This window comes from Streptomyces cinereoruber (assembly GCF_009299385.1).
GTDB classification, from domain to species: Bacteria; Actinomycetota; Actinomycetes; order Streptomycetales; family Streptomycetaceae; genus Streptomyces; species Streptomyces bikiniensis.
Genome location: NZ_CP023693.1, coordinates 6,935,439 through 7,163,298 on the forward strand (window position 1 = coordinate 6,935,439; position 227,860 = coordinate 7,163,298).

200 protein-coding genes, 1 tRNA gene and 4 pseudogenes (2 of these 205 only partly in view) are annotated in these 227,860 nt (G+C 73.3%); 88 read left to right on the top strand and 117 right to left on the bottom strand.

Annotated features, from left to right (window positions below; all coding sequences use genetic code 11):
- Window positions 1-326, top strand: partial view of an aldehyde dehydrogenase family protein gene (locus CP977_RS31130; protein ID WP_062759871.1) — the 3' portion only. The gene continues 1,162 nt to the left of window position 1, outside the view; 326 of the gene's 1,488 nt are visible here — the last part of the coding sequence; its start codon lies beyond the left edge, outside the window; it ends in the stop codon at window positions 324-326.
- 37 nt (window positions 327-363) lie between these two features.
- Window positions 364-1,220 (top strand): IS5 family transposase gene (locus CP977_RS31135; RefSeq protein WP_244412637.1). Its coding sequence is split into 2 segments (ribosomal slippage): window positions 364-703 and window positions 703-1,220, totalling 858 coding nucleotides; the frame shifts between segments, so codons are not numbered across the junction.
- A 12-nt stretch (window positions 1,221-1,232) separates the two neighbouring features.
- Here the strand turns inward: CP977_RS31135 and CP977_RS31140 are convergent.
- The 3 genes from CP977_RS31140 to CP977_RS31150 all read right to left on the bottom strand — a co-directional run bounded on the left by CP977_RS31140 (window position 1,233) and on the right by CP977_RS31150 (window position 4,102).
- Complete coding sequence (locus tag CP977_RS31140) at window positions 1,233-1,538, bottom strand: hypothetical protein (protein WP_053641273.1); 306 nt, start codon at window positions 1,536-1,538, stop codon at window positions 1,233-1,235.
- A 334-nt stretch (window positions 1,539-1,872) separates the two neighbouring features.
- Window positions 1,873-2,550 (bottom strand): TetR/AcrR family transcriptional regulator, encoded by a 678-nt coding sequence (locus CP977_RS31145; RefSeq protein WP_152371256.1) that lies wholly within the window; start codon window positions 2,548-2,550, stop codon window positions 1,873-1,875.
- 28 nt (window positions 2,551-2,578) lie between these two features.
- Window positions 2,579-4,102 carry an MFS transporter gene (locus CP977_RS31150; RefSeq protein ID WP_152371257.1) on the bottom strand — a complete coding sequence of 508 codons (1,524 nt, stop codon included), beginning with the start codon at window positions 4,100-4,102 and terminating at the stop codon, window positions 2,579-2,581.
- Window positions 4,103-4,258: 156 nt separating this feature from the next.
- Between CP977_RS31150 and CP977_RS31155 the strand changes: the two genes are divergently transcribed.
- The gene (locus tag CP977_RS31155) at window positions 4,259-5,245 is read left to right on the top strand and encodes a quinone oxidoreductase family protein (RefSeq protein WP_062759874.1); all 987 of its coding nucleotides are present in this window, start codon (window positions 4,259-4,261) and stop codon (window positions 5,243-5,245) included.
- A gap of 131 nt (window positions 5,246-5,376) precedes the next feature.
- Window positions 5,377-6,144 (top strand): glucose 1-dehydrogenase, encoded by a 768-nt coding sequence (locus tag CP977_RS31160; RefSeq protein ID WP_062759875.1) that lies wholly within the window; start codon window positions 5,377-5,379, stop codon window positions 6,142-6,144.
- Window positions 6,145-6,169: 25 nt separating this feature from the next.
- Here the strand turns inward: CP977_RS31160 and CP977_RS31165 are convergent, their stop codons facing one another.
- The 9 genes and pseudogenes from CP977_RS31165 to CP977_RS31205 all read right to left on the bottom strand — a co-directional run bounded on the left by CP977_RS31165 (window position 6,170) and on the right by CP977_RS31205 (window position 17,009).
- Window positions 6,170-7,093 carry an alpha/beta hydrolase gene (locus tag CP977_RS31165; protein ID WP_062759876.1) on the bottom strand — a complete coding sequence of 308 codons (924 nt, stop codon included), beginning with the start codon at window positions 7,091-7,093 and terminating at the stop codon, window positions 6,170-6,172.
- Between the two features lie 265 nt (window positions 7,094-7,358).
- Entirely contained in the window at window positions 7,359-8,711 is a 1,353-nt protein-coding gene (locus CP977_RS31170; RefSeq protein WP_062759877.1) for a phenylacetate--CoA ligase family protein, read from the bottom strand.
- A 224-nt stretch (window positions 8,712-8,935) separates the two neighbouring features.
- Entirely contained in the window at window positions 8,936-9,871 is a 936-nt protein-coding gene (locus tag CP977_RS34280) for an FAD-dependent monooxygenase (RefSeq protein ID WP_167309010.1), read from the bottom strand.
- A gap of 557 nt (window positions 9,872-10,428) precedes the next feature.
- Entirely contained in the window at window positions 10,429-11,598 is a 1,170-nt protein-coding gene (locus CP977_RS31180) for a sugar ABC transporter substrate-binding protein (RefSeq protein WP_152371259.1), read from the bottom strand.
- A 29-nt stretch (window positions 11,599-11,627) separates the two neighbouring features.
- On the bottom strand, window positions 11,628-12,722 hold the full coding sequence (locus tag CP977_RS31185; protein WP_152371260.1) for an ABC transporter permease: 1,095 nt from the start codon (window positions 12,720-12,722) through the stop codon (window positions 11,628-11,630).
- Window positions 12,709-14,262: a sugar ABC transporter ATP-binding protein gene (locus CP977_RS31190; RefSeq protein WP_167309011.1), complete on the bottom strand. Its 1,554-nt coding sequence runs from the start codon at window positions 14,260-14,262 to the stop codon at window positions 12,709-12,711. Before CP977_RS31190 ends, CP977_RS31185 begins: the two co-directional genes overlap by 14 nt.
- Before the next feature lie 659 nt (window positions 14,263-14,921).
- A protein-coding gene (locus CP977_RS31195; protein WP_372460775.1) for an IS3 family transposase occupies window positions 14,922-16,147 on the bottom strand; the annotation gives its coding sequence in 2 pieces (ribosomal slippage) (window positions 14,922-15,865 and window positions 15,865-16,147; 1,227 coding nt in all).
- 54 nt (window positions 16,148-16,201) lie between these two features.
- Window positions 16,202-16,613 (bottom strand): annotated as a pseudogene (locus CP977_RS31200) (helix-turn-helix domain-containing protein); the annotation flags it as partial.
- A 138-nt stretch (window positions 16,614-16,751) separates the two neighbouring features.
- Window positions 16,752-17,009: a hypothetical protein gene (locus tag CP977_RS31205; protein ID WP_152371263.1), complete on the bottom strand. Its 258-nt coding sequence runs from the start codon at window positions 17,007-17,009 to the stop codon at window positions 16,752-16,754.
- Window positions 17,010-17,101: 92 nt separating this feature from the next.
- Between CP977_RS31205 and CP977_RS31210 the strand changes: the two are divergent.
- The 5 genes and pseudogenes from CP977_RS31210 to CP977_RS31235 form a co-directional block, all read left to right on the top strand.
- Window positions 17,102-17,266 (top strand): annotated as a pseudogene (locus CP977_RS31210) (pirin-like C-terminal cupin domain-containing protein); the annotation flags it as partial.
- A 962-nt stretch (window positions 17,267-18,228) separates the two neighbouring features.
- Window positions 18,229-19,230, top strand: a complete 1,002-nt coding sequence (locus CP977_RS31220; protein ID WP_152371264.1) for an isopenicillin N synthase family dioxygenase — start codon at window positions 18,229-18,231, stop codon at window positions 19,228-19,230.
- 41 nt (window positions 19,231-19,271) lie between these two features.
- Entirely contained in the window at window positions 19,272-20,012 is a 741-nt protein-coding gene (locus CP977_RS31225) for an SDR family NAD(P)-dependent oxidoreductase (RefSeq protein ID WP_152371265.1), read from the top strand.
- 23 nt (window positions 20,013-20,035) lie between these two features.
- On the top strand, window positions 20,036-21,034 hold the full coding sequence (locus tag CP977_RS31230) for a TauD/TfdA family dioxygenase (protein ID WP_152371266.1): 999 nt from the start codon (window positions 20,036-20,038) through the stop codon (window positions 21,032-21,034).
- Complete coding sequence (locus CP977_RS31235; RefSeq protein WP_062759889.1) at window positions 21,012-22,007, top strand: DMT family transporter; 996 nt, start codon at window positions 21,012-21,014, stop codon at window positions 22,005-22,007. The genes CP977_RS31230 and CP977_RS31235 overlap by 23 nt, the downstream gene beginning before the upstream one ends.
- A gap of 102 nt (window positions 22,008-22,109) precedes the next feature.
- On the opposite strand, the gene CP977_RS31240 is transcribed toward CP977_RS31235, so the two are convergent.
- Both CP977_RS31240 and CP977_RS31245 read right to left on the bottom strand, forming a co-directional pair.
- Window positions 22,110-23,320 (bottom strand): IS3 family transposase gene (locus CP977_RS31240; protein ID WP_152371687.1). Its coding sequence is split into 2 segments (ribosomal slippage): window positions 22,110-23,074 and window positions 23,074-23,320, totalling 1,212 coding nucleotides; the frame shifts between segments, so codons are not numbered across the junction.
- Between the two features lie 517 nt (window positions 23,321-23,837).
- The gene (locus CP977_RS31245) at window positions 23,838-24,401 is read right to left on the bottom strand and encodes an SMI1/KNR4 family protein (protein WP_152371267.1); all 564 of its coding nucleotides are present in this window, start codon (window positions 24,399-24,401) and stop codon (window positions 23,838-23,840) included.
- Window positions 24,402-24,533: 132 nt separating this feature from the next.
- On the opposite strand from CP977_RS31245, the pseudogene CP977_RS31250 reads away from it, so the two are divergent.
- Both CP977_RS31250 and CP977_RS35390 read left to right on the top strand, forming a co-directional pair.
- Window positions 24,534-24,716, top strand: a pseudogene (locus CP977_RS31250) (IMP dehydrogenase); the annotation flags it as partial.
- A gap of 266 nt (window positions 24,717-24,982) precedes the next feature.
- Window positions 24,983-25,228 carry a cyclophilin-like fold protein gene (locus tag CP977_RS35390; protein ID WP_308017229.1) on the top strand — a complete coding sequence of 82 codons (246 nt, stop codon included), beginning with the start codon at window positions 24,983-24,985 and terminating at the stop codon, window positions 25,226-25,228.
- Window positions 25,229-25,297: 69 nt separating this feature from the next.
- On the opposite strand, the gene CP977_RS31260 is transcribed toward CP977_RS35390, so the two are convergent.
- On the bottom strand, window positions 25,298-26,707 hold the full coding sequence (locus CP977_RS31260) for an FAD-dependent oxidoreductase (protein WP_152371268.1): 1,410 nt from the start codon (window positions 26,705-26,707) through the stop codon (window positions 25,298-25,300).
- A 60-nt stretch (window positions 26,708-26,767) separates the two neighbouring features.
- On the bottom strand, window positions 26,768-27,919 hold the full coding sequence (locus CP977_RS31265; protein WP_372460776.1) for a polysaccharide pyruvyl transferase family protein: 1,152 nt from the start codon (window positions 27,917-27,919) through the stop codon (window positions 26,768-26,770).
- Between the two features lie 261 nt (window positions 27,920-28,180).
- On the opposite strand from CP977_RS31265, the gene CP977_RS31270 reads away from it, so the two are divergent.
- The 5 genes from CP977_RS31270 (at window position 28,181) to nhaA (ending at window position 34,168) form a co-directional block, all read left to right on the top strand.
- Window positions 28,181-29,161, top strand: a complete 981-nt coding sequence (locus CP977_RS31270) for a TIGR03557 family F420-dependent LLM class oxidoreductase (RefSeq protein ID WP_062759896.1) — start codon at window positions 28,181-28,183, stop codon at window positions 29,159-29,161.
- 214 nt (window positions 29,162-29,375) lie between these two features.
- On the top strand, window positions 29,376-29,576 hold the full coding sequence (locus tag CP977_RS34520; RefSeq protein WP_183953404.1) for a hypothetical protein: 201 nt from the start codon (window positions 29,376-29,378) through the stop codon (window positions 29,574-29,576).
- Entirely contained in the window at window positions 29,573-30,706 is a 1,134-nt protein-coding gene (locus CP977_RS31280; protein ID WP_244412638.1) for a type I phosphomannose isomerase catalytic subunit, read from the top strand. The genes CP977_RS34520 and CP977_RS31280 overlap by 4 nt, the downstream gene beginning before the upstream one ends.
- Before the next feature lie 380 nt (window positions 30,707-31,086).
- Window positions 31,087-32,625, top strand: a complete 1,539-nt coding sequence (locus CP977_RS31285; protein ID WP_109184666.1) for an alanine/glycine:cation symporter family protein — start codon at window positions 31,087-31,089, stop codon at window positions 32,623-32,625.
- A gap of 232 nt (window positions 32,626-32,857) precedes the next feature.
- The gene (nhaA, locus tag CP977_RS31290; protein WP_062759899.1) at window positions 32,858-34,168 is read left to right on the top strand and encodes a Na+/H+ antiporter NhaA; all 1,311 of its coding nucleotides are present in this window, start codon (window positions 32,858-32,860) and stop codon (window positions 34,166-34,168) included.
- Between the two features lie 56 nt (window positions 34,169-34,224).
- Here nhaA and ehuA read toward each other — a convergent pair whose 3' ends face one another.
- The 6 genes from ehuA to CP977_RS31320 all read right to left on the bottom strand — a co-directional run bounded on the left by ehuA (window position 34,225) and on the right by CP977_RS31320 (window position 38,962).
- The gene (gene ehuA / locus CP977_RS31295) at window positions 34,225-35,034 is read right to left on the bottom strand and encodes an ectoine/hydroxyectoine ABC transporter ATP-binding protein EhuA (protein ID WP_152371269.1); all 810 of its coding nucleotides are present in this window, start codon (window positions 35,032-35,034) and stop codon (window positions 34,225-34,227) included.
- Window positions 35,024-35,659, bottom strand: coding sequence for an ectoine/hydroxyectoine ABC transporter permease subunit EhuD (gene ehuD / locus CP977_RS31300; RefSeq protein WP_152371270.1), 636 nt, complete (start codon window positions 35,657-35,659; stop codon window positions 35,024-35,026). Before ehuD ends, ehuA begins: the two co-directional genes overlap by 11 nt.
- Window positions 35,659-36,336, bottom strand: a complete 678-nt coding sequence (gene ehuC / locus CP977_RS31305) for an ectoine/hydroxyectoine ABC transporter permease subunit EhuC (RefSeq protein WP_152371271.1) — start codon at window positions 36,334-36,336, stop codon at window positions 35,659-35,661. Before ehuC ends, ehuD begins: the two co-directional genes overlap by 1 nt.
- A 12-nt stretch (window positions 36,337-36,348) precedes the next feature.
- Window positions 36,349-37,260, bottom strand: coding sequence for an ectoine/hydroxyectoine ABC transporter substrate-binding protein EhuB (gene ehuB / locus CP977_RS31310; protein WP_152371272.1), 912 nt, complete (start codon window positions 37,258-37,260; stop codon window positions 36,349-36,351).
- 488 nt (window positions 37,261-37,748) lie between these two features.
- Window positions 37,749-38,237: a nitroreductase family deazaflavin-dependent oxidoreductase gene (locus tag CP977_RS31315; protein ID WP_152371273.1), complete on the bottom strand. Its 489-nt coding sequence runs from the start codon at window positions 38,235-38,237 to the stop codon at window positions 37,749-37,751.
- A gap of 200 nt (window positions 38,238-38,437) precedes the next feature.
- The gene (locus CP977_RS31320; protein WP_062759905.1) at window positions 38,438-38,962 is read right to left on the bottom strand and encodes a MarR family winged helix-turn-helix transcriptional regulator; all 525 of its coding nucleotides are present in this window, start codon (window positions 38,960-38,962) and stop codon (window positions 38,438-38,440) included.
- A 305-nt stretch (window positions 38,963-39,267) separates the two neighbouring features.
- On the opposite strand from CP977_RS31320, the gene CP977_RS31325 reads away from it, so the two are divergent.
- Complete coding sequence (locus CP977_RS31325) at window positions 39,268-40,392, top strand: amidinotransferase (protein ID WP_152371274.1); 1,125 nt, start codon at window positions 39,268-39,270, stop codon at window positions 40,390-40,392.
- Between the two features lie 220 nt (window positions 40,393-40,612).
- Window positions 40,613-40,939 (top strand): plasmid stabilization protein, encoded by a 327-nt coding sequence (locus tag CP977_RS31330; protein ID WP_152371275.1) that lies wholly within the window; start codon window positions 40,613-40,615, stop codon window positions 40,937-40,939.
- A gap of 130 nt (window positions 40,940-41,069) precedes the next feature.
- On the opposite strand, the gene katG is transcribed toward CP977_RS31330, so the two are convergent.
- Window positions 41,070-43,322: a catalase/peroxidase HPI gene (katG, locus tag CP977_RS31335; protein ID WP_062759908.1), complete on the bottom strand. Its 2,253-nt coding sequence runs from the start codon at window positions 43,320-43,322 to the stop codon at window positions 41,070-41,072.
- A gap of 250 nt (window positions 43,323-43,572) precedes the next feature.
- On the opposite strand from katG, the gene CP977_RS31340 reads away from it, so the two are divergent.
- Entirely contained in the window at window positions 43,573-43,989 is a 417-nt protein-coding gene (locus tag CP977_RS31340) for a Fur family transcriptional regulator (RefSeq protein ID WP_152371276.1), read from the top strand.
- 82 nt (window positions 43,990-44,071) lie between these two features.
- Here CP977_RS31340 and tpx read toward each other — a convergent pair whose 3' ends face one another.
- Complete coding sequence (gene tpx, locus CP977_RS31345) at window positions 44,072-44,572, bottom strand: thiol peroxidase (protein WP_062759910.1); 501 nt, start codon at window positions 44,570-44,572, stop codon at window positions 44,072-44,074.
- A 210-nt stretch (window positions 44,573-44,782) separates the two neighbouring features.
- On the opposite strand from tpx, the gene CP977_RS31350 reads away from it, so the two are divergent.
- Window positions 44,783-46,069, top strand: a complete 1,287-nt coding sequence (locus CP977_RS31350) for a glycoside hydrolase family 16 protein (RefSeq protein ID WP_062759911.1) — start codon at window positions 44,783-44,785, stop codon at window positions 46,067-46,069.
- Between the two features lie 88 nt (window positions 46,070-46,157).
- Here the strand turns inward: CP977_RS31350 and CP977_RS35275 are convergent, their stop codons facing one another.
- From CP977_RS35275 to CP977_RS31385, 7 genes are all read right to left on the bottom strand, one after another.
- Window positions 46,158-49,148 (bottom strand): tetratricopeptide repeat protein, encoded by a 2,991-nt coding sequence (locus tag CP977_RS35275; RefSeq protein WP_152371277.1) that lies wholly within the window; start codon window positions 49,146-49,148, stop codon window positions 46,158-46,160.
- Window positions 49,149-51,011 carry an HSP90 family protein gene (locus CP977_RS31360; protein WP_152371278.1) on the bottom strand — a complete coding sequence of 621 codons (1,863 nt, stop codon included), beginning with the start codon at window positions 51,009-51,011 and terminating at the stop codon, window positions 49,149-49,151.
- Window positions 51,012-51,206: 195 nt separating this feature from the next.
- The gene (locus CP977_RS31365; protein ID WP_236072259.1) at window positions 51,207-52,184 is read right to left on the bottom strand and encodes a hypothetical protein; all 978 of its coding nucleotides are present in this window, start codon (window positions 52,182-52,184) and stop codon (window positions 51,207-51,209) included.
- Window positions 52,185-52,312: 128 nt separating this feature from the next.
- Complete coding sequence (locus CP977_RS31370; RefSeq protein WP_152371279.1) at window positions 52,313-53,602, bottom strand: MFS transporter; 1,290 nt, start codon at window positions 53,600-53,602, stop codon at window positions 52,313-52,315.
- Window positions 53,599-55,326, bottom strand: a complete 1,728-nt coding sequence (locus CP977_RS31375) for a condensation domain-containing protein (RefSeq protein WP_244412639.1) — start codon at window positions 55,324-55,326, stop codon at window positions 53,599-53,601. The genes CP977_RS31370 and CP977_RS31375 overlap by 4 nt, the downstream gene beginning before the upstream one ends.
- A 46-nt stretch (window positions 55,327-55,372) precedes the next feature.
- Window positions 55,373-56,692: a DUF6271 family protein gene (locus CP977_RS31380; RefSeq protein WP_152371280.1), complete on the bottom strand. Its 1,320-nt coding sequence runs from the start codon at window positions 56,690-56,692 to the stop codon at window positions 55,373-55,375.
- Window positions 56,674-57,762 carry a phytanoyl-CoA dioxygenase family protein gene (locus CP977_RS31385; protein ID WP_062759915.1) on the bottom strand — a complete coding sequence of 363 codons (1,089 nt, stop codon included), beginning with the start codon at window positions 57,760-57,762 and terminating at the stop codon, window positions 56,674-56,676. Before CP977_RS31385 ends, CP977_RS31380 begins: the two co-directional genes overlap by 19 nt.
- Before the next feature lie 467 nt (window positions 57,763-58,229).
- On the opposite strand from CP977_RS31385, the gene CP977_RS31390 reads away from it, so the two are divergent.
- From CP977_RS31390 to CP977_RS31400, 3 genes are all read left to right on the top strand, one after another.
- Window positions 58,230-59,087: a class-II aminoacyl-tRNA synthetase family protein gene (locus tag CP977_RS31390; protein ID WP_152371281.1), complete on the top strand. Its 858-nt coding sequence runs from the start codon at window positions 58,230-58,232 to the stop codon at window positions 59,085-59,087.
- 72 nt (window positions 59,088-59,159) lie between these two features.
- Complete coding sequence (locus CP977_RS31395; RefSeq protein WP_053642658.1) at window positions 59,160-59,390, top strand: acyl carrier protein; 231 nt, start codon at window positions 59,160-59,162, stop codon at window positions 59,388-59,390.
- A gap of 10 nt (window positions 59,391-59,400) precedes the next feature.
- On the top strand, window positions 59,401-60,048 hold the full coding sequence (locus CP977_RS31400) for a 4'-phosphopantetheinyl transferase family protein (RefSeq protein ID WP_062759917.1): 648 nt from the start codon (window positions 59,401-59,403) through the stop codon (window positions 60,046-60,048).
- A 311-nt stretch (window positions 60,049-60,359) separates the two neighbouring features.
- Here the strand turns inward: CP977_RS31400 and CP977_RS31405 are convergent, their stop codons facing one another.
- Window positions 60,360-62,057, bottom strand: a complete 1,698-nt coding sequence (locus CP977_RS31405; protein ID WP_152371282.1) for an FAD-dependent monooxygenase — start codon at window positions 62,055-62,057, stop codon at window positions 60,360-60,362.
- A 189-nt stretch (window positions 62,058-62,246) separates the two neighbouring features.
- Between CP977_RS31405 and CP977_RS31410 the strand changes: the two genes are divergently transcribed.
- From CP977_RS31410 to CP977_RS31425, 4 genes are all read left to right on the top strand, one after another.
- A complete protein-coding gene (locus CP977_RS31410) occupies window positions 62,247-64,259 on the top strand; it encodes a tetratricopeptide repeat protein (RefSeq protein WP_152371283.1) in 2,013 nt (670 codons plus the stop codon).
- A gap of 42 nt (window positions 64,260-64,301) precedes the next feature.
- Window positions 64,302-64,661, top strand: a complete 360-nt coding sequence (locus CP977_RS31415) for a hypothetical protein (RefSeq protein WP_183953405.1) — start codon at window positions 64,302-64,304, stop codon at window positions 64,659-64,661.
- A gap of 110 nt (window positions 64,662-64,771) precedes the next feature.
- Window positions 64,772-65,185, top strand: coding sequence for an STAS domain-containing protein (locus CP977_RS31420; protein WP_062759922.1), 414 nt, complete (start codon window positions 64,772-64,774; stop codon window positions 65,183-65,185).
- Window positions 65,178-65,654, top strand: coding sequence for an ATP-binding protein (locus CP977_RS31425; RefSeq protein ID WP_236072247.1), 477 nt, complete (start codon window positions 65,178-65,180; stop codon window positions 65,652-65,654). Before CP977_RS31420 ends, CP977_RS31425 begins: the two co-directional genes overlap by 8 nt.
- Here the strand turns inward: CP977_RS31425 and CP977_RS31430 are convergent.
- Window positions 65,602-66,519 carry a SigB/SigF/SigG family RNA polymerase sigma factor gene (locus CP977_RS31430; RefSeq protein WP_167309012.1) on the bottom strand — a complete coding sequence of 306 codons (918 nt, stop codon included), beginning with the start codon at window positions 66,517-66,519 and terminating at the stop codon, window positions 65,602-65,604. The two genes, CP977_RS31425 and CP977_RS31430, sit on opposite strands and share 53 nt — an antisense overlap.
- Before the next feature lie 194 nt (window positions 66,520-66,713).
- Between CP977_RS31430 and CP977_RS31435 the strand changes: the two genes are divergently transcribed.
- The gene (locus CP977_RS31435) at window positions 66,714-67,037 is read left to right on the top strand and encodes a hypothetical protein (protein WP_062759925.1); all 324 of its coding nucleotides are present in this window, start codon (window positions 66,714-66,716) and stop codon (window positions 67,035-67,037) included.
- Window positions 67,038-67,121: 84 nt separating this feature from the next.
- Here CP977_RS31435 and CP977_RS31440 read toward each other — a convergent pair whose 3' ends face one another.
- From CP977_RS31440 to CP977_RS31450, 3 genes are all read right to left on the bottom strand, one after another.
- Window positions 67,122-67,277, bottom strand: a complete 156-nt coding sequence (locus CP977_RS31440; RefSeq protein ID WP_062760470.1) for a hypothetical protein — start codon at window positions 67,275-67,277, stop codon at window positions 67,122-67,124.
- Window positions 67,278-67,361: 84 nt separating this feature from the next.
- A complete protein-coding gene (locus CP977_RS31445; RefSeq protein ID WP_152371284.1) occupies window positions 67,362-68,735 on the bottom strand; it encodes a carboxyl transferase domain-containing protein in 1,374 nt (457 codons plus the stop codon).
- Window positions 68,736-68,870: 135 nt separating this feature from the next.
- On the bottom strand, window positions 68,871-69,329 hold the full coding sequence (locus CP977_RS31450; protein ID WP_062759927.1) for a Crp/Fnr family transcriptional regulator: 459 nt from the start codon (window positions 69,327-69,329) through the stop codon (window positions 68,871-68,873).
- Window positions 69,330-69,580: 251 nt separating this feature from the next.
- Here CP977_RS31450 and CP977_RS31455 point away from each other — a divergent pair, with 251 nt between their 5' ends.
- The 4 genes from CP977_RS31455 to CP977_RS31470 are packed head-to-tail and all read left to right on the top strand — an operon-like array spanning window position 69,581 to window position 72,845.
- Window positions 69,581-70,336, top strand: a complete 756-nt coding sequence (locus CP977_RS31455) for an amino acid ABC transporter ATP-binding protein (protein ID WP_062759928.1) — start codon at window positions 69,581-69,583, stop codon at window positions 70,334-70,336.
- A gap of 49 nt (window positions 70,337-70,385) precedes the next feature.
- Window positions 70,386-71,231: a glutamate ABC transporter substrate-binding protein gene (locus CP977_RS31460; protein WP_062760471.1), complete on the top strand. Its 846-nt coding sequence runs from the start codon at window positions 70,386-70,388 to the stop codon at window positions 71,229-71,231.
- A gap of 10 nt (window positions 71,232-71,241) precedes the next feature.
- Entirely contained in the window at window positions 71,242-71,907 is a 666-nt protein-coding gene (locus CP977_RS31465) for an amino acid ABC transporter permease (RefSeq protein WP_152371285.1), read from the top strand.
- Complete coding sequence (locus CP977_RS31470; protein ID WP_152371286.1) at window positions 71,904-72,845, top strand: amino acid ABC transporter permease; 942 nt, start codon at window positions 71,904-71,906, stop codon at window positions 72,843-72,845. The genes CP977_RS31465 and CP977_RS31470 overlap by 4 nt, the downstream gene beginning before the upstream one ends.
- 22 nt (window positions 72,846-72,867) lie before the next feature.
- On the opposite strand, the gene CP977_RS31475 is transcribed toward CP977_RS31470, so the two are convergent.
- Window positions 72,868-73,236 carry a hypothetical protein gene (locus CP977_RS31475; protein ID WP_152371287.1) on the bottom strand — a complete coding sequence of 123 codons (369 nt, stop codon included), beginning with the start codon at window positions 73,234-73,236 and terminating at the stop codon, window positions 72,868-72,870.
- Between the two features lie 143 nt (window positions 73,237-73,379).
- Between CP977_RS31475 and sigJ the strand changes: the two genes are divergently transcribed.
- From sigJ to CP977_RS31510, 7 genes are all read left to right on the top strand, one after another.
- On the top strand, window positions 73,380-74,327 hold the full coding sequence (gene sigJ / locus CP977_RS31480) for an RNA polymerase sigma factor SigJ (protein ID WP_152371288.1): 948 nt from the start codon (window positions 73,380-73,382) through the stop codon (window positions 74,325-74,327).
- 89 nt (window positions 74,328-74,416) lie between these two features.
- Complete coding sequence (locus CP977_RS31485; protein ID WP_152371289.1) at window positions 74,417-76,027, top strand: molybdopterin-dependent oxidoreductase; 1,611 nt, start codon at window positions 74,417-74,419, stop codon at window positions 76,025-76,027.
- Between the two features lie 101 nt (window positions 76,028-76,128).
- Window positions 76,129-78,276, top strand: coding sequence for an ATP-binding protein (locus CP977_RS31490; RefSeq protein ID WP_244412640.1), 2,148 nt, complete (start codon window positions 76,129-76,131; stop codon window positions 78,274-78,276).
- 243 nt (window positions 78,277-78,519) lie between these two features.
- The gene (nadE, locus tag CP977_RS31495) at window positions 78,520-79,350 is read left to right on the top strand and encodes an ammonia-dependent NAD(+) synthetase (RefSeq protein ID WP_109184691.1); all 831 of its coding nucleotides are present in this window, start codon (window positions 78,520-78,522) and stop codon (window positions 79,348-79,350) included.
- A 343-nt stretch (window positions 79,351-79,693) separates the two neighbouring features.
- Entirely contained in the window at window positions 79,694-80,809 is a 1,116-nt protein-coding gene (locus tag CP977_RS31500) for a glycoside hydrolase family 5 protein (protein ID WP_062759936.1), read from the top strand.
- 414 nt (window positions 80,810-81,223) lie between these two features.
- On the top strand, window positions 81,224-82,156 hold the full coding sequence (locus CP977_RS31505; RefSeq protein WP_109184692.1) for an SIS domain-containing protein: 933 nt from the start codon (window positions 81,224-81,226) through the stop codon (window positions 82,154-82,156).
- The gene (locus CP977_RS31510) at window positions 82,153-82,905 is read left to right on the top strand and encodes a PIG-L deacetylase family protein (RefSeq protein WP_062759938.1); all 753 of its coding nucleotides are present in this window, start codon (window positions 82,153-82,155) and stop codon (window positions 82,903-82,905) included. The genes CP977_RS31505 and CP977_RS31510 overlap by 4 nt, the downstream gene beginning before the upstream one ends.
- A gap of 10 nt (window positions 82,906-82,915) precedes the next feature.
- Here CP977_RS31510 and CP977_RS31515 read toward each other — a convergent pair whose 3' ends face one another.
- Complete coding sequence (locus tag CP977_RS31515) at window positions 82,916-83,869, bottom strand: NAD(P)/FAD-dependent oxidoreductase (protein ID WP_062759939.1); 954 nt, start codon at window positions 83,867-83,869, stop codon at window positions 82,916-82,918.
- Between the two features lie 68 nt (window positions 83,870-83,937).
- On the opposite strand from CP977_RS31515, the gene CP977_RS31520 reads away from it, so the two are divergent.
- The 10 genes from CP977_RS31520 to CP977_RS31565 all read left to right on the top strand — a co-directional run bounded on the left by CP977_RS31520 (window position 83,938) and on the right by CP977_RS31565 (window position 93,550).
- Entirely contained in the window at window positions 83,938-84,525 is a 588-nt protein-coding gene (locus tag CP977_RS31520; RefSeq protein WP_062759940.1) for a helix-turn-helix domain-containing protein, read from the top strand.
- A 107-nt stretch (window positions 84,526-84,632) separates the two neighbouring features.
- Window positions 84,633-85,601, top strand: a complete 969-nt coding sequence (locus CP977_RS31525) for an NADPH:quinone oxidoreductase family protein (RefSeq protein ID WP_079131506.1) — start codon at window positions 84,633-84,635, stop codon at window positions 85,599-85,601.
- Complete coding sequence (locus CP977_RS31530) at window positions 85,598-86,785, top strand: acyl-CoA dehydrogenase family protein (protein ID WP_062759942.1); 1,188 nt, start codon at window positions 85,598-85,600, stop codon at window positions 86,783-86,785. Before CP977_RS31525 ends, CP977_RS31530 begins: the two co-directional genes overlap by 4 nt.
- Window positions 86,782-87,867 carry an acyl-CoA dehydrogenase family protein gene (locus tag CP977_RS31535; RefSeq protein ID WP_152371291.1) on the top strand — a complete coding sequence of 362 codons (1,086 nt, stop codon included), beginning with the start codon at window positions 86,782-86,784 and terminating at the stop codon, window positions 87,865-87,867. Before CP977_RS31530 ends, CP977_RS31535 begins: the two co-directional genes overlap by 4 nt.
- Window positions 87,868-88,031: 164 nt before the next feature.
- Window positions 88,032-89,648, top strand: a complete 1,617-nt coding sequence (locus CP977_RS31540) for an ABC transporter substrate-binding protein (RefSeq protein WP_109184698.1) — start codon at window positions 88,032-88,034, stop codon at window positions 89,646-89,648.
- Window positions 89,645-90,637, top strand: coding sequence for an ABC transporter permease (locus CP977_RS31545; protein WP_062759945.1), 993 nt, complete (start codon window positions 89,645-89,647; stop codon window positions 90,635-90,637). The genes CP977_RS31540 and CP977_RS31545 overlap by 4 nt, the downstream gene beginning before the upstream one ends.
- Window positions 90,630-91,466 (top strand): ABC transporter permease, encoded by an 837-nt coding sequence (locus CP977_RS31550; RefSeq protein ID WP_062759946.1) that lies wholly within the window; start codon window positions 90,630-90,632, stop codon window positions 91,464-91,466. Before CP977_RS31545 ends, CP977_RS31550 begins: the two co-directional genes overlap by 8 nt.
- A complete protein-coding gene (locus CP977_RS31555; RefSeq protein WP_152371292.1) occupies window positions 91,463-92,563 on the top strand; it encodes an ABC transporter ATP-binding protein in 1,101 nt (366 codons plus the stop codon). The genes CP977_RS31550 and CP977_RS31555 overlap by 4 nt, the downstream gene beginning before the upstream one ends.
- Window positions 92,556-93,221, top strand: coding sequence for an ABC transporter ATP-binding protein (locus CP977_RS31560; RefSeq protein WP_062759947.1), 666 nt, complete (start codon window positions 92,556-92,558; stop codon window positions 93,219-93,221). Before CP977_RS31555 ends, CP977_RS31560 begins: the two co-directional genes overlap by 8 nt.
- A gap of 134 nt (window positions 93,222-93,355) precedes the next feature.
- Window positions 93,356-93,550 carry a hypothetical protein gene (locus CP977_RS31565; protein WP_030212092.1) on the top strand — a complete coding sequence of 65 codons (195 nt, stop codon included), beginning with the start codon at window positions 93,356-93,358 and terminating at the stop codon, window positions 93,548-93,550.
- 22 nt (window positions 93,551-93,572) lie between these two features.
- Here CP977_RS31565 and CP977_RS31570 read toward each other — a convergent pair whose 3' ends face one another.
- The 4 genes from CP977_RS31570 to CP977_RS31585 all read right to left on the bottom strand — a co-directional run bounded on the left by CP977_RS31570 (window position 93,573) and on the right by CP977_RS31585 (window position 96,453).
- Entirely contained in the window at window positions 93,573-94,367 is a 795-nt protein-coding gene (locus CP977_RS31570; RefSeq protein ID WP_152371293.1) for a VOC family protein, read from the bottom strand.
- Between the two features lie 106 nt (window positions 94,368-94,473).
- A complete protein-coding gene (locus CP977_RS31575; RefSeq protein ID WP_152371294.1) occupies window positions 94,474-94,974 on the bottom strand; it encodes a nucleotide triphosphate diphosphatase NUDT15 in 501 nt (166 codons plus the stop codon).
- A gap of 24 nt (window positions 94,975-94,998) precedes the next feature.
- Window positions 94,999-95,958, bottom strand: a complete 960-nt coding sequence (locus CP977_RS31580) for a universal stress protein (protein WP_167309013.1) — start codon at window positions 95,956-95,958, stop codon at window positions 94,999-95,001.
- Between the two features lie 96 nt (window positions 95,959-96,054).
- Window positions 96,055-96,453, bottom strand: a complete 399-nt coding sequence (locus CP977_RS31585) for a DUF5997 family protein (protein ID WP_062759951.1) — start codon at window positions 96,451-96,453, stop codon at window positions 96,055-96,057.
- A gap of 62 nt (window positions 96,454-96,515) precedes the next feature.
- Between CP977_RS31585 and CP977_RS31590 the strand changes: the two genes are divergently transcribed.
- Window positions 96,516-97,346 (top strand): LysR family substrate-binding domain-containing protein, encoded by an 831-nt coding sequence (locus CP977_RS31590; protein ID WP_183953364.1) that lies wholly within the window; start codon window positions 96,516-96,518, stop codon window positions 97,344-97,346.
- Window positions 97,347-97,478: 132 nt separating this feature from the next.
- Window positions 97,479-98,057 (top strand): Type-2Aa cytolytic delta-endotoxin, encoded by a 579-nt coding sequence (locus CP977_RS31595; RefSeq protein WP_062759953.1) that lies wholly within the window; start codon window positions 97,479-97,481, stop codon window positions 98,055-98,057.
- 83 nt (window positions 98,058-98,140) lie between these two features.
- On the opposite strand, the gene CP977_RS31600 is transcribed toward CP977_RS31595, so the two are convergent.
- The 5 genes from CP977_RS31600 to CP977_RS31620 form a co-directional block, all read right to left on the bottom strand.
- Window positions 98,141-99,808 (bottom strand): FAD-dependent oxidoreductase, encoded by a 1,668-nt coding sequence (locus CP977_RS31600; RefSeq protein ID WP_152371295.1) that lies wholly within the window; start codon window positions 99,806-99,808, stop codon window positions 98,141-98,143.
- Between the two features lie 58 nt (window positions 99,809-99,866).
- A complete protein-coding gene (locus tag CP977_RS31605; protein WP_062759955.1) occupies window positions 99,867-100,796 on the bottom strand; it encodes an AurF N-oxygenase family protein in 930 nt (309 codons plus the stop codon).
- A 199-nt stretch (window positions 100,797-100,995) separates the two neighbouring features.
- Window positions 100,996-102,828 (bottom strand): S8 family peptidase, encoded by a 1,833-nt coding sequence (locus CP977_RS31610; RefSeq protein ID WP_152371296.1) that lies wholly within the window; start codon window positions 102,826-102,828, stop codon window positions 100,996-100,998.
- A 280-nt stretch (window positions 102,829-103,108) separates the two neighbouring features.
- Window positions 103,109-106,090, bottom strand: coding sequence for a carbohydrate binding domain-containing protein (locus CP977_RS31615; protein WP_152371297.1), 2,982 nt, complete (start codon window positions 106,088-106,090; stop codon window positions 103,109-103,111).
- 291 nt (window positions 106,091-106,381) lie between these two features.
- Complete coding sequence (locus CP977_RS31620) at window positions 106,382-106,885, bottom strand: MarR family winged helix-turn-helix transcriptional regulator (protein ID WP_062759957.1); 504 nt, start codon at window positions 106,883-106,885, stop codon at window positions 106,382-106,384.
- A 110-nt stretch (window positions 106,886-106,995) separates the two neighbouring features.
- On the opposite strand from CP977_RS31620, the gene CP977_RS31625 reads away from it, so the two are divergent.
- Entirely contained in the window at window positions 106,996-108,480 is a 1,485-nt protein-coding gene (locus CP977_RS31625; protein WP_152371298.1) for an MFS transporter, read from the top strand.
- 180 nt (window positions 108,481-108,660) lie between these two features.
- On the opposite strand, the gene CP977_RS31630 is transcribed toward CP977_RS31625, so the two are convergent.
- From CP977_RS31630 to CP977_RS31665, 8 genes are all read right to left on the bottom strand, one after another.
- Complete coding sequence (locus CP977_RS31630; RefSeq protein ID WP_062760473.1) at window positions 108,661-109,437, bottom strand: VOC family protein; 777 nt, start codon at window positions 109,435-109,437, stop codon at window positions 108,661-108,663.
- Between the two features lie 187 nt (window positions 109,438-109,624).
- Window positions 109,625-112,363: a fumarate reductase/succinate dehydrogenase flavoprotein subunit gene (locus tag CP977_RS31635; protein ID WP_244412641.1), complete on the bottom strand. Its 2,739-nt coding sequence runs from the start codon at window positions 112,361-112,363 to the stop codon at window positions 109,625-109,627.
- A gap of 62 nt (window positions 112,364-112,425) precedes the next feature.
- On the bottom strand, window positions 112,426-113,208 hold the full coding sequence (locus CP977_RS31640; protein WP_109184707.1) for an ABC transporter ATP-binding protein: 783 nt from the start codon (window positions 113,206-113,208) through the stop codon (window positions 112,426-112,428).
- Window positions 113,205-114,068, bottom strand: a complete 864-nt coding sequence (locus tag CP977_RS31645) for an ABC transporter permease (protein ID WP_199834682.1) — start codon at window positions 114,066-114,068, stop codon at window positions 113,205-113,207. Before CP977_RS31645 ends, CP977_RS31640 begins: the two co-directional genes overlap by 4 nt.
- A gap of 56 nt (window positions 114,069-114,124) precedes the next feature.
- Window positions 114,125-115,471, bottom strand: coding sequence for an ABC transporter substrate-binding protein (locus CP977_RS31650; RefSeq protein WP_152371299.1), 1,347 nt, complete (start codon window positions 115,469-115,471; stop codon window positions 114,125-114,127).
- Window positions 115,472-115,485: 14 nt separating this feature from the next.
- Window positions 115,486-115,713, bottom strand: a complete 228-nt coding sequence (locus CP977_RS31655) for a 4Fe-4S dicluster domain-containing protein (RefSeq protein WP_030313017.1) — start codon at window positions 115,711-115,713, stop codon at window positions 115,486-115,488.
- A gap of 42 nt (window positions 115,714-115,755) precedes the next feature.
- Window positions 115,756-116,523, bottom strand: coding sequence for a GntR family transcriptional regulator (locus CP977_RS31660; protein ID WP_152371300.1), 768 nt, complete (start codon window positions 116,521-116,523; stop codon window positions 115,756-115,758).
- A gap of 202 nt (window positions 116,524-116,725) precedes the next feature.
- Complete coding sequence (locus tag CP977_RS31665) at window positions 116,726-117,745, bottom strand: MerR family transcriptional regulator (protein WP_167309014.1); 1,020 nt, start codon at window positions 117,743-117,745, stop codon at window positions 116,726-116,728.
- A 172-nt stretch (window positions 117,746-117,917) separates the two neighbouring features.
- Here CP977_RS31665 and CP977_RS31670 point away from each other — a divergent pair, with 172 nt between their 5' ends.
- The gene (locus CP977_RS31670; RefSeq protein WP_152371301.1) at window positions 117,918-119,402 is read left to right on the top strand and encodes a dienelactone hydrolase family protein; all 1,485 of its coding nucleotides are present in this window, start codon (window positions 117,918-117,920) and stop codon (window positions 119,400-119,402) included.
- 57 nt (window positions 119,403-119,459) lie between these two features.
- Here the strand turns inward: CP977_RS31670 and CP977_RS31675 are convergent, their stop codons facing one another.
- Window positions 119,460-119,897 (bottom strand): HflX-like GTP-binding protein, encoded by a 438-nt coding sequence (locus CP977_RS31675; protein ID WP_234363700.1) that lies wholly within the window; start codon window positions 119,895-119,897, stop codon window positions 119,460-119,462.
- A gap of 91 nt (window positions 119,898-119,988) precedes the next feature.
- Between CP977_RS31675 and CP977_RS35010 the strand changes: the two genes are divergently transcribed.
- Window positions 119,989-120,591, top strand: coding sequence for a ferredoxin (locus CP977_RS35010; RefSeq protein WP_236072161.1), 603 nt, complete (start codon window positions 119,989-119,991; stop codon window positions 120,589-120,591).
- 31 nt (window positions 120,592-120,622) lie between these two features.
- Here CP977_RS35010 and CP977_RS31685 read toward each other — a convergent pair whose 3' ends face one another.
- The 3 genes from CP977_RS31685 to CP977_RS31695 all read right to left on the bottom strand — a co-directional run bounded on the left by CP977_RS31685 (window position 120,623) and on the right by CP977_RS31695 (window position 126,057).
- The gene (locus CP977_RS31685; RefSeq protein WP_062759964.1) at window positions 120,623-121,717 is read right to left on the bottom strand and encodes a carboxylate-amine ligase; all 1,095 of its coding nucleotides are present in this window, start codon (window positions 121,715-121,717) and stop codon (window positions 120,623-120,625) included.
- 378 nt (window positions 121,718-122,095) lie between these two features.
- A complete protein-coding gene (locus CP977_RS31690) occupies window positions 122,096-124,300 on the bottom strand; it encodes a S9 family peptidase (protein ID WP_152371302.1) in 2,205 nt (734 codons plus the stop codon).
- Window positions 124,273-126,057, bottom strand: coding sequence for an N-acetylglutaminylglutamine amidotransferase (locus tag CP977_RS31695; protein ID WP_062759966.1), 1,785 nt, complete (start codon window positions 126,055-126,057; stop codon window positions 124,273-124,275). Before CP977_RS31695 ends, CP977_RS31690 begins: the two co-directional genes overlap by 28 nt.
- Before the next feature lie 270 nt (window positions 126,058-126,327).
- Here CP977_RS31695 and CP977_RS31700 point away from each other — a divergent pair, with 270 nt between their 5' ends.
- On the top strand, window positions 126,328-127,794 hold the full coding sequence (locus tag CP977_RS31700; RefSeq protein ID WP_062759967.1) for an aminotransferase class I/II-fold pyridoxal phosphate-dependent enzyme: 1,467 nt from the start codon (window positions 126,328-126,330) through the stop codon (window positions 127,792-127,794).
- A 42-nt stretch (window positions 127,795-127,836) separates the two neighbouring features.
- On the opposite strand, the gene CP977_RS31705 is transcribed toward CP977_RS31700, so the two are convergent.
- Entirely contained in the window at window positions 127,837-129,132 is a 1,296-nt protein-coding gene (locus CP977_RS31705) for an amidohydrolase (protein WP_152371303.1), read from the bottom strand.
- 172 nt (window positions 129,133-129,304) lie between these two features.
- Between CP977_RS31705 and CP977_RS31710 the strand changes: the two genes are divergently transcribed.
- Together CP977_RS31710 and CP977_RS31715 are read left to right on the top strand one after the other, a co-directional pair.
- The gene (locus CP977_RS31710; protein WP_062759968.1) at window positions 129,305-130,495 is read left to right on the top strand and encodes an FUSC family protein; all 1,191 of its coding nucleotides are present in this window, start codon (window positions 129,305-129,307) and stop codon (window positions 130,493-130,495) included.
- Between the two features lie 103 nt (window positions 130,496-130,598).
- Window positions 130,599-131,582 (top strand): DUF4232 domain-containing protein, encoded by a 984-nt coding sequence (locus tag CP977_RS31715; protein WP_062759969.1) that lies wholly within the window; start codon window positions 130,599-130,601, stop codon window positions 131,580-131,582.
- A 377-nt stretch (window positions 131,583-131,959) separates the two neighbouring features.
- Here the strand turns inward: CP977_RS31715 and CP977_RS31720 are convergent, their stop codons facing one another.
- Window positions 131,960-132,625, bottom strand: a complete 666-nt coding sequence (locus CP977_RS31720) for a GOLPH3/VPS74 family protein (RefSeq protein WP_062759970.1) — start codon at window positions 132,623-132,625, stop codon at window positions 131,960-131,962.
- A 152-nt stretch (window positions 132,626-132,777) separates the two neighbouring features.
- Here CP977_RS31720 and CP977_RS31725 point away from each other — a divergent pair, with 152 nt between their 5' ends.
- The gene (locus tag CP977_RS31725) at window positions 132,778-133,725 is read left to right on the top strand and encodes a LysR family transcriptional regulator (protein ID WP_062759971.1); all 948 of its coding nucleotides are present in this window, start codon (window positions 132,778-132,780) and stop codon (window positions 133,723-133,725) included.
- A 157-nt stretch (window positions 133,726-133,882) separates the two neighbouring features.
- Window positions 133,883-135,247 (top strand): carbohydrate-binding protein, encoded by a 1,365-nt coding sequence (locus tag CP977_RS31730; RefSeq protein ID WP_152371304.1) that lies wholly within the window; start codon window positions 133,883-133,885, stop codon window positions 135,245-135,247.
- A gap of 83 nt (window positions 135,248-135,330) precedes the next feature.
- Here CP977_RS31730 and CP977_RS31735 read toward each other — a convergent pair whose 3' ends face one another.
- The 4 genes from CP977_RS31735 to CP977_RS31750 form a co-directional block, all read right to left on the bottom strand.
- Window positions 135,331-136,734: a GH1 family beta-glucosidase gene (locus CP977_RS31735; protein WP_104860326.1), complete on the bottom strand. Its 1,404-nt coding sequence runs from the start codon at window positions 136,732-136,734 to the stop codon at window positions 135,331-135,333.
- A 72-nt stretch (window positions 136,735-136,806) separates the two neighbouring features.
- Window positions 136,807-137,727 carry a carbohydrate ABC transporter permease gene (locus CP977_RS31740; protein WP_062759973.1) on the bottom strand — a complete coding sequence of 307 codons (921 nt, stop codon included), beginning with the start codon at window positions 137,725-137,727 and terminating at the stop codon, window positions 136,807-136,809.
- A complete protein-coding gene (locus CP977_RS31745) occupies window positions 137,724-138,689 on the bottom strand; it encodes a carbohydrate ABC transporter permease (RefSeq protein WP_062759974.1) in 966 nt (321 codons plus the stop codon). Before CP977_RS31745 ends, CP977_RS31740 begins: the two co-directional genes overlap by 4 nt.
- 91 nt (window positions 138,690-138,780) lie before the next feature.
- On the bottom strand, window positions 138,781-140,085 hold the full coding sequence (locus CP977_RS31750) for an ABC transporter substrate-binding protein (RefSeq protein ID WP_062759975.1): 1,305 nt from the start codon (window positions 140,083-140,085) through the stop codon (window positions 138,781-138,783).
- 393 nt (window positions 140,086-140,478) lie between these two features.
- Between CP977_RS31750 and CP977_RS31755 the strand changes: the two genes are divergently transcribed.
- Window positions 140,479-143,250 carry a glycosyl hydrolase gene (locus CP977_RS31755; RefSeq protein ID WP_152371305.1) on the top strand — a complete coding sequence of 924 codons (2,772 nt, stop codon included), beginning with the start codon at window positions 140,479-140,481 and terminating at the stop codon, window positions 143,248-143,250.
- Between the two features lie 72 nt (window positions 143,251-143,322).
- Here the strand turns inward: CP977_RS31755 and CP977_RS31760 are convergent, their stop codons facing one another.
- The gene (locus CP977_RS31760) at window positions 143,323-144,348 is read right to left on the bottom strand and encodes a LacI family DNA-binding transcriptional regulator (RefSeq protein WP_152371306.1); all 1,026 of its coding nucleotides are present in this window, start codon (window positions 144,346-144,348) and stop codon (window positions 143,323-143,325) included.
- A 246-nt stretch (window positions 144,349-144,594) separates the two neighbouring features.
- Between CP977_RS31760 and CP977_RS31765 the strand changes: the two genes are divergently transcribed.
- Both CP977_RS31765 and CP977_RS31770 read left to right on the top strand, forming a co-directional pair.
- Window positions 144,595-144,666, top strand: a tRNA-Pro gene (locus tag CP977_RS31765).
- Between the two features lie 3 nt (window positions 144,667-144,669).
- Complete coding sequence (locus tag CP977_RS31770; protein ID WP_152371307.1) at window positions 144,670-147,006, top strand: hypothetical protein; 2,337 nt, start codon at window positions 144,670-144,672, stop codon at window positions 147,004-147,006.
- 57 nt (window positions 147,007-147,063) lie between these two features.
- Here the strand turns inward: CP977_RS31770 and CP977_RS31775 are convergent, their stop codons facing one another.
- Window positions 147,064-147,864 (bottom strand): CbtA family protein, encoded by an 801-nt coding sequence (locus tag CP977_RS31775; protein ID WP_062759979.1) that lies wholly within the window; start codon window positions 147,862-147,864, stop codon window positions 147,064-147,066.
- Window positions 147,865-147,878: 14 nt separating this feature from the next.
- Window positions 147,879-148,106 (bottom strand): CbtB domain-containing protein, encoded by a 228-nt coding sequence (locus tag CP977_RS31780; protein WP_062759980.1) that lies wholly within the window; start codon window positions 148,104-148,106, stop codon window positions 147,879-147,881.
- 349 nt (window positions 148,107-148,455) lie between these two features.
- Between CP977_RS31780 and CP977_RS31785 the strand changes: the two genes are divergently transcribed.
- On the top strand, window positions 148,456-149,025 hold the full coding sequence (locus CP977_RS31785) for a histidine phosphatase family protein (RefSeq protein ID WP_152371308.1): 570 nt from the start codon (window positions 148,456-148,458) through the stop codon (window positions 149,023-149,025).
- A 71-nt stretch (window positions 149,026-149,096) separates the two neighbouring features.
- Here the strand turns inward: CP977_RS31785 and CP977_RS31790 are convergent, their stop codons facing one another.
- From CP977_RS31790 to CP977_RS31800, 3 genes are read right to left on the bottom strand one after another with little or no spacing between them, the layout of a single operon-like run.
- A complete protein-coding gene (locus CP977_RS31790) occupies window positions 149,097-150,188 on the bottom strand; it encodes a FecCD family ABC transporter permease (RefSeq protein ID WP_152371309.1) in 1,092 nt (363 codons plus the stop codon).
- Window positions 150,185-151,219, bottom strand: coding sequence for a FecCD family ABC transporter permease (locus CP977_RS31795; protein WP_062759983.1), 1,035 nt, complete (start codon window positions 151,217-151,219; stop codon window positions 150,185-150,187). Before CP977_RS31795 ends, CP977_RS31790 begins: the two co-directional genes overlap by 4 nt.
- Before the next feature lie 14 nt (window positions 151,220-151,233).
- Window positions 151,234-152,286, bottom strand: a complete 1,053-nt coding sequence (locus CP977_RS31800) for an iron-siderophore ABC transporter substrate-binding protein (protein ID WP_062759984.1) — start codon at window positions 152,284-152,286, stop codon at window positions 151,234-151,236.
- Window positions 152,287-152,686: 400 nt separating this feature from the next.
- On the opposite strand from CP977_RS31800, the gene CP977_RS31805 reads away from it, so the two are divergent.
- Complete coding sequence (locus CP977_RS31805) at window positions 152,687-154,675, top strand: SpoIIE family protein phosphatase (RefSeq protein WP_062759985.1); 1,989 nt, start codon at window positions 152,687-152,689, stop codon at window positions 154,673-154,675.
- Window positions 154,676-154,898: 223 nt separating this feature from the next.
- Window positions 154,899-155,108 (top strand): hypothetical protein, encoded by a 210-nt coding sequence (locus CP977_RS31810; protein ID WP_167538850.1) that lies wholly within the window; start codon window positions 154,899-154,901, stop codon window positions 155,106-155,108.
- 68 nt (window positions 155,109-155,176) lie between these two features.
- Here the strand turns inward: CP977_RS31810 and CP977_RS31815 are convergent, their stop codons facing one another.
- A complete protein-coding gene (locus CP977_RS31815; RefSeq protein ID WP_062759986.1) occupies window positions 155,177-155,908 on the bottom strand; it encodes a hypothetical protein in 732 nt (243 codons plus the stop codon).
- A gap of 165 nt (window positions 155,909-156,073) precedes the next feature.
- Window positions 156,074-156,745, bottom strand: coding sequence for a LamG domain-containing protein (locus CP977_RS31820; RefSeq protein WP_062760477.1), 672 nt, complete (start codon window positions 156,743-156,745; stop codon window positions 156,074-156,076).
- Between the two features lie 257 nt (window positions 156,746-157,002).
- On the opposite strand from CP977_RS31820, the pseudogene CP977_RS35015 reads away from it, so the two are divergent.
- Both CP977_RS35015 and CP977_RS31830 read left to right on the top strand, forming a co-directional pair.
- A pseudogene (locus CP977_RS35015) lies at window positions 157,003-157,149 on the top strand (SDR family oxidoreductase); the annotation flags it as partial.
- 65 nt (window positions 157,150-157,214) lie between these two features.
- Entirely contained in the window at window positions 157,215-158,255 is a 1,041-nt protein-coding gene (locus tag CP977_RS31830; protein ID WP_062759988.1) for an NAD(P)-dependent alcohol dehydrogenase, read from the top strand.
- 58 nt (window positions 158,256-158,313) lie between these two features.
- Here the strand turns inward: CP977_RS31830 and CP977_RS31835 are convergent, their stop codons facing one another.
- Complete coding sequence (locus tag CP977_RS31835) at window positions 158,314-158,610, bottom strand: hypothetical protein (RefSeq protein WP_062759989.1); 297 nt, start codon at window positions 158,608-158,610, stop codon at window positions 158,314-158,316.
- Window positions 158,611-159,077: 467 nt separating this feature from the next.
- Here CP977_RS31835 and CP977_RS31840 point away from each other — a divergent pair, with 467 nt between their 5' ends.
- Window positions 159,078-159,452, top strand: coding sequence for a VOC family protein (locus CP977_RS31840; protein ID WP_062760478.1), 375 nt, complete (start codon window positions 159,078-159,080; stop codon window positions 159,450-159,452).
- Here CP977_RS31840 and CP977_RS31845 read toward each other — a convergent pair.
- Window positions 159,433-160,701 carry an amidohydrolase gene (locus CP977_RS31845; RefSeq protein WP_062759990.1) on the bottom strand — a complete coding sequence of 423 codons (1,269 nt, stop codon included), beginning with the start codon at window positions 160,699-160,701 and terminating at the stop codon, window positions 159,433-159,435. The two genes, CP977_RS31840 and CP977_RS31845, sit on opposite strands and share 20 nt — an antisense overlap.
- 131 nt (window positions 160,702-160,832) lie before the next feature.
- The gene (locus CP977_RS31850; protein ID WP_062759991.1) at window positions 160,833-161,504 is read right to left on the bottom strand and encodes a GntR family transcriptional regulator; all 672 of its coding nucleotides are present in this window, start codon (window positions 161,502-161,504) and stop codon (window positions 160,833-160,835) included.
- Window positions 161,505-161,708: 204 nt separating this feature from the next.
- On the opposite strand from CP977_RS31850, the gene CP977_RS31855 reads away from it, so the two are divergent.
- The gene (locus CP977_RS31855) at window positions 161,709-162,713 is read left to right on the top strand and encodes an aminoglycoside phosphotransferase family protein (RefSeq protein ID WP_152371311.1); all 1,005 of its coding nucleotides are present in this window, start codon (window positions 161,709-161,711) and stop codon (window positions 162,711-162,713) included.
- A 237-nt stretch (window positions 162,714-162,950) separates the two neighbouring features.
- Window positions 162,951-164,618 (top strand): BCCT family transporter, encoded by a 1,668-nt coding sequence (locus CP977_RS31860; RefSeq protein WP_234363888.1) that lies wholly within the window; start codon window positions 162,951-162,953, stop codon window positions 164,616-164,618.
- Window positions 164,619-164,789: 171 nt separating this feature from the next.
- Here CP977_RS31860 and CP977_RS31865 read toward each other — a convergent pair whose 3' ends face one another.
- The 14 genes from CP977_RS31865 to CP977_RS31930 form a co-directional block, all read right to left on the bottom strand.
- Window positions 164,790-165,548, bottom strand: coding sequence for a hypothetical protein (locus CP977_RS31865; RefSeq protein WP_109184978.1), 759 nt, complete (start codon window positions 165,546-165,548; stop codon window positions 164,790-164,792).
- A gap of 112 nt (window positions 165,549-165,660) precedes the next feature.
- Window positions 165,661-166,740: a tryptophan--tRNA ligase gene (gene trpS / locus CP977_RS31870; RefSeq protein WP_244412642.1), complete on the bottom strand. Its 1,080-nt coding sequence runs from the start codon at window positions 166,738-166,740 to the stop codon at window positions 165,661-165,663.
- Window positions 166,741-166,931: 191 nt separating this feature from the next.
- A complete protein-coding gene (locus CP977_RS31875) occupies window positions 166,932-168,176 on the bottom strand; it encodes a cytochrome P450 family protein (protein WP_109184726.1) in 1,245 nt (414 codons plus the stop codon).
- Window positions 168,173-169,414: a cytochrome P450 gene (locus CP977_RS31880; RefSeq protein WP_062759994.1), complete on the bottom strand. Its 1,242-nt coding sequence runs from the start codon at window positions 169,412-169,414 to the stop codon at window positions 168,173-168,175. The genes CP977_RS31875 and CP977_RS31880 overlap by 4 nt, the downstream gene beginning before the upstream one ends.
- A complete protein-coding gene (locus tag CP977_RS31885; protein ID WP_062759995.1) occupies window positions 169,411-170,034 on the bottom strand; it encodes a GTP-binding protein in 624 nt (207 codons plus the stop codon). The genes CP977_RS31880 and CP977_RS31885 overlap by 4 nt, the downstream gene beginning before the upstream one ends.
- On the bottom strand, window positions 170,015-170,368 hold the full coding sequence (locus CP977_RS31890) for a DUF742 domain-containing protein (RefSeq protein WP_062759996.1): 354 nt from the start codon (window positions 170,366-170,368) through the stop codon (window positions 170,015-170,017). Before CP977_RS31890 ends, CP977_RS31885 begins: the two co-directional genes overlap by 20 nt.
- Complete coding sequence (locus tag CP977_RS31895; RefSeq protein WP_030690508.1) at window positions 170,365-170,766, bottom strand: roadblock/LC7 domain-containing protein; 402 nt, start codon at window positions 170,764-170,766, stop codon at window positions 170,365-170,367. Before CP977_RS31895 ends, CP977_RS31890 begins: the two co-directional genes overlap by 4 nt.
- Window positions 170,767-172,491 carry a sensor histidine kinase gene (locus CP977_RS31900; protein WP_152371313.1) on the bottom strand — a complete coding sequence of 575 codons (1,725 nt, stop codon included), beginning with the start codon at window positions 172,489-172,491 and terminating at the stop codon, window positions 170,767-170,769.
- Window positions 172,492-172,703: 212 nt separating this feature from the next.
- A complete protein-coding gene (locus CP977_RS31905) occupies window positions 172,704-173,360 on the bottom strand; it encodes a hypothetical protein (protein WP_234364778.1) in 657 nt (218 codons plus the stop codon).
- A gap of 125 nt (window positions 173,361-173,485) precedes the next feature.
- Window positions 173,486-174,574, bottom strand: a complete 1,089-nt coding sequence (locus CP977_RS31910; protein WP_062759998.1) for a nitric oxide synthase oxygenase — start codon at window positions 174,572-174,574, stop codon at window positions 173,486-173,488.
- Between the two features lie 215 nt (window positions 174,575-174,789).
- Window positions 174,790-176,601, bottom strand: a complete 1,812-nt coding sequence (locus CP977_RS31915) for an ATP-binding SpoIIE family protein phosphatase (protein ID WP_062759999.1) — start codon at window positions 176,599-176,601, stop codon at window positions 174,790-174,792.
- Window positions 176,602-176,832: 231 nt separating this feature from the next.
- Complete coding sequence (locus tag CP977_RS31920; protein WP_152371314.1) at window positions 176,833-178,395, bottom strand: DUF4139 domain-containing protein; 1,563 nt, start codon at window positions 178,393-178,395, stop codon at window positions 176,833-176,835.
- A gap of 6 nt (window positions 178,396-178,401) precedes the next feature.
- Complete coding sequence (locus CP977_RS31925; RefSeq protein WP_062760001.1) at window positions 178,402-180,498, bottom strand: DUF4139 domain-containing protein; 2,097 nt, start codon at window positions 180,496-180,498, stop codon at window positions 178,402-178,404.
- 80 nt (window positions 180,499-180,578) lie between these two features.
- Window positions 180,579-182,807 carry an alpha-N-acetylglucosaminidase gene (locus CP977_RS31930; RefSeq protein ID WP_152371315.1) on the bottom strand — a complete coding sequence of 743 codons (2,229 nt, stop codon included), beginning with the start codon at window positions 182,805-182,807 and terminating at the stop codon, window positions 180,579-180,581.
- Window positions 182,808-183,150: 343 nt separating this feature from the next.
- Between CP977_RS31930 and CP977_RS31935 the strand changes: the two genes are divergently transcribed.
- Window positions 183,151-184,254 (top strand): chitinase, encoded by a 1,104-nt coding sequence (locus tag CP977_RS31935; protein WP_152371316.1) that lies wholly within the window; start codon window positions 183,151-183,153, stop codon window positions 184,252-184,254.
- Between the two features lie 39 nt (window positions 184,255-184,293).
- Here the strand turns inward: CP977_RS31935 and crcB are convergent, their stop codons facing one another.
- From crcB to CP977_RS31965, 6 genes are all read right to left on the bottom strand, one after another.
- Window positions 184,294-184,671, bottom strand: a complete 378-nt coding sequence (gene crcB / locus CP977_RS31940; protein ID WP_062760003.1) for a fluoride efflux transporter CrcB — start codon at window positions 184,669-184,671, stop codon at window positions 184,294-184,296.
- Window positions 184,672-184,756: 85 nt separating this feature from the next.
- Window positions 184,757-185,305: a fluoride efflux transporter FluC gene (locus tag CP977_RS31945; protein WP_079131511.1), complete on the bottom strand. Its 549-nt coding sequence runs from the start codon at window positions 185,303-185,305 to the stop codon at window positions 184,757-184,759.
- Window positions 185,306-185,561: 256 nt separating this feature from the next.
- The gene (locus tag CP977_RS31950; RefSeq protein WP_152371317.1) at window positions 185,562-186,713 is read right to left on the bottom strand and encodes a S1 family peptidase; all 1,152 of its coding nucleotides are present in this window, start codon (window positions 186,711-186,713) and stop codon (window positions 185,562-185,564) included.
- A 235-nt stretch (window positions 186,714-186,948) separates the two neighbouring features.
- The gene (locus CP977_RS31955) at window positions 186,949-187,695 is read right to left on the bottom strand and encodes an SDR family oxidoreductase (RefSeq protein WP_152371318.1); all 747 of its coding nucleotides are present in this window, start codon (window positions 187,693-187,695) and stop codon (window positions 186,949-186,951) included.
- A gap of 173 nt (window positions 187,696-187,868) precedes the next feature.
- Window positions 187,869-188,810 carry an RNA polymerase sigma-70 factor gene (locus tag CP977_RS31960; RefSeq protein ID WP_280117710.1) on the bottom strand — a complete coding sequence of 314 codons (942 nt, stop codon included), beginning with the start codon at window positions 188,808-188,810 and terminating at the stop codon, window positions 187,869-187,871.
- A 71-nt stretch (window positions 188,811-188,881) separates the two neighbouring features.
- Window positions 188,882-189,298, bottom strand: coding sequence for a CBS domain-containing protein (locus CP977_RS31965; RefSeq protein ID WP_062760006.1), 417 nt, complete (start codon window positions 189,296-189,298; stop codon window positions 188,882-188,884).
- Between the two features lie 254 nt (window positions 189,299-189,552).
- On the opposite strand from CP977_RS31965, the gene CP977_RS31970 reads away from it, so the two are divergent.
- On the top strand, window positions 189,553-189,930 hold the full coding sequence (locus CP977_RS31970) for a hypothetical protein (RefSeq protein WP_062760007.1): 378 nt from the start codon (window positions 189,553-189,555) through the stop codon (window positions 189,928-189,930).
- A gap of 60 nt (window positions 189,931-189,990) precedes the next feature.
- Here CP977_RS31970 and CP977_RS31975 read toward each other — a convergent pair whose 3' ends face one another.
- The 5 genes from CP977_RS31975 to CP977_RS31995 form a co-directional block, all read right to left on the bottom strand.
- The gene (locus tag CP977_RS31975) at window positions 189,991-190,257 is read right to left on the bottom strand and encodes a GlsB/YeaQ/YmgE family stress response membrane protein (RefSeq protein ID WP_062760008.1); all 267 of its coding nucleotides are present in this window, start codon (window positions 190,255-190,257) and stop codon (window positions 189,991-189,993) included.
- Window positions 190,258-190,314: 57 nt separating this feature from the next.
- Window positions 190,315-190,602 (bottom strand): Sec-independent protein translocase subunit TatA, encoded by a 288-nt coding sequence (gene tatA / locus CP977_RS31980; RefSeq protein ID WP_062760009.1) that lies wholly within the window; start codon window positions 190,600-190,602, stop codon window positions 190,315-190,317.
- A gap of 54 nt (window positions 190,603-190,656) precedes the next feature.
- Window positions 190,657-191,232 carry a TerD family protein gene (locus CP977_RS31985; RefSeq protein WP_062760010.1) on the bottom strand — a complete coding sequence of 192 codons (576 nt, stop codon included), beginning with the start codon at window positions 191,230-191,232 and terminating at the stop codon, window positions 190,657-190,659.
- 163 nt (window positions 191,233-191,395) lie between these two features.
- Window positions 191,396-192,394 carry a sporulation protein gene (locus CP977_RS31990; protein ID WP_152371319.1) on the bottom strand — a complete coding sequence of 333 codons (999 nt, stop codon included), beginning with the start codon at window positions 192,392-192,394 and terminating at the stop codon, window positions 191,396-191,398.
- A gap of 142 nt (window positions 192,395-192,536) precedes the next feature.
- A complete protein-coding gene (locus tag CP977_RS31995) occupies window positions 192,537-193,151 on the bottom strand; it encodes an NUDIX hydrolase (protein ID WP_208421513.1) in 615 nt (204 codons plus the stop codon).
- 597 nt (window positions 193,152-193,748) lie between these two features.
- Between CP977_RS31995 and CP977_RS32000 the strand changes: the two genes are divergently transcribed.
- From CP977_RS32000 to CP977_RS32020, 5 genes are all read left to right on the top strand, one after another.
- On the top strand, window positions 193,749-194,348 hold the full coding sequence (locus CP977_RS32000; protein ID WP_152371320.1) for a TetR/AcrR family transcriptional regulator: 600 nt from the start codon (window positions 193,749-193,751) through the stop codon (window positions 194,346-194,348).
- A gap of 517 nt (window positions 194,349-194,865) precedes the next feature.
- On the top strand, window positions 194,866-195,057 hold the full coding sequence (locus CP977_RS32005; RefSeq protein ID WP_062760013.1) for a hypothetical protein: 192 nt from the start codon (window positions 194,866-194,868) through the stop codon (window positions 195,055-195,057).
- The gene (locus tag CP977_RS32010; RefSeq protein WP_152371321.1) at window positions 195,054-195,869 is read left to right on the top strand and encodes an SDR family NAD(P)-dependent oxidoreductase; all 816 of its coding nucleotides are present in this window, start codon (window positions 195,054-195,056) and stop codon (window positions 195,867-195,869) included. The genes CP977_RS32005 and CP977_RS32010 overlap by 4 nt, the downstream gene beginning before the upstream one ends.
- 258 nt (window positions 195,870-196,127) lie before the next feature.
- Window positions 196,128-196,394, top strand: coding sequence for a hypothetical protein (locus CP977_RS34525; RefSeq protein WP_152371322.1), 267 nt, complete (start codon window positions 196,128-196,130; stop codon window positions 196,392-196,394).
- A gap of 17 nt (window positions 196,395-196,411) precedes the next feature.
- Window positions 196,412-197,059, top strand: a complete 648-nt coding sequence (locus tag CP977_RS32020) for a histidine phosphatase family protein (protein ID WP_152371323.1) — start codon at window positions 196,412-196,414, stop codon at window positions 197,057-197,059.
- A gap of 47 nt (window positions 197,060-197,106) precedes the next feature.
- Here CP977_RS32020 and CP977_RS32025 read toward each other — a convergent pair whose 3' ends face one another.
- Window positions 197,107-197,712, bottom strand: a complete 606-nt coding sequence (locus CP977_RS32025; RefSeq protein ID WP_062760017.1) for a TetR/AcrR family transcriptional regulator — start codon at window positions 197,710-197,712, stop codon at window positions 197,107-197,109.
- A 97-nt stretch (window positions 197,713-197,809) separates the two neighbouring features.
- Between CP977_RS32025 and CP977_RS32030 the strand changes: the two genes are divergently transcribed.
- Window positions 197,810-199,060 (top strand): NADH:flavin oxidoreductase/NADH oxidase family protein, encoded by a 1,251-nt coding sequence (locus CP977_RS32030; protein ID WP_152371324.1) that lies wholly within the window; start codon window positions 197,810-197,812, stop codon window positions 199,058-199,060.
- 74 nt (window positions 199,061-199,134) lie between these two features.
- On the opposite strand, the gene CP977_RS32035 is transcribed toward CP977_RS32030, so the two are convergent.
- The 5 genes from CP977_RS32035 to CP977_RS32055 form a co-directional block, all read right to left on the bottom strand.
- Window positions 199,135-200,730, bottom strand: coding sequence for a succinic semialdehyde dehydrogenase (locus tag CP977_RS32035; protein ID WP_152371325.1), 1,596 nt, complete (start codon window positions 200,728-200,730; stop codon window positions 199,135-199,137).
- 15 nt (window positions 200,731-200,745) lie between these two features.
- The gene (locus tag CP977_RS32040) at window positions 200,746-201,684 is read right to left on the bottom strand and encodes an acetoacetate decarboxylase family protein (protein ID WP_152371326.1); all 939 of its coding nucleotides are present in this window, start codon (window positions 201,682-201,684) and stop codon (window positions 200,746-200,748) included.
- Window positions 201,685-202,056: 372 nt separating this feature from the next.
- The gene (locus CP977_RS32045) at window positions 202,057-203,301 is read right to left on the bottom strand and encodes an NADH:flavin oxidoreductase/NADH oxidase family protein (protein ID WP_152371327.1); all 1,245 of its coding nucleotides are present in this window, start codon (window positions 203,299-203,301) and stop codon (window positions 202,057-202,059) included.
- A 163-nt stretch (window positions 203,302-203,464) separates the two neighbouring features.
- Window positions 203,465-204,439 carry an alpha/beta hydrolase gene (locus CP977_RS32050; RefSeq protein ID WP_152371328.1) on the bottom strand — a complete coding sequence of 325 codons (975 nt, stop codon included), beginning with the start codon at window positions 204,437-204,439 and terminating at the stop codon, window positions 203,465-203,467.
- A 162-nt stretch (window positions 204,440-204,601) separates the two neighbouring features.
- On the bottom strand, window positions 204,602-205,285 hold the full coding sequence (locus CP977_RS32055) for a TetR family transcriptional regulator (RefSeq protein WP_229991439.1): 684 nt from the start codon (window positions 205,283-205,285) through the stop codon (window positions 204,602-204,604).
- Between the two features lie 210 nt (window positions 205,286-205,495).
- On the opposite strand from CP977_RS32055, the gene CP977_RS32060 reads away from it, so the two are divergent.
- The 7 genes from CP977_RS32060 (at window position 205,496) to CP977_RS32085 (ending at window position 210,805) form a co-directional block, all read left to right on the top strand.
- On the top strand, window positions 205,496-206,209 hold the full coding sequence (locus tag CP977_RS32060) for a type 1 glutamine amidotransferase domain-containing protein (protein WP_062760024.1): 714 nt from the start codon (window positions 205,496-205,498) through the stop codon (window positions 206,207-206,209).
- A 36-nt stretch (window positions 206,210-206,245) separates the two neighbouring features.
- The gene (locus CP977_RS32065) at window positions 206,246-207,679 is read left to right on the top strand and encodes an aldehyde dehydrogenase family protein (protein WP_062760025.1); all 1,434 of its coding nucleotides are present in this window, start codon (window positions 206,246-206,248) and stop codon (window positions 207,677-207,679) included.
- The gene (locus tag CP977_RS32070) at window positions 207,676-208,827 is read left to right on the top strand and encodes a saccharopine dehydrogenase NADP-binding domain-containing protein (protein ID WP_152371329.1); all 1,152 of its coding nucleotides are present in this window, start codon (window positions 207,676-207,678) and stop codon (window positions 208,825-208,827) included. The genes CP977_RS32065 and CP977_RS32070 overlap by 4 nt, the downstream gene beginning before the upstream one ends.
- Before the next feature lie 180 nt (window positions 208,828-209,007).
- Window positions 209,008-209,175, top strand: a complete 168-nt coding sequence (locus CP977_RS34290) for a hypothetical protein (protein WP_159057827.1) — start codon at window positions 209,008-209,010, stop codon at window positions 209,173-209,175.
- A gap of 4 nt (window positions 209,176-209,179) precedes the next feature.
- On the top strand, window positions 209,180-209,779 hold the full coding sequence (locus tag CP977_RS32075) for a sulfite oxidase-like oxidoreductase (protein ID WP_062760027.1): 600 nt from the start codon (window positions 209,180-209,182) through the stop codon (window positions 209,777-209,779).
- Entirely contained in the window at window positions 209,779-210,489 is a 711-nt protein-coding gene (locus CP977_RS32080) for a ferredoxin reductase (RefSeq protein ID WP_152371330.1), read from the top strand. Before CP977_RS32075 ends, CP977_RS32080 begins: the two co-directional genes overlap by 1 nt.
- Window positions 210,490-210,520: 31 nt before the next feature.
- Entirely contained in the window at window positions 210,521-210,805 is a 285-nt protein-coding gene (locus CP977_RS32085) for a DUF6510 family protein (RefSeq protein WP_062760029.1), read from the top strand.
- 6 nt (window positions 210,806-210,811) lie between these two features.
- On the opposite strand, the gene CP977_RS32090 is transcribed toward CP977_RS32085, so the two are convergent.
- The 5 genes from CP977_RS32090 to CP977_RS32110 all read right to left on the bottom strand — a co-directional run bounded on the left by CP977_RS32090 (window position 210,812) and on the right by CP977_RS32110 (window position 217,071).
- Complete coding sequence (locus CP977_RS32090) at window positions 210,812-212,137, bottom strand: MFS transporter (RefSeq protein WP_104860325.1); 1,326 nt, start codon at window positions 212,135-212,137, stop codon at window positions 210,812-210,814.
- An 87-nt stretch (window positions 212,138-212,224) separates the two neighbouring features.
- A complete protein-coding gene (locus tag CP977_RS32095; RefSeq protein ID WP_062760030.1) occupies window positions 212,225-213,325 on the bottom strand; it encodes a phosphotransferase family protein in 1,101 nt (366 codons plus the stop codon).
- On the bottom strand, window positions 213,325-214,563 hold the full coding sequence (locus CP977_RS32100) for an acyl-CoA dehydrogenase family protein (protein WP_152371331.1): 1,239 nt from the start codon (window positions 214,561-214,563) through the stop codon (window positions 213,325-213,327). Before CP977_RS32100 ends, CP977_RS32095 begins: the two co-directional genes overlap by 1 nt.
- Window positions 214,564-214,610: 47 nt before the next feature.
- The gene (locus CP977_RS32105) at window positions 214,611-215,393 is read right to left on the bottom strand and encodes an SDR family oxidoreductase (RefSeq protein ID WP_109184741.1); all 783 of its coding nucleotides are present in this window, start codon (window positions 215,391-215,393) and stop codon (window positions 214,611-214,613) included.
- A gap of 4 nt (window positions 215,394-215,397) precedes the next feature.
- Window positions 215,398-217,071, bottom strand: coding sequence for a class I adenylate-forming enzyme family protein (locus CP977_RS32110; protein ID WP_152371332.1), 1,674 nt, complete (start codon window positions 217,069-217,071; stop codon window positions 215,398-215,400).
- Window positions 217,072-217,283: 212 nt separating this feature from the next.
- Between CP977_RS32110 and CP977_RS32115 the strand changes: the two genes are divergently transcribed.
- Window positions 217,284-217,910, top strand: a complete 627-nt coding sequence (locus tag CP977_RS32115; RefSeq protein WP_062760033.1) for a TetR/AcrR family transcriptional regulator — start codon at window positions 217,284-217,286, stop codon at window positions 217,908-217,910.
- A gap of 27 nt (window positions 217,911-217,937) precedes the next feature.
- Here CP977_RS32115 and CP977_RS32120 read toward each other — a convergent pair whose 3' ends face one another.
- The 4 genes from CP977_RS32120 to CP977_RS32135 form a co-directional block, all read right to left on the bottom strand.
- Window positions 217,938-219,938 carry a neutral/alkaline ceramidase gene (locus tag CP977_RS32120; protein WP_152371698.1) on the bottom strand — a complete coding sequence of 667 codons (2,001 nt, stop codon included), beginning with the start codon at window positions 219,936-219,938 and terminating at the stop codon, window positions 217,938-217,940.
- 69 nt (window positions 219,939-220,007) lie between these two features.
- A complete protein-coding gene (locus tag CP977_RS32125) occupies window positions 220,008-221,375 on the bottom strand; it encodes a D-arabinono-1,4-lactone oxidase (RefSeq protein WP_152371333.1) in 1,368 nt (455 codons plus the stop codon).
- Entirely contained in the window at window positions 221,372-222,913 is a 1,542-nt protein-coding gene (locus CP977_RS32130; RefSeq protein ID WP_152371334.1) for an amino acid permease, read from the bottom strand. Before CP977_RS32130 ends, CP977_RS32125 begins: the two co-directional genes overlap by 4 nt.
- Window positions 222,910-224,388 (bottom strand): aldehyde dehydrogenase family protein, encoded by a 1,479-nt coding sequence (locus CP977_RS32135; protein ID WP_152371335.1) that lies wholly within the window; start codon window positions 224,386-224,388, stop codon window positions 222,910-222,912. Before CP977_RS32135 ends, CP977_RS32130 begins: the two co-directional genes overlap by 4 nt.
- Window positions 224,389-224,504: 116 nt before the next feature.
- On the opposite strand from CP977_RS32135, the gene CP977_RS32140 reads away from it, so the two are divergent.
- The gene (locus tag CP977_RS32140) at window positions 224,505-225,431 is read left to right on the top strand and encodes a LysR family transcriptional regulator (protein ID WP_062760039.1); all 927 of its coding nucleotides are present in this window, start codon (window positions 224,505-224,507) and stop codon (window positions 225,429-225,431) included.
- A gap of 37 nt (window positions 225,432-225,468) precedes the next feature.
- Here CP977_RS32140 and CP977_RS32145 read toward each other — a convergent pair whose 3' ends face one another.
- Complete coding sequence (locus tag CP977_RS32145; protein ID WP_152371336.1) at window positions 225,469-226,038, bottom strand: TetR/AcrR family transcriptional regulator; 570 nt, start codon at window positions 226,036-226,038, stop codon at window positions 225,469-225,471.
- Window positions 226,039-226,192: 154 nt separating this feature from the next.
- Between CP977_RS32145 and CP977_RS32150 the strand changes: the two genes are divergently transcribed.
- Window positions 226,193-227,860, top strand: the 5' portion of a protein-coding gene (locus CP977_RS32150) for an MMPL family transporter (RefSeq protein ID WP_167309015.1). Its footprint extends 555 nt past the window's final position; only the first 1,668 of its 2,223 coding nucleotides appear in the window; the start codon lies at window positions 226,193-226,195; the stop codon falls past the right edge of the window.

Sequence of the window (227,860 nt, forward strand, 5' to 3'; positions counted from 1 at the left end):
CCACGAACGACATGACCATCGCGCAGGAGGAGATCTTCGGCCCGGTGGCCTCCGTGATCCCCTTCGACGACATGGACGACGCCCTGCGCATCGCCAACGACACGCCGTACGGACTCGCGGGCGGCGTGTGGACGCGGGACCTGTCGACCGCGCACAAGGTCTCGCGCGGGATCACGGCCGGCACGATCTGGGTCAACTGCTACGGAGTCCTCGACCCGGCCGTCGGGTTCGGCGGCACCAAGATGAGCGGCTACGGCTGGAAGGGCGCCAAGGAGCACGTGGACAGCTTCCTGTATCCGAAGGCCGTGTACGTCAACCTCGACTAGGCAGTGTCCCGTGGATCAGATGATCGTTTGATCCGATGTGGAGTCCAGGGGTGGGTTGAGCGATGAGGGCTGGGAGCGGATTCGGCGACTGCTGCCGCCGGATCCGCCGTGCGGTGGTCGATGGCGGGACCATCGGGTGATCATCGACGCGGTGGCTTGGAAGTACCGGGGCAACAACGCATGGCGGGACCTGCCTGAGCGGTTCGGTCCCTGGCAGACGGTTTTCAACCGCTTCCGGCGTTGGGCGAGGGACGGCACCTGGCAGCGGATCCTGACCGAACTCCAAGCCCAGGCCGACGCAGCCGGAGACATCGACTGGCTGGTCAGTGTGGACTCCACCACCGTGCGCGCTCATCAGCACGCTGCCGGCGCCCGTAAAAGGGGGCTCCATCAGGAGAACCGGATGATCACGCTCTCGGGCGATCCCGCGGCGGGCTGACCACCAAAGTCCACCTGGCAGCCGACGGCCGGTGCCGTCCGTTGTCACTGCTGGTCGCGGCTGGGCACCGCCACGACTCTCTCTACTTCGAGGCCGTCATGGCCGGCATCCGCGTGCCCAGGATCGGGAACGGCAGACCCAGGACGAGACCGGCCAGCGTGAGCGCGGATCGCGCGTACTCCTCCCGCGCGATCCGCTCCTATTTGCGCCGTCGCGGCATCACGACGGTGATCCCGGAACCTGCCGACCAGATCGCCAACCGCAAACGGCGCGGATCACGCGGCGGCCGCCCGCCCAGCTTCGACCGCCAGGCGTACAAGCACCGCAACACTGTCGAGCGATGCATCAACCGGCTCAAGCAGTGGCGCGGTATCGCCATGCGCACCGACAAGCTCGCCGTGCACTACCTCGCGGCACTTCAGGTCGCAGCAATCTTCCTCTGGGTCCGAACCTGACGCTGAGGCCGGTCATCTCTGCCAGGAGAGCGCCTCAACCGATGCGATGTCACCCGCCGCCAGCAGTCCGAAGAGCCGGAGAACCTCCTCGCGGGCGACATCGCGCATCTCCCCCGGAGCCATCGAGTCCTCGTCCGGGTTCTCCCAGACCAGCAGACCGTCACCGAAGGCGCTGAGGGACCACCCGCTTTCATGGGTGAGTGAGACATCGGGGTGCTCGTCATCGGCCTGTGCCAGACCGTCGAGCACTCGCTTCATCGTCTCCGAGTCAGGCTCGTCGACCGTCCCGCCCATGACGTCGTACATGAAGTAGCTCATTGATCAATTACCTCATGTGGTGATCCACGGGACACTGCCTAGTACGCGGAGACCCGGGTGCCGGCCTGTACGGGGCAGCACCGCCGACAGGGGGGGGCAAGCGGCGGATCGTCTCCCGGGTCGTGAAGCCGGCCATGGCCTCTGCCGGGGGCCGGTCGCGAACGCGTCACCACCCTTCGCCGACGACAGGAAGAACGTCGCGGCGAACGGTGTCGTGTGCCCGGACCGCCGTGGGGCCGCCCGTGTCCAGCCGTACCGGACGCGCCCCGTCCGTGCGGATTCAACAGATCACCCGGGCCCTCGGCCGGTGTGGCGGCCCCGCTCCCGAAGCCCCTCAGGAGGCGCCGTCATCGACCGACGGGTTCGGTCCGTCACCGGCGCCGTCGGCGGCCGGGCCGGTCGAGGCGTCCGTCCCCGGTACGTACGTGGCCACCGCGGGCCATGCCCGCGCGGCCGATTCGAGGACCGCGCCGACCACTTCCGGGTCCACCCGCGACAGGCCGTCGAAGAGGCCGCTCGTCCGCAGGGAGATCACACCCACCAGACAGGCGACCAGGACTTCGGCCCCGGCCACCGGGTCGTCCGCACCTCCGAGCGCCAGCCGGGCGGCGAGCGGCGACACCAGACGGTCGCGCATCTCCTCTGCAGCGGAGGCGCGCACCTCCGGAGCACTGCCCTGGGAGAGGAGTGCCTGGACGAGTGGTCCCGGAGTGCCCCGCAGGTCGGCTCGGCGCAGTGCTTCCGCCGTGTAGGCCCCCGGGGCCACGCCCTCGGGGGAGGCCGCCGACTCCCGGCCGTCCTCGGCGACCGCCGACCGGTACAGCGCGGCCTTGCCACCGAAGTACCGTGCGACGAGGGACCCGTCGGCCCCGGCGCGCTCGCCGATGTCCCGCAGCGTCACCGCCGCGTATCCGTGGCGGCCGAAGAGCTCCCGGGCGGCGTCGAGCAGCGCGGCCCGCGTGGCGTCCGCGTCGCGCTTCCTGCCGCGAGGCTGTTCCTTGGACGATCCCATGACTGACTCCTCGGGGTTCGGTCTGCGCTCAGCGTCCGGAGTTGCGGCGGTCGGTTCCCGAAGCGGCGGGGCCGGTGATCCGTCCGCCCCGGGCGGTGCCCCGGGTCACGACGGCGGACCCGGTCACCGGGGCGGTGGACCGGCGCGGTGGCAGGGCGACGGCGGCGACGACGCCGAGGAAGGTCGCCGCCGCCGTGGCCAGGAGGGCCGTGGTGTAGGCGGCGTCGTCGGGAAGGAGGCTGCCGGCGGGGGTGAAGGCGAGCATGATCGCCGAGATGGCGGCGCTGCCGACGGAACCCCCGACCGTACGCAGCACCTGGTTGAAACTGGTGGCGCTGCCGGTCTCGGACGCCGGAACGTGGCGGACGATGAGCAGCGGCATGACCGCGTAGGCCGCGCCCACACCGGCTCCGAGCAGGAAGGTGCCGAGGACGAGGACCGCCATGTGGTCCCGCCACAGGGCGAGCGCGACCAGGTCGAGGGTGACGACGAGCGACCCCAGCGGGAGGACGCGGAACGGCCCGAACCGGGAGACGAGGGCGGAGGCGAGCCGGTTCGCCGCCACGCTGCCCACGGACATCGGCAGCAGAACGAGTCCCGTGGCGGTGAGGGAGAGGTGGAAACCGTACCCGGCCTCGGCGGGGACCTGCGTGTAGAGGTTCACCAGGGACAGCACGCCGAACATGCCGACGCCGGTGAGCAGCGCGGTCGTGTTGGCCGCCAGGACGGCCCGGTTGCGCATCAGCCGTACGTCGACCAGGGGATGGGGGGTACGGCGGGCCTGGAACACCCACAGGGCCAGCAGAACCGCTCCGCCGCCCAGGCATCCGAGCGTGGCGCCCGACACCGGCCCCCAGGCAACCCCCTGGCTCACGGCCAGGAGGACGAGGGCGAGACCGGAGCAGAGCAGCGCGGCCCCGGCCAGGTCGAGCGGACGCGACGGGGTGGAGGAACCCTCGGGCACGACCCACCTCACCACCACGAGGGCGGCGGCGCTCAGCAGCGCCGCGAACCAGAAGCCGGCGCGATGGTCGAGGTGCTGGGCGATGACGCCCGTCAGGGGGTAGCCGATGCCCGCGCCCACGGACGTGGTGATGGAGAGCGACGCGATGCCCGAGCGCATGCGCTTCGGGGGCAGGTGGTCGCGGGCGACGGCGATGGTCAGAGGCAGCAGGCCCATGCCCATGCCCTGCAGGGCCCGTCCCGCGAGCAGGAGCGGGAGTCCGGGCGCGGTCGCCGCCAGGACGCTTCCGACGAGCACGCCGACCAGGGACGCCTGGATGGCCGCACGGCGGCGCGGTCCGTCACCGAGCCGGCCGAGGACCGGGCCCGCGACGGCTCCGGCGAGCAGGGTCGCGGTCAGCACCCACTGAGCGGCGCTGAGCGACACGTGCTGCTCGCGGGCGATGGTGGGGACCATGGGGGCCCCGAGCGTGCTGATGACAGAGACGGTCAGGGAGGTGAACATGAGGGAGGGCAGCAGGGCCCGTGGTCGCACGGCGCCGTTTCCGCGTCCGTCGTCCTGCGGGGTGCCCGAGGAGGGCTCGACCATGCTGCGGCTTCCTTTCGGGCGGACCGTTGTCAACGGTCGATGTCATTACCCAGTGACATACAATATGGAAAATAAAATCCGTTTCGTCAAATCGGCGAGCGACTCCCGCCCATCGGGACCCGCCCTGCCGGTTTCCGTGTACGCGAAGGAGTACGCATGCCCTCGACCATGACCGCGCTGTACGGCGGCACCGGACCCGCGTGGGCGTCCCGCGAGGTTCCCGTCCCCGCCCCCGGCCCCGGCCAGGTGCTGGTCCGTGCCCGGGTCGCCGCCCTGAACCACGCGGACGCCTCGGTCCTGGCCGCCGCCGATCCGACGGCCGGCGGCACGGGCGTGCCGTACCTCGCCGGGTACGAGTTCGCCGGCGAGGTCGCGGCCCTGGGGGAGGGGGTGGCCGGCCCCGGGATCGGCGCGCGGGTGATGGGTACGACGCCGGGCAGCTTCGCCCAGTACGTCCTGGCCGACCATCGCCATGCCGTCCCGATTCCGGACGGTCTCGGGTACGAGGAGGCCGCCGCGCTGCCCACGGGGTTGCTCACCGAGCACGGGGCCCTGACGAGCGGTGGCTTCGAGGCCGGTCGGTCGGTCCTGATCACGGGCGCCACGTCCAGCGTCGGTCTGGTCGGCGTCCAGATCGCCAAGGCCCTCGGTGCTTCGACGGTCGTCGCCACGACCCGTACCGCCGCCAGAGGGGCCCTGCTGCGAGAGATCGGGGCCGACGAGGTCGTGGCCACGGAGGAGCGGGACCTCGCGGAGGCCGTCCTGGAGCTCACCGGCGGCGAGGGTGTCGACCTCGTCCTGGATCATGTGGGAGGTCGAACCTTCGCCGCGTGCCTGCCGGCCACCCGGGTCGACGGCAGTGTGGTCAACATCGGTCGTCTCGACCGGGCCGAGTCCACCATCGACCTGGACGCCCTGTCCTACCGGCACCTGCGGGTCCGAGGGGTGTCCTTCGGCTTCTCCCGGCCCGCGAAGCTCGGCGCCGTCCTCTCCGGCGCGGTGGACGCGCTCGCGCCCGCCCTCCTCGACGGCCGGGTGCGGCCGCTGATCGACAGTACGTACGACTTCGACACCGCATCCGAGGCGGTGCGGAGGCTCGGCTCGCACCAGGCGCTCGGGAAGATCGTTCTCGCCGTGCCCTGACGGGCGCCGAGCTGATCGCACCCACGGAACGGAACCCTTCCCTCCGTCGCATGAATATAATATTTTCTCCTTGGTGTTCGATCTGCGGTCCGCATCCGGCGGGTCCGCAGGACATTCCTAGGAGCTATCTCGTGGCAGTCGCGTTCGACTATTCCGGCAGGGCCGCGTTCGTGACCGGCGCGGGATCGGGGATCGGGCGCGCCACTGCGCTCGCCTTCGCCCGGGCCGGTGCCGCCGTCGCGATCGCCGACATCAGCGCGGAGGGACTCGAAGGGACCGCGTCGCTGATCGCGGAAACGGGAGCCGAGGTGCGGGCCTTCACGACCGACGTCGCCGACCCCGCCCAGGTGGAAGCGGCCGTGGCGGGGACGGTGACGGCGTTCGGACGCCTGGATGTCGCCTTCAACAACGCGGCGACCTTCGATCCGTACGGCCCGGTCGACACCACCGACGTCACGACGTGGAACCGCGTCATCGCGGTCAACGTGTCGGGCGTCTTCCACTGCCTCAAATACCAGGCGCCCGTCATGCTGGCCCAGGGCGGCGGCGCGATCGTCAACGCGGGCTCCGTCGCGAGCGAGGTCGCGTCCCTGGGGCTGACGGCCTACACGGCGTCCAAACACGCCGTCGTCGGACTGACCAAGAAGGCGGCCCTCGACTACGCCACCCGGGGCATCCGGGTCAACGCCGTCCTTCCCGGCGCCGTCGACACCCCGATGGCCGCGGATTTCAGCGGAGGCACCGAAGAGGGACGTGCGGCCATGGTGGCACTGGAGCCGATGGCGCGGCTCGGCGACCCCAGGGAGGTCGCCGATGCCGTGCTCTGGCTCGGGTCGGACGCCGCCTCGTTCGTGACCGGCCACTGCCTCGCAGTCGACGGCGGCTGGCTCGCGCGATGAGCACCGGCGTCCGGCCGGCACGGTGTTACAGGTTGTCCTTGAAGAACGGCGTGATCTTCTCGAAGGCCTGATCGACCGCGAACGGCTGGTCGTACAGGTCGTAGTGGCTGGCACCCTCGACGACCAGGATGTCCTTCTTCTCGGACCGGGCCCGGTCGAAGAGCTCGAATCCGTCCCGGTACGAGCCGAAGCTGCCCGGCACGCTGCCCACGATGACCTGGAGGGGCTGCGTCAGCAGCACCTCGGCCAGGTGGAAGGCGTCCCATCCGACGGCCGCGGAGAGTCCGGAGAAGCGCAGTTTGTTCGGCGAGTTGGGATTCTCCCCCCGGGGCGTCTTGTAGTAGTCGATCGCCTGGACGATGTCGATGTCGGTGACACCGGCGGCCTCCCGCTCCTCCTGGGAGTTGGGGATGTAGGTCGTGATGGCGGCTTCTCCGCCACGCGCTTCGACGGTGCGCTGCTTGCCGATCGCCTCCAGCGTCGCGACGGCGGCGCCGGCCGACAGGTCGCCCTCCCGCATCAGCCGGCCGTAGTTGGCTCCGACGACCGTGACCAGTGCCTTGATGCGGTGCTCGGTCATGGTGGCGTTGGCCGCGTAGCCGCCCCCGCCGCAGACGCCGAGGCAACCGATGCGGTCCTCGTCGACGTAGTCGAGCGTCACCAGGTAGTCCACCGCGCAGCGGAAGTCCTCGACGCGCGTGGCCGGGTCCTCCAGGTAGCGCGGTTCGCCGCCGCTCTCGCCCTGATGGGAGGCGTCGAAGGCGAGGGTGACGTACCCCTGCTCGGTCAGCCGTTCGGCGTAGATGCTGCCCGAGGTCTGTTCCTTGCAGCTGCTGATCGGGTGTGCGCAGATGATCGCGGGGTACTTCTTCGAGGCGTCGAAGTCCTTGGGGAGCCGCAGGTCCGCTGCGACGTCCCAGCTCCGGTTCTTGAACCGTACGTGCTCCATGTGCTGCTCCTTGTCATGCGTAGCGCAGGGAAGGGCGGCCGGCGTGACCGATCCGGCCTGTCGTGAGCCCCGGAAGGCCTCTCGGAACTCTTCTCAGGCTTCACCTGTACGACAATTCCACGCAAAGAGCAGGTCAACCAGGTACAGAACCGTCCCCCCATCGGCCACCACCGTCCGTACATGCTTCGTGAGCCAGGGGGTACACAGACCTCTTGTCGGCTGCGCCGGGCTGCGTTCGGCGCCCCGGAGGAATGCCGACGCGGCTCTACGGCGCGACGCGTTCGATCAGTGAGACCTTGACGTGGTCCGGTCGCTTCAGGGTTCCGTCCGGGACGAGTTCGACGACCGTCTTCACGTTGAGGGCGGAACGGACCCGCTGCTCGATCGTGGCGCGCAGATCGCTCTGTGCCTCGGGCCCCATGCCCGCGGCGTGTTCCACGACCAGGGGCAGCGGTCGCTGGGTCGAGTGGCCCTCGAAGTCGACGCGGATGCGCATTTCCCCGGTCGTCGCCGGCGCCAGCTCGGCGACGAGCTGCTTGACCGCCGAGGGGAAGAGGTTGATCCCGCGCACGATCAGCATGTCGTCCGTGCGTCCTATGCACCGAACCTTGAAGCCGGTCCGCCCGCACGGGCAGTCCGTCCCGGTGACGACGACGTGGTCCCGGGTGCGGAAGCGCAGCAGGGCGGAGGCCCGGCGGCGCAGCGCGGTATAGACGAGCTCGCCCTGGGCACCTTCGACCGGCTCGACCCGGGCACCGCTCTCCGGATCGATCAACTCGGCGATCATGAGGTCGGGCGACAAGAAGTGCATGCCGTCGGCCGCTTCGCACTCGCCCCAGTAGGTGCAGGCGATGTCGGTCCCGCCCAGCATCTCCCGCGAGGTCGCGCCCCACAATGACTCCAGCTTCTCCCGCACGGCCGGGAGACCGCCGCCTGGCTCGCCGCCGACGCTGATGGCGCGGACGCCCAGCTCACGGGCGGGGCGGCCGACGATCTTCGGGGCCTGCTCGGCGAGGTGGGCGAGGAAGTGCGGTGTGCCGATCAGGGCGTTCGGGCGCTGGTCGGCCTGGACGCGCAGCAGCCGCTCCGCCCCGGCCTCCGCGCCGATCGGGATGTCGACGATGCCCATGTACTGCAGGATCTGCACGATGGGCAGCCCGCCGACGAAGCCCTTGCTCATGCCGAAGGCGTGCAGCAGCCGGTCGCCGGGCCGGAACCCGTTCGCGTAGAGGGCCCTGGCCCCGAGCTCGCACCAGGTGACGATGTCGGAAGCGGTCAGGCCCACGTACGAGGGGCTGCCGGTGGTGCCCGAGGAAGCCTGGATCTGCACGATCTCGGCGCTGCCGACACCGACGTGGGAACCCAGAGGCGGCGCTGCGGCCAGACTGTCGCGGAGTTCCTGCTTCTCGGTGAAGGGAAGGCCGGCCAGGTCGTCGACCGACCTGACCCTCGCCGGGTCGACAGCGTTCCGGGCGAACTTCTCCCGGTAGAAGGCGCTGTTCGCGGCGAGGTGAGCCACTTGCTCTCTCAGGGCTTCGCCCTGGAGCACGCGCGCCTCTTCCGGCGAGAGGGTCTCCACCGGACTCCAGTACTTCTCTGAGAACGGGGCGACTGACATGGGGGCCTCCCTCTTGCCCGGCCTGCCGACGGCAAATGACCTGCCGGACTTGTCGCGAGTGCTGCCGGGCGTCTGGATGTCCGTCGCAGCACACGGGCGCGAAAGTGTGGAATGATCACGTGAATCGTATATATTATTTTCTATGTTGCCTAGGGGGCGGCACGGGAGGGCAGCAGGTGTGAAGGTGCCGACTGCTTCGATTCCCGTGTCCGAGGACGAGGCGGTTACGCACCGGCGAAGGACCGGCTGAACGACTGCCCTGCCGAAACGCGGTGGCGCATGTCTGCCAGGCGATGGAGCTCGTAGCGTTCCAGGGCCCGCTCGGGCGAATCCGTCCCGGCCAGGGCGTCCGCGATCACCCTGGCGTCCGTCACGGCTTCCTCGAAGCCCGCACCCGTCATCGGCGTCTGTGCGTGGGCCGCGTCCCCGAGGAGGGCCACGCGGCCGCTGACGACCCGGTCCGGCAGGTATTCGGCGATCGGCGTCGCGACGACCTCGCGCGCGTGAAAGGCCTCGGCGACAGCCGAGCGCCAGGGCTCGTCCCACTTGTGTCCGGCCGCGGTCGCCATCGTCCGGTAGAGCTCGTCCGGGATGTCGCCGGGTCGTGGGGTCCGCATCACTCGCTTCCCGGCGACGGCGCCGATGCGGCGGAAGTGGGCGTTGCGGTTCGGATCGAACCAGCCCCAGCCGAAGCGCGTCACCTGCCCGTCCCTCTCCGCGAGCGGATACACCGCGAGCATGTCGTCACCGCTGGGGAAGAAGTCCGGCCCGCCGGGCCGGTCCCGATGGGAGGGCGGCAGGGCGGACTGGCCCAGCCACACCACGTAACCGGCGTACGCCGCGTCCGGGTGCTCGGCGTCCACGTGACGGCGGACGACACTGCGATAGCCGTCCGCGCCGACAAGCACATCGGCCGTCCACGCCTCCCCGGTCTCGGTGCGGGCCCACACCGAAGCGGAGTCCTGACCGACTTTGACCACGTGCGCCTTTTCCACGACCGTGATCAGCGGATCGGCGTCGACGGCGCTCCGCAGTGCCGAGTAGACGTCCCACCAGGCGTGGGGGAGCGCCCCTTGGCTGGTCGAGGACGGGCCGAGCGCTTCGCCGACGACGTCCTGGGCCGCCGGCCCTATCGCCCGCTGCAGACGCGCGCCGGTCACGAGGATCGCGACACCCCGCTGCGTCCGTCCCCCGGTCCGCTCGAGCACAACGGAAGGCAGCCCCCGGGACGCCAGGGCGAGAGCGGTCGTCAGGCCGCCGAGGGAACCGCCGACGATGAGTACTCCGGCATGGTTCGATTCGGGATCGGATGCGTAGGAAGAGATGACAGCCTCCTGGGTGTGGACCGCGGAGCGAGTGTGCGGGGCCGCGAGATGTCGAGAAGCGGAGCGCGGTGAATTTCCGCGGATCCCACCCCCCCGTGGAGCCGTGGGCACCTCAAGGCAGTGAAGACCTGTGCGCGTCGGTGGTGGCCGTGATCTGTCTCGCGAAGAGCGGGTTCGTGGGCGAACCGCCTCGAACAGGCTGTCATCGTCCGTGGTCCCGCAGGAAGGGCCGCTCGTGTCCTGGGCCGGGACTGTCCCTCCCTCCGGAACCGCCGGGCACCCGTCTGCCGCCTCTTTCTCTGCCGGCTCGCGCAAGGCCTCGACCTGTGGAGCCCGGGGAGGCGTCCAAGCGGCCGACCGCCCCGGGGTCTCGTCCTCGTCGGGTGATCCGCCTACTTGCCCCAGAGCTTCTTGTACTGCGCCGGGTAGTCCTTCACGAGGTTCGGGAAGGTGTTCCCGATCGGAGCGGCCGGGACATTGTTCAGGTCACTGGACCAGATCACCGGGTGGGTGTACTTCACGTCATGCTCGAGCGCGCCCTCCGTCTGGCCGGTGAAGATGCGGGCCAGCGCGTCGACGGTGCGCCATCCCATCTCCCCCTGGTCCAGGGGAGCCGAGGCCGTCAGGCCGCCGCTGGCGAGAGCCGGGATGCTCGCCGGTGCGGTGCCCAGGGAGTACGTCCGGGGCAGCTTGGCGCCGGCGGCCTGCGCCGCACTGAACAGGTTGGTTCCCATCGCGTCGTAGCCCACGAACAGGGCCTTCATGTCGGGATTGGCACGCGTGAAGTTGGTCATGTCCGTACCGGCGGTCGTGCCGAGCGAGGCGACCGAGATCGTCGTCTCGACGATCTCACAGGACGGGCACTTGGTCTCGATCTCCTCCTTGTAGACCCCGATGTACTCCTGGACGATCCGGTATCCCGGCAGGCCGACGATGCCGATGGTGCCCGGCTCGCCCATGTCGGCGAGGGTCTTGTCCGCGATGGCGACGGCCAGTTCGCTCAGGGCGTCGAGGCCGGAGATCTGGATGGTGATCGGGCCGCCGGACGGGTCCGGGCCGTTGTTCGACACCACGGGGATGTTCTTCGCCTTGAGCTTCGCGAGCTGGTCGAGGATCGGGTCCTTGTTCGTCGCGCTGATGACGACGGCGTCGGGGTCCAGCCGGATCGCCTGTTCGAGGGCCTGCTGCAGCAGTTGGGGCGTGGGCTCCTTCGGCTGGATGAACTTCAGCTCCCACCCGAGTTCTTTGACGGCCTCGGCCATCGCGTCGTGCGCGATGATGGTGCCGATGCCACCGGGTCCGGCACCGATCATGACGATCTTCTTGTCCGAGGGGATCGGCTTGCCGACGGGCTGCGTGATGCCGATGGAGGTGGGCGCCTCGGCGTAGGACCGCACCTTGGCTTTCGCCGTCTTGATGCCTTCGATGTCGGCGGCGGTGGCGGGCTTGTCGTCACTGGTGCCGCCGTCGGCGCCGCAGGCCGCCAGGAGCAGGGACAGTACGGTGCCCGCTGTGGTCGCTGCGGCGCGTCGGGCAGTACGCCGGGTTCTGGTCGGCTTCATGAGGTGTTCGCTCCTTCGTGAGGGGGAAATCAAGGGGCCGCGGTGGCGAGGGGGCCGGACCCACCGGTCTGTGCGCCGCCCCGGGGACCGGATCGCTGCCGCGCCTTCGCGCGGATCCAGGAGCGGGCGCGGATCGCCTGTTCGAGGTTGGAGGCGCCGAGGGCGAGCAGCAGGACGACGCCGCTGAACATGCTCTGTGCCCACGGCTCACCGCCGACCAGGTAGATGCCGTTGGTGCCGGTCGCGATGAGCAGGACCGCGGCGACGGTGCCCCAGGCGTTGAACCGGCCGCCGAACTGCGTCGCTCCGAGGAATACGGCCGCGTACGCGTCGAGCAGGTACGGCGGGCCGATGTTGGGGCTGCCGGACTGCACGGACGAGGCGAGCAGGACGCCGGCGACACCGACGATGAGACCGGTCACGATCAGACCGGCGAACCTGAGCCGTCGTACGCGGATGCCCACGAGTTCGGAGGCGCGCTCACTGAATCCCAGCGCGTACACACGGCGGCCCGTGACTGTGTACGCCTGGAAGAACCAGGTGGCGAGTGCCACCACCAGCATCATGAAGAGCGGTACGTGGAGCCCGAAGAAACCGGTGGTCGCCAATTCGCCGAACGGGCCGACGAGTGGGCCGCCGGTGATCGTCTGCACCGAGAGCATCGAGCCGACCGTGGCGAAGAGCGCGCCCGTCGCGAGCGTTCCGATGAACGAGTCGATACGCGAACTCACCACCACGAGCCCGTTGAACACGCCCATTGCGAGACCGGCGAGCACGGTGACGGCGATCGCGGGCAGAACGTCCCACCCGCGGACGACCAACAGCCAGGCGACGAGCAGGTTCGCCAGCCCCATGGCGTTGCCGATCGACAGGTCGAAGGTGCGGGCGGAGAGCGGCACCACCAGAGCCAGTGCCATCAAGCCGGGAACGGCCATTCCGTTGAGCACGGAGCGGACCGTGGTCATGGACGGAAAAGTCTCGGGTGCCCATATCGAGAAGACGACCACCAGCGCGAGCCAGACGTAGATGACGCCGATGCGAGTGAAGCTCAGGTGGCGGATCCAGGGCGCACGGCGACGTCCCGAGCCTGTACGGACGGCCGTCGAATCGTCATTCCTGCTCATCGGATGCTCCTTCGATCGCGTAGACAATGGCCGGCTTGGTCATCCGGGAGCCTTCGAACTCCCCGACGACGCGACCGTCGCGCAGCGCGAGCACACGGTCGCAACAGGCGAGCAGGTCCTCGATGTCGGAAGAGGCCATGACGACGGACAGACCGTCATCGGCGCGGCGGCGGAGTTCGTCGTAGATCACCCTGCGGGCGCCGATGTCGATGCCCGCCGTCGGCTCGGACACCACCAGGATCTTCGGGCCCACCGACAGTGCCCTGGCCAGAACGGCCTTCTGCTGGTTCCCGCCGCTCAGCGTGGAGACGGGACGCGGCGCGTACGCCGTGTCCGCGTGCATCGCGGCGAGCCACTTCCGTGCGAACCGCCGCTCCCGGGAGGGCGTCACGGCGCCCCGGGAACGAAGCGCCGGGAGCGCACCGAGCGAGACGTTCTCCGTCGTCGTGAAACCGTCGACGACGCCCTCCGCGCCACGGTCGGCCGGCACGAAGACGATCCCGAGGTCCCGGGCTCGCGGGATCGTCATGCTTCCGGCGTCTCCACCGGCACCACCGCTGACGACGAACGAGCCGGTCACGCCACTTCCGCAGGCACCGGCGAGCACGTACGGGAGTTCTTCGCGACCCGAACCGAGCAGACCGGCCACCCCGACGATCTCTCCGGTGCCGACGCGCAGGTCGAGTCCGTCCAGATAACGGCCCCGGAGGTCCTTGACCTCCAGCGTGGGAATCTCGTTCCCACGTCGTGCGGGGGAGGCCGGGGTGGCGGTCTTCCGTGTTCCGGGCCCGGTCACCGTCCCTCGCGCGGCCGCCCCTTCGTCCGTACCGACGATGACATCGACCAGGCGTTCCATCGTGACGTCATCGAGGGAGCCGTCCCAGACCTTCCGCCCGTCACGCAGCACCGTCGCGTGATCGGCGACCGCCATGACCTCGTCGAGACGGTGCGAGACGAGCACGACGGCGGCGCCGGCGGAGCTGATCCCGCGGATCAGCTCGAACAACCGGTCCACTTCGTGGGCCGCGAGCGCGGCCGTGGGTTCGTCGAGGACCAGGACACCGCTCGTGTCCTCCCAGTCGGCGAGCGCGCGCACGATCGCCACCACGGCACGCTCCGGCGGCGAGGCCGCCGAGAGCGGCATCAGAGGATCGAGGCGGAAGCCGAACCGGGCGAGCAGATCACGCGAACGCCGGGACTGCCTCCGCCACGCGATGCGGCCGGACGGGCCGCGTTCGTAACCGGCCGCGAGCCCGATGTTGTCGACCGCTCCCAGTTCGGGAACTATCCCGAGGTCCTGATGGACGAAACGCAGTCTCCTACGCCGTGCGTCCGCCGAATCCCCGAGGGTGAGCGAGTCCCCGAAAACGGTGGCGGTCGCGCCGGGGTCGGGGGTGTACACGCCGGCGAGGCATTTGATCAATGTCGACTTGCCCGATCCGTTGTGACCGAGCAGGGCGTGGACCGAACCCGCGCGGACCTCGAAGTCGACGTCTGCGAGCGCCTGGACGCCGGGAAACGTCTTGGAGACGTTCGCCAAGGAGAGGGCGGTACCGGTGGCATGTGTGCTTCCGGGTCTTGGAGGGGAATCGAGCCCCGGTGTGGAACCGAGGTCTTTCGTGCGGGTTCTGCCCATGGGCTTCGCTCTCTTGAAGTGACCTGTGCCGACGGCGTCCAGGTCATCACGAATTCAAAGCACGATATAAAATATATCGATGTGGAGTAAAGGGGGTCCGCCCGACACGTCAAGGACGTGACCCAGGGGATTCGCCTCGGGCCGGGCAAGGCGAAAGAGTCCTCCTCCCTCCACAGACGCGCGGACGGAGAGGGGAGCGATGGGGCTGCGAGTGGCTACCGCCGCGAAGCGGTCCCAGACCCCGCGAATAACGACCTCGCCCCACACGAGCCACGGCTCATCACGTGCTCGGGCATCGCGTGCACCTCCCGTCGAAGTCGGCGAGTTCTGTGGGTGTCGGGCTCGGCCGTCCTCGGGTCCGGGTGCCGGCTGCGTGCGACCTGCCGCACCATGCCACGACATTCGACGATTCCGGAAGTGTGTGCGCGGAAGTGTCCAAGAACTTGGACACCCGGCTCGCCGCTCTGGCTGCGGTTTTCCGAAGTCGCGGTGATCTGCGGATACGGAGTGTCATCGGGGAAGGGGTCGCGAGGGGGGGAACCGCTCCGGGATCGGTGGAGGCTTCATGCGTTGCCTGCAGCCGCCGGTTGGGGCTGTTGTTGAGCGTAGTAGTCGGTCTCGTGTTCGTGGGGCGGGATGGTTCCGATCGCGGTGTGGAGACGCTGGGTGTTGAACCAGTCGGCCCATTCGGCAGTCGAGACCTCGACATCGGCGATGCCGTGCCAGGGCTTGCGGGGCTTGATCAGCTCGGTCTTGCAGAGGCCGATCCGGGACTCCACGAGGGCGTTGTCCAGGGCGTCGCCGACGGCGCCGGCCTCGAGGAGGTGGGCGGTGAAGGCGAACGACGTGTACTGGCTGCCCGCGCCGGAATGATGTATCAGCCCAGGTCCGGCCGGGTTTCTGGCTCGGTCGCGGCGCCATAACGCGATGTCGAGGGCGTCCAGGGCGAGCTTGGCCCGCTTGTTGGTGGCTGTGGACCAGTCGACGGTCGCCCGGGAGAACACGTCGACGGCGAAGGCGACGTAGGCGATCCCGGACCAGGTCGAGACATAGGTGAAGTCGGCGATCCACCGCTCGTTCGGCCGCGAGGCGGTGAAGTCGCGTTGCAGCAGGTCACCGGCCCGATCGTGTCCGTCGTCACGGGTGGTGGTGCGGACGCGGCGGCCGCGTCGGACGCCATGCGGGTCGAGGTCGCGCATCAGCCTTGCGACGGTGCAGCGGGCCACCCGTATGCCTTCGCGGTGCAGCTGTCCCCAGATCTTCCGCGTTCCGTAGACACTGAAGTTGTCGGCGTGGACGCGGCTGATCTGCTCCTCCAGTTCCGCATCCCGCACCGACCGTGCACTGGGCGTCCGTTTGCTGGCCGCGCAGTAGGTGCTCGTGGAGATCTTCAGTCCGTGGCCGGTGAGAACTTTGCAGATCGGCTCGATTCCGAACGCCTGCCGGTGCTCGTCGATGAACGCTACGAGCGCTTCGACGGCCGGTCGAGCTCGGCCTGGAAGAAAGCCGTGGCCGTCTTGAGGATCTCATTCGCCCTCCGAAGCTTGGCGTTCTCGGCCTTCAGCCGCTTGATCTCCGCCACCTCCTCCGAGGTCACACCGGTGCGGTGGCCGGCGTCGACCTGGGCCTCGCGGGCCCACGTCCGCACCGTCTCGGCGGTACCGATGCCCAGCTTCGCGGCGACCGCCTTCATCGCGGCCCACTCGGTCGGGTAGTTGGGGCGGATCTCCGCGACCATGCGCACCGCACGCTCACGAAGCTCGGCAGGGTAAGGGGAAGGACGGGCCATGAACTCGATCCTCTCTCAGGGAATCGAGCCTCCAACAGACCCGGACCAGTTCGTCCACAGAAGCTCGCCAGCCGGATCGGTGAGGACCTGGACGTTCACGCCGTGCCGGTGGTGTTTGGCCGAGTAGTCGGCCCGGCTGTCGCCGACGCGGTCGCACTCGGCGAGGGTCCTGTCCAGGAGGGCGAAGTCCGGATCGTGCTCGCGCAGCGTCTTGGGCAGCCCCAGAGCCCGTTCGGTGAGCAAGGCGGTCACGGCGGTCACGTAGGCGTGGGCGGTGCCGACGGATATCCCGAAACCGGACGCGATCCGGGCCAGGGTGTCGTGACGGCGCAGGTACACCAGAGCGACGTGCGCGCTGGTACGGCGGGAGTTTGCACCTGCGGTCACCCTCACGGGTGGCGACGAGCATCGTAACCCTCTCGACGAGGGCATGCGGAAGGTCGAGTGCGGCAGGATAGGGAACCAACAGGCCTCCCGTGCCGGTGGGTTGAGGCTTCGAACACCTCCCTCAACGGCACGCGAGCCTTGTGCGGTGCGGCCCTCCCCCGACCTGACCGGCGTCACCCGATCAGTGACCACGCTGAAAACGCTCAGTGAGAAAACCTCACTGCTTGAACTGCGTCGGGCTGTACTTCTGGATGCGCTCGGCCTTGTGCGGGTTGTTCTTCCTGGCCTGGTGCGTCTCGGCGAGTCGGGCCTTGGCTTTCCCCTGGGTGGAGGAGCCGGATTCCTCGGCCTGCCGTCCGGCCGCGTTGCGGTAGCGGATCTTGTACTCGTGCGGGCACCTGGGCCATCGGCTCTCGGGGTGCTCGCATTCCTTGAAGAAGCTGCCCATGCCGCGGACGAGGTTGATGGTGGCCATGGTTGTCGACTCCTGGGCGTCTTGCTGACCTTTTGCTGACCCCGGATGGTCGATCAAGCCCCTGAGCTGGGATGAAACGGTAAACCCGTGCTATGTGGTGGAACTTCGTGGGCCGCACGGACGAGGAGATCCGCCAGGCCCGGGAGGACTGGGAGGAGGGCTCGCGGTTCGGCGAGGTGCACGGCTACGACGGCGACCGCCTGCCCGCTCCGGAACTGCCCGGCACCCCGCTGAAATCGCGCGGGCGAATCCGCTGACCCGGGACGATGCAATCCGGTTGATCGTGCTCCCGCTGACAACCGCCATGCCGGGACCTTCGATCCGCATCCTGCCCCGCGCTCACGGCACGAGCGTCTGCTGGACCCGGTGGAGAACGGCCGAGTCGCGTCTTCGGGTATCTGTGACGGGGTTCGACCGGATCGGTGGGGCGGCGAAGGTTCGCGGTGCCCCCCGGGCCCTGGGTCGATCATGAAGAGTTCTGCCCGGCGACCGGAGGCGTCGGCGGCGAGCATCACGGGGTCCTTGAAGGCCTGGTGCTTGCGCGGGGCGTCCGCGCCGCGCCGACGGGCGAGCATTGAATTCCGCGATGCGCTGGTCTGTCTCCAGGCCGTACGGGCGGCTCGGTTCGTCGCCGGCGCCGAGGGAGGGGCGGACGGCGAAGCCGCTGACGACGAAGAAGACTTCGACGCCGAGTCGAGCCCTGTGCGGTGGTGCAGCGCCACGGCGAGCGCCATCGTGATCCGTATGCCGTCCGACCCGAGGGGACGTGTACCCGGCCCGTTGGAGTCGGCTCGCCTGGTGCCGGGCGAGACTTCGTCATGTCTCGAAGGACGTGCCCGGGGACCGTACGGGTACTTCTCGGGATTCCCGCAGGGAAAGAAAAAGCGACCTCGGCCGTTCGGGCCCGGTGACTCGATAGTGAGGCCCGCCGCCGGCCGGGCCTCGGACGGAGGGCGGGCGAGGGTGTAACAGGACGGTAATCAAACGCACTCGGATGTGTGATGACGGTCACTCCCGGAGGGGCTGGATGAGGCCACGCTGTCTGATTTCCCGTTGTCGACAGTGGGGGATATTCGAACAAAGTGAAGCCGCGTTGTTCGACGCTCAATCATCACACTGTGTACGGCCGTAAATGGAAGATTGAGTTCCTCTCCGTGCTCCACCACACTCTCGGTCGACAAGACCTGTCCGAAAGCATGGAGCTCGGGGGAGCCCTCACATGGTGATTCACTCCATCCCGGTCATCAGCTACGAAGAAATCATTTCCGGGGACGTGGCACCCGCACACGTCCTGGAAACCCTGGCTGAAACCGGATACTTCTATCTCTCCGACCTCGACAAGGTCATCTCTCCGCAGCTCTTCAAGGCGCTGCAGGACGTCTCGAAAAGCTTCTTCGACTCCTCGTTGGAGTCGAAGATGGAGTACTACATCGGCGATTCCGATCACCACCGCGGCTACGTCCCCGTCACTGAACAGGGCGCATACGGCGACGAATCCATCCGGACCTACGAGGCCTTCGACATCGGCTACGAGGCCGAGCCCCTGCCGCCGGACCGGAGCCTCGGGTTCGAACTCATCGGGCCGAACAGGTATCCCGCCCGCATCGACGGCATGGCCGCCACCGCGGAGGCCTACTACGCCGCCAACTTCACCGTCTCCCGCCACCTCCTGCGGCTCATCGCCCAGGGCGTCGGCGAGGACGAGGAGTACTTCGACCGTTGGATCACCCGCCCCGCCTCGCAGCTGCGCCTGATCCACTACGTTCCCAACGACGTGCTCGTGAACAGTGACGACACGTCCATGGGCGCGCACACGGACTACGAGCTCTTCACCCTCATCCACCAGACCTCGCCCGGTCTGCTGGCGTACGACCGTCCCACGAGGACCTGGCGGAACATGCCCGTCTTCAAGAACACCCTGCTCGTCCTCGGCGGCGACATGCTCCAGTTCCTCACCGGTGGAAAGGTGAAGTCCCTTCTGCACCGGGTGATCACGACCGGCGAGGAGCGCTACAGCTTCCCCTTCTTCATGAATCTCGACTTCGAGACCGAACTGCGCGTCCTGCCGAAGTTCGGGGCGAGCGACGAGCGGATCACCGTGGGGCACCACCTCCTCGGCCAGCTCTACCGCGACTTCCCGTACATCAAGGAGCGCGTCGACTCCGGAAAGTGGCCCGTCGATTTCGCCATTCCGGACCGGAACGTCTTCGAGCAGCTGTGATCCGTTCCGACGTCACTTCCGAGACTCAGGGGAGTTCTTCCATGCAGGGCATCACAGGGAAAAGGGTGCTGGTCACCGGCGGCGCGAGCGGAATCGGCCAGGCCACCGTCCGCCGATTCGTCGCGGAGGGCGCGCGCGTGGCGATCTTCGACCGTGACAAGCGCGCCATCGACGAAACGATGGCGGCCATTCCGGAGATTGCCGCGGCGATCACCGTGGACGTCTCCGACGACGTCGCCGTGGCGGGGGCGTTCCAGGAACTGGGGAAGACGTTTCCGCAGCTCGACGTAGTGATCAACAACGCCGGGATCAGCGTCCGGCACGACAGTTTCCGCTCCATCACGCCCGCCCAGTGGCGCGCCGTGGTCGACACCAACCTCAACGGGGTCTTCTACGTGGCGAGCGAGGCCGTCCGCCGCATGGACGAGGGCGTGATCGTCAACATGTCCTCGATCAACGGCCTCGCCGCGTTTCCGCACTATGCGGACTACAACGCCTCCAAGGCCGGCATCCTCGCGCTCTCGCGCACGATGGCCGTCGAACTCGCGCCCAGGATCCGGGTCCTCGCGCTCGCCCCCGGGGCCGTGCTCACGCCCATGCAGCGGGCCGAGTACACCGACGAGATGCTCGACGAGGTCAACGCCAACATCCCGCTCGGGCGCCACGCCGACCCCTCCGAGATCGGCGGCTTCCTCGTCTACCTGGCCTCTGACGAGGCACGCTTCATGACCGGTCAGCACTACATCGTCGACGGCGGCGAGACTGCGAGGGCAGCACTGTGACCCGTACCACCACCCATGTCCCCATGCCGACCGTCGACATCTCCTCCTGGTCGGAGACGATCCGGCGTCATGCCGTACGCGCCAACCCCTACCGGGAGTTCGAGCGCACCGCCGCGCACGCCGAGGAGGCGCTCGCCGCCCTCGGCCACGACGACGTCCGCGCCCTGCTCGAATTCAAGCGCAAGGGCGGGCCCGGCGGGCGGCTGCTGATACGCAACGGCGCGATCGACCCCGACCTCATGCCCACCACGGAGTCCACGGAGGACATCGAGAACGGAAAGGGCACCTACTACAGCGAGTTCACGCTGATCATGCTCGGCAAGCTCCTCGGCGAGCCCTTCAGCTACAGCCAGGAGCGCAACGGCGCGATCATCCACAACGTGCGTCCGGCCAAGCACAACGAGACCAACATCTCCTCGGACAGCTCGGCGGTCATCCTCGACCTCCACAACGAGAACATCTACCACCCGGTCCAGCCCGACTACCTGATGCTCAGCGGGTTGCGCCGCGACCCGGCAGGGGTCGCCAAGACGCTCGTGATCGGCGCGGACGAGATCCTGCCGCTGCTCAGCGCAGAGGACGTCGACACGCTCTCCGCGTTCCAGTTCCGTACGAGCGTCGACTACAACTTCGGCAACAGCGACGCCGAGCGCGGCAACGGCCCCGCGATCCGGGTGCTCTTCGGCAACCCGGCCTCACCCATGATCGCGTACGACGACGAGTACATCGCCGGCACCAACCCCCGCGCCCAGGCGGCCCTGGACCGGCTGCGCGTGATCCTGCACGAGAACATGTACGCCGTCGACCTCGGGCCGGGCGAGACCCTGCTGCTCGACAACCTCAAGACCGTCCACGGCAGGACCGCCTTCACGGCACGCTACGACGGGACCGACCGCTGGCTGCAGCGGCTGCTGGTCTCGCGTGACCTGCGCCGCGCCGAGATGCTGCTCGGTGACACGCGGCGGACCGTGGAGTGGAACTACGAGCCCGGGAAGTTCTATGGCTACGTCGACTACCGATGACCCCGCCCTCCTCGCCGACGGCAGGGCGGAGAAGCGGCACGACCGGGTCGCCCTCCTTGCGATCTTCGCGATCCCGCTGATCTGGGGCATAGGCTTTCCGCTGACGCACAACGCCGTGGCCGTCGTCGACCCCGGCCTGTACGCCTTCGCCCGCTCCCTGGTCGCGACGGTCGCACTGCTGCCGTTCGCCCTGCCGGTCGCGCTGCGGGCCAGTCGCAAGGCGGTCCTCGGCGGGCTCGTACTCGGCCTGTTCAGCGCGCTCAACATCGTCAGCCAGAGCTACGCGCTGCACTACCTCTCCTCGGCCAGTACGGCGTTCTGCGTGACGATGTGCATCGTCTTCATCCCCTTCGTCTCGGCCGCGCTCGGCCAGGGCTGGCCGTCGAAGGTGGACCTCGCCTCGGTGGTCGTCGGCGTCGTCGGCGCGTTCATCGTGCTCGGGCCGGACCTCGACGACATCTCCGTCGGCTACCTGTGGGGCGGGCTCGCCGCCTTCGCCATCGCCATGACCATCTCGATCATCGGCAAGCTGACCTCCGAGTCCGAGTCCGGACAGGTCGACCGGCTGGCCCTGGGCTTCTTCCAGGTCCTGTTCGGCACGCTCGCCCTGCTGTACTTCCCGTTCCAGCGGGACCTCGCGCCGCTCACCGAGACCAAGGTGTGGATCGCGATCGTCTTCATGGGCGTCATGTCGACAGCCCTCGCGATCTACCTCCAGACCCGCTACCAGCGGCGCGTCGGCAGCGCGCGCACCTCAGTCATCTTCAACCTCGACCTGGTGTTCGCCAGCCTCTTCGGGCTGGTCAACCGCGAGTCGCTGAGCCTGTCGCAGATCTTCGGCGGCGCGGTCATCTTCCTCGCGTCGATGCTGGAGAGCCTGCGGGACATGTGGACGAAGGCGCGGTCGAAGGAGAGGCCGGAGCCAGGACCGGATCCCGTCGCGGCGGCCCCCCGCTCCGACGGCACTCTCTAGACGGTACGGAGGTTCGCCGCGGAGCCCGTAGGGCTCCGCGGCGAACCCGCCGTCAGGGCATCCGCGCACATGAGGTTGATCCCCGGGAGTGGACACCGGGTTTCATGCGACGAGTGACAGCGTACGTGACGTGATCAGTTGCTGTTCGAACTCGGCTGGTGTGAGGTAGCCGAGTGCGGAATGCCGACGGCGCCGGTTGTAGTACGACAGCCAGCGGAACAGCTCGAGCCGCGTCTGTGCCTTCGAGGTCCAGCGCCTCCCGTGGAGCAACTCGCGCTTGAGGCCCTGGAAGAACGACTCGGCGAGGGCATTGTCGTAGCTCGAGCCGACCTGGCCCATGCTGCGGCGGATGCCGTGCCGGCGGCAGACCTCGGCGAAGACGGCCGCGCTGTACTGGGCGCCCCTGTCGGTGTGGAAGACGACGCCGTTCACCTGGCCGCCGCGGGCGGCCACAGCCATCTCGATCGCGTCGGTGACCAGCGAGGTCCGCATGTGGTCGGCGATCGACCAGCCCACCACCTTCCTCGAGCAGATGTCGATCACCGTGGCGAGATACAGCCACGTCGCGCCGACGGCTATGTAGGTGATGTCGCCGCACCACCTGGTGTTCAGCGTGTCCGCGGTGAAGTCGCGCATCACCAGGTCCGGCGCGGGCGGCGCGGACCTGTCCGCGATCGTCGTCCGCTTCTTCTTCCGCAGGTGCCGCCCGACGATGTGGTTGACCCGCATCAGCCGGGTGACGCGCTTGCGGTTGATCCGCCGTCCCCTCGCACGCAGCTCAGCATGGACACGCGGAGCGCCGTAGGCGCCATGGTGCTCGGTGTGGATGGCGCGGATCTCGCTCACGGTTCGCTTCTCCTCGGCCTGGCGCTCGGCGCGGGCTTGTGCGGTGGCCAGGTGCCGGTAGTAGCCGGCGCGGGACGCCCCGAGCACCTGGCAGATCCGCTGCACGCCGAAGTCGGCGCGGTTTTCGGAGATGAAGTCCCAGCGGCGGGGGCTCACTTCACTTCCCGAGCGAAATACGCGTCCGCCCGGCGAAGGATCTTGCGCTCGAAGTGCCACTCCTTCTCCGCCTTCAGCAGCCGGGCATTCTCCGCCCGCAGTCGGGCCAGGTCCTCCGCCTCACTCCCGCCCGCGTCACGGCGTCCGGGCACGGCCCGGGCTTCGTCCTTGCGGACCCACGTCCGCAGCGACTCCGCGGTGATGCCGGGATCCGCGGCCACCGCCGCGTACGTCCGCTTCCCGGCCGCGGCACGGTAGAGCGCGACGGCGTCCTTCCGGAACTCCTCCGGATACGGAGACTTGCGTCCCACCTGGACATCCCTCCCTGGACCATCAAGATCCATTGTCAGGGTGTCCACTACAAAGGATCAGCCTCAGCAGGTGCCTTGAGCGTCCGGTACGACACGGGAGCGTGCTTGGCCAGCCATGCCTCGACACGGCCGAACGCGACCTCCACCGGGCCCCGTTCGTTCATTCGGTTCCACTCCTTGCTCAGTTCCCGGTCAGCCCCCGGTCGGCGTGCCGTCGGCGCACAACCGGAACGTGATCCGAGCCGGCGGGGAGGACGGAGTCGGGGACGCACGGTAGCGAGCCGCGGATTCCTCCCACGTCATGCGGTCCACCAGGGCCGCCACCGTGAAGACCCGTGTTGACCGCGACACTGCCCAGTTCCTTCCCTGACACGGACATACTCGGTCAGCCTGCAAAGGCGGCTGATCCTCATCGAGACGCTCGGACCGCGCGGTTCCGCACCGTCCGGTCAGAAGTGGGGACGCCCGTCGGGCCGGCCGGCGCGGGGATGTCCTTCAGCCGGCGGTGGGCAGCGCCTCACGACCAGACGAGTCGGCCTTCGGCAACCTCACAGACCGGATGGTTTCCATCGGCGATCCTCGTCAGCGTCTCCGCTACGGAGTCGAAATACCGGGCCATCGATTCGTACTCTCCCGTGACCGTGGGCTCACCCACGAACCACCTGCCGACACGCCCGTCCCGCGCATCGACGAACTTTCCCGTCCAGCCGTCCTGGTCCGACAGGAACGGGATCCACTCATTGCGCCAGAACGGGTTGTCCCGCTGGTCCGGCGGGTCGAATCCACCGGGCACGCGGCGGTTCGCGTAGAGCTGCTCCATCGCCCGGATGCCCAGAAAGAAGCTTCCCTCGTCCGGGAACCCGTCGAAGCCGCAACACATCACGTCCTCGTCCTTCTCGGGGAGATCCAGACTGTTCCGCAGCAGCCACGTCCGCAGATCCTCGGGGAGCGAGATCCCCATTCGTTCCTCGGCGGCCGTGAGCGTCTGCTCGGTGGCGGGCCCTGGCAGGTCCGCGTGATCGGCCGGTGCGTGCTGCCGAAGAAGGGTCATCACGCGGGACCAACTCTCGGCCACACTCATCGTCCTCTGCCCCCTCCGCATGGATGCCTCTGTCCGACTGCTCCACGACGGAGGTTGCGAAGTGCCGACCGGAGAACCTTGCGGGGGATGCTACTTCGAGCATGCCTCCGATCCCTCCCCACGACCGTCTTCGTCGGCCTGCGCGGCGGCCCCGCCCCTGTACTCCGCCACCCGCCCGACTTCATCGACCGCGTCCTGACCGGTGCGATCGACCCGGGTAAGGTCTTCGACCTCACCCCCCCGCTGGAGCAGGTCGCCGAGGGCTACCGGGCCATGGACGAGCGCCGCACGATCAAGACCCTCCTCAAGCCCTGACCGCCCCCGAAGGCACGATGCACGGCCCGCCCGTGGCCGTCCGGTCCGTGCCGCTCCGGCGGTCGCCCTGCTGCCGGCCGTGACCGTCCGCTTCGGCAACGCGCAGGAGAGCGTCCCGGCCGCCGTGCCCCCGGGACCGCGGGAGACGCCGGCCACCGCCCCGCCGTCCCTCCCCGAGAGGAGCACCACCATGCACATCCGGGTCACTCTCGAACGACAGCCCCGCCGCCCGCGGCTTCGCCGAGCTGCTCCCGCTCGCCCTGGACCTGGAGGACTTCCACGGTATGGAGCGGGGCGCCGACCTGCCGCGCAAGCTGAACACCAGCGGCGCCCCCGCACCGGTCGCCGCCAAGGCCGGCGACATCGCCCACTACGCGCCCCGGTGCAACCTGGCCCTCTTCCACCAGGACGGGCCCACCCCCTCCGCCGGCCTGCTCGTCCTCGGCCACCTCGACGCCGGCGCCGACCGGCTCGGCGACGCGACCCGCATCACCATCGAGGCCGCCCCCTGACCCGGGCGACCGCCCGAACCCCCGGAGGAGGAGCAGCATCCCCGCTCAGCTCCTCCTTCGCCGTCGGCCTCACCTCAGGCTGGCACCCTGTGCGCGCAGCTCCTGCTGGATCGTGCCGACCGGGACGTCACGGGGCAGGTCGCCCCGGGTGGAGGCGAGGGCCGCGCAGACGCCGGCGGCTTGCCCGGTGGCCATCGAGATGGGCATCACGCGGTACGAGGAGTGGGCCACGTGGTCGCCGGAGATGCACCGGCCGGCGACCAGGATCCTGTCCAGGCCCCGGGGCATCAGACAGCGCAGCGGGATGTCGTACGACTCTCCGCGCGGCAGCCGCCGCAGTGTGGTGCCGCGGCCGCTCGGGTTGTGGATGTCCACCGGGTAGGCGCCCCGGGCGATGGCGTCGTCGAACGTGTGCGCGCCCAGCACGTCCTCGCCCGTGAGCTCGTACTCGCCCACGATCCGGCGGGTCTCGCGGACCCCGACCTGCACGCCGCTCTGCACGACGTACGACCGCTCGAAACCGGGCACGCGGCTGCGCAGGAAGCGGGAGATCTGCTCCATCTGGCGGTGGGCGGCGAACTCGGCGCGGGTGAGGTCCCACACGCTGGTGCCCAACACCTCGGTGACACGGGTGGAGTTGACCGCGATCTCGCCGTCGTTCGGGGTGGCGAAGAAGAGGATGTCCTCGCGGGGCAGGTCCAGTTCGCCGGCGTCGGTGGCGGCGCGGACGAGGTCCCACAGGCCGTGCACGCCCTTCCACTGGTCCGGGTGGGCACGGGCGTACCCGGCGAACTCCTCCTGGTCGAAACGCGCCATCCGGAACATCAGCGTCATGGGCTGCGTCCAGCCGTCCTCGGGGCGGCCGATCTCGTACGCCGCCCCGGCCGCGGCGGCGATGTCGCCGTCGCCGGTGCAGTCGACGATCACGTCGGCGTCGATGACGACCGGGCCCGACTTCGTCTCGAACACCGCGCGGGCGCGCTCGGGATGCGGGACGACCCCGGAGGCGAAGGCGTGCAGCAGGGTGCGCACCTCGTGCTTCTCCAGCAGGTCGTACACGACCAGCTTGAACAGTTCCGCGTCGAACGGCACCGTGTAGCCGGTCTCGGCCGACGGGCGGATCGCCGCGTCGGCGCGCACCAACTGGTCGAGCAGCATCCACAGGACGCCGCCGACGACCGGTTCGCCCTCGCCGTGGTCGGGCGGCAGCAGACGGGTGGTGTCTCCCGCGACGGCCTGCTTGACCTCGTTGTGGAAGCTCATCAGCGGCATGACGAGCGCGGCGGTGGCGTTGCCGCCGAGGAATCCGTACCGCTCCACGAGGACGACCCGGGCGCCCGCGTTGGCGGCGCCGATGGCCGCTCCGATGCCGGCCGGCCCGCCGCCGACGACCAGCACCTGCGTGCTGCCCCCGTGCAGGGCCTGCCGTGGGGGCAGCTCCACGTGGCGGGGTGTGCGGGGTGCGATCAGATGGGTCACGGGTCCTCCCGGAGCCGGGGCGGGCGGGGTTCGGCCGAGCGGGGGTCAGCCGGGCGGAGTTCAGCCGACGGAGGCCGTGGGCGTCGGCGGGCCGGACGGCGCGGGCGACGGCGCGATGGTCTCCAGATAGGTCAGGAAGCGTTCGGCGGTTTGATCGGCTCGCGTCCGCATGGCCGCCGTCCGGGCGGCGATCTCCGCCCGCCGTGCGGGACGTTCGTCCCAGAGCCGGTCCACCTCGGCGAGCAGCATGCCTACGTTCTCCCTCGCGACCCCGCGCAGGGTGGGCGCGCCGATCTGCTGGGCGAAGTCGAACACCTTCCCCGCGTACGGCAGGGGCAGCAGGGGGACGCCGGCCAGCGCGGCGAAGATGAGGAAGTGCAGCCGCATCCCGATGGCCAGGTCCAGGTGCTTGACGATGTCGAGGACCTGCTGCGGGCGGGACGCTCCGCGCAGCACCGTGCAGGCGCCGGCGTCGGCCATGTGGGACGCCACGGCGTGCGCGTGCCGGATGTCGTCGCGTTCCATGGGCACGAACACGACGTGGGCGTCCAGCCGGTTGACGAGGAAGTCGCCCACCTGGGCGAGGAGCTGGTGGTAGCCGTGCTCGTCGAGGTGCGAGGCGGCCCGGCCCGGCTCGCGCACGCTCATGCCCACCAGGCGCACCCCGCGCGGCACGGCCTCGGCCCTCAGCAGCTCCTCCCCGCTGTCGCCGGGCCGCAGCAGCAGGGCGGGGTCGGCGGTCACCGTGATGGGACGTTCGAGACCGGCCTCCTCCAGGACGAGCTTCGACTCCTCGTCGCGGACCGTCACCGCGGCCGCGTCGGTGAGGGTCGTGCGGACCCAGTCGCGGTCGACCTCGTCGGTGAGGGGGCCGGCGCCCACGGCGTACGTGAAGACGGGGACGCCGTAGCCCTGGGCGTCGCGCACCAGCCGCAGGTACCGGCGGGCCTCCGTGTCGTAGAGGATGCCCCCGCCGCCCAGGACGAGGACGTCGAGCCGGCGCAGGTGCTCGGAGGTCCGCTCCCGCGTGACGCCCTCCCAGCCGACCACCTCGACGTCCGGGCGGACGCCGCGGCTGTACTCCGGGTCGCGGGAGAACACCACGACGCGGGCGTCCGGCCGCGCGCCCTGCACGCGGTCCAGCATGGCGGTGAGGATCGCCTCGTCGCCCACGTTCTTGCCGCCGTAGGAACCCAGTACCCCTACGGTCACACCCTTGCCGTGGCCCATGGTCGCCTCTCGTGATGTCCAGCGAGTGCGGTTGCTCCTCACCAGTTCACCCCATCGGGAGATTTATGCATCTCGGGATGCTTCGATCTGCGAACGCGCCTCCGCACGCGCCGGTCACCGGGGCGGCGGGCTCGTGCGCGAGGGCCGGCGGGCAGGGCGGCCGGACCGCCATTCGGATGGAGGCGGAAGGCCGCCCGGTGGTGTTCGTCCGGCGTCGGTCGTGCCGGGTGTCAGGGTCGGCGCATGGAAATCGGCTACAAACTGGCCTCGGAAGCCTACGGTCCGCAGGAGCTCGTCCGGCAGGCTGTCCGCGCGGAGGCGGCGGGGTTCGACTTCGTCGAGATGAGCGATCACTACCACCCGTGGCTCGACGTCCAGGGGCACTCCTCCTTCACCTGGACGGTGCTGGGCGCGATCGCCGCCAGGACGGAACGCGTCGCGCTGGTCACCGGAGTGACGTGCCCGACGATCCGCTACCACCCGGCGATCATCGCGCAGGCCGCGGCGACCCTCGCCCTGGTCTCCGACGGCCGTTTCGTCCTGGGCGTGGGCTCCGGCGAACGGCTCAACGAGCACGTCGTGGGGCGCGGATTCCCCGACACCGTGCGCGAGCGGCACGAACTGCTCCGTGAGGCGCTGGAGATCATCCGCCTGCTGTGGCGCGGCGGCTACCGCTCGTACGACGGCAAGCACCTGCGGCTGTCGGACGCCCGGGTCTTCGACCTGCCCGAGGAGCTTCCGCTCATCGCCGTCGCCGCGAGCGGCCCGCGCTCGGCGCGGCTCGCCGCGGAACTCGGCGACGGCCTGTTCGCCACGGAGGACAAGGCGTCGATCGTCCGGGACTACCGGGACGCCGGCGGCTCCGGGCCCGGGTACGCGGAGGTGCCCGTGGCCTGGGCGCCGGACGAGCGGACCGCCGCCCGGGAGGTGCTGAGGACGTCACGGTGGGCGCTGACCGGGTGGAAGGTGATGAGCGAACTCCCCAACCCGGCCAACTTCGACGCGGCCACCGCCACCGTGCGCGAAGAGGACGTCCTGGAGAAGTTCGCCTGCGGCCCCGACCCGGAGCGCTACCTGGCGGCGGTCCAGCGGTACGCGGACGCCGGGTTCGACCGGCTGGTGCTGCAGAACGCCGGCCCCGATCCCGACGGATTCATCGACTTCTACCAGAGCGAACTCGCACAGTCCCTGCGCAGCCTGCGTCCCTCCGGCGCCGCTTCCTGAGCCCGCGCCCGCATGCCTCCGGCACAGTGCGGCCGCCGGTCCGGCGTGGCGGGCCGGCGGCCGGGGGGCGAGCATGGAGGTGGGCGCGGATCTCGCGGATCTCCGGTCGGGGGTGCTCGGTGGCCTCGGCGGCCCACTCGTCTCCTCGACCGTCTCATCCGGTGTCAGCCGCTTGACGGACCGTGTTCCGGCTCGAACGTCCTTGGGAGACACCATGTCCCGGCTCCGCCAGCAGCAGTCCCCGCCCGGTACGACGTCCGAGACGGATCCCGGGCCTGACCACGGCGGGAAGGCCCGTCGCGGACCGGGGCGACCGGCCGAGACGGTACCGGTCTACGCGCTGCTCGCCCCGGACGGGACCGGCCGCGTATCCGGCGCCCGCGTCGGGGCGACCGGCGGGCAGCCGGTCCTGTGAGCGCGCACCGGACGGGCGGCAGCCGGCCGGTCCTGTCCCCGCTGCGGCTGACCGTCACGGCGAGGTCGCTGGTGTTCGGCGGGCACGCGATCGCCCGCCGCCTGGGCAAGACCGGTGTTCCGGACCGGAGCGTCGCGGAGACGTGGGAATGCAGCGATGTCGAGGGCGCCGGCAGCGTGGTGGCCGACGGGCCCCTGGCCGGGGTGCCCCTGCGCCAGGTGGTCGCCGACCACCCCGAAGCGCTCATGGGGGCCGGGTGGTCCGGGCCGTACTTCCCCGTACTGACGAAGTTCATCGATGCCGCCGGCACGCTGCCCGTGCACCTGCACGCCGACGACGAGACCGCCCGGCGTCTGGAGAGGCAGCCCCACGGGAAGACCGAGGCGTGGCACATCCTCGACGCCGCACCCGGCGCGACCGCCCTGTGCGGCGTCAAGGAGGGCGTGACGGCCGACCGGCTGCGCGCCGCGCTGGAGGCGCAGGACTTCGACGCGGTCCTGCGGCGCCTGCCGGTGCGCGCGGGGGAGACCCTGTACGTTCCCGGCGGGACCCCGCACAGCTTCGGCCCCGACACCCTGGTCTACGAGATCGAGCAGACGTCCGACATCCAGCAGCACGCGATGCGCTGGAACATGGAGGACGGCTCTCCCGTGGGCGACGCGGAGTTCGGTGCGAACCTCGACATGCTGATGCGGCAGGTCGACCTGGAGACCAGGCCGGACTTCACGCCCGGCCTGGGCATCGCCGTCGATGACGGGGTGGAACGGGTCTTCCTGTGCGCGGGCCCGTACTTCGCTCTCGAACGTTGGCGTGCCGGGACGGCGGAGCCGCTGCGGCATTCGTTCGCCACCGCGCAGATCCTGTCCAACGCCGGCGCCCCGGTGCGGGTGCGGACGGGGACCTGGAGCGGAGAGCTCGGCCGGGCGGAGACCCTGCTGCTGCCCGCGGTCTGCGAGGAGGTCGAGATCACCGGCCCGGCCGACGTCCTGTTCGGCTACCTGCCCGACCTCGATCGCGACGTGCGCCGCCCTCTGCTCGACGCCGGTCATCCGCCCCGGATCATCGCCACCCTGGGCGCGGGCGCCCCGGCACGGAAACGGGCGCGGCCCGTCCCGTGCGACCGTCCGTGAAGCCCCACAGTGACAGGAGTGTCACCGCGCAGGCTCCTGACCAGGGAAAATAAGTGCACGGTGAACGGAACATGCTGTCCGAATAACGGTCGCATCACGACTGCTGGCCTTTTGCGGGATCACGCTGCGTTGTGTGATGTGCGTCACTCGATAGGGGTGGGGTGTCGTGGTAGGAATGCGCAACTTCGCAGGTGGTGCCACTCCAGGTCCCCGCTGCGAGGCGCCGGGCACCTACCCGGCAGTACGACCGAGGTGATCACGCTCCGAGTCCGGTGCGTCGACCCCAGGGTCGCCGATCGGACAACGGCGTTCGCTCACAGCCCGCACACCCACCGGTGCAGCCTCCCGCGCGCCGGTCCTGCGCCATCGAGGTACCCCACGTGTCGCTCGATTCCTTCACCCAGTCCGTGGACGACGCCGTCAGCGGCTTCTTCGAGCCCATAGCCACCTGGCTGGGCGAGGTCGTCTTCTACTCCGTGCCCGTCGCGGGCACGGACCTGCCGCTGATCGTGGCCTGGCTCGTCGTGGCCGGTCTGGTCTTCACCGGCTGGTTCGGCTTCGTCCAGTTGCGCAAGTTCCGCCTCGCCGTCGACGTGGTGCGCGGAAAGTACGACGAGAAGGGGTCGGCCGGCGAGGTCAACCACTTCCAGGCGCTGACCGCCGCCGTCTCCGGCACGGTCGGCCTCGGCAACATCGCGGGTGTCGCCGTCGCGGTCTCCATCGGCGGCCCCGGCGCCACCTTCTGGATGATCCTGTGCGGCCTGCTCGGCATGGCCACCAAGTTCGTCGAGGTCACCCTCGGCGTGAAGTACCGCGAGGTGCACGCCGACGGCACCGTCTCGGGCGGCCCCATGCACTACCTGCCCAAGGGCCTGGCCGAGCGCTTCGGCAAGAACGGCAAGACCCTCGGCAAGGTCCTCGCGGTCCTCGCCTCCTTCATGGTCCTGTTCTTCGGTCTGTTCGGCGGCAACCTCTTCCAGGTCAACCAGTCCTACGCCCAGCTCGTCTCCGTCACCGGCGGCGAGAACGGCGTCATGGGATCCTCCGCGGGCGCCCTCTTCTTCGGCATCCTGATCGCCGCCCTCGTCGGCATCGTCCTCCTCGGCGGCATCCGCTCCATCGCCTCGGTCACCAGCAAGCTCGTGCCCGCCATGGCCGGCATCTACATCGCCGCGTGCCTCGTCGTCATCGCCGTCAACGTCACCGCCGTGCCGTCCGCCGTCTCCACGATCATCGAGGGCGCCTTCAACCCCCAGGGCGTCGCCGGCGGTGTCCTCGGCGCGCTGATCATCGGCTTCAAGCGGGCCGCGTTCTCCAACGAGGCCGGTCTCGGCTCGGCCCCGATCGCGCACTCCGCGGTCAAGACCAAGCACCCCGCGAGCGAGGGTCTGGTCGCGCTCCTGGAGCCGTTCATCGACACGGTCGTCATCTGCACCATGACCGCCCTGACCATCGTCATCGCCAACCCCGCCAGCTACGTCGAGGTCCGCGAGGGCGGCGAGTCCATCGGCGGCGTCACCATCACCTCCGACGCCTTCGGCACGGTCCTGCCCTGGTTCCCGTACATCCTCACCGTCGCGGTGATGCTGTTCGCCATCTCCACCGTGCTGACCTGGGGCTACTACGGCCTCAAGGCCTGGACGCACCTCTTCGGCCGCAGCAGGACCAGCGAGATCACCTACAAGGTCGTCTACACCGTCTTCGCCGTCGCCGGCTCGCTGCTCACGCTCCAGACCCTGATCGACATGGCCGACGCGGTGCTGTTCATGCTCGCCGTCATCAACATCATCGGCCTCTACCTCCTCGCCCCCGTCGTCAAGCGGGAGCTGAACACCTTCCTCGCCTTCGTCAAGCGCCGCGACGCCGGCCTCGACACGGACGGGGACGCCGACCAGGAGCCGGTGAAGACCACCGTCTGACCGTCCCCCACGGCCCGGCTCCTCCCGGAGGGCCCGTTCCCGCCCCGCGCCTGGGCCGGAACGGGCCCTTGCCCGTTCCAGCAGGTCAGAGCCATCCCTGGTGGCTCAGCCGACCGCCGGATAGGGTGTGAAGAACGCGTCAACAGGACGCGCTGGTGTGCCGGGAAGTCTGGTCGGCGTCCGAGGGGCCGTGTGCCCGATTCCGCCGATACGCCCCGGAAGGCGCCTCCCCATGACCCAGGAACGTCCCCGCAAGGCCGTCTTCGGACTGCTTCCCTGGCCCGAGCGCCAAGCGGTCGCCGAGGCCCTGCGCACCGAGACCGTCGGCGGCCTCGTCCTCCTCGCCGCGGCCGTCGTCGCCCTCGTGTGGGCCAACAGCCCGTGGAGCGGCGCCTACGAGTCCGTCCGCGACTTCCACTTCGGCATACCGGCCCTCGGACTGGACCTCTCCGTCGGCCACTGGACCGCCGACGGCCTGCTCGCGGTCTTCTTCCTGGTCGCCGGCATCGAACTGAAACGCGAGTTCGTCGTCGGCGAGCTGCGCACCCCCGCCACCGCCGCCCTGCCCGTCGTCGCCGCCCTCTGCGGCATGGCGGTCCCCGCCGCCCTCTACATGCTCACCGTCACGGTCGGCGGCGGCGGCACGGACGGCTGGGCAGTGCCGATGGCCACCGACATCGCCTTCGCGCTCGCGGTCCTCGCCGTCATCAGCACTCACCTTCCCTCCGCGCTCCGGGCTTTCCTGCTCACCCTCGCGGTCGTCGACGACCTCGGCGCCATCCTCATCATCGCGGTCTTCTTCACCTCCGGCCTGAACTTCTGGGCCCTGGGAGGGGCGCTCGCCGGCCTCGTCCTCTTCTACGTCCTCCAGCGTTTCCGGGTACGCGGCTGGTGGTGGTACGTCCCCCTGGGCGTCACGATCTGGGCCCTGATGTACAACTCCGGCATCCACGCCACCGTCGCCGGCGTCGCCATGGGCCTGATCCTGCGCACCACCCGCGACAAGGACGAGAAGGCCTCACCGGCGGCCCGGGTCTCCCACCTCGTCCACCCCTTCTCCGCCGGCCTCGCCGTCCCCCTCTTCGCGCTCTTCGCCGCCGGCGTCAGCGTCTCCGGCGAAGCGCTCCGTCACGTCTTCACCGACGTCGAGCCCCTCGCCGTCCTGATCGGCCTCGTCGTCGGCAAGGTCCTCGGCATCTTCCTCGGCACCTATCTGGCCGCGCGCTTCACCCGTGCCGAACTCAACCCCGACCTCGCCTGGGCCGACGTGTTCGGCCTGGCCACCCTGGCCGGCATCGGCTTCACCGTCGCCCTCCTCATCGGAGAACTCGCCTTCCCCGATCCCGCCCAGGCCGAGCACGTCAAGGCCGCCGTCCTCATCGGCTCCCTCACCGCCGCCGCCCTCGCCGCCCTCCTCCTGCGCCGCCGCAACAACGTCTACAAGCGCCTGTGGGAGGACGAGGAGCGCGACGACGACGCCGACGGCATCCCCGACGTCTACCAGACCGGGACCGGAGCCCACGTCCTTCCCGATCACCGGTGAACACCGCCGGCACCGTCCCCGGCGAAGAGTTCGAGGCTGGCACGGTCGAAGTCCGGTCAGCGGACGGTCCGCAGGAAGGCCCGGGTCCGCTCGTGCCCGGGGGCGTCGAGCAGCTCGCCCGGCGGCCCCGACTCGAGTACGCGGCCGTGGTCGAACATCAGGATCCGGTCGGAGACGTCCCGGGCGAAGCCCATCTCGTGGGTGACGCAGAGCATGGTGATGTCGGTGCTCCGGGCGACGCCCCGCAGGACGTCGAGGACCTCCGCCACCAGCTCCGGGTCGAGGGCGGACGTCACCTCGTCCAGGAGCAGGATCTCGGGGCGCATCGCCAGGGCCCGTGCGATGGCGACGCGCTGCTGCTGGCCGCCGGAGAGCCGGGTGGGGTGGGAGCCGGCCTTGTCCGCGAGTCCGACGAGTCCCAGGAGGTCGCGCGCACGCCGGGCGGCCTCGTCCCTGTCCAGGCCCAGGACGTGCAGCGGCGCCTCCATGACGTTCGCCAGCACGCTCATGTGGGGGAAGAGGTCGAACTGCTGGAACACCATGCCGATGCGTCTGCGGCGCGGTGCCAGATGACGCTCGTTCGCCGGGACGAGCGCCCCGCCCGGGCCGGCCGGCATGTGGGAGAAGGGCTGCCCGTCCACGTGGATGACGCCGTCCGTGACCCGCTCCAGGGTCATGAGCAGCCGCAGGATGGTGGTCTTGCCGGAGCCGCTCGGACCGATCAGCGTCACGCGCTCGCCGGGAGCGACCGCGAGGTCGAGGCCGTCGAGGACGGTGTGCTCGCCGAAACGCTTCGTCACCCGGTCGAAGCGGATCTTGTCGGGAGCCCCGGGCAGGCTCTTCCCGAGGGGGCTGTCAGTGGGCAAGGCGTGCCTCCAGTCGTCGTACCAGCACCGACGTCGGCCAGCTCGCGAGCAGGAAGACGACGGCGGCCAGGGTGAAGCTCTCCAGATAGGCGAAGTGCGTACTGCCGAAGGTGCTCGCCTCGCGGACCATCTCGTTCACGGTGATGACGGACAGGAACGGGGTCTCCTTGAACATGGAGACCCCGTAGTTGCCGAGGGCCGGGAGCACGTTGCGCACCGCCTGGGGCAGCACGACCGCCCGCCACACCCGGCGGCGCGGCAGCGAGAGCGCGGTGCACGCCTCCCACTGGCCCCTGGGCACGGCGTCGATGCCGGCCCGGTACACCTCGGAGAGGTACGTCGCGTAGTGCAGGCCCAGGACCAGGACGCCGATCGTGAGCGCGTTCAGCTCCCGGACCAGCACCCAGGCGGTGAACAGCTGCACCATGACGGGGGTCGAGCGTACGAAGGCGGCGAGGTACCGCACGGGCAGGGTGATCCAGCGCGTGCCGGCCCGCTGGAGCAGGGCGATCACGAGACCGCCGGTCACCGCGACCGCGAAGCCGAGCACGGTGGCCAGGAGCGTGACGCCGAATCCGCTCAGCACGACGGGGAGCGCGGCGCGCGCCGCGTCCATGTCCCACATCAGGCCTTGCCTCCTTCCTGGCCCAGCCGTTCCTTCGCCGTGCGCTCCAGCGCGTTCATCCCCGCTCCCAGGAGGGCCGCGATGCCGAAGTAGAGCAGCAGGAGCAGCAGGTAGGCGGCCGCGGTGCCGCCGGTGGCCGAACGCAGCTGGTCGATCCGGAAGGTGAGGTCGGCGACGGTGACCAGGGACAGCAGCGGGGTCGACTTCAGCAGTTGGACGAGCAGGTTCTTGAAGGGCGGGATCATCAGGACGTACGCCTGGGGCAGCACGACCCGCCGCAGGCGCAGCCCCGGGCCCATCCCCAGGGCGATCGCGGCCTCGCTCTGGGCGGCGGGCACCGCCGCGACCGCCCCCCGGACCACTTCGGCGCCGTACGCCCCGTAGTTCAGGCCGAAGGCGAGGACGCCGCAGGCCATCGGTTCCAGCCGGAAACCGAGCATCGGCAGGGCGAAGAACAGCCAGAAGAGCTGGACGTAGAGAGAGGTGCCCCGCAGGAACTCGACGACGACGCGGACGGCGCCGCGCACGACGAGACGGCGGGACCGGGAGGCCAGGCCCAGGGCGAAGGCGAGGACGAGCGCGAGCGCCGCGCCGAGGACCGTGGCCTCCAGGGTGGTCAGGAGGCCTTCGCCGATCGAGGGCAGCGCCCGGCCGAGCTCGGGGAGGAAGTCAGCCATGCCGGGGACCCGTCACCCCGCGCACAGGTCGGTGGTGCGCAGGGTGCGGGGCGGCACCTCGCGCTCGGTGAAGCCGTACTTCCCGATGAGCCGCACGTACCGCGCCGGATCGCCGGTGATCTTGGCGAGCTCCTCGTCGAACGCGTCGCGCAGCGTCGTGGCGCCCTGCCGGAAGACCGCGCCGCCCGGACTGTGCTGCTCCACCCCGTCGACCACGGGCACGAACGGCTCCAGGACCTCCACCGCGGCACCCTGGTTGGTGCGCGCGAGCCAGCGGAGCGATATCCCGGTGAGGGCGAAGGCGTCGATCCGGCCCGCGAGCAGGGCGTCCAGACCGTCCTGCTGCTTGGCCAGCGTCGTCACGGAACCCTCCCGCACCCCGGCCGACTTCGCGTAGGAGGCCTCGACGGCGGCGGTGAGGACGCCGACGGTGGCGCCCTTCGCCGCGCACGACTTCAGGTCGCTCACTCCCTCGGGGTTGCCCTTGCGGACCATGAGGGCGGTGGGGGAGACGAACTCCGGCTCGGAGAAGAGCACCTTGGCGCAGCGTTCGGGCGTGATGGCCATGCCCGCGCTCACCACGTCGAACCGTCCGGCGAGCAGGCCGGGGATCAGCGAGCCGAACTCGGTCAGGGTGGGGCGCAGTTCGGGGACCCCCAGGGCGGTGAAGACCTCCCGGTGGAGCGTGGGCGCCTCGCCGGCGAGTTCGCCGCCGTCCTGGAAGCCGTACGGGGCCTCGCCGGCGAAGCCGACGCGGACGTGGCCCTGCTCGCGCAGTCTCGCCAGCAGGTCCCCGTCGCCGGCCGTGGCTCCGGTGCCGGCCTCCGTCCGGCTGCACGCCGTGGTGAGTCCGGGAACGGCGAGCAGTCCGCCGAGGAGGGCACCCCGGGTCAGGAGGCGTCTGCGGGAGAGGGACGCGGTCATGTCCGTTCCTTTCGATGGGGGTTGGGAAAGTGGTTCGGGGAGAGGGGGTCATCGGCCGACCGGGGTGGTGTCCCGGGCGGCGGGGTCGGCGGTCCGTCCCGGGGATGACCCGGGGCCGCGTGAGCAGGGGGCATGGGCGCCGAAAGTACCCAGCGGGGCGGAGAACTTCCTGGTACCGAGAGGTTCCGGGAACCGGAGGTCCTGTGCTATGTCGACCTGCTCGTCAGGAGGCGGGGACCGGCATACTTCTCGCCGCCGGTCGGGCGAAGCCGTCGATATCGAGGTGAATCACCTGAACGTAACGACGACGTAACACCTTTGCCCTGTGCCAAGTTCGCGACCTGAACGTTATTGCATCGTCGGTCGGGCCGACGTTTGAGGCGCCCGGACCCGACCCGGGTCGGACGGCACGGACTGGAGGCCGTACGGGCGGTGTGATCGCGCGGCCGGGCCCGCGCGGTGCCGCCGTTCCCCCGGGGGCGGAACCGTCAGTACCGGTCGTCGGCCTCCAGCCGTACGAACGGAATCCGCTCGCCGGCGGCGCGGTAGGCGGCGGTGCTCCCGTCGACGGGGAAGCCCATGAAGCGGCAGAGCGTCCGTGCCGCCCGGGGGTGCCGACGCGCGTACTCGACCATGATCCCGCCGCCTTCCTCGGGCGTGGGGAAGCGTGCCGTCACCGCACGGTAGCGGCGTCCGGGCTGGATCGTGGCCTGGGGCGTGCGGCGGAGGTTGCGGTACCACTGCGCGTCCGGTCCGAAGCCGGAGGCGATGGTCCAGGTCGCCCGGGCCGGGTCGCGGGCGACCACCTCCAGGACCACCTCCTGCGACCGGCCGGATTTCCGTCCGGTGTGGATGAGGAGCAGCAGCCGGCCGCCGAACAGCGGGCCCAGGCCGGCGCGGAAGAGGTGGATCGGCAGGCGGAGGAGCCGCCGTCGCCAACCGGTGGGCGGGCCGGGGCGCTGGGGTGTGTGACGCATGCGGCGGTTCTCCTGGCACGGTCGCTGGGCGGGGCGCCGACGACTTCGGTCCGACGGCGCCCGGTGGGCAGGAATGACCCGTCAAAGGTGAACCATTGCATAGTCCAAAGGTGGGGCTGGGGGCGCAACCGGGTGAGAGGCTTCCCGGTGCCGCCGGGGGCGTGTCCTCCTGTACGAGGGAGTCGTCGCCGGGGGCGGTCCTACCGGGTCTCGTCCGCGGGGTCGAGCCACCCCAGGGGATGGAGGACGTCCTCCGCCCCGCAGGCCGGCTCCTGCCCCGCGGCGTTGAAGGCGTCGAGCGCGTCCACGAGGGCGTCGCGCCGAGCGGGGTCGAGGCGGCGCAGGACGGCCGTGATCTCCGCGCGTCGGCGGGCCGTCACGTCCGCGACGACGCGGGAGCCCTCTTCGGTCAGGCTCAGCACCGTCTCGCGGCGGTTCTCCGGGTTGGTCCGGCGGCTGGTCAGGCCCGAGGCGATCAGGCGGTCCACCATCCGCATGGCGGTGGAGGGCTGGACGCCCAGGTGGTCGGCCAGCGCCACCAGTTTCGACGGGCCGCGGGTGGACAGCACCACGAGCATCCGGAACTGGGGCAGCGTGATGTTCTCCTCGACCGTCGCGAGCGACCGGGCCGAGACCGCGACCAGCAGCCGCGACGCCGTCAGTACGGCACGCGTGACGGCCTCGATGTCGTCCTGGGCCGGTGCGGTCTCCTCGTGCTCTCGCATACGGACCTTTGTACCCCGCGTCGGGGCGGCGACCGGCATCGCCTCCGGCCGCCGCTCCTCGGGACCGGTGGCCCGGTAGGAGCATCGCCGCATCGTCCCGCCGCAGGACAAGCGATCACGGGCCGGTTACAGTGCGTAAAGAGCCCGGATCTCCGCAGGAGCAGGAGAAACAGCAAGAGCGCATGCAAGCGCGAGAACAAGAGGGAGCGGCAAGCCGTGAACGCGTTGCGTGGTCCCGTCCTCTTCCGGTGTCGTCGTCCGCCGGTCGGGCGTGAGCCTTCCCCCGCCGCGACGGGCGGCCCCTGATGCCGGCGCCGTACACACCGGTGACGAGCGGGGCCGCGGATCCACCCGTCTCGCCGGTCAGCACGCACAACGAATGGGATCCGCTGGAAGAGGTCGTCGTCGGACGCCTCGACGGTGCGACGATCCCCTCCGACCATCCGGTCGTCGCCTGCAACATCCCGCCGTGGGCGGCCCGGTTGCAGGGCCTGGCCGGCGGTTTCCGCTATCCGCGCATCCTGGTGGAGCGAGCCCAGCAGGAACTCGACCGGTTCGTCGGTCTCCTGCGGTCCCTCGGCGTCACCGTGACGCGTCCCGACGCGGTCGACCACAAGAGGCGCTTCGGCACACCCGACTGGTCCTCACGGGGTTTCTGCAACACGTGCCCGCGCGACAGCATGCTGGTGGTCGGCGACGAGATCATCGAGACGCCCATGGCGTGGCCGTGCCGGTATTTCGAGACCCACTCCTACCGCTCGCTCCTCAAGGAGTACTTCCGCAGGGGCGCCCGCTGGACGGCCGCGCCGAAGCCGCAGCTCACCGACGAGCTCTTCGATCCGGAATTCCGGATCCCCGAGGCCAGCGAACCCATGCGCCACATCCTCACCGAGTTCGAGCCGGTCTTCGACGCGGCCGACTTCGCGCGGGCCGGACGCGACCTGTTCGTCACGCGGAGCAACGTCACCAACCTCATGGGCATCGAATGGCTGCGCCGCCACCTCGGTCCGGAGTACCGCGTCCACGAGATCGAGAGCCGTTGCCGTACCCCGATGCACATCGACACCACCTTCGTACCGCTGGCGCCCGGAAAGGTCATGGTCAATCCGGATTACATCGACGTCGACCGGCTGCCGGACATGCTGCGCTCGTGGGACGTCCTGATCGCTCCCGCGCCCGACCCGATCAGGGACCCCCTGCTCAGAGCCACCTCGATGTGCGGCACATGGCTGAGCATGAACGTCCTCATGATCGACGAGAAACGCGTGATCGCGGAGCGCCACCACACCGGCATGCTGCGCGCGCTGGAGGAATGGGGATTCGAGCCGATCCCGTGCGACCTGCTGCACTACGCGCCGTTCGGCGGATCGTTCCACTGCGCCACGCTCGACGTCCGGCGGCGCGGCACACTGCAATCCTATTTCGACTGATCCGCCCGGCCTTTCCGCCGCTTTTCGTGTTCTCGACCACTCCTCGTGTTCTCGGCAAGAGCGTGACGCTCCTCGTTCGGTCGCGGTCCGATCGCGGGTCCGGGGGATGTCGCGTGGGATGGGAGCGGTGCCGAGTGAGGCACCGGCCGCCGGGTAACCGGACGGGCACGGGCGGCCGGACGGGCCGCGATTCATGGAACCCCGCAGAGAGGGAAACGCGATGCCGGCAGGATCGAACGCGAAGCGCGAGCGCCAGTACGAGCACATCAAGGAGGGTGCCGAGAAGCGCGGCGCCTCCGAGAAGCGGGCGAAGGAGATCGCCGCGCGCACCGTGAACAAGGAACGGGCCCGCTCCGGAGAGTCCGCCACCGCGAGCAGGACCTCCACGCAGGACAGGAAGTCCGCCTCGCAGCGCGGCGGCGAGCGCTCGCACAGCGGCTCCCAGGGGCCGACGAAGGACCAGCTCTACGCGGAGGCGAAGAAGCGCGGGATCGACGGCCGCTCGTCCATGAACAAGCAGGAGCTCAAGAAGGCCCTCGGCCGCTGACACCGGGGCCGCGGAGTCGAGGGGGCGGAGTCCGGGAACGGGGCCGGCCCGGGCGGCGGGGGAGCCGTCCGGGCCGGGAGCGCCGCGGCCGGACGACGGGCGGTGCCGTCCGGTCGCGGGGCGAGGGGGATCAGACGAGGTCGAACCGGTCCAGGTTCATCACCTTGTCCCACGCGGCGACGAAGTCCTTCACGAACTTCTCCTTCGCGTCGTCGCTCGCGTAGACCTCGGCCAGTGCGCGCAGTTCGCTGTTGGAGCCGAAGACGAGGTCGGCGCGGGTGCCCGTCCACGTGACCGTGCCCGTCGCGGCGTCGTGGGCCTCGAAGAGGTCCGCGTCCCCGGCCACCGGCCGCCAGACCGTGTTCAGGTCGAGCAGGTTGACGAAGAAGTCGTTCGTCAGGGTGCCCGGGGCCGTGGTCAGGACGCCGTGCTTCGAACCCTGGTGGTTGGCACCCAGGACGCGCAGGCCGCCGACGAGGACGGTCAGTTCGGGGGCGCTCAGGTTCAGCAGGTTGGCCCGGTCGACGAGGAGGAACTCCGCCGGAAGCCGGCTGCCCTTGCCGAGGTAGTTGCGGAAGCCGTCGGCCTTCGGCTCCAGGGCGGCGAAGGACTCGACGTCCGTCTGCTCCTGGCTCGCGTCCACCCGGCCCGGCGTGAACGGCACCTCGACGTCGAAGCCCGCGTCCTTGGCGGCCTTCTCGACCGCCGCGGAGCCCGCGAGCACGACCAGGTCGGCGATCGAGACCTTCTTGCCGCCCTCGGCGTCGAAGGCGGCCTTGACACCTTCGAGGGCGCGGAGGACCTGCGCCAGCTCGTCCGGGTTGTTGACCTCCCAGTTGCGCTGGGGCTCCAGGCGGATGCGACCGCCGTTGGCGCCGCCGCGCTTGTCGCTGCCGCGGAAGGAGGAGGCCGCGGCCCAGGCCGCGGAGACCAGCTGCGCGACGGTCAGGTCCGAGGCGAGGATCCGCTCCTTGAGGGAGGCGACGTCCGAGGCGTCCAGGAGCTCGCCCTCGCGCTCCGGCAGCGGGTCCTGCCACAGCAGCACCTCGGAGGGCACCTCCGGGCCGAGGTAGCGCGAGACCGGACCCAGGTCACGGTGCGTCAGCTTGTACCAGGCGCGGGCGAAGGCGTCCGCGAACTGGTCCGGGTTCTCGTAGAAGCGTCGCGAGATCTGCTCGTACGCCGGGTCGAAGCGCAGCGACAGGTCGGTGGTGAGCATCGTCGGGAGGTGCTTCTTCGACGGGTCGTGCGCGTCGGGGATGATCGCCTCGGCGTCCTTCGCCACCCACTGGTGGGCGCCGGCCGGGCTCTTGGAGAGCTCGTAGTCGTACTCGAAGAGGTGCTTGAAGAAGTCGTTGCCCCACTGCGCGGGGGTGGTGGTCCAGGTGACCTCCAGACCGCTGGTGATCGTGTCGCCACCCTTGCCGGTGCCGTGGGAGTTCGCCCAGCCGAGGCCCTGCGCCTCGATCGGCGCGGCCTCGGGGTCGTCGCCGACGCTCTCGGACGGGCCGGCGCCGTGGGCCTTGCCGAAGGTGTGGCCGCCCGCGATGAGCGCGACCGTCTCCTCGTCGTTCATCGCCATCCGGCGGAAGGTCTCCCGGATGTCGCGGGCCGCCGCGACCGGGTCCGGGTTGCCGTTCGGGCCTTCGGGGTTGACGTAGATGAGGCCCATCTGGACCGCGCCGAGGGGCTCCTCCAGCTCGCGGTCGCCCGTGTAGCGCTTGTCGTCCAGCCAGGCGGTCTCGGGGCCCCAGTAGACGTCCTCGTCGGGCTCCCACACGTCCGCGCGGCCGCCGGCGAAGCCGAAGGTCTCGAAGCCCATCGTCTCCAGGGCCACGTTGCCGGTGAGGACCAGGAGGTCGGCCCAGGAGAGGTTCTGGCCGTACTTCTTCTTGACCGGCCACAGCAGACGGCGGGCCTTGTCCAGGTTGACGTTGTCCGGCCAGCTGTTGAGCGGCGCGAAGCGCTGCTGGCCGGCGCCGGCGCCGCCGCGGCCGTCGCTGATGCGGTACGTGCCCGCGCTGTGCCACGCCATCCGGACCATGAGGGGGCCGTAGTGGCCGAAGTCGGCGGGCCACCAGTCCTGGGAGGTGGTGAGGACCTCGGCTATGTCGCGCTTCACGGCCGCCAGGTCGAGGCTCTTGAACGCCTCGGCGTAGTCGAAGTCCTCGCCCAGGGGGTTGGCCACGGCGGGGTTCTTGGCCAGGATCTTCAGGTTCAGCCGGTTCGGCCACCACTGGTTGTTCCCGCCGCCCTGGGTCGGGTGGGCGGCGCGGCCGTGCGCGACCGGGCAACCGCCTCCGGCTTCGTCCAGCTTCGCGTCCACGACGATCGCGTCGTGGTTCTCGGGCGCTTCGTTCTCGGGCACGCGGTTCTCAGACATCGGAATCCTTCCGGACCTGGCGGACAACAGTGCTCAGGAAGTGTGATCGGAGCGGCCGGGTCGTGCCCGGAGAGCCGTCACGTGTCGGACTCCCGCCGCGCTGAGGTCTTCCTGTCCCTTGGCCATCAACGAAATCGATCCTACAATGGACCTTGTCCAAGTCAAGAACAATGCCAAACCCTGTCCGAGGAGCACCGGCCGCACACCGGACACCACGGGCCCCGCGTCCGAGCCGAAGAGGTGAACCGACATGAGCGACCTGCTGGAACGGCTGAGGTCCCGAGGCTGGCGGATGACGTCCCAGCGGCGCGTGGTCGCGGAGGTCCTGGCCGGAGACCATGTGCACCTCACGGCGGACGAGGTGCACGCGCGCGCCGTCGAGCGGCTGCCGGAGATCGCGCGGGCGACGGTCTACAACACCCTCGGCGAGCTCGTCGCCCTGGGGGAGGTCGTGGAGTTCTCCACGGACGGACGCGCCAAGCGCTACGACCCGAACGCGCACCAGGCGCACCAGCACCTGGTCTGCTCCGGCTGCGGGCTCATCCGGGACGTCCGCCCGGCGGGCGACCCGCTGGCCGTCCTCCCGGCGGAGGAGCGCTTCGGCTTCGCCGTGGAGAAGGCCGACGTGACGTACCGGGGGCTGTGCCCGGAGTGCTCGGCGGGGTGAGCACACGGGGAAGGGGCCGTCACCGGTGGTTCGGTGACGGCCCCTTCCGGGGCGACGGCTCCCGCTCCGGAGCCGTCGGGGACTACTTCAGGGCGGCGAGCGCCTCGTCGTAGCCGGGCTCGTCCGCGATCTCGTCCACGAGCTGCGCGTGCAGGACCTTGTCGTTCTCGTCGAGGACGACGACCGCGCGGGCGGTCAGGCCGGCCAGCGGCCCGTCCGCGATCTCCACGCCGTAGTTTGTGTGGAACTCGCGGCCGCGGAGCGTCGAGAGGTTCTTGACGTTCTCCAGGCCCTCGGCGCCGCAGAAGCGCGCCTGCGCGAAGGGCAGGTCGGCGGAGATGCAGAGCACCACGGTGTTCTCCAGCTCGCCGGCCTTCTTGTTGAAGGCGCGAACGGAGGAGGCGCACGTCGGGGTGTCGACGCTCGGGAAGATGTTGAGGACCTTGCGCACACCGGCGAAGTCCTTGAGCGACTTGTCGGCGAGACCCTCGGCGACGAGCGTGAAGTCGGGAGCCTGGCTGCCGGGAACCGGCAGGACGCCGTTGACCTGTACCGGGCTGCCCTTCAGCGTGACCTGGGCCATGGGGATCTCCTTCGGAAGTACGAGTGGCAACGAGGGGAATCGTACGGAGTCCCGGCGGCCCGCACGGTCGCACCTCTTGACGCCCCCTTCCTTCACTTCTTAAATCAGGTGGGCGGCGAAGCGGTCCGCCCCTCTGTATGTCATGTACCTGACATGCAGCTGCGGCGTGCGTCCACGGCGCCGTCCCCCCACCCGACGGAAGAGAGAGCCATGACCTCCTCCCGCGCACGACGGCGCACGCTGTCCTCCGCCCTGTCCGCCCTCGCCCTGGCCCTCGCCGTCGCGGCGCTCGGCCCGGCGGCCTCGGCCGGCCCCACCGGGGGAACCACCCTCGCAGGGGAGGCCGCCCCCGCCGCCGGAGCGGCCGCCGTCACCTTCTCCGACGACTTCGACGGCCCCGCGGGCGCCGCCGTGGACGGCTCCAAGTGGCAGATCGAGACCGGCGACAACGTCAGCAACCACGAGCGGCAGTACTACACGGCCGGCAACCGCAACGCCGCGCTCGACGGCCAGGGCCACCTGGTCATCACCGCCCGCAAGGAGAACCCGGGCAACTACCAGTGCTGGTACGGGCGGTGCGAGTACACCTCGGCGCGGCTCAACACCGCCGGGAAGTTCACCGCCCAGTACGGCCGCGTCGAGGCCCGCATGAAGGTGCCGCGCGGCCAGGGCATGTGGCCCGCGTTCTGGATGCTCGGCCACGACCTCGGCCAGGTCGGCTGGCCGAACTCGGGCGAGATCGACGTCATGGAGAACGTCGGCTTCGAACCCTCCACCGTCCACGGCACCCTGCACGGCCCCGGCTACTCCGGCTCCGGCGGCATCGGCGCCGGCTACACCCTGCCCGGCGGGCAGGCCTTCGCCGACGCCTTCCACACCTTCGCCGTCGACTGGTCGCCGGGCCGCATCACCTGGTCCGTGGACGGCAACGTCTACCAGACCCGTACGCCCGCCGACCTCGGCGGCCGGACCTGGGTCTTCGACAAGCCCTTCTTCCTGATCCTCAACCTCGCGGTCGGCGGCTACTGGCCCGGCGACCCGGACGGCTCGACCCCCTTCCCGGGGCAGCTCGTCGTCGACCACGTCCGCGTCACCACCTCCGACGCCCCCACCGGCGGCGGACCGATCACCGGCATCGGCGGCAAGTGCGTCGACGTGGCCGCCGCGAACACCGCGAACGGCACCCCCGTCCAGCTCTACGACTGCAACGGGACCGCCGCCCAGCGCTGGACCGTCGGCACGGACGGCACCCTCCGCGCGCTCGGCAAGTGCCTCGACGTCACCTCCGCCGGCACCGCCGACGGAACGCCCCTCCAACTGTGGGACTGCAACGGCACGGAGGCCCAGCGCTGGGTCGCCAACGACGCCCGGGACGTGGTGAACCCGCGCGCGAACAAGTGCATGGACGCCACCGGCAACAGCTCGGCCAACGGCACCCGGCTCCAGATCTGGACCTGCGGGGGCACCGCCAACCAGAAGTGGACGGTGACCCGGTAGGGAGGTGACCCGGTAGGCCGGTCACCCCGCAGGACGGTGGACGGGCGACCCGGCGGCCGCCCGTCCACCCCCACCCGGCCCCGGGCGCTCAGCCCCGGGGCCGGGCCAGGTACTCCTCCCGCAGGGCGGTGAGGATCTGCGCGGCCTCCGGACGGCCCGCGTTCCGGCAGCGCGCCGCCGCCGTCGTCAGCCGGGCGATCGCCTCGTCGGTGCGGCCGAGCCCGTTCCCCTCGACCAGGGCGGCGAACCGCACCGCCTCGGCCCTCGGCAGCTCGCCGTGCTCCCCGCCCTCCTCGTGGACGCCGATCGCAGCCTCCGCCTCGGCCAGGGCCTCCTCGAAGCGCTGCGCCTCCGCCAGGACGTGGGACCTGCGGTAGTGCACCTCGCCCCGCTCGTACCAGACGGCGAAGCCCTCGGCGGCGTCCGCCGGCACGCCGTCCAGGACCCCGTCGGCCCGCGCCAGGTGCGCGAGCGCCGCCTCCACGCCCTCGTCCCCCCGGGCCGCCGTCGTGAGACGCGCGAACTCGCGCGCCATCCGCACGATCATGGGCGGGTTCGGCGCCTCGGCGTGCGCGGCGAGAGCCCGCTCGTACGCGGCCTCCGCAGCCTCCCACCGGTCGGCGAGGGCCAGCGCGACCGCCGTGTCCGCCGTCACCAGGGTGCGGATCGGGGCGTCCTCCTCCCACCCGGCCACCGTGCCCGCGAGCCGCAGGAACTCCTCGGCCGACGGCAGGTACTCCTCCAGCTCCCGCAGCCCGCGCGCCAGGGACAGCCGGATCTGGGCCACCATCCGCTCGTCGAGGGCGGCGGCCGACTCCTCGGACAGCAGCGACTCCAGGACCGCCACGGCGTCCGCCTGCCGCCCCGCCTCCGTCAGGACGCCGGCCAGCTGCATCCGTACGTCGGCGGCCTCCGGATGCTCCCCCTCCCGGTCGAACCGCGCGGCCGCCTCGGAGAGGTGGCGCACGGCCCCGGTGTGGTCCCCGAGGTGCGAGGACGCGTGGCCGAGCAGGGAGTACGTCGGGGCCAGCGGGAAGTCCTCCTCGCCGTACCGCACCGCGTCCGCGATCGCCCGGTGCAGCAGCTCCGCCGCCTCCGCTGGCTCCTGCCGGGCCAGCACGACCTGGGCGAGCAGGGCGCGCGGGCGCGAGCCCCGCCAGGGCCGCTCCGAGGCCTCGACGTCCACCAGGGCCGCGCGCAGCTCCGACTCGGCGAGGGCGAGGTCGCCCCGGCGGCCGGCCACGTCCGCGAGGAACTGGCGCGCGTTGGCCACCTGGTGGGGGACGCCCAGGCGCTCCGCCTCGGCGCGCAGCGCCCCCACCGCCTCCTCGAACCGCTCCGGCGCGGGACCGGGCTCCTCCGGTTCCCGCCGCATCGTCTCCTGATAGGCGGCGTAGGCCCCGGCGTACAGGACGGTGAGGTAGGACAGGACGCGGTCCGCCGCCGCGTCGGCGCCGAGCGCGGTCTCGCCGTCGCCGGGCTTCTCACCGGTCAGCGGGGCCTCGTCCTTCAGGCGTTCGGCCTCGCCCAGCATCCGGCCGAGCCGGACCCGGACCGCCTCGTCGCGCCCGGCGTCGGCGTCGTCCTCGCCGGTCGTCCAGGCGAGGGCGCGGGCCCGGGCGGCGAGGGCCTGCCACGGCATCCCGAGCTCCTCGTAGAGTCCGGCCGCCGTCTCCAGCCCGGCGCCGCTCTCCTCCGCGTCCCCGTCCTTCTGCTTGAGCCGGTACGCGCGCTCCTCGGCCAGCTCGGCCCGCAGCAGCTCCTCCGGGCCGAGCCGGTCGTCGTGCGCGGCCGAACCGTCCGCGAGCCGCTCGGAGATCCGGGTCCAGAGCCTGTCGGCGCCCGGGTGCCCGAGACGGGCCAGGTGCCGCGCCTCGGCCACCAGGGCGGCGAAGTCCTCCGGCACCTCGGGCGCCCCGGCAGCCGCGGCGGCGGGGACCGCCGGGGCCGCGCCCGCGGGGGTGCGGGGCGCGGCGGCCGTCCGCAGCCCGAGCGGCAGCGGCGCGTCGAGCAGCGGACGCCGGGCCAGGCGCTCGCGGCGCCGGTCCCCGACGGCGGTGGTGCCGTTGCGCGCGTCGAAGGCGGCGGCGAGCCGGTCCGCCTCGCCGCGGACGTGGCCGAGGAGTTCACCGGCGGTCCAGTTCCGTCCCGGCGGACCGGCGACGGGCGTCTCCCCGTGCCCGTCCTCCACCAGCCGGGCGAGCAGCACCTCCACGCCGGTCAGGAAGCCCAGGCGGTCGAGGGGCGCGCCGGTCGCCTCGAACAGCGGACGGTTCTCCGCGAGGACTTCGAGACCCCGGCCCTCGTTGCGCGAGAGCGCGCAGAACTCCAGGTGCAGGCCGACCTCGTGCTGCATGCCGGTGTTGCCCCGCACCCGCCGGTAGCCGGTCAGGTGGTGGGAGCGGGCCTCGTCCGTGCGGCCCAGGCGCAGCAGCGGCAGCAGGGCGCGGGCCTGGCTCGTCTGCGGCTCCTCGCTGCAGCTCTGCTCGCCGGCCAGGACGGGCCGCCAGGCGTCGAGGGCCGCGGCGTCGTCGCCCGCCGCCACCTCGTACCCGGCGCGGTGCCGGGTCTCGCAGGCCTCGCAGTCGCTCAGTTCGGTACGGGGCCGGGTGACCCACAGGTCGTAGGCGTCGTCGACGCCGGTGCCGATGTGGGCGGCCACGTGGTGGCGCATCGCCGCCACCGGCTGCATGCCGTGCCCGGCCTCCTCGTACCGCTCCCGCATCCGGTCGATCCAGCCCCGCACGGTGTCGAGGGGCACCTCCGGCACCTGGAGCAGGGACGTCGTCACCCACTTGAAGCGCCAGAAGACCTGGTGGGCCTCCCACGGGCTGAAGGACTCCGGAGCGGTGTCCCACAGCTTGAGCAGCCGGGCGAAGGCCACGGGGGACTTGCGCTGCTCGCCGGTGAACTCGTACGCCGTCATCAGCTCCAGGAGGGCCGTGACGAGGGTGTCGGGCTTGTCGAAGACCTCGGCGGCCTCGACCAGCTCCTCCGCGGTGACGGTCCGCTGCGTGCCGTGGGGGCGCTCGTGGTTCTCGCGCAGCGCCTCGACGACGGCCTCGGGCGTGTCCAGCATCTACAGTTTCTTCCGGGGCTCGGAGCCGGGTGCCGCCGCGTCCGGACGGTGCATGGCGTGGGTCAGCAGGCCGATGAAGGCCCGGTTGAGCAGGGCGCTCTCGCTCGCCCGCAGCGGACGGCGGCTGAGCAGCAGCGCCTGTCCGTAGAGGGCCTCGGCGGTCGTCACGGCGAGCCCGCGCTCGGTGATCGTGATCGCCTGGCGGACCAGCGGGTTGAGGTGGTTGAGGACGAGCTGGGCGCGCGGGGTCTCGTGGCGCAGCGAGCCGAGGATGTCGGCCCACAGGCCGTCGCTGTCGGCGGCCAGGCCCGCCCGGGTCCGCTCGTGGCGCGCCTCCCGGTTGTCGAGGAGCAGCGCGGGCGCGGTCACCGGCTGGAAGTCGCGCAGGACGACGTCGCAGTCGTGGACGCCGATGGTCTCCCGGGCGACCGCGAGGAAGCCCGCCGCCCGCAGCTCGGCGGTCGGGTCCACGGCGTCCAGGTGCGCGGTGACCGTGGCCGGGTCCAGGTCCGTGACGGACGTGCCCGGCCGGATCTCGGGCAGCCGGTGCACCAGGTCCCGGTCGTACGTGTAGCCGCCGTTGACGACGCCGAGCCCGGCGGCCGCCGCGATGGGGGCGACCTGGCGGAACTCCTCGACGCTCCGGGTGACCAGGACCGTCGGGTGCGTCCGTACGAACTCCTCCAGGGTCACGTTGCCGTCGGTGGTCTCGAACGGCAGCCACGGCAGCACGACCCGCAGCAGCTCGTCGTCGTAGCGGGCGAGCGCCTTGACCGCCAGGTGGTGGGTGTCGATGAAGCGGTGCAGGAGCGCCGGGTCGCTGGCGGCGAGCCCGGTGAGCCAGTCGCGGATCCGGTCGCCGAGGGCGTCCCGTACGGCGGAAAGGGTGCCGTCCTCGTACAGCGACTCGCGCGACGCGGTGGGCCGCAGGCTGGTGGTGTCCACCACGCAGCGCACGAAGAACGCCCACTCCGGGAGGAGTTCGGGCGCCTTGTCGGTGAGCAGCATGCCCTTGAGGTGCACCCGGTGCCCCGCGCGCTGCGCCGGGCTGACGGCCGTCGGCAGCACGTACGCGACGCCGCGCAGACCGGCCGCCGGCAGGTCGAGCTCGATGCTGTCGAGCGGGGTGAAGTCGAACAGGTCGCGGCAGTACGCGGTGAGGGCCTCGCGGCGCGCCAGCGGGGAGCGGTGGCTCCGCTCCCACGGCGGCGCCTCGTCGATCCGGTGCTCCTCGCCCCGCGCGTCGACGACGGTGACCTCGTGCCGCAGCAGCCCGCCGTAGTGCCGGGCGAGCCGGACGACCTCCTCGGGGCTCGTCCACTCGGCGTTGTCGGCGCGCGGCACGAGCCGGACGGTGGTGCCCGGCTCGGGCACCTCGGAGGCGGACAGGGTGCGGATGGTGTAGCGGCCGTCGGAGTGGCCGCGCCACTCGACGGCGGGCGCCGCCGGGTCCGCCGCGGACCGGCTGACCACCGTGATCTCGTCGGCCACGACGAAGCAGGCGAGCAGGCCGATGCCGAACTGGCCGATGAACTCCCCGCGCGTGGCGTCGAGTCCGGCGCCGTCCAGGGCGCCGTCGGCGGTCCGCTTGGAGCTGCGCCCGATGGTGGCGAGGAACCGGTGCACGTCGGCCTCGGCCAGACCGACGCCGGTGTCCGTGACGGTGAGGACGTCACCGGTGCGCACCGTGATGGCGCCGGGCGCGCCGGGGTCGAGCGCCTGCCGGGCCGTGATGGCGTCCACGGCGTTCTGGAGCAGCTCGCGCAGGTAGACGCGGGGGCTGGAGTAGAGGTGGTGGGAGAGCAGGTCGACCAGACCGCGCAGGTCGACCTGGAAGGTGTGCGCTGACTCGGAAGGAGACACCCGGTGAAGTCTTTCGGTGAACGCGCCCGCGACGACGGACGGGAGGAACGGGGAAGGAGGGGATGCGGAGGGGGCGGGGGCGGTGGAGCCCGACGCCTGCCCGGTACCGCCGCCGGTCAGGTACGGACGCCGGTCGGGTACGGACGGAGGGCCGGTACGGACGGCTCCGGTACGGGACTCGGTCGCCCCGCCGGTTCAGCGGCCGGCCGCCGAGCGCCACTCGCGGTAGGCCGCGACGGGGTCGGAGTCGTTCAGGTAGGACCAAGGGAACTCGGTGACCCGCCCCTCACCGGCCCGGAAGCACTCCCGGGCGGCCTCGCGCTGCCCGGCCAGCGAGAAGGCCATGGCGAAGCTGTTGAGCACCTGGAGCCAGCCGTCCCGGCGGACGAAGTCCGGGTGCCGGTACGAGTGGTCCGCGGCCTCGTTCAGGGACGCGGCCACCTCGGGCCGCCCGATGTAGGTGGCGTCGGGCCCGGAGTCGAGCGAGAGCCACTCCTCCACGTGTGCGACCGCGACGAGCTGGCCGAGCTGCGTGCCGCCGGGGGCGCCGAGGGCGGACGTGCGGGCGAAGGCGTGCATCTCCTCGTGCGAACCGCCCCACTTCCGGCAGACCTGCTGCAACTGCTGCTGGTGCGCCCCCAGGTGGTGCGGCGCGCGCCGCACGGTCGCCTCGAACCGGCGCCGCGCGACCTCGGGCCCGACCTCCAGACCGCGCCCGCTGACCTGGAGGCAGTACCAGGGCGAGGCCCAGCCCGGTTCGAGCTCGGCCGCCTCGTACAGCCACCGCTCGGCCGTGCGCAGCCGCTCGTGGAAGACCTCGAACTGCTCCCGCGAGACGTCCTTGGCGCGGGCCGAGGTCCGGGCCTCCCAGCCCCAGCTGACGTGGCGGAGGCCCGCCAGGAGGCGGGGCAGCGCCGCCCCCGGCTCGGCCTCGGCCACATCCGTGATCCACGTCTCGACCCCGGCGGTGTCGCAGACGGTCCACAGCAGTTCCGTCCGGCCTTCGCCCTCGGAACGCGCTTCGAGCACCTCCCGCACGGTGGCCCAGTCCGCCGTGGCGGCGGCCTTCTTCAGACGGAGCACCTCGGGGTCGTCCGAGTCCTTCTCCAGCCGTGCGACGGGCCGGCCCGCCCGCTTCCCCAGCGTGAGCCCCCAGCCGCGGAGCAACGCCATGTCCCCACCCCTTGTTCCGAACGAACGGGGCGGTCAGTGATCATCCGCCCCGTGGAGGTAGTGACTATCACGCGGGTATGACAATCGCACATCTGTTTACCCGGGGTCCGGCGCCGGGACCCCGCCGCTCAGCCGTCCGCGACCGCCCGGTCCGCCCCGGAGGGCTTCTCCGGCGCCCGGCGCAGCGCCCGGACGGCGGGCACGGCCAGCATGACCGCGATGCACACCAGGCCCATGACGGACGAGAAGAGCAGCACCCGGTCGGCGCCCACGGACTCGGCCGCCGGACCGGCCAGGGCCCGGCCCACCGGGATGACCATGATGGACCCGGCGACGTCGTAGGCCGAGACGCGGCTCAGGACGGCCAGCGGGATGTGCGACTGCACGCTCGTCGCCCACATGACGCCCCAGAAGGCGAATCCGCAGCCCGCCAGGACGCCCGTGGCGGCCGTGAGCCCGAACGACCAGCCCAGGGCGGGGGCCAGGGGGTTGAGGGAGAAGAAGAACATGGCGCACGCGCCCGCGACGAGCGGCCTCCGGGGCCGCACCCGCATCCCGAGCAGCCCGCCGACGATCGTGCCCGCGCCGTCGGCGGAGGCGATCCAGCCGTACCCGTCGGCGCCGTGCTGCTCGGTCAGGAGCGCGGCACCCAGCGGCAGGGCCGGGCCGAAGACGAACAGGCCGTAGACGGCCCACACGGCGATGACGCCCCACAGCCAGGAACGGGACCGGAACTCGTGCCAGCCCGTGGCGAGCCGCTGCCAGATCGGCTCGTCGGTCCCGTCCGGGGCCGTGCCGAGCCTCCGCAGCGGCGCGAGGCCCAGGGCACTGCACGCGTAGAAGCCCGCGATCACCAGGAAGGAGCCGGCCACGTCCCAGTACGCCACGAGGAGACCGGCGAGGCCGGGCCCGAGCAGGGTGCAGATCGACTCCGAGATCCGCAACAGCGCGTTGGCCCGCTGGATGTCCTCGGCGACCCGCGGCACCAGGCTCGCCAGACCCGGCTGGAACATCGCGGTCGCCGCGCCGCTGACCGCGAGCAGCGCCATGACGTGCCACAGCCGTACGTCCCCGAGGGCCAGCAGCCCCGCGAGCGCGAGCATGGCCACCATGCGCACCACGTCCGCGCCGACCATCATCACCTGCGGGGTGAACCGGTCGGCGAGGACGCCGCCGAAGAGCACCAGGAGGACGATCGGCGCCATCCACGCGGCAAGGGCGTACCCCACGCCGGAGGCTCCGTACCCCGCGCCGAGCACGGCGGTGGTCAGCGAGACCATCAACATGCCGTCGGCGAGCAGCGAGGTGCTGCGGGCGGTGAAGAAGAGCCGGAAGCGGCTCGAACGCCACGGGCTGGGCGGGGGGCCGGGCTCCGGCTCCACGGGCGCGTCGTGCGTCGTCAGGTCGTTCGTCGTCATGTCGGATCCGCCGGAGTCCGGCCGTTCCCTTCGGTGAGGATGTGCCGCCGGAGCCACGCGTCCGTCCGGTCCGCCTCCTCCGGCGGGCCCTGGACGATCACGTACCGGCGGGGGGCGAGGACCCCGGGACGGCCCGGGAGGACGCGCATCAGCGCCGCGTGGGCCTCCGCCGGGGTCGGAGGGACGCCGTCGGAGGCGACGAACGCGGTGAGGCCTTCCCCGGACCCGTCCGCCGCGACGTGCACGGGTACGCCTCCGAGGGCGCCGCCCAGGGCGTCCGCCACGGCCGGCGGCGAGACCCAGGAGCCGTCCACCCGGATCCAGTCCGGGCCGCGCTCCACCGGACGGACCCCCGTCACCCCGGTCAGCGAGGCGAGCGGCACGTCCTCCTCGGCGGCCGCCTCCAGGAGCCGTACGAGACCGGTCAGGAAGCCCTCGGCCTCGTCCGGGGCGAACAGCGCGGGGTCGGCCCACAGACCGATCCGCAGCAGGGGCGCCGTCTCGTGCACGAAGGCGAGCAGCCGGGTCGGCAGGACCTGGGACGGGCCCCGGCCCAGTTCGAGCTCGGGGCCGTCCGGCTCCGTTCCCCCGGCCTCCGACAGCGCGCTCACGTCGTTGAGGACCACGTCCCGCGCGAACCGGCTGCCGCGCTCGAAGGTCGTCCGGTCGATCATCTCCCACAGGGCGACCGCGTCGAACCGGCTGTGCCGGTACGCGTCGAGCGCCGCGCCCCACGCCTTGGCGAGCAGCGCGTCGAAGGACGGCACCCGGACGTCGAGGGCGAGCAGCGCGTCCTGCGACACGGTGTTCACCGAGCGGGCGAGCCGGCCGTGGAACCGGTTGGAGGTCGGGACGGCGGCCACGCAGACGTCCTGGCCGGTCCGGTGGGCGACCAGCGCGCACCAGGCCGTGAGCAGCACCGTGGACGGCAGCCCGCCGGTGCGCTCCGCCACCCGGGCGAGCGCCCGCGCGCCCCGCAGGGACCGGAGCGTCACCTCCGGCGTGTCGGCCTCGGTGCCCTCGGCGCCCGGCCCGTCGCACATGGCCTGGGGGCCGGTCCGGATGATCCGCTCCCAGTACCGCAGCGACGCCGCCGACTTCCGGAGCCCCGCCGGGGTCGCCTCCTCGGCGGCGAGTTCCAGCGGGGTGAAGGCGCCCTGCGGCGGCAGGGGTCCGCCGGTCAGGAGGGCCAGCCAGTCCTCCTCCAGGACGGCGAGGGCGCTGACGTCCGTCACGGCGTGGCTCGCCGCGAGCGCGACGAAGACCGGCGCGCCGGCCGCGGTGACGAGGGAGATCCGCAGGCCGAAGTCCCGGTCGAGCCGGAAGCGTTCGACGCGGGCCCGGCGGGCCACGGCGTCGGCGTACCGTTCGGCGTCCGGGGGGAGCGCGTCGTGGTCGAGGACGGTGACCGTGAACTCCCCCTCGGCCGCCACCACCTGCTCGCGGGGCACGGTCCCCTCGGCGTGCGGGAACGTGGTGCGCAGCGCCTCGTGCCGCACGACCAGGGCGCGCAGCGCGTCGATCACCGCGTCCGTCCGGGTCCCGGCGGGCACCGGCCACACGGCATGGATGTTGATGTGCTCGGGCTCGTCCCGCACCATGCACCGGATCATGTTGGCCTGGCCCATCGTGACCAGGCCCCGGCGCTCCGTGCCGCCCGCGTGGGCGACGGTGACGGTACGGGTCTTCGCCGGGCGCGGCAGGTCCCGTTCGTACGCGGTCACGGGGCGGCCACCGCCCCGGGCCGGGGGAGGGACCGTGGACGGCGGCTCATGCGGTGCTGCCTTTCGTGGACGGGGAATCCTCCTCGCCCGCGCGGACCAGGGGAGCCCAGGCGTCGAGGAGCAGGGCGAAGTCCGCCATGTCCCGCCGCGCCTCGTCGAGGAGGCGCTTGCGGCGGGCGGCGAGGACGTCGGCGGCGGCCGCGTACCGGCCGCCGAGCTTGCGGTAGGAGCGCTCGACCACGTCGAACCGCTCGCCGTTCTCCACCGGATCGATCCCCGTGCCGCCCCTGACCAGCGCGGCGACGCCGGAGGTGCGGAGGAGCCCGTCGCCGTCCAGCAGCCCGTCGCCGGCCGCCGCCGCCCCGGCGTACACGGCCCGGAGGTACGGGACGGCGAGCAGGAACTTCGTCAGCCGCAGCTGGTACGCGAGGAAGCCCGCGTCCGAACGGCGCTCGGGAGTGTGGAAGTTGACGATGTGCCGGTTGTGCAGGACGCCGGGCAGCCGGGCGCCGTGCACCAGGTGGAGCAGGAAGTAGTCGCTGCCGATGGTGTCGGTGGCGGGCGGCAGCGGCACCCGACCGTACACCCCGCGCGCGAAGGCGACGTTGCACATGTCCACGCGCGTCGGGCTGACGGTGGTGAGCGTGCTGAGGTCTCCGGTGAAGGCGGCGGTCCCGGCACCCCGGAACGCCTCGTCGACGAGGTTGCGCCGCCAGACCTCCGGGTACCCGGCCGGGACCGTCAGGCCGACGAGGTCGTCGTACACGAGGGGGTCGAGGGCCCGGATCTCCGCCACGTCCACGGACATCTCGCCGACGAACGAGCCGCCGACCATCGCCACCTGCCGGTCCGCGAGCGCCGGGTCGAGCCTGCTCCGCGACACGGCCCCCGCCACGTCGGCGGCCCGCCGCCCCAGCGCCGTCAGCTCGTGGTGGATCGGGAAGACGGGCTTCCCGTCCAGGTACTGGTAGCGGCTGTCGGAGTCCCTGCGGTGCACCGAGGCGCAGCCCAGGGCCTCCGCGATCAGGAAGGCCCGGTTGGTGCAGGCCCCGTAGGAGACCCCGGACGGCAGCATCAGGTCGAGCACCCGGTCCGGCGTGGCGACCCCGGACCGGGCGACCGCCCGGCGCAGGAAGTCCCGCTGCTCGTCCTCGTCGAAGTGGTGGACGACCACGCCGGGTTCCGGCGGCAGCGCGGCCACCGCCTCCCGGTGGGCGGCGAGGGCGGCGGGCCCGGAGGAGTCCAGGACCAGCAGGTGCACCTCGACGCCGAAGTGCCGGGCGCCGTACGCGGCCTCCTCGGCGACCGCCCGCAGGGTCGCGGCGCAGGCCCGGTCGGTCGGCAGGGTCAGGCAGACGCGGCGCACGACGGCTCCCCGTCCTTGCTCCCGTGCCCGTCGCGGTCCTTCCACGAGGTGAGCCCGAGCAGCCGGCCGCCCAGCTCGTTCAGGACGGCCGTGGGGTAGCGCTCGGACTCGTGCCGGACGGGGTCGCCGACCAGGGTGCGGTTCCAGCGCGGGGTGCGCAGGTGCCGCCAGGAGTCGACCCGGGACCTCCGCAGCCGCTCGTGCTCCTCCAGAGCGGGCATCATCGACAGGTACTGGACGGCCCGCACCTGGTCCTCCGAGGTGTTGCGGGCCACCCCGTGGGCGAGGAGCCCGTTCCAGATGAGCAGGTCGCCGGGGCGCAGGTCGGGACGTACGACGGGGTACTCGGCCCGGTCCACGGCGGGGCGGAGCGGGTCCCGGTCGGCGGGCTGTCCCGGCTTCCACTCCTCGAACCGCCGGAACAGCTCCGGGCAGCACTGGAACCCGCCGGACTCGGGCCGGGTCTCGTTGAGCGCGATGATCCCCTGCACCCGCTGCGGCGGCACGCCGAGCGTGGTGTCGATGTCCCAGTGCAGCTCGATGTCGAAGCCCCGGTCGGTGGGCTCGATCAGGGCGCGGTCGCGGTTCTTGACGTTGGGCGGGTTGAGGTTGAGCCGGTCCTGGGTGACCCACAGCTCCTCGCAGTCCCACACGTCCACGAAGGCGTCGTACACCCGCTGCGACTGGCGGCTGTCCCACAGGAGCTGGTGGTGGTACGCCTCCACGAAGCCGTAGACGTGCAGCTGCCGGTCCAGCTCGGAGCGGAACGGCCGGTCCTCGTACCAGGTGTCCGGCCGCTCCGGGTCGAGCCCCTGGAAGTCCCAGGCGAAGTCCAGGAGCCGCCGGGCCGCCTCCGCCGGGACCGCCTCCCGGACGACGACGTAGCCGTACGTCTGCCAGTGGGCGAAGTCCTCCTCGGACAGCACCCGCAGCGGCCGCGACTTCCTCAGCTCCCGCAGGGTGGTCTGCGCGAGGTAGGACTCGCCGTCCGCGCTGAAGTACGGCAGGTCCGAGGCCGCCCGGTACAGATGGGGGCGGCGCGCGGGGCGGTGCGGGGCGGGGGTCGTCATGGGTCCCTCCAGGGGCGGGAGTCGGGGGAGGAGGTCCGGAGCGGGGAGCGCTCCTCCCCGGCCGGCGGGCAGCACGCGGCGACCCCCGGCGAAGGGGGCGGCGGCGGACGGCACGGACGGCCGGACGTGCCGTGGCGCTGGTCAGACGCCACACCGTGCGAAAGAATTGGTTTAGACCTTAGCGGGTGGCAAGTGCCATCTCAATAGGCGGAGTTGAGGTGCGGAGGGATCCGGGCGAACGTTGTCATGGGGCTTGCTTTGGTCTAGACAACAGATGGGGAACTGGCTTACTGTCCCCTCGTGCGGCCCGGTTCCTGACGGCTCGTCAGGCGAATTTCCGCCGTGCCGCGATCGGCGCCGTCCGCCCGCGAGGCCGCCCACGGCCGCAGACCGGGCCGCGGCGCGTCCGCCCGCCCGTCCCGCCGGCGCCCCCGACTCTTCGCCCACCCCAGAGGGAGCGGTTCCCCATGAGCACACCCGGCACCACGGTCCTGCCCGACGGCGGTCTGAGGAGCCCCGGCCTGGGTCTGATCACCCTGGACCCGGACCACACCGCGCTGCTGCGCGGCCTGGACGAGCTGCTCACCGGCCTGGCCGCCCGGCTCTCCGCCCCCGAGGTGGTGGGACCGCCGCTGCTCTCCGCGGAGGGCCTCGCCCGCCTCGACTTCTTCCGCAACTTCCCCCACCTCGGCGTCTCCGCCGGACGGTTCGCGCCCGACGCGCTCGACGGCCTGGCGGCCGGAGAGGCCCCGGCCGGACTCCCGCTCCGGCCGACCGGCTACCTCCTGCCGTCCGCCACCTGCTACGGACTGCTGCTCTCCCTGGAGGGCCGGGACGTCGGCGAGGAGGGCCTGCGGCTCTCCGCCGCGGGACGCTGCTTCCGCAACGAGACCCACTTCGACGGCCTGCGGCGCCTGTGGGGCTTCCACATGCGCGAGGTCCTCTACCTCGGCACCAAACAGGGCGCCCTCGCCCACCTGGAGCAGGGAGCCGCATTCGTCCAGGAGCTGGCCGGGCGCCTCGGCCTCGACCTCACCCGGGCCGTCGCCGACGACCCCTTCTACGACAAGGGCGGCTCCCGGGCCCGGCTGATGGCCCTCGACCCGGTCAAGCACGAGTTCAGCGCCCCCGACGGCACGGCGATCGCCTCCGTGAACCGGCACCGCAACTTCTTCGGCGAGCGCCTGGACATCCTCGCGGGCGCCGAAGGACCGGCGTACAGCGCCTGCGTTGCCTTCGGCGTCGAGCGCTGGGTCCACGCGATGGTCCTGGCCCACGGCACCCCCGGGCGGGCCCTCGGCCGCCTGCGCGAGGCCGCCGCCTGACCCTCCGGGCCCCCCGCCCGCACGTACACCCGTACGGCGCACAACCGGTTCAGTAAGGAGCGACCCCACCGCATGGAACGCATCGCCGAGTGGCTTCACGAGAAGAATCCCGGCCTCGACGGACCGATCGACCCCGACGAGGACCTCATCGAGGCCCGTCTCATCGACTCCATGGACTTCCTGGAGTTCGTCGACCTCCTGGAGGAGCTCTCCGGCCGCTCCATCGACCTCCAGGAGGTCACCATCGACGACTTCCGCACGCTCGGCCGCGTCCGGCAGCGCTTCCTGAGCGCCGCCGGGTGACCACCGGCCGATGAGCGGGGGCCGTGCGGTCCTCGCCGTGGTGGCGACCACCGCCGAGGTCCTGGCCCGTCCGGAGCTGCACGAGGGGCTCCTCGCGCCGTGGGAACGGCGGCGCCTCGACCGGACGCGGATCCCCGCCCGCCGCGACGACGTCCTCGCGGCGCGCCTCCTGGTCCGCCTGTGTGCCGCCCGGTTCACCGGACTGTCCCCCGAGGAGTCGGGCCCCGGACAGTACTGCGCCGCGTGCGGCCGGGACGGCCACGGGCGCCCCTACCTCGACGGCCGACCCGGCCTCGGCGTCAGCATGAGCCACGCCGACGGCCTGGTCGCGGCCGCCGTCGGCCCCGGTCCGGTCGGCGTCGACGTGGAGCCCGCGACGCGCCGGCCCGGCCCCCCGTCCGTCCTGCGGCGGCTCCTGCCCGAGGCCGGCCTGCGCGAGGCCGCCGCCCTGCCGGACCCCGGCCCGGCGCTGCTCCGGCTGTGGGTGCGGCGCGAGGCCCTGTTCAAGGCGGGCGGCGGACCCGGCCTCCGGCTCCTCGAATGGACCGACCACGGGCGCGGGGCCGTCGTGGCGGTCGCGGCCGAGGCCCCCGTGATTCGTGATGTCGGACGAACGGGTGCAGTGTGCAAGAGAGAGGCGTCTTACGGCGCGACATGAGGCCGAGGGCCGAAGCTGGTCAGGGAGATCAACGAAGCGCTGAACGGTGTGGACCTTCCCGTCCCGTTCGCCCTCGACGACGACCACGTCGGCACCCGGGAACTTCGGTACGAACCGCCTGGACCCCAGCGGGCCGCCGGAGACCTGGTGCCGAGGGTCCTCTCGTACAACGGCGACGGCGGACGCCACCGCGTGACGTTCGACGTGTCGCCCGGCGTCTTCGAGGCGCTTCACCTCCAGGGGAAGCCCGAGGCGTCGATCTTCCGGACCCCGCGGACCGGGCCCCGTAGGCGCGGTGGGACCAGGGCGGTTCACGCGTCCCGCGGCCGTACGGACAGAGCCCCGAGGTAGTCGTCCAGGGCGGCCGCGGCACCGCCTAGGGGGAACCGGGCGCCGAGCTGCCCGTCCGGGCGCACGACGAAGCCGGTGGCGCCGTCGGGGAGGTGGAGCCGCGCGAACTCCCCGGCGGCGTCGCGGTACACGGGCACGGGCAGGGACGCGAGGGCCGACCGGTCGGCCCCGTCCGGCAGGACCACCACGGTCGGCAGGCCGCCGGCCGCCCGCGCCGCCTCCGCCGCGCCGGACAGTTCGGCGACGTCGGAGCCGTACAGGAGCACCACGTGTCCCGCGCGGCCGCGCAGCACGTCGAGCAGCCGCAGCGGGAAGGCGGCGACCGGGGTGGTCAGACCGGCGCAGTCCGGGGCCCGGTCGCCGGGCTGCGGCGCGTCGGCCGGGCCGTAGGGCGCGCCGGCGAGCGGACCGCCCCGGTACCCGACGAGGAGCTGGGCCTCGCGGAGCAGCAGGGTACGCCGGTCGTCGGGGCCGGCCTCGATGCCGTGGGCGGCGTGCCGCACGGTCCGGCCCACGACCTCCTCGCCGACCGGACGCCGCTCGGCGTCGTACGTGGAGAGGAGTCCGGGACCCGCCTCGCCCCGGACCACGAGGGCGAGCTTCCAGGCCAGGTTGCAGGCGTCCTGCACACCGGTGTTCATGCCCTGGGCGCCGGTCGGCGGGTGGATGTGGGCCGCGTCGCCCGCGACGAAGACCCGGCCCTCTCCGTACCGGTCCACGATCCGGTGGCTGATCCGGAAGACCGAGGCCCAGCGCAGCCGGGAGAGCCGCGTGGGCCGGGGCGCGAGCCGGTCCACGACGGCCTGGAGATCGGAGAGCTCCGGCGCCCGCCCGGCCTGCACGCCGTGCGCGACGCCGTCCGGCGCGGTGCGGGGGCCGTGCGCGATGCCGCTCGGCACGCCCGCCCCGTCGTCCGGTGCCGCGTCCCGCCGGGCGGACAGCTCGGGCGGCACCCGCATCGACATCCGGTAGCGGCCGGGACCCGGCAGCGGGACGCAGACCAGCAGGTCGTCGGCGGAACCGTCGGCGGACCGGCGGCTCGACCGCACGGCGTAGCCGTGCGGCAGGTTCCAGTCGGCCTCCACGTCCCCGAGCATGTACTCCTCCGGGAACGCGCCGCCCTCGAACGACAGGCCCAGCCCCTTCCGCACGGCGCTGTGCGCACCGTCGCAGCCGATCAGATACGGCACCCGCAGCTCCTCGTCGGCGCCGGACGCGGTGCGCAGCCGCGCGGTGACCCCGTCCCGGTCCCGGTCGAACGACACCAGTCCGGTGCCGCGCTCCACGACCGTCCCCAGCCCGCCCAGGTACTCCTCCAGGAGGCGCTCCGTCTCGTACTGGGGGAGTGCGGCGAAGCCGTAGGGCACCTCGGGCGGCAGCTCCAGCGGGATCCGGGCCCGTTCCTCGCCGTCGGCGTAGACCAGCTGGCCCCGGATCGGGACGGCGGCCTCCAGGACGGCGCGGACCAGACCCATCCGGTCCCACAGCTCCAGGGTGCGCGGCTGGATCCCGACCGCCTTCGCGTACGGCAGCCGGGCCGGCAGCCGGTCCACGATCCGGCAGTGGACCCCGTGCCGGCGCAGCTCGGCGGCCGCGCTCAGACCGACCGGGCCCGCGCCGACGACCAGGACGTCGGTGGTGGTGCGGTGGTGCGCCACGAGTACCTCCAGCGCTGCCTCGCCCCCGCTGGTCCCCGTCCTCCATGGTCACCCGCCGGCCCCCGGACGGCGAGCGGTGGGGCACGCGCCCTCCGCGAGGGCCCCGTGCCGGTGGACGCCGGGTTCACGCGGATTTCACCGGGGCGGGCGATCCTGGTCCTCCGGCACGGGCGGACGAGGGGGAACGTCATGACGGAGTACGAGGTACCGGGACCGGGGGCGTCGCCCGACGAGATCGAACGGGTCGTCGTCTCCCTGCGCCGCGCCGCGGGCACCGATCCCGACCGGTACCTTCCGGAACTCGGTCACGGCCTGCTGCGGCTCGGCTCGCTGATCGCCACGGAGCCGGGTCGCCTGGACGAGGCGGTGGACGTCCTGGAGGAGGCGGCCGCGGTGTACCGGCGGCTTCCCGAGGAGCACCTGCACCTCGCGGGCCTGGGCATCGCGCTGCAGCGGAAGGCGCTCGCCCTCGGCTTCGGCTTCGCCGAGCGGTACGAGGAGGCGCGCGAGACGGCCCGGGAAGCGGTGGAGGTCTGGCGCCGGCTCGTGGCACGGGGCGTCGAGGGGAGCAGGGCCGAACTGGCCGGCGCGCTCCTCGTCCTCGGCGGCCGGCTCGCCGACACGGGCCACCACCACGAAGCCCTCGACCGGATCACCGAGGCCGTGGAGATACGGCGCCTCCTCGTCGACCGGACGGACGGCACGGGACGGACGGAACTCGCCTCCGCCCTCCAGGAACTCGGCGTCAAACTGGGGGAGATGGGTCGCCAGGACGAAGCAGTCGTCCACCTGCGCCTGGCGCTCGCCGTGTACCGCGAAACCGCCGGGGCGGCCGGCGGGCGCACGGTCGGCGACCTGGGCGAGCACGCGATGGCCGCGTTCGCGGTGGGCCGCACGCTCATCGGCCTCGGGCGCACCGACGAAGCACGCCCGTACTTCGCCGAGGCGGCCGCCCTCCACGCCGAGATCGGCGCCCGCGAACCGGCCGCCGTCGCCTTCTTCGACCACGTCTTCGCCCGCCACGGCTACCGCGTCACGTACAAGGGGGGAATCCTGGCCTGGGAGAAGATCCGGAGCGCCCCGGAAACCACTTCCAGCCCGGGAACCGCCACCGGCCCGGACACCACGGGCCACCCGGACACCTCTGCCCGTCCGGATCCCGCCGCCCGCCCGGGCGCCCCCGGCACCCCCGGCACCGTCGGCGGCGCTTCCGAAGGACCGGGCACTCCGGATCGCGACGACACCGCCGACCGCGCCGCCTCGGCGTCCGCCGCCCGCACAGGGCCCACCGCCCGTACCGCCCCGGCGGCTTCTGACGAGGACGGCCCGGCGCCCACGGGCCCGACCGGTCGGGCAGCCCCCGGCCCGGCCGGGCCCGCCGCGTTCGAGCGGATCGACCACCTCAACGCCCACGGTCTCGCCCTGGCGCACTCCGGGCGGCCCGGGCTCGCCGTCGAGCCCCTGACCGAAGCCCTCGCCCTCGCCCGGGCGGCGGCCGTCGGCAGCGGCCTCGCCGGTTCCCTCTCCCTCGCCCGTACGCTGCACAACCTCGGCCTCGTACAGGCCTGGTCCGGCCGCCGAGCCGAGGCGCTCGAAGCGGTCGACGAGGCCGTGCACCTCTACCGGCGCCGTCTGGGCACCGCGCCCGGGACCGTACGGCCCCTGCTCGCCGATTCCGCCGACAGCCTGGGCAGCCGGCTGGCCGGGCTCGGCCGCCACCGCGACGCCCTCGCCCCCGCCACCGAGGCCGTGGCGCTCTTCCGGCAGCTCGCCCACGCCGACCCGGACGCGTACCGGGGCGAACTGGCCAGGGTCCTCAACAACCTGAGCATCCGGCTCTGCGACGCCGACCGGCACATCGAGGCGCTCGCCGCCACTGAGGAGTCGCTGGAGCTCCACCGCCTCCTCCACCGCGACGACCCCGAGGCGCACCTGCCCGGGCTCGCCCACGCCCTGACCAACCTCGCCCTCCGCCGCGCCCGCCTGGGCCGGCACGAGGCGGTGGCGGCCCCCACGGCGGAGGCCGTCCACCTCCTGCGGCAGCCGACCCGGCCCCGCCCGGGCAACGACGTCACCGGGCTCGCCGAGTCCCTGGCCTGGCTCGGCTGGTACCTGCGGAGGAACGGCCACCCCGACGCGGCCCGCGACGCCGAGCGGACGGCGAGGAGACTGCGCCGCCGCGCCCCGAAGCCGGGACGGTAGGGCGCCGGAACCGGACGGCGGCGCCCCGCGTCCCTCACGGACATGAGCGAGAAGCCCGTGCGGGAATCCCACGACCGGGTGGAGAGCGCCGTCGGCTGTCTGCTCGCCGTCCTCGGCGTCGCCGTCACGGGCGCCTTCGCGCTGCCCCGGGCCGCGTACAGCATCGAGGGCGGCTTCGAGTCGCACGCCCGGGACTGGGGAGTGATCCTCGTCGAGCTGCCGCTCGTCCTCTTCGCCGGGCTCACCCTCCCGCCCCTGGTCTGGGCGGCGGCCACGCGGTGGCTGCGCCCGTGGGCGGCGACCCTCGTCTGCGCGGCCTTCGTGGCCCTGGGCCTGTGGGGCCTCTCGGCCGTATGGCATCCGACGCAGGCCCCCGACCCGGACCACGGCCCCGGCATCTGACACCCGCCCGCCCGGCCGCCCGTGCGCTCCAGGGGGTCATCCGGCGCCACCTGCCCGAAACTGGGGGGAGGGGAAGAGCCACCGAGAGGTACGAGGAGAGGGGCGATTCCATGGACGTGGACGGCGGCGCAGGGGCGTGGCGGAAGCCCGGCCGTGCCCGGTTCGACGTACGGGTCCGGCCCGGGACGGCCGACGGGGTGGTGGTCCTCGAACTGGGCGGGGAACTCGACCACGACACGGTCGCCCCCCTGCGCGAGGCGGTGGAGGAGCACGCCCGTGCCCGGCGGATCGTCGTCGACTGCTCGGACCTCGGCTTCTGCGACTCGACCGGGCTCAACGCGCTGCTGAAGGCGCGCCTGCGGATGCGGGAGACGGGCGGCCGGCTGGACCTTGCCGGACTGCGCCCCCCGGTGGACCGGATGTTCGACATCACCGGTGCCAGGGCCGTCTTCCGGGTGTACGAGGACACCGCCCGCGCCCTGGCGGACCCGGCGCCGCACGCCGGCGGAGCCGGCCATGACTGACGGCGACGCCGACGCGAACGGCGCCCAGGTGCGGAGGCTGATGGTGCGCGGGGTGCGGCGGGTGGTGTCGCGGTGCCGGGACTTCACGGCGGAGGCGTTGGCGGACTGGGGGTGGATTCCGGCGGGGAGCGAGGCGGGGGAGGAGCGGGTGGAGGACGTCCTGCTGCTGGTGTCCGAGGTGGTGACCAACGCCTGTCTGCATGCCGGGGGACCGGAGGAGTTCGTCCTGCGGCACGAACGGGGACACCTGCGGGTCGAGGTCTCCGACCTCAGTCCCGAGCCGCCCCGGCCGCGCGCGCCCCGCTCGCCCGCGCTGCCCGGCGGGCACGGGCTGATGGTCCTGGACAGGCTGGCGGGGGCCTGGGGGTACGAGGTCAGGGGGCCCGGAGCGGCGGGGAAGGTGGTCTGGCTGGAGATCAGCCTGCCGCCGGGCCGGGCGCCGGACCGTCCTCCAGCAGAGCGGCTCTGAGCTCACCGAGGATGCGGGTGAGCAGCCGCGAGACCTGCATCTGCGAAAGGCCGATCCGCCGGCCGATCTCGGCCTGGGTCAGCTCCTCCCCGAACCGCAGCGACAGGATGAGCCGGTCGCGCTCGTCGAGCCGGTCGAGCAGCGGCCGGAGCGCGGCGAGGGACTCGATCAGCTCGTAGGCAGGCTCGGCGGTCGCCAGATGCCGGGGAGCGGCACCCGAGGTCTCCTCGTCGTCTCCCGTGGGGGTGTCGAGGGAGCGGGTGGCGTAGCCGTGGGCGGCGAGTTGTCCTTCGGCGACTTCTTCTTCGGTGAGGTGGAGGTGGTGGGCGAGTTCGGTGCGGGTGGGGCGGCGGCCGAGGTGTTGTTCGAGGTGGTCGGCGGTTTTGGCGAGGTCGATGCGGAGTTCTTGGAGGCGTCGGGGGACGCGGACGGCCCAGCTGGTGTCGCGGAAGAAGCGTTTCATTTCGCCGACGATGGTGGGCAGGGCGAAGGCGGAGAAGTCGACGGCGCGGTGGGGGTCGAAGCGGTTGATGGCTTTGATGAGGCCGATGGTGCCGACCTGGATGATGTCTTCGGTGGGTTCGGCGCGGTTGCGGAAGCGGCGGGCGGCGAATTTGACGAGGCTGAGGTTGAGTTCGACCAGGGTGTTGCGGACGTAGGCGTGTTCGGGGGTGCCTTCGTCGAGTTCGGCCAGGCGGGTGAGCAGGGCGGCGGAGAGCTGCTGCGCGTCGTCGGTGGAGACGGTGGTGGGCCGGGTCAGCTCGGGCAGTCCGTCCAGTGCGGCCCGGCGCATCGAAGCCCCCGGATTCCCGGCGACCTCGGGACCACGACCGAGGGTGACGGATCGAGTGCGGGGGGTGGGCATGGGACTCCTTCGACGGTGCTCGGGACCTGCCCCGACCCCGTGCAGAGGGCGACGGCGCGGATCCGCCGGTCAAGCGTCTTGAACCAGGATGCCCCGTATCCAGGGGTTTGGCACGATTTCCTGGTTCGGTGCGATTTCCCGGGGAAACCGTCCCGTGGGAGACGGAGGACGTCTCCGGCCGGGAGGAGCAGGCGATGCCGCGCGGATCCAGCCCCAAGCGGGAGCGACAGTACGAGCACATCAAGGACAGCGCCCTGGACCGGGGCGAGAGCGAGAAGCGCGCCGAGGAGATCGCCGCGCGCACGGTCAACAAGGAACGGGCCCGGAGCGGCGAGGCCAGGACGGCGAGCAAGAGCTCGACCCAGGACATGTCCTCGTCCCGCCGGGGCGGCAAGCGCTCGCACAGCGGCGCGCAGGGGCCGACGTACGACCAGCTCTACGCCGAGGCCAAGCGCCGCAACGTGCACGGCCGCTCCTCGATGGACAAGGCGGAGCTCAAGAAGGCCCTGGGCGAGTGACGGACCCGGCGGGCCGAAGAGACCCGTGCCGTGCCCCGGACGCTCACCGTCCGGGGCACGGCACGGGACCGTCGGGACTCCCGTTCACCAGCGGTACCAGCGGCCGCTGCCGCTGCGCATGAAGAAGCCGAGCACCCACAGCACCAGCAGGGCGATGGCGATGTACCAGAGCACGTCGACCGCGAAACCCGCGCCGAACAGGACCAGGATCACCAGGAGGACGAGAAGCAGGGGAACCATGACGTCACCTCCGTCGTACACGGTGTCGTCCGGCGCGGCCCGCACGGAGACCCGCTGCACCGCCCCTGCCCGCTCCCCCCGGGCTCATGCGCCGTCGCGGACGTCCTCCGCGGACGCCGGCCGGGGCCCCACCACGCCCCGGACGATCCCGAGCTCGACCAGGTCCTCCGGCCGCAGCCGCAACCGGTCGGCCGTCGCGCCGGCCTCCTCCGGCGGGCGCTTGAGGATGGCCGCGGCGGCCTCGGGCGCGATGACGGAGAAGTACGCGTCCGGAGTGGTCCAGCTGTTCCCCGGCGCGGCGAGCGCGAGCGCCCCGCCCGAGCCGCCCTCCCCGACGAGCAGCGAGGTCACCGGGGTGCGCGCGCCGGCCACGGCGGCGAACAGGTCCGCGATCGCGCTGCCCGCGCCCGAGCGCTCCGCCTCCGCGTCGTTGGCGGCCCCCGGGGTGTCGACCAGGGTGAGCACCGGAATGTCCAGGCGCCCGGCGAGGCGCACCAGCCGGGCGGCGGTCCGGAAGCCCGCCGGGCGGGTCGCGGTGCCGCACTGCGCGGCGTAGGCGACGGTACGCCCGTCCGGGAGCCGCCCGAAGCCGCACCGCGTCCCCGGGTCGACGCCGCCGCAGCGGTCGCCGGATATCTCCTCGCGGAGCGTGAAGTGGGCGTCGAGGTAAGCGCCGGCCCGCGGCCGGTCCGGGTGCCGGGCCCGCGCCACCGCCTCCCGGCCGCTCGCGGCGGGCGCCGCACCGGGGTCCCCGAGCGCGTACGGCGGCGCGACCGGGCCCTCGGCCGGGCGGGTGAGCAGGGACAGCCAGCGCCCGAGGACGGCGCGCAGCGCGTCCGGCGGCACGATCGCGTCCACGTGCCCGTGCGCGAGCTGCGCCTCGGCGGTGTACGCGGCCGGGTCCGCGTCCGGCGGCCGCACCCGGGACCCGGCGAAGGCGACCTGCGCGCCGGGCAGGGCCAGGACGACGTCGGAGCCCGCGCCGAGCGTCGCCCAGCCGCCCCCGGTCGTCGGGTCCCGCAGCACCGCGATCTGCGGGAGCCCGGCGGCCCGGGTCAGCTCCGACTCGCGGGCCAGGACCTGGAGCTGGAGCAGGGCCCGCATCCCCTCGTGCATCCGGCTGCCGCCGGTGGCCGGCAGGACCACCACGGGCAGCCGCCGCTCCCGGGCCAGGGCGTGGGCCGCGGCGGCCCGCGCCCCCGTCCGCTCCCCGAGGGAACCGCCGAGGAACCGGAACTCGAACGAGATGAGCACCGCCCGCACCCCGCCCACCGAGCCCGTCCCGCAGACCACCGACTCGGTCTCGCCGGTCCGGGCGGCGGCACGCGCGTGCGCGGCGGAGTAGCCGGGCCAGCCGATCGGCCCGTCGCCGGTCAGCGGGCCCTCGTCGAAGGGAAGTTCGGTGAACTCGTCGGCCACCAGGGCGATCGCCCCGCGTGCCGTTGTCGGGTCGCTCATGCGGGCCTCGCAGCCGGTCGCCGGTGCGTACGGGAAACGCGTACGGATGGATCGAGCGTACGAATGGATCAGCGGTGCGCACCCACCGTACCGCCCGGTCCGCCGCCGTCCCGGGGCGGCCCCGGAGACCGGTCCTCAGGCCATGATCCCGCTCCCGTGCGGGGCGTACAGGTCCAGGAGCCGGACCCGGGTCACCTGGAGGCGGTGCGCCAGGATCGAGCCCAGCCAGAACAGGACCGAGGCGCCGAACTCCGGGTCGGAGCGGCACATCGACCGGACGGCCGGGGCGTTGAACTCGTACGCCCGCACCGGCGTCATCGCCTCCGCGCCCGACTGGCACAGGTACGGCGGGAACATCCAGGAGAGGCCGACCAGCTCGCCGTGGTGCAGGGTCTCGATCACGGGCGACCCGCGCCCCGGCACCCGCGCGTCGAGCGTCACCGCGCCCGTCTTCACGATCCAGAAGCGATCGGCGTGCTGCTGCTCCTCGAAGAGGCGGTGGCCGGACTCGAAGTACACGTCCTCGGCGAAGGCCATCAGGCGCTCCCGGTGCTCCGGGGGCAACGTGCTGACCTTGGGCGTGGCACTGCTCATGGCGGTCCCTCCTCGCACACTCGACTCCCACCCCCAGTGTCGGCCAAGGAGCCGCAGCGCGCGCAGGCTCGGACCCCCGGTCACGCCATTCCGGCCACCCCCTCACCCTCCGTACGCCCCGCACGGGTCCGGCGTGCGCGGGCCCCGCGGAGGGCGGAGCATGAACCTGAGGAGGGAGCCGGCGAGCGGGGGCGTGCCCCGGAGCGGCGGGCGCGGCGACCCGAAGCGGGGGCGCGACCCAGGAGGGTGCCATGCCCGTCCCGGACGGCGGCGACGCGCTCGTGGTGCTGCGCGGGGTCGACAAGCACTTCGGCACCCTGCACGTGCTGCGCTCCATCGACCTCACGGTCCACCGGGGCGAGGTCGTCGTGGTCGTCGGCCCCTCCGGCTCCGGGAAGTCGACGCTGTGCCGGGCGATCAACCGCCTGGAGACCGTCGACGCCGGCGAGATCGTCGTCGACGGACGACCCCTGCCCGCCGAGGGACGCGAACTGGCGGCGCTCAGGGCCGACGTCGGCATGGTCTTCCAGTCCTTCAACCTCTTCGCGCACAAGACCGTCCTCGGCAACGTCACCCTGGGACAGGTCAAGGTCCGCAAGAAGGACCGGAAGGAGGCCGAGGAACGGGCCCGCGCCCTCCTCGACCGGGTCGGGGTCGCCTCGCAGGCGGACAAGTACCCCGCCCAGCTCTCCGGCGGCCAGCAGCAGCGCGTGGCCATCGCCCGCGCCCTCGCCATGGAACCGAAGGTGATGCTCTTCGACGAGCCGACCTCCGCGCTCGACCCCGAGATGATCAACGAAGTACTGGAGGTCATGCGGCAACTGGCCCGGGACGGCATGACGATGGTGGTCGTCACCCACGAGATGGGCTTCGCCCGCTCCGCTGCCCACCGGGTCGTCTTCATGGCCGACGGGAGCATCGTCGAGGCGACGACCCCGGAGGAGTTCTTCACCGCCCCGCGCAGCGAGCGCGCCAAGGACTTCCTCTCCAAGATCCTCCACCACTGAGCAGGCACCGGGCCGAGACCCGGCCGACAGACCCCCTGGGGTGATCCTCATGAACCCGCACAGGACCGGCAGGTCCCTCACGGCCGCCGCCGCGGCCGTCGTCCTCTCCCTCACCTCCGCCGGATTCGCGAACGCCTCCGCCGGCGTCCCCCGCGACCACGGGGAGGACGAGATCACCGTCGGCATCAAGTTCGACCAGCCCGGCATCGGCCTGAAGACCCCCGACGGCACGTACACCGGCTTCGACGTCGACGTGGCGACCTACGTCGCCAGGGAGCTGGGCCACGACCCCTCCGACATCGTGTGGAAGGAGGCCAAGAGCGCCGACCGCGAGACCCTGCTCCAGCGCGGCGACGTGGACTTCATCGCGGCCTCGTACTCGATCAACGACGAACGGGCGCAGAAGGTCGACTTCGCCGGCCCCTACCTCCTCGCCCACCAGGACGTCCTGATCCGCGCCGACGACGACTCCATCAAGCAGCCGTCCGACCTGAACGACAAGAAGCTCTGCTCGGTCACCGGCTCCACCTCCGCGCAGAACGTCAAGACGGAACTCGCCCCCGACGCGCAGCTCCAGGAGTACGGCGGCTACTCCGAGTGCCTGACCGGCCTGGAGAACGGCGTCATCGACGCCGTCACCACCGACGACTCGATCCTCGCCGGATACGCCTCGCAGAACGAGTTCAAGGACAAGTTCAAGCTCGGCGGCTTCAAGATGAGCAACGAGAACTACGGCATCGGCGTCCAGAAGGGCAGCGACCTCAAGGACAGGATCAACACGGCCCTGCAGAAGATGGTCGCCGACGGCTCCTGGGACGCGGCGGTCGAGAAGAACTTCGGCCCGGCCGGGTACCGGAACGAACCCGCCCCGAAGATCGGCGTCGTCGTGGAGTGAGCGGCCCGCCGTGTTCGACTTCCTCCAGGGGTACGACCTGCTCGGAGCCTTCTGGGTGACGGTGCAGCTCACCGTCTACTCCGCGATCGGCTCCCTGGTCTGGGGGACGCTGCTCGCCGCCATGCGGGTGAGCCCCGTCCCCCTCATGCGGGGCTTCGGCACCGTCTACGTCAACGTCGTCCGCAACATCCCGCTCACCGTCGTCATCGTCTTCACCTCGCTCGGCCTCTTCCAGACCCTCGGGGTCGACATGGGCGCCGAACGGTTCACCACCGTCAACTTCCGCCTCGCCGTCCTCGGACTCACCGCCTACACCAGCGCGTTCGTCTGCGAGGCGCTCCGCTCCGGCATCAACACCGTCCCCCTCGGACAGGTCGAGGCCGCCCGCGCCATCGGCCTGAACTTCCCTCAGGTCCTGCGGATCATCGTGCTCCCGCAGGCCTTCCGCTCCGTCGTCGGCCCGCTCGCCAACGTCCTCATCGCCCTCACCAAGAACACCACCGTGGCCGCCGCCATCGGCGTCGCCGAAGCCGCCCTGCTGATGCGGGAGATGATCGAGAACGAGGCCCAGCTCATCCTCGTCTCCGCGATCTTCGCCGTCGGCTTCCTCTGCCTCACCCTGCCCACCGGCCTGTTCCTCGGCTGGGTGGCCAAGAAGGTGGCGGTGAAGCGATGAAGGGCCGGAGCCCGCGGGAACGGCCGCGGAAGGAAGCCCCCACCGTCCTCTACGACGTCCCCGGCCCGCGCGCCCGCCGCCGCAACCTCCTGTGGACCCTGCTCTTCCTGGCCGCGCTCGCCGCCGTCGCCTGGTGGGTGGTCGCGGGCCTCGCCGACAAGAACCAGCTCGCGTGGTCCAAGTGGGCGCCCTTCTTCACGGACGCCCGCGTCTGGGAGACGTACGTCCTGCCCGCCCTGAGGAACACCGTGATCGCCGCCGCCCTCTCCATGGCGATCGCCCTGCCCCTCGGCGCCCTCCTCGGCGTCTCCCGCCTCTCCGACCACCGCGCCGTGCGCGCCGCGGCCGGCACCGTCGTCGAGTTCTTCCGGGCGATCCCCGTCCTCATCCTGATGCTCTTCGCGAACGCCGCCTACTCCGAGTTCACCGACATCAGCCCGGACACCCGTCCCCTGTACGCCGTCGTCACCGGCCTGGTCCTCTACAACGCCTCCGTCCTCGCGGAGGTCGTCCGCGCCGGCATCCTCTCCCTCCCCGCCGGCCAGACCGACGCGGCCGAGGCCATCGGCATGCGCAAGGGCCAGACCATGGCGTACGTCCTGCTGCCGCAGTCGGTCACCGCCATGCTGCCCGCCCTGGTCAGCCAGCTCGTCGTCATCGTCAAGGACACCGCGCTCGGCGGCGCGATGCTCGGCTTCTCCGAACTCCTCGCCTCGGTCCGCCCGATGAGCGCCAACTACGGGGCCAACACGATCGCCTGCTTCACCGTCGTCGCCGTGATCTTCGTGCTCCTCAACTTCGCCCTCACCACCTTCGCCTCCCGGCTCGAAGGGCGCCTGCGGCGCGGCAAGCGGTCCTCGGGCGTGGTCGTCGGGGCGGACGCGGTGGAGGAACTGGCCGCGCCGGGCGAGCACGGGGACCGCCCGAAGGACCCCTGAGGCGGCGGGGCGGTACGGGGTATCAGCGCCGGGCCGGCGCCAGCACGCTCAGACCGAACATCAGGACGCCCAGCGGGACGTGGACCGCCGGGACGTGCGCGATGCCCACCACGACCTGGACCGAGGCGAGCGCGAGGAAGCCCGACGCGTGCCACACGGGCCGGAGCGAGCCGCCGCCCGGCTTCCACGCCAGCACCGCCGCGAGCACGTACAGCATCGACGCCCCGTACATCACCCGGGCCCCGGCGTGGTGCAGCGTCCCCCCGGAGGACGAGGTCAGCAGCAGCCCGGCGGAGACCGCCTGGAGGAAGAGCGTCAGGGTCTGCAGGACGATCGCGGTCCTCAGGAAGGAGAAGCCCCGCTCCGTGTGCGCCGTCACCTGGGTGGCCATGTCACAGTCCCCTTTTCCGGTTTTCCGCCCCGGGTTTCCCGCCCTCGGGCAGTGGATCGATAAGGTCTCGCCTGTTCGACGGAGCAGGCCCGCGAAGGGTAAGGCGAGGGCCCGCGAAGGTACGACGAGGGGGCGGCCGGAGCATGGGGACTGTCGGCACGGACGGCAGGGACGGCACGGCCGGTGAGCGGGGACGGCTGATCAACGTCGCCTACCGGCTGCTCGGTTCGGTGACCGAGGCCGAGGACGCCGTGCAGGACGCCTACACGCGCTGGTACGGGCTGTCGCGGAGCCGACGGGAGGAGATCCTGTCCCCGGGGGCCTGGCTGACGACCGTGACCGGACGCATCTGCCTGGACCTGCTCGGCTCGGCCCGGGCCCGCCGCGAACGCTACGTCGGCGCCTGGCTCCCCGAACCGCTGCCCGACCGCGCCGAGTGGGACCGCGCGGGCGCCTCCGCCGGTCCCGCGGACCCCGCCGACCGGATCGTCCTGGACGAGTCGGTGTCCATGGCCTTCCTCGTCGTCCTGGAATCGATGACGCCCGCCGAGCGGGTGGCGTTCGTCCTGCACGACGTCTTCCGGTACCCGTTCGCCGAGATCGCCGGCGTCCTCGGCCGGACCCCCGCCGCCTGCAAGCAGCTGGCCTCCTCCGCCCGGCGGCGGGTGGACACCGCGTCCGGCCCGGTGCCGGCGACCGGCCGGCCCGACGTCGTCAGGCGCGTCAAGGAGGCGTGGGAGAGCAAGGACGTCCCGGCCCTCGTCGGCCTCCTCGACCCGGCCGCCGTGATGACCGCCGACGGCGGCGGCATGGTCGGCACCGTCCTGCGCCCGGTCGAGGGCGGCGCGCGCATCGCCCGGTACATGGTCGCCATCGCGGACCGGGCCCCCGGGCTCGAACTCCTGGAGCGGTCGGTCAACGGCGCCCCCGGCCTGGTGGCCCGGCGCGCCGGCGTCGTCGCGACCGTGGCCTCGTTCGGCGTCGCCGAGGGGCGCGTCGCCCGGATCTGGGTGGTCCGCAACCCGGAGAAGCTGCGGCCGTGGGTGGGGGGCTTCCCCGACGCCCCTCAGGGCCCGCCCCGTCACGGCTGACGGGCCGAACTCCCTCCCGGGGGTGAAGGGACCCCGAGGACACCCCGAAAGCACCCATCCGCGAGGCGATCCGTGGCGAAGTACTCAGCATGAACGTCACCGGGGCTCCGAGCGGGCCCGTCCGAGAAGCCACCCGCACCGACCGTCTCCTCGCCGCGCTCGGCGGCCTCGTCGCCGCGTACGTCTCCCTGGCCGTCGCGGACCTCGTCGCCTCCCGGGTGCGGCCCGAGGCGAGCCCCGTCGTGGCCGTCGGGAGCGCCGTCGTGGACCGGACCCCGGCGGCCCTCAAGGACTGGGCGATCCGCGCCTTCGGCGAGAACGACAAGGCCGTCCTCCAGCTCGGCATCCTGCTGTTCCTGGCCCTGTTCGCCGTCGGGACCGGACTGCTCGCCCTGCGCCACCGCGTCCTCGGCGCGGCGGCGGTCGGCGCCTTCGGCCTCCTCGGGGCGCTCGCCGCCGTCACCCGCCCCGACTCGGACTCCGCCGCCGATGCCGTTCCCTCCCTCGTCGGGGCGGCCGTGGGCGGGATCCTGCTGTACGTGCTCGTCGGCCGCCTCCTCGCCTCCGGATCCGGTCTCGGTTTCGGGCCCGGCCCCGCCCGCGCGGACCGCAGGAGGTTCCTCGTCGTCGCCGCGTCCAGCGGTCTCGCCGCGACCGGCGCCGCCGCCCTCGGCAGGGCCGTCGGCTCGCCCGCCGAGGAGAACGCGACCGCCTCCCGGGCGGCCCTGCGCCTGCCCCGGCCGGCGTCCCCGGCGCCGCCCGTCCCCGCCGGGGCCCGGCCCGCCGTCCCCGGCATCAGTCCCTTCACCACCCCCAACCGGGACTTCTACCGGGTCGACACCGCGCTCGTCGTCCCCAAGGTGAACGCGGACCGCTGGCGCCTGCGTCTCCACGGCGCGGGCGTCCGCGAGGAACTGACCCTCACCCTCCGGGACCTCATGGCCCGGCGGACGGTCGAGCGGGACATCACCCTGGCCTGCGTCTCCAACGAGGTCGGCGGCCCGTACGTGGGCAACGCCCGCTGGCTCGGCGCCCCCCTCGCCGACCTGCTGCGCGAGGCCGGGGTCCGCCCGCCCTCCGAGGGCGGGCCCGCCGACCAGCTGGTGGCCCGCTCCGTCGACGGCATGACCATCGGCACCCCCGTCGAGGAGGTCATGGACGGCCGAGACGCCCTCCTCGCCTTCGGCATGAACGGCGAACCCCTGCCCTTCGAGCACGGCTTCCCCGTCCGCATGGTCGTCCCCGGCCTCTACGGCTACGTCTCCGCCTGCAAGTGGATCGAGTCGATCGAGCTCACCACCTTCGACGCGTACGACGCCTACTGGGTCCCGCGCGGCTGGTCCGCCGAGGCCCCCGTCAAGACCCAGTCCCGCATCGACACCCCCCGCCCCTTCGGGCGCCCCTCCGCCGGCACCGTCATGGTCGCCGGGGTCGCCTGGGCCCAGCACCGGGGCGTCCGCCGGGTCGAGGTGCGGGTCGACGACGGACCCTGGCGGGACGCCCGCCTCGCCGCCGAGGCCACCCGCGACACCTGGCGCCAGTGGACGTACCCCTGGGAGGCGACCCCCGGCCGCCACACCCTCACGGTCCGCGCCACCGACGGCATCGGCGCCACCCAGCCCGAACGGCGCACCGACATCATGCCCGATGGCGCCCAGGGGTGGCACTCGGTCGTCGTCACGGTCGAGGAGGGCGGATAGGCGGCCGCAGCAGCCCGTGGTCGTGGCCGCGCGCGGTCGTGGCTGCGTAACGAAGCCGCCGCGCCCACCCGTTCGAGGGACATATGAGGGACACTGCTTCCGTGCGTGGACATCTGCCGGACGAGAACCCCGGTTTCGTGGGACGCCGCACGGAACTGGAGCGCGTCTCCGCCGCGTTGGCGGAGCACCGCCTCGTCACCGTGACCGGCGTCGGGGGGGTCGGGAAGACCCGGCTCGCGCTGCGCGCCGCACACCGGGCCGCCGAGCGGTACCCGGACGGCGCCTGGTGGACCGACCTCGGCCAGCTCGACGGCGAGCGGCTGCTCGTCGCGCTCGTCGCCGACTCCGTGGACCTCGCCGACCACACCCCCGGCATGGCCGCCACCGGCCTCTGCCGCCGGCTCGCCGACGACCGGCTGCTGCTCGTCCTGGACTCCTGCGAGCACCTGGCCGAGCCCTGCGCCCGGCTCGTCGCCGAACTCCTCGCCGCCGCCCCCGGACTCACCGTCCTCGCCACCAGCCGCCGCCCCCTCGGCGTCGCGGGGGAGGAGACGATCGCCCTCGACCCGCTGCCGCCCGCCGGACCGGACGCCCTGGCCCTGCTCCGCCGCGCCGCCGGGGAGGACTTCCCCGCCGCCGGGCCCGCCGGGGAGATCTGCGTACGCCTGGAGGGCATCCCGCTCGCCCTCGAACTCGCCGCCGCACAGATCCGCCTCCAGAGCGCCGAGGCCGTGCGCGACCAGCTCGGCTCCCGCCTCGACGCCGCGCCCGGCGCCCGCTTCGACCTGCTCGCCCACACCGAGCGCGTCTGGCCCAGCCGCCACCAGACCCTGCGCGCCGCCATCGGCTGGAGCCACGAGCTGAGCACCCCGCTCGAACGCCTCCTCTGGGCCCGGCTCTCCGTCTTCCGCGGCCCCTTCGACCTCGCCTCCGCGACCGCCGTGTGCACCGGCGGGCCGCTGGACCGCGCGACCCTGCCGGAGGCGCTCGACGGGCTCGTCCGCGCCTCCGTGGTCCGCCCGCCCGACGCCGCCGGGCGCCACCGGATGCTCGACACGATCCGCGAGTACGGGGCGACCTGGCTGGACCGCACCGGCGAGGCCGGAACCGTCGCCGACCGGCACGCCGCCCACTTCCGGGGCCTGGCGGGCCGGGCCGAGACCGAATGGCACGGCGCCCGCCAGCTCCGCTGGTACCGCACCGTCGACGCCCACCACACCGATCTGCGCACCGCCCTGGACCGGCTCCTGCGCACCGACCCCGACGCGGCCCTCGACCTCGTCGGCTCCGTCGCCTTCGCCTGGTCCTGCCGGGGCCGCCTCCGCGAGGCCCGCGACGGCCTCGAACAGGCCCTGCTCCTCAGCGAGGCCCGCGGCCGTGTCCGGGCCCGCGCCCTGTGGGCCCTCGGCGTCACCCTCGTCCTCCAGGGCGAGTTCGGGCCCGCCCAGGACGTCAGCGAGCGGTGCGCCCGCGAGGCCCGACACGCGGAGTACGCCGAACCGGCCGGAGCCGGAGCCGGAGTCGGTCCCGGTGCCGGTACCGAGACGGGGGCCGGCATCGAGACCGGTGCCGGTACCGGGTCCGGGCGCGACCGGCCCGGCGACCTCACCCTCGACGCCGCCGCCCTCGCCGGCCTCCTCGCCCTCACCACCGGCCGCCCGACGGCCGCCCACGTCGTCGTGGGCCACGTCCTCGACGCCGCCCGCGGCGGACCGGCCGACTCCGCCGCCCGGCTCCGCTGCCACCTCGTGCGGGTCTTCGCCCTCACCGGCCTCGGCCGGCTCGCGGAGGCCCGGGAGAAGGCGCTCCGGCTGCGCGCCCTGTGCGAGGAGCTCGACGAGCACTGGACCCGCACCGCCCTGGAGTACCAGCTCGCCCTCACCGGCCTCCTGGAGGGCGACCCGGTCGCCGCCTCCGGCCACGCCCGCGCCATGCTCGAAGGCACCCGCCGGCTCGGCGCGAGCCTCGGCGTCGCCCTCGGCCTCGACGTCCTGGCCACCGCCCTCGCGGCGGCCGGCGAGGGCGAGCGCGCCGCGGACGTCTCCGGCACCGGGGAGGCGTACTGGCGCTCCACCGGCCAGCCCCGGCGCGGCCTGCCCGGCCTGCGGGCCCTGCACGAGAAGTACACGGACACGGTCCGCGCCTCGATCGGCGAGCCCGCCTACGAGGAGATCTTCGTCCGCGCCCTCACCGGCCTCCCGCAGGACGGCCTCGACCGCGCCCTGCGCGGCCCCGGACAGCACGGCTGACGCACCCGGCGGCCGTCCGGCGCGTTTGAATCCGGCGGACCGGGACATCCGCGACACGGGACCGGCCCACGGCACCGACCGCCGCCGAAGCCGTCGCCACGTCCGCGCGTGCCACCCCACCTGCCGAAACGCGCCGGGGCGGCGCGGGGCGACGGCTCGACGCCCCGGTGCGTAGAGTCGCCCCGTACACGCAGGAGCCGTACGAACCGTACGAGCGAACGACCCCCGACGAGGAGACCTCACGTGACCGACCCGGCGTCCACCGCCCTCCAGCAGCAGATCGCCCGGGACCTCCAGGTGTCCGGCACCTTCGACCCGGCGGCGGAGATCGAGCGCCGGGTGGCCTTCCTCGCCGAGCGCCTCACCTCCACCGGGCTGCGCGCGCTCGTGCTCGGCATCAGCGGCGGCGTCGACTCCACCACCGCGGGCCGGCTCTGCCAGCTCGCCGTGGAGCGCGCCCGCGCCGCCGGCCACGACGCCGTCTTCTACGCGATGCGCCTGCCCTACGGCGTCCAGGCCGACGAGAAGGACGCGCAGACCGCCCTCGACTTCATCCGCCCCGACAAGGTCCTCACCGTGGACGTGAAGGCGGCGAGCGACGCGGCCCTGGAGGCCTGCCTCGCCGGTGACGTGACCTTCCGCGACGCCCACCACCAGGACTTCGTGCAGGGCAACATCAAGGCCCGCCAGCGGATGATCGCCCAGTACGCGGTCGCCGGTGCCCACGACGGCCTCGTCGTCGGCACCGACCACGCGGCCGAAGCCGTCTCCGGCTTCTTCACCAAGTTCGGCGACGGCGCCGCCGACGTCGTCCCGCTGACCGGTCTGACCAAGCGGCGCGTCCGCGCGGTCGCCGCCGAGCTGGGCGCCCCGGACGGCCTGGTGCGGAAGGTCCCCACGGCCGACCTGGAGACCCTCGACCCGGGCAAGCCCGACGAGGACGCGCTCGGCGTCACGTACGACGAGATCGACGACTTCCTGGAGGGCAAGCCGGTCTCCCGGGAGGCCTTCGACGCGATCGTCCGCCGCTACGAGCTCACCGAGCACAAGCGGCAGCTTCCGATCGCCCCCTGATCCGACCGGGCGCACAAGCAAGAAGGGCGGCGGCCACCGGGCCGCCGCCCTTCGCGCTCTCCACGGCCCCCGGCCCCCTATCCCCGTGGCCCGGACGGGCTCGGCCGGGCTCGGACGGGGCGAGGAACCACCCACCCGCAAGGGCCCCCTTGGCGAACCGACGCCACGGCGGATCCCGACCAGCCGGTTGTCAGCCCGCCGAACAGCGTTTCCGGTCACGGCCCTTGCGGGGCGGTCCGCAGCCCTGCTATCCATCCGTTAGGAAGGTTTCCTTCCAGTCCGGATTCCGGAAGCGGCAACTCTCCGGCGTCCAGCCCTCGTTCGTCGTTCCGTGGAGACCCCCATGACTTCCGCACGAACCGTACGATCCCGCGCGCGTCGCCTCGGCGTCGCCGGCACCGCCCTCGGCGCCCTGCTCCTCGGCCTCGCCGCCGCCCCGCAGACCGTGAACGCCGCACCCGCCCCCACACCCACACCCGCACCCGCTTCCGCCGCCGCGCCGGCCAAGGCGGCCGCCACCACCCCGGCCGCGATCAACGGACAGCTCAAGGTCTGCGGCACCAAGCTCTGCAACCGGTACGGCAAGCCGATCCAGCTCCGGGGCATGTCCTCGCACGGCACCCAGTGGTACAGCCGGTGTCTGACGGGCGGTTCGCTCGACGCCCTCGCCACGGACTGGAAGGCCGACGTCCTGCGCGTCTCCACGTACGTCCAGGAGGACGGCTACGAGACCGACCCGCGCAAGTACACCGACCTCGCCCACGCGCTCATCGAGCAAGCCACCGCGCGCGGCATGTACGTGATCGTCGACTGGCACATGCTCGACCCGGGCGACCCCCACCACAACCTCTCCCGCGCCAAGACCTTCTTCACCGAGATCGCCCAGCGCCACAACAGCAAGACCAACCTGCTGTACGAGATCGCCAACGAGCCCAGCGGCGTGTCCTGGTCCAGGATCAAGAGCTACGCCGAGCAGCTCATCCCCGTCGTCCGCGCCAAGGACCCCGAGACCCCGGTCCTCGTCGGCACGCGCGCGTGGTCCTCGTTCGGCGTCTCGGAGGGCGCGAACGAGTCCGAGGTCGTCTCCAGCCCGGTGAACGCGGCCAACATCATGTACACCTTCCACTTCTACGCGTACTCGCACCGGGACGAGTACCTGAAGACCCTCTCCCGCGCCGCCGACAAGCTGCCCGTCTTCGTCACCGAGTTCGGCACCCAGAACTACGCGGGCGAGGGCTCCAACGACTTCACGATGACGCAGAAGTACCTCGACCTGATGGCCGCCAAGAAGATCAGCTGGGTCAACTGGAACTTCTCCGACGACGAGCGCAGCGGCGCGGTCTTCAAGACCGGCACCTGCGGCAAGGGCGGCCCCTGGACCGGCACCGGGCCGCTCAAGCCCGCCGGCGTCTGGATCCGCGACCGCATCAGGACGGCGGACGACTTCCCCACCTCCTGACCGGCCTGCCCTGCGACCAATACGCCCCCGCCGCGCGGCCCACCGCCCCGGCGGGGGCGTCCGCGCCCAGGGCCTGTCCCCGACCCGTTGCGCATCGAGGCCGTCTCCTCGTCCTCGGCCCGGCCGGCGTCGTAGGAGTGGTACCGGCCCTCCCGGTCCGGGCTCAGGATCGCGTCGAGCATCGCCGGTGAACGGCACAGGTTCCTCAGGCCGGCGGGGGAGGGGAGCAGCCGGGCCACGCCATGGACGGTCATGGGCGCATTCAAGCGGAGGCCTCCGACAACGGGACCGCCACCCCCGCCGCCGCGCAAAAGTCCAAGCGGTGGGTCCCTCGCGCACATGGTGCGTTCCCGGCGGGCGCCGGTAGAAATCGCGGCAGGGCCCCGAGGCGCCCGCGAGGAGAGGACCCGGACCATGAGCACTCACGTCGGCGCCGAGATCGCCGGACAGCCCGACTGCTGGCGCCGGGCCGCCGAGGAGGCCGAGCGGTGCGCCGGACTGCTGCCGGCCCGGGGCGAGCGCGTCGCGGTCGTCGGATGCGGCACCTCGTACTTCATGGCCCGCGCCTACGCCGCCCTGCGCGAGTCCCTCGGCGCGGGTGAGACCGACGCCTTCCCCGCCTCCGACGGGACCCCGCTCGGGCGCGGCTACGACCGGATCGTGGCCCTCACCCGCTCCGGCACCACCACGGAGGTCGTGGACCTGCTCGCCCGCGCCGCCGGCCGCGTCCCCGCGCTCGTGCTCACCGGCGCGCCCGACAGCCCGGCCGGGCGGCTCGCCGACCGGGTCCTCGACCTCGGCTTCGCCGACGAACGCTCCGTCGTCCAGACCCGGTTCGCCACCACCGCCCTCCAACTCCTGCGCGCCGGGCTCGGCGTGGACCTCGGACCGGCGATCGCGGACGCCGAACTCGTCCTGTACGAGCGGCTGCCCGCCGTCTGGGAGCGGCGCGGCCAGTTCACCTTCCTCGGCACCGGCTGGACGGTCGGGCTCGCCGACGACGCCGCCCTCAAACTGCGCGAGACGGCCCGCGCCTGGACGGAGTCGTACGCGGCGATGGAGTACCGCCACGGCCCGATCAGCATCAGCGACCGCTCCAGCCTCGTCTGGTGCCTCGGCCCCGCGCCCTCGGGCCTGCGCGACGAAGTGGAGTCCACCGGCGCCCTGTTCGCCGCCGACGCCATCGACCCGGTCGCCGCCCTCGTCCGCGCCCAGCGGCTCGCGGTCGCCCTCGCCGACCGGCGCGGCCTCAACCCCGACCGGCCCCGGCACGTCTCGCGGTCGGTGATCCTCGCCGGTGCGTTCCGCCCGACGGGCCCGGAGGCGGCCCGTATCCTGCGCTCATGACCGCAAACGACGTCCCCGACCTCGCCGAGATGCCCGGCGACTGGCGGCGCGCCCTCGCCGTCGTCGCCCACCCGGACGACCTGGAGTACGGCTGCGCGGCCGCCGTCGCCGGCTGGACCGACGCCGGGAAGGAGGTCGTCTACGTCCTCGCCACCCGCGGCGAGGCCGGCATCGACACCCTCGCCCCGGACGTCTGCGGCCCGCTGCGCGAGCGCGAACAGCGGGACAGCGCCGCCGTCGTCGGCGTGGACACCGTGGAGTTCCTCGACCACCGGGACGGCGTGGTCGAGTACGGCACCGCCCTGCGCCGCGACATCGCGGCCGCGATCCGCCGCCACCGCCCCGAGCTCGTCGTCACCCTCAACCACCGCGACACCTGGGGCGGCGGCCCCGGCGCCCCCTGGAACACCCCCGATCACCGGGCCGTCGGCCGCGCCGCCCTGGACGCGGCGGCCGACGCCGGGAACCGCTGGATCTTCCCCGAGCTGACGGAAGAGGGTCTGGAGCCGTGGGACGGCGTCCGCTGGGTCGCCGTCGCCGCCTCCAGCACCCCCACCCACGCCGTGGACGCGGGCCCCGGCCTGGAGCGCGCGGTCCGCTCGCTCCTCTGCCACCGCACCTACATCGAGGCCCTGACGGACCAGGACCCGGAGGAGTACGTCCGGTCCTTCCTCGCCGGGACGACGGGCGGGGCCGCCGACCGCTTCGGTGGCCGACCGGCCGTCACCTTCGAACTGTTCCCCCGCTGACCGGACCGCGTCAGGAGGGCGTCCCGCCCTCCACCTTCGCCTCCAGATCACCGAACAGCAGCTCGGTGTTGATCGTGACGCCCGCCCGGTAGCCCAGGCCCACCGCGTTGACCACCTGCTCCTGCGGGCCGGTCACGTTCCCCGCCGCCCACACCCCGGGCACGCTCGTCCGGCCCGTCCCGTCCACCGCGACGAACTCCCCGAACGGCGTCTCGTCCAGCTTCGCGCCCAGCTGCCGCAGCACCCCGTCCCGGGCCGCGAGCCGCGCTGCCCCGACGAAGACCACCTCGCGCGGCACGAACCGCCCGTCGGCGAGCCGTACCCCGGTCAGCCGGTCGTCCTCCACCGCGAGCCCGGCGACCTCGCCGGCCACGACCTCCACCCCCGCCGCGTCGAGCAGCGCCGCCTCCCGCTCGGAGAGCCCGGCGGCGGTGTGCAGGAAGAGGGTCACGTCCGAGGACCAGTGGGAGACCATCAGCGCCTGGTGCGCCGGCATCGCCGGATGGGCGATCACCCCGAACGGCCGGTCGCGCACCTCCCAGCCGTGGCAGTACGGGCAGTGCAGCACGTCCCGGCCCCACCGCTCGGCCACCCCGTCGATCTCCGGCAGCTCGTCCACGAGCCCGGTCGTCACCACGAGCCGCCGCGCGCCGACCGCCGTGCCGTCCGCGAGCGACACGGTGAAGCCGTCCCGCCCGTCCGGCTCCGCGCCCGTCACCCGGCCGGCCCGCCACTCCACCCCGTACGCGGCGATCTCCTCCCGGCCCGCCGCCAGGTACGCGGCGGGGCTCATGCCGTCCCGGGAGAGGACGCCCTGCATGTGGGCGGTGGGGGCGTTGCGGGGCTCGCCTGCGTCGACGACCAGGGTCCGCCGCCGCGACCGGCCCAGGACCAGGGCCGCGCTGAGCCCGGCCGCGCCGCCGCCGACGATGACCACCTCGTACTGCTCCGTGTGTGCGTTCATGGGACCGAGGTTCGCTCCGACCCTGCCGTAACCGCAAACGAACTTGCCGTTCCTGCAACACTGGATCCATGACCGAAGACGACCGCATCGACGCCGTCCTGAACGAGGTCGGCCCCCGCCTCCGCCGGGTCCGCCGCGACCGGGGAGTGACCCTGGCCGAGCTCTCCGCCGCCACCGGCATCTCCGTGAGCACCCTCTCCCGCCTCGAATCCGGGCAGCGCAGGCCCAGCCTCGAACTGCTCCTGCCGCTCGCCCGCGCCCACCAGGTCCCGCTGGACGAACTGGTCGGCGCGCCGCCCGTGGGCGACCCCCGGGTCAAGGCCAGGCCGATCGTGCGGCACGGGCGCACGATGTACCCGCTGACCCGCAAGCCCGGCGGCCTCCAGGCGTACAAGGTGATCCAGGAGAAGCCGTACGCGTCCCCTGAGCCCCGGGTGCACGAGGGGTACGAGTGGCTGTACGTGCTCTCGGGCACCCTCCGGCTCCACCTCGGCGGGCGCGAGGTCGTCCTGACGGCGGGGGAGGCGGCCGAGTTCGACACGCGCGTCCCGCACTGGTTCGGGCCGGCCGGTGACGGCCCGGTGGAGTTCCTGAGCCTGTTCGGGCCGCAGGGGGAACGCATGCACGTCAGGGCCCGGCCCGAGAAGTCCCGCTGACCCGTGATCCGCCGGCCCGTTTCCGGTGAAGTCCGGCCGGCCCGTTCCCTCGCGACAAGCGACCGCTTAGTATGCAACCGACCGCACGGTACGGAGGAGGCTCCCGGATGCAGGCATGGCGTGTGTACGAGAACGGCGAACCGGACGCGGTGATGCGCCGCGAAGAAGTGGAGACGCCCGTCCCCGGCGAGGGGCAGGTCCTCCTGAAGGTCCGCGCCGCCAACGTCAACTTCCCCGACGCGCTGCTCTGCCGCGGCCACTACCAGGTGCGCCCCCCGCTGCCCTTCACCCCCGGCGTCGAGGTCTGCGCCGAGACCGAGGACGGGCGCCGGGTCATCGCCACCGCCGCCCTCCCGCACGGCGGCTTCGCCGACTACGCCCTCGCCGACGCCGCCGGACTGCTCCCGGCCCCCGAGGCGCTCGACGACGCCGAGGCCGCCGCGCTCCACATCGGCTACCAGACCGGGTGGTTCGGCCTGCACCGCCGCGCCGCCCTGAAGGAGGGCGAGACCCTCCTCGTCCACGCGGCGGCCGGCGGCGTCGGCAGCGCGGCCGTCCAGCTCGGCAAGGCCGCCGGCGCCACCGTCATCGGCGTCGTCGGCGGGCCCGAGAAGGCCGCCGTCGCCCGCGCCCTCGGCTGCGACCTGGTGATCGACCGGCGCTCCGAGGACGTCGTCGCCGCCGTCAAGGCCGCCACCGGCGGCCGGGGCGCCGACGTGATCTACGACCCGGTCGGCGGCGAGGCCTACCAGCAGTCCGCGAAGTGCGTCGCCTTCGAGGGCCGGATCGTGGTCGTCGGCTTCGCGAGCGGCACCGTCCCCGCGCCCGCCCTCAACCACGCCCTGGTCAAGAACTACTCGGTCCTCGGCCTCCACTGGGGCCTGTACGCGGTGAAGGACCCCGCCTCGATCGGCCGCTGCCACGAGACCCTCACCGCCTACGCCGCCAAGGGCCTGATCAAGCCGCTCGTCGCGGAGCGCGTCCCCTTCGCGGGCGCGGCCGACGCCGTCCGGCGCGTCGCCGACGGCACCACCACCGGCCGCCTGGTCGTCCTCCCGGAAGGGGTCCACGCGTGACCGCGCCCGACGCCGACGACCTGCGGGCCCGCACCCGCGCCCTCCTCGCCGCGCACCCGCCCGCCACCACCGACCGCACCGACTTCCTGCGCGCCCGCTTCGACGCCGGCCTCGCCTGGGTGCACTACCCCGTCGGCCTCGGCGGCCTCGACGCGCCCCGCGCCCTCCAGGCGGTCGTGGACGCCGAACTCGCCGCCGCCGGAGCCCCCGACAACGACCCGCGCCGGATCGGCATCGGTCTCGGCATGGCCGCCCCCACCCTCCTCGCGTACGGCTCCGACGAGGTCAAGCGCCGTTTCCTGAAGCCGTTGTGGGTCGGCGAGGAGGTGTGGTGCCAGCTCTTCAGCGAGCCCGGCGCCGGCTCCGACCTCGCCGCCCTCGGCACCCGGGCCGTCCGGGACGGCGACACGTGGGTGGTCGACGGGCAGAAGGTGTGGACCTCCAGCGCCCACCTCGCCCGCTGGGCCATCCTCATCGCCCGCACCGACCCGGACGCCCCCAAGCACCGGGGCATCACCTACTTCGTCTGCGACATGACCGACCCCGGCGTGGAGGTCAGGCCGCTGCGCCAGATCACCGGCGAGGCCGAGTTCAACGAGGTCTTCCTCACCGGCGTCCGCATCCCCGACGCCCACCGCCTCGGCGAGGTCGGCGACGGCTGGCGGGTCGCCCAGACCACCCTGATGAACGAGCGGGTCTCCATCGGCGGGGCCCGGATCCCCCGCGAGGGCGGCATGATCGGGAAGCTCGCCGCCACCTGGCGCGAGCGCCCCGAGCTGCGCACCCACGAGCTGCACCGGCGCCTCCTCGACCTCTGGGTGGACGCCGAGGTCGCCCGGCTCACCGGCGAACGCCTCCGCCAGCAGCTCGTCGCCGGCCAGCCCGGTCCCGAGGGCAGCGCCATGAAGCTCGGCTTCGCCCGGCTCAACCAGGCCATCAGCGGCCTGGAGGTCGAACTCCTCGGCGACGAGGGCCTGCTGTACGGGGAGTGGGCCATGACCCGCCCCGAACTGGTCGACTTCACCGGCCGCGACGCCGGCTACCGCTATCTGCGCTCCAAGGGCAACTCGATCGAGGGCGGCACCAGCGAGGTGCTCCTCAACATCGTCGCCGAGCGGGTCCTCGGCCTGCCCTCCGAGCCCCGCAACGACAAGGACGTCCCCTGGAAGGACCTCGCGCGATGACCGACCGGCTCGATCTCCTCTACTCCGACACCGAGGACGACCTGCGGGCGGCCGTCCGCGCCCTGCTCGCCGACCGGGCCGGCCACACGGTCCTCCTCGACCGGATCGAGACGGACACCCCGTACGTCCCCGGCCTCTGGACGTCCCTCGCGACCGACATCGGCGCCGCCGGACTCCTCGTCCCCGAGAAGCTCGGCGGCCAGGGCGCGAGCCACCGCGAGGCCGCCGTCGTCCTGGAGGAGCTGGGCCGCGCGGTCACCCCGCTGCCGTACCTCACGAGCGCGGTGGTGGCCGCCGAGACCCTGCTCGCCCTCGCGGCGGAGAGCGCCCCGGCGGCCGAGCTCCTCGCCGCCGTCGCGGGCGGCGGCACGGTCGCGGTCCTCGCCGTGTCCCTGTCGACCGCCCCGGACGCGGACCCGCCGCACGCCCCTTCCGCGGCGGCCGTCGCCGACGCCATCGCCGCCGACGTCCTCCTCGTCCCGCGCGCCGACGGCCTGTACGCCGTACCGGCCGGTGAGGCGACGGTCGAGCCGCAGACCCCGCTCGACCTCACCCGCCCGCTCGCCCGGGTCACCGTCGAACCCGGCACCGGCACCCGGCTCGCCGGCCCGGACGCCGCCCGCGCGGCCGTCCGGCGCGGCCTGCTCGCGGGCGCCGGACTGCTCGCCTCCGAGCAGCTCGGCCTCGCCGAACGGTGCCTGGAGGACACCGTCCGGTACACCCGCGAGCGCCACCAGTTCAACCGGCCCGTCGGCTCCTTCCAGGCCCTGAAGCACCGCATGGCCCAGCTCTGGCTGGACGTCGTCGGGGCCAGGGCGGCCGCCCGCGCCGCCGCCGACGCCCTCGCCCGGGGCGCCGAGGACGTCCCGCTCACCGTGGCCGTCGCCCAGGCGTACTGCTCCAAGGTCGCGGTCCGCGCCGCCGAGGAGTGCGTCCAGCTGCACGGCGGGATCGGCATGACCTGGGAGCACCCCGCGCACCTGGCCCTCAAGCGGGCCAAGGCCGACCGGATCGCGTTCGGTCCGGCGGGCCGCCACCAGGACGCGATCGCCGCCCTGGCGGACCTCCCGGCGCCCGCGTAGGGACCGGGGCGGGCCCGCACGCGACACCCGTGCGGGCCCGTGCGCCCCGCACGCACCGCCCGCCCCTCGGGTAAGGGGCCCGTCTGTCCGTACCCCTTATACGTACTGTTTAATTGCGAGCTGTTGGCAAGAACGGTCGATCTTCAAAAAGGGGTACGGACACGATGACCGCCCGATCCATCCGCAACGCGGCGGCCACGGTGCTGGCGGGCTCCCTCGCCCTCACCGCCGCGGCCTGCACGAACCCCGGCGCCCCCGCCGACGGCACCGGCGGGCCCAAGGATTCCGCGGTCGTCGGCATCGCCTACGAGCCCGACAGCCTCAGCCCCCTCCTCGGCTACGGCAAGGACGGCAACTCGAAGATATTCGACGGCCTCCTCGCCTTCGACGCCGACATGAAGCTGAAGCCGGCCCTCGCCCGCGAACTGCCCCGGGTCGGCGACGACGGCCTCACCTACACCTACGCCCTCCGCAAGGGCGTCACCTTCAGCGACGGAGTGCCCTTCACCGCGAAGGACGTCGTCTTCACGTACCGCACGATCCTCGACCCGAAGACGAACAACCCCTCCCGCACCGAGCTCGACGCCCTCAAGAGCGTCGAGGCGGTCGGCGACGACACCGTCGTCTTCCGGCTCAAGTACCCCTACGCGCCCTTCGCCGAGCGCACCGTCCACGCCATCGCCCCCGAGCACGTCGCCGCGAAGCAGGACGTCAACACCGGCGCCTTCACCACCAAGCCGATCGGCACTGGACCGTACGTCCTCACCGGCTGGTCCAAGGGCGAGAAGCTCAGCTTCAAGGCCAACCCCACCTACTGGAACGGCGCGCCGCGGGTGAAGAAGTTCACCATGGCGATCATCAAGGACGACGACGTCCGCGCCACCCGGCTGCGCGCCGGCGACCTCGACGGCGCCATCCTGCCGCCCAACCTCGCCGCCGGCTTCAAGACCGACAAGGGCAAGAAGACCTGGGCGGCGAAGACCTACGACTACCGCACGGTCACCCTCCCCACCCACCACGAGGTGACCGGCGACACCGCCGTCCGCCGCGCCCTCGACCTCGCCGTGGACCGCGAGACCATGGTCGACAAGATCCTCGAAGGGGCCGGAAAGCCCGCCTACGGGCCCGTCCCCACCGACAGCCCCTGGTTCACCAAGGGCACCGAGCGCCGCCACGACCTCGCCGGGGCGCAGAAGATCCTCGACGAGGCCGGCTGGAAGCCCGGCCCCGACGGCGTCCGCGTCAAGGACGGCGTCCGCGCCGCCTTCCCGCTCTGGTACCTCTCCGGCGACAAGCTCCGTCAGGACCACGCCCTCGCCTACGCCTCCGACGCCAAGAAGGCCGGCATCGACATCACCACCCAGGCCGGCACCTGGGAGGTCATCGAGCCCCGGATGAAGACCGACGCCGTCCTCGCCGGCGGCGGCTCGCCCGGCGACCCCGACTTCGACCAGTACCTCCTCCTGAAGTCCTCCCTCGGCGGCGACGGCTTCAACAACATGGCCTGGTACGACAACAAGACCGTCGACAAGGCCCTGGAGGACGGGCGCCGCACCGACGACCCCGCCAAGCGGCACGCCGCGTACGACACCGTCCAGCGCGAACTGGTGAAGAACCCCGGCTACACCTTCCTCACCCACATCGACCACCTCTACGTCGTGAACGACTCCTGGGACGGCCTGAGCACCCAGACCGAGCCGCACGACCACGGCCTCGCCGCCGGCCCCTGGTGGAACGTCGAGAGCTGGAAGCCCAAGGGCACCGGAGCGGCGCAGAAGTGAAACGCCGCCTCCCCTGGGGGGCCATGGCACGGATGACGGGACGGCGCGCCCTGGCCGCCGTCCCCGTCCTCCTCGCCGTCACCCTCGCGGTCTTCGCCGTCGCCGAGGCCTCCCCCTTCGACCCCGTCAAGGCCTACGCCGGCACCGCCGGACTCACCGCCTCGCAGGAGAACCTCGACCAGCTCCGCGCCAACCTCGGCGTCGACCGGCCCCTCCTCACCCGCTGGTGGGACTGGCTCACCGCCGCCCTCACCGGCGACCTCGGCGACTCCGCCGTCATGCGCCGGCCCGTCGCCGAGGTCATCACCGAGCGCCTCGGCTGGTCCGTCCTGCTCGCCGCCACCGCCTTCGCCGTGGCCATCGCCCTCGGCACCCTCCTCGGCGTCCTCGCCGGGCGCCGCCGCGGCGGCCTCCTGGACCGGGCCGTCAGCTCCGCCGCGTACACCCTGGAGGCCGCCCCCGCCTTCTGGCTCGGCCTCCTCGCCATCTGGTTCTTCGCCCTGAAACTGGGCGTCCTGCCGGCCGGCGGGCTCACCGACACCGCGAGCGACACCGTCACCTTCGACCAGGTCGCCCGCCACCTCGTGCTGCCCGCCCTCGTCCTCGGGATCTCCCAGCTCCCGTGGTTCTTCCTGTACGTCCGCCAGGGCGTCGGCGACGCCCTCGACGAGGACCCCGTGCGCGGCGCCCGCGCCCGCGGCCTGGGCGAGCGGACCGTCCTCACCGGCCACGCCCTCCGCTCCGGAATGCTCCCCATGCTCACCCTCGTCGGCTCCCGCGTCCCCGAGCTGATCACCGGCGCCCTCCTCGTGGAGACCGTCTTCAGCTGGCCCGGCATCGCCGCCGCCACCGTCACGGCCGCCACCTCCGTGGACTTCCCGCTGCTCGCCGCGCTCACCGTCCTCGCCACCGCCGCCGTCCTCCTCGGCAACCTCCTCTCCGACCTGCTGTACGGCCTGGCCGACCCGAGGGTGGGCTTCGATGGCTGACCCGCGCACCCACCGGATCCGGTTCTGGACCTCCGCCGTCACCGTCGGCGCCGTCCTCCTCGCCGTCCTGCTCGTCCCGCCGCTCGTCCAGCTGGACGAGCAGGCCGTCGACCTCTCCCGCAAGCTCCTGCCGCCGTCCTGGGACCACCCCTTCGGCACCGACGACCTCGGCCGCGACCTCCTGCTGCGCTGCGTCTACGGCCTGCGGGTCTCGCTCCTCGTCGGACTCGTCGCCGCGCTCGTCGCCACCGTCATCGGCACCACCGTCGGAGCCGCCGCCGGCGCGCTCGGCGGCTGGGCCGACCGCACCCTGATGCGGCTCGTGGACGCCTTCTCCTCGGTGCCGCACCTGCTCCTCGGCATCTTCGTCGTCGCCCTCTTCCGGCCCGGCGTCTGGCCCGTCATCGTCTCCGTCGCCGTCACCCACTGGCTCTCCACCGCCCGGATCGTGCGCTCCGAGGTCCTCTCGCTGCGCACCCGGCCCTTCGTGGACGCCGCCGTCTCGGGCGGCGCGGGCCGGTGGCGCGTCGCCGTCCGGCACCTGCTGCCCGCCGTCCTGCCGCAGGCCGGACTCGCCGCCGTCCTGATGGTCCCGCACGCCATGTGGCACGAGTCCGCGCTCTCCTTCCTCGGCCTCGGCCTCCCCAGCCACCAGGCCAGCCTGGGCAACCTGGTGCAGAACGCCCGCTCCTCGCTCCTCGCCGGGTACTGGTGGCCCACCCTCTTCCCCGGCCTCCTCCTCATCGTGCCGACCCTCGCCATCGCCGGACTCGCGGGCGTGTGGCGCGACCGGCTCAACCCGCGCCGCCGATCGGAGCTGATGCTGTGAACGCGCCCCGCGCCTCCCAGGCCCCGAACGCCCCCGAAGCCGCCGACGCCCCCGGCGCCCCCGGCGTCCCGGGCGCCCTCGGCGTCCCGGAGGACAGGCTCCTCCGGGCGCTCGACGCCGTCACCGCCGAGCGGGCCGAGGACGCCGTCCTCAGCGTCCGCGGCCTCACCGTCCGCTTCCGGCTGCGCGGCGGCCGGACCGTCGACGCCGTCAGCGACGCCGACTTCGACCTCGCGGCGGGGGAGTGCCTCGCCCTCGTCGGCGAGAGCGGCTGCGGCAAGTCCGTCCTCGCCTCCGCCCTCCTCGGCCTGCTCCCGGGCAACGCCGAGACCTCCGGCACGGCCCTGCTCGCGGACCCCGACGGCCAGGGCGGCACCGACCTGCTCGCCGCCGACGAGAAGACCCTCGCCCGCACCGTACGGGGCCGCCGCGTCGGCCTCGTACCGCAGAGCCCCGCCGCCCACCTCACCCCCGTCCGCACCGTACGGTCCCAGCTCGAAGAGACCGTCCGGGCCCTCACCGGCACCTCCCGCCGCGCCCGGCGCGCGACCGCCGAGGAAGCGGCCGGGCGGACCGCCTTCCCCGCCGACCACCTCGACCGCTACCCGCACGAGCTCTCCGGCGGCCTCGCCCAGCGCGCCGCCACCGCCCTCGCCCTCATCGGCGACGCCCGGCTGCTGCTCGCCGACGAGCCCACCACCGGCCTCGACCGCGACCTGGTCGACCGCACCGTGGACGAACTGCGCCGCCACGCCGACGACGGCCGCGCCCTGCTCCTCATCACCCACGACCTGGCCGCCGCCGAGCGGATCGCGGACCGCGTCGCCGTCATGTACGCGGGCCGGATCGTGGAGATCGCCCCCGCCCACCGCTTCTTCGGCCCCGCCGGACCCCGCCACCCCTACGCCCGGGGCCTGCTCGACGCCCTGCCCGACCGGGCCTTCGCCCCCATCCCCGGCATGCCCCCGGAACTCACCGACCTGCCCGGGGGCTGCGCCTTCGCCCCGCGCTGCCCGCGCGCCACCGACCTCTGCGCCACCCGCCCCGAGCCCGCGGCCGGGGTGGCCTGCCACCACCCGGAGCACCCCCGTGCTTGAACTCGACGCCGTCACCGCCGGCTACGACCGCCGCGCCCCCGTCTTCCGGGGCGCATCCCTCACCGTCGCCCCCGGCGAGTCCGTCGGCCTCCTCGGCCCCAGCGGCTGCGGCAAGTCCACCCTCGCCCGGGTCGCCGCCCTCCTCCACCGCCCCGAGGCGGGCCGGCTCGTCCTGGACGGCACCGAGGTACGGGCCTGGCGCCACCGCGCCCCGCGCGAGCTGCGCACCGCCGTCGGCGTCGTCTTCCAGCAGCCCCGCACCGCCGCCGACCCCCGGCTCACCCTCGCCGACCTGGTCGTGGAACCGCTGCGCGCCACCGGCCGCCGCGCCGAGGCCGACGCGCGCCTGGCCGAGCTGGCACCGGCCGTCGGCCTCACCCCCGACCTGCTCGTCCGCCGCCCCCACGAGGTCAGCGACGGACAGCTCCAGCGCGCCTGCCTCGCCCGTGCCCTCACCCTGCGCCCCCGCTGGCTGATCTGCGACGAGATGACCGCCATGCTCGACGCCTCCACCACGGCCGCCCTGGTCGCCGCCGTCGAGACCTACCGCGCGGAGACCGGCGCCGGCCTCCTCGCCGTCGGCCACGACCGCGTCCTCCTGAACCGCTGGTGCGACCGCACGGTGGAGTGGAAGGACTGCCTGCCGGCCGGGAAGTGACCGCCCCGGCGGGGCCCCGGACCGGATCTCACCCGGATGGCCGCCCCGCCATACGCCCGGACGGAGCGCTCATTCCGCCACACTGTCCGCCGAAAGCCGCAATTCCGGTGCGGCGTCGGAGGGACGTGAAGGCGATGGCCGTTTCCATTTCTGTGGTGCTGCTCCTGTTGATCCTGGCCGTGATCTTCCTGCGGAACGGCGGTCTCAAGCTCTCGCACGCGATCGTCTGCGCCCTGCTCGGCTTCTTCCTCGCCGGCACCAGCATGGCGCCCACCATCCACGAGGGGGTCGCCGCCACCGCCGACGTGGTCTCCAGCCTCAAGCCGTGACCCCCGTGCACGGGGCGGCGGGTCACTCCATCTCGGGCATCTCGCCCACCGTGGTCCTCATGTCGATCACGGCGAAGGCGGCCCCCTGCGGGTCCAGGATCGCGGCGAACCGGCCGAACGGGCTGTCCATCGGCCCGAACACCTTCCGCCCGGAGAGCCGCTCCGCCGCCTCCACGGCCTTGTCGCAGTTGTCGACGGCGAAGTAGATCTGGATGTACGGGGGGACCTCCGGCGGGAAGTCGTCGGTCATCGTCATCCGCCCGAGGACCGGGTCGCTCCCCAGGTCGAAGACCTTGTAGTCGACCTCCTCGTCCTTCATCCGCTTCGAGCCGTAGCCGAAGACGGACGTGAAGAAGGCGTCGGACTTCTCCGGCTCCCGGGTGAACACCTCCGCCCAGGCGTACGAGCCGGTCTCGCCCTCCAGCTCGAAGCCCTCGTGCGTCCCCGGCTGCCAGACGCCGAACACGACGCCCGCCGGGTCCCGCGCGAGGCACATCGTCCCGAACTCGCCGATCCGCATCGGCTCCATCAGGACGGTGCCGCCCGCGGTCCGGATCCGCTCCGCCGTGGCGGCGGCGTCCGGCGACGAGAAGTAGAGACACCAGGCCGACTGCGGCGGGGTGTCCTGCCCCGGCATCGGCGGGACGACGGCCGCGACCGCCTTCCCGTCCTTGGAGGCCTGGGTGTAGCCGCCGAACTCCGTGGCGGCCTCGGCGAAGGTCCAGCCGAGCACGTCGCCGTAGAACGTCTTGGCGGCCTCGGCGTCGGTGAACATCGCGTCGGTCCAGATCGGCGTGCCTTCAGGTCGTGCGGCCATGACGGTGACTCTCCTCCGGTCGATGACGTGTGCTTCCTGTGAGCCACGCTAGTCAGGGCCGCCGCACCCCGCGCGGCGACGCGGAGCGGCACCGGAGCGCCGTGCGTCAGCCGGGCAGCCGGGCCATCGCGTACCGGTGGAACGGGCCGTCCGGGATCGGCAGGTCCGGCCGCCACGTCCGCAGCACCTGCGCCGAGGGCAGGAACAGAGCCTCCGGCAGCCGGTCCGGGTCCGTCCACTCCCAGCGTTCGATCTTGTCGGGCTCGGTCACGGCGGGCGCCCCGCGGAAGGCACCCACCGTCGTGGCCACGGTCATCCGGGTCATGCGGTCGGAGGTGACCGAGTCCAGGATCAGCCCCAGGACCTCCACGTCGGCCGCGTCCGCGACCAGCGCCGTCTCCTCGGCCAGCTCGCGGACCGCCGCGGCCTCCACGGACTCGCCCGGCTCGACCTTGCCGCCCGGAAGCTCCCACACCCCGGAGCGGTGGAGCCCGAGGAGGACCCGGCCGGAGGCGTCGGTCACGACGACCCCCGCTCCGAGGGAGGCGTGGGCGGGCGGCGGCTGGACGTTGCGCCGGGCTGCGGCTGCTTGCTGGGAGGCGGTCATGGCACTCCTTCTACCAGCCCGTCCTCACCCGGCGGGCGCCGGGGGCACCACGGCCACCGGGCAGTGGGCCTCGTGCAGCACCGCGTGGGCGACGGAACCGACGAGCAGCGACCCGAGCCGGTGCCGGTGGTGCCGCCCCACGACCAGCAGGCCCGCGTCCCGCGAGCCCTCCACGAGCCGCCCCGCCGCGTCCCCCGGCACCACCACCGGGCGCAGCTCCACGTCCGGCCACCGCGCGGCGAAGGGCCGCAGCCGCTCCTCCTGCTCCCGCTCCGCACCCCGTACGAGCTCCTCGGCGTCGTCCGCGAGGGGCAGCGGGGGCGGCACCTGGAGCGCCGGGGACGGCGCGGCGAGCAGGGCGCCCTGCGGCGGGGGCAGCCGGAAGGCGGTCACGGCCTCCAGCGGTACGCCCCGGTGGTGCGCCTCCTCGAAGGCGAAGGCCGGCACCTCGTCCGGGGACTCCTCCGGATGCAGGCCCATGAGCACCCGGCCCGCCCCCGCTTCGCCCTCCGGGGCGGCCGTACGGGCCTCGTGCGGGACGACGACGAGCGGACAGGGCGCGCTCGCGGCCAGGGTGCGGCTCGTCGAGCCGAGCAGCAGGCTCGCGAAGCCGCCGCGGCCCCGGGAGCCGGTCACCAGGAGCCGGGCGCCCCGGGCGACCGCCGCCAGGGCGTCCGTCACGGACCCGTCGAGGGACTCGTACCGCACGGGGACGCGGGGTCCGCGCCGCTCCATCCCGGCGGCCACGCCGTTCAGCACCGTGTCGGGGAGCTCCGGCGCCCCGCCCAGGGACTCGATGCGGGCGGCGCCGAGCTGAAGCTCCTCGGGGCGGACGTGGGCCACGACCAGCGGGGAGCCGGTGTTCTCCGCGGTGCCCAGGGCCCATTCCAGGGCCCGGAGACCGTGCTCGGACCCGTCCACGCCGACGACGACCGGCGGCCGGTGCGCGGTGCTGGTGTCCCTCACGAGGGGGTGATCACTCATGAGGGGATGACTCCCTCACCGGCCCCCGCGCCACACCGGTCCGGCCCGGTCGTGACCGGGCCGGAGGAGGGGGAGCGGGGGAACGGGAGGGGGAGGTCAGGCCTCCTGCGCGCGGCGCGCCCGCTCCGCGTCGCGCTCCTTGATGCGGACGGTCTCCTTGCGGACCTCCGCCTGGGTGGCCCGCTCCTTCTGGAGCCACTCGGGGGACTCCTGCTTGAGGGCGTCGATCTGCTCGGTGGTGAGGGGCTCGGTGATGCCGCCGCGCGCGAGACCGGCGATGGAGACGCCCAGCTTCGACGCGACCACGGGGCGGGGATGCGGACCGTTCTTCCGGAGCTCCTGGAGCCAGGCGGGCGGATCGGCCTGGAGCTCGTTCAGCTCGGTGCGCGAGACGACACCCTCCTGGAATTCCGCGGGGGTGGCCTCGAGGTACACACCCAGCTTCTTCGCCGCGGTCGCGGGCTTCATCGTCTGGGTGTTCTGGTGCGACGTCATGCGTCCAGGGTATCGAGCATGTGGACGGACTCCGACCACGGCGGCTGTCGTAACCTGGCGGGGTGACAGGCTCGGACGCTTCCCCCTCGGCCCCCTCCCCGGATCCCTCCGCGGACTCCCCCTCGTTCCGGCTCGCGTACGTGCCGGGCGTGACCCCCTCGAAGTGGGTGCGGATCTGGAGCGAGCGCCTGCCCGACGTACCGCTGACCCTCCACGCCGTGACCCCGGCCGAGGCGTTCGGCGCGCTCCGGGAGGGCGCGGCGGACGCGGGCCTCGTCCGGCTCCCCGTCGACGGGGACGACCTCAGCGCGATTCCGCTCTACACGGAGACGACGGTCGTCGTCGTTCCCAAGGACCACCTGTTCGCGGCGGTCGAGGAGGTGGCGGCGGAGGACCTCGCCGACGAACTCGTCCTGCACCCCCTCGACGACACCCTCGGCTGGGAGCGCCCGCCGGGCCGCCCGGCGTTCGAGCGCCCCGCCACCACCGCCGACGCGATCGAACTCGTCGCGGCCGGGGTCGGCCTGCTCGTCGTCCCCCAGTCGCTCGCCCGGCTGCACCACCGCAAGGACCTCACCTACCGGACCCTCACCGGCGTCCCGCAGTCGCGCGTCGCCCTGTCGTGGCCGGCCGCCGACGAGGCCCCCGACCTGGTGGAGGAGTTCATCGGCATCGTGCGCGGCCGGACGGTGAACAGCACCCGGGGCCGCCGCGCCGAGGAGAAGAAGGGCCGGAAGGAGCAGAAGCCCGCCGCGTCCGGATCGGGGAAGCCGGCCAAGTCCGGTAAGTCCGGGGCCGGTTCCCGTACGTCGGGACGGCCCGCGGCCCGCAGAGGTGGCACCGGGGGCTCCGCGCGCGGCGGCCGGAGCGGGAAGCCGCGCCGCAGGTCCTGAGCGCCGCCCGGGCCGGCGCGTCCGTACGCCGGACACGCCCCGCCCGTACCGCGCTCGCTCGCCATACTGACCCCTCCTGATCACCGAGATCACACCGATCGCGTCGATCACACCGATCACACAGGAGGAGCTTTGGCCGCCAGTTTCAGGACCGTCGTCGAGGTGGGCCCGGACCACCTCGACCAGGCCCGGTCCATCGACCGGGTCTTCCAGGAGGCGATCGCCCCGGCGACCGTCAACTTCGACTTCGAGGCGATACGGGAGGCGGCCGCCGCCGTCCCCGACAGCACCGTGGTGCGGATGGTCAGGGGCTGGGGGCTCCAGGAGCACGCCCCCGTCCTGGTCATGGTCCTCTCCCTCAAGGAGGCCGTCCGGCAGGCGCTCCCGCCCGAGTGCGCGGACGCCGGCTTCTGGGCCACCGTCGAGCGGGAGCTCGTCGCGGCCTTCACGGGCCTCGCCGCCCAGGAGGGGCAGCCCGGACTCTCCTTCTACGAGGAGTCCGGGGAACGCACCCGCTTCTACCGGGACCTCTTCTTCGCCCTCCAGGACGAGGAGACCGGGGAGCACATGTACGCCCTGGCCTTCTGCGTGGACGTGACCGTCGAGCTGCCGAAGGCGGAGGCCGTCGCGCTCGACCTGACGGACGTCGCGCCCTTCGCGGTGCGGCTGAACGCGATCGTGATCCGCCAGGCCCTGGGCCTCGCGGCCTGACGGACCGCCCGTCCGCGTTCCGTACCGCCGGCCCGCCGTCCCGGGCCGGACCCCCGTACCGACCCGTGAGGGCGTCCCGCCGCTCAGACCGGCCGGCGCCGGCGGCTGCCCCGCGCCGCCGCGACCAGCTCCGGCACCGTGGCGAGCTTGACCCGGGGGCGGCCCGCCTCCCGGCCCCGCGCCCGCTCGGTCCGGTCGATGGCCGCGAGACCGCGCGCGTCCACGAGCCCCTTGCTGCGGCTCCTGGCCAGCCTGCGGAACTCCGCCGACGTGCCCGTCGGCTTCGGCAGCGCCCCCGCGACCGCGTCCGCGAGCAGCGTCCCGACCGTCTCCTCCGCGCACGCCCGGTTGGCCCCGATGCCGCCGGAGGGCCCGCGCTTGATCCAGCCGACGACGTAGCCGCCCGGCATGCCGCTGATCCGCCCCGCCTCGTGCGGCACGGTGCCGGTGGCCTCGTCGAACGGAAGCCCCGGCAGCGCCACGCCCCGGTAGCCGATCGCCCGGACGAGCAGCTCCGCCCCGATCTCCGTACCGGCCTCCGACCCGTCCTCGGTCACCCGGACCGCCCGCACCGCGTCGGTCCCGAGCGCCTCGGCCGGCGCGGAGTGGAAGCGCAGCACGATCCGGCGCCGGTCGGGCGCGGGCGGCCGCGTCCAGTCCACCGCCTCCCGGGCCACGTCCCGGAGCAGCGCCGCCTTCTCCCCGGCCGCCGCCGCGTCGATCGCGGCGCCGGTGCGCGGGTCCCGGTCGTCGACGACCAGGTCCACGTCCGGGAGGTGCTTGAGGGCGAGCAGCTCGGAGGCCGTGTACGCGGCGTGCTCGGGGCCCCGGCGGCCGAGCAGCACCACCTCGCGGACCCGGCTGCCGCTCAGGGCGGCGAGGGCGTGGTCGGCGATGTCGGTGCCGGCGAGGGCGGCCGGGTCCGTGACGAGGACGCGGGCCACGTCGAGCGCCACGTTGCCGTTGCCGACCACGACGACCCGCTCGGCGGAGAGCGGGACGGCGTCCGCGCCGGTCTCCGGGTGCGCGTTGTACCAGGAGACGACGGAGGTCGCCGAGACGCTGCCCGGCAGGTCCTCGCCGGGGATGCCGAGCCGCCGGTCGGCGGGCGCGCCCACCGCGTAGACCACCGCGTCGTGGTGGGCGGCGAGCTCCTCGGCGGTGACGTCCCGGCCGATCTCCACGCCGAGCCGCATCCGGACCCGGGGGTGGGAGTGGAAGCGGGCGAAGGTCTCCCCGGCGCCCTTGGTCGCCGGGTGGTCGGGCGCCACGCCGTAGCGGACGAGACCGCCGGCCACCGGCAGCCGGTCGATCAGCGTCACCTCGGCGTTGGTGTGCAGGAGCAGGTCCTCGGCGGCGTACATGCCGGCCGGTCCCGTGCCGACGACCGCGACCCGCAGCGGCGCGAAGTCGGACGGGAGCGAGCGGGGGAAGGAGGGTTCGCCCCAGGTGTGGAAGTTGGGCGAGGCCACGGCCGGGCCGGGCTCACGCGCAGTGTTCTCTGTGTAGTAGCCCGCGTTGATCGTCTCGTACTCCCGCAGCCGGCCGGTGAGGCGGTCCGCCGGGAAGATGGCGTCGACCGGGCAGGCGTCGGCGCAGGCGCCGCAGTCGATGCAGGCCCTGGGGTCGATGTACAGCATCTCCGTGGTGCCGAAGTCCGGTTCCTCGGGCGTCGGATGGATGCAGTTGACCGGGCAGACGGCGACGCAGGTCGCGTCGTTGCAGCAGGTCTGGGTGATCGCGTAGGTCATCTCGTCGACTCGGTTCGGGTGCGAGGTACGGGTACGGGGTGCGGGTGCGGACGCGGCGTCAGATCAGGCTGGCGCGCTTGTAGATGAGCAGCGCGGGCCGGGTGAGCAGCCGGGCCGAGGCGAGGAACTCCATGAGCCCGGCGCAGCTGGAGCGCAGCTGGGACTTGTAGTGCTCGTTGGCCGCGGCCTCGCGGCGCGCCCGCTCCGGGTCGAGTCCGGCCTGCTTGTACACGTCGGGGCTGACCATGCTGGTGACGATGTAGTACGAGGCGATGGCGACGACCAGGGCGTGGAAGTGGCGGCGGGCCGTGCTCGCCCGCGCGAGGCGGCGGCGCGTCTCGTCCCGGGCGAACTTCATGTGCCGGGACTCCTCGACCACGTGGATGTTGCTGATGGTGCGCACGAAGGGGGCGACCCGCTCGTCGCGCATCCAGTCGCGCTGCATGACGTCGAGGACCTCCTCGGCGACCAGGATCGCGGCGTACGCCGCCTCGCCGAAGCCCACCGTCTTGAAGGCGCGGCCCAGTTCGAGCACCGCGCGGCGCGGCCGGTAGGCGGGGGCGCCGAGCTTCGCGGAGCCGCGGCCGAACATGATCGAGTGGCGGCACTCGTCCGCGATCTCGGTCAGGGCCCACTGGAACCGGGGGTCGGTGGGGTCCTTGGCGTACATGTCCCGCAGCACCATCTGCTGGAGGATCATCTCGAACCAGATGCCGGTGCTGGCGACGGAGGCGGCCTCCTGCCGGGTCAGCTCCTTGCGCTGCTCCTCGGTCATCTCGTTCCAGTAGGCCGTGCCGTAGAGGCTGTTCCACTCGGGGCTCTGGCCGTGGAAGTTCTTGTCGAGGGGGGTGTCCCAGTCCACCTCGGCGGCCGGGTCGTACGAGAGCTTGGCGGCGGACCGGAGCAGGCGTTCGGCGACGTCCGCGTCCGAGACGTCCCTGTCCTCGGCTCCGTCGTGGCTGTCCGGGCGAACGGTGCTGCTTGCCATGGTGCGGCTCCTTGGATCGCGATCGACTCGGAGGCTTGTTAGACGTCCCGTCTAGCAAGCTTGTTAGACGGAACGTATAGCAAGGTGCCCGGGTAGGCCTACCCCTCGGTAAGGACTTGTTTCCGAAAGCTTTCCTCCCGGACGCGCGAACGGGGCCGGAGCCGTGGCGGCTCCGGCCCCGTCAGGGGGTCGCGCGGTGTCAGAAGGTCAGGTTCCAGGCGTCGATCTTCCCGGTGTCCTGGGACGCGTTGTCGTTCACGCGCAGCTTCCAGACCCCGTTCGCCACCTCGGAGGAGGCGTTGACGGTGTACGTCTGGACGATGTTGTCCGTGCCGCTCCCGGTCCGGTTGTGCAGCGTGTAGACGCTGCCGTCCGGGGCCACCAGGTCGACCTTCAGGTCACCGATGTAGGTGTGCTTGACGTCCACGCCCACCTTGAGGGTGGCGGGCGCGTTGCCCGTCACACCGCTGACCGTGATCGGGCTCTCGACCGTGGTGTTGTCGGGGACCGTCACGTCCGTCAGGTTCTCGAAGTACTTCCCGGGCGGCGGGGTCGAGCCGCCGACGGCCTTCAGGGCGTCGACCGCGCCCTCGCCGAAGAAGCCGTTCTTGGTCGCGGTGCCCTTGCAGCGGGTGTCCGACGGGCAGGCCCGGTCGGTCGCCTGGACGCCCAGCTGGTCCCGGATCTGCGCCGGGGTGAAGGACGGGTTCACGCTCGCGATCAGCGCCGCGACGCCGGCCACGTGCGGGGACGCCATCGACGTGCCGTTCATGTTGCCGTACTTGCCGCCCGGGAGCGTCGAGTAGACGCCCGAGGAGCCGTCGCCGCCGGGGGCCGCGATGTCGATCACGCCGTTGCCGAAGTTCGAGTACGAGGCCTTGGCGCCGCCGTTGCCCTGCGCGGCGACGGTCACGACGCCCGGCAGCTCGGTCGGGATGTCGATGCAGGCGTTGGTGATCGTGCGGGTGACCGGGGTCGAGTCGTTGGGGCTCGCCGTGTCGGTCGTCTTGTTCGCCAGGTCGTAGTTGGAGTTGCCGGCGGCGGCGACCTGGAGCGAGCCCTTGCCCTCGGCGTACTCCTGCGCCCGGCGGACGCCCTCGATGATGGCGGCCTGGTCCAGGTCGTCCGGGCAGTTGAACTGCCACGGGTCCGTGTAATAGCTGTTGTTGGTGACCTTGAAGCCGTGGTCACCGGCCCACATGAAGCCGCAGATCGTGTTCTCCGCGAAGAACAGGGTGCTGCCGGGCTCCGCGATGCGGACCGAGGATATCTTCACGCCCGGCGCGACGCCGATGACGCCCTTGCCGTTCTTGGCGGCCGCGATCGTGCCCGCGACGTGCGTGCCGTGGGTGTCGACGTCCCGCCAGGCGCCCGCCCGGGTGTCCGCCTTGCCGTAGGCGCAGGAGGCCGAGTCGGCGGCGTTGAAGTTGGGCGCGATGTCCTGGTGCCGGTCGTCCACGCCGGTGTCCAGGACGCCGACCTTGACCGACGCCGAGCCGGTGGTGACCGCCCAGGCCTGGTCGGCCTTGATCTGCGTCATGTCCCAGCGGTTGGACTCGGTCAGCGTCGTCGTGGACTGCGACGGATTGGCCGGGAGCGCCGGGTCGTAGGCGTCGGCCGGGACGTCGGACGTCCGGGTCGCGCCGACCTGCTGGACGCCGGAGACCGTGCGCATCGAGGAGGCGAACGACGCGGACGTCGAGTGCGCCACGATCACGCCGATCGCGTCGTAGGTCGCGAAGACCGAACCGCCCTTGGTGGCCACGGAGCCGGTCACGGCGGCGGTGCCGCCGGGGGCCGTGATCACCAGGTACGCGCGCGTGCCCGCGGCCCAGGCGGCCGGAGCCGCCGCCTTCGCGGTGGTGGCCGTGCTCGCCCCCGCCGAACGGGCCGCGACGGGCGCGGTGTCCGACGTTGCTGCGTGGGCGAGTCCGGCGGGGGCGGCGAGCGCCACGATCGTGCCGAGGGCCGCGACGGCTGTGGCCGAGGTTCTCGACCGGCCGGCCGTCCGGCCGGGTATGAGGGAAAACATTGCGTCCTCCGATGGCCCGGTGGCGCCTGTGGCGCGTGCCGGGCCCTGTGATGTGTGGGGTGGACGCAAGATCCCAGAATCGCTCCCCGGAAGGAAGTGTTCTGTCCGAGAAGCCTGTTCGCGTTACGTACTGTTGACCTATGGCGCCGGAAGGGCCGGATTTCCTGGACGGATGTCCACCGGGGGAGGGGAGCGGAAGACGGCGTGCGCCCTCCGCTCCCGGGGCCTTGTCCGCCCCTCCAGGTCTGTACCAGCGGTTGTGTGAGGCAGGGCCCGGCGGCTACTTGAGGTACGGTCCGGCGGTGCCGATCCGGCCGGGCCCGTTCAGGACGTACACCCGCAGGTTGCCCTTTCCGGGCGCCGTGACCGTCAGGGTGCCGTTGGTGACGGTCCGGACGTCGCCGGTGACGGCGTCGGTGTACGTGCCGTTGGGGACGCCGGTGAAGGTGGCGCCGCCCGAGACCGTGACGAGCGCGAAGCTGTCCGTGGCCGCGTCGGTGTAGCGGCGCTTGAACGCCATGCCGCCCGAGACGCCCTCCGTGGAGTACTGGCCCGTCTGGAGCGCGGGGATCGCCCGGCGGATCTGGTTGAGCCGCTGCACGTGCCGGACCAGGGGCTGCTGGAGGGTGGTGGCGACGGTGCCGGACGCCGACGAGACCGCGGAGAAGTCGGAGGCGGTGACGGAGCCGGCGAGGTGCGCGCCGAAGTAGGCGCGGCCGGTGTCGGCGAGCGGGCAGGACGGCCCGCAGTCGATCTTCTTCCCCTTCTGGAACTCGATCTCGGAGCCGTAGTACAGCGTCGGGATGCCGCGGAAGGTCCACATCAGGGACATGTTCTCGGCCCAGGCGTCGGTGCCGCCCGCGTACCGCTCGCTCGACTTGTTGGGGCCGTAGTCGTGGCTGTCGACGTAGACGACGTTGTAGGTGGCGTCGTTGTAGCTGTCGTCGGAGTCCTTGCCGTTGGAGAAGGCGTTCTGCGCGTCGCCGAAGTTCATGTGCATGCGCATGTCGATGACGTGCATGCCGGAGAAGCGGCTGTGGTCGGGCGCGTGGTAGCTGTTGCCGTTCAGGAAGGCGTTGGTGGAGGTGGGCTGGTCGCCCGTGCCCCGCTGCTGCTCGTGGTCGTACATCTCCAGGGCGGCCCTGCCGTCGTCCAGGGCGTACTCCTTGCGCTCCTTCCAGGTGTAGAACTGCGCCGAGTGGTTCACCGAGCCGCGGTTCCACTTGTCGTTGACGAAGGCGGCGACCTCGCCGAAGACGAAGAAGTTCTTCGCGGCCTCCGCGTCGTGGCGCTGGGCCACCCGCTCCTGGATGGCGGGCAGGAAGCGGCGGTTCCAGGTGGTGCGGGGGATGTGCACGGCGGTGTCGACGCGGAAGCCGTCCACGCCCATGTCGATGTACTTGTCGTAGGCGCCGATCAGGTAGTTCTGGACGACCGGGTTCTCGGTGTTGAAATCGGCCAGGTCCTCGTGGATCCAGCAGGAACGGGAGTCCTCGCCCTCCCAGTTCCCGATCCAGCACTGGTGGTACAGGTCCTTGGGGAACATGCCGGACGTGGGGCTCGGCCACTGGCAGTTGTAGACGGTGTAGCCCTCGGCGCTCTTCCCGCCGGTCGGCTTCCCCCAGTTCACACAGGTGTTGCCGGTCGGCTCGGCCGTCGACCACAGGTCGCCGTTGTAGTACGACTTGCCGCTCTTCGGGTCCACCGTCAGGCCGTCGTACTCGAAGCCGGGCTGCTTCTCGTCGTAGTACCAGCTCCACTGGCTGTCCCGCACGCCGTACACGGTGGGCGTGAACAGGCCCTTGGCGCCCCAGCGGGAGGAGTGGTTGTAGACGACGTCCTGGTAGATCTTCATGCCCTTGGCGTGGGCGGCGTCGATCAGGTCCTGGTAGGAGGCGCCGGCCGACTCCAGGCGGGGGTCCACCTTGTAGAAGTCCCAGCCGTGATAGCCGTGGTAGTCGTAGTCCGAGCGGTTGAGGACGACCGGGGTGACCCAGATCGCCGAGAAGCCGAGGCCCTTGACGTAGTCGAGCTTCTGGATCAGGCCCTTGAAGTCGCCCCGGAACATGGGGTCGTCGTTGGCCGCGTTGCCCGACTTGGCGTGCTGGCTGCCGCCCCGGTTGTTCGACGGGTCGCCGTCGTGGAAGCGGGCGGTGAGGACGAAGTAGATCGGGTCCTTGCGCGGGTCGGTGCCCAGAGGCCTGCCGTTCGCCGGGCCGGCCGGCTCGTCGCCGGTGGTCGCGGTGGCGGGGGAGGAGGCGGGGGAGACGTTCCCGGCGGCGTCCACGGCCCGCACCGTGTAGGTGTAGGCGGTCCGTTCGGCCAGACCGGTGTCGGAGAAGACCGTGGAGCCGACGTCGGTGACGAACGTGCCGCCGCTGCCGCCGGTACGGGTGACCTGGTACGCGGTGACGCCCCGGTCGTCGGTGGACGGGTTCCAGGCGAGCAGGACGGAGGTGCCGTCGGCCGTCGCGGTGAGACCGGCGGGGGCGGTGGGCGCCTGGGTGTCGGGCGGGGTGGCGGCGCAGGGATCGGTGGCGTTCGCCGTCACCACCCGGTTCCGGACGGTGGAGACGCCCGCGCCGAGGGCGTAGTCGGAGCCGCCGTTGTTGTCCCAGGTGCCGTTGCCGTTGTTGAAGGCGGCCTTGAGGCCGGTGGCCGCCCCGAGGTCGATCTCCCGCTTCCACCAGCCGGCGCAGGCGGCCTGCATGCCGACGCCGGGAGCGGTCGTCCAGGCGCCGCCGGTCGGCTGGTAGTGGACGTTGGCGGTGGACCAGCCGAGGGAGGCGGTGGAGTAGTAGACGGTGGCCGTGCGGGACTCGGCGGGCGGGGTGTCGGCGCAGGGGTCGGAGTGGGCGACGACGCCGTCCTTGACGGTGACGGAGCCCGTGCCGAGGGCGTAGTTCCGGCCGCCGTTGTTGTCCCAGGTGCCGCCGCCGTCGTTGAAGGTGGCCTGGAGGCCGGCGGCCGCGCCGAGGCTGACGGTCTTCTTCACCCAGTCCGTACAGGCGGCCTCCATGGCGGTGCCGGGGACGCTGGTCCAGGAGCCGCCGTCGGGCGCGTAATGGAGGTTGTACCGGGCCCAGTTCTTCGTCTTGGTCCAGTAGTAGACCGTCGCCGTGTTCTCGACGGCGGCGGCGACGGGGGCGGTGTGCGGGGAGGGGGTGGCGGGGGGTGCGGCGACGAGGCCGACGAGGCCGGCGGCGGCGACGACCAGGACGGCGAGGGGGCGCGCCGGTGGCCGTGGGCGGGTGCGTGTCATCCGAATCTCCAGGCGGGGAAGGCGCGTTCGGGCAGACCTCTGCCCGGGAGGGAGGGCGAAGCCTGTTGTAAACGCGATCGGAAAGTTGCAGAAACGTCTTGCGCTGGCCGGAAGTTACCGCCGGTCGTCCCTTGCGTAAAGGGTTTCGGCAGGGTGGGCCGCGCCCCGGTGGGCATGGCTGAGGCGCCCGCGGCGTCCGCGGGCGAGAGTCCGCGCGTCTGTGCCCGGGGGGCCGGTGAGACTTTCCGACCCTCCTGTGCCTGCTTGGCCGAACGTGCGACCGGGCCCCGCTCAGGGGCGCGGCCAGGGGCGGCCCTCCAAGCGTTCGATGTCGCGGTTGAAGCGTTCCAGGAAGGCGGCGAAGCGGGCGACGTCCTCGGGGGACCAGTGCTCCATCACGCGCTCCAGGCCCGCGACGTTCGAGGCGCGGTCGGCCTCCAGGCGGCGTTCGCCCTCCTCCGTGATGCGGAACTTGCGGGCGATGCCGCCGTCCGGATCGGGGATGCGCTCCACGACCCCGGCGCGCAGCATCGCGGCGGTCTGCCGGTTGAGGGTGGACGCGTCGAGGCCGAAGGCCTCGCTGAGCTGCCCGATGGACATCGGCCCGTGCATGCGGATGCGGCTCAGCAGGACGTACGCGCTGCGGTCGAGCTGGCCGCCGCCCGCGCGGGAGCGGGGCGCGTACAGGTGCGCGTGCCGGCCGAGCAGCATGGTCTCGAACTCGACCAGGTGGGTGGGCTTGTTCGCCGACTCGTCCACGAGCTTGTCCACGGGGTCGTCCACGGGCTTGTCCATGGGGGCATTCTCTCCTGCGGCGATGCAATGTGCATCATGCATAGTTTGTGTATTCAGCAATTAATGTGCATGATGCATACGCATCGTCGTGAAGACCCGAGGAGGAACCCGTGGACGGCTCCAAGCCCGACGCCCGGCCCGGAGGCGTCGTCGGCGTCCTCGCGCTCGCGGGCATCGTGGCCGCACTCATGCAGACCCTGGTGGTGCCGCTCATCGGCGACCTCCCGAAGCTGCTCGACACCACCGCGTCCAACGCCTCCTGGGTGATCACCGCCACCCTCCTCGCGGGCGCCGTCGCCACCCCCGTCGCCGGCCGCCTCGGCGACACCCTCGGCAAGCGGCGGGTCCTGCTCGCCTCCGTGGTCCCGCTCGTCGCCGGCTCGGTCGTCTGCGCGCTCGCCTCCTCCGTCGTCCCGATGATCGTCGGACGCGGCCTCCAGGGCCTCGGCATGGGCGTCGTCCCCCTCGGCATCAGCCTGCTCCGCGACATCCTGCCGCCGGAGAGGCTCGGGGGCTCCATCGCCCTCATGAGCGCCTCCATGGGCGTCGGCGGCGCCCTCGGCCTGCCCTTCTCCGCCGCCGTCGCCGAGAACACCGACTGGCGCGTCCTCTTCTGGGTCGCCGCCGGCCTCAGCGTCCTCGTCGGCGTCCTCATCCACCGCCTCGTCCCCGCCGGCCACCGCGCCGCCGCCCCCGGCCGCTTCGACCTGCCCGGCGCGCTCGGCCTCGGCACCGGCCTCGTCGCCCTCCTCCTCACCGTCTCCAAGGGCGCGAGCTGGGGCTGGGGCAGCGCCACCACCCTCGGCCTCCTCGCCGCCGCGGTCGTCGTCCTGCTCGCCTGGGGCGCGTGGGAGCTCCGTACCCCCGACCCCCTCGTCGACCTGCGGGTCACCGCCCGCCCGGTCGTCCTCATGACCAACGCCGCCTCGGTCCTGGTCGGCTTCGCCATGTACGCGCAGTCCCTGGTCGTCCCCCAGCTCTTCCAGCTCCCCGAGGCCACCGGCTACGGCCTCGGCCAGTCGATGATGGCCATGGGCCTGTGGATGGCCCCGGCCGGCCTGATGATGATGGTCCTGGCCCCGCTCGGCGCCAAGCTCTCCGCCGCCCGCGGCCCCAAGGTCACCCTCTCCGTCGGCGCCCTCGTCATCGCCGTCGGCTACGGCTCCTCCCTCGCCCTGATGGGCTCCACCTGGGGCCTGCTCGCCGTCACCCTCATCTGCAACACCGGCGTCGGACTCGCCTACGGAGCCATGCCGGCGCTCATCATGGGCGCGGTGCCGCAGGAGGAGACCGCCTCGGCCAACAGCTTCAACACCCTGATGCGCTCCATCGGCACCTCCGTCTCCGCCGCCGTCATCGGCGTCGTCCTCGCCCAGATGACCACCACCCTCGGCGGCCACGCGCTGCCCTCCGAGAACGGCTTCCGCGTCGCCATGCTCATCGGCTGCGGCGTCGGACTCGTGGCCGCGGCCGTCGCCGCCCTCGTCCCGGCCCGGTTCGCCGCCGCCGGACCCGCCGACCCGGTGGACGCGGGCACGGAAGGAAGCGGGACCGCCGCCGTACGGGCCCCCTCCGAGGCCGAAGCCCCCGCCTGACCCGTCCCGGACCGGGCGGCGCCGTCGCGGGACACGTGGGGACGGATCCCGCGACGGCACCGCCCGCCCGTCCGGCGGCCGGCCGCAGAGGCGCCCGCCGGACGCCGAAGGGCCCCGGCGACCGTGGAATCCACCACACGGCCGCCGGGACCCTCACGGACATCCGGGAAGGACCGCCCCTCAGTCCTCCGCCTCCAGCGTGAACAGCGCCCCGTCCGGGTCCCGCACCACCGCGCGCCGCCCGCCGCCGTCCGGCTGCCGCACCCCGCCCCACTCGCCGCCCGGCACCACAGACCCGCCGTGCTCCAGGGCCGCCGCCTCCGCCGCCTCCAGATCGGGCACCCGGAAGCGCACCAGCCAGCGCGGCCGCAGCTGGGGCCGGGGCGAGGCGGACTCGACCGGGCCGCTGTTCAGCCGGGCGACGGCCTCGCCGTCGTGCCGCAGCACCACCTGGTCGTCCTCGTACGACACCTCGCAGCAGTCCGGAGTGCCGTCCGCCCACCTGAGCACCCCGCCGTAGAACACCGCCGCGTCGAACGCGTTGCGGGTGTGCAGCTCCACCCAGGCCGGCGCCTTCCGCTCGCCGATCTCCCAGCGCGACACCCGCCGCCCCTCCCACACCGCGAACGCCGCGCCCTCCGGGTCGGTGGCGAGCGCCGCGCGACCCCGGGGCGGGAACGCCACCGGACCCACGCCGACGGTGCCGCCGCGCTCCCGGATCCGCCCGACCGCCGCGTCGGCGTCGTCGACGGCGAAGAACACCGTCCAGGCCACCGGCACCTGCATCTCCGCCGCCACGGCCGCGATCCCGGCCACCGGCACCCCGTCCCGCTCGCCCACCGCGTACGCGTCGCCGAGGGCTCCGCGCCGGAAGGACCAGCCCAGCACGGCCCCGTAGAACCGCTCCGCCGTACCGAGATCCCGTGCGGACAGGTTCAGCCAGCAGGGAGCTCCCATGGCCTCTCCGGTCGTCGGCTCCGCCACCGGCGCCACCTCCTCGTCGTCCTGCGTCCGGAGCGCGTCCGTCCCACCGGAGTGCCCCCTGCGTCCAGAGTGTGCCGTGCGCCCCTTCCCCGTTCCGCCGGTTCCCATGCGCGGATTCACCCACGTGCCGCCGATCGCCACCCGGCCGAGGGGACACGGGTCAGTGGACCGCGTGCGCCGCCCGGGCCGCGTAGGCGCGGACGTCCGCGTCGGGGTCGTCGGCCGCCCCGGCCAGCACGGCCCGGGCCGCCGGTTCGTCCCGGTGGGCGAGGAGCGAGAGGACGGCCGCCTTCCGCACGTCCGCGTTCGGGTCCGCGAGCACCGGGGCCAGGGCCGGCACGGCGAGGGCGGCCGGGGCCGCCCGGAGCGCGGTCGCCGCCCCGGCCCGCACCTGCCAGGCGGGGGAGCCGAGCGCGGCGGCGGCCCGCTCCGCGTACTCCGGCGGGCAGCCGGTACCGGCCAGGGCGGCCAGGGCCGCGCCCCCGACCAGCGGATCGGCGTCGTCCAGGAGCGGCCCGAGCGGACCGGGCCGGGGGTCGCGCACGGCCGCGAGGCCCCGGGCCACCGCGACCCGCACCTCGCGCGCCGGATCGGCGGCCGCCCGCGCCAGCTCCGCGACCGCGTCCACCGAGACCAGGGCCCGGACGGCCCCGACCCGTACGTCCACCTCCGCGTCGGCGAGCGCCGCCGCGTACAGCGGGGCGTCCCCGAGCCGCAGCGCCCGCAGGACGTCGAGCGCGGCGGCCCGCACGGCCGGGTCGGGCACGCCGAGGGCCTCCCGCAGGCCGTCCCCGAGCACCGGCTCCGCCGGCAGCACCTCGACCAGCTCGCGCAGGGCCGCCGCCGCCGCGGCCCGCACCCGGGGCGAGCCGTCCCGCAGCCGCGCGGCGAGCGCCGGACCGGTCCCGGCCGGGGCGGTCTCCCCGAGGGCGGTGACGGCGGCGGCCCGCACCGCCGGATCGGGGTCCTCCAGGTACGGACCGAGCACGTCCAGACCGGGGGAGTCCTCGACGAGAGCGAGCAGTTCGAGGAGCCGGGGAGAGACCGCCGTCGCCGTCGGGTCCTCCGCCGCCGGCCCCTTCGACGGAGCGGTCGGCCGCGCCGCCGGGGCCGCCTCTCGGGGCCCCGCCGTGGCCACCGGCACCAGCTCCACCTCGCCCAGGTGCCGCTCGGGACCGCCCGGCGGCGCGAACTCCGGCACCGGCACCAGATACGGCTCCACCGGCCGCGCCGTGAACTCCATCGCCCCGGACGGCGCCTTGCGCAGGTCCAGGTGGTGCAGCCAGCCCTCGTCGTCCCGCTCCGGATGGTCCAGCCGCTCGTGGTAGAGCCCCCACCGCGACTCCGTCCGGGCCAGCGAGGCCCGCGCCGCCATCTCCGCGCAGTCCCGGATGAACGACACTTCCGCGCACCGCATCAGCTCGTGGGCCGTGCGCGCCCCCATCCCGGCGATCTCCCGGGACATCCGGTCGAACGCCTCCACCGCCAGGGAGAGCTTCGCGCCCGTCTTCGGCGGCGCCACGTAGTCGTTGACGAACCGGCGCAGCTTGTACTCGACCTGCGGCTGCGGCGGACCGGACGGGTTCCGCAGCGGCCGGTAGACCAACTCGTGCGCGTCCGCGACCTGCCGGGCGTCGAGCTCCCCCTCGTACGCCGTGTACTGCGCCGCGTCCTCGCCCGCCAGGTCGCCGAAGACGAACGCGCCGATCATGTAGTTGTGCGGCACGGAGGCCAGGTCGCCGGCCGCGTACAGCCGGGGCACGGTCGTCCGGGCGTGCGCGTCCACCCGTACCCCCGAGGCCGAATGGCCCCCGCACAACCCGATCTCCGAGATGTGCATCTCGATGTCGTGCGTCCGGTAGTCGTGGCCGCGCCCCTCGTGGAACGTGCCCCGGGTGGGCCGCTCCGTGGTGTGCAGGATCGACTCGACCGCGCCGACGGTCTCCTCCGGCAGATGACTCAGCTTCAGGTACACCGGCCCCCGGTCCGAGGCGAGTTCGGCCGCGAACTCGGCCATCATCTGCCCCGACCAGTAGTCCGACTCCACGAACCGCTCGCCGTGCCGGTTCACCTGGTACCCGCCGAACGGATTGGCGACGTAGGCGCACGCCGGCCCGTTGTAGTCCTTGATCAGCGGGTTCACCTGGAAGCACTCGATCCCGGTGAGCGCCGCGCCCGCGTGGTACGCCATCGCGTAGCCGTCGCCCGCGTTCGTCGGGTTCTCGTAGGTGCCGTACAGATAGCCCGACGCGGGCAGCCCGAGCCGCCCGCAGGCGCCTGTCGCCAGGATCACGGCCCCGGCCCGTACGATCACGAACTCGCCCGTGCGGGTGTGGAAACCGGCGACGCCGACGGCCCGCCCGTCGTCCGGGTGGGTGAGGACCCGGACCGGCATCACCCGGTTCTCGATCCGGATCCGCTCCCGCATCTCGCGCCGCCGCAGCTGCCGGTAGAGGACCTTCTTGACGTCCTTGCCCTCCGGCATCGGCAGCACGTACGAGCCGGACCGGTGCACCTGCCGGACCGCGTACTCGCCGTGCTCGTCCTTCTCGAACTTCACCCCGTACGACTCCAGGCGCTGGACCATCGCGAAGCCCCGGGTCGCCGTCTGCCGGACCGTGGACTGGTCGACCAGGCCGTCGTTGGCGCGGGTGATCTCGGCGACGTAGTCGTCCGGTTCGGCCCGGCCCGGCACGACCGCGTTGTTGACGCCGTCCATCCCCATGGCGAGGGCGCCGGAGTGCCGGACGTGCGCCTTCTCCAGGAGCAGCACGCTCGCCCCGCGTTCGGCCGCGGTCAGCGCGGCCATCGTGCCGGCGGTCCCGCCGCCGACGACCAGCACGTCGCAGGAGAGCTCGGTCGCGTCGGCGGGGTCGGGGACGGTCAGGGGGGTGTCCACGGGGGTGCCTTTCGGGGTACGGAGGGGTGTGGAGGGCTCCGGCGGGGCCGGCCGGAGGGGCGTCAGAGGGAGGCGAGGACGCGGCGGCGCAGCGCGACCGTCGCGGGCGCGCGCAGGGCGTCCCGCGCGCGCGGATGCGGTACGTCCAGGACCTCGCCGGACGCGAACAGGGCGACCCGGTCGCCGAGGTGGAGCGCCTCGTCCACGTCGTGGGTGACGAAGACGACGGTCGCGCCCGTCCCGCGCAGGATCTCCACCAGGAGGTCCTGCATCCCGGCCCGGGTGTGCGCGTCGAGCGCGCCGAACGGCTCGTCCATCAGGACCGCGCGGGGCCGCCCCGCCAGGGCGCGGGCCAGCTGGACCCGCTGCCGCTGCCCGCCGGACAGCCGGTGCGGCAGCCTGGCGGCGTGCTCGGCGAGCCCGACCCGCTCCAGCCACTCCTCCGCCGCGCGGCGCCGCTCGGCCCGGGGGACCCGGCGGATCGCGAGCGGCAGCTCCACGTTGGCGCGGACCGTCCGCCACGGCAGCAGGGCGTCGTGCTGGAAGACGAGCGCCCGGTCGGCGCCGGGCCCGCGCACCGCCTCCCCGTCCTGCGTGACCCGCCCCTCCAGGGGCGGCAGCAGCCCGGCGAGCGTGCGCAGCAGGGTGGTCTTGCCGCAGCCGGAGGGACCGACGACGGTGAGGAGTTCGCCGGGCGCGATCCGCAGCCCCACGGGACCGGACACGGCGGACCCGTCCGGATGCCCCAACCGCACGCCGTGCAGGGCGAGTTCCGCGCCCGTGGTGTTCGTGTCGTCCGTGGCGCCCGCGGTGCTCCGGGCGCTCGCCGTGCTCGTGGCGCTCATGGCACCGGCTCCTTCTCGGGCAGGGGTACGGAACGGGAGGGCGTACGGGCGGGGGCGGGAGCCGGGGAGGCCGCCGCACGGCCGGGCCCGGCGCCGCCCCGCTCGGCCGGGCGCGGCAGCCAGGAGGTCACCCGGCGGCCGAGCATCTCCACGGCGGTGGAGGTCAGCCAGCCGAGCGCGCCGATGGTGGCCATGCCGACGAAGACCCCGGGGTAGTCGACGACCGTGTAGTCCTGCCAGGTGCGGTAGCCCACCCCGTACTCGCCGGAGATCATCTCCGCCGAGATCACACAGATCCACGAGACGCCGATCCCCACGGACAGACCGCCGAAGATCCCCGGCAGGGCGCCCGGCAGGACCACCGAGAACAGCACCCGGGCCCGGCTCCCGCCCATGGTCAGCACCGCCTCCTCCCACACCGGGCTCAGGGCCCGCACCGCGTGCCGGGTCGACACGAGCACCGGGAAGAGGGCGGCGGCGCAGGTGATGAAGACGATGCCCTGCTCGTTGGTGGGCAGCAGCAGGATCGCGACCGGGACCAGGGCGATGGCCGGGACCGGCCGCACCACCTCCACCAGCGGGCCCAGGACGTCGGCGGCCCACCGGGACCGGGCCACGGCCGTCCCGGCCGCCACCCCGAGGACGGCCGCCAGGAGGAAGCCGACCGTGATCCGGCGCAGACTGTGGCCGAGGTCCTGCCAGTACGCCTCGGTGCCGACCCGGTCGGCGAACGCGGAGGCGACCTCCACGACCGTCGGGAACTGCTCGAACCGCAGCCACAGGTTGACGTCCAGGGAGGTCAGCAGCTGCCACAGGCCGAGGGCCGCGAGCGGCGAGGCGATCCGGACGAGCCGGCGCACCGCGCGCGACGGGCCCGCACGGCGGCCCGCGCGCACGGACGGGGTCCGTCCCGCGCTCACGACGCCGCCCCCACGGCCTCCGCGTACCCGGTGATCCGGGAGCCGGGGTGCCCGGCGACGTACCGCTCCGCGCCCGCCCGGGTCACGAAGGCGCGCCACTCGCCGCCGTCCCGCACCCACACCGCCCGGTCCGCGAACCAGAGCGTCCCGGTCACCGCGTCCGGCACGTACGCGGCCCGCACCCGGCCCGCCCCGGCTTCCCGGACCGCCTTCAGGAGGGCGCCGGGGCCGTCGAAGGTACGGGTCGAGCCCTGCCCCTTCAGCCACAGTTCCGGCTTCGGGGCGCCCGCCTCCGGGTACGCGGCGCCCGGCACCGCCCGCGCCAGCGGGGCCGGGTCGACGAAGGCGTCCACGTCGACCTCCTTCACCAGTCCGGCCGCCGCCAGGACCGGCACGTCCTCCTTGAGCGCGGCGACCAGCTCGGGGCGGAGCGCCGGGTCGAAGGTGGCGATGCCCTGGGCGCCGTTGTAGAGGTAGACCACCTCGGCGGGCAGCCCGGTCTCCTTCGCCACCGATTCGGCGGAGGCGACCGGCCGGGTGCGCAGCTCGTCCGTGGCCCGCCGCTGCGCGCGCAGGAACGCGTCGAGCACCTCCGGCCGCTCCTTCGCGAACTCCTCCCGTACGGTCACGCCGTGGAAGGTCGGCAGGTCCAGCTCGGCCCCGTCGTACAGCGCCGTCGCCCGGCCCTGGAAGGCGAGCAGTCCGGGCCAGGCGACGAACTGGGACAGCGCGTCGGCGCTGCCCGCCGCCAGGGCCGAAGCGCCCACGCTCGGCTGCTGGTTGAGCTTCCGGACGTCCTTCGCCGGGTCGAGGCCGGCCCGCTGGAGGGCCCGGACCAGGGTGCCGTCGGCGGCCGAGCCGACGCTGGTGGACACCTTGCGGCCCTTCAGGTCCGTCAGCGACCGCAGCGGCGAACCGGGAGCGGTCACCACGGTGTTGAGGCCGCCCCGCAGGTTGTAGCCGGTCACCGACACCAGCCGCGTCGACTGCTTGAGCTGCTTGCCGCGCGCCGCGTTGAGGAGCAGCGGGAAGTCGCCCATCGAACCGATGTCGATCTTCCCGGCCGTCATCTGCGCGGTGATCGGGGCGCCGGTCGCGTAGTCCTGCCAGTTCACCCGGTAGGTGATGCCGTCCTTACGGCCCTGCGCCGCGAGCTCCTCCTCGAAGTGGCCGAGGGAGCGCAGCAGGGTGCCGGCGGTGACGGTGTTGATGGTCTTCGACTGGTAGCCGACGGTCACCGTGACCGATTTCGCGCCCGCCCCGCCGTCGGTGCCGGTCCCGCAGGCGGTGGCGAGCGGCAGCAGGAGCAGGGCGAGCGGAAGGGCGAGTCTTCTTGTCGACATGGGGGTTCGGCCTTTCACCGGAGCAGGTAGGGCATGTTGACGGTGACCGCGCCGGTGGGGCAGCGCGCCGCGCACGGGCCGCAGTACCAGCACTCGTCGACGTGCATGTACGCCTTGCCGTCCTCCTCGCGGATCGCGAGCGAGTCGAGCGGGCACATGTCGACGCAGAGCGTGCAGCCGTCGATGCACTTCGACTCGTCGATGGTCACGGGCACGTCGGCGCGCTGGGGGACCAGAGGCATGGCTGTCTCCAGGGAAGGGGTGTCGTTCGGGGCAGGTGCGGTTCAGAGGGCGCGGCGCAGGACGCCGCTCATGGTGATGCGGTCGCCGCGGAAGCGGATGAACTCCAGGTCCACCGGCCGCCCGTCGGGCAGACAGGTCAGCCGCTCCAGCATCAGGACGGCCGCCCCGCGCGGGGCCTGGAGCACGGCGGCGGAGTGCGCGTCGGCGTTGACGGCCTCCAGGGTGATCTCCGCGTGCCCGAGCGGGGAGCCGGTCAGCTGCTCCAGGAGCCGGAAGACGTCCGTGTTCTCCAGGTCGCAGTCGAGGAGTTCGACCCCGATGTCCATCGGCAGGTAGGACAGGTCCAGGGAGAGCGGCAGCCCGTCGAGCCGCCGCAGCCGCTCGACGCACAGTACGTCGGAGTGATCGGGAAGACCGAGCCGGTGGGCCACCGGGCCGGGCGCCCCGACCGGCCCCACGGTCCGCACCTCGTTGGTGACCCGCCCGTGCTCGTGCAGGGTCTCGGCGAGCCCCTGGAGCCGGTCCAGGCCGTGCGGGTACTTCTCGCAGACCACCACCGTGCCGACCCCCGGCTGCCGGTCCACCAGCCGCTCGCCGCGCAGCAGGTCGAGGGCCTGCCGCACGGTGTTCCGGCTGGCCCGGTAGTCGGCCGCGATGACGTCCTCCAGGGGGAGGACCCCGCCGGGGAAGCCGCCCGCCAGGATCTGGTGGCGCAGCAGGTCGGCGAGCTGCCGCGCCCGGTCCGCCCGGAGACGCCGGCGACGGGCGGCGGCGACGGGGCGGGCGGCGGGAGCGGGTTCGGCGGGCATGACACGGAACGTAGCGGCGGACGGGCCCCGGTGGTGTTGCCGCAACATTGCGCCACCTGACGAACCCTCCGTACCGCTCTGACCAGCGGATACGTCGGGGGGACGGGGAGTCCCGCCACCCGGCCGCCCACCACGTGGACGGTCGGGTGCCCACGATGCGGATCGGGGCCGGGGGCGGGTCCCTGCCGGGGGCCCGCGTCCGTCAGATCTCGTGTCCGCCGAGCGAGCGCCTGCCGGCCTCGTGTCCGTCATTCGCGTGTCTGCCGACTGCGTGTCCATCGGTCGCGTGCCCGCCGAGCGGGTGCCTGTCGGCCTCGTGCCCGCCGACCTCGTGGAGCAGGGCGACGGAGAGTCGGTGGTGGAGGGCGCCGAGGACCGGCTCGTCCGGCCCGAACAGGCCGTCGGCGAGCTTCCAGTACCGCCGGATCAGGGCGCTGTCGGCCCGGGCGAGCACCGGGACGAGACCGCGCCGGAAGTCCGGGGTGTCCCGTACGCCCTGCGCGGTGGCGTACGCCGAGACGAAGCACTCCAGGGCTCCGCCTGACTGCCCGGTCCGCTCCTCCGCCCCGGCCAGCGCGTACGCCTCGGCCAGGCCCTCGTACAGCACGTCCGGCCGGTACGCGCCCTCCGGCAGCGGCTGCGCCCTCCGGCACGCGGCGCCGCCGGGAAGCGGCCCGGAGACGAGGGCGTGCAGCCGGGCGAAGTCCAGGACGCGCGCGGGGCTCGGCTCCGCCGGGGGCGGCGGCACCACGGCGCCCAGGACCAGGGACACCACCCGACCGGACAGCCGCACGGGCAGGATCCGGCGCCAGAACCGGACCACGGCGTCCGTGTCGGGCGGCGCGGGCACGGCGCCCAGCAGCCGTGCCCGGTCCGCGCGTTCCCCGGCGGGGCACTCCTGGAGGGACCGCAGGGCGGCCTCCTGCCAGCGCAGGGCGGCCAGTCGGGAGCCGACGTCCCGCAGCCGGTCCGCGATCACCTCCGCGGGAACCCCGTCCCGGTCGAGGACCCGTTCCACCTCGGGCACCGGCAGGTCGAGCGCGCGCAGGGAACGGATAAGGCGGAGCCGGTCGAGCGCCCCCGGACCGTACCGGCGGTGCCCGCCGGAGCTGCGGGCCGCCTCGGGCAGCAGGCCGCGGTCGGAGTAGTAGCGCACGGTCTTGACGGTGACGTCCGCGCGGGCCGCCAACTCCCCGATGCTCCACAGACCGTCGGACACCACGACACGCACCTCCCCGGAGGAGACCGACCATTCACGAGCACCCCCATTCTGACGCCGGACCGGGGCCGCCGCCCCGACGGGGGGCGCCGGAGGCGGCCCTTGAACCTCCCGCAGGGGGAGCTCCTAGCGTCGGGGCGGCGACACGGCCCCAGAAAGAGGCGAGGAGACGACCATGACGACGTTCGTACTGGTACCGGGCGGCTTCACCGGCGGCTGGGTGTGGGAGGAGACGGCGGCCCGGCTCGGGAGGGCGGGCGCCGAGACGCACCCGGTGACCCTGACCGGCATGGACGGCCTGTCAGGGGAGACCGGCATCGGCCTGGAGACGCACGTCGAGGACCTGGTGCGGCTGATCGACGGCCTCGCGGCGGCCGAGGTGGTCCTCGTGGGCCACGGGTACGGGCTCCACCCGGTGCTCGGCGCGGCCGACCGGCGGCCCGGGCGGGTCGCCCGGATCGTCGCCCTGGACACGATCCTCCCGCAGGACGGGGAGCCGGCCGAGCGCTCCGTGCCCGACCCCGGGGGCCGGGCCGGCGCGGACGGACGGGTCCCGCCGCCGACGCGGGAGACCCGGTCCCGGTGGGGCGACCTCGAAGGCGTCCCCGAGGAGACCCTCGTACGCCTGGAGCGCCTCGCCGTGCCCCAGCCGGCCGACACGCTCACCGCACCGCTCCGCCTGACCGGGGCGGCCTCCGCCCTGCCGGTCACCGGTGTCCTGTGCACGGCCGCCGGATCGAGCGTCGCCATGGTCGAGATGCTGGTGGAGTCGGGCCCGCCCCGGTTCCGCGCGCTGGCCGACGACCGGATCCGCTTCCTCGAACTCGCCACCGGACACTGGCCGATGCTCTCCGCGCCCGCCGCGCTCGCGGAGACGCTGCTCCTCGCGGCGGCGGGCGAGGGCCGCCGGGTGACCGCGCCCGCGGACGAGCGGCCGACGCACTTCCGGCCCTTCCTCGAAGGGGTACGGGACGTCCCCGAGGTCCCGCGCGAACGGCACGGCCGGGTCGACCTCCACCTCCCGGACGCCGAGGGCCCCCGGCCGGCGATCGTCTTCGTCCACGGCGGTCCGGTCGACCCCGACCAGCGGCCCACCCCGCGCGACACGCCGTTCCTCCTGGGATACGGGCGCCTCGCGGCGGGCGCCGGAGCCGTCGGCGCCACCTTGGACCACCGGCTCCACGGCCTCGCCGACTACGCCCTCGCCGCCGACGACCTCGCCGAGGCCGTCGCGCTCGTCCGCGCCGACCCGCGCGTCGACGGGGAGCGGATCGCGCTCTGGTTCTTCTCCGGCGGTGGACTCCTCACGGCGGACTGGCTCGCCGCGCCCCCGCCGTGGCTGCGGTGCGTGGCCGCCACCTACCCGATGCTCGCGCCGCTGCCCGGCTGGGAGGCGGTGGAGCCCCGCTTCCGCCCGGTCGACGCGGTGGGCACGGCGGACGGGCCGCCGGTGGTCCTGACCCGGGCCGGTCGGGAGCACCCGGCGATCGCGGCGACGGTCGAGGAGTTCCTGACCGCCGCCGGGAAGCGCGGGGCGCGCGTCGAGACCGTCGACGTCCCCCACGGCCGCCACAGCTTCGAACTGCTCGACCCCACCGAGGAGTCGGCCCGGGCGGTGGAACGGGCGATGGCGGCGGTGCTGGCACTGCTGGAGGAGTGAGGGGTACGCGCGTACGCACGGGGGCGGGACGGCGACCGTGCGCGCCGGAGGTGCTGGTCAGACCTGCGGCGGAGCCGCCGCGAGACTGACGACGGGGCAGCCGAGGCAATCCGCCAGGATGCCGTGCTGCCGAGGCGTCAGCGGATTCAGGAAGACCACCGCGCCGGCCCCCGTCCGCTCGCGGACCTCCGCCACCTCGCGGACCTTCCCGGCACCCAGGAGCGTCCGGGGGGAGAGCGGCAGGCCCGTCTTCCGCACCCCGCCCCGGGAGACGCCGCGACGCTGCACGGCGCGCGCCACGACCCGGGCGCCCCGGGCCGTCAGGTCGGCCGCCGCCGCGTCCATCAGGGCGGCGAAGTCCCGCTGCCCGGCGGGGAAGTATCCGACGAGCACGACGTCGGCCCCCGCGACGGCGAAGGGCCGGCCGGGCCGGGGGCCACCCGTCGTCCGCCGCCGGGGGGCGGGGCGCCTGTCACGTCCGCGATGCCGGTGCACGGGCCCACGGTAGGACGACCGCGACCGGCGCCGACACGTGTTTTCCCGGGGGCCGTCGTCCGGGTCCGACGCCGCCGTGCAGGATGGGGCCGTGACCGGATACTGGAACCCGCTGCCCACGGCCCGACGAGTGGTCGAGGGCCTCGACGAGCCCGCGGAGCAACTCTTCACGGGCGTGTGGGAGCAGCGGAACTGGCGCAACGTACCCGGGCCCTTCTACGCCGGCGAGACCGACAGCATGGCCACCGGGCGTCTGGACGCCCCGGGCCACATCGCCTACGACGACGACCTGGGCGGCGGCTTCGGCTTCGAGTTCGTCTACCGCCAGCCGGTCGACGCGCACCAGACCGAGGATCTGATCCACGGTTGCCGGATGGAGCTGTACCGGGGCTACAACTGGGACGGTGACGACCACTGGACGGTGGAGGCGGTCCGCGACTGGTGGCGGGACCGGGGCCGTGTCCGGGAGTGGGCCGTCGCCATCGCCGCCGACTGGGGCGCGGACGCCCACCCCCACTGGGGCGACAACGCCGATCCGCGCCACCTCGGCCACTACCACGACGCGGCCCAGGGGCACCGGGACTTCGTCGCCCACATCGACGGCGGTCTGGAGGCCCATCTGCGCGGCTACCTCTTCTGGCTCGAACAGCGCCGCGAACCGCGCGACGGCGAAGCCCTTCCCCGGCTCCGGTGACGAGCCGGAGGAGGGAAGGCCTTCGCGGTGATCAGGGCGCGACCGTCTCCGTGGTGATCAGCTTGACGAGGCCCGGGAGGCCGCCCTCGGCCAGGGCGCGGCGCTGGCGGTCGGCCGAGGTGCCCTCCTGGAGCAGCCGGTGCAGCAGGGAGGTCACCTCGCGGGTGTCGCCGGACTCGTCCAGGGCGGGCGTGATGTGTTCGAGCAGCGAGCACAGCACGTCGCCCGCCCGGCGCGACCGCCCCTCCGGATCGACCAGGAGACCGCTCAGACCGTGCCGGGCCGCGTGCCAGTTGGACGCCTGGAGGAGCTCGGGCGAGCAGTCGGGGAGCGGCATCCCGGCCTTCTCCTCGTCGATCGCGGTGGCGACCAGCGCCCGCACGATCCCGGCGAACATGACCGCCTCGTCGGCGCGCAGCTGCACGTCGGCGCAGCGCACCTCGACCGTGGGATACCGGTCGGACAGGCGGGCCTGCCAGTACAGCTGGCCGGTGTCGGTGATGATGCCGGTGTCGAGCAGCGACTGCACGCGCTCCTCGTGGTCCGCGAGCGAGGTGAAGCGCGGCGGGGGGCCGCTGACCGGCCACCGGCCGAAGATCACCGTGCGCCAGCTCGCGAACCCGGTGTCGCCGCCGTCCCACAGGGGCGAGTTCGCCGACATGGCCACCAGGACCGGCAGCCAGACCCGGATGCGGCTCAGGACGGCGACGCCCATCTCGCGGTCCGGCACGGCCGCGTGCACGTGCATCCCGTTGACCAGCTGCTCGGCCACGAGCTGCGGGGCCTGGGAGGACATCGCCAGATAGCGGGCCTTGCGGGTGACGGGCACGGGCGCCGTCTCCCGGTAGGGGGCGGTCGCGCAGGCGGCCAGCAGACAGCCGTTCTTCTCCGCCGCCATCCCGAGCGCGTGCCGCAGGCGCAGCAGGTGGCCGCCGACCTCCTCCAGGTCCGTGCACACCGGGGTGGCGACCTCCACCTGCGCCTGGAGCAGTTCCGACTGAACCTCGGAAACCTCGACGATCGGCTGCAGTCCGGCGGACGCGCGCACCTGGTCACCGAGTGGAACCGGAAGGCATGTGTCCGGATCGAGCAGCAAGTACTCTTCCTCGACCCCAATAGTGATCATGCCCCCCGACTACCCCCGATCGGCCGGGGAAATCGGTCCGGCGGGCACCGCTTTCCGCAGGTCACGCGGACGGCACCGCCCGGCTGCGGACCGTGAGGGAACGCGTCACCGGCCGTGCCGACGACCGTGCCCTCGGTGCCGGACGCCCCCTAGGGCGTGTCCGGCGGATCATGGCCGGGGCCGCGACGCCCGGCACGGCTCCCCCGTAGCCCTTCGGGCACGGGAGGTGCCCCCACGCCGCGTTGCCGAAACGGCCCGACAGCTCCGCCATCGACCCGCTCCGGCGCCTTGCGATGCTTCCCCAGGCCCTTGCGGGCCCGGGGAGACCCCATGCACCGGGCGCCGCGGCCTGTCCGGCCCCGATCCGCCGGACAGGCCCTAGAGGCCCAGGTGCCGCTGCATCCAGTCGGCGGCGGTCCGGCGGAACAGCCGCCGGTTGTCCGCCCGCCGGAACTCGTGCCCCTCGTCGCGCAGCGTGAGCATCTCGGCCGGCAGGCCCCGCTCCCGCGCGGCCCGCACCATCTGCTCGGACTCGCCCGGCGGGACGTTCGTGTCGTGCTCGCCGTGCACCGCGAGCAGCGGGACCCGCAGCGCGTCGACCCGGCTCATGGGGGACAGGGAGCGCAGCAGCTCCCGGTCGCGCACCGGATGCCCGTACTTGTGCGCCGCAGACTCGGCGATCCACGGTTCCGTCCCCGCGAAGAACGTCGAGAGGTCCGACATCCCGCACACCGCGACCCCGGTGCGGAACAGCTCCGGGTGCCACACGAGGGACGCCATCGTCAGATAGCCGCCGTACGAGCGCCCCATCACCGCGAGGCGCGTCGGATCGGCCAGGCCGTCCAGGACCACGTGCGCCGCGCAGTCGGCCACGTCGTCGATCGCCGCGAACCGCCCCGTACCGAGGTCGGCGTCCACGAACGACCTGCCCCAGCCGGACGAGCCGCGCACGTCGGGCGCGAAGACGTCCAGGCCCCGGCCGAGCAGCTCGTGGTACAGCGGGTCGAACACCGGCCGCTCCTGCTCCTCCGGCCCGCCGTGCAGATGGATCACGCACGGGCCCGGGCGCCCGGCGTCGCGCCCGGCCGCCCGGTAGTACCAGCCGCCCAGGCGCACCCCGTCCCGGGCCGTCGGCCGCAGCGGTACGGGCCGTACGGGCGGCCTGCCCGGGGGCACGGCGTCCTCGTCCCGCGACGACCACGGCGTGCGCGCCGACAGGCCCCCCGGGGGCGCCCACCACACGCCCGGGCGGCGCTGCGAGCCCGACAGGGCGAGGACCGTGCCGCCGGCCGGTCCGGCCCGGGTGATCCGGGTGACCACCTCGTGCGGCAGCGGCACCCTCCGGGGCCGGGCCGCCGTGGACAGGCTCAGGGTCTCCAGCTCGCTCGCTCCCCGCACGTTCCACGCGAGCGCGGCCGTGCGCCCGTCCTCGGCGAACGCGAGGAGCTCCAGGTCGCTGCCCTCGCGCTCGGCCACCACGGACAGGCCGACGCGCCCGCCGTCCTCGTCGAGCGTCGCCGCGAGGAGCGCCGCGAACTGCCGCTCGTGGTCGCTCCGCAGCCACAGGGTGCGCCCGTCCTGCGAGAACCGGCCGATCCAGGGGTCCCCGTCGCCGACCCGCAGGACGGACCCGGTCGCGAGGTCGGCCGTGCGCACCACCACCGCCTCACGCCGGCCGCGCGGGCCCCGGCGCACCAGGGCGAGCCGCCCGTCCTGGCTGACGTCGCACACCCGCAGCGTCGCGGCCCCCGACTCGGCGGCGACGAGCACGGGCGATCCGAGGCCGGAGGGGTCGACCAGATAGGCGGTGAGGCGGTCCGGAGCCCCGCCGTCGAGGCCGCTCCCCCCGCCGTCGAGCCCGGGCCCCTCGCCGTCCGGCCCGGCCGTCCCATGGACCGGACCGTCCGTCGCGCGGCCCGCGACGCCCGTACCGTGACCCGCCGGGGCACCCGTACCGTGATCCGGACCGCTGCCGTCCGGTCCCACCTGTCCGTGCCCGGTGCCGCCCAGCAGCGTGGCCGGGCCGTCGCGTTCCGCCCAGCCCGTGGGCAGGTCCCCGAACGCCGTCCCGTGGTCCGGGGCGGACGGCTCCGGGAGGACCGTGCGGACCGTGAGGCCCGTCGGGGGAGGCGGCTCGGCCACCGTGACCGCCACGGCCGAGCCGTCCCGCGTCCAGCAGCCCAGATAGGCGGAGCTGCCCGCGTCCGCGCCCGCCACGATCCGGCGGCCGGTGCCGTCCGGCCGTACGCACAGGACACGGGTGTGCTCGCCGCCGCCCGGGGCGACCGTGTAGGCGATCCACCGTCCGTCGGGGGACCAGGACACCTCCGTGACCGGATCGGGGTCCGCGTCGAGGAGGTGGATCTCCGAGCCGTCGGCGAGCCCGGTCCACAGCTGGGGGACGCCCGTCCGGTCGCAGATGAACGCCACCCACTCGCCCGTGGGGTCCGCCGACGGGTACCAGCAGCCGTGCGCCACCAGCGGCCGGGGCGTGTCGCGGGTCCCGGCCGCGTCGGCCAGCGGCACCGGCGCGGGCGCCGCCGACATCGCTCCGATCAGTCGATCCCGTGCGTCTGCAGCCATATCTCCAGCAACGCTACGTGCCACAGGGCGTTCGCTCCTCGCTTCGTCCGGTGGTGGTCGGGGGCGGAGAGCAGCTCGGCGACGTACTCGTCCCGGAAGACGCCCCGCGCGCGTGCCTCCGGCGCGGACAGCGCCTGACGCACCCGTTCGAGGACGGGCCCCGCCATGTGGCGGATGGCCGGCACCGGGAAGTAGCCCTTGGGCCGGTCCACGACCTCGCGCGGCAGCAGCTTCCGGCCCGCGTCCTTCAGGACGCCCTTGCCGCCCTGGGCCAGCTTCAGCTCCGGCGGGCAGGCCGCCGCCAGCTCGACCAGCTCGTGGTCCAGGAACGGCACCCGGGCCTCCAGGCCCCAGTCCATGGTCATGTTGTCCACGCGCTTGACCGGGTCGTCGACGAGCATCACGTGGGTGTCGAGCCGCAGCGCCGCGTCGAGCGCGGTCTCGGCCCCCGGCGCGGCCATGTGCTCGCGGACGAACCGGCCGGACTCGTCCTGGCCGGTCAGCAGGTGCGGCTGCAGGATCCGGGCGAAGTCGGCGTGCGGACGGTCGAAGTACACCTCCGCGTACTGCTCCGGCTCCCGCTCGCGCGGCACGGACGCCAGGTCCGGATACCAGCGGTAGCCGGCGAACACCTCGTCGGCGCCCTGGCCGCTCTGGACGACGCTCACCTCCTTGGAGACCAGCTCCGAAAGCAGGTGGAACGCCACCACGTCATGGCTGATCATGGGCTCGCTCATGGCCAGGACCGCGCTGTCCAGGGCGGTCGACACCCGGTCCGAGGGGACCATCAGCTGGTGGTGCGCGGTGTCGTAGCGCCGGGCGACCAGGTCCGAGTAGAAGAACTCGTCGCCCTCCTCGCCGCCCTCCGACTCGAAGCCGACGCTGAACGTGGCCAGGTCCTTCTGGCCCTCCTCGGCGAGGAGCCCGACGATCAGGGACGAGTCGAGGCCGCCGGAGAGCAGCACGCCGACCGGCACGTCGGCGACCATCCGGCGGCGCACCGCCGTCCGCAGCGCGTCCAGGACCGCGTCGCGCCAGTCGGCCGCGTCCATGCCCGCGTACGCGTCGCGGCGGGTGTACGACGGCTGCCAGTAGACCCGGTCGCGGTACGTGCCGTCCGGCTCCACCACGCGCACCGTGGCGGGCGGCAGCTTCCGCACCCCGTTGAGGACGGTCCGCGGGGCCGCCACCGTGGCGTGCCAGCTCAGGTACTGGTGCAGGGCGACCGGGTCCAGGGACGTGTCGACGCCGCCGCCCGCGAGCAGTGCGGGCAGGGTGGACGCGAACCGCAGCCGGCCGGGGGCGTGGGACAGGTACAGCGGCTTGATGCCGAGGCGGTCGCGGGCCAGGACGAGCCGACCGGTGTCGTTCTCCACGAGGGCGAACGCGAACATGCCCATGAAGCGGTCGACGCAGTCGACGCCCCACTGGTGGTACGCCTTGAGGACCACCTCGGTGTCCGAGGTGGAGAAGAACCGGTGCCCCAGGTTCTCCAGCTCGCGCCGCAGCTCCTGGTAGTTGTACACGCACCCGTTGAACACGCCCGTGAGCCGGGCCTCGGCGTCCGCCATCGGCTGGGCGCCGCGCTCGGACAGGTCGATGATCTTGAGTCGGCGGTGCCCCAGGGCCACAGGGCCCTGCGACCAGACGCCCCGTCCGTCGGGGCCCCGGGCCGCCAGACGGTCGGTCATGCGCTCCACCGCGGCCACGTCGGGCCGCCGGTCGTCGAAACGAATCTCACCGCTCAGACCGCACATGTCACACCCGTCCGTCGTGCCCCCGCCGCCCCCGGCATGTCCGGGGCCTCGCAGCCCTCCTCGACCTCATGTGCATCACTCACTGCAGACTCCTCGAAGACAGGGAGCAGGCGCCCGCACGCCCCTCGGTACGGGGCACACGGCGACCCGCTCCGTATCGCGAGTGCCCGGCCGGCCGGGGATCATGCCTTCCGGAGCGTCACGCCGCACACACCCTCCGTCCCCGCCACCTGGGGTTTTTGTCCCATTCAGTGGGGCAGTCGAAGCAGCATGGACCATTCACAAGCACCCGTGCTCGACGCGCTGGCCGCCTACCACGCGGAGAACCAGACCCCCTTCACCCCGCCCGGCCACAAGCAGGGCCGCGGCGCGGACGCCCGCGTGCGGGCGGTCCTCGGGGACGCCGTCTTCCGGTCCGACGTACTGGCCACCAGCGGCCTCGACGACCGCACGTCGTCCAAGGGCGTCCTGGAGAAGGCGCAGGAGCTGATGGCCGACGCCGTCGGCGCGGAACACACCTTCTTCTCCACCTGCGGCAGCTCGCTCTCGGTCAAGGCCGCCATGCTGTCCGTCGCCGGACCCCACGAGAAGCTTCTCGTGGGCCGGGACGCGCACAAGTCCGTGGTGTCCGGCCTCGTGCTCGCCGGGATCGTGCCGGTCTGGGTGGACCCCCAGTGGGATGCCGGGCTCCACCTCGCGCACCCGCCGTCCGCCGACGCCTTCCGCGCCGCCTTCGCCGAGCACCCGGACGCCCGGGGCGCCCTGGTCACCACACCGACCCCGTACGGCACCTGCTCCGACCTGTCCGCCATCGCCGAGGCGTGCCACGAGCACGGCGTGCCGCTCATCGTCGACGAGGCCTGGGGCGCCCACCTGCCGTTCCACCCGGACCTGCCGACCTGGGCCATGGACGCCGGAGCGGACCTGTGCGTCACCTCCGTGCACAAGATGGGCTCCGGCCTCGAACAGGGCTCGGTCTTCCACCTCCAGGGCGACCTGATCGAGCCCGAGGTCCTCAAGAACCGCGAGGACCTCCTGGGCACCACCAGCCCCTCCGTCCTCGTGTACGCGGCCCTCGACGGCTGGCGCCGCCAGATGGCCCAGCACGGCCACGCCCTCTACGACGACGCGCTCTCCCTGGCCAAGACGGTACGGACCCGGATCGACGGCATCGCCGGCCTGCGCGTCCACGGGCGCGACGACTTCTGCGGACCCGGCCGCGCGGCCGACCTCGACCCCCTCCAGGTCATCGTCGACATCACCGGCCTCGACACCACCGGCTACCGGATCGCCGACTGGATCCGCGAGCGCCACCACGTCAACCTGCACCTGTCCGACCACCGCCGCACCAGCGCCCAGCTCACCCACGCGGACGACATCCACAGCGCCCAGCTCCTGCTGGACGCCCTGCGCGACGCCGCCGCGCACGCCGACGAACTGCGCCCCGCGCCCCGGGTGGAGGTCCCCGACCCGGCGGACCTGCGCCTGGAGCAGGTCATGCTCCCGCGCGACGCCTTCTTCGGGCGGGTCGAGCAGGTGCCCCGGGAGAAGGCCGTCGGCCGGGTCGTCGCCGAGATGCTCACGCCCTACCCGCCCGGCATCCCCGCCGCCCTGCCCGGCGAGAAGCTGAACGCCGAGGTCCTGCGGTACCTGAGCAGCGGCGTCGAGGCCGGGATGGTCGTACCGGACGCGGCCGACCCCGGTCTCGGGACCGTACGCGTGACCGTCGAGGACTGACCGGCTGCCCGGCCTCCCCGGGGCCGGGGAGGCCGGGCCCCGTCACAGCCCCGCGGCGGCCTTCTCCCGGAAGCGGTCCCAGGCCCGCTCCGGCACCTCCGGCCGCAGCAGGACGTCCACCGCCGTGCAGGCGAGCGCCTCGGCCGCCGCCAGCACCACCCGCCGCGCCCGGGGCCCGGCGGCCGCCTCCGCGAACTCCGGCGTGTGGTCCGAGCCGTCCGCGTCCATGATCGCGACGAACGGATGGATCGCCGGTACGCGCGTACTGACGTTCCCGATGTCCGACGACCCCAGGTACACGCCCGGCACGGGCTCCGCCATCCCGATCCCCGCCCGCTCCAGGTGCCCGGCGAAGAGCCCGGACAGCACGTCGTTGTCCCGGAAGTGCTCGTACCGGCCGCCCACGCCGGTCACCTCCACCGTCGTCCCGGTGGCGAGGGCCACGCCCCGGGCGCAGGTGCGCAGCTCCTCCACCAGCTCCTCCAGGGCGGCCGTGGTCCCGCCGCGCAGCCCGAAGAGGCCTTCCGCGTACTCGGGGACGATGTTCGTGGCCCGGCCCCCGTCCGTGACGATCCCCTGGACGTGCGACCCGGCCGGCAGGCGCTTGTGCAGCACGCCCAGCGCGTTGAACAGCTGGATCAGGGCGCCGAGCGCGTCGATCCCCTCCGTGGGGTTGCCCGTCGGGTGCGCGGACCGCCCGTGGAACCCCACCCTGATCTGCGCGCTGGCCGTCAGCGGGGCCCACCTCCAGTCGTACACGCCGGGATGGAACATCAGCGCCGCGTCCACCCCCTCGAACAGGCCCGCCTCCACCTCCGCGACCTTCCCGCCGCCGCGCTCCTCGGCCGGGGCCCCGACCGCGAGCAGCGTCCCCCCGGTCCCGTCCCCGGCCCCGTCCTCGCCCCCGTCGAGCGCCGCCCGCGCGGCGAGCGCCGCGCCGAGGCCGGCCGCCGCGATCAGGTTGTGCCCGCAGGCGTGACCGAGCAGCGGCAGCGCGTCGTACTCCATCAGCAGCGCGACGCACGGCCCGTCGTCCGCCGCGCCCTCTTCGCTTTCTCCGCCCGTCTTTCCGCCCGCCCGCGCGGTGAAGGCGGTCGGCAGCCCGGCCACGCCGCGCTCCACCCGGAAACCCTCCCGTTCCAGCTCGTCCGCGAGGAGCCGGGACGCGCCGTGCTCCTCGTAGGCCGTCTCGGGTTCGCGGTGCAGCGCGAGGCCCACGTCCCAGATGCGGTCCGCCCGGGCGGCCACCTCCTCCCGGACACGGGCGTACACGGACTCCGGGACACGGGCCTCCGGAGCACCGGCTTCCGGGATACGGGCTTCCGGGGTAAGGGACATGAGGGGGTCTCCTCCGATGCGAACGGTCGCCGACACCCCGCGTCTTCCACGTCCGGCGCGCACGATGCCCGGAACGGCCGCTTCTTCCGGCGGAGCCCCGGAACGCGCACGTACATCCCCGCGGGACGGGTAGGCGCGACGGACACGAGCATCCACGGAGGACGGGAGAGGCGTGTCCGAATCGAAGACCCGGGCGGTCGACTGGTGCCGGCGCCGGTGGCACACCACCCGCACGTCCCTGGAGGACGCGGTACGGGGGCCCGGCGAGGCCCGCGACGGAGTGCTGCTCCTGGTCAAGGGGGCCGCCGCCGCGACCGTGGCCTGGTGCCTCTCCTCGCGGCTGCTGCCCACGAACGTCACGGCGTTCGCCCCGTTCACGGCGCTCCTCGCCCTCCAGGCCACGGTCTACCGCTCGCTGTGGGACTCGGCGCAGTACCTGGGCGCCATGGCGATCGGCACGGCGGTGGCGGCCGGGTTCGGCAGCACCGTCGGCGTCCACGCCTGGACCCTCTGCGTCCTGGTCTTCGTCGCCCTCGCGGTGGCCCGCCTCCCCCTCCTCGGAGGGCAGAGCGTCCAGGTTCCGGTGGTGGCCCTCTTCGCGTTCGCGGGCGGCGGCGGACGGGTCGACTACATCGGTCCCCTGGTCGCGTCCGCCGCCATCGGCGTGTGCTGCGGCCTCGCCGCCCACTTCGCCTTCGCCCCCTCGCCGCACACGGCCACGGCACGGCGCCGGGTCGAGGAGCTGACCGCCCGCGCGCAGGCCCTCCTGCGCGACCTGGCCCGCACCGCCGAGAGGAAGACGGCCGGCGAGGACGTGGGGGAGGAGGACTGGCCGCGCCGCTGCGAGGAGCTGGCCGCGCAGGCGGCGGACGCGCGCTCCCTACTCGAAAGGGAGCAGGAGAACACCAGGCTCAACCCCCGCCGCCCCTGGAACAGCGCCCAGGCGTCGCTCCAGCGCTGCCACGAGACCATCGGCATGATCGAGCGCATCGGCACGCACGTCCGCTCCATCGCCCGCGCCCTGACGTACGAACCCCGGACCCCCGAGCCGTCCGGGCCCCGGCGTTCCTTCGAGGCGTCCGTCTCGGCGGACTTCGCCGCCTCCTACGCCGAGCTGCTGCACGCCACCGCCGAAGGGCTCGAACACCTCGCCCCGCCCCAGGGGCCGAACGACCCCGACCGGCTCCGCCGCCGCATCCAGGCCGCCGAGCGCCGCTACGAGGAGGTGGTGGCCACGACCCGGTCCGACCGCCCCGAGCAGGAGGGGGAGTGGCCCGTGCACGGCACCGTCCTCGTGGAGGCGGCGCGCATCCTGGAGGAGATCAGGCACACGTCGGACCTCGTCGCCGACACGCGCGGCTGAGGCACCGGTCCGCGCGGCCGATTCCGGGCCCTGTGACAGGCCTGTTACCGGAAGGGTGGCTTCCGTCACAGGCGGAGCGGGGCGGGACTGATCGACTCTCCCCATGCGCCGCACCCTCCTCCCCGCCGCCTCCCTTCCCGCCGCCGTCGGCCTCCTGCTGCTCACGGCCTGCGGAACCGAACACCAGGGAGCCGCCGCCCCGGGCGCGGGCCCCTCCGCCGCACAGGACTGCGGAGCCGGAGCGGGCACCGGGCCCGCCACCGGAGCGGACACCGGGAGCGCCGCCGGGTCGGGCTCGCCGGACGGCGAGGAGGTCGTGATCGTCGGTACGGGCACGCGCCCCGTCGCCGGCCGGGCCCTCCCCTGCGCCACGTACTCCGTCACCAACCGGGGCACCGAGCCCCGCACCTACACCGTCACGCTCCAGTTCCTGTCGACGGAGACGGGCACCGGCCTCGCGATGCCGAAGGAGACCGTCCGGGACGTCGCCCCCGGCCGGACCGTGCGCCGCACCGTCACCCCCGACGACATCTCCCCGGACGCGGCGGCGGGGCAGGCGCACGCGAAGGTCCTCACGGTGCGGAGCGTCCCGGTGGTCGAGGAACCCTCCCGAGGGGGCGCCTGCCCGTCCACGGGCGTGCGCGTGTACGCCGACGACGGCGACGCCGCCATGGGCCTGCGCGTCGTCGGCCTCCACCTGGAGAACTGCGGCACCCGGCCGTACCGGATCGAGGGCCACCCCCGCGTCGAACTCCTCGACGAGGCCCACGAGCGGGTCGAGGGCGTGTCGATCCTGGAGGGCGGCGACGCGATCGCGACCGGCACCGGGGCCGACGGCGCGCCCGAGCGGCTGGTCCTCGCGCCGGGCGAGCACGCCCGGGCCGGCCTGGTCTGGCGCAACACCGTGGACGGCGTGACCGGCGACCCCGTGAACGCCCCCTACGCGCGCGTGTGGGCGCGGCCCGGCGCCGCCCCGGTGACGGTGATCCCCGAATTCGACCTGGGGACGACGGGGAAGCTCGGCGTCGGCCCCTGGAAGAGGGCGGAGAAGGAGCGGGCGGGAGCGGCGAGGCCCGGCGGGCGTTAGCGGAACGACAGCGGGACGTGAGCGGCGGACGGCAGAGTGGTCCGGGCCGGCAGGCCGGGGCGGGGTGACCGCCCGTCCCGGAGCGGCCGCCGACGCGTACCGGAGGCCGCAGGCCGCCGTCGTGGTGGGGGGCAGGGGCCGGAACGGCTCCCGGTACGCACCGCTCCGGGCCCGCCCGGACGAAGGGAACGCGGTTCCGGCCGGGCCGGACCCGGGGCGAGCCGTGGGGGCTCGCCCCGGGCCCCGTCCGGCCGGAACCGTGTCGGGCCTCGCCCGCCCGGAACCGCCCCGGGCCCCGCACGCCCGGAGCCCGCCCCGCCCGCCCGGACTTCCCGGCCCCGGCGCCGGGCCCCCGGCGGCCGCGCCCCCGCCGGGTCTCAGCCCGTGACCGTGAACACCGTGGTCGCCATGACCACCACCATCGCCGCCTGCATGTCGCGGATCGCGCGACGCACGTCCTCGGCCGCCCACTGGCCGGCCGTGATCTCCTCCAGGCGCGGGGCGATCTCCTTGCGCGGCACGTCGGGGAAGGCGACGCGGTGCAGCTTCGCGCCGTGCACGAGGGCGAGGAGGCCCGCCGTGCGCGTGTCGGGCTCGGCGTCGTCGAGGACCACGGCCCGCAGCCGGTCCCGCAGCTCGCGCTCCACGGAGCCGTCCGCCTCCGGGTAGCGGGTGACGGGGAAGAGCCCCATGACCCTGCGCTGCTCGGCCCGCACGAGCCCCCGACCGTGCAGGCTCTCGGTCGTGGCCTTCACGGCCTTCGCGCAGTCCTTCGTCAGCCACTCGGTGGTCTTCGGGGCCCGACTCCTCCGCCCCGCCCACCCGGCGATCAGCCGCAGCCGCTCGTCGAGCAGCGGGACGTCCGTGGGCGTCCTGTCCGCCACCCGCAGGCGTCCCCCGTCGACCGCCACGCGCCCGGCCAGGACGAGGTCGAGCAGGATGCCGCCGGCGACGGCCCACGCGGCGGACTGCTTCTCCTTCGCGGCACCCGACGCGTCGTCCAGCGAGAGCAGCATGATCTCCTCCGCGAGCGTGACCGTCACCCAGTACCTCCTGCTGTCGTGCGTTCCCGGCGCCCGTTCTTCCGGTCGACCGTCCTTTCGCAGGGGGGACGGCGGAACGTTCCCCCCGGTTCCCGCCGTGCAGGACCGTCGTTGGTCTGGACCTCCCGGGCACGGGACGCCAAGCTCTCCGTATGGACTTGGAGCTGAGGCACCTCAAGACGATCCGGGCCATCGCGGACGCGGGGAGTCTCACCCGCGCCGCCACCGCGCTCGGCCTCGCGCAGCCCGCCCTCAGCGCCCAGCTCAAGCGGATCGAACGCGCCCTGGGCGGCGAGCTGTTCGAGCGGGGCCGGGAGGGCGTGCGGACCACGGCCCTCGGCGACCTCGTCCTGGAACGCGCCCGTGTGGTGCTGCCCGCCGTGTGCGAACTCCAGGAGGAGGCCGTGCGGTTCGCCCGGGACGGGGCGGAGGGCTACCGGCTCGGCGGCACGCACGGCCCGCTGCTCGGCGGCCTCGTCGACCGGATCGCCCGCACCGACCCGGGCGCGCCCGTCACCACGTACACCTCCTGGTCGGAGCGGGAGATCGCCGGCGGGGTGGTCGCCGGCCGGCTCGACTTCGCCCTCGTCGGGGTCTGCGGCGAGAGCGGCCCGCCCGAGGCGGGGCGGCTCGCCTGGACGGAGGTCGCCCGCGACCCGGTGTACGTGATGCTGGCCGCCGACCACCCGCTGGCGCCCCGCACCGAGATCGACCTGGCCGAACTGGCGGCGGAGGCCTGGACCGACGTGCCCGGCGACGGCTGTTTCGGCGACTGCTTCGCCGCCGCGTGCGTACGGGCCGGGTTCACCCCGGCCTGCGTGTACGAGACGGACACCGCCTCCTGCGTGCACCTGGTCCAGGTCGGCCGGGCCGTCGGCCTGTGCCGGGCCACCTTCCCCGTCACCCCCGGCCTCGTGACCCGACCCCTCGCCGGCGCGCCGCTGGTGTGGCGGCACCTGCTCGGCTGGCACCCCGAGGGCCGCGCCGCCGGCCGGGCCGCCGCCGTACTGCACCACACCAGGGCCGCCCACGAGGAGGCCCTGGCCCGCAGCGCCGGCCGCACGACGACCCCGGCACCCCGCGAGGGCACCCCGCGCTGAGGTGCGCCGCCCTGCCCGTACTCCAACGCCCCGGTCCGCGAAGGCCCTTCGGTGATCGGCCATAACGCCGTGGCAGGGGCCGACTGGCAACTGCCGTCTCCCCGGCGGGATCCCTACGGTTTCAGCAGATCCCCACCGCCAACCGAGGAGACTCCCCATGCTCCGACGACACGCCCGCACGGCGTGTACCGTGCTGGCCGCCGCCGGCCTGGCACTGGCCGGCCTCCAGGCCGGTTCCGCCACCGCGGCACCGCACGACAAGGACCGCGCGCCCACCGTCAGAACGGCCGCCGACGCACTCGGCGCCGACTCGGCCCAGCCCGAACTCCTCCGCGCCATGCAGCGCGACCTGGGCCTCACCCGCGCCCAGGCCGAGAACCGGCTCGCCAACGAGGCCGAGGCCGGGGCCAGGGCCGCCGGGCTCCGCCTGGACCTGGGCGGCGCCTTCGCCGGCGCCTGGGTGGACGGCGCCGAGTCCGGCACCCTGACCGTGGCCACCACCCGCGCCGCCGACGCCGCCGCGATCCGCGCCGCGGGTGCGCAGGTCAAGGTCGTGACGCACGGTCTGGGCGCCCTGGAGCGGGCCAAGGAGGCCCTGGACCGGGCCGCCACCGCCAACGCGCCCGTCCGCTACGTCGACGTCCGGGCCAACGTCCTCGTCGTCGAGGAGGCACGCGCCGGGGCCGGCGCGCGGCTCGTAGCGGCCACCGGCGTCCCCCGCGACCTGGTGAAGGTGGTCCGCACCGCCGAGGCGCCCCGCCCGCTGTACGACCTCCGGGGCGGCGACGCGTACTACATGAACGGCAGCGGGCGCTGCTCGGTCGGCTTCCCGATCACCAAGGGCACCACGCAGGGCTTCGCCACGGCCGGCCACTGCGGCCGCACCGGCACCTCCACCAGCGGCTACAACCAGGTCGCCCAGGGCAGCTTCCAGGCCTCGGTCTTCCCCGGCAGCGACATGGCCTGGGTCGCCACCAACTCCAACTGGACCTCCACCCCGTACGTGAAGGGCGCGGGCGGCGCCAACGTCCAGGTGACCGGCTCGGTGCTCCAGCCCGTCGGCTCCTCCATCTGCCGCTCCGGCTCGACCACCGGCTGGCACTGCGGCACCGTGCAGCAGCACAACACCAGCGTCACCTACCCCGAGGGCACCATCTCGGGCGTCACCCGCACGACGGTCTGCGCCGAGCCCGGCGACTCCGGCGGCTCGTACATCTCCGGCAGCCAGGCCCAGGGCGTGACCTCGGGCGGCTCCGGCAACTGCTCCAGCGGCGGCACGACCTTCTTCCAGCCGCTGAACCCGATCCTCCAGAACTACGGCCTGACCCTGAAGACCACCACCGACCCGGGCCCGGGCCCCGGCCCCGAGCCGGAGCCGGGCGGCACCTGGGCGGCCGGCAAGGTCTACAAGGCCGGTGACACCGTCACCTACGGCGGCTCCACCTACCGCTGCCTCCAGGGCCACCAGGCCCAGACCGGCTGGGAGCCGTCCAACGTCCCCGCCCTGTGGCAGCGCGTCTGACGCGCGGCCCGTCCCCGCGCTGACCGGGGGTGCCGCGGCCCGAGGGGGTGCCGCGGCACCCCCTCCTCGCGCGCCCGGGGCCGTCACGCCTCCGCGAGGCCGCCCCGGGCGATCACCTCCGCGTACCAGCGGGCGCTGTCCTTCGGCGTGCGCCGCTGCGTCGCGAAGTCCACGTGGACGATGCCGAACCGCTTGCTGTAGCCGTACGCCCACTCGAAGTTGTCCAGGAGCGACCACAGGAAGTAGCCCCGCACGTCCGCCCCGTCCTCCAGGGCGCGGTGCACCGCCGCCAGGTGCGCGTGCAGATACGCCACCCGCTCCGGGTCCTTCACGTTCCCCGACGGGTCGGCGTAGTCGTCGTACGCCGCCCCGTTCTCCGTGATCACCAGCGGGACGCCCGGCAGTTCGTCCCGCAGCCGGATCAGCAGCTCGTGCAGGCCGTTCGCGTCCACCGGCCAGTCCATGGCCGTGCGCGGCCCCGGCGCCGGCACGAACCGCACGTGCCGTTCCGCGCCCGCCCACGGCGCCGGCGACTCCGAGGAGCCCGCCGCGACCACGGACGGGGAGTAGTAGTTGATGCCGAGCGAGTCGATCGGCGCGGCGGCCGCCGCCAGGTCGCCGTCCTGGACGAACGCCCAGTCCGTGACCGACGCGGTGTCGCGGACCAGGTCCTCCGGGAGCCGCCCGTGGAAGACCGGGTCCAGGAAGATCCGGTTGCCGACGGCGTCGATCCGGCGGGCCGCGTCCAGGTCCTCGGGGGACCGCGTGAGGGCCCGTACGGCGTGCAGGTTGAGGGTCAGGGACACCTCGGCGGACGCGGGCAGCGCGCCGCGCAGCGCCCGCGCCCCCAGGCCGTGCGCCAGGTTGAGGTGGTGGGCGGCGCGCAGCGCGGCCAGGTCGTCGGTGCGGCCCGGGGCGTGCACGCCGTTGCCGTAGCCGAGGAAGGCTGCGCACCACGGCTCGTTGAGCGTGGTCCAGGTCGCCACCCGGTCGCCGAGCGCGTCCGCCATGATCCCGGCGTACTCGGCGAAGCGGTACGCGGTCTCCCGGTGCGGCCAGCCGCCCGCGTCCTCCAGCTCCTGCGGCAGGTCCCAGTGGTAGAGCGTCGCCACGGGCCGGATCCCGGCCTCCAGGAGGGAGTCGGCCAGGCGCCGGTAGAAGTCCAGGCCCTTGCGCACGGCCGGGCCGCGCCCGGTGGGCTGGACCCGGGGCCAGGCGATCGAGAAGCGGTAGTCGGTCACGCCGAGCCGGCGCATCAGGGCGACGTCCTCGTCGAGCCGGTGGTAGTGGTCGGCGGCGATGTCACCGGTGTCGCCGTTGCGGACCTTGCCCGGCGTACGGCTGAAGGTGTCCCAGATGGAGGGCGTGCGGCCGTCCTCGGCCGCCGCCCCCTCGATCTGGTAGGCGGCGGTGGCGGTGCCCCAGCGGAAGCCCTCGGGGAAGCGGAGCGTGGTCGCCGGGTCGGTGCGGGCGTCGAGCGCGGTCATGGGGTGGGAACTCCCTGGGGTGAGACTGGGGTGAGACGTTCTGTGGGGAGGAGGAGGGGCGGTGAGGGGCGGTCAGCCCTTGACCGCGCCCTGCATGATGCCGCCGACGATCTGCCGGCCGAGCAGGCCGAAGACGAGCAGCACCGGCAGGGTGCCGAGCAGCGTGCCCGCCATGATCACGGACTGGTCGTGGACGTAGCCGCCGCCGAGCTGGCGCAGGGCGACCTGGACGGTGGGCTCGGAGGAGGTCAGGGCGACGACGGGCCAGAAGAAGTCGTTCCACGAGGCCATGAAGGTCAGCAGGCCGAGCACGGCCATGCCGGGCCGGGCGATCGGCACGACGATCGACCAGAAGATCCTGGCCGTGGACGCGCCGTCCACCCGGGCCGCCTCGATCAGCTCGTCGGGCAGCGACTGCACCAGGTACTGGCGCATGAAGAACACCCCGAACGCGGAGACCAGACCGGGCAGGATCACCGACTGGAGCTGGTTCACCCAGCCCAGCTCGGCGATCAGCATGAACAGCGGGATCACACCGAGCTGCGGCGGGATCATCATGGTGCCGACGGTGACCGCGAGCAGCGCGCCCCGGCCCTTGAAGCGCAGCTTGGCGAAGGCGAAGCCGGCCAGGGTGCAGCACAGGACGGTGCCGAGCGTGATCGACCCGGAGACGATGAACGAGTTGAGCAGCGCCTTGCCGATGTCGGCCTCTTCGAGGACCGCCTCGAAGTTCTTGATCAGGTTCGGCCCCGGGAGCAGCGCCGGCGGGACCTTCGCCAGATCGGCGTTGGAGCGGCTGGCGGCGACGATCGTCCAGTAGAACGGGAACGCCGAGAACAGCACGGCGACGATCAGGATGCCGTACGCGAGGGGTCCGGCGTGCAGGGTGCGGCCCGCCCGGGAGGCCCCCCGGCGCGGTGTCCGGCCGGGCTCCGGGGCGGCGGGGACGGCCGGGGGAGCGGCGGGCGCCGCCGGGGCGATCGGCGCGGTCATCGGCCGGCCTCCTTGCGGGAACGGCGGCGCGCGATCAGGGCGTTGACCCCGACCAGCACCACGATGAGCAGGAACATCACCCAGGCGATGGCCGCGGCCCGGCCCAGGTGGAAGAAGCCCCAGCCCTGCTCGTACATGTAGAGCCCGAGCGTCTGGTACTGGTGCGAGATGCCGCCCGATATCGACCCTTCGAGCAGCAGCGGCTCGCCGAACAGCTGGGTCGCGCCGATCGTGGAGACGATGACGGTGAAGAGGATGGTGGGCCGCAGCCCGGGCAGCGTGACGTGGAAGAACTGGCGCCACCGCGAGGCCCCGTCCATCGCGGCCGCCTCGTACAGCTCGTTCGGGATCGACTGCATGCCGGCCAGGTAGATCAGCGCGTTGTAGCCGGTCCAGCGCCAGACGACGACCGTCGAGACGGCGATCTGCGAGGCCACCGTGCCGTTCTGCCAGTCGACCGGGTCGATGCCGACGAGCCCGAGCGCGTAGTTGATCAGGCCGAAGTCCCGCCCGAAGAGCTGGGCGAAGACGAGGGTGGCGGCGGCGACCGAGGTGGCGTACGGCAGCAGCACCGCCGTGCGCAGGAAGGTGCGGCCGCGCATCCGGTAGTTCAGGAGGTGCGCGAGGCCGAGGGCCATGACCAGCTGCGGCACGGTGGAGAGCACGCCGATGGTGAAGGTGTTGCGCAGCGAGGTCCAGAAGTACTCGTCACCGAAGAGCGCGGTGTAGTTGCCGAGCCCGCGCCACTCCATGTCGCCGGGCGTCTGGAGCTCCACCCGGTACAGCGAGACGAAGGCCGTGTAGATCAGCGGGAAGAGGCCGAAGGCGGCGAACAGGGTGAAGAACGGGGCGATGTAGGCGTACGGGGAGACCTTCTGCCAGGTCCGCCGGGCGGGTCCGGGGCGCCGGGGCGGCGCGGCCGGCTTCGGCCGGGCCGGTGTCTCGGGTGCGGTGAGGGTCACGGTGCGGCCCTTCGGTGTGGGTCGGGGCGGGGGAGGCGGGGCGGACGGACCCCCCTCGGTCACGTCGGGGGTGTCCGTCCGGCGGCGCGGGTCAGCCGATGGTGTTCTCGACGCCCTTCTTGGCGTTCGACCAGGCCTTCTCGGGTGCCGTGCCCTTGCGCTCGACCTCGCTCAGGGCGTTGGTGATCTGCTGGGCGATGTTCTGGTCGTGGACGCCGAGGACCTGGACCGGGGCCTCCTTCGCGGCGTCACCGAAGATCTTGCCGATGGGGGCGTCGGAGAAGAACGGGTCCTTCGCGTCGGCGACCTTCTCGATGGCGCCGGTGGCGGAGGGGAAGTTGCCCTGCTTCTGGAAGAGCTTGGTCTGCTGCTCGGGGGCGGTGAGCCACTTGATCAGCTCGTACGCCTCCTTCTTGTGCTTCGCGGCCTTGGGCACGGCCAGGTAGGAGCCGCCCCAGTTGCCGGCGCCGCCGGGCAGCTTGGCCACGTCCCACTTGCCCTTGCCGGCCTCACCGGCCTGGCCCTTGATGTAGCCGAGCATCCAGGCGGGGCACGGGATGGTGGCGAAGGAGCCGGCGGAGAAGGCCTGGTTCCACTGCGGGGACCACTGGTCGAGCTTGGCGCTCAGACCGGCGTCCGCGGCCTGGACGGCGTGGTCCCAGGCGGAGCGCAGGGCCGGGTTCTGCTCCCAGATCAGCTTCCCGGAGGCGTCGTAGTAGCGCTCCTTCTCCTGGCCGATCATGATCGAGTAGAGGCTGCCGACGCTGTCGAGCCAGGCGCTCTTGGCGGGTGCCTTCGCCTTGTACTGCTTGCCGAGGTCCAGGTAGCCGTCCCAGGTGGACCACTTCTTCGCGAGCTCCTCGCGGTCGGTGGGCAGCCCGGCCTGCTGGAAGAGGTCCGTGCGGTAGCACATGGCCTCGGGGCCGACGTCGGTGCCGAGGCCGAGGACCTCGCCGCCCTTGCCGGTGGCGGCGGCCCACTTGGCGGGGGCGAACTGGTCCTTCAGGGAGTCCGCGCCGTACTTCTTCAGGTCCTCGAACCGGTCGGCCTGCTGCTGGGTGACGGAGGCGATGCGGCCCACCTCGATGCCCTGCACGTCGGCGAGGCCGGCGCCGCCGGCGAGCCGGGTCTGGAGGGACTTCCAGTAGTCGGCCTCGTCCTCGGTGTCGGTCTGCTTGATGGTGACGCCGGGGTGGAGCTTCTCGTACTCCGCGTAGAGCCCGGCCTCCTTGTATCCGAAGGAGCCGAAGAGGTCGACGGTGATCGTGACCTTCCCTCCCGCGCTGTCCGAGGACGAGTCGTCCGACGACCCGCCGCAGGCGGCGAGCAGGGCCCCGGCGAGCGTGACCGCACCCAGGCGGACGACGGCTCTCTTGGCGGCTCGGGCGATGGGCATGGGAAGCCTCCCTTGGCTCCGGAACGAGCGAGAGCGGTTGAGAGCGCTCTCAAGCGTGCGTGGGGAGCGTGCCCGTGCGGTGGTGCATCCGTCAAGGCTCGAAGGCGTAACGGACGAGAAGAGATCTCAACTCCCGCCCGTGTTCAACCTCTTGACACGCTCGTTTCGCGGGTTTTACGTTTCCGTCACTCTGAGAGCGCTCTCAGCCATTCTGGAGGCCGGACTTCCGGACTCCCGAACACGGACCTCCCCGCTCCGCGCACCCCCGTCCGAGCTCCATCCGCCCCGTCCGGGCGGCTCCGTCCGCCCTCCACGAGCGCCACCCCGGGCTCCACCCCCTCGAAGCCCCACCCCCGAGCTCCATCCGCCGCAGACGACATGAGGTGCCCCTTCATGCCATCCCCCCGCACCCGGCCCGCCGCAGCGCTGGTCCTGGTCTCCGCCCTCGCCGCCGTGGGACTCGGCCCCGCCGCCGTCCCCGCGGCCGCGGCCACCGTCCCGGCGGGCGCCGGAAGCTACTCCGACACCCGCCCCGCCGGTACCTCGGGCCCCACCACCAACACCGGCGCCCCCGTCACCCCCAAGGTCACCGCCGCCGCCCAGGGCAAGCCCGTCCCCACCAACGACTGGTGGTCCTCCCTCGCCTTCCAGCGCTACGGGGACAACCCGTACTCCACCCCCATGTACGGCCACCCGCTCACCTACCAGGCCGTCTCCGGCGGCCTGGAGGTCGGCTACCCCACCAGCCCCGCGATCGTGGGCGACGGGCGCCAGTACGAGTTCGCCCACAAGCGCGACCTCACCCTCGGCCTCACCGGCCTGAACTCGCCCGACACCAAGGCCGACGCCTGGTCCGACTGGACCGTCACCCCCTACTGGTCCGACGGCGCCCGCACCCTGCGCGCCACCATCGGCCACGGCATGCCCTTCGTGTACGCCCGGGGCACCGGCGGCGACGCCCGGATCACCACCGCCACCGCGCCGGCCGTCTTCGCCGACCAGGGCAACGTCCTCGGCATCACCGTCGCCGGCCACCACTACGCCCTCTTCTCGCCGAGCGGCACCGACTGGAACGTCTCCGGCTCCACCATCACCGCGGGCCTCGGCGGCAAGGACTACTTCTCCGTCGCCGTCCTGCCCTCCACCGACGCGCTCGCCACCTACCGCAAATACGCCTACAGCTTCGTCACCGGCTCCGCGGTGAGCTGGAACTACGACGCCGGCACCGTCCGCGCCACCTACAGCCTCACCACCGAGGCCAGGGAGGGCACCGAGCGCGGCACCCTCCAGGCGCTCTACCGCCACCAGTGGCTGCACACCACCGACCCGCTGACCCCCTACACCTACGTCTCGCCCCGGGGCACGATGAAGGTCCGCGAGGGGACCTCCTTCACCACCGCCCAGAAGGCCGCCGCCACCCTCCCGGGCCTGCCCGGCAGCGGCGTCGACCCGGCCCGCCTGCGCGGCTACCTCAACGAGGTCGCGAACTCCTCCGACCCGTTCTCCGGAGCCGTCGACACGTACTGGACCGGCAAGGCCCTCGGCAAGCTCGCCCAGCTCGTGCCGCTCGCCGACCAGATGGGCGAGGGCGCGGTCCGCGACAAGCTCCTCGGCCTCATCAAGGGCCGCCTCCAGGAGTGGTTCACGGCCGGCGGCGCCACCGAGTTCTCGTACGACAGGGCCTGGAAGACCCTCACCGGCTACCCGGCCTCCTACGGCAGCGACACCGAGCTCAACGACCACCACTTCCACTACGGCTACTACGTGTACGCCGCCGCGATCGTCGCCCAGTACGACCCGAACTGGGCCGCCGACTCCGCCTGGGGGACCATGGTCAAGACCCTGGTCCGTGACACCGCCAACCCCAGCCGCACCGACAGCTCCTTCCCCTTCCTGCGCGGCTTCGACGTCTACGCCGGACACAGCTGGGCCAGCGGCCACCAGGGCTTCGCCGCCGGAAACAACCAGGAGTCGTCCTCCGAGTCGACCAACCTCAGCGCCGCCCTCGTCCTGTGGGGCGCGGCCACCGGCGACACCTCCCTGCGCGACCTCGGCACCTACCTCCTGACCACCGAGGGCGAGGCCATCGCCCAGTACTGGTTCGACGCCGACCAGCAGGTCTTCCCCGGTTCCTTCCAGCACGACACCGTCGGCATGGTCTGGGGCAGCGGCGGCGCCTACTCCACCTGGTGGACCGCCAACCCGGAGGAGATCCACGGCATCAACGTCCTGCCCGTGACCAGCGGCGGCTCGCTCCACCTCGGGGCCCGCAAGGACGCGATCCGGCGCAACATCGCAGAGATGGAGCGCGAGAACGGCGGCCCGGCCGTCGAGTGGCGCGACATCCTCTGGGAGTTCCAGTCCCTCGCCGACCCCGGCGCCGCCAAGGCCAAGTGGGACGCCGGGCACGCCGGATACACCCCGGAGGCCGGCGAGTCCAAGGCCCACACCTACCACTGGCTCACCGCGCTCGACACGCTCGGCGCCCCCGACGCCACCGTCACCGGATCGATCCCCACCTCCGCCGTCTTCACCAAGGGCACCACGCGCACCTACGTGGCCCACAACCACGGCTCGACCGCCCGCACGGTCACCTTCTCCGACGGCAAGTCCCTCTCCGTACCGGCCCGTTCCACCGCCTCCAGCAACGGCACGGCGGGCCCCGGACCCGACCCCGAGCCGGGCACCGGCAACACCTTCCAGCTCCGCACCGGCGGCACGCTCACCACGGCCACCGGCGCCGCGGCGGGCGCCGACACCCTCGCCTCGGCGCAGGGCGCCAACCACGACGGCACCCCGAACAAGCCGCTCGTCTACGTCGCCAAGAACGTCAACGGCACGCTCCGGGCCGGCGGTTCGACCGCCTTCCGGCTCCAGGTGGACGCCGGCACGTCGGTCGGCCTCGGCCAGCAGGCCCGGATCAGCTACGACCTCACCGGCGACGGCACCTTCGACCGCACGGAGACGTACCACTACTTCGCGACCGACCCGGTGACGGGCTGGGAGGAGTACGCCCAGTCCCGGGGCCTGAAGTCCGCCACCGGCACGCTCGGCAATCTGCGCGGCGGAACGGTCCGCCTGGAGGTCTGGAGCGCGATCGGCAACGGCGACGCGCGACTCCAGACCGGCACGGACCGGTCCGTGGTCGCCATCCCGTACGACTGACCCCGCAGGGGAGGGGGAAGGGACGGCGGGCCCGGGTGACACACCCGGGCCCGCCGCTCCGCGTACCGGGGATCAGGCGGAGGCGCGGCGGACCAGCGAGGTCGGGGTGACCACGGAGCCGGGGATCTCCGGCCCGGTCCCGTCCAGCAGCCGCATCAGCAGCTTCACCATCAGGCGGCCCATGCCCTCGATGTCCTGGTGCACGGTGGTCAGGGCCGGGGAGGTCCGGCCGACCACCGAGGCCATGTCGTCGAAGCCGACGACCGCCACGTCCTCCGGCACCCGCACCCCGCGCTCCCGCAGGGTGCGCAGCGCGCCCGACGCCATCAGGTCGTTGGCGACGAACACCCCGTCCACGTCCGGCCGCCGGTCGAGCAGCTCCGCCATGGCCCGCGCGCCGCTCTCCTCGGTGAAGTCGCCCGCGCACAGCAGCTCCGGGTCGGCGTCGAGGAGGACGTCCCGGTAGCCGTGCAGCCGGTCGATCGCCGAGGTCTGGTCGGCGGGGCCGGAGATGTGGGCGATGTTCCGGCGCCCGAGGTCCACCAGGTGCCGCACCGCCTCCCGGGCCCCGCCCCGGTTGTCGCAGTCCACGAAGGGCACGGCCGGATCGGTGCCGGGGGCGGGCCGCCCGCCGACGACCACCGGGATCCGCGCCCCCTCGATCACGGCCGGCAGGGCGTCGTCGCTGTGCAGCGAGAACGCGAGCGCGCCGTCGACGTGGCCCCCGCCGAGATAGCGGGCGATCCGCTCGTGGTCCCCCGGGCCCTCCACCCACAGCAGCACCAACTGGGCGTCGTGTGCCGTCAGTTCCCGGCTGATGCCGCGCACCTGCTGCTCGAAGAACGGGTCGGAGAAGATCCGGAACTCGGGCTCCGCGATGATCACGGCCACGGCGCCGTTGCGCCGGGTGACCAGGGTGCGGGCCGCGTGGTTGGGGACGTAACCGAGCTCCTCGACGGCCCTGCGCACCTTCTCGACCAGGGGGGCGCGCACGCCGGCGCCCCCGTTGACGACCCGGGAGGCCGTGGCGCGGGACACGCCGGCGCGCGCGGCGACGGCTTCCAGCGTGGGGCGGGACCCCGTGGTCTGCTCGGACAAGGCGGGCGCTCCTCGACTGCGTCGGCTGGGCGGTGTACCGGTCGGTCGTACGGGGGCGCGCAACGGATGCGGTGCGCGTTCTCGTCCGGTCCAGGATATCTGTAACCCCCACCTTCTGAGAGCGCTCCCAAAGGGAACTCGTCCCCGTGGACACCGCTCCCCGCAAACCCCGTTGCCCCTCTCCGGCGCTCCTCGCTACCGTCGGGGCCCTGGGGCGCCCGGCCGTGATCCGCCGGGCAGGCCCTGCGACGTGTGGCTCAGCAGCAGAGCGCCGGGCTCGGGACCCGGAGGGCGCGGGGGCGGAACCCGCCACGTCGGCTTATGGACACCCACGCTGACAAGCAGCCCCCGATGCCGTCCGCCCCCTACGCCGAAGGCCGGCTGGCCCGTGCCTTCGTCACCGCGCTCACCCACGCGGACCCCGCCACGCGCGCGCGTGCCGAGGAACGGGTCCGCGGCTGGCGCCAGGTGCTCGCCGGAATGGCCGCCGGCACGCTGCGGGTCGGCTCGCGCACCCCCGTCCGCGGCCTGCCCGCCTGGGTGACCCCGGAGGTGCTGCACGGCGGCTTCGCCACGGGCACCGCCCGGGCCGGCGGACCCCTCCTGCCGTACGAGGCCGAGGCGGCGCGGAGGGCCGGGGTCCCGGAGGACCGGGAGGCCCTCTTCGCCCACTGCCTCACCGAGGCGGGCCTCGCGGAGCTGTGGGCACTGCTCGACGGCACCCGCTACGAGGTCACCGTCCCCGAGGAGGCCGCGCTGCTCACGGTGGCCTGGCTGGTGCGCGCCGGGGAGACCGACGCGGCCCTCGAACTCGTCCGGGAGATACGCCCGTTCGCCGGCAGGCTGCGGTTCGCCCCGCGCCCGTCCGCGTCCCCGGCGCCCGCCACCGACGCCGTACACCGCCGCACCGTCGCGCAGGCCGGGGCCGCCCTCGCCCGCCGGGGCCCGAACGACGCCGTCGAGACCCAGCGCGAGGCGCTCCGCGTCTGGCGGCCCTTCGCCGACGACCTGCTCCGGCACTGGCTGGAGACGGCCGGCCCCGACCACCGGGTCCTCGACCGCGAGCCCGGCGACGGATGGCACGCGCGCGGCGCCGCCCTCCTCGACCGCTACCGGCTCCTGGCCCGCGAGCACACCCGCTGCCGCGGCCACCGCGACCCCGGGGGCAACCTCGGGATCCTGCGCGGAGCCCTGGAGGAGACCGCCGCCGGCCGCCCCCTCGACGCGCGGCGCCTCGGACTCCTGCGGCACGCCGTCGCCTCGATGGTGCGCAAGCGGGGCCTGCCCGGCTCGGAGCGGCACGCGGCGGTACGGAACGCCCAGGCGGCCCAGGCTGCGCTGCCCGCCCACCACGACCTCGCCCACCTCGTCGCCGACCGGCTGTCCGCCCTCCCGCAGGACGCCGGCGCCGCCGACCCGGACGCGCTCCTCGCCCCGGTTACCGGCGCCGAGGAGCGGCGCTCCGGCCTGCCCGCCGGGACGGCCGTGCCGCCCGCGGTCCGCCGCGTGGTCGAACGGGCGCGGAGCGCGCCCCTGCCCGCCCTGGTGGAGCTCGGCGTGATCCCCTCCGCCGAGGTGCTGGCCGAGCTGGTGCCCCAGCTCGTCGCCGCCGAGACGGCCGGGGCCTACCGGGACGCGCCGCTGCGCGCGCTCATGGCCGCGAACTACCGGGCGTTCCGCAACCGCCGCTCGCTGCTCCTGCTCGACCTGGAGCGGCAGGTCCGGCCCGAGGAACTGCCCTGGGTCCGCGCGGTGTCCGCACAGCACCGCTCCGACGCGCGCGTCCGCGACTCCGCCCGCGCGACGCTGCGGCACCTCGCCGAGGTCGCCGTGGACGGCTTCCCGGCCACCCTGCTGCCCAACCCGCTCGTCCGCGAACTCGCCGTGCTCGTACGCCGGACCGGTCTGGACGCGCCCCTGGTCGAGGAGCTGGCCGCCGACATCTTCACGGGCACCTTCAGCCCCAAGTTCGCGGCCGCGGCCGCCGTGGCGGGGGAACTGCTCGAAGGCTCGCTGTACGAGAGGTACTACGGCATCGACTACGCGGCCGTGTACGTCCTGTCCGAACAGGGCTCCCGACGACCGGCGTTCCGGGGGAGCGGCGCCCGGCACGCGCCGGACTTCGCCGCCCTCTGCCACGAGCGGGCCGGGGTACGCGCCTCCGGCGGCTTCGGGGGCGTGGCGGAGAACGGCGCGGTGATCGAGCAGGCCCAGATCCTCACCACCCACAACCTCGCCGTCCTGGTCCACCGCGTCGGCGTCGCGCCCGCCTCCGGCCGGGCGGAACTCGCCCTCCGCTGCTTCGCCGCGGTGTGCCGCCTGACGGACCGGGCCCGGCACGAGCGCCCGCTCGGCACGGTGAAGGACGCGGCGTACGCCTGGCGGCAGATGCTGTTCCACCTGTCGCTGTGCGACGCGGCGACGGCGGCCGGGGTACTGGCCCGGCTGCCGGAGGAGACCGCCCGTCACCCCGCCCCGGTGGCCGCCCGACTGGCGCCGGCCCTGGCGGGTCTCCGACTGGTCGCCGACGGCGGCTCCTTCGCGCCCGACGGCACGGCGGACGCCGGACGCGCCCGGCGCCTGACCGGATGGACCACGACGGGCGAGCACTGGCTGTGCGGGGATCGGGACCGCACCGTGGGGGACGCCCGCGCGTGACACGACACCGCCCCGCGTGCTCCTGGCACGCGGGGCGGTGTCGTACGCGTCGGCCGGTCAGCCCGCGGCCGGGGCCTCGACCCGGGCCGGGACCTCCGCCGCGGCCGTCCGGGCGGCCAGCGCCTTCTGGGCGAGGTAGCCGAAGACGACGGCGAACACCACCCACAGGACGACCTGGACGCCGAGCGAGGCCAGGCGGAACTCCCACAGCAGCTTGGCGGGGAAGCCCGCCTTGACCGCGTCGTCGTTCGCCGGAAGGACCGCGAAGGCGATGCCCGTCACGAGGACGAAGCCGAATCCGGCCGCCAGGCTCGCGTTCCAGTTGCCCAGTCGCGGCGCCAGACGGCGACCGAGGATCACCGCGGCGACGCCGAGCAGCACGCTGAGCAGGATCATCAGGAAGAACAGGGTGGTGCGCCTCCCGATGGTGTCGGGGTTTCCGACGGCCGGCGGGGTCGCCGGGTACTTCAGGAACGGCACCAGGTAGACGGTGGTGAAGGCCGCGGCCGCGGTCAGCGCCGCGGTGGCCCGCGGGCTGAACCGGCCGACGCGGCCGAGCGCGAACGAGAAGGCGAGCGCGGCGATGCCGCCCAGCGCCACCCCGTAGACCAGGACGCCGGTGGCCAGGCCGAAGGTGGACTGCGCGGAGCGGCTGACCACCTCCTCCTCTTCGGCCTCCGCGCCGCCGCCGTGTCCGGCGTGGGCGGCCTCCTGGGCGGCCTGGGCCTCCTCCACGGCGATGGAGCCGTCCACGGAGGGCTCGCCGCCCACGTAGGCCACGGCGAAGGCGAACAGACCGGCGATCAGACCCGCGAGCATGCCGCGGATCAGCAGGGTTCTCACGGTCGAGGCGTGCATGTGCTCGTCGCCTCTCAGTGGCAGGGGAAGCCGAGCAGGTGGCGCCCGTCGTGCACCCACTCGTGCACGTCGGAACCCGCGAAGAGGGAGGTGGCGCCCTGCTCCGCGCCCACGAAGTACAGCGCGATCAGTGCGAGAAGGCCGACGAAGAAGGCCCAGGGCAGCACGGCCCGCACGGGCAGCGGAGCCGGTACGGCCACGGGCGGGGTGGAAACGGCAGCGGAGACGGCAGCCTCGGCCATGATGAAACCTCCTGGGGGAACACGCGTCCCGAACGGTGGTGCAGGACGACGGTCCACGGGTCTGACTCGCCGCGCCCCCCTCGCCCGGGAGGCCTCGGCACACAGTGGCGCGACCGTGCCGGGTTCCCACCGGACTTCCGTCTCGCCGTCGTCACGCTGTTCAAATGTCGCCCGACCGTACCGCGTGACGTGGACATTGTTAAGAGCGTGAGGCCCGCATCACCTTCCGTGCGCCCCCGGCCGGAGCGCCCGTCCGCCGGCCCGTACGGAGGCCACCCCGCCGCCCCGGTACGGTACGGGCCGGCGGACGGGAACCGCGCCGCCCGCGCCGACCGAGAGGGAACCCCCGATGACAGTCCGGCTGACGCTCGTCCCGCCCGCCGCGAGCGAGGCGCTGCGCGAGGTCCGGTTCGACGCCGACGGCCCCCTCGACCCGGCGGGACTCGCCCGCGCCGAGGCCCTCGCGACCGCCTTCGGCCCCGCCCCGCGCGCGTACGCCTCGCCGTCCGCGCGGTGCCTCGGCACCGCGCGGGCCCTCGGCCTGCGGGCCGAGCCGGCGGCCGGCCTGGCGGGCTGCGACATGGGACGGTGGCGGGGGAGGACCCTGGACGACGTCGCCGCCACCGAGGAGGCCGGGCTCGCCGCCTGGCTGGCCGACCCGGAGGCCGCGCCGCACGGCGGGGAGTCCCTCCGAGACCTGCGCGTCCGGGTCGGCGCCTGGCTCGACGCCCTCCGGGAGAGCTCGGGGCGCGTCACGGCCGTCGCCGAACCCGACGTCGTACGGGCCGCGGCGGTCCACGCCCTCGGCGTGCCCGACGAGGCCGCCCGGCGCCTGGACGTGCGCCCCCTGACGGCGGTTCACCTCAGCGGGCGGAACGGGCGCTGGAACCTGCGGATCGGCGAACCGCTCACCGGATGACGGAAACGGGGAACGGAAACGGGGAGGGGGAGGACCATCCGGTGGCCCTCCCCCTCCCCGCCGTACACGCCTCAGACGGTCCGCTTCCACTCCCTCAACAGCAGATAGCCCAGGTACGCCCCTCCGACGGCCATCGTGTAGAGGCCGACCGGCAGGTCGTCGAAGAGCGGCAGCTGCTGGGCCGCGAGGTCCGCGAGGACCAGGAGCAGCGCGCCGAGCAGGGCCGACATGACCAGCTGCGGTCCGCCGCTCCGGGTGACCCGCTTGGCGATCTGCGGCGCCGTCAGGGAGATGAAGGCGATCGGACCGGCCACGCTGACCGCGCCCGCGGACAGGACGATCGACAGGACGACCGCGGCCGTCGCGGTGCGGTCCGGTCGGGCGCCCAGACCGGTGGAGAGGTCGTCGCCCATCTCGCCGATGGTCAGCGGCCGGGCGAGGAGCGCCGCGAACGGCAGGCAGACGAGCAGCACCGTCCAGATGACCGTCGCGTCGTCCCAGGAGCGGGCCGACAGACTGCCGTTGATGTACGCGGTCAGGGCGCTCGCCTTGTCGCGCTCGACGGCGTACACCACGTACTGGGTCAGGGCCGTCGACATCGCGGCCACGCCGATGCCCGCCACCACCAGGCGCCCCGGGTTGCGGAACCCGGTCCCGGTGGAGACGTACACGAGCCCCATGGCGGCGACCGCGCCGACCAGGGCGCCGACGGAGACCGGGACGACGTCGGGCAGGAAGAGCGCGGCGGCCGCGGCCCCCGCGCCGGACCCGGCGCTGAGCCCGATCACGTCGGGGCTGCCCAGCGGATTGCGGGTGACCGACTGGAACAGGGCCCCGGCCAGGCCGAGGGCCGCGCCGGTGGCGATGGCCACCACGAGCCGCGGGCCCCGCAGCCGGTTCAGGACGAAGGCGTTCTTGCCCGTCGCCTCGCCCATGAGCGCCGACGGCAGGTCGGCCAGGTCGATGCCCAGCCTGCCCATCGTGAGGGTCGCCACGCCCGCCCCCAGGAGCAGCAGCACCGACAGCACGGCGGCGATCAGGGAGGAGCGGCGCACGGGGATCGCGACCCGGGGGCCGACCCGTACGAGGACGCGCCCCGTCGGACGCGACGGCACCACGGCCGGGGTTCCGGTCCGGATCCCGGTCCGGTCGGCGGTCTTCATGACGCCCCCCTCATGCGGCGGACGGCGAAGAGCAGCGCCGGCGCGCCCACGAACGCGGTGACGACACCGACCATCAGCTCCTCGGGGCGCAGCAGGACCCGGCCGACGACGTCCGCGAGGAGCAGCAGCGTGGGGCCCGCGAGCGCGGTGAACAGGATCTGCATCCGGAAGTCCGCGCCCACCAGGGCCCGGACCAGGTGCGGGACGGCGAGCCCGACGAAGGCGATGGGGCCCACCGCCGCCGTGGCCGCCGCGCTGAGCAGCGTCGCGGCCAGCAGTCCCGCGCCCTTGACGCGGGCGGGGCTGATGCCGAGCGAGGCGGCCTTGTCGTCGCCCATGGCCATGGCGTTGAGGCCGGGCGCGAGCAGGAGGGCGAGGAGGAGCCCGGCCGCGGCGAACGGCAGCACGGCCCAGAGGGCGTCGAAACCGCGCCCGCCGAGCGAGCCCACCACCCAGTAGCGGTACGTGTCGAAGACCTTCGGCCGGGACAGCGCGACGGCCTGGATGAACGCGGCCAGGATCGCGGAGAGCACCGCGCCGGCGAGGACGAGCCGCACCGGGCTGCCGCCCCCGCCGGCCGTGCCGACGACGTGGACGAGGACGCCGGTCGCCAGGGCGCCGACCAGGGCCCACCAGATGGTCTCCCGCTGCCCGGACGCACCGAGGAACGCGGTGGCGGCGACGATGCTCGCCGACGCGCCCGCGTTGATGCCGAGGAGCCCCGGCTCGGCGAGCGGATTGCGGGTGATGCCCTGCATCAGCGTGCCGGCGATCCCGAGGCAGAGGCCCGCGAGCACGCCGAGGGCGGTGCGCGGGTAGCGGCTCTCGACGACGGTGCGGAGGTACTCGTCGCCGCCGCCGGTGACGACCCGCAGGACGTCGGACAGGGACGTCGGCTTGCTGCCGAACATCACGCTGGCGAGCAGCGCCACGGCCAGCAGGGCCAGGCACAGGACGGCGGATGCCAGGTACCGGGCGGGGCCCCGCCGTACGACGGCGGGGCCCTGGGCGGTCCGGGAGAGTGTGGTCACGCCGGAGTCCGTCGTTACTTCCCGGCCTTGGCGACGGCCTTGTCGATCATCGGCAGGTAGCGCTCGATGCTGTACGGCACCGTCAGCGGGTTGATCATCGAGGAGGCGGTGACGAACGGGGTGTCGTGGCTGTAGACGAGCGCGTTCTTCTTCACGGCGGGGATGGCCGCGTACAGCGGCTGGGCCTCGACCGTCTTGCGGGACTTCTCGTCCATGTAGAAGGTGAAGGCGATGTCGCTGTTCGCCAGCTTGTTGGCGTTCTCCAGGCCGATCAGGGCGGAGTCGGTGCCCTCGGTCTCCTTGAAGGTGTTCACCACCGGGTCGACCTTGAGGCCGAGCTTGGAGACCATCGCGACGCGCTGCTCCTCGGGCTTGAAGACGCCGAGGGTGCCGGGGCCGGTGTTGTAGATGTACGAGAACGTGACGTTCTTGTAGTTGGGGCGGGAGGCGGCGGCGTCGGCGAGCTGCTTTTCGATCTTCGCCTCCAGCTCCTTCGCCTTCTCCGGCTGGCCGAGCGCCTTGGCGATGATCTCGATCTGCTGGTCCCAGTTGGTGCTCCACGCCTGCTCGGGGTAGGCGACGGTCGGCGCGATGTCCTTGAGGACGTCGTACTGCTTCTGCGTGATGCCGGACCAGGGGGCCAGGATGACGTCGGGCTCCAGCTCGGTGATGGCCTCGATGTCGAGCTCCTCGCCGCCCTTGAACTGCTTGGGGAGCGTGGCGCCGGACTTGGTCACGGCCTCGTGGATCCAGGGGAGGTAGCCGGTCTTGTCGCTGCCCCAGGGGTACTCCTCGATGCCGACCGGGACGTTGCCGAGGGCGATCGCGGTCTCCGCGGAGCCCTGGCCGAGGGTGACGACGCGCTTGGGCTTCTCCTTGATGACCGCCTCGCCGAGGGCGCTCTTGAGGGTGACGGGGAAAGCGCCCGCCGGAGCCTTGGACGCCGAACCGGCCGCGTCGTCCTTTTTCTCGTCCGAGCCGCACCCGGTCACCATGAGACCGAGCGAGACCGCGGCGGCCCCCGCCACGAGGACGCGGCGGCGAAGGGGGGTGAACACAGAAGGCATGACGGTTCCTTGTCTCCGGGCAGAGGTGTGCGGGCGCCAGGCCGCGCCCCTCCGGAGATGATCACGGAGAGGCGCGGGCCATCGCGAGCGCTTATTAGGTGAGCCTAACCTATTCGCTCGCCCGCTCGAACACCAGGGGGTGGCGGACCGGACGGAAGATCCGGAGAAGGAGGCGGGCAGGGGCGCCGGACGGCGGACGGAGGTCGTCCGGGGCGCGTTCGGGGCGCACACGAACGGGGTAGCCGCCCGTGTGGCGGGGGCCCCCGCGGCGCGGTCCCCTGGAGGATGCAGGAGTTCACGTGCCGGAAGGACGAAAGGCTCACAGGATGATCGCACCGGATCGTCGGCGGACCGACGGGCGGCCGGACCCCCCGCCGGCCCGGACCGGGGCGGACGGGCGATGAGCCCGGCGAGGGCCCTCGACCCCAAGCTGTTCGACGCGACCGTGGCGGCGGTCGCCCTCTTCGCGGGACCCGAGCACCTGCTGATCTACGTCAACGCCGCGTACAAGAGGATGCTCGGCGCCCGCCCCCTCCGCAGGCCCGCCCGGGAGGCCTACCCGGAACCGGCCGCCGAGCGGTTCCTCTCCGTCCTGGACGACGTCCTCGCCACCGGACGCCCCCGCCAGCTCACCGACTCCCTGCTCCCCGCCCCCGACGGCCCGGACGAGGTCCGCCACTTCGTCTCCTCCTGCACCCCCGTCGCCACCCCGCTCGGCGACGGGGTCCTGGTCGTGACCCTGGAGACCACCGCCGAGACCCGCGCGCTCCAGCGCTTCGAGGCCCTGGTGACGGCCGTCTCCCAGATGGTGTGGGTGGTGCGCGCGGACGGACGCGTCGAGGAGATCGTCCCCGGCTGGGAGAAGCTGACCGGCACCCCCCTGCCCGACCGGGAGGGCCAGGAGATGTACGACCACATCCACCCCCGGGACCGGCAGGCGCTCGTCGACGCCTGGCACCGGGCGCTCGCCCGGCGTCCCCCCGAGATCTACCAGAACACCTTCCGGCTCCGCACGGCCGACGGCTCCTACCGCCACATGACCACCCGCTGCGTCCCCATCGTGCGGGACGGACACGCCGAGGAGTGGATCGCCGCCACCGTCGACGTCGAGGACACCTGGAACGCGGAACTGCGCGAACACCTCCTCGCCCGGGTGGCGCAGACGTCGGGCGGCAGCCTGGACACGGCGTTCGCCACGGTGGTGGAGTCGGTCGTCCCCGAGCTCGCCGACGCCTGCGTGATCCTGCTCCTCACCCACGAGGAGTGGCCGCTGCCGGAGCACGCGACGGTCACGGCCCGGCGGGTCGCCTCCGCCACCCGCCCCGGACTCCCGCCCGCGCCCGCGCCGATGGGACAGACCGTCACGGTCACCCCGGTCATGCGGGAGGTGCTGGAGAGCCGCGAACCGCGGACGTTCCGGCTGCCCCCGGACGGCCGGGTCCCCTCCGGCCTCGTGCCGGAGGTCACCGAGCGGTGGCTCACGGCGTCCGGGGCCACGAGCATGACCCTCCTCCCCCTGGTCGTCGACGACATCGTCCTCGGCTACGCCACCACCGCCACCAGCGGGGACACCCCCGTCCCCGAGCCCGCCGACGTCGAGCTGCTGCGCGAGGTCCTGCACCACGCGCAGCGGCCCATCCGCAAGGTCCTCGACCTCCAGCAGGCCCGCCGCACCGCGCTCCGCCTCCAGCGCGCCCAGCTCACCCGTCCGCCCGCGGTGCCCGGCGCGCGCCTGGCCGCCCGCTACCAGCCGGCCAGCCCGGCCAACGAGATCGGCGGCGACTGGTACGACGCCATCGCGCTCCCCGACGGCACCCTCGTCCTCGACATCGGGGACGTCGCGGGCCACGACCTCGGCGCCGCCACCGTCATGGGCCAGATGCGCAGCATGCTCCGCGCCCTCGCCTGGAACAAGGGCGCCGCGTGCACGCCCGCGGCCGTCCTCGCCATGCTCGACGACGCCGCCGAAGGGCTCGACGTCGGCTCCTTCACCACCGTCGTCCACACCCATCTGCGCCGGCGCCCCGACGGCACCTGGCGGATGACCTGGTCCAACGCCGGGCACCCGCCGCCCCTGCTGATCCCCGCGCGGGGCGAGCCCGGCTTCCTCGACGGCGGCGGCGAGGACCCGCCGCTCGGTGTCGCCCCGGCGCTCTCCCGGACCACCCACACGCACGCCCTCGCCCCCGGCGACACCCTCCTGCAGTACACCGACGGGCTCATCGAGACCCCCGGCACCTCCCTCGACACCGGCCAGCGGCGCCTTCTGGAGGCGGCCGCGCTCCACCGCGCCGAGGAGCTGCCCGAGCTGCTCCGCCTCCTCCAGGACCTCTCCGACCACCGCGACGACACCGCCATGATCGCCTTCCGCGCGGAACCGGCCGACTGACGCCGCCGAAACGCCTCCGCCATGCCCTCCGATCTGCGAAGGATCGATTCTGCCCGGGGGTGCGAGTCACCCGAATGCCGCGTTCCCCTCCGAGGGAAGGTGTCGTTGAGGGGATGTGTCATCAGCAGTGCCCTTTTTATTCGAATGTGATGACCTTCGCCGTGTGCCACAGGAGGAACGTATGTACGAAGGAACCATTCCTCTCGAGGACTTCCTCGACACGATGAACCGTTTGCAGGCCGATTTCGAGCGGCGCCTCGGCGGCATCGAGCGCGATGTCCCGCCGAAGTCCCCGCACCCCGCACGCGCGCAGGAGACGGCGGCCTTCCCGTCCCCCTCCTGGCGCTCCGACGAGCTTTCCCGGCCCCTCGGCATCGAGGCCATCTGGACCGACGCCCGCCGGAGGACGGGAGAGCGCCCCTTCCTCGACTGACGACAGCCCGGGAAGAAACGTTCACCCTCCTGCCGTCCGCCCCTACGGGAACGGCGGGCGGCGGGAGGTCAGGACGGCGCGCCCCAGGCCTTCGTCAGACCGTCCAGCCACGCGGGCGGCAGCTCGGCGGCGTCCCACTCCTCGTACAGGGCGGAGGGCGCCGCCGCGAGCCGCTCCAGGACGGCGACGCTGGTGGGGGAGTGGACGAGGGTGTAGCGGCCGTGGATCGCGATGGCACTGCCCGGCCCGTACTCCGCGTACAGGCGCTCCAGCCGCTCCCGGTGGGTCGTGGCGAACTCCGCCAACCGCCCCGCGTACCGAGAGCGCTGACGGGAGCTCATCGTGCGCAGGACGGCGCCGAGCACCTGCTCGGTGACCTCCGGGTCCAGGTCGGAGACGTCGGTGAACGAGAGGTAGATCGGGGTGACCGCCACCTTGGTCCGCTCCATCTCCGTGCGCCCCACGGGAGGGCGGTCGTCGGGGGAGTCGGCCGTGGGGTCGCCGGCGAGGACCTGCCGCAGGGACCGCTCGGCGACCCCGCCCAGCTCGTCGGCCACGGCACGGGCACCGTCGAGCCAACCGGCCGCGTACTCCCCGCCCTTGCCGTCCGGGGCGCTCCGGCCGGTCCCGCCGATCTCCTCGTACGCGAGGGCCAGGGCGCCCGCCTCGACGAACCCGATCAGCTCCTCCGCGTCGCCGGACCAGACGCCGGCCCGGGCGAGGAGCTGGAGCAGCGTCCTCTTCGCGTTGAGCACGCTGGCCGCGTCGAGCCGCTGCCGTCCCTCTTCGGCGGTGGTCATGGAGTCCTCCTCGTCGTACGGGCGGCACGGTGCGGGTGCGCGGAACGCTCCGTTCGAGCCTACGCAACACCCGTTGCCCCGACGACGCTTCCCCCGCCGTTCGCGCGCGTCGGCGCACCGCTTCCCGCCGTACGGGGAACCGCCCGGCCCCGGCCCGGTCCCGGGTCAGCCGCGGTACACGCGCAGCTCCGTCACCTCGTACGACATCTCCGCCGTGCCGGGCTCGGGCGCCGGGTGGTAGCGGCCCGCGCACACCGAGAGGTTCACGATCAGATAGGCGCGCCAGGAACGCCCCACCCCCCGGCGGTCGTCGAAGGCCCGCGCGCCGTTCACCCACCACACCACCGAGCGCGCGCCGAACTCGACCCGGAAGTCGATCCACGCCCCCGGTCGGACGGCCGGGTCCCGGAAGTAGTGGTGGCGCCCCCGCACCCGGTTCGACAGTTCGAGCAGGTCCGGGTTGTCGGGGTGGTACTCGAAGACGTCGATCTCCTGGCCGCCGTCGCGCCAGGTCCAGATCGCCGGCCAGGCCCCGATCTCCACCGGCAGCCGCACCCGGGCCTCCAGGACGTCGCCCGTGCGCACGAGGAACCCCTCGGGGCTGCCCTCGGTGGTGAGCAGCCCGGCGGTCCAGCGCCCGTCGGGCCGGGGGGTCGCCCGGAAGACCCCGCTCCTGCTGTACGCGGGATCGTCCGTGAGGTGGTCGAGCTTGTTGTCGCCGGGGTTGGTCGGACCGCCGTGGGGATAGGCCCAGGATCGGCCGGCGACCCACTGCTCGGCGGAGGAGAAGTCGGCGTCGAGCACCAGGTTCCGGGGAGGCCGCGCCTGGCCGGGCACCCCCGTCCCCGTCGGTGTCCCGGTCCCCGGGGGCGGCCCCGTGCCGGAGCCGGAACCCGCGCCGCGGCGCAGCAGTCGGTCGAAGAAGTCGGACAGCACGGCTCGCTCCTCTCGTCCCACGGGCGTCCATCGGCCCACCGACGATCTGCCCCGCCCCACCCGGGATAACCACGGAGGGTCACCGCGTGGCGACAAGTCGTCACCTCGCTCCATCGTGTTTCGCCGCGCCCCGGCAGGTGCGAGAGGGGAAGGAGGGCGGCCGGACCGCCCACGCCGCGGCCGGGCACGCCGCCGTCGGCCTCACCGGGACGGCGGCACTCGAACACGCCGCCCAGGGGGTACGTATCAACGCCGTCGGCCCCGGTCGCGTCGACACCCCCCTCCTCGCCGGAATCGGCCGGGAGGCGTACGGCGCCCGCGCCGCCCGCTGAGCCACCGGAAAGAGCGAGAGAGCAGAGGACACACCGTCATGAAGGCACTCCAGTACCGCACGGTGGGCGCCCCGCCCGAGGTCGTCACCGTCCCCGACCCGGAGCCCGGCCCCGGCCAGGTCCTCCTCAGGGTCACCGCCGCCGGCGTCTGCCACTCCGACATCGCCGTCATGAGCTGGCCCGCCGACCAGCTGCCCTTCCCGCTGCCCCTGACCCTCGGGCACGAGGGCGTCGGCACCGTCGAGGCGCTCGGCGCGGGCGTCGAGGGGTTCGCCGTCGGCGAGCCGGTCGCCGTCTACGGCCCCTGGGGCTGCGGCGCCTGTTCCATGTGCGCGCAGGGCAAGGAGAACTACTGCCTGCGGGCCGCGGAGCTGGACATCAGGCCGCCCGGCCTCGGCGCCCCCGGCGCCATCGCCGAGTACATGGTCGTCGACAGCCCCCGCCACCTCGTCCCGCTCGGTGGCCTCGACCCCGTGCGGGCCGCGCCGCTCACGGACGCGGGCCTCACCCCGTACCACGCCGTCAAACGCTCCCTGCCGAAGCTCGTCCCCGGCAGCACCGCCGTCGTCATCGGCACGGGCGGGCTCGGCCACGTCGCCATCCAGCTGCTGCGCGCCATGACCGCGGCCCGGGTCGTCGCCCTGGACGTCACCGAGGAGAAGCTGGCCCTCGCCCGCGCCGTCGGCGCGCACGAGACCGTGCTCTCCGACGCGTCGGCGGCGGCCGCGGTCCGCGAACTGACCGGCGGCCGCGGCGCCGAGGTCGTCCTCGACTTCGTGGGCGCCCCGCCCACGGTGACCTCGGCGGGCGCGATGGCCGGGGTCGAGGGCGACGTCACGATCGTCGGCCTCGGCGGCGGCGCCCTGCCCGTCGGCTTCGGCTCCCCGGCGTACGAGGTCTCCGTGGCCTCCCCGTACTGGGGCACCCGCGCCGAGCTGATCGAGGTGCTCGACCTGGCCCGCGCCGGCGCCGTCGACGTCCACGTGGAGACGTACGCCCTGGACGACGCGCCGAAGGCCTACGAGCGGCTGCACGAGGGGCGCGTCGAAGGACGCGCGGTCATCCTGCCCAACGGCTGACCGCTCCGCGGGGCCCGGGACCGGCGCGCGCGAGCGGGCGGCCCCGGGCCCCGCGCCCTCACGAGACCATGATCGTCCAGGCTCCGAGGAGCGACGCCGCGTACAGCAGGACGCCGACCGGCAGGTACACCCACGGGGTGCGCCCGCGCCGCGCCGCCCACAGGCCGAAGCCCACCGAGACCGCCACCGCGAGCGCGAGCCCGACCCAGGGCAGCGCCCACATCGACAGCAGCCCGAAGGTGGTGCACACGAGTGCCGGGTTGTGGGGGCCGCAGCTGTCGGTGGCGAAGATCGAGACGTAGAAGGCGAGCCCGTCGAACGTCGCCCCCAGCGAGGCGAGGACCGCGACCGTCACCAGGTACCCCGTGGGCGTCCTCCCGCGCCGACCACCGGGAAGGCCCCGCCCCGGAGGGAAGCCGTACCCCGGAGGGAATCCCTGCCCGTGGGGAGAGCCCTGCCCGTATCCGTGAAAAGCCATCGCCCGCCCCGCCCCGCCCCGTTCCTCGTCCGCGCACGCCGTACGGACACGGTAGGAGCGGCCGGGGCGGCGGGGATGAGCACGCGTACTCAACTCCCTTGTGCGCCCCGTGAGTGCGCGTGCCCGGGACCCCTCATGGCCTTGCCCCGCCCCGCCCCGGTCGCGTAACGTCCTGCGACGTGAACACCGGACCGGCTATACGCCACACACGGACGGGCGACCCGGTGGACGACTGACGGCTCGGCGGGTGTGCAGGACGCACCCCCGCCGTTCGACACGAGGACCCCCCGGTGCACGTGCACCGCGAGTCCTTTTCCCTGTCGAACAAGAGCGAGGTCATCCCCATGGCAGTCACCTTCAACCACACCATCGTCGCGGCCAAGGACCGGCACGAGTCGGCGCGTTTCTTCCGGGAGCTGCTCGAACTCCCCGAAGCGCCCTCCTGGGGTCCGTTCGTCAACGTCCAGCTCCCCGACGGCGTACTGATCCAGTTCGCCGAGCCCCCGGTGGAGATCCAGATGCAGCACTACGCGTTCCTCGTGGACGACGAGCTGTTCGAGCGGGCCTACGGGCGCCTGTGCGAGCAGGGCGTCGAGCACTGGGCCGACCCGCAGATGAAGCGGCCCGGCGAGACGAACACCGAGCACGGCGGCCGGGGGGTCTACTTCAAGGACCCCGCGGGCCACGCGATGGAACTGATCACCCGCCCGTACCTGTAGGAACCGCGCGCCGCCGGGGACGGCCGAGGAATTCCCCGTCGCGCGCCACGACGACCCCGCCGTGGACCACCACGTCCCGGCGGGGCATGTCGACCACCACCTGCGGCAGGCACTCGCCCCGCACGAGGACGAAGTCGGCCGGGGCACCCGGCTCCAGGTCGGCGCGGGCGAGGCCCATGACGTCCGCGCCGCCGTGGGCCGCGACCCGGTAGCACTCCGCCAGTTCCTCGTCCAGCCGCACGTCCGTCACCCGGCCCAGGACGTGCGCGCGGTGCAGCATGTCGGCGTCGCCGAACGGGCTCCAGGAGTCGCGCACGCCGTCCGAACCGAGACCGACCCGCACCCCGTGCTCCCGCAGCCGGGCGATCGGCAGCACCAGGGAGTCGGACGGCGCAACCGTCGTGAGGGCGATGTCCTGCTCGCCCAGGTCGGCGGCGATCGAGCCGAGTTCGCGGTCCGAGAGGCCGGGCAGACAGAAGACGTGGCTGACGGTCACCTTGCCGGCGAGGGACAGCGCGCGGGTGCGCTCCACGATGCCGCGCACGGCCCTGAGGCCCGTCTCGCCGCGGTCGTGGAGGTGGATGTCCACGTCCACGCCGTGCCGGTCCGCGATGTCGAAGACCAGGTCGAGCTGCTCGTCCGGGGCGTGGTCGAAACCGATCGGGTCGATGCCGCCGATCATGTCCACCAGGCCCTCGCGCGCCGCGCGTTCCAGGAGCGCCGCCGTGCCCGGGGCGCGGACCACGCCGTGCTGCGGGAAGGCCACGATCTGCACGTCGAGGGCGTGGCCCAGCCGCTCGCGCGCCTCCGCGATGCCCTCCGCGCCCGCCAGGCCGTAGGCCGGGGCCACGTCGGCGTGGGCGCGCATCGCCCGGGTGCCCCGGGCGACGGCGTGGCTCATCAGACCGTACGCGCGTTCCGCGACGGGCCGGCGCTGGGCGCGGAACAGCTCCACGTCCTGGGCGGCGTAGTCCGCGATGCCGCTCGCCGGCTTCCGCGACACCCAGGAGCCGCCCCAGGTCGTCTTGTCGGGGTGGATGTGCGCGTCCACGAGGGACGGCAGGGCGATGCGGCCGCCGCCGTCGACGACCTGCGCGCCGCGCGGCGCCGGACCGGCCGCGATCCGGCCGTCGACGACCACCAGGTCCGTGGGCCTCGCCGCGCCGAACGGGCGCACGTCGCGGAAGACCACGGCCGCGCCGGGGGAGGACGGGGAGGGCTGCACGGGGGCTCCTTCGACATGGGGCATCGACTTCCAGTTTTGTATACCAAACCATCTGGAGCGACAAGAAGAATGGTCGCCAGATCACGAAAAGTCGGGTTCTTGTAGAGGGGAGAGCAAGGGATGGGTGAGTGAAGGTCATTTAGGTATACAAAAAATCAGGCGCCGAAGAGCGACCGCAGCGCGACCGCCCGGCTGTCGCGCACGTGCAGCAGCGTGCTCGCCGCCGCCGCCTCCGGGTCGCCCGCGGCGATGTGCCGGTACATCTCGGCGTGCTGGGCCCGCATCTGCGCGGGCTCCTCGCGCAGCCCGAACAGCAGCCGCAGCTGCCGGCTCAACTGCTCCATCGTGCGGGCGAGCAGCGGATTGCCCGCCAGCGCCACGACCTCCTCGTGGAACGCCGTGTGCGCCGCCACCTCGCGGGCCCCCTCGTCCTCCTCCGCCGCCGACTCGGCCTGCCGGAGGGCCGCCTCCAGAGGGGCGAGCCTCCCGCCGGCGCCCGCCGCCACGGCCCGCGCCGCGAGCCGCGACGCCTGGACCGCGAGCGGTTCCCACACCTCGTACAGGTGCTCCACGTCGACGCGTTCGAGCCGGCGCACGCGCACGCCGCTGTGCGGGAGCAGTTCCAGGAGGCCTTCGGCGACCAGGGCGCGCAGCGCCTCGCGCACCGGTACGCGGGACATGCCCAGCTCCTCGGCGACCTCCCGCTCCACCAGGCGGGCGCCCTGCTCGTAGCGCCGGTCGACGATCCGCTGGAGAACGGCCTCCCGCGCCCGCGCGCCGAGGGAGGCCGAGCCGGCCCTGCCCGGGTCCGCCGCCTTGTCCGTCACCCTGTCCGCCTCTTCCGGTCTCCGCGGCCCCCGTCGGGCGCGCCCGGGGCGAGGATACGTCGGGCCCCGGGCGGTCCCGGATATTCGCGTGCGCCCGGCCCGCCCCGGTGATGGGATCGACCGATGCGACAAGAGACCTCCACCGCATCCGCCGTATCCACCGCATCCGGCGCGCCCGCCACACCCGCCGCGTCCGAGATCCCCATGACGGTCGACCGCGGACAGTTCGCGGACGCGGTCACCCCCTGGGAGGAGGAGGACTGGCGCGCGGCCGCCCTCGCGTGGGCGGAGCGGGCCCTCGTCCGGCACGGACTGCGCGAGACCGGAACCCGCGAGGTCAGGATCCGCCCCTGGTCGATCCTCGTGCGCCTCCGCACCGGGCCCGGAGAGCGCGACGCGGTCTGGTTCAAGGCCGGCGCGCCGGACAACGCCTTCGAGGCCCCCCTCGGCGACGCCCTCTCCCGGTGGGTGCCCGACCACGTCATGACCCCGCTGGCGGTCGACGCCGAACGGGCCTGGTCGCTGCTCCCCGACGGCGGTCCCCTCTTCCGGCACGTCCTGGACGCCGGCGACGCGGGCCCCGACTCCTGGGTCCTGGCCCTCGCCCAGTACGCGCGCATGCAGCGGGCGCTCGCCCCGCACACGGACCGCATGACCGCCCTCGGCGTGCCCGACGCCCGCACCGCCCGGCTGCCCGCCCTCTTCGACGGGCTCGTCGCGGACAACCCCACCCTGGACCCGGCCGCCCGCCGCGCCCTCGTGGCCGGCCGTCCCCGCCTGCTCGACTGGTGCGCGGAGCTCGACGCGTACGGCGTCCCGGACTCGCTCGACCACTGCGACCTGCACGACGGGCAGGTGCTCGCCCCCGCCCCCGGCCGCTTCACCTTCTTCGACTGGGGCGACGCCGCCGTGGGCCATCCCTTCGGCAGCCTCCTCGTCCCCGCCCGCGCCGTCCTCGAACGGTACGGACCCGAGCACGCGGGCCGGCTGCGCGACGCCTACCTGGAGCCCTGGACCGACCTGGGGCCCTCCCTCCCGGAGCTGCGTCGCGCCGCGGCGCTCGCCACCCGCCTCGCCGCCCTCGGCCGGGCGGCCTCGTGGTTCCGCCTCTTCCCCGGCACCCCGACCACCGGCTGCGCCGAGGCCAGTGCCCACTGGGTGGGGGAACTCTTCGCGGAGACCACGGTGTTCGAGGACGCCGGGGTCTGAGGGCGGGGAGCGGGAGGGGCGGGGCGCGGCGGTCGTACGGCGGTTCGGTCCGCCGCCGGCCGGGGCGTGGCGGACCGTCGGTCCGCCGGGACGGGCCGCGCCTGTGGTACTGCCTTACGGAGACGCCGTGACATTCGTCCCGTAATGCCGTGAAAGGTGCCGCCCGTGTCGCAGGAAGAAGAGAGGCCGGAAGGCCGCCGGAAGGGCGCCGCACGGGCGAGGAGCCGGGGACTGCCGGTGCTGCCGACCCTCCTCGTCCGTTCCGACCGCCGCCACCACGCCCGTACCGACCGGATCGTGTTCGGGGTCGCCGCCGTCCTCACCCTGGCCTTCGTCGTCTGGGGAGCCACGGCCACCGAGAGCCTGCAGGACGTCTCCAGCTCTCTCCTCGACGGGCTGATCCGCGACGGCGGCTGGGCGTTCATGCTCGCCGCCTCCGGCTTCGTCGTCTTCGCGCTGTGGCTCGCCGTCAGCCGCTACGGCCGGATCACCCTCGGCCGGGAGGACGAGGGCCCCGAATTCCGGACCGTGTCCTGGATCGCCATGATGTTCAGCGCCGGCATGGGCATCGGCCTGATGTTCTACGGCGTGAGCGAACCGCTCGCCCACTACGGCACCCCGCCGCCCGGCACCCACCCCGTCGACTCGGCCGAGCGGATGCAGACCGCCATGGCCACCACGCTCTTCCACTGGACGCTCCACCCGTGGGCGATCTACGCCGTCGTCGGCCTCGCCATCGCCTACTCCAGCTTCCGGCGCGGGCGCCGCCAGACCATCAGCGCCGTCTTCGTCCCGCTGATGGGCGAGAAGCGGGCGTACGGCGGTCCCGGCCGGGTCATCGACATCCTGGCCATCTTCGCCACCCTCTTCGGCTCCGCCGCCTCCCTCGGCCTCGGCGCACTCCAGATCGGCAGCGGCTTCGAGGAGCTGAACTGGATGGAGAAGACCGGCACCGGCCTGCTCGTCGCCATCATCGCGGTCCTCACCGTGGCCTTCGTGCTCTCCGCCGTCTCCGGCGTGGAGCGGGGCATCCAGTGGCTCTCCAACATCAACATGGTGCTCGCGGCGATCCTCGCCGTCTTCGTCTTCGTGGCGGGCCCCACCATCATCGTGCTCGACCTGCTGCCCACCTCGATCGCCGCCTACATCGGCGACCTGCCGCAGCTCGCCGGCCGCACCGAGGCGACCAGCGGCGACAACATCCACGACTGGCTGGGCAGCTGGACCGTCTTCTACTGGGCGTGGTGGATCTCCTGGACGCCCTTCGTCGGCATGTTCATCGCCCGCATCAGCCGGGGCCGGACCATCCGCCAGTTCGTCGGCGGGGTCATCCTGGTCCCCAGCACCGTCAGCCTGATCTGGTTCGCCATCTTCGGCGGCACGGCGATGAAGCTCAGGGAGCAGGGCGAACTGGCCGGGGAGGACACCCCCGAGGGACAGCTCTTCGGCGTCCTCCAGGAGTTCCCGATCGCCGGCACCATGAGCCTCCTCGTGATGGTCCTCGTCGGCATCTTCTTCGTCTCCGGCGCGGACGCCGCCTCCATCGTCATGGGGACGCTCTCGCAGCGCGGCTCCTTCGAACCCACCCGGCCCGTGGTGGTCTTCTGGGGCGTGGTGACCGGCGCGGTCGCCGCGATCATGCTCCTCATCGGCGACGGCCAGGGCGACGCCCTCGCGGGCCTGCAGAACCTCACCATCCTGGTCGCGGCGCCGTTCGTGCTCGTCATGATCGGGATGTGCGTGGCGCTCATGCGGGACCTGCGCAGGGACCCCCTCATCGTGCGCGGCGAGATGGGCGAGGAGGCCGTCGAACTCGCCGTGATCGCCGGGCACGAGAAGTACTCCGGGGACTTCGAGCTGCGGATCGGACCCGGGGAGGGGGAACCGGGACAGGACGGCCGCTGACCGGAGCGCGGGAACCGGGAGGCCGCGGGTCGGGCGCGACCCGCGGCCTCCCGGCTCCTGCGGGACGGCGAGTCGACGACCACGGCGGCCGGCACCGGCACCAGTCGCAACCCGGGGACCGGCAAGCGGGTGACGCGGCCCCCGCGGCGTCCGGGCCGCCCACGGAGGCGCTCAGGTGGGATCGGCGGTGAGGTCGGTGGAGCGGAGCAGCCGCAGGAAGGCCTTCAGGCCGGTGATGATCTCCTCGTTGTCGGTGAGCCGGTTCACCGTCGCCTCGAACTCGCGGGCCAGGGCCGCGACGCCCCGGTCGGTCCGCTCGGCGCGCTCGTGCGCGGAGAGTCCGACCGCGTCCACGGTCCGCCGCAGCTCGGCCAGGGCCCGGTACTGCTCCTCCGCCTTGTCCTGGAGCACCGTGGCACCTGCCTCCAGGGCGGCGACCCGCTCCCGCAGCGCCACCACGTCGTCCCGGGGGTACGTCACCTCCCTGAGCAACGTGCCGAGCCTGCCGCGCAGTCGGCCGAAGTACGCGCCGGCCGGCCGGAAGGCCGTGCTCAGCAGGAAGAACCCGGCGCACCAGTACGCCGCCTCCCGGCCGGTCGCGAGGGCGACGGCGAGCACGGCGCCCGCCGTCGCCACGTGCCCGGCGACGGCGACCCGCAGCATCACGCGCGCGATCCGCCGCGCCTCGACGTCCCGCTCCCCGGAGACCACGAGGCCCTTCTCGCGGCTGACCGCGATCTCGGCGAGGACCGCGTGCGCCCGGAAGTACAGGTTCCACGGCGCCGTCAGGAGCAGCAGGAGCCAGAGCAGCCCGAGGACGCCCGCCCCGACGGCGAGCACCGTCCCGGGCGGCGCCCCCACCGCGTACGCCAGGACCAGCGCCCCGACCGCGAGACCCGCCACCGCGAACGCGCCCACGACCCTGCTCATGCCGTCCCCCTCCGGACCGGTGCACGCGAACCCGTGCACACCTGCGGTCATGGTCCCGCCGCAACCGGCCCCCGGCATGAGTACCGCTACTCAGAAAGGGACCGGGACCCCCTCAGTAACGGCTGTTCATGACCGTGCGCACCTCCGCGAGCGTGGCGTCCGCCACCGCCCGGGCGCGCTCGTTCCCCTCCCGCAGCACCTCGCGCAGATGCGCCCGGTCCCGTGCGTACGCCGCGCGGCGGGCCCTGATCGGCGCCAGGTGTTCGTTGACCGCCTCCGCCACGGTCCGCTTCAGCGCGGCGGCCCCGCCGGAGCCGATCCCGTCGGCGACCTCCACGGGGGTCCGGCCCTGACAGAGGGCCGCCAGGAGCAGCAGGGAGGACACCTCGGGGCGGCGGACCGGGTCGTACGCGATGTGGCGCTCGGAGTCGGTCTTCGCGCCCCTGATCAGCCGGACGGTCTCGTCCGCGTCCGCCGCGAGGGTGACGGCGTTGCCCCGGCTCTTGCTCATCTTGGTGCCGTCGGTGCCGAGCAGCAGCGGCGCGTCGGAGAGCAGCGCCTCGGGCTCGGGGAACACCCCGTCCCCGTACCGGGCGTTGAAGCGGCGGGCGATCGTCCGCGTGACCTCCAGGTGCGGCAGCTGGTCCTGGCCGACCGGGACCAGGTTCGCCTTGCAGAAGAGGATGTCGGCCGCCTGGTGGACGGGATAGGTGAACATCAGGCCGCTGACGGCGGACTGCCGGGAGTGGGCGATCTCGTCCTTGACCGTGGGGTTGCGGTTCAGCTCGGCCACGGACACCAGGCTGAGGAAGGGCAGCATCAGCTGGTTGAGGGCGGGGACGGCGCTGTGGGTGAAGATCGTGCTCCGCGCCGGGTCCACCCCGATCGCGAGGTGGTCCAGGACCAGTTCCTCGACGTGTCCGGGCAGGTCGTCCGCCACGTCCCGGTCGGTCAGGACCTGGTAGTCCGCGACGATCACGAACAGCTCCACGCCGAGGTCCTGGAGCCGGACCCGGTTGTGGAGCGTGCCGAAGTAGTGCCCCAGGTGCAGCCGCCCGGTGGGCCGGTCGCCGGTGAGGACGCGGAACCGCCCCGGACTCCGGCGGACCTCCTCCTCCAGGGCGGCACTGCGGACCCGCGCGTCGGCCGTGACGGCGGAGGGAACGGGGGCGGGAAGGACGGTGGTGTTCACGGGGTCTCCCGGTGGGTCGTCGACGCCGCCGAACGACCGGACCCCGATCCGGGACATGCGAAAAGGGCCGTTCGTCCGAACGGCCCTTGGGTCATGCGTGAGGGGTGGCCGCTCCTAGGAGGAGCGCCACCGGCTCAGACACGACGAAGAACGCATGCGCCCACCGTACAGCCTTCCGGCCCGGCCGGTCCTCAGGCCAGGACGACCGGCAGGTCGAACAGGTCGTTCTGGGTGACGACCGGCTTGTTGCGCAGCTCCTCGCGCGGCACCGCGAGACGCAGCTCGGGGAAGCGCGCGTACAGCGCGGGCAGCGCCACCGACGCCTCCAGGCGGGACAGCGCCGCGCCCGGGCAGACGTGCGGGCCGTGGCCGAAGGAGATGTGCCGGTTCGGCGTGCGGGTCACGTCGAAGTCGCCCGCCGTCGGGCCGAACTGGGCCTCGTCCCGGCCGATCGCGCCGAACGACACGATCAGCCCCTCGCCCTTGGGCAGGACCCGGTCGCCGACCTCGATGTCCTCGGCGGCGAACCGGATCAGGACGTGCGAGGTGGGCGTCGACCAGCGCAGGGTCTCCTCGATCACGTTCTCCCACGGCACCTCGCCCTTGAGCACCAGGTCGCGCTGCTCGGGGTGGGTGCTCAGGGCGACCACGGCGTTCACGATCAGGCTGATGGTCGTCTCGTGGCCGGCGGCCACCATCAGCTGGAGGGTGTTGGTGATCTCCTCCGTGGTGAGCCGGTCGCCGTCCTCCGACGCCTCGATCAGCGCGCTCGTGAGGTCGTCGCCGGGCGTCTCCTTCTTGCCCGCCACGATCCCCGAGAACAGGGCGCCCAGGTCCGCCATCATCTGCGGCACCTCCTCGGGCGGGGTCTGCGTCGAGAAGAACTTGTCGAACAGCTCCTTCATCCGCGGCTGGTCGGCCCGTTCGACGCCCATCAGTTCGCAGACCACGTTCATCGGCAGCGGGTACGCGAACTCCGCCTTCAGGTCCACGGTCTCGCCCGCCGGACGCTCGGCGAGCCGGTCCAGCATCTCCGTGGTCAGGGCCTCGATGCCGGCGCGCAGCCGCTCCACCCGGCGCGCGGTCAGCGCCTGCGCGACCAGACCGCGCAGCCGCCGGTGCTCCTCGCCGTCCACGGTCAGCATCGACTTCCCGGGGTTGGCCAGGCCGATCAGCGGCCAGTCCAGGGGTATCTCGCCGCGCTGCCAGGCGCCCCAGACATCGATGTCCTTGACCAGCCGGGGGTCCGTGAGCAGCTTCCGGGCCTCCGCGTGGTGGGTGACGGCGAAGCAGGGCACACCGCCCGGCAGGACGACCCGGGCGAGCGGCCCGGCGGCGCGCAGCCGGGCGCTCTCGCCGTCGAGGTCGGTGACGAACGGGTCGAGGTCGATGACGTCGGTGCCGGACGCGGCGGTGTGGTCGTACGGACAGCTCATCCGAGGGCTCCAAGGGCGGGGGTCGGTGTGTAGGTCACGGGAAGCGCGGTCAGGCCGCGCAGCCAGGGGGAGGCGCGGCGGGCGAGGGACTCCGGGGCCACCGCGAGGTCCACGTCCGGCAGCCGGTCGAGCAGCACCTCGATGCCCGTCCGGGCGATGGTCTCGGCGACCTCCTGCGCGGGGAACGGGCAGCGGTGCTCGCCGTGCCCGAAGGACAGGTAGGCGTTGTTGCCGCCGGTGAGCGCGCCGGAGTCGGCCCGTACGTGCGGGTCGGAGTTGGCGGCGGCCAGGCCGAGCAGCAGCAGGTCCCCGCCGCCGATCCGGCGCCCGCCGAGGTGGGTGTCGCGCGAGGCCCACCGCCCGGCGACGTTCTGGGTGGGGGTGTCCTCCCACAGCACCTCGTTCATCGCCTCGCCGACGCTGTGCCGGCCGCCGGACAGCGAGGCCGCGAACCGGTCGTCGGTGAGCATCAGGCGCAGCGAGTTGCCGATCCAGTCGGCCGTGGGCTGGTGGCCGGCGGCCATCATCACCATGAGGTCCTGGGCGACCTCCTCGACCGTGAAACCGGCCGTGTTGGCCAGCATCCGCGAGGCGACGTCGTCGCCCGGCGCCTCCGCCTTGGCGGCGAGCAGCCCGAACATGGACTCGCCCAGGTGGCGCTGGCCCTCCAGGGCGCCCTCCTGGCCGTTGATCATGTCGTTCATGGCCTTGACGAGGCCGGGGCCCTGCTCGTCGGCGAAGCCGTAGACGCTGGCGAGGACCCGGACCGGCAGCAGCATCGCGTACTCGGCGATGATGTCGCAGGAGCCCTTGCCGCACAGCGCGTCGATCAGCTCGTCGGCGAACCGCTCGGCGCGCGCCCGCAGGACGAACGGGTCGATCGCCTCCAGGGCGCCCGAGACGACGTCCGCGCGCTCGCGGTGCCGCTCGCCGACGGTGTAGAGGATGGACGGCTGCTTGCGCCCGATCATGGGCAGCAGCGGCCAGTCCGCCGGGATGCGGTCCCACTGGTTCCACAGGTCGGAGTCGCGCGAGAAGAGCACCGGGTCGCTGGTGACCTGGTGCAGCTCGCGGTAGCCGAGGACCAGCCAGGCGGGCACGTCCCCGTCCAGGACGACCGGGGCGACCGCCCCGTGCTCCCGGCGCATCTGCCGGTACAGCTCGGTGGGGTCGGTCTGGAACCGGGGACCGCCCAGCGGGACGGGCCGGGGCTCGGAGTGGGGCACGGGGCAGGTCACGGGGCGGGCTCCGGGATGGGCTGCGGCGTCGGTTCCTGGGCGACGACGGACTGCAGGTGCTCGACGAGCGTGATCAGGACCTGCTTGCTGGACTCGCGCGACCGGGCGTCGCAGAAGACCAGCGGGACCTCGTCGGCGAGGTCGAGGGCGTCGCGGATCTGCCCGGCGGTGTGGGCGGGGCCGCCGAAGTCGTTGCAGGCGACGACGAACGGCGTGCCGTGGTGCTCCAGGCGGTCGATCGCGTACCAGGAGTCGGCGAGCCGGCGCGTGTCGACGAGCACGACCGCGCCGAGCGTCCCGGAGAACAGCCGGTCCCAGAGGAACCAGAACCGCTCCTGGCCGGGCGCCCCGAACAGGTAGAGGATGTTGTGGGCGTCCAGCGAGATCCGGCCGAAGTCGAAGGCCACGGTGGTGGCCGTCTTCGCGGCGACGCCGGCGGTGTCGTCGACGCCCTCGCCCGCCTGCGTCATGGTCTCCTCGGTGTTCAGCGGACGGATCTCGCTGACCGAGCGCACCATGGTGGTCTTGCCGACGCCGAAACCGCCGACGACGACGATCTTCAGTCCGTTGTCGGCGGTGCTGTGCAGGGTCTGGCGCTGTTCAGAGGTTACGGAGTCCAACGAGCACCTGCTCCAGGATGTCGTGATCGGGAAGGCGGTACGACGCGCGGGGGTGCCGTGCGCTGATCCGGCCGGTGTCGTGGAGGTCGGCCAGCAGGATCCGTGTGATGGACACCGGCAGGCCGAGTCCGGCCGCCACTTCCACCACGGCCGTGGGGAAGCGGCACATGCGCAGGATCGCGGCGTGCTCGGACTGCATGCCGGGGACCGGGTCGCTCTCGGCGACCACGAGGGTCACCAGGTCGAAGGCGTCGGACCCGGTACGGCTGCGGCCGCCGGTCAGGGTGTAGAGCCGGTCGGGGGAGTCGTCCCTGCCCGGCCTGGATCGGCTCATCCCCGGGGCCTCGCGACCAGGTACTCGCCCAGCTGCTCGACCAGCTCGGACATGTTGTGGCCGACGAGTCCGGCGTCGGCGTCCTCGTCGGCGACGAGCGCGAGGTGGGCGCCCTCGCCGGCCTCCACGATGAACAGGATGCCGCCGTAGAACTCGGCCATCGCGGAACGGACGCCGCCCGTGCCGTCGCCGAACTCCACGGACGCACCGTGCGACAGGCTCTGGATGCCGGCGGCGATCGCGGCGAGCTGGTCCGCCTGGTCGACGGAGAGCTCGGGGGTACGGCAGAGCTTGAGGCCGTCACGGGAGAGCACCAGGGCGTGCCGGGTGCCCGGGGTGCGTTCCAGCAGGCCCTCCAGGAGCCAGCTGAGCTTCTCGTCGGTGGTGGTGCCGGTCATTTACGGGGTGCCTTCCGGGTGCGGGGAGTTCGAGGACGGCGACGTCCGGGGGGCGGACGTCCGGCCGGCCTGGTCGGACGGGACGGGCGGGGCGGCGGGGGAGCCGTCCACCGCCGGGGAGGTGCCGGACGCCTGGGGGACGTCGGACGCCGGAGAGGTGCCGGACGTCGGAGAGGCGTCGGATGCCGGAGGGATGTCGGCTCCGGTGCCGGCTTCGGACCGTTCGGCGGCGCGGACGGCCCGGCGGAAGGAGCCGAAGCGGGACGCCGCCCCGGCCGCCGCGCCGCTGCGCGGACCGGCCGCGCGGGGCTTCGGGGCGGCGTCGGGCCCCTCCGGGTGGGCGGCGGCGAGCGCCCGGCCGCGACGGCGGCGCGGCAGGCCGCTCTCGCCGAACTGCGGGTGCTCGCCGGTGCTCTCGTCGGCGGTGCCGTGCGCCGTGTCGGCCTCGTGCACGGTCTCGGGCTCCTCGGCCCGTGCCGCGGCGGGGGCGGGCGACGGGGTCCCGGCCGGGGTCCGGCCGGGCGCGGGAGCGGACAGGCCGCGCCCGGAGACGGGGGGCAGTACGGCGGCGGGCGCGGCCAGCGTCTCCGCGGGCACGTGGCTGATCAGCTCCTGCGGGACCATGAGCAGGGCGCCGGTGCCGCCGCGCGCCGAGGGGCGGAACGACACGGTCAGGCCGTGCTTGCGGGCCAGCCGGCCGACGACGGCCAGGCCGAGCCGGGTGCCGGACAGGCCGGCCAGGTCCTGGTGCTCCGCGCCCACGGCGGTCTCGGCGCGGCGCAGCTGGACGTCGCTCATCACCAGGCCGCTGTCCTCCACCGCGATGATGACGCCGGCGGGGACCTCCTCCACGTAGACGTGGACCTCGGCGGTGGGCGGCGAGAAGTTGGCGGCGTTGTCCATGAGTTCGGCCAGGGCGTGCATGACGCCCTCGGCGGCGTGGCCCGCCACGGCCGCGTCGCTGCTGGAGTGCAGCCGCACCCGCTGGTAGCCGGCGATCCGGCCCATGGCGCCGCGCAGGATCGACTCCATGACGATCGGGCGGGCCCAGCGGCGGCCGGACCGCGCTCCGGTCAGCACGGCGACGGAGTCGGCGAGCCGGCCCGCCTGGGCGGTGCGGTGGTCGAGGTGGAGGAGGTCCGTCAGGACGTCCTCGTCGGCGTGCCGGTGCTCCATCTCCCGCAGGTCGGCCAGCATGCTCGTGGCGAGCGCCTGCATGCGGCCGGCCGCGTTGGCGGCGGCGGCCATGGCGGCGGACCGGCCGGACTCGGCGCGGCGCAGCCTCTCCTCCAGGCGCGCGACGTCGGCGGTCCGGGCCCGGGCCAGCTCCGCCGTCTCGGCCGCGTGGGCGCGCACCAGTTCCTCGGTCCGCGCCGCGCGGGCCGCCTCGGCGGCCGCGGTGTCCGCCGCGTACCGCTCCCTCAGGACCGCGGTCTCCCGTTCGGCGGAGGCCGCGGCCGCGGAGGCGTACGCCTCGCGGGAGGCGAGCTCGGCGGTGAGCGTCTCGACCCGGCGGCCGAGGGCGCGCGAGGTGCGCCCGTACCAGGTGACGGCGAAGGCCGAGGCGGCGAGCAGCAGGACGCAGCAGACGGCGAACCAGGCGAGCGCGGGGCGGACCCCGGCCGGTGCCGCGGCGGTCGCCGCCGCGGCGAGCGCACCACCTGCGGCGGCTGTCAGCAACGAGGCGAGCAGGGCGGGGCGGAAGGGGGTGGACGGCGCCGACATCAACCAGACTCTCAGAACGGGCACGCGGGAAGGGAGTCGCAACGACGGCACTATAGATGCGTTGTTGATCAGTTAGGAACTGGCTTGATCGGATCGGCACCCAGGTAAAGGTTTAACTGTCCCATTTATGCGATCAAAAGTGATCGAATTTACTCGGAGTTCACCGAAGTGCCGCCCCGCGAACGGCCTCTGGCGGGCGCTCAGGCCACCCGTCACCAGGCGTCGCGGTACTCGATGTGCAGGGAGCCGGGCACATGGCGGCGCGTCCGCCCCCGGCCCCGCGGACCGGGGGAGAGCTCCACGCAGAAGTGCGCGGCGGCCGGATACCGGCGCCGGTGGGCCGCGGCCCGGTCGGCGAAGTTCCGCAGCGCGGAGCCCTCTTCGCGGAAAGCGGTGGAGCTGCCGACGACGAACAGGGTGTGCGCGGCGATGTCGAAACCGAGGTGGTCGCGGTACGTCCGGTGGTGCCGCCGCTCGTGGTCGACGGCGTCCCCGTCCGGGAGGTCGTCGTCCGGCAGGGACACGGTCCGGGGCGTGCCGGCGCCGAGCCGCGCCCGGACCTCCTTCCACGACGAGGTCGGGAACTGCAGGCTGTGGTGGAGGAGGACCAGGTCGAGCGCTACCGGCTCGCCGTCACCGGCGCCGTCGTGGGGCGCCGGATCGCCCCGAAGGGGCAGATGGACCAGCGACCGGGGGGACCTGGCCGCCAGTGCCCACAGGGCGGCGAGCCGGTCTGCGCCCTCCCGGTCGGCGTACATCGACAGCCAGTGCCCGTCGTCGCGCAGCGCCAGCCCCGTCGCGTCGGGCCCGGGGGCCGACCGCACCACCCTGATCTCGCGCCCGTTCAGACCGACCCTGTGCACCCGCACCCGCTGTTCCACGTGTTCCCTTCGTCCCGCCGTCACCGCACCCTAGGCGGACCCGACGGGCCGAGGCCCCCGATTTACGGCCGGTGCCGGATCTCGCGGGCCCGGCACGGCCGGCGGGGGCACCCCTACCGCTCGCGCTCGACGAACGCGGGCCGCAGGGAGTCGTCGACCGGGTCGTAGTAGCGGTGGAAGACCGGGGTGGCCGAGCCGGAGACGGGCGGGACGATCCAGCTCCAGTCGGCCGGGGTCGGTCTGCCGTGCCGGGCCTCCCGGTCGATGTGCCGGAGGAACCGCTCGGACTCGGTGTGGTGGTCCGCCATCGTCACCCCGGCCTCCTCGAAGGAGTGCAGCACCGCCACGTTCAGCTCGACCAGCGCCCGGTCCCGCCACAGCGTCCGCTCCGACGAGCGGTCCAGGCCCAGCCGGTCCGCGACCACCGGCAGCAGGTCGTAGCGGTCGGTGTCGGCGAGGTTCCGCGCGCCGATCTCCACCCCCATGTACCAGCCGTTGAACGGCGCCGCCGGATAGCGCACCCCGCCGATCTCCAGCGGCATGTCGCTGACCGCCGGCACCGCGTACCAGCGCAGCCCCAGCTCCGCGAACCACGGGTGGTCCGGGTGCCGCAGGGGCACCTCCATGACGCAGCCGTCCGGCAGTTCGTACCACTCCGGCCGCGCGCCCGGACGCTCCCGCACCATCAACGGCAGTACCTGGAAGGGGTCGTCGGTCCGCTTCCACCCCAGCTCGCGGGCGAGCGCGGTCGGCTCCGCGCCGCGCGGATCGCCGGCCCATCCCCCCTCCGGGGTGCGGTGCCCCGCGTAGCGCACCAGCTGGTCGTTGACGATCCGGGGCCCGGGACGGCCGGGCCGGTCCGGCGAGAAGACCGAGATCACCGGCCGGATCCGCCCGCCGTTCCCCGCAAGCCGCAGATGCTCGAAGCAGGCCCCGGCGACCCCGTCGGCCGAGGAGACGTGCCGCAGGTCGCGCACCACCAGGCTGCGCCAGTAGAGCCGGCCGATGCAGCGGGCCGCGTTCCGCCACGCGACGCGGGCGCCGAACGCCAGCTCCTGCGGGGTGTGTTCGTACGTGCCCGTCCGGTCGATCTCGGCGAGCACCTCGCGGACCCGGCGCTCCGCGTCACCCGCCCGCGGCTCCTCCTCGTGGAACTGCCGGACGAAGCGCTCCGCCTCCCGCCGGTCGGTGACGCGCGGCACCGCTTCCCGCGGTCGTGGGGGCCCCTGCGGGCCGGGGGCGGCGCCGGACGTGAACGGACAGACGCCGACGGGGGCCGACTTCCGTCGGAGACGCAGACTGAAGACCAAGGTGTTCCCTCCCGGCCCCCATGACTACCCCAGGTGTTCGCGCGGGTGTGGAGAGTATGCGTACTTCGTACGGGAACGGCGCCGCGCTGGTACTCTGCCCGGTTCTGCTACCACTCCTGGGCGCCCGGCATGTTCTGCTCCGCCCAGACCACCTTGCCGGTGACGGTGCGACAGGAACCCCAGCGGCGGCAGAGCATGTTGATGAGCTGGAGCCCCCGCCCGCCCTCGTCGCTGAGGTCCGCGTGCTGGATCTGCGGCAGGTCGGGGCCCGTGTCCGAGACCTCCACGACCAGCCGCTCGCCGCGCCACAGCCGCAGCTCGCCCGGCCCGTTGCCGTACCGCAGCGCGTTCCCCACCAGCTCGGACACCACCAGCTCGCAGACGTCCGCGAGTTCCGCGAGGCCCCACGCGGAGAGCTGGTCCGTGACCAGCTTCCGGGCGGCGGAGGCCGCCCGCCCGTCCTTCGGCAGCTCCCACACCCGCAGGTCGTCGCGCGGGGACGGCGAGTCCGTCGCGACGAGCAGCACCGCCTCGTCGAACCGCTCGGCCCCGGCCGGGGCGCGCTCCACCAGACCGCCCGCCTCCAGCGCCCCGGGGGTGAGGCCGAGCGCGGCCGACCGCAGCCGCTCCAACTGCTCGTCCAGGTCCTCCGTCCGGGTCTTGATGAGCCCGTCCGTGTACATCACCAGATGACCGCCGTCCGGCACCTTCAGCCGGATCGGGTCGTACGGGATCACACCCGCGCCCAGCGGCGCGCCGGCCGGCACGTCCACGAAGTCGGCCGCGCCCCGCCCGTCGAGCAGCAGCGGCGGCAGGTGCCCGGCGCTGGCCAGCGTGTAGCTGGAGTCCGCCGGGTCGTAGACCGCGCACAGGCACGTGGCGACCTGCTCGTCCTCCAGGTCGCGGGTGGCCAGGTCGAGCCGCGCCAGGACCCGCTCCGGGGCCATGTCCAGGGTCATCAGCGTCCGGGCGACCGCCCGCAGCCGCCCCATCGTGGCGGCGGCGGGCAGCCCGTGCCCCATCACGTCCCCCACCACCAGGGCCGTCCGCCCGCCGGGCAGCGCCATCACGTCGTACCAGTCCCCGCCCACCCCGTGGCCGGCCGTCGAGGGCGCGTACTCCGAGTGCAGCCGCAGCCCCGGCGTCACCGGCGTCGCGCGCGGCAGCAGACTGCGCTGCAACGAGACCACGTGCTCGCGCTCGCGCCCGTAGAGGCGCGCGTTGTCGATGAAGACGGCGGCCTTCGAGGCGAGCTGCTCCGCCAGGGCCAGGTCCGTGGAGGAGAACGGCGGCGTCCCGCGCCCGCGCACGAAGTCGGCGCTCCCGAGCAGCAGCCCGCGGGCGATCAGCGGCACGGCCAGATAGCTGTGCACCCCGGCGGCCCGCATCTGCGCCGCCGCGCTCGCCGTCGGCGCGACCCGGGAGAAGTCGTCGTCCCGCATCCGGCTCAGCAGGACCGGCTTCCCCTGCCGGAGGCAGTACCGGTGCAGCAGCGTCTCGTGCCGCTCCTCGGACTGGACGTAGGTCTCGCCCACCGGGGTCGGCTCCAGGGAGGAGAGCTCCTCGATGGCGCACAGCGCCGTGGCCCGCAGCAGCGGGATGCCCTCTCCCGTCCAGCGGGCGCCCTCCTCGCCGCGCAGCACGCTCTCCAGGACGTCCACGGCGGCGCCGTCGGCGAACCGGGGCACCGTGAACTCGGCCAGCTCCTGCGCGGTGCGCTCCAGGTCCAGGGTCGTGCCGATCCTGGAGGTGGCGGAATTCAGCCACGCCAGCTGACTGCGGGTGGTGAACCGGTCGGGCGGCAGCAGACCCCTGCTCCTGCGGAACCGTGCGCCCGCACCGGCCGAGTGGTGGGCCGACGGACCGCTCCCGGCCGAGGCGCGGCTGGTCAGGCGCCGCCTGTCGCTCCCGCCGTTCACTCTTTCGGCCTCCAGACAGGATGTGACGCCATCTGCTGCACAGTCTGCACCGGAAGAGGCCACAGTGCATCAGGCATGCGGAAGCAACCTGCGCAAGTACGCCCACGGCCACGAGGAGTCACCCGGGGGCGACCCTCCGCGACGCGGAACCGGGAGCACGGGCCCCCGTGGCGCCGAACCGGGGACACGGGCCCCGTGGGACGGGGGCGGCCCGTCCCGCGGGGCCCGCCCTCAGAGCCCCACGACCTTGGCGGCCGCCGACACCTCGTACACCAGGGTGACCGTCCGGCGGCCGCCCGGCGGCAGGGAGACGTCCCAGCGGACGATGCCCTCCGCGTCGACCGAGGCCGGCGCGGGGGAGCAGGACTCCTTGCGCAGGCGCACCTCCACCGCCGAGACCTCGGAGACGGGGATCCGCTCCCGCAGGGCCACCACCCGCTCGCCGTCCTCACCGGGGGCGGAGAACCGGGACAGGTGCAGCCGGACCGTATGGGTGACCACGGTCCGCTGGGTGAGCCCGGCGGTGTCGTGGGACTCCTCGGCGTACCGGACGACCCGGACGTCGTCGCGGCTGCCGTAGGCCAGCTCCGCGGGGGCGCCGGGAGCGGTGAAGTCCAGCGTGCCGCGGCCGGTGAAACCGCTGCCGCGCACCAGGTCCACCGGCCCGGCCAGCAGCGCGTGCCCGGACCGGTTGTCGAACCGCACCACCTGCGTGACCAGCGGGGACAGCTCGGGGGAGCAGGCGTACTCGTCGCCCGCGCCGGTCGTGAAGACGGAGAGCGGCACCCGGTGCGCCCGGCCGTCGGCGGGCACGGAGACCGGCGCGGGGGCGTGCAGGACGCGCGCCTCGCCGCCGTCGTCGACCCCCGGCAGACCGAGCACCGGCGCCGGCCCGAGGTCCCCGATCAGCTCCTCGCGCACCTCGACGTCGACCGTGCGGCGCTCGGCGGCGGAGCGGTCCCTGAGCGTCAGCCGGTCCTCGACCAGGCCCGGCGGCTCGGTGGCGAGCGCCGAACGGGCCGTCGACAGCGTCAGCCGCACGTCCGACCAGTCCTCGCCGGTGCGCTGCCAGACCACGGCCTCGGTCTCCAGGGTCAGCGAACCGCCGTCGAGCACGGCCCGGTAGGCGGGCCGCCACAGCGCACACGGGGTCAGGTGGCCGATCCGCAGCCGGGCGGGACCGGCCCGCTCGGCCTCCACGGTCAGCTCCACGTGGGCGACGAGCTCGGGCGGCTCCTGCTCGCCCTCGTCCAGGGCCCGCAGGGTCGCGTCGTGCTCGGCGTCGAGGGCGGTCAGCCGGGCCTCGGCGGCCCGGAGCCGTTCGGCGTACGCGTCGCGCTCGGCGTCCACGCGGTCCAGCTCGCGGCCCCAGCGCTCGCCCTCGCTCTCCCCGAAGCCGACGCCCTCGCGGATCTCGCGCAGCAGGTCGGCGGCGAGCCGCCCGAGCAGGTCGAGCCGGACGCGCAGCCGGTCGCGCTCCCGCTCCACGGTGCGCCGCTCCTCCTCGAGGGCGTGCGCGCGCAGCCGGAGGGCGGAGTCGCCGTCGGGGGAGGGGCCCGGGCCGCGCGGCGTCCAGGTGCGGACGATCCGCGCGCCGAGCACGGTCGCCGGGTGCTCGGCGACCAGCTCGGCGTGGAGGGTGCGGTCGACGGCCGGCGCGCCGATCGGGCCGAGGCGCAGCCGCTGGACACCGGCCGCCAGGTCGAGGCCGGTGCTCCGCTCGACGTGGGCGCGGTCCTCCAGGCAGGTGACGGCGGTGACGGGGAGGGGGATCGGTCGGGGTTCCGTGGTCATGGTGGGTCAGCTCCTGCGGTTGCCGTCGACCAGGGCCTTGCCGGCCGGGATGCGGATCTCGTAGCCGCCCTCGAGGACGGCGGTGCCGCCGGCGGGCAGTTCGACCCGCCGGACGCGGGTGCCCGCCGCGTGCGCCTCGGGCCCGTCCTCGGGCACCGCCCAGCCGGGCCGCTCCTCGATCCGCACGTCCGGTTCGGAGGTGACCGGCACCCGCTCGCGGACCTCCACGACGGCGGGCGCCGCGAGGCGGTTCGCCAGCTCCACGTGGACCTGGTGGTCGAGGACGGTGACGTTGTTGCGCAGACCCGCGGTCGACTCCCGCAGGTGCGTGCGGCGGGTCACCCGGATCGCCTCGGCCGGGCCCAGGCCCAGCCGCCGGACACCGCCGGGGGCGAGCGTGGGGAGCGCGGCCGTCAGCAGGAACTCGTCGTCCACGGTGACCTCCACCGGCCCGGCGAGGAGGGCCTGTCCGGTGGCGTTGGAGACCACGAGCGTCGTGTACACGGTCTCCTCCACGGACGGCACGCACAGGTACTCGGTGCGCAGGCCGACCGGGATCTCGCCGACGGTGACGGTGTGCCAGGTGCCGTCGGACGGGACGTCGGCGCGGGCGGCGGCGTCGAAGCGGTGGTCGAAGGAGCCCGCCGACTCGCGGGGGCGCACGGCGTGCCGGGGCAGCGGCAGCGCGGCCACCCCCTCGGCGCGGCGGCGGTACTCGGTCGCCACGGCGTCGAAGGAGGAGTCGGGGAACAGGCGTCCCCGGCGCGGCCCCCGGTCGTCGGGGCCGGACAGGACGAGGGAGGCGTAGTCCAGTTCGTCGCCGCTCGGCCGCGGCGGACCGGACGGCGCCGGGGGCGGTGGCGGGGCCGCCGGAGCCGGCGCGCCGGGAGCGGCGGGCGTCATGGCGCGGCGGGCGGACCGCGGTGCGGAGCCCGGCGCGGCGCCGGGGGCCCCGCCGTAGCCCTGCGGAGCCGGTGCCGGAGGCCCGCCGTAGGGCTCGGGGGCGAAGCCGTACCCGCCGCCGGGCGGCGGGGGAGCCCCGGTGAGGGGCGGCGGCCCGGCGAAGGCCGGGGGCGCCGGGGGCGGTGTGGGGGCGGGGGCGGCCGCGACCGGCACGGCCGCGGAGCCCGCCACGGCGCCGCCGAGCACGGAGGAGGCCGGGACGGGCCGGGGCCCCGCCGCCTCGTACCCGGCGAAGAGGTCGGAGAGGCCCGCCGGGGGCTCGCGCCAGCCGGACGGCGCGGGGGCCGCCTGCCGGCGCCCGATCCGTACGGAGCGCAGCCGGGGCAGATCGGTGCGGCGCCGCAGGTCGGCGGTGGCCAGGGCGAGGCGCACCCCGGTCCAGTCCTCGCCGGTCCGCTGGGCGACCGAGGCGCGCAGCACGAGACGCCCCCCGTCGTCGCCCCGGCGGTGCGAGAGGCGGTAGGCCGGCACCCAGACGGCGCCCGGCACCCCGTACTCCAGCTCCAGTTCCACGTCCGCCGGTGCCTCCCCGCCGGCCGCGCCGTCCAGGGTCAGGACGGCGCAGACGCTGGTCTCGACGTGCTCGTCGGGGGCGTCGGTGGAGGCCCGGTCGAGCCGGTCGGCGGCGACGGAGAGCGCGTGCTCGGCGCGGCGCAGCTCCTCCTCCAGCTCGGCGAGGCGCGCGTGCAGCCGGGCCAGCCGCCCGTCGACGAAGTCGGCGAGTTCCAGCCAGGCGTCGACCGCGGTGCGGCGGTGCGGCTCCCCGTGCTTGCGGGCCGGAGGGACCGGGTGCAGGCCCTCGACCTCCGCGATCAGGGTCCGCTGCCGGTCCCGGCGCCCCTCGGCCGCCGCGTGGGCGTCGCGCAGCCGCTCGACCTCGCGCCGCAGCGCGTCGGGCGCGTCACCGTCGAGCGGCTCGGACGCGACCTCCACCCGGGCCTCGGTGACCCGGACCCCGGCCGGGCCGAGGACCCGGGCCCGCAGCGAGCCCGGGTCCAGGGTGCGGGGCAGCCCCGCGACCCGTACCCGGCCGTCCGGGGGCACGGCGCCCCGGGCCAGGCGGCGGCAGACCGCGCCCTCCGCGTACACCACGACCGAATCGAGGGTGGAACCCCACCTCCGGGCCGTCTCCTCCGACATGCGCCTCGCCCCCTGCCCCGTCCGTCGTACCCGGCGAAGCCTACGCGGACGGGCCGCGTTCCGGTGCGGGGAGGCGCCCCTCAGCCCGTGGCCGCAGCCAGGGCCGTCCGCACCTCCTCCGCGAGGGCGTGGGGGTCGCCGGTCGGCGCGGTCGGATAGCGGCGGTGCTCACGGGCCCAGGCGTCGTCCCGCGCGAACCAGTCGACGGCGACCGGCGTGGTGCCGGTGGTCAGGGCGGTGTCGAGGCTCGCGAAGTAGGCGGCCCAGCGCGGCGCGTAGAGGTCCCGGACGAGCCCGTCCCACTCGCGGTTGGCGTAGTCGCGCAGCCCCGTCTCGCTCGGCCCCCGGCCGCCCCAGGTGGTCAGGATCGAGCGGGCGTCGTACTCCAGGCGGTCGCGCTCCGCCGGGTCGGCGCCCCAGGTGCGGGCGGCCTCCAGCCACGGGCCGAGCAGGAACCGCCGGTCGGAGCCGACGACCCGGCCGAGCAGCTCCATGTCGGCGTTCCACTCGCGCACCAGCGCCCGGAACCGCTCCAGGTCCTTCGCCTCGTACGCGGCCCTGATCCTCGGCAGCAGCACCCGGCCGCGGTTGGTGAGCGCCTGGCGCGCCACGTCCACGAGGTCGTGGCGGTACGCGTCGGTGGTCCGCAGCGCGGGCGCGACCTCCAGCAGCTCCGACAGGGCCCGCTCCACCGTGGCCGCGTCGTACCGCGAGAAGGCCGGGCTCCAGCGCGCGGCCGCGGTCGCCGTGAGGCTCGGCCGCGCGGTGAAGAGGCTGTCCTGCGGCTCGCTCCACGTCCCCGGCGCCGTGCTGTACGGGCCGAGCCGCAGCTCCTCCCAGGCGGCGGCCGCGTGCGGGTCGGCGCCGCCGTAGCGGCGGGCGGCGTACGCGGCGAACCAGGCCCGCTGGTCGACGGGACCGGGCTCCCAGGCGAGCTCGGTGAAGAGGTCGAACCCGGCGGGGTTCCCGCCGGTGGCCTCCGGCAGGTAGGCGATGCCGCGCAGCGCGGAGTCCGGCGCGGTCCGCCAGGCGTGGAAGCGCCCCGCCCACACGCCGGTGTTGGCGCCGAGGCTGGTGTGGCCGCCGAAGTTGGCGATCGAGCCGAAGGCGTAGGGCGTGCCGCCCCACTCCGTCTCGCGGTCGAGTCCGTCGTAGCGGTCGGAGAGGCCGTCGAGGATCAGGACCCGGTCGCGGTCCACCCCGCTCAGGAACGCGGCGGTCGGGTTCTTCTGCCAGCCGAGCGTCACCCAGGTGGCGCCGGGGTGCGCGACCTCCAGGGCCCGCTGGACGGCTCCGGCGGCCGCGCCGACGTCGACCGGGCCCGGCCTGCCGCCCTCGTGCAGCAGGTCCATCTTGAACATGTCGCTGTCGCCGAACCGCTCCCGCTGGACCCGGTAGTAGGCGTCGGCGAGCCGGTCGAAGACCGGTCCTGTCGGATCCAGCCAGTCGGGCCGGTCGAAGCCCACCCACTTGCCCTGCGGGACCGTGGCGGCCCCGGGGTTCCGCGCGGCGAACCCCGGCGGCACGGTGCCGAAGTAGCCGGGGAGCACCGGGGTCATGCCGAGCGCGCGGAGCTGTCCCGCGATCCGGGCGCCGAGCGCCGCGCGGGCCTCGATCAGGCGCTCGGAGACCGGACCGCCGAAGCCCGACATGTTCTGGAGCAGCCACCAGGCCTGGTGGGCGGGGGCGGGGATCCACTCCCGCAGCTCGGCGGCGCCGTAGCCGAACTCCTGGAGGGCGCGGTAGTACGGGTACTCGGCCCCGGTCGGCACGAAGACCTCGTTCACGCCGTGCAGCGCCATCAGGTCGATGTCGCGGCGGTACGTCTCGAAGTCCCGGTAGGCGCCCGAGTATCCCTCGTCGGTGTCGTTCAGGGCGTAGCGGTGGGGGACGTTCGCGGACCGGGCGAGGGTCCCGGGGACCGCGGGGAGCACGGCGGGCAGCCGGCCGAGGCTGTCGCCGGGCCAGCCGATGTCCACTTGGGCGACCCGCTCCAGGTACCAGCCCACTCCGGCGAGCAGGGTGGCCGGCGAGGTGCCCCGCACCTGGATCCGGCCGGCCCCGCCGGAGACCTCGAAGCGGTCGCCGGACCCCGTCCGCCCGACGGGGACCAGGGTGAACTGCCGGGCCCGCGAGGACAGCAGGCGCTCCAGGCTCGCCCGCGCGGGCGCCGGGTCGAAGGCGGGCGCGGTGGCGGAGGAGACGGCCCCGCCCCGGAGCGGCAGGGCGCCGGGGGCCGCTGCCGCCGCGACGACGAGCACCACGAGGACGAGGACGTGACGGCATCGGAGGATCAGGCGACTGCCCATGTGGTTCCCTGCTCGAAAGAGGCCGGCGGATCGTCCGACCACTCTCCTACGCGCCCCCTCGCGGAGGGAGGAGACGGAGCGGGGACCGGCCGGGTCTCATCCTTACGGGCGTACACGGCTCCTGCTGTACGTACGCGGTCCCGTGCGAGCACACGGTCCCTGTGTGCGCAAGCGGCTCCCGTACGCGTGCACGGCTCCCGTGCGCGTACACGGTCGGCGCGACGGAGAAGGATCAACTCCCTTGTCCGCACGGGTGGTTGACGAATGGTCTGGACCAACCTACGGTCTGCTGGAGCGCGCGCCGTACCCAGGACTCACCTCCCCCACGTCCCCAGGAGCACGCATGCCAGGCCTCCGGATCACCCGTGCCCTCGGAGCGGGTCTCACCGCCCTGCTCACGGCCGCCGCCCTCGCCGCGCCCGCCGCGGCCGAAGGCGCGGAGCCCGCACGGACCGCCGCGTCCGCCCCCGCCCCCACCGCCGAAGCCGCCGACACCTGCGCCCTCAAGCCGAAGCCCGCCGGAAAGGTCCTCCAGGGGTACTGGGAGAACTGGGACGGCGCGGCCAACGGCGTCCACCCGCCCTTCGGCTGGGCCCCCATCGACGACCCGCGCTTCGCCGCCCACGGCTACAACGTCATCAACGCCGCCTTCCCCGTGATCCGCTCGGACGGCACGGTGCTGTGGGAGGACGGCATGGACAACACCGTCCGCGTCGCCACCCCCGCCGAGATGTGCCGCGCCAAGGCGGCCGGGGCGACGATCCTGATGTCGATCGGCGGCGCCACGGCGGGCATCGACCTGAACTCCACCGCCGTCGCCGACCGGTTCGTCGACACCATCGTGCCGATCCTGAAGAAGTACAACTTCGACGGCATCGACATCGACATCGAGACCGGCCTCGTGGGCAGCGGCTCCATCACCACCCTCTCCGCCTCCCAGGCCAACCTGATCCGCATCATCGACGGCGTCCTCGCCCGCATGCCCGCCGGCTTCGGCCTGACGATGGCCCCGGAGACCGCGTACGTCACCGGCGGCAGCGTGGTCTACGGCTCGATCTGGGGCGCGTACCTGCCGATCATCAAGAAGTACGCGGACAACGGGCGCCTGTGGTGGCTCAACATGCAGTACTACAACGGCAGCATGTACGGCTGCTCGGGCGACTCCTACTCCGCAGGAACCGTCGCCGGATTCGTCGCCCAGACCGACTGTCTGAACAGGGGCCTGGTGATCCAGGGCACCACGATCAAGGTCCCGTACGACAAGCAGGTCCCCGGCCTGCCCGCCCAGCCGGGCGCGGGCGGCGGCCACATGGCGCCGTCGGCCGTGGCCCAGGCGTGGAACCACTACAACGGCGCGCTCAAGGGTCTGATGACCTGGTCGGCGAACTGGGACGGCTCGAAGGGCTGGACCTTCGGCGACAACGTCAAGGCGCTCCAGGGCCGCTAGAACCCGACCGCCGGACGGGCCCCGGGCCCGTCCGGCGGCTCAGGGGAACAGGACCCGGGCGAGGGCGAGGCCGGCGAACACGGCACCGAGCCCGGCGACGACGGAGGCGACGACGTTGGCCACGGCGAGGAACCGCGCGCCGGTCTCGGCCAGCCGCAGCGTCTCGTAGGAGAACGTCGAGTACGTCGTCAGCGCGCCGCACAGCCCGGTCCCGAGGAGCAGCTGCGCGGTGTGCCCGGCCGCGCCGGACAGCGCGGCGCCCGTGAGCAGGCCGAGGACCAGGGAGCCCACGACGTTCACGGTGAAGGTGCCCCACGGGAAGGCGGTGCCGTGGCGTGCCTGGACGGCGCGGTCGGTCAGATAGCGCAGGGGCGCGCCGACGGCACCGCCGGCGGCCACCAGGAGGAAGTCGTTCACGGCCGGCCCTCCCGGGCGTCGTCGGCGGGGGCGGGCAGGTTATCGGCGGGGACGGGCGGGCGGGCCGCCGGTCGCGTACGGGAGGTCATGACGGGCTCCGGTGGGCCAGGAGGCGCCGTGTGCCGCAGGTGCCGACGGCCACCGCCGCCGTCGCGGCGGCGACGGTCGCCGCGAGGTAGCCGAGCGCGGTGCCGGCGCGGTCGGCGGCGACGAGGCGTTCGATGTCCACGCAGTACGTGGAGAAGGTGGTGAACCCGCCCAGGAACCCGGTCCCGAGGAAGGGACGCAGGAGGGGGTGGGCCGTGAAGACCTCGGTGACGGCGACGAGGAGGACGCCGATCGCCAGGCAGCCGGCGGCGTTCACCGTCAGCGTCGTCCAGGGGAAGGCGCCCGCGGGCGTGGGCCACAGCAGCGACGCCCCGAAACGGGCCAGGGCGCCGAGCGAGCCGCCCACCGCGACGACGGCGACCGCCACGGGAGTCCCGTGGCGCGAACGCCAGGGCTTCCGGCGCCGCTGGACGTCCGAGGGAGTGACGTCGGGATCGACCGGTTCGGACGCCCCGGCGGACTCGACCGGTCCGTTCGGTTCGGCCGGTCCGCAGGCCCGGGCCCGCGGTGGTTCTTCGGAACGCATGCCTCTCCCTACGCGTGGTCTCCCGCCGCGCGGACGCGGGCGGGGACGGGTCACGAGTAGGGACCGTCGGCGGCAGCGCGTGCCGCGGTTCGGGTACGGCGGGCCCCACCGCCGCGCGACGGCCCGGGGGCGGTCGCGGCTCCAGGATAACGGGCGCCGCCGGGACACCACCGCCCGGACCGGCGCGCGCGGAAGTGCCGGTGCGCACGGGTGCGCCGGTGCGCGGCCGCCGGGAACGGCCGCGCACCGGCCCCCGTCAGGCGGTGTGCAGGGTGAGGCCGTAGCGGCCGAGGATCTCGTTCACGGGCTGGAACCAGGTCTCGCCGCCGGAGGAGCAGTTGCCCCAGCCGCCGGAGGTGACGCCCTGGGCCTGGTCGCCGCTGATGAACGCGCCGCCGGAGTCGCCGCCCTCCGCGCAGACGCTGGTCTTCGTCATCTGGTGGACGGCGCCCTGGCTGTAGTTGACCGTCTGGTTCTTGCCGAGGACGGTGCCGCAGTGCCACTTCGTGGTGGAGCCCGAGCGGCAGATCGACGCGCCCACGGGCGCCTCGGCGGAGCCGCGCACCAGCCGGTCCGGGGTGGCGCCCCAGCCGAGGACGACGGGCACGGTCCACCAGCCGCTGTGGATGCTCACGTACGCGTAGTCGTCACCGGGGAACGAGGAGCCCTGGAAGGTGCCCATGGCGGAGCCGTCCCAGCCGCGCACCGCCGCCCCGGCCCGGCCGCAGTGCCCGGCGGTCACGAACCCGCCGTGCACGGAGAAGCCGATCGAACAGCGCACGTTGCCGGTGTAGTACGGGTCGCCGCCGACGGTCCCGGCCGCGTACGTACGGGGCGCGGTGGCCGCTTCGGCGACGGTGACGGGTCCGTTCGCCCGCGCCTTCTCGACGAAGGCGCGCACGGCGGGGGCGTCCCGCTCGGACCGTACGACCGTGACGGCGACGCTGTTCGTCTTCGGGTCGACGTGCCAGCCGGCCACGCCCTGCGGCGCGGAGAGCGCGTCGAGGCGGGACTTGGCCCGGTCGAGGGCGGCGGCGCTGTGGCGGACCACCCGGGTGTCGGCGCCGAGCGCCCGCACCTCGGCCTCCTCGGCGCGGTCGGTGAGGGCGACGACGAGTCGTCCCGAGGCGGGGTCGAACCACGAGCCCCCGTACGCGCCCCCGGCCGTCTGCCGGGCGGCCTTCTCGACCTCGGTCGCGGCCTTCTCGGCGCGCAGCCGCTCCTCGGCCTGGGCCGGGGTCAGGCCGAGGTCCTGCCGCAGGGCGTCGAGGAGCCCGGCCGAGGCGGAGGGGGTGGCGGGCGGTTCGGGGAGCGGGGCGGCGTTCGCGACGCCGGCGTGGGCGGCGCCGAGGCCGAGGGTCAGCAACAGGGCCGCGACGGCGGCGCCCAGGGGGGTGGTGCGTTTCACGAAGCCTCCTGGTGTGGGGGATCGAACGCTTGAGAGCGCTCTCAGAGCGCGTCGGCCGTTACGGTAGCGGCATTGGCTTGGCAGGTCCATACCAAAAACGAGAGGAGAGGCAGCGGCCCGTGGCGTCCGATGCTTCCTCCGGGCAGTCGAACGGGCCGCCGGTCGTCCGGCGGCCCGTTCCCTCGGAGTCGTACGACCGGCGGCCCGTCGCGTCAGGGGCCGGTCGGGGTGCGCGTCAGGCGCGCGGGGGGAGGCGCTTCGCGAGGAACTCCTCGAACGTCACCTTGCCCACGGCCCGCTCCGGCGTCAGGTGCCCGCCCGCCCGGAACCCCCGGTAGGCCTTCCCGGCCAGGGGCACGGCCAGCAGCCGGCGGTGCTGGCCGATCGCGCGCAGATACGTCCGGGCCAGCTCCGCGAACGGAAGCACCTCGGGCCCGCCCATGTCCGGCACCCGACCCGAGGGCTCCCCGGTCGCGAGCTCGGCGAGGCGGGCGGCGACCTCCGCCACCTCGACCGGCTGGTCCGAGACCCCGGCGGGCAGCGGCATGACCGGCAGCCGGGCCGCGTTGCGCAGGACCTCCACCACCAGGTCGTGGAACTGGGTGGTCCGCAGCACGGTCCACCCGAGCCCGGACCCCTCGATCGTCTTCTCGACGGCCAGCTTCGTCCGGTAGTAGCCGAGCGGCACGCGGTCGACACCGACGATCGAGATGTAGACCAGGTGCCGGACCCCGGCCCGGCGCGAGGCCTCGACCAGATGGCGCGCGGCCCGGTCGTCGCCCCCGCGCAGCGTGGTCGCGCAGTGCACCACCGTGTCCACGCCCTCGACGGCCGCGTCCAGGCCCGTGCCCTCGCGCAGGTCCACCGCGTACGGCTGCGCGTGGCGGCTGAGCACCCGCACCTCGGCGCCGTCTCCGCGCAGACGCTCGGCGACGAGCCGTCCGAGCGTTCCCGTACCTCCGGTCACCAGGATCGTGGTCATCGTGCTTCTTCCCTCCGGCGGGGTCCGCGCTCCCCGGTGGAACGCGTGTCGTCAGCTGAGAACCGGCGAGCCCCCGGAAACGTGACAACGGCCCCGGGAAATCCCACCCCGGCACGTCTCGCTCCGGAAAACCCGTCTTGGGAATCCCCTCCTGGGATCTCGCCCCGGGTGTCTCACTCCAGAGGGCTTCCCGCGGCGAGCTGTCGGTTCGCGAAAGCGAGCTTGTCCGGGTTCATCACGACCCGCACCCCGCTGATGGCGCCGTCGCGCACCTCGAAGGTGGTGACGGCCAGGAGCGCCCCGCGCAGGCGGCTCACCAGCGCGGGCGCCCCGTCGACCTCGGCGAGCGCGGCCTCCGTGCCCTCCTCCGTCCGCCGGGCGACGCCCGCGAGGAAGCGCAGCACGGCCGCCCGGCCGACGACCGGGCGCCGGGCGGCCGAGACCCTGCCGCCGCCGTCGCTCCACCAGACGACGTCCTCGGCGAGCAGCCGTTCCAGGCCGGCCAGGTCGCCCCCGCGCGCGGCGGCGACGAAGGACTCGACGAGGCGCCGCCGCTGCTCCTCCGGCGGCGCGAAACGGGCCTCGGGCCGCTCCAGGCGCCGGACCGCCCGGCCGTACACCTGGCGGCAGTTGGCCTCGCTCAGTTCGAGGATCCCGGCGATCTCCCGATGGGAGTACGCGAAGGCCTCGCGCAGCACGTAGACGGCCCGCTCCGTCGGGGTGAGCCGTTCGAGGAGCACGAGCAGGGCCGTCGAGACGGCGTCGCGCCGCTCGGCGGACTCCAGGGGGCCGAGCACGCCGTCGCGGGTGAGGACCGGCTCGGGCAGCCACGGGCCCGCGTACTCCTCGCGCTGCGCGCGGGCCGAGGTGAGCCGGTTGAGGCCGAGGCGGGTGACGACCGTGGCGAGCCAGGCCGCCGGGCGGTCGATGGCCGCGCGGTCGGCCCCGCTCCAGCGGGGGTAGGCGTCCTGCACCGTGTCCTCCGCCTCCTCGGCGGAGCCGAGCATCCGGTAGGCCAGGCCGAACATCCTGGGCCGGTGGGCGGTGAACTCGGCGGCCGAGGCGTCGGCGTCGCCGCCGTCCTGGGCGAGGGGCTGCGCGGTCTCCGACGTCACGCGGTCAGCCTGCCACAGGGCCCGGCGCGGGGCGGGGGCGCCCCGCGCCGGGACTCGGGAGCGTCGTCCGGTCAGTCGGCGGAGACGGCCCCGACCAGGTCGCCGACCTTGCGGTCGGGCAGGGCGCGGGCCACGTCGGCCTGGGCGATGATGCCGACGAGGACGTGGCTGTCGATGACGGGCACGCGCCGGATCCGGTGCTCGCTCATGACGTCGAGCACTTCGTCGGCCTCGGCGTCGGCCCGGACGTAGACGATCTCGTCCTGGGCCAGGTCGCTCACCCGGCACTCCGCCGGGTCGAGACCCTTGGCCACCACCTTCAGGACGATGTCGCGGTCCGTCAGCATGCCCTTGAGCTTCTCGTCGGAGCCGCAGATCGGCAGGGCGCCGACCCCGAGCTCGGCCATCTTCCGCGCGGCGTCGCGCACGGTCTCGCTCGCCTTCACGCAGGTCGCGTCCGGCGTCATCATCTCGCGTGCTGTCGTCATGGGAATCGCCCGCATCCGTTCCGTGGGTGTACCGGCAGAGGTGAAGTACTGGCACGAACGCGCCTGCCCGACGACTCCGGAGGAAAACACGGAGCCGGGCGCGGGGTGCGCGTCCTCCCGCGCCCCGCGCCCGGCCTCGCCGTGTCGGCCGACCGACCCCGGCTGTTGCGGAGGGTGACCGGGTGGGGGAATGATCCCGACCACCGGTCCACGGGAAGGGCCTCGGGCCACCGGATCACGGGAGGAGACGCGTCATGGAGTCCGCGACCGCGCGGTTCGTCGAGGAGGCCACGGCGCTGCCCGCCGCGACGCTCGCCGCGGTGTACGAGGGGCTGCTCGACCGGTGGGCCGACGGCGGGCGCGCCGCCAGCGGCGCGACCCGGGTGTCCGCGTCCGAGAACTCCTCGATCAACCGCGCGGTGAGGTCCGCGCTGCTTCCGCGCGTCGACGAGCTCGAAGCGGTCCGGCAGGGGCTCCACTCCGACTCCATCTCCGCCTGCGGCATCGCCGCCCGCGCCGTCCGCAAGCGGGCCGCGCTGACCGAGGAGCAGTACCGCGTGCTCCTGGCGCCCTTCGTCGCGGTCGGCCTCGACGCGCCCGAGCGGGACGGACCGGCTCCCGGCGGGAGCTGAACCGGGGGTCTGCGCGGCGACCGGACCGGACCGGGCCGGGGAGGGGCGCGGGGCCGCCGGTCAGTCCCGGGAGTTGCCGAACAGCAGGCGGTACGCGACCAGGAGGACGAACGACCCGCCGATGGCGGCGCCCCAGGTGGCGAGGTCGAAGAACTGGTTCTCCACCGGCCGGTCGAGGAACCGGGCGGAGAGCCAGCCGCCGAGGAAGGCGCCGGCGATGCCGATGAGGGTGGTGCCGATGAGCCCGCCCGGGTCGCGGCCGGGCAGGAGGATCTTGGCAATGGCTCCGGCCAGGAGCCCGAGGACGATCCAGCCGATGATGCCCATGGGTGGAGGCTGCCTTCCGTACGGTGTCGGTCGGGGGTGGTGGCCCGTCGGGCCGGGTCAGGCGCGGGGCGCGTCGGGACCGGAGGGGCCGGAGGGGCCCGCCGGGGGGCGGGTGGTGTCGCCCGGGGCGGGGTGGACGATTCCCGTGATCACGGTCGGCCCCCCGGGTGCGGCCGGTCCCTCGGTCGCGGTCGGCGGTGCCGAATCGGCCTTCATCGCGGCGGTCTCGCTCTTGAGGATGCGGGCCGACTTGCCCAGGGAGCGGGCGAGTTCGGGGAGCTTCTTGGCGCCGAGGAGCAGGATGACGACGATGAGCAGAATGGCTATCTCGCTGATGCCGAACATGGGTCTCCGTGTCCTCTTGGGAGGCGGGGCGGGGTGGTCGTTGGTGGCCGGAGGTCAGACGTTCACGCCGAAGTCGGCCGCGATGCCGGCGAGTCCGGAGGCGTAACCCTGGCCCACCGCGCGGAACTTCCACTCGGCGCCGTGCCGGTAGAGCTCGCCGAAGACCATGGCCGTCTCGGTGGCGGCGTCCTCGGAGAGGTCGTAGCGGGCGAGTTCGGCGCCGTCGGCCTGGTTCACGACCCGGATGAAGGCGTTGCGGACCTGTCCGAAGCTCTGGCCGCGGTTCGCGGCGTCGTGGATGGAGACGGGGAAGACGATCCGCTGGACCTCGGCGGGGACGGCGGAGAGGCCGACCTTGACGCTCTCGTCGTCGCCGTCGCCCTCGCCCGTGAGGTTGTCGCCGGTGTGCTCGACCGAACCGTCGGGGCTGGTGAGGTTGTTGTAGAAGACGAAGTGCCGGTCGGAGAGGACCTTGCCGGCCTCGTTCAGGAGCAGCGCGCTGGCGTCCAGGTCGTAGTCGGCGCCGGTGGTCGTCCGCACGTCCCAGCCCAGACCGACCACGACCGCGGTCAGCCCCGGGGCCTCCTTGCTCAGCGAGACGTTGCCGCCCTTGGCCAGACTCACACCCATGCCGCATCCCTTCGTACGGGACCGGGCCGGGCCCGGCCCCGGATGATCGAGTACCAGTGCCTGAAATCTACAGCAGTGTAGAAAATTGCGGTATGCGCCCGTCTCCCGGGCCGGGGGCCCCGGGAGACGGGCGCGGTCGCGAGCCCCCGGGGCGGCGGAACGCCTATCCCTCGTCGCCCCCGTCCTCGTCGTCGCCCTCGAAGAAGTCGCCCACCTCGTCCACGACTTCGGCGGCGACCATCCCGCCGACCACGCCGACGGCGAGCCCGGCCGCACCCGCCGCGACCGCGGTGCCCGCGCCGGGCCCCGAGCGGTGCCCGTGCCCGTCCCCGTGGCCGTACCAGTGCCCATGCCCGTGATCGCCGTACGCGTCCTGGGAGGGGTGCGGGACGGGGCGGTCGAGGAGGCCGTCGATCCACTCCTCGACCCGGGCGTTCCAGTCGACCCGCTCGACGTCCTGGTGGTCCACGGTGAAACGGGCGAGCAGGTCGCGGCCCTCGGAGAAGGGGCCGCCGCGCTCGTCGGCCTCCAGGACGACCTCCAGGCCGGCCGGCCCGGCCAGGAACGTCAGCTCGATCTCGTTCACCCGGTGCGCGTACTTCGGGGGCGGGGTGATCTCGATCTCCTGGTAGAACGGCAGTTGCTGGCCGGTGCCGTTGACGCGGCCCAGCTCCAGGTCGGCCGACTTGAAGCCGAAGCCCAACTGGCCGAAGGCTTCCAGAACCGCCTCCTGGGCGGGCAGGGGGCGGACCGCGAGCGGGTCCATGTCGCCCTTGTCCCGCGCGCCGGCGACTCCGAGCTCGGTGCGCACCCCGAGGACGATGCCGAGGCCCTGCCCGTACAGCTCGGTGATCGGCGTCTCCCACGGCAGCGGGAAGGAGAAGGGCACGCTGCGCCGCTCGTGCTCCGCGAGGCGGAAGTCCCCGCCGACGACCTGCCGGTGGAAGGCGACCGTGCCCTCCGACTCCCCGTCCTCGTGCTCGGCCTCCACGCGGGCCACGAGCTCCAGGGTGATGTGCTCGACGGTGAAGTCGGCCTCGCCCCCCTGGAGATGGACCTGCCCGCCGAGGACGCCGCCCGGCGCCACCGCGCCCGGATCGAGCACGGTGTCCGCCGAAGGGCCCCCTACGCCGAGCGAACCGAGCAGACGCTTGAACACCATCGGGCGTTCACTCCTTCATGTCCTGTGTGCGGCAAGGCCCTTGGGGCCGCGACGCCCTCTTATCTACATGCGTGTAGAAGCATAGAGGGTGGACCGGGCGGAGCGGGGCGCGAACGGACGGCGGCGCCCGCGCCGAGCCCGGTCACCGCGACCACCCCGTCTCGGTGTAGGGCCGGCCGGCCCCGATGCCCTCGATCGCCGCGCGGGCGTAGGGGACGAGGGCGTCGGGAAGGTCCTTGGGGTCCCACCACCGCCAGGCGGCGCACTTGTCGGGCTCGCGCAGCTCCGGGACCCCCTCCCAGCGGCGGGCCCGGAAGAACAGCTGAACGCGCGGCGGAACCCCGGGCCGGTGCAGCAGATGGACGACGTGTACGAGGTCGAGGTCGGCCGGATCGACCACGAGCCCGGCCTCCTCGTACGCCTCGCGGACGAGACACGCGGTCGCCGACTCCGTCTCGCAGTGCCCGGCGAGGAAGTGCCACAGGCTCCCCGCGTACGCCGAGTCCGGGTGCCGCAGGCCGAGCAGCACCTTCCCGTCGCGCTCCAGGTAGAGATGGACTCCGACGATCTGCGGCACGCTCCCGGAGGGGAAGAGGGCGGACGGGCCGGGCGGGGCGTCCCGCGACCCGCCGACGCCCCGTGGCGCGCGGTCGCCGTCGAGCGGAGCCGCCGGTGGTACAGGGGCATCCTGTTCACCGGCGCGCCGGCTCGGGCGGGCGGCCGGGGAGTCGCCGATGGGGGAAGGGGAGTGCGGCATGCCGGAACCTCTCGGAACTCGGTGTGCGGGGAGCGGGGGGCCGACGGTCGCCGGGCCCCGCGAACGACCGCGGAACCGCAGCCTGCCCACCCGTACGGCACGCGACACGACCCCGCCGCCGCGACCCGGCCGACGACCCCGCGGTCCGGCCCCCGCCCGGACGCCCGACGCCGGCCGCTCCGTCGGACCGCTCGGAGAGGTCCGGGAGCCGCTGCCCCGCCGCGGGGCCATCCGTGCGGATCCCTCCACAGGGCGGCGGTCGCGGCGCGCCGGTCGAGCTCCCAACCGGGTCGGTAGCCGCGGGCTCCCCAGCCGTCGGGCCGCTTGTCCGGTATCCGCAGGCCGGTCCGCCGGGCCTCCTGTGCGCGGCGGTACGTCTCCTGTGCGAGACGGAGGGTGGTGCGAGCCCCGCGAAGATCGGGGCCGGGCCTTCGGATGGGCCGCCAGGAAGAACCGATGTGCGCATCGCCGACAACAAGAACGGGGGTGTGCGGTGTCAGCATCCGGCGCCGCGCATCGCGGGCCCCGGCCGGGCGGCCCTGCGCCCCGCCCCGCTCCTCTTGTCGGGCCGTGCTCGAAAAATTAGAATCCCCGGCCATGACAGCCGCGCCCGCGCCCGCCCGTGTGCGGCTGAAGCCGGAGGAGCGCAGGGCCCAGCTGATCGGCATCGGCCTGCGCCTGCTCACCACCCGCCCCATCCACGAGATGTCCATCGACGAGGTGGCCGCCGAGGCGGGCATTTCCCGGGGTCTGCTCTTCCACTACTTCCCGACCAAGCGGGACTACTACGTCGCCGTCGTCCGGGCGGGCGGCCACCGGCTGCTCCTGCACGCCACCGCGCCCGAGGAGGGTGCCCCCGCGGACCGGGTGCGCGGCATCGTCGACGGCTTCGTGTCGTTCGTGCGGCGCCGCAGGGACAACTACGTGGCCGTGGTGCGGGCGGCGGCCGGCGGTGACGAGCTGGTCCTCGAGGTCTTCGAGGAGAACCGTCGGATCCTGACCGACCGGGTGCTGCTGGCCGCCGGGATCCACGCCCCCACGCCGCTGCACCGGCTGGCCGTGCGCGGCTGGCTGGCCATGGCGGAGGAGACGGCCGTCAGCTCGACCGCCGAGGTCATCGGCGAGGACGACCTGGTCGACCTGCTCGTGCGCAGCCTGGAGCAGATCGTGGAGCAGTTCGCCGCCGGTCGTCCCTGACCCCGGCCGCCGATCGGGCGGCGCACCGGCCCACTCCGCCGGAATCCGGGACGGCGGCACGTCTTCGGGGCGGCGCCGACGGCCCGTTCCGATGTGTGCGACGTGTACATTAACCTCACGAGTGAGCGGCGTCAACATCGAAGGGGCCGCCCGGTTTCCACCGTGCGCGGGCGGGAGTTCGGATCCGAGCGGACCGTGCTCGGCGGCTTGTCGAGCATTGCTCGACAAGCTAGGGTCGGCGGCCATGACCGAGGATCCGTACCGGTCGGTATGTGCCGGGAGGCGGAACACCTCCCGGCGCGGACGACCGGTCCCGGCCCGCGTCCGCCTGCCGCGCGACCCGTCCACGAGACGTCCCGGGCCGGCAGCGGAGGCCTTCGAGAGCGTCCGCCGCACCCCGACCGGCCGGGTGGCACGGGCCGTGGGAAACCGCGCCCGCCGCACCCGGCCGGGGTGGACGCGCCCGGTCCGCACGCCGGCTCGATCACCGAGCAATGCCCGACACGATGGGACGTACATGGACTTCGCACACTCGCCCACGGCGCGCGAGTACATCGACCGCGTCGGCGGCTTCACGGCGTCGCACGTCCTGCCGTGCGAGCAGGGGTACCGCACGGCCCCGCGCCTGGCCGACGGCCCCGACGAGGGGCACCTCGACGCCGCGACCCGCGCCGAATCCGGCCGGTACCGCACCCGGGGCGCGGCATGAGCAGACGCGTCCTCATCACCGGCGGGGCCTCCGGACTGGGCCGCGCCCTCGCGGAGCACCACGCCGCCGCCGGAGACCGCGTCCTGGTCGCGGACCGCGACCGGCCGGCCGAACCGCCTTCCGGCGCGGTCTCGTTCCTCCGGCTCGACGTCCGGCTCCAGGGCGACTGGCAGCGCGCCCTGCGCTGGTGCGAGGAGCACTGGGGCGGCCTGGACGTCCTGGTCAACAACGCCGGGGTGATGGCGACCGGACGCGTCGAGCACCTCCGGGGCGACGACTGGGACTGGATCCTCGACATCAACCTCAAGGGCGTCGTCCGGGGCTGCCGGACCTTCGTACCGCTCTTCAAACGGCAGGGCGGCGGCCACATCGTCAACATCGCCTCCTCGGCCGGCCTGCTCAACACACCGGGCGCGACCTCCTACAACGCCTCGAAGGCCGCCGTCATCTCGCTCTCCGAAACCATCCGGCGGGAGCTGTCCCCCTTCGGCATCCGCACCACCGTCGCCTGCCCCGGCCCCTTCCGCACCGGTCTCAGGGCGGAGCTGCACAGCCCCGACCCGGAGCTGGCCGCGCTCGCCGACCGGGAGATCCGTGACAGCCTCCACACCGCCGAGGAGGTGGCCGGACGGATCGTCCACGCGGTCGACAAGGGGCACTTCCTCGTCCTCACCCGCGCCACGGACCGGCGCGCCCTGTGCCTCAAACGGCTCTTCCCGCGCGTGGCGGACGCGCGCGCCGCGAAGAAGTGGCGGCGCACGGCCGCGGAGCTCGAAGCCCCGCACCCGGTGGGACGAAGGAGGGCGGCATGAGCCCGAGGAGCAGGACGCCGGCCACCGGAGGGGGCCGATGAGCGGCACCGACCGGAGCGCGGTCCGCGCGGAGGACGCCTTCGACGTCGAGGCCGTCCACGCCTGGCTGGAGCGGTGCCTCGACGGCCTCTCAGGGCCGCCCCCCGAGGTCGTCCGGTTCACGGGCGGCGCGTCGAACCTCACGTACCTGCTGAGCTATCCGCACCTCGGCACGGAGCTGATCCTGCGCCGCCCGCCGGCGGCCGCGCGGCCCGGGCGATGCCCCGCCGGCCCAGCCACCTGCCCGGCATGCTCACCCGGGCCGAGGTCGTCGAGCGGTACCGCGACCGGACGGGCCTGTCCACCGACGACTGGCCCTTCTGCGAGGTCTTCGGCCTCTTCCGGCTCGCGGTGATCGCCCAGCAGATCCACCACCGCTGCCACCACAGGCAGACCCGCAACCCGGCCTTCCGCAACCTCTGGGCGGCCGTCCACCCCCTCGACCACCGCTGCCGCACCACCATCCGCCGCACCCGCGGCGGCTGACAGGCCGGAGTACCGCCATGCCCCTCATCTGTCTCGTCCGCCACGGCCAGGCCTCCTCCGGGACGGAGGACTACGACGTCCTGTCCGGCCCCGGCCGCGCCCAGGCCGCCGCCGTCGGCCGGGAACTCGCCCGCCGGGGCCTGCGCGACCCGCACCTCGTCGCCGGGACCCTGAATCGTCAGCACGACACGGCCCGCATCGCCGCCGAGGCGGCCGGGTTCCGGGGCCCGCTCCATCAGGACGCGCGCTGGAACGAGTACGACCACCTCGCCCTGCTGGCCCGCTACGCCCCGCCGCCCGGCGGGGAGCGGTCCTTGCAGGGGCTGCTCGACCACGCCCTGGCGGCGTGGATGAAGGACCCCGAGCCCGCCGGGGGCGGGACTTGGCCCGCGTTCGCCGAGGGCGCCCGCGCCGCGCTGGCCGAGCTGCCCGCCGCGCTCGGCCGGGGGCGCGACGCCGTCGTGTTCACCTCGGCCGGCCCGCTCGCCGCAGTGTGCGGCGCGCTGCTGTCGCTGCCGGACGAGGGAGTGGTCGCGCTCAACCGCGTGGCGGTCAACGCCTCCGTCACCACCCTGGTGGTGGGCGGATCGGGGACCACCCTCCTGACCTTCAACGAGCACGCGCACTTCGCGGGCGACCGGCGCCGGATGGTCACCTACCGATGAGGCCGCCGCCGGGCCGTGCCCGCACGGAGCGCTCCCACCGCCGTGCGTCAGCCGGCCGTGATCGCCTCCCGCAGGGCGGGCGAGACGGTGAACAGGGCGAAGACGGAGGCGCGGACCTGGTCGGCGACGACCTCGGGGGTGGAGGTGTCGAGCTTGCCGTCGAGGTGCAGGAACGCCAGGCCGTGGACGAGGGCCCAGACCGTGGTCGCCAGGGCGTCGGTGTCCCCGACGCCGGGGAAGGCGTCGCGGACGATGCTCCGGACGTACTCGGAGATGGCGGCGGTCGCGGCGACCCGCTCCTCGCTGGTGGGGTCGCAGGGCTCGGCGAACATGGCCCGGAACAGGGCCGGGTGCTCCAGGGCGAACCGGACGTAGGCCACGGCCACGGCGGCCAGGTCGTCCGGCGTCGACGGGGCGGGATGGGCCGCCGTCAGGTGCTCCGCGAGCTCGCGGTAGCCCTCGGCGGCCACCGCGGACACGAGCGCCTCGCGGTCCGCGTAATGACGGTAGGGGGCGGTCGCCGAGACCCCGGCCCGGCGCGCGACCGCGCGCAGCGAGAGGCCCGCGCTGCCGTCCTCCTCGAGGAGTTCCCGTGCCGCCCGCAGGCAGGCGGCACGCAGATCACCGTGATGGTACGTGCTGTTCTGTGACATGGGTCACACTCACTCTCCCTGTGTCCACTGCTTGCTCGTCCGTCAAATGTAAATGGTGCATACATCCTAAATGATCGAAAAGGAAGAGGGAACCGGGATGACCAGTGAGCTGTTCTCTCCGCTGCTGCTCCGCTCCGGCCAGGTGCTGAAGAACCGGATCGGGAAGGCGGCCATGGAGGAGAACATGGCCGGGGCCGGCCAGCTCCCCGACGAACGCATCCTCACGCTCTACCGGCGCTGGGCCGCCGGTGGCGCCGGGCTGCTGATCACCGGCAACGTCATGGTCCACGCCGAGGCGCTGACCGCCCCCGCCGGCGTCGTGCTCGACGAGCACTCGCCCCTCAAGCCCTTCGCGGAATGGGCGGAGGCCGGCAAGTCCGGCGGGGGCGTGATGTGGATGCAGATCAACCACCCCGGCCGCCAGGTCCCCTCCGGCATGCCCGGCGTCGTGTGGGGACCGTCCGACATCGGCGTCAGCCTGGGCAAGCACAGCAACCGCTTCGGCCGCCCCACCGCCATGACCCCGCAGCAGATCGACGACACGGTGACGAGGTTCGCCGTCACGGCCCACCGGGCCGAGAAGGCCGGCTTCGACGGCGTGGAGATCCACGCGGCCCACGGCTACCTGCTGTCCCAGTTCCTCTCCCCGCTGGTGAACAAGCGCACCGACCAGTGGGGCGGGTCCCTGGAGAACCGCGCCCGGATGCTCCTCGACACCGTCTACGCCATCCGCAGCGCCGTCTCGCCGTCCTTCGCGGTCGCGGTCAAGCTCAACTCCGCCGACTTCCAGCGCGGCGGCTTCCAGGCGGACGACGCCCGCCAGGTCATCGAGATGCTCGAACCCCTCGGCGTCGACCTGGTGGAGCTCTCCGGCGGCAGCTACGAGAGCCCGGCCATGACCGGCCGTCCCGCCGACGACAGCACCCAGGCGCGCGAGGCGTACTTCCTCGACCTGGCCAAGGACCTCGTGAGGACCAGTCCGGTGCCCCTGATGCTCACCGGCGGCATCACCCGCCGCGTCACCGCCGAGCGGGTCCTCTACAACGGGGTGGCGGTCGTCGGCATGGGCACCGCCATCACCCTCACCCCGGACCTCCCCCTGCGCTGGCGGGACCACCGCGAGGCGGACCGCATGATGGAGCCGGTGACCTGGTCGGACAAGGCGCTCGCCGCCGCGGCGAGCATGGCCAGGGTGCGCCACCAGATGCGCCGCCTCGCCCGAGGGCGCGGGACCAGCCCCGGCGCCAGCCCGACGCTCGCCCTGATCTGCGAACGCCGCAAGCAGCGCCGCGCCCTGCGCGGCTACCGCGCCTGGCTGGCCGCGACGCGGAGGGCCGGGACGCGGTGAACCGTCCGGCGCGGCCCGGGCGCCCGGGGGGCGTCCCGGCGCCGCGCCGGACGGTGCCGTTCGGTGCCGGGCGTTCAGCGGAATCCGGCCGCCTTCATGACCTTGAGCGCGTTGGTGAGGAGCGAGGCCCAGGTCTCGGGGCTGATGCCCGACGGCGGGTAGAAGCCCTGGAGGCGCTGGTGGGCGACGGTCTGGGGTTCGGTGTACTTGAGGATGCCGTCGGCCCCGTGGCGGCGGCCGAGCCCGGAGTCGCCCATGCCGCCCATCGGGGCGTCGATGCTTCCCCAGGCGGCGGCGAAGGCCTCGTTGACGTTGACGGTCCCGGCGTGGACGCGGGCGGCGACGGCCCGGCCCCGGGCGCCGTTGCGCGACCAGACGCTGGCGTTGAGGCCGTAGGCCGTGGCGTTCGCCTGCGTGACCGCGTCGTCGACGTCGCGGTAGGTGTAGACGGAGACGACGGGCCCGAAGGTCTCGTGGGAGTGCAGCGTCATGTCGGGGGTGACGTCGGTGAGGATCGTCGGCTCGTAGAAGAGGGGGCCGAGGTCGGGGCGCGCCTTGCCGCCGGCCAGGACGGTGGCGCCCTTGGCCACGGCGTCGTCGACGTGCTCGGTGACCGTCTTGAGCTGGGCCGGGGTGGTGAGGCTGCCGACGTCGACGCTGTAGTCGTACGCGGCGCCGATCTCGAGCTTCTTGGTGCGGGCGACGAACGCGGCGACGAACGCGTCCCGGATGGACTCGGCCACGTACAGGCGCTCGACGGAGACGCACAGCTGCCCGGCGGAGGGGAAGCAGGCGGCCACGGCGCCGTCGGCGGCCTTCTCGATGTCGGCGTCCTCCAGGACGATCATCGGGTTCTTGCCGCCGAGTTCGAGGGACGCGCCGATCAGGCGCCGGCCGGCGTCGGCGGCGATCTGGCGGCCGGTGGCGGTGGAGCCGGTGAACATCATGTAGTCGGCGTTGTCCATCAGCGCGCCGCCGATGGAGCTGCCCCGGCCGATCACCATCTGCCACACGCCCTCGGGCAGCCCCGCCTCGTACATCAGGTCCATCGACCACAGGGCGGTCAGGGCGGTCTGGGTGTCGGGCTTCTGCACGACGGCGTTGCCGGCCATGAGGGCGGCGATGGTGTCGCTGGCGGCCATGCTCAGCGGGTAGTTCCACGGCGAGATGACGGTGACCACGCCCTTGGGGTGGCGCAGCTCGGTGGTGTGGGTGAGCAGCGGGATCGCGCCGCGCCGCCGCTTGGGATTGAGGTACTTGGCGGCGTTGCGCGCGTAGTAGCGCGAGACGATGCCGATGTCGACGACCTCCAGGAAGGCGTCGCGGCGGGTCTTGCCGTTCTCGGCCTGCATCAGGTCCAGGGCCTGGTCCTGACGGGCCAGGACCAGGTCGTGATAGCGCAGCAGGACCTTCTTGCGCTCCGCGATCGGGGTGGCTGCCCAGGCCTTCTGCGCGGTCCGGGCGCGGGCGAACGCGGCCTCGACGTCCTCGGGGGTGGAGACGGGGAAGTCGGCCAGCGGGACGCCGGTGTAGGGGGCGGTGGTGGTGACGCGCGCGGCGTTCGGCGCGGCCGACACCCGGGAGGTCAGGTGCTGGAGGAAGGACGGGGTGACGGTCACGGGGAGCCCCGGGCCGCGGGTGGTCCTCGGGGCGGTGGATGCGGTGGCCATGGCGGGACTCCTCTGTTACTTGCTGCGGCTCTGGATCGAGGTGGGGACCGGCATGTGCAGGGCGGCCTGGCCCTCGGTCATGACGTCGAACTGGATGGTCCGCTTCGGCTTGAGCGAACGCAGGTCGTCGGACATGCGGCCCTCGCCGAGCTGGAGGGTGACGCCCTTGGCGCTGCGCGTCGTACCGGCGTTCAGGACGTTGGTCTGGTTCAGCGTGGAGTGCCAGGCGCCGCCGATCGTCGTGTACGAGGTGAGCGAACCGACGCGCTCGCCGCTCGGGTGGGCGGTCTGCTTCGGCGTGTTCGCCAGGAGCGCCAGGTCGACGCCGCCGGAGTCGTTGGCCACGCGCGCGGTCGTCCGGTGGTGGTCGATGGAGACGTCGAGGTCGGTGACCCACTTGGGGAAGCCGTAGCCGTCGTGGCCGCGGACCTGCGCGATGTCCGAACTCACCGGCAGCGACAGGACGTAGGAGTGCAGGTGCTCGTTCTTCAGTCCGGAGACGAGGTCGAAGAAGCCGAGCTTGCCGTGCCGGGCCGGCTTGACGGCGATGCCGACGGCGGCCTCGGTGTAGAAGTCGATGTCGGCCACGTCGTAGCGGAAGAACATCACCGACACCAGGCCGAGCCCCGGAGTGACCTCCAGCGGCGCCAGCTCCTCGGGCAGCCGGGCGCGGATCGCGCGGGAGGGCGCGAGCATCGTCAGCCGGGCGGTCGAGATGGCGTAGTAGAAGTTCGGGGTGAGGGTGGGGCCGATCGGGGAGTCGACCTTGATCTTGGGCATCTTCCGGAAGAAGTCCACACCGCTGACGCGCGGGTCCCGGGCGATCGCGTCCAGGTCGGGGGCCATCCGGTAGCGGTCGTACAGGCCGCCCTTGGGGACGGTGACCTCGCGGCCTCCCAGGTCGACCTTGACGGTGTCCTTCTGGTCCGAAGACGAAGACGAAGACGAAGACATGGCGGGGGTCCTCTCTGATGTAAGCGGCGTATACATGACTGTAGGATGCGATGTTTGCAGTGTCAACACTGTGGCAGTGTGGGATTGCGGCGAATTCGAGGGGAATTCCAGGGAGGAATTCGGGGGCGGGTGGGGTCCTCATCCGCCCTTCCCGAGGCGCCGGTGCGCGGTGGAGAGGATGCTGGACCACAGGGTGGCGACGGCTCCGGGCGGGTTCTCCGTCGAGGGGGAGGCCGGTGTGGAGGCGGCGGCGCCCGGTCCTCCCCCGTCCGCGTGGCCGTCGGTGTCCTGGGCGGGCTTCGGGCGAGCCGGCTCCGGGTGGATCGGTTTCGGGTGAACCGATTCCGGGGGGACCTGTTCCGGGTGGATCGGTCAGGCCTTGCCCCGGGGCCCGGCCAGCCAGGTGCGGTAGTCGCGCAGGGCCTTGCGCTGCTTGCGCTGCTCGGAGAGCAGGGCGATCGCGGGGTGGGTGCCGGGCTTGGGGCTGCCGCCCCGGGCGAGGCGGCGCATCTGGTGCCGGACCTGGGCCATGCTCGCGGCGGAGGCGAGGGCCTTGTCGGACCAGTTCACCGGCCGCATGTGACGGTCGGCCTCGCGGTTCTCGCTCCAGCGGTCGGGAAGGTCGGGGGTGACGGCGAGGGCGGTGCCCATGCCGACGACCGACACGCCGCTGGCGAGGACCTGCTCGGCGGTGGCGCGCTTGGTGATGCCGCCGGTGAGCATGAGGGGGAGCGGGCTGGTCGTGACGAGGTCCTTGGCGAGGTCCAGGAAGTACGCCTCACGGGAGCGGGTGCGGCTGTCGGCGGAGCGGCCGGTCATGGCCGGGCTCTCGTAGCTGCCGCCGGAGAGCTCCACCAGGTCGACGCCGAGCGGTTCGAGCATCTCGATGACCTGGCGCGCGTCGTCGGCGTCGAAGCCGCCGCGCTGGAAGTCGGCGGAGTTGAGCTTGACCGCGACCGCGAAGGACGGCGAGACGGCGGCCCGCACGGCACGGACGATGTCGAGGAGCATCCGGGCGCGGTTCTCCAGGGACCCGCCCCACTGGTCGGTCCGCTTGTTGACCAGGGGGGAGAGGAACTGCGAGAGCAGGTAGCCGTGGGCGGCGTGGATCTCCACGCCGTCGAAGCCGGCCTTCTCCGCGCGCTGGGCCGTGACGGCGTACCGGGCCACGGTCTCCTCGATCTGCTGCGCGGTCATGGCGGTCGGCTTGCCGAAGCGGCTGCTGTGCTTGCCCAGGCTGACGCCGATGTCTGTCGGCCCCCACACCACGCCGGGCATGTCGGAGGCCACCTGGCGGCCGGGGTGGTTGATCTGCATCCATATCGAGCCCCCGCCGGACTTGCCGGCCTTCGCCCACTCGGTGAACGGCTCCAGGGGGGCGTGCTCGTCGAGTACGACGCCGGCGGGTCCGGTCAGCGCCTCGGCGTGGACCATGACGTTGCCGGTGATCAGCAGTCCGGTGCCGCCGGCGGCCCAGCGCCGGTACAGCGTGAACAGCTGCTCGTCGGGGAGCTGGCCGGTCCCGGCCATGTTCTCCTCCATGGCCGCCTTCGCGATCCGGTTCTTCAGCACCTGGCCGGAGCGCAGGGGCAGCGGTGCGAACAGTTCGCTGGTCATTCCGTGTCTCTTCCCTCGTGGACTATGCGATGTGTGCACCACTCACATTAGCGCATGGATGTAATCAACGTAAACATCGAGGGATGTGTGCTGCGTCGCAGACGGGCGGCGGGCCCGGACGGTGGTCCGGGCCCGTGTCGGGTGGGGGGGGTGGGGGGTGGGTTCAGTTGTCGTGGAGTGCGGTGGTGAGGAAGTCGACGGCGAGTTTGCGGGCGACGTTGGCGGCGCGGGTGTCGCGGAGGCTGTCGAGGAGGAGGAAGTCGTGGACCATGCCGGCCACGCGGACGGAGGTGACGTCGACGCCGGCTTCGCGGAGCTTGTTGGCGTACTGCTCGCCCTCGTCGCGCAGGACGTCGGCCTCGTCGGTGATGACCAGGGTGGTGGGCAGGTCTTTGAGCTGGTCCAGGGTGGCCCGGAGGGGGGAGGCGTGGTGTTCGGCGCGCTGGGCGGGGTCGGTGGTGTAGGCGTCCCAGAACCACTTCATGCCGTCGCGGGTGAGGTAGTAGCCCTCGGCGAACTGCAGGTAGGAGGAGGTGTCGAAGTCGGCGTTCGCGACCGGGTAGAGCAGGCACTGGGCCTTGAGGTCGATTCCGCCGCGTTCCTTGTTCATCAGGGCGAAGACGGCCGACATGCAGCCGCCGACCGACTCGCCGGTCACCGCGATCCGTGAGGTGTCCAGGCCGTGCTCGGCGCCGTGCTCGAGGACCCACTGGCCCACGGCGTAGTTCTGCTCGACCTGGGTGGGGTACTTCGCCTCCGGCGCCCGGTCGTAGACCGGGAAGACGCCCGCCGCCCCCGCTCCGACGGCCAGTTCGCGAAAGAGCCGGTCGTGGGTCTTGTCGTCGCCGAAGACCCAGCCGGCGCCGTGGATGTAGAAGACCACCGGCAGCGGCCCGGAAACCCCCTTGGGCCGGATGATGCGGGTGCGGACCGTGCCCCACTCGCCCGCGTCCACCTCCACCCACTCCTCGTCCACCTCCGGACGCGGCACACTCGCGTCGCTCTGCAGACCCAGCAGGATGTCCCGGCCCTTCTCCGGCGGAACCTCATAGATCCGCGGGTGGGGATCGGTCGCCTCGCACAACTCCTTCGCCGCCGGTTCGAGATAGGGAGTGATCGGAGGAGGAAGATCGGTCATGTCCGCTCCATGTCACGGGCACACGAGTGTCCTGTTCGCGCGGCCTCGCCGGCCGCGGCTGTGGCCCCCGCCCCGGGCGTCGCGCCCGCCTCCATCGTTCGCGCCCCTTTTGGCCTCCGCAACCCGGCCGCGGGCGGCCCGGCGCTCGGTGGAAGGGGTCGGTCAGGGGCGGGGGAACCGCACGAACCCGAATACGTCGTCGACGAGGGCGGCGAGGGAGAGGCCGGTGTCGTCGTCGGCCCAGCGCACGAGGGCGACGTCGAAGCAGCCCAGCGCGGTGTTGATCATCGTATGGGCCCTGAGCTCCGCGTCGGAGCTGCCGGAGCTGCCGGAGGTGTCGGAGCCGTTGGAGCCCTCAGGACCGCTGGAGGTGTCGGGGCCGCCGGAGCCTCCCGGACCGCCGCCCCCGATCCGGGACGCGATCTCGGGCGTGAGGGCGTCGGTCCAGGCCAGGTGCTTCTCCAGGTAGCGCGCCCGCAGGCCGGGCGTGTGGCAGATGACGCGGGTCGCCCGCTTCCAGCGCCCCTCGTCGGCGTCCATCTGGAGCGCCGCCGTACGGAAGGTGGCGCGCAGCGCGTCCCAGGCGGGGACGTCGTCGATGTGCCGCAGCAGCTCGTCCCGGACCTCCTCGGCGGAGGGGATGTGGTCGCCGAAGACGACGTCCTCCTTGTTGCTGAAGTAGCGGAAGAAGCTGCGCTGGGAGATGCCTGCCGCCGCGACGACGTCGGCCACGGTGACCTGGTCGAAGCCCCTGCTGTCGAAGAGGTCGAGAGCGGTGTCGGCCAGGGCTTCGGTGACGGCCCGGCGGGTCTTCATGCGCAGGCCGGGTGTGGTGTTCTCCCTCATGCGGAAAGGCTAACAGTGCCAGACTTGGCAGTCTGTGCCAGAAGTGGCGTACTGTGTCAGTCATGAGGCGCGAGGCCCCGAGCGGGTGCCGGTCGCCCGTGCCCCTCGTGGGGCGGATGATAATGATTCAAGGCCATTTGCGCCGTATATCGCCAGATGCGTGTCCGTCGCTTCGGCGGCGGGACCGTCTCGACAGGAGGAGGGTCCGTGGTGACCAGGGTGTTGTTCGTCGTGTCCGCGGCCGATCGCTGGACGTTGCGGGACGGGGAGGTGCATCCGTCGGGCTTCTGGGGCGAGGAGCTGGCGATGCCGCACAAGATCTTCTCCCGGGAGGGATGGGACATCACCCTCGCCACCCCGGGCGGGAAGGTCCCGACGCTCGACCGGCTGAGCATGTCGAAGACGGCCGGGTGGCCTTCGAAGCTGCGCGAGGTGGCCGCGTACCTGGACTCGATCCAGGACGAGCTGAACAGCCCCCGCTCGCTGGACGACATCGACCCGGACGACTTCGACGTGGTGTTCTACCCGGGCGGACACGGCCCGATGGAGGACCTGTCGGTCGACCCGGTCTCCGGCGCACTGCTGACCCGGGTCCTCGCGTCGGGCAAGCCGCTGGCGCTGCTGTGCCACGCGCCGGCGGCGGCGTTCGCGGCGAAGAACGAGGACGGGTCGTGGCCCTTCACCGGCTACCGGATGACGGGCCTCTCGAACCTGGAGGAGAAGTTCAACAGCTTCGGCCGCAAGGCGATCTGGCTCCTGGAGGACCGGCTGCGGGAGAGCGGGGCGGAGTACTCCAAGGCCCGCCTCCCGCTCAGGCCGTACGTGGTGGTCGACCGCAACCTGTACACCGGGCAGAACCCGCCCTCCTCCGAACAGCTCGCCGAACGCATCGTCGCCGACGTCAACGCGACCACGGCGCGCTGAGATCCAGTACACGTACCGCCCGGAAGGCTCGCGCCCATGACCGGCACCACCGCGTCCGTGACCCAGCAGGACCAGGACATACCGGAGACCGTCGTACGGCTCCGGGCCGTCTTCGACTCCGGTATCACCCGCCCGGCGGCCTGGCGCCGCCGCCAGCTCCACGCCCTGCGCCGCCTCCTCAAGGACCACACCCCGACCATCGAGGAAGCCCTCTACGACGACCTGCGCAAGGGCCGCACCGAGTCCCACCTCACCGAGATCGGCGGAGTCCTCGCCGAGATCGAGCACGCCCTGCGCCACCTCGACCGCTGGATGCGGCCCCGACGGGTCGCCGTGCCCCTGAACATCAAACCGGCGACCGCCCGCGTCCACCCCGAACCCCTCGGCGTCTGCCTGATCGTCGCGCCCTGGAACTATCCGCTGACCCTCACCCTGAACCCGCTGGTCGGCGTCCTGGCCGCCGGCAACGCGGCCGTCGTCAAACCCAGCGAACTGGCCCCCGCCACCAGCGCCCTGCTCGCCGACCTCCTGCCCCGCTACCTGGAGGCCGTCGCCGTGGTCGAAGGAGCGGTCGAGGAGACGACCCTGCTGCTCGCGCAGCGCTTCGACCACATCTTCTACACGGGCAACGGCACCGTCGGCCGCATCGTGGCCGCCGCGGCGGCGAAGAACCTGACCCCCGTCACCCTCGAACTCGGCGGCAAATCACCCGTCTTCATCGACGAGACCGCCGACATGGCCGTCACCGCGCGCCGCCTGGCCTGGGGCAAGTTCACCAACGCCGGCCAGACCTGCGTCGCCCCCGACTACGTCCTCGTCACCCGCGCCGCCCGCGACCCGCTGCTGGCCGCGCTGCCGGGCGTCGTCCAACAGATGTTCGGCCACGACCCCCGTACCAGCTCCGACTACGGGCGCATCGTCAACGACCGGCACTTCCGGCGCCTGACCGGCCTCATGGCGGAAGGCGACCTCCTCACCGGAGGCGCCCACGACGCCGGGGAACGCTACATCGCCCCCACCGTCCTGACCGACGTGCCGCCCGGCGCCCCCGTCATGGCCGAGGAGATCTTCGGCCCGATCCTCCCCGTCCTGACCGTGCGGGACGTCCACGAGGCCGTCGACTTCGTCAACGCCCGGGACAAGCCCCTCTCCCTGTACGCCTTCACCCGCGACAAGACGGCCTGGCGGACCCTCCTGGAGAAGACCTCGTCCGGAGGGCTCGTCCGCAACGCCCCGATGATCCACCTCGGCGTGCCGAACCTGCCGTTCGGCGGCGTCGGCGAATCCGGCACGGGCGCCTACCACGGCAAGACGTCCTTCGACACCTTCAGCCACCACAAGCCGGTCCTCTCCAAGCCCACGTGGCCCGACACCCTCCGCCTCGTCTACGCGCCCCACACCTCCCGGTCCTTCGCGCTCATCGCCAAGACCGTGTCCCGGACCCATCCGCTCCTGGGAAGGAAGCGATGACCAGCCGCATCATCCTGCTCGGTGCCACCGGCTACACCGGAGGCCTCGTCCTCGACGCCCTGCTCCGCAGGGGCGTCGAGCCGACGGTGGCCGGACGCGACCCCGCCGCACTGGCCGCCCTCGCCGCACGCTCCGGCGGCCTCGACCACCTGACCGTCGACGCCGCCACCCCCGACGACCTGAAGAAGCACCTGCGCCGCGGCGACGTGCTGATCACCACCGTCGGCCCCTTCGAACGCTTCGGCCTCCCCGTCGCGCAGGCCGCCGCCGACGCGGGCGCCCACTACCTCGACTCCAGCGGCGAAGTCGGATTCGTCCGCACCCTGCACACCCGGCACCACCACCGCGCCCGCGAGACCGGCGCGGTGATGCTGCCCGCCTTCGGCTACGACTACGTACCGGGCCTCCTCGCCGCTGCCCTCGCCCTCCGGAAGGCGGGGCCGGCCGCGCGGGCCGTCGACATCGGCTACTTCTCCACCGGCCCCATCTGGCGCGGCATCAGCCAGGGCACGCGCACCACCATGCGCGACGGCCTGACCCTGCCCTCGGCACGCCGGTACCGGCACCGGCTCGTCGACGAACGCACCGCCTCCCGCGTCCGCCGCTTCACCGTGCGGGGCCGTCGCAAGTCCGCGTTCCTCGTCTCCGGCACCGAAGTGCTGTTCCTGCCCGAGGAGTTCCCGTCCCTCGACGCCGTCACCGTCTACAACGGCTGGTTCCCCGCACTCAGCCGCCCCCTCTCCCTCTACTCGGCCCTCGTCAACGCCGCCACGCGTCTCCCGGCGGGCGACCGGATCACCGACGTGCTGACCCGCCCCCTGCTGGCCGGCCCGCCGGGCGGCCCCGACGCCGCCCTGCGCGCGCGGATCCCCTCCCACGTCGTCGCCGTCGCCTCCTCGGGCGCCCAGGGCCGGACCCCGCTCGCCGAGGTCCACCTGGAGGGACCCAACCCCTACACCCTCACCGGCGAACTCCTCGCCTGGGCGGCCGACCGCCTCGCCACCGGCCTCGATGCCACCCGCTCCGATGCCACCCGCTCCGATGCCACCCGCTCCGATGCCACCCCCGGCGTCGTCGGACCCGTCACCGCCTTCGGGCTCGACGCGCTCCGCCACGGCTGCGCCGAACTCGGACTCGCCCCGGTCTGACCGGCGGCCCTGGTCCGACCGCCGGACGCACCGCAGGGCCTCCGGCCGCCGGGTTGCACCCGCACGACAGGCGGGGACCATGGGAGGGAGGACAAGGCGCGGCCCCAGAGGCGACCGCCCCGCCGGGCCCGTCACCGGCAGACAGGCACACCCCTCCAGTCCCCTCCCGGGGAGGCCCCCATGAACGACCCCGGCGACCCTCTCGCCCCCTGGACGGACCGCCTGCTCCGGCTCGGCGCCGGCATCCCTCCCGAGGACGCCCGCACGTTCGTGCGCGAGCTGTACGCCACGGCCCAGGCCGACCGCGACGACGAACGGGCGGAAGCCGACTTCGAGCGAGAGGAGTGAGCCCATGGGCGACCTGTCACCGGGGTTCCGGGGGAAGGCCCACGACCTCATGGCCCGGCTGCCGCCCGGGCAGTATCCGACGGAATCGTTCCCCGTCCTGTCGGCCGGCCCCACCCCGCACATCCCCACCGACCGGTGGTCGTTCACCGTGACCGCCGAGACCGGCGAGAGCCGCACGTGGACGTGGGAGGAGATGATGGCGCTCCCGCAGGAGGAGCCCACCGTCGACATCCACTGCGTCACCCGCTGGTCGAAGTTCGACACCCGCTGGCGCGGCGTCCCCCTCGACGCCTTCCTCGACCAGGTCGAGACCGCCGCCGACTTCGTCGTCGCCGAGTCCTTCGACGGCTACACCACCAACCTCCCGCTGGAGGACGTCACCGACGGCAAGGCCTGGCTGGCCCACTCCTTCGACGGCTACGCCCTCTCCCCGGACCACGGCGGCCCGGCCCGGCTCGTCATCCCCCACCTGTACTTCTGGAAGTCGGCCAAGTGGGTCAAGGGCCTCGTTCTCACTCCGGAGAACGAACCCGGCTTCTGGGAGTCCGCCGGCTACCACGACTACGGCGACCCCTGGCGCGAGCAGCGCCACTGGAGCGACTGATGCACGGGTGGCGACGGGCCCGCCTCACGGAGCGGACGAAGCAGACCGCGACCGGCCGCACCCTGAGGTTCGAGGTCCCCCGATGGCCGGGACACCTGCCCGGACAGCACGTCGACGTCCGGCTGACCGCCGACGACGGCTACCGGGCCGTACGGAGTTACTCGCTCGCCGCCCCCGCCGACGCCGACGTGATCGAACTGGGCGTCCAGGCGGCGTTCGGCGGCGAGGTCTCCCCGTACCTCGCCGACGACCTCCCCGTGGGCGCCGAGGTCGAGGTCGAGGGACCCCTCGGCGGCTGGTTCGTGTGGACGCCGCAGGACCCCGGCCCGCTCCTCCTGATCGCCGGAGGCTCCGGCATCGTGCCGCTGATGGCGATGCTCCGGGCCCGGCTCGCATCGGAGTCGGACGACCCCTGCGCCCTCCTCTACTCCGTACGCGACCCGGACGAGGTCTGGTACGCCGCGGAACTCGACGCCGCTAGAGACACCGACGGCACCGTCGGGGTGCGGCGCCTCTACACCCGTACCGCCCCGGACGGCTCCGCACGCCCCCCGGGGCGCATGACGGAACGCGACCTGCCGTCCCTGCCGTCCCCGGCGGAGGCCCGCTGCTACGTCTGCGGCCCCACCGGGTTCGTCGAGCACGCCGGCGCCCTGCTCCTGGCCGCCGGACACGCGCCCGACCGCATCCGTACCGAACGCTTCGGCTGACACCCCCGCGCCGCACGGTGAGGAGCCCTCCATGAACGAGCACCCCCTGTACCTCGACGGCAACGCCCTGGCCGGGCCGCTCGGAGAGGTCTTCGCCGTCGACCCGACCACGGCGTGGCGGCTCTGCCCCTCCTGCCGTCGGCCCGCCACCGTGGCCCAGCTGCACGTCTACGGCCCCGAGCCCGGCCTGACCGCCCGCTGCCCCGGCTGCGCCGCCGTCGCCCTGCGCGTCGTCACCCAGCCCCAGTACCTCTGGCTCCAACTGGGCGGCGGGGCGGGCGCCTTCCGCTTCGCCCTGCCCCCCGCCACGCCGTGAACCGCGTCAGGCGTCCTTCAGGTGGATGCCCCGGGTCTCCCGCATGAGGTAGCACGCGAGGCCCGTGAAGGAGCACAGCAGCATGATGTAGAGGCTGGAGAGCCGGGCCGCCCCCCACTCGACGAAGAGCTGGTTCAGATAGGGCGCGGTGCCCCCGAAGACGGCGACGGAGACGGAGTACGCGAACCCGATGCCCTGGGTCCGCACCCGCGTCGGGAAGTTCTCCGCCATCGTCGCCGACAGGAGCGCCCCGGGGATGGCCACCACCGCGAGCGCGACCGAGGACGCCACCAGGAGCGTCCAGCCCTCCGGGCCGATCAGGCCGGTCAGGGGGATCTGCAGGACGATCATCAGCACCGCGAACGTGATCATCATCGGACGGCGGCCGACCTTGTCGGAGAGGCGCCCCCACAGCGGAAGCGTGGTCAGGGCGACGCACTGCGCCGCGACGGAGCACCAGTAGGCCACGCCGGCGTCCATGCCCATCCGGGTGATGGCGTACGTCGACACGTACGAGGTCCAGGTGTAGTGGGCGGCGGTGATTCCCGAGGTCATCGTGATCACGAGCAGGACGGCGCGGACCACCTGCCGCCGCGGCAGCGGCCGGCCCCCGTCGTCCGCCCCGTCCTCGGCCCTGCCCTCCGCGAACACCTCGCTCTCGTCCATGCTGCGGCGCAGCCAGAGGGCCGCGAGGGCGAGGAGGGCGCCGAGGAGGAAGGGGACGCGCCAGCCCCACTCGGCGACGGCGCCGTCGGACAGCACGGACGTCACCGCCCCGCCCACCGAGTACGCGAGGGCCGAACCGCCGAAGATCGCGACGAACACGATGCTTCCCCACAGCCCGCGGCTCTCGCTCGGCGCGATCTCCGCGACGTAGGTGTTGGCCGTCGCGGACTCGCCGCCGTGGGCGAACCCCTGCGCCATGCGGGCGAGCAGGAGGACGAGGGAGGCCCAGGCCCCGATCGAGGCGTAGGTGGGCATGAGGCCGATGACGAGGCTGCCGCCGGCCATCATCAGCATGGTGGTGACCAGCACGAACTTGCGGCCCCGCCGGTCGGCGATCCGCCCGAAGACGATGCCGCCCAACGGACGCATCAGGAAGCCGACCGCGAAGACGGCCAGGGTCGACAGGAGTGCCGACACCCGGTCGGACGGGTTGAACATGACGGTGGCGATGAAGGGCGCGAACACCGCGTACGCGCTCCACTCGTACCACTCCAGGACGTTGCCGACCGTGCTGGCGAAGAGGGACTTGCGCCTCGACCGCAGCGTGGGCGCGAGATGGTCTCTCTTCCCGGTCGCCGCCCCGGGGTCCGTCTTCGAGTTGCTCATGACTGCTCCTTCGCTGGTTTCGGGCAGGACGGAGCGACGTCCGGCACCGAGGGGTGGAGTGGGGTGGTGCCGGGACGCCGTCGGGCGTCAGGCGCGGGGGGTCGAGATCAGACCGGCGTACTGGGCCGCCGCGGTCAGCAGCCGGGGGACGCCCGCTTCGAGGGACGGGCCGAAGTCCGTGTCGTGCGGGCGCTCGCCGCGCTGCCAGCGGGTGTAGATCGCCTCGCAGAAGATGGCGGCCTTCCACAGCGCGAGGGTCTGGTACCAGGGCAGCGGCGTGAGGTCGAGGCCCGTGCGGGACCGGTAACGGTCCGCGAGCTGAACCCTGGTGGGGTAGCCGGGCGCCCGGGTCACCGGCGTCAGCTCCAGGGGAGTGGTGGGCGCCCCCGCCTCGGAGTACGTGGCGGTCAGATAGCCCAGGTCCGCCAGTGGGTCGCCGAGCGTGGCCATCTCCCAGTCGAGGATCGCGAGGACCCTGGCCGGGGCCTGCGGGGCGAACATGAGGTTGCCCATGCGGTAGTCGCCGTGGACCACCGAGGCCCCCTGGCTCGCCGGCAGGTTGCGGCCGAGCCAGTCCGCGATCCGCTCCACCGCGGGCAGAGCGCGCGAGGCGTTGGCCTCCCACAGCCCGCTGAAGCGGTCGACCTGGCGGCGGAGGTAACCGTCGGGGGAGCCCAGGGAGGCGAGCTCCCCCTCGGTCACGTCGATGCCGTGCAGGGCGACCAGGGCGTCGACGACCGCCTCGCCGGTCGCGCCGCGCTGTTCGCGCGAGGAGAGGTGGGCCGGGATCGCGTCGGTGACGACCGTCCCGTCGAGGTGGGACATGAGGTAGAACGGCACGCCGAGCAGCGACTCGTCCTCGCAGACGGCGACGATCTCGGGCACCGGCACCCCGTGCCCGCGCAGGGCCTTCTGGATGCGGGCCTCGCGCACCATGTCGTGCGTCGACTTCGGCAGCGGCGGGCGCGGACCCCGCCGGAGGACGACGCGGTCGCCGCCGCGCTCGATCAGATAGGTGATGTTGGAGTGGCCGTCGCCGATGCGTCGCCACGCGAGCGGGCCGCTGCCGATGCCGTGCGCGTCGAGGAAGCCGGTCACCGCGTCGAGGACCAGGAGCGGGGGGATGTCGAGGTGCCGGGCCCGGTCCCTGCTCGCGACGACTTCCACTCCGTCGGGGACGGTGTGCATCACGCGCCTCCGTCCCGGCCGACGACGGCGTCGCCCTGGTACTGCTCCCCGGCCCGGACCGCGGCGCTGCGGCCGGCCGAGGCCCGGCGGGCGATGGCCCACCGGTGGGTCTCGTTGGAGCCGTCGTAGATGCGGAACGGGCGCACCTCGTTGAGGTACTGCGCCAGCGGCAGCCCGTCGGAGACCCCGTCCCCGCCGCAGATCTGGATCGCGCGGTCGATCACCCGGAAGATCGCCTCCGAGCAGTGCACCTTCGCGACCGAGGACATCGCGGATCCCGCCTTGGGGTCGCTGTGCAGCAGCGTGGCGGTCTTGGTGATGATCGCGTCGGACGTCTCGATGTCGATCACGGACTCGGCGATGAGGTGCTGCGCCAGGCCGAGCGAGTCGATCGGACCGCCGAACAGTTCCCTCTTCGCGGCCCGGTCGAGGGCGATGTCGTGCGCCCGCCGGGCCAGGCCCAGCCACCGCATGCAGTGGGTGAGACGCGCGGGGCCGAGCCGTACCTGCGCGTAGCGGAATCCGAGTCCGACCTCGCCGAGGACCGCGTCGTCGGGGACGAAGCAGTTCTCCAGGTACAGGTGCGGGTGGCCGCCGTCGATGGCGCGGTCGACGGTGTGGATCGGCTCGCCGATCCGGATGCCGGGGTTGTCCATGTCGACCAGGAACATGGTGGCTCCCTCCGGGGAGCCGTCCACGGCCGGCGTGCGGGCCATCACGATGCAGAACCCGGCGCCGACGGCACCGCTGGTGAACCGCTTGTGTCCGTCGAGGACCCAGCCGCCGCCGGCGCGCACGGCCCGGGTCCGCAGCGCCGCCGGGTCGGAGCCGGCCCCCGGATGGGGCTCGGTCATGCCGAAGCACGATCGGACGTCCCCCGCCGCCAGAGGCGCGAGATAGCGCTTCTTCTGCTCCTCGGTCGCGATCAGGTTGAGCATGTGCATGTTCCCCTCGTCGGGGGCCATGCAGTTGAGCGCGGAGGGGCCGATCGGCGAGTAGCCGGCCTCCTGGAGGACCGGTGACCAGTGGCGTAGGGACAGTCCCTGTCCGCCGTACTCCTTCGGCACGTGCGGTGCGAAGACACCGGCCTCCTTCGCCGCCGCCTGCAGGCGGTCGCGCGTGACCTGGTCGAGGCGTTCGCCCGGCGCGGGCTCCTCGTCGACGACGATCTCGCGTACGAACCGGCGCGTGCGCTGCCGCAGCTCCTCCACCTCGGGAGGGAGATCACTGGAGGTCATGACGGTCCTTTCGGGTGCGGGTGCGGGTGCGGATCCGGGTGCGGTTTTCACGCGGTGCCGCCGGCGACCGTCAGACCGCCGTCGACGGTGAGGACGTGCCCGGTGACCCAGGAGGCCTGGTCCGAGGCCAGGTAGGCCACGGCCGAGGCGATGTCGGCGGGCAGGCCGAGCCGTTTCATGGGGTAGCCCCCGGCGACCTCGTCCTCCTTGCCCTCGTAGAGGGCCTCGGCGAACCGGGTCTTCACCACGGCCGGCGCCACGGCGTTGACGCGGATCGCCGGGCCGAGCTCGACGGCCAGCGTCCTGGTCAGATGGGACACGGCGGCCTTGCTCACCCCGTAGAGCCCGATGCCGGGCGCCGGGGTCTCACCGGTCACGGAGGAGAGGTTGACGACGCTCCCGCCGCGCTCGGCGAAGTCCAGGTCCGGGTGGGCCACCGCGTCCTGGACCCAGGCGAGGGTGGCGAGGACGTTGACGTCGAGCACCTTGCGGGCGACGTCGAGGTCCAGCTCGGTGAGGGGGCCGTAGGCCGGGTTGATGCCCGCGTTGTTCACGAGGACGTCGAGCCCGCCGAACGCGCGGGCGACGGTGTCGAAGACCTCGCGCCGGTGCTCGGGGTCGTCCGCCCGGCCGGCGACGGTGACGACGCTGCCCGGGGGGAGGGCGGCCGCCGCCTCTTCGAGCGGACCGGCCTTGCGCGCGGTGAGACAGACCCGCGCCCCCTCGGACACGAGCAGCTCGGCGACGGCCAGTCCGATGCCCCGGCTGGCACCGGTCACGACGGCGGTACGGCCCCGGAAACGGTCCCGGGCGGTGTGGTTGCTGCTCACTGGATCAGTCCTTCGAAGGGGAGGCGGGACCGGTGCCGCGGAGTTCGGCGCGCCGGATCTTGCCGCTCTGGGTCTTGGGCAGGTCGGCGACGAAGTGGATCCGCCGGGGGCACTTGTAGGCGGCCAGGCGGTCGCGGGAGAACGCGATCAGCTCGTCCCGGGTGGCGTCCGCGCCCGTCTTGAGGGAGACGTAGGCGACGACGACCTCGCCGCGGTACTCGTCCGGCTCCCCGATGACGGCGGCCTCCAGGACCGAGGGGTGCTCGTACAGCGCGTCCTCGACCTCGCGCGGCCAGACCTTGTAGCCGGACACGTTGATCTGGTCCTTGAGCCGGTCCACCAGGTAGACCCAGCCCTCCTCGTCGATCACGGCGACGTCGCCGGTGCGGAGCCGGCCGCCGGGCATCGTCCGCTCGGTGGCCTCGGGGTTCTCCCAGTACCCGGGCACCACCTGCGGCCCGCTCAGCTCCAGCTCGCCCTGCTCCCCGGGGGGAACCGGCCGGCCGTGGAGGTCCACGACCCGCGCGGTGAGGCCCGGCAGCGGCATCCCGACGGAGAGCGTCCCGCTCGGCGGGTGGACCGGCGCCCTGCGCCCGGCGGGCACGGCGATGACGGCGGACGTCGTCTCGGTCATCCCGTAGCCGTTGTGGAGGTAGACGCCGAACCGCTCCCGGAACCGCTCGACGGTCGCCGGCGGGATCGGCGCGCCCCCGGAGTACAGGGCCTTCACCGAGGCGAAGTGCTCGGGCCCGGCGTGCGGAAGCTCGTGGATCGCGTTGTACGCGGTGATGGAGCCGATCGTGAAGGTCACCCCGTGCGCGGCGAACGCCTCCAGGGCGACCTCGGGGTGGAACCGGCCCGTCAGGACGAGCGTGGTGTCGGTGAGCAGGGAGAGCGTCGCGTTGACCACGGCCCCGGTGATGTGGAACAGCGGGGCCATGGCGAACACGACGTCCCCATCGGTGAGCCCCGTCCACTCCGCGCAGGTCGCCACCACGCCGAGGACGTTGCCGTGGGTGTTCATGGCGCCCTTGGGCGGCCCGGTCGTCCCCGAGGTGTACGTCAGGAACGCGAGGTCGTCGCGGGTCGGCCGCACGGGGGAGGGGCGGCGGCCGGCGAACTCCTCGACCAGCGCCACGAGGTCGCCGTCCGGCGCGGGGGCGGGGCGATCGGTCGTGGCGAAGACCCGCGCGTCGTCGCGGCACTGGTAGTCGAGCGCCGAGGTGCTGACCAGCCACCGGACCGTGCTCCCCGCCAGGGTGCCGAGCGTCTCCTCGACGTCGGTGTCCGCGCAGACGACCCCCACCGCCCCGGCGTCGTCGACGATCCGGCGCAGCTCCTGCCGCCGGTACATCGGGTTGAGCCCCAGCACCGTGGCGCCCAGCTTCCACAGGGCCAGCATCACCAGCGCGTACTGCGGGACGTTCTGCAAGTAGACCCCGACGCGGTCGCCGCGGCCGGTCCCGCGCGCCTCGAACGCGGCGGCGAGGGCGTCCGTCGCGGAGTCGACCTCCCGCGCGGACAGGGCGCCGTCGAAGTAGCGCAGTGCCGTGGCGTCCGGGTTCTTCGCCACGCGGTCCTTCCAGGCGGCCACGAGGGAGTCGTGGACGACCGCCGCCTCCGCCGGAACGTCGGCGGTGAGCGGGGAGCCCGCCGGGGGATCTTCGGGAACCGTCATGTCTCGTCCCTCCTGCCCGCGTCGCGCGCGGGCCGATGATTACCGAGCGCTCGCTCGGTCCACGGTGGCTGAAAGTGAGGTTACCGAGCGCTCGCTCGGTGAAGGATTGTGGCGACGGGAGCGCCGTGTCAAGGGGTCTGCTGTCGCCGCCGACCGGCGACGCTGCATACTGACGTGCCGACGCGACGAAGATCCGGGGCGAGGGGAGTGCCGTGACCGAGACCGATGCCGGAGTGGCGTGGAGGGCCTACTCGGGCAGCGGACTGCCGCCCATCCTCCGGACCGCGCTGGCCTGCTTCATGGAGCACGGCTACCACGGGACCACCATCAGGACGGTGGCCTCCCGGGCGGAGCTCTCCGTGCCGGGCCTGTACTACCACTACGCCTCGAAGCAGGCGCTGCTCGTCGCGATCGTCTCCCACGCCATGGAAGACCTGTGGCGCCGCAGCACCGCGGCCCTGGAGGAGGCCGGAGACGACGTGCCGCGGAGGCTGGACCTGCTCGTGGAGTGCCTGGTGCTCTTCCACGCGTACCAGCGCGACCTCGCCTTCATCGCCTACAGCGAGATCCGCAGCCTCACCGGGGAGGCCCGCACCACCTACATCGCCGCCCGCGACCGCCAGCAGCGGCTGATGGACCGCGTCATCGAGGACGGCGTCGCGCGGGGGGAGTTCACGACCCCGTACCCGCGCGAGACCGCCAGGGCGATCGTCACCATGTGCACGGGCGTCTCGCAGTGGTACCGGGCCGGGGGCGAGCACTCCCCGCAGGAACTCGCGGAGCGGTACCGCGTCATGACCCGCATGACCACGGGCGCGCCGACGGCCGCCCGGCCCTGAGGGACCGGACGGCGGACGGGCGGCTTCTCAGGAGACGGTGAAGGCGCGCGAGACGCCCGTGAACGGGACGACCCTCCCCGTCAGCCCGTTCTTCGCGTCGCCGTGGTGGACGATCCGGTATGTCCCCGGTGGAGTGTCGGGCGCGATGTCCCAGGTGATCGTCGCGGTGGACTCCCCGGTCAGGACGGCGGTGCGCCGCCAGCGGTACGTGGTCCGCCAGTCGCCGTCGTCGAGGTGGCGCACCCAGTCCCGGCCCCGCAGCCGCTGCACCTCCAGGAAGGTCCCGCCGCGGCGCAGGTCGTTCTTGGGGTGCCCGGTGACGAAGACGACCGTCACCCGTCCGCCCGGCCCGTAGCCGGCCGCCGCGTCGGTGAGCACCTGCCCGTAGGAGCGTGAGAGACCGGGACTGTCCAGGACGACGCCGGGCTGGACGTTCAGCGTGCCGAGCGCGGACACGGACGGCGGGTCACCCGGCGCGAGGGCGGTGCCGTCGCGCAGCGAGGCGGCCAGCTTCGCGAACTCCTGCTGGTACGCGGGCGCGGTGTACCGGCCGAACAGGGTGGAAGCGCCCTCGTACTGCTGGCCGTCGTACTCCTCGGGCGTGGTGACGTACTGGCCGTACCCGTTGGTGTAGCCCTGCATCAGGACGTCCTCCAGCGGGACGCCCAGCTCCTCGGCCACGGCGCGGCGGATGCGCAGTCCGGCGACGACGGTGTACTCGGCGGGGCCGCCGATCAGATGCAGCCGGCCGATCTTCACCAGTTGCAGCGGGAGGACGTCGGGCGTCGCCCCGAGGAGCCCGCCGGGCACGACCGAGGTCTTGGGCGACTGCTCGGCGGCGAGCCACGCGGGGACCGCGGCGTCGACGCGTTCGAGCAGCGGCGCGAGCGGGGACGGCGTGCCCTCGAACAGGCCCGGGACGCCGGGCCCGTCCTCGGTGCTGCCGGCGAGCGTGGACAGGCCGATGACGCCCGAACTGGTGTGGTGTACCAGGCCGTCGGGCGTGTACCGGCCGTCGACCCGGACCCGCGACATGTCGACGTACCGCAGCCGGGAGTCGACGCCGCCGCTGACCGGGATGGTGGCGGAGGCGTGGATCCGCTGCGCGGCGGTGCTCTGGCGCAGGCCGATGATCCGGGTGTTCTCGAACTCGTCCTCGGTGGGGCCCGATCCGGGGCTGAGATTGAGGTTGGGCGACATGTCGCCGGCGTTGGTCTGCGGGAAGGCGGCCACGAAGCCGGGAGCGGCGTCGAGGTGGCGGACCCCGGCGGTGTCATGCTCCCAGACGTAGGAGGCGTAGCCCTTGTTGTCGCCGCTGATGAGCGTGTTGCCGTTGGTCATCGAGGTGCCGTGGGTGGGGAACCAGCTGATCGCGCCGACGTCGGCGGCCCCCTGCCGGAAGCGCAGCACGGTCATCACGGGGTCGATGCCCAGGGGGTAGACGTCCTTGTCCGCCTGCGGGTTGAGCTCGAAGGCGGCGCGCGAACGGTTGACGCTCGCGTCGGTCAGCTCGCCGCGGCCGAGGGTGAGGGTGCCGGGCCTGAGATCGGCGTGGGCCGCGCCGATCGCCTCGGTGATGCCGGAGACCACGGCGTCGAAGTTCTGCCGCTGGAAGCCGAGCGTCCCCAGGTTGTACGCGAGGTCGTGGCTGCACCCGCCCGGCCCCGCGTGGGTGTGGGTCGCGCTGAGCGAGACGTTCTGCTCGGTGTAGACCGTGCCGTACGCGGTGGCCAGCCGGGCCAGCACCGCTCGGAAGACCGCGAACGGGAGGATGCCCTGGTCGGCGCAGCACCAGGCGACGCGGTTGCCGCTCGCGGGGTCGGCGACGACGAACGCCCGTGCCCGCAGCCGCTGGTGGATGCCGCTGGTCTGCTGGTCGGGCTTCGAGTAGCCCATCATGCCGCTCTCGGCCGCGGCCCCGGTGACGTCGGCGATCCCGCGGCCGACCAGGTACGGGTAGGGGGCCGGTGCGTCCGCCGCGGCGGCCCGGCCGGTGCCGACCGCCAGGCCGCCGGCGGCCGCGGCCATCAGCTGGAGCCCTTGTCTGCGCGTGAACGCCGGTGTTTCCACGTGTCCTGCCTTCGTACGGAGCACGTCCTACCGCTCCTTCGGGGCCGGGCCGCCGGCGGCGACGGTGGTGCCGGGGACCCCGACGGGGCCGAGCACCCGGCGCAGGTGGGCGTTGGTGAAGGTGCCCCGCGGGTCGAGCCGCGCGCGGACCGCCTGGAACCGGTCCCACGCGGGGTAGCGGGCGGCCAGTTCGTCCGCCTCCACGAGGTGCCGCTTGCCCCAGTGCGGGCGGCCCCCGAAGGCCAGGGCGATGTCCTGGACCCCGCGGAAGTACGCCTCCCACGGCATGCCCCGGTACATGTGGACGGCGAGGTACGCGGTCTCGCGCCCGTACGCCGGACTGAGGTGGGACAGCTCGTCCGGGGCCACGAACCGCACCTCGATCGGGAACCCCACGTCCAGGCGCTCGCGGTCGATCATCCGCAGGATCTCCCGGAGGACCTCGGCGCACGCGGCGCGCGGCACGGCCCACTCCATCTCCGTGAACCGGACCGAACGCCTGCTGGCGAAGACCCGGTGGCTCAGGTCGACGTACTCCGAGGGGGTCATCAGCCGGGTGACGGCCCGGTTCAGGGCCGGGATCCGGGACGGGAAGCGGCGGCCCGCCCGGCACGCCGCCTCGAAGACGCCGTTCTCGGCGAACTCGGAGATCCTCCTCGCCAGTTCGCGCGGAGGCCGGACGGGCTCGTCGGTGCGGTTGTTCAGCTTCACCAGCGCGTTGCCCGCGTGGGGGAACAGGAAGAACTCGAAGTGGTCGTTCCCGTCCACGAGTTCGTCCAGGCGGTCGAGCGTCCGGGCGAGCGGCATCGTCCCGGCCTCGGCGCGCAGCGCGAAGGCCGGGACGACGCGCAGGGTGTAGCCGGTGATCACGCCGAGCGCCCCGAGGCTCACCCGGGCCGCCCGCAGGACCTCGGGATCGTCCTCGGTGCAGGTCAGCGTGGTGCCGTCGGCCAGGACGAGGTCGAGGGCCTCGATCTGCGTGGCGAGGTTGCCCAGCTTCCGGCCCGTTCCGTGGGTGCCGGTGGACATGGCGCCGGCGATGCTCTGCCGGTCGATGTCCCCGAGGTTGGGCAGGGCGAGGCCGTGGCGCGCGAGCTGGAGGTTCAGATCGGCCAGCCGGGTGCCCGCGCCGACCGTGACGAGCCCCGCCTCGGCGTCGACGTGCCGCAGGCCGCCGATCCGGTCCAGGTTCAGCAGCAGGCCGTCGGTGCAGACCTGGTCGTTGAAGGAGTGGCCGGCTCCGACGACGCGGACGGTCCGGCCCTCCGAGGCCGCCCGCCCGGTCGCCTCGGCGACCTCCTCCACGGAGCCCGGCCGCAGGGCCCGGTGGGGTGCGCAGGATTCGTCGCCGGCCCAGTTGGTCCAGGCGCCCGCCGGGGGATTCCTCTTCCTCATGCCTTGTTCTCCTTGCTCTTCGGGGCGTCGGGGAGCGGGCCGTCGGGGAGCGGTGCGGGCCCGCCGAGGACCGGTGCTCCGGCGCTGCCCCGGGCGAGCCGGGGGCGCAGGCCGACCAGCCACCACACCGCCGCGAGGGCCAGTCCGCCGAGCACGTAGTGGTTCGCGCTGCGGAACTCGTCCGGCAGCGTCAGGGTCAGGAGGACGGCGACGAGGTAGACGAGGGAGGCACCGAACACGGGGCCCGCGAACCGGCCCAGGTCGAACGCCCCGTCGATCGCCTCCAGCCTCCGCCTCCGGTAGCCGTAGGCGACCACGATCAGCAGGTAGACGAGGTACGGCAGCACCGCCGTGGCGCCGACGAGCGTGCCGAAGGCGTTGGAGCTGTTGTGGCCGAAGAGCAGGACCGCGACGTTGAGCACGTACCCCGTGAGCAGCGCCGGGACCGGCGTCTTCGTCGTGGGGTTGACCCGCCTCAGGAGCGCGGAACCGGGCAGCACGTTGTCGCGGGCCATCGCGAAGAGCAGACGTGCGATGACGGCGGCGGAGACCACCATCAGCGCGAACATCGCGAACACGACCACGCCCACGAAGGTCCGCGAGAGCCCTTCGCCGAGCCAGTACTGGAAGACGGCGGGCAGGCCCCCGGCCGCCAGCACCTCGTCGCTCGGGACGGCCACGGTGAAGCCGATCAGCACCAGCATGCCCAGGACCACCGAGACCACGACGCTGCCGAGGATCGCCCGGGGCACGGAGCGCTTGGCGTCGACGGCCTCCTCGGCCACGTCGGCCGCGGCCTCGAACCCGGCCAGCGTGTAGACGCCGACCAGGGACGCCAGCGCGATCGCGTACCCGTACGAGTGGCCGGGCGGAAGGTGGTGCTCGGTGAGGTAGCCGATGCCGTGGTCCGACTCCTCGGTCCCCGCGACCCAGAGGAAGAACAGCAGCAGGGCCAGGACGACCGTGCCGAGGATCTCCGCCAGCACGGCCACGTTGTTGATCCGGGCGGCCAGCTGCACGCTGACGATGTTGACGAGGTACGCGACCGTGAGCACCAGCAGCGCGATGAACAGGCTCATGCGCGGCGAGGCGCCGTCGATGCCGAGGACGTACTCGGTGAGGGGGGCGACCGCGAGGTAGACGATGCCGGGCACGCCGACGGCGGCGTACAGGATGCCCAGCGCGCCGATGAACCAGCCGTAGCCGGGTCCGATCAGCCGCGCGCCCCACTGGTAGCCGGCGCCCGCCAGCGGTATCCGGGTCCCCAGTTCGGAGATCACCAGGGCCACGAGGAGCTGCCCGACGCCCACCATCGGCCAGATCCAGATGCTGACCGGCCCCAGGTGGGTCATCCCGAAGGTGAAGTTGAGGAAGACGCCGGTGGCGATGGACATGATGGAGAACGAGACGGAGAACAGCGAGAACCAGCTCAGCGACCGGCTCAGCTCCTGCCGGTACCCGAACTCGCCGACCGTCCGCTCGTCCTCGGCGAGCCGCTTCCGCTCCTCGGGCCCGCTCGTCTCCCCGGGCCCGCTCATTCGGCACCCGCGGCACCGAGCACGGAGCCGACGACCCCGTCGAGCGCGTCCCCGTAGGGCGGGAACATCACGTCGATCAGGTCGTCCCGGCCGCGCCTGACGACGCCGCGCGGGTTGGAGAACTCCCGGAAGCCGTCCACCCCGTGGTGCCGGCCGTGGCCGCTGTGGCCGATCCCGCCGAACCCGAGGGCCGGTACGGCACTCTGCACGGCGCAGGTGTTGACGCACGCCCCGCCGGAGACGGTGGTGGCCAGGACCCGCTCCGCGACCTCGCCGTCCTGCGCGAAGACGTAGAGGCCCAGGGGCCGTTCACCCCGGTTGACGTAGGAGACGGCGTCCTCGATCCCGTCGTGGGACTTCACCGGCAGGATCGGTCCGAAGATCTCCTCGCGCATCAGGGCGAGGTCGTCGGGCGGGTCGACCACCAGCGTCAGCGGCATCCGGCGGGTGGCCGCGTCCGTGCCGGAACCGTCCACCTCCACCACCTCCACGCCTCGCGCCCTCGCCTCCTCCAACAGGCCCTGGAGACGCTTCAGATGGCGCTCGGTGATGATGCCCGTACAGTCGGACGAGGCGGCGAAGCCCGGCACCCGCTCGCGCATGTGGGCCCGCACCAGGTCGACGAACCGGGCCGTGTCCTGCCGGGGCACCAGGCAGTAGTCGACGCTGACGCACATCTGCCCGTTCTTGACCAGCTTCGTCCCGACGATCTGCGCGACGGTCTCCGCGGTGACGCTGTCGCCGTGGACGATCGCGGGGCACTTGCCGCCGAGTTCGAGCGTGGTCGGCACCAGGTTCTCGGCGGCCGCGCGGGCGACCAGCCGCCCGACCTCGGGGTTCCCGGTGTACAGCAGGTGGTCCCAGGGCAGGGTCGGGAACTCCCGCGCCAGCTCCAGGCCGCCGGTGACGACGGTGACCCGCTCCGGGTCGAAGGCCTCGGCCACCATCTCGCGCAGCAGGGCCGAACACGCGGGGGTGTACTCCGAGGGCTTGACGATCACCCGGTTCCCCGCGGCCAGCATGTCGGCGAGGGGGCCGAGCGAGAGGTCGAAGGGGAAGTTCCAGGGCGAGATCAGGCCGATGACGCCCTTGGGCTGGTGGACCACGTCGATCCGGGCGGTCCCCAGGAGGCCAGGACCCGCGGGGCGGGGCTCCGGCGCCATCCACTCCTCCAGGTGCTCGGCGGCGAAGGCGGCCCGTCCCGCCACGCCCAGGACCTCGACCAGGTCGGCGAACCCCTCGGGATGCACGGCGAAGTCCGCCGACAGCGCCTCCCGGATCCGCCGGCGGTACGCGGTGATCACTCCGGCCAGTGCCGCCAGGTCCTGCCGCCGCCGGTCGGGCCCCGGCGCGGGGTCCCGGCGTGCGGCCGCCCGCTGTGCGGCGAACGCGGTACGCAGTGCGACGATGGCCTCGGCGTCGTCCGAGGTGCGGCCCGGGCTGTGGTCGGGGCCGACGGGTGTGGTGTGGGACATCGCTCTCCCCTTGGCTCATCGCGTGTGGGTCATCGCGGATGGCTCATGGTGGCGGCGGGCCGGGTGTGAGGTGAAACACCAATCTCGGCGGGATCTACAATCCCGGGGTTGTGGATATGAATCTGCGCAGACTGCGCTCCTTCGTCGCGCTGGCCGAGGAGCTGCACTTCACCCGGGCCGCGGCGCGGCTCTTCGTCGCCCAGCAGTCGCTGAGCAGGCAGATCTCCCAACTGGAGGCCGAACTCGGGACGCCGCTGCTGCGCCGCACCTCCCGCAGGGTGGAGCTCACCCCCGCGGGGGAGGTGTTCCTGACCGCCGCCCGCGAGGTCCTGGAGCGCTTCGACCGGGGCGTGACCGAAGCGCGGCGCGTGGGGCAGGGGGAGCGGACCACCCTGAGGGTGGGCTTCATCGTCGGCGCCGCGCTCGAACTGACCACGCACATCCTGGCCGAGTTCACCCGGCGCCGCCCCGACGCCCGGGTCGAGCTCCACGAGTTCGGCTTCGCCGACCCCTCGGCCGGTCTGACCGGGGGCGGCACCGACGTCGCGTTCATCCGGCTGCCCAGCACCACCCACGGCCTCGCGACCGTGCCGCTGTTCACCGAGCCCTGCGTCGTCGCGGTGAGCACGGGGCACCCCCTGAGCCGCCGCGACCACGTCCGCGTCGCGGACCTCCTCGACGAGCCGATCGCCATCGGCCTGACGGACGACGTCGTGTGGCGGGACTTCTGGACCCTGGCCGGACACCGCGGGGGCAGGCGCGCGCGGAACCTCGTGGAGACGCACTCGCAGAGCGAGGAGGTGGAGGTCGTCGCCGCCGGGATGGCCTGCAGCATCACGCCGGCGGCGGCGCGCCGCTACTCGCCCCACCCCGGGGTCCGGTTCGTCACGATCGTCGACCACCCCGGCTCGGTCGTCGCCGTGGCCCATCGCCCCGACCGGTCGCATCCGCTCGTCGCCTCGTTCGTGGCCGCAGCGGAGGCGGTCCGGGACCGCGAGACGGGAATCCTCCGCACGATCCGGGGGCTTCCCGGGGCCGACTGAACGCGGGGGCGGGCCCGGGGCCTCCCCGGGCGCCGGATCAGTCGGTCCGCAGGGTGGCGGCCGCGGCACGGATGAAGGTCATCGCGGTCTCCAGGTCGCCCGGCTCCGACTGGTGCGTCAGCTCGCTGATCACGCTCGCCACCGTGGCCGCCAGGATGCGCGGCGCGAAGGCGTCCGGACGCCAGCCCCGCTCCTCGGCGAGGAGCCGGGCGCCGTCCTGGACGACATCGGTCAGGCGGCCCCGGCAGAGCCCCTTGAGCTGGGGGTTCGCCTGGAGCATCTGGTCGTAGAGCTCGTCGAACCTGTCGCGGGAGCCCGCCTGTTCGCGCAGCCACTGCTCCACGGTGTCGAGGATCCCCTGTCCCGGGGGCCTGGCGTGCAGGGCCGCGGCGAGCCGGTCGACGAACACGTTGAAGTGCTCCATCGCCAGTTCGAGCTTGGTCGGGAAGTACAGCGTGACCGTACGCGGCGAGACCTCGGCCGCCTCGGCGATGTCGGCGATGCTCGTGGCGTCGAAGCCCCGCTCGGCGAACAGCTCGTACGCCGCCGTGAGGATCGCTTCCCTGCGCCGTGCCTTGCCGCGCTCCCTGAGGCTGTCACCCGTCATGCGTGCATCTTACCACCGGTAGCTAATTTACAGTCGAATGCAAAAATGCGTTACTGTGCAGAACGTGGTGGAGGTGCCCGCCCTGACCCCTCCACCACGTTTCCGTCCCCTGACGCCCCTTCCCTCAGGGTCTCGACCGGTTAGGAATGCTTCGATGGCCTCACGCCTGTACGCCTGGGCGCGCTGGATGGTTCGCCGCCGCCGCTGGGTGATCGCGACCTGGATACTCCTGCTCGCCGTCGTCGGTGGGCTGGGGGCGACCCTGAACGGAAAGACGTCCACGCAGTTCACGATTCCCGGCGTCGAAGCGCAGGAGGCGCAGGACCTCCTCAAGGAGAAGTTCCCGCCCGCCGCCGGCGGTGTCGTGCGCATCGTGGTCGCCGCCCCCGAGGGGAGGACCGTCACGGACCCGGAGCAGCGGAAGGCGCTCGACGGCGTCCTGCGCGAGGCGGCCACCGTGGAGGGCGTCATCGACGTCACCCGGCCGACCGAGGTCGGCGCGGTGTCGTCCGACCGGACCATCGCCTACGCCGACGTCCGGTTCCAGAACGAGGCCCCCGAGGTGACGGAGGAGGCCAAGGAGGAACTCGCCACCGCCGTCGAGCCCCTCCGCGACGCCGGGATGCAGGTCGAGCTGGGCGGCTCCGCCATGCTCCCGCAGACCGAGGCGGGGGGCCCGGCCGAACTGGTCGGCGTCGTCATCGCCTTCGTGGTCCTCGCCGTCACCCTCGGCTCCGTCGTCGCGGCCGGACTCCCCCTGCTGACCGCGCTCCTGGGCGTCGCCGTCGGCGTGCTCGGCACCATGTTCGTCTCCGGCTTCGTGGAGATGACGGGCACCGCGACCGTACTGGCCCTGATGATCGGCCTGGCGGTCGGCATCGACTACGCGCTGTTCGTCATCTCCCGCCACCGCGAGCAGCTCGCCGACCCCGACACCGACTGGGAGGAGTCGGTCGCCCGCGCCACCGCCACGGCCGGCAGCGCGGTCGTCTTCGCCGGCGCCACCGTCGTCATCGCCCTCGCCGCCCTGGCCATCACGGGCATCCCGTTCCTCACGATCATGGGCCTGGCCGGCGCCGTGACCGTACTGATCGCCGTCCTGGTCGCCATCAGCCTGCTCCCGGCCGTACTCGGCGTGTTCGGCGAGCGGATGCGCCCGCGCCACCCCCGGCGGAAGAGCAAGCGCGCGAACCGGACCCCCGGCTCCTGGGGTCTGGCCTGGGTCCGCGGCGTCACCCGTACACCGGCCGTCGTCCTGGTCGCCGGCGTCCTGGGCCTGCTGGCCCTCGCCCTGCCGGCCAAGGACCTGCGCCTCGGCCTGCCCAGCTACGCCTCCCAGCCCGAGAGCAGCACCCAGCACAAGAGCTTCGACCTGCTCACCGAGGGCTTCGGCCCCGGCTTCAACGCCACCCTCATCACCGTGGTGGACACCGAGGGCATCCCGCAGAACGAGCGGCAGGGCACCGTGACGCAGCTGCGCGGCGCGCTGGTCGCCGACAAGAACGTGGCCGCCGTCTCACCCCCGGTGGCCGGCCCCTCCGGCGGCGTCGTGGTCATGGCCGTGATGCCGAAGTCGAGCCCCGACGCGGAAGCCACCACCGACCTGGTCCACCGCATGCGCGACAAGGCGCCCGAGATCGCCGACGCGGGCGGCACCCTCTACGTCACCGGGCAGACGGCCATGGCCATCGACGTCGCCGACAAGCTCGGCGACGCACTGCCCCTGTTCATCGGCGTCATCGTCCTCCTCGCCCTCGTCCTGCTGGCCATCGCCTTCCGGTCGGTCCTCGTGCCCCTCAAGGCGGCGCTCGGATTCCTGCTC

Coding starts and splice junctions, on each gene's coding strand:
- CP977_RS31140 (WP_053641273.1), bottom strand. CDS start 1,538: ATGAGCTACTTCATGTACGACGTCATGGGCGGGACGGTCGACGAGCCT.
- CP977_RS31145 (WP_152371256.1), bottom strand. CDS start 2,550: ATGGGATCGTCCAAGGAACAGCCTCGCGGCAGGAAGCGCGACGCGGAC.
- CP977_RS31150 (WP_152371257.1), bottom strand. CDS start 4,102: ATGGTCGAGCCCTCCTCGGGCACCCCGCAGGACGACGGACGCGGAAAC.
- CP977_RS31155 (WP_062759874.1), top strand. CDS start 4,259: ATGCCCTCGACCATGACCGCGCTGTACGGCGGCACCGGACCCGCGTGG.
- CP977_RS31165 (WP_062759876.1), bottom strand. CDS start 7,093: ATGGAGCACGTACGGTTCAAGAACCGGAGCTGGGACGTCGCAGCGGAC.
- CP977_RS31170 (WP_062759877.1), bottom strand. CDS start 8,711: ATGTCAGTCGCCCCGTTCTCAGAGAAGTACTGGAGTCCGGTGGAGACC.
- CP977_RS31180 (WP_152371259.1), bottom strand. CDS start 11,598: ATGAAGCCGACCAGAACCCGGCGTACTGCCCGACGCGCCGCAGCGACC.
- CP977_RS31185 (WP_152371260.1), bottom strand. CDS start 12,722: ATGAGCAGGAATGACGATTCGACGGCCGTCCGTACAGGCTCGGGACGT.
- CP977_RS31205 (WP_152371263.1), bottom strand. CDS start 17,009: ATGGCCACCATCAACCTCGTCCGCGGCATGGGCAGCTTCTTCAAGGAA.
- CP977_RS31220 (WP_152371264.1), top strand. CDS start 18,229: ATGGTGATTCACTCCATCCCGGTCATCAGCTACGAAGAAATCATTTCC.
- CP977_RS31225 (WP_152371265.1), top strand. CDS start 19,272: ATGCAGGGCATCACAGGGAAAAGGGTGCTGGTCACCGGCGGCGCGAGC.
- CP977_RS31230 (WP_152371266.1), top strand. CDS start 20,036: ATGCCGACCGTCGACATCTCCTCCTGGTCGGAGACGATCCGGCGTCAT.
- CP977_RS31235 (WP_062759889.1), top strand. CDS start 21,012: ATGGCTACGTCGACTACCGATGACCCCGCCCTCCTCGCCGACGGCAGG.
- CP977_RS31245 (WP_152371267.1), bottom strand. CDS start 24,401: ATGAGTGTGGCCGAGAGTTGGTCCCGCGTGATGACCCTTCTTCGGCAG.
- CP977_RS31270 (WP_062759896.1), top strand. CDS start 28,181: ATGGAAATCGGCTACAAACTGGCCTCGGAAGCCTACGGTCCGCAGGAG.
- CP977_RS34520 (WP_183953404.1), top strand. CDS start 29,376: ATGTCCCGGCTCCGCCAGCAGCAGTCCCCGCCCGGTACGACGTCCGAG.
- nhaA (WP_062759899.1), top strand. CDS start 32,858: ATGACCCAGGAACGTCCCCGCAAGGCCGTCTTCGGACTGCTTCCCTGG.
- ehuD (WP_152371270.1), bottom strand. CDS start 35,659: ATGTGGGACATGGACGCGGCGCGCGCCGCGCTCCCCGTCGTGCTGAGC.
- ehuC (WP_152371271.1), bottom strand. CDS start 36,336: ATGGCTGACTTCCTCCCCGAGCTCGGCCGGGCGCTGCCCTCGATCGGC.
- ehuB (WP_152371272.1), bottom strand. CDS start 37,260: ATGACCGCGTCCCTCTCCCGCAGACGCCTCCTGACCCGGGGTGCCCTC.
- CP977_RS31315 (WP_152371273.1), bottom strand. CDS start 38,237: ATGCGTCACACACCCCAGCGCCCCGGCCCGCCCACCGGTTGGCGACGG.
- CP977_RS31320 (WP_062759905.1), bottom strand. CDS start 38,962: ATGCGAGAGCACGAGGAGACCGCACCGGCCCAGGACGACATCGAGGCC.
- CP977_RS31325 (WP_152371274.1), top strand. CDS start 39,268: ATGCCGGCGCCGTACACACCGGTGACGAGCGGGGCCGCGGATCCACCC.
- CP977_RS31330 (WP_152371275.1), top strand. CDS start 40,613: ATGCCGGCAGGATCGAACGCGAAGCGCGAGCGCCAGTACGAGCACATC.
- katG (WP_062759908.1), bottom strand. CDS start 43,322: ATGTCTGAGAACCGCGTGCCCGAGAACGAAGCGCCCGAGAACCACGAC.
- CP977_RS31340 (WP_152371276.1), top strand. CDS start 43,573: ATGAGCGACCTGCTGGAACGGCTGAGGTCCCGAGGCTGGCGGATGACG.
- tpx (WP_062759910.1), bottom strand. CDS start 44,572: ATGGCCCAGGTCACGCTGAAGGGCAGCCCGGTACAGGTCAACGGCGTC.
- CP977_RS31350 (WP_062759911.1), top strand. CDS start 44,783: ATGACCTCCTCCCGCGCACGACGGCGCACGCTGTCCTCCGCCCTGTCC.
- CP977_RS35275 (WP_152371277.1), bottom strand. CDS start 49,148: ATGCTGGACACGCCCGAGGCCGTCGTCGAGGCGCTGCGCGAGAACCAC.
- CP977_RS31365 (WP_236072259.1), bottom strand. CDS start 52,184: ATGGCGTTGCTCCGCGGCTGGGGGCTCACGCTGGGGAAGCGGGCGGGC.
- CP977_RS31370 (WP_152371279.1), bottom strand. CDS start 53,602: ATGACGACGAACGACCTGACGACGCACGACGCGCCCGTGGAGCCGGAG.
- CP977_RS31385 (WP_062759915.1), bottom strand. CDS start 57,762: ATGACGACCCCCGCCCCGCACCGCCCCGCGCGCCGCCCCCATCTGTAC.
- CP977_RS31390 (WP_152371281.1), top strand. CDS start 58,230: ATGAGCACACCCGGCACCACGGTCCTGCCCGACGGCGGTCTGAGGAGC.
- CP977_RS31395 (WP_053642658.1), top strand. CDS start 59,160: ATGGAACGCATCGCCGAGTGGCTTCACGAGAAGAATCCCGGCCTCGAC.
- CP977_RS31400 (WP_062759917.1), top strand. CDS start 59,401: ATGAGCGGGGGCCGTGCGGTCCTCGCCGTGGTGGCGACCACCGCCGAG.
- CP977_RS31410 (WP_152371283.1), top strand. CDS start 62,247: ATGACGGAGTACGAGGTACCGGGACCGGGGGCGTCGCCCGACGAGATC.
- CP977_RS31415 (WP_183953405.1), top strand. CDS start 64,302: ATGAGCGAGAAGCCCGTGCGGGAATCCCACGACCGGGTGGAGAGCGCC.
- CP977_RS31420 (WP_062759922.1), top strand. CDS start 64,772: ATGGACGTGGACGGCGGCGCAGGGGCGTGGCGGAAGCCCGGCCGTGCC.
- CP977_RS31425 (WP_236072247.1), top strand. CDS start 65,178: ATGACTGACGGCGACGCCGACGCGAACGGCGCCCAGGTGCGGAGGCTG.
- CP977_RS31430 (WP_167309012.1), bottom strand. CDS start 66,519: ATGCCCACCCCCCGCACTCGATCCGTCACCCTCGGTCGTGGTCCCGAG.
- CP977_RS31435 (WP_062759925.1), top strand. CDS start 66,714: ATGCCGCGCGGATCCAGCCCCAAGCGGGAGCGACAGTACGAGCACATC.
- CP977_RS31440 (WP_062760470.1), bottom strand. CDS start 67,277: ATGGTTCCCCTGCTTCTCGTCCTCCTGGTGATCCTGGTCCTGTTCGGC.
- CP977_RS31445 (WP_152371284.1), bottom strand. CDS start 68,735: ATGAGCGACCCGACAACGGCACGCGGGGCGATCGCCCTGGTGGCCGAC.
- CP977_RS31450 (WP_062759927.1), bottom strand. CDS start 69,329: ATGAGCAGTGCCACGCCCAAGGTCAGCACGTTGCCCCCGGAGCACCGG.
- CP977_RS31455 (WP_062759928.1), top strand. CDS start 69,581: ATGCCCGTCCCGGACGGCGGCGACGCGCTCGTGGTGCTGCGCGGGGTC.
- CP977_RS31460 (WP_062760471.1), top strand. CDS start 70,386: ATGAACCCGCACAGGACCGGCAGGTCCCTCACGGCCGCCGCCGCGGCC.
- CP977_RS31470 (WP_152371286.1), top strand. CDS start 71,904: ATGAAGGGCCGGAGCCCGCGGGAACGGCCGCGGAAGGAAGCCCCCACC.
- CP977_RS31475 (WP_152371287.1), bottom strand. CDS start 73,236: ATGGCCACCCAGGTGACGGCGCACACGGAGCGGGGCTTCTCCTTCCTG.
- sigJ (WP_152371288.1), top strand. CDS start 73,380: ATGGGGACTGTCGGCACGGACGGCAGGGACGGCACGGCCGGTGAGCGG.
- CP977_RS31485 (WP_152371289.1), top strand. CDS start 74,417: ATGAACGTCACCGGGGCTCCGAGCGGGCCCGTCCGAGAAGCCACCCGC.
- CP977_RS31500 (WP_062759936.1), top strand. CDS start 79,694: ATGACTTCCGCACGAACCGTACGATCCCGCGCGCGTCGCCTCGGCGTC.
- CP977_RS31505 (WP_109184692.1), top strand. CDS start 81,224: ATGAGCACTCACGTCGGCGCCGAGATCGCCGGACAGCCCGACTGCTGG.
- CP977_RS31510 (WP_062759938.1), top strand. CDS start 82,153: ATGACCGCAAACGACGTCCCCGACCTCGCCGAGATGCCCGGCGACTGG.
- CP977_RS31515 (WP_062759939.1), bottom strand. CDS start 83,869: ATGAACGCACACACGGAGCAGTACGAGGTGGTCATCGTCGGCGGCGGC.
- CP977_RS31520 (WP_062759940.1), top strand. CDS start 83,938: ATGACCGAAGACGACCGCATCGACGCCGTCCTGAACGAGGTCGGCCCC.
- CP977_RS31525 (WP_079131506.1), top strand. CDS start 84,633: ATGCAGGCATGGCGTGTGTACGAGAACGGCGAACCGGACGCGGTGATG.
- CP977_RS31535 (WP_152371291.1), top strand. CDS start 86,782: ATGACCGACCGGCTCGATCTCCTCTACTCCGACACCGAGGACGACCTG.
- CP977_RS31540 (WP_109184698.1), top strand. CDS start 88,032: ATGACCGCCCGATCCATCCGCAACGCGGCGGCCACGGTGCTGGCGGGC.
- CP977_RS31550 (WP_062759946.1), top strand. CDS start 90,630: ATGGCTGACCCGCGCACCCACCGGATCCGGTTCTGGACCTCCGCCGTC.
- CP977_RS31565 (WP_030212092.1), top strand. CDS start 93,356: ATGGCCGTTTCCATTTCTGTGGTGCTGCTCCTGTTGATCCTGGCCGTG.
- CP977_RS31570 (WP_152371293.1), bottom strand. CDS start 94,367: ATGGCCGCACGACCTGAAGGCACGCCGATCTGGACCGACGCGATGTTC.
- CP977_RS31575 (WP_152371294.1), bottom strand. CDS start 94,974: ATGACCGCCTCCCAGCAAGCAGCCGCAGCCCGGCGCAACGTCCAGCCG.
- CP977_RS31580 (WP_167309013.1), bottom strand. CDS start 95,958: ATGAGTGATCACCCCCTCGTGAGGGACACCAGCACCGCGCACCGGCCG.
- CP977_RS31585 (WP_062759951.1), bottom strand. CDS start 96,453: ATGACGTCGCACCAGAACACCCAGACGATGAAGCCCGCGACCGCGGCG.
- CP977_RS31600 (WP_152371295.1), bottom strand. CDS start 99,808: ATGACCTACGCGATCACCCAGACCTGCTGCAACGACGCGACCTGCGTC.
- CP977_RS31605 (WP_062759955.1), bottom strand. CDS start 100,796: ATGGCAAGCAGCACCGTTCGCCCGGACAGCCACGACGGAGCCGAGGAC.
- CP977_RS31610 (WP_152371296.1), bottom strand. CDS start 102,828: ATGTTTTCCCTCATACCCGGCCGGACGGCCGGCCGGTCGAGAACCTCG.
- CP977_RS31615 (WP_152371297.1), bottom strand. CDS start 106,090: ATGACACGCACCCGCCCACGGCCACCGGCGCGCCCCCTCGCCGTCCTG.
- CP977_RS31620 (WP_062759957.1), bottom strand. CDS start 106,885: ATGGACAAGCCCGTGGACGACCCCGTGGACAAGCTCGTGGACGAGTCG.
- CP977_RS31630 (WP_062760473.1), bottom strand. CDS start 109,437: ATGGGAGCTCCCTGCTGGCTGAACCTGTCCGCACGGGATCTCGGTACG.
- CP977_RS31640 (WP_109184707.1), bottom strand. CDS start 113,208: ATGAGCGCCACGAGCACGGCGAGCGCCCGGAGCACCGCGGGCGCCACG.
- CP977_RS31650 (WP_152371299.1), bottom strand. CDS start 115,471: ATGTCGACAAGAAGACTCGCCCTTCCGCTCGCCCTGCTCCTGCTGCCG.
- CP977_RS31655 (WP_030313017.1), bottom strand. CDS start 115,713: ATGCCTCTGGTCCCCCAGCGCGCCGACGTGCCCGTGACCATCGACGAG.
- CP977_RS31660 (WP_152371300.1), bottom strand. CDS start 116,523: ATGCCCGCCGAACCCGCTCCCGCCGCCCGCCCCGTCGCCGCCGCCCGT.
- CP977_RS31670 (WP_152371301.1), top strand. CDS start 117,918: ATGACGACGTTCGTACTGGTACCGGGCGGCTTCACCGGCGGCTGGGTG.
- CP977_RS31685 (WP_062759964.1), bottom strand. CDS start 121,717: ATGATCACTATTGGGGTCGAGGAAGAGTACTTGCTGCTCGATCCGGAC.
- CP977_RS31690 (WP_152371302.1), bottom strand. CDS start 124,300: ATGGCTGCAGACGCACGGGATCGACTGATCGGAGCGATGTCGGCGGCG.
- CP977_RS31695 (WP_062759966.1), bottom strand. CDS start 126,057: ATGTGCGGTCTGAGCGGTGAGATTCGTTTCGACGACCGGCGGCCCGAC.
- CP977_RS31700 (WP_062759967.1), top strand. CDS start 126,328: ATGGACCATTCACAAGCACCCGTGCTCGACGCGCTGGCCGCCTACCAC.
- CP977_RS31705 (WP_152371303.1), bottom strand. CDS start 129,132: ATGTCCCTTACCCCGGAAGCCCGTATCCCGGAAGCCGGTGCTCCGGAG.
- CP977_RS31715 (WP_062759969.1), top strand. CDS start 130,599: ATGCGCCGCACCCTCCTCCCCGCCGCCTCCCTTCCCGCCGCCGTCGGC.
- CP977_RS31725 (WP_062759971.1), top strand. CDS start 132,778: ATGGACTTGGAGCTGAGGCACCTCAAGACGATCCGGGCCATCGCGGAC.
- CP977_RS31730 (WP_152371304.1), top strand. CDS start 133,883: ATGCTCCGACGACACGCCCGCACGGCGTGTACCGTGCTGGCCGCCGCC.
- CP977_RS31735 (WP_104860326.1), bottom strand. CDS start 136,734: ATGACCGCGCTCGACGCCCGCACCGACCCGGCGACCACGCTCCGCTTC.
- CP977_RS31740 (WP_062759973.1), bottom strand. CDS start 137,727: ATGACCGCGCCGATCGCCCCGGCGGCGCCCGCCGCTCCCCCGGCCGTC.
- CP977_RS31750 (WP_062759975.1), bottom strand. CDS start 140,085: ATGCCCATCGCCCGAGCCGCCAAGAGAGCCGTCGTCCGCCTGGGTGCG.
- CP977_RS31755 (WP_152371305.1), top strand. CDS start 140,479: ATGCCATCCCCCCGCACCCGGCCCGCCGCAGCGCTGGTCCTGGTCTCC.
- CP977_RS31770 (WP_152371307.1), top strand. CDS start 144,670: ATGGACACCCACGCTGACAAGCAGCCCCCGATGCCGTCCGCCCCCTAC.
- CP977_RS31775 (WP_062759979.1), bottom strand. CDS start 147,864: ATGCACGCCTCGACCGTGAGAACCCTGCTGATCCGCGGCATGCTCGCG.
- CP977_RS31780 (WP_062759980.1), bottom strand. CDS start 148,106: ATGGCCGAGGCTGCCGTCTCCGCTGCCGTTTCCACCCCGCCCGTGGCC.
- CP977_RS31785 (WP_152371308.1), top strand. CDS start 148,456: ATGACAGTCCGGCTGACGCTCGTCCCGCCCGCCGCGAGCGAGGCGCTG.
- CP977_RS31790 (WP_152371309.1), bottom strand. CDS start 150,188: ATGAAGACCGCCGACCGGACCGGGATCCGGACCGGAACCCCGGCCGTG.
- CP977_RS31800 (WP_062759984.1), bottom strand. CDS start 152,286: ATGCCTTCTGTGTTCACCCCCCTTCGCCGCCGCGTCCTCGTGGCGGGG.
- CP977_RS31805 (WP_062759985.1), top strand. CDS start 152,687: ATGAGCCCGGCGAGGGCCCTCGACCCCAAGCTGTTCGACGCGACCGTG.
- CP977_RS31810 (WP_167538850.1), top strand. CDS start 154,899: ATGAACCGTTTGCAGGCCGATTTCGAGCGGCGCCTCGGCGGCATCGAG.
- CP977_RS31815 (WP_062759986.1), bottom strand. CDS start 155,908: ATGACCACCGCCGAAGAGGGACGGCAGCGGCTCGACGCGGCCAGCGTG.
- CP977_RS31830 (WP_062759988.1), top strand. CDS start 157,215: ATGAAGGCACTCCAGTACCGCACGGTGGGCGCCCCGCCCGAGGTCGTC.
- CP977_RS31840 (WP_062760478.1), top strand. CDS start 159,078: ATGGCAGTCACCTTCAACCACACCATCGTCGCGGCCAAGGACCGGCAC.
- CP977_RS31845 (WP_062759990.1), bottom strand. CDS start 160,701: ATGCCCCATGTCGAAGGAGCCCCCGTGCAGCCCTCCCCGTCCTCCCCC.
- CP977_RS31855 (WP_152371311.1), top strand. CDS start 161,709: ATGACGGTCGACCGCGGACAGTTCGCGGACGCGGTCACCCCCTGGGAG.
- CP977_RS31865 (WP_109184978.1), bottom strand. CDS start 165,548: ATGAGCAGGGTCGTGGGCGCGTTCGCGGTGGCGGGTCTCGCGGTCGGG.
- CP977_RS31875 (WP_109184726.1), bottom strand. CDS start 168,176: ATGAGCTGTCCGTACGACCACACCGCCGCGTCCGGCACCGACGTCATC.
- CP977_RS31890 (WP_062759996.1), bottom strand. CDS start 170,368: ATGAGCCGATCCAGGCCGGGCAGGGACGACTCCCCCGACCGGCTCTAC.
- CP977_RS31895 (WP_030690508.1), bottom strand. CDS start 170,766: ATGACCGGCACCACCACCGACGAGAAGCTCAGCTGGCTCCTGGAGGGC.
- CP977_RS31900 (WP_152371313.1), bottom strand. CDS start 172,491: ATGTCGGCGCCGTCCACCCCCTTCCGCCCCGCCCTGCTCGCCTCGTTG.
- CP977_RS31920 (WP_152371314.1), bottom strand. CDS start 178,395: ATGACCACGGAACCCCGACCGATCCCCCTCCCCGTCACCGCCGTCACC.
- CP977_RS31925 (WP_062760001.1), bottom strand. CDS start 180,498: ATGTCGGAGGAGACGGCCCGGAGGTGGGGTTCCACCCTCGATTCGGTC.
- CP977_RS31930 (WP_152371315.1), bottom strand. CDS start 182,807: ATGGGCAGTCGCCTGATCCTCCGATGCCGTCACGTCCTCGTCCTCGTG.
- CP977_RS31935 (WP_152371316.1), top strand. CDS start 183,151: ATGCCAGGCCTCCGGATCACCCGTGCCCTCGGAGCGGGTCTCACCGCC.
- CP977_RS31945 (WP_079131511.1), bottom strand. CDS start 185,305: ATGCGTTCCGAAGAACCACCGCGGGCCCGGGCCTGCGGACCGGCCGAA.
- CP977_RS31955 (WP_152371318.1), bottom strand. CDS start 187,695: ATGACCACGATCCTGGTGACCGGAGGTACGGGAACGCTCGGACGGCTC.
- CP977_RS31965 (WP_062760006.1), bottom strand. CDS start 189,298: ATGACGACAGCACGCGAGATGATGACGCCGGACGCGACCTGCGTGAAG.
- CP977_RS31970 (WP_062760007.1), top strand. CDS start 189,553: ATGGAGTCCGCGACCGCGCGGTTCGTCGAGGAGGCCACGGCGCTGCCC.
- CP977_RS31975 (WP_062760008.1), bottom strand. CDS start 190,257: ATGGGCATCATCGGCTGGATCGTCCTCGGGCTCCTGGCCGGAGCCATT.
- tatA (WP_062760009.1), bottom strand. CDS start 190,602: ATGTTCGGCATCAGCGAGATAGCCATTCTGCTCATCGTCGTCATCCTG.
- CP977_RS31985 (WP_062760010.1), bottom strand. CDS start 191,232: ATGGGTGTGAGTCTGGCCAAGGGCGGCAACGTCTCGCTGAGCAAGGAG.
- CP977_RS31990 (WP_152371319.1), bottom strand. CDS start 192,394: ATGGTGTTCAAGCGTCTGCTCGGTTCGCTCGGCGTAGGGGGCCCTTCG.
- CP977_RS31995 (WP_208421513.1), bottom strand. CDS start 193,151: ATGCCGCACTCCCCTTCCCCCATCGGCGACTCCCCGGCCGCCCGCCCG.
- CP977_RS32000 (WP_152371320.1), top strand. CDS start 193,749: ATGACAGCCGCGCCCGCGCCCGCCCGTGTGCGGCTGAAGCCGGAGGAG.
- CP977_RS32005 (WP_062760013.1), top strand. CDS start 194,866: ATGGACTTCGCACACTCGCCCACGGCGCGCGAGTACATCGACCGCGTC.
- CP977_RS32010 (WP_152371321.1), top strand. CDS start 195,054: ATGAGCAGACGCGTCCTCATCACCGGCGGGGCCTCCGGACTGGGCCGC.
- CP977_RS34525 (WP_152371322.1), top strand. CDS start 196,128: ATGCCCCGCCGGCCCAGCCACCTGCCCGGCATGCTCACCCGGGCCGAG.
- CP977_RS32020 (WP_152371323.1), top strand. CDS start 196,412: ATGCCCCTCATCTGTCTCGTCCGCCACGGCCAGGCCTCCTCCGGGACG.
- CP977_RS32025 (WP_062760017.1), bottom strand. CDS start 197,712: ATGTCACAGAACAGCACGTACCATCACGGTGATCTGCGTGCCGCCTGC.
- CP977_RS32030 (WP_152371324.1), top strand. CDS start 197,810: ATGACCAGTGAGCTGTTCTCTCCGCTGCTGCTCCGCTCCGGCCAGGTG.
- CP977_RS32035 (WP_152371325.1), bottom strand. CDS start 200,730: ATGGCCACCGCATCCACCGCCCCGAGGACCACCCGCGGCCCGGGGCTC.
- CP977_RS32040 (WP_152371326.1), bottom strand. CDS start 201,684: ATGTCTTCGTCTTCGTCTTCGTCTTCGGACCAGAAGGACACCGTCAAG.
- CP977_RS32045 (WP_152371327.1), bottom strand. CDS start 203,301: ATGACCAGCGAACTGTTCGCACCGCTGCCCCTGCGCTCCGGCCAGGTG.
- CP977_RS32050 (WP_152371328.1), bottom strand. CDS start 204,439: ATGACCGATCTTCCTCCTCCGATCACTCCCTATCTCGAACCGGCGGCG.
- CP977_RS32055 (WP_229991439.1), bottom strand. CDS start 205,285: ATGAGGGAGAACACCACACCCGGCCTGCGCATGAAGACCCGCCGGGCC.
- CP977_RS32065 (WP_062760025.1), top strand. CDS start 206,246: ATGACCGGCACCACCGCGTCCGTGACCCAGCAGGACCAGGACATACCG.
- CP977_RS32070 (WP_152371329.1), top strand. CDS start 207,676: ATGACCAGCCGCATCATCCTGCTCGGTGCCACCGGCTACACCGGAGGC.
- CP977_RS34290 (WP_159057827.1), top strand. CDS start 209,008: ATGAACGACCCCGGCGACCCTCTCGCCCCCTGGACGGACCGCCTGCTC.
- CP977_RS32075 (WP_062760027.1), top strand. CDS start 209,180: ATGGGCGACCTGTCACCGGGGTTCCGGGGGAAGGCCCACGACCTCATG.
- CP977_RS32080 (WP_152371330.1), top strand. CDS start 209,779: ATGCACGGGTGGCGACGGGCCCGCCTCACGGAGCGGACGAAGCAGACC.
- CP977_RS32085 (WP_062760029.1), top strand. CDS start 210,521: ATGAACGAGCACCCCCTGTACCTCGACGGCAACGCCCTGGCCGGGCCG.
- CP977_RS32090 (WP_104860325.1), bottom strand. CDS start 212,137: ATGAGCAACTCGAAGACGGACCCCGGGGCGGCGACCGGGAAGAGAGAC.
- CP977_RS32095 (WP_062760030.1), bottom strand. CDS start 213,325: ATGCACACCGTCCCCGACGGAGTGGAAGTCGTCGCGAGCAGGGACCGG.
- CP977_RS32100 (WP_152371331.1), bottom strand. CDS start 214,563: ATGACCTCCAGTGATCTCCCTCCCGAGGTGGAGGAGCTGCGGCAGCGC.
- CP977_RS32110 (WP_152371332.1), bottom strand. CDS start 217,071: ATGACGGTTCCCGAAGATCCCCCGGCGGGCTCCCCGCTCACCGCCGAC.
- CP977_RS32120 (WP_152371698.1), bottom strand. CDS start 219,938: ATGGCCGCGGCCGCCGGCGGCCTGGCGGTCGGCACCGGCCGGGCCGCC.
- CP977_RS32125 (WP_152371333.1), bottom strand. CDS start 221,375: ATGAGGAAGAGGAATCCCCCGGCGGGCGCCTGGACCAACTGGGCCGGC.
- CP977_RS32130 (WP_152371334.1), bottom strand. CDS start 222,913: ATGAGCGGGCCCGGGGAGACGAGCGGGCCCGAGGAGCGGAAGCGGCTC.
- CP977_RS32135 (WP_152371335.1), bottom strand. CDS start 224,388: ATGTCCCACACCACACCCGTCGGCCCCGACCACAGCCCGGGCCGCACC.
- CP977_RS32140 (WP_062760039.1), top strand. CDS start 224,505: ATGAATCTGCGCAGACTGCGCTCCTTCGTCGCGCTGGCCGAGGAGCTG.
- CP977_RS32145 (WP_152371336.1), bottom strand. CDS start 226,038: ATGACGGGTGACAGCCTCAGGGAGCGCGGCAAGGCACGGCGCAGGGAA.